186 protein-coding genes, 1 other RNA gene and 1 riboswitch (1 of these 188 only partly in view) are annotated in these 230,686 nt (G+C 46.0%); of the genes, 52 read left to right on the forward strand and 135 right to left on the reverse strand.

From position 1 onward, the window contains the following. Nucleotides 1-145: 145 nt before the first annotated feature. Complete coding sequence (yfbV, locus tag F0265_RS07935) at nucleotides 146-598, reverse strand: terminus macrodomain insulation protein YfbV (RefSeq protein ID WP_006959098.1); 453 nt, start codon at nucleotides 596-598, stop codon at nucleotides 146-148. A gap of 349 nt (nucleotides 599-947) precedes the next feature. Here yfbV and F0265_RS07940 point away from each other — a divergent pair, with 349 nt between their 5' ends. The 3 genes from F0265_RS07940 to F0265_RS07950 all read left to right on the forward strand — a co-directional run bounded on the left by F0265_RS07940 (nucleotide 948) and on the right by F0265_RS07950 (nucleotide 5,512). Beyond that, the gene (locus tag F0265_RS07940) at nucleotides 948-2,144 is read left to right on the forward strand and encodes an acetate kinase (RefSeq protein ID WP_171748474.1); all 1,197 of its coding nucleotides are present in this window, start codon (nucleotides 948-950) and stop codon (nucleotides 2,142-2,144) included. Between the two features lie 120 nt (nucleotides 2,145-2,264). After that, nucleotides 2,265-4,409 (forward strand): phosphate acetyltransferase, encoded by a 2,145-nt coding sequence (pta, locus tag F0265_RS07945; protein ID WP_019278000.1) that lies wholly within the window; start codon nucleotides 2,265-2,267, stop codon nucleotides 4,407-4,409. 95 nt (nucleotides 4,410-4,504) lie between these two features. Then, nucleotides 4,505-5,512 (forward strand): GGDEF domain-containing protein, encoded by a 1,008-nt coding sequence (locus tag F0265_RS07950; RefSeq protein WP_171748475.1) that lies wholly within the window; start codon nucleotides 4,505-4,507, stop codon nucleotides 5,510-5,512. Here F0265_RS07950 and F0265_RS07955 read toward each other — a convergent pair. From F0265_RS07955 to F0265_RS07980, 6 genes are all read right to left on the reverse strand, one after another. Beyond that, nucleotides 5,509-6,453 carry a glutathione S-transferase family protein gene (locus F0265_RS07955; protein ID WP_171748476.1) on the reverse strand — a complete coding sequence of 315 codons (945 nt, stop codon included), beginning with the start codon at nucleotides 6,451-6,453 and terminating at the stop codon, nucleotides 5,509-5,511. The genes F0265_RS07950 and F0265_RS07955 overlap by 4 nt on opposite strands. A gap of 158 nt (nucleotides 6,454-6,611) precedes the next feature. Continuing rightward, nucleotides 6,612-7,604 (reverse strand): murein tripeptide/oligopeptide ABC transporter ATP binding protein OppF, encoded by a 993-nt coding sequence (gene oppF, locus F0265_RS07960; protein WP_006959108.1) that lies wholly within the window; start codon nucleotides 7,602-7,604, stop codon nucleotides 6,612-6,614. Beyond that, a complete protein-coding gene (locus F0265_RS07965; RefSeq protein WP_006959110.1) occupies nucleotides 7,601-8,572 on the reverse strand; it encodes an ABC transporter ATP-binding protein in 972 nt (323 codons plus the stop codon). The genes oppF and F0265_RS07965 overlap by 4 nt, the downstream gene beginning before the upstream one ends. A gap of 47 nt (nucleotides 8,573-8,619) precedes the next feature. Continuing rightward, entirely contained in the window at nucleotides 8,620-9,522 is a 903-nt protein-coding gene (gene oppC, locus F0265_RS07970; RefSeq protein WP_006959112.1) for an oligopeptide ABC transporter permease OppC, read from the reverse strand. Between the two features lie 15 nt (nucleotides 9,523-9,537). Then, nucleotides 9,538-10,458: an oligopeptide ABC transporter permease OppB gene (gene oppB / locus F0265_RS07975; RefSeq protein ID WP_006959114.1), complete on the reverse strand. Its 921-nt coding sequence runs from the start codon at nucleotides 10,456-10,458 to the stop codon at nucleotides 9,538-9,540. 136 nt (nucleotides 10,459-10,594) lie between these two features. Then, nucleotides 10,595-12,226 (reverse strand): ABC transporter substrate-binding protein, encoded by a 1,632-nt coding sequence (locus tag F0265_RS07980; protein WP_006959116.1) that lies wholly within the window; start codon nucleotides 12,224-12,226, stop codon nucleotides 10,595-10,597. Nucleotides 12,227-12,854: 628 nt separating this feature from the next. On the opposite strand from F0265_RS07980, the gene F0265_RS07985 reads away from it, so the two are divergent. The 3 genes from F0265_RS07985 (at nucleotide 12,855) to F0265_RS07995 (ending at nucleotide 18,389) form a co-directional block, all read left to right on the forward strand. After that, complete coding sequence (locus tag F0265_RS07985) at nucleotides 12,855-15,161, forward strand: Ig-like domain-containing protein (RefSeq protein ID WP_253809378.1); 2,307 nt, start codon at nucleotides 12,855-12,857, stop codon at nucleotides 15,159-15,161. Next, a complete protein-coding gene (locus F0265_RS07990; RefSeq protein WP_171748477.1) occupies nucleotides 15,158-16,354 on the forward strand; it encodes an outer membrane protein transport protein in 1,197 nt (398 codons plus the stop codon). The genes F0265_RS07985 and F0265_RS07990 overlap by 4 nt, the downstream gene beginning before the upstream one ends. Nucleotides 16,355-16,484: 130 nt before the next feature. Beyond that, the gene (locus F0265_RS07995) at nucleotides 16,485-18,389 is read left to right on the forward strand and encodes a diguanylate cyclase (RefSeq protein ID WP_171748478.1); all 1,905 of its coding nucleotides are present in this window, start codon (nucleotides 16,485-16,487) and stop codon (nucleotides 18,387-18,389) included. 13 nt (nucleotides 18,390-18,402) lie between these two features. Here F0265_RS07995 and F0265_RS08000 read toward each other — a convergent pair whose 3' ends face one another. The 6 genes from F0265_RS08000 to F0265_RS08025 form a co-directional block, all read right to left on the reverse strand. Beyond that, nucleotides 18,403-19,338, reverse strand: a complete 936-nt coding sequence (locus F0265_RS08000) for an ABC transporter substrate-binding protein (protein WP_253809380.1) — start codon at nucleotides 19,336-19,338, stop codon at nucleotides 18,403-18,405. 62 nt (nucleotides 19,339-19,400) lie between these two features. Next, a complete protein-coding gene (locus tag F0265_RS08005; RefSeq protein WP_171748480.1) occupies nucleotides 19,401-21,071 on the reverse strand; it encodes a pyridoxal-dependent decarboxylase in 1,671 nt (556 codons plus the stop codon). A gap of 27 nt (nucleotides 21,072-21,098) precedes the next feature. Next, entirely contained in the window at nucleotides 21,099-22,994 is a 1,896-nt protein-coding gene (locus F0265_RS08010; protein WP_171748481.1) for a methyl-accepting chemotaxis protein, read from the reverse strand. Nucleotides 22,995-23,325: 331 nt separating this feature from the next. Continuing rightward, nucleotides 23,326-24,849, reverse strand: a complete 1,524-nt coding sequence (locus F0265_RS08015; RefSeq protein WP_171748482.1) for a M28 family metallopeptidase — start codon at nucleotides 24,847-24,849, stop codon at nucleotides 23,326-23,328. A 163-nt stretch (nucleotides 24,850-25,012) separates the two neighbouring features. After that, complete coding sequence (locus tag F0265_RS08020; RefSeq protein ID WP_171748483.1) at nucleotides 25,013-26,455, reverse strand: serine protease; 1,443 nt, start codon at nucleotides 26,453-26,455, stop codon at nucleotides 25,013-25,015. Between the two features lie 178 nt (nucleotides 26,456-26,633). Next, complete coding sequence (locus F0265_RS08025) at nucleotides 26,634-28,517, reverse strand: methyl-accepting chemotaxis protein (RefSeq protein WP_171748484.1); 1,884 nt, start codon at nucleotides 28,515-28,517, stop codon at nucleotides 26,634-26,636. 437 nt (nucleotides 28,518-28,954) lie between these two features. Here F0265_RS08025 and F0265_RS08030 point away from each other — a divergent pair, with 437 nt between their 5' ends. From F0265_RS08030 to F0265_RS08045, 4 genes are all read left to right on the forward strand, one after another. After that, nucleotides 28,955-30,136: a lytic polysaccharide monooxygenase gene (locus F0265_RS08030; RefSeq protein ID WP_171748485.1), complete on the forward strand. Its 1,182-nt coding sequence runs from the start codon at nucleotides 28,955-28,957 to the stop codon at nucleotides 30,134-30,136. A 487-nt stretch (nucleotides 30,137-30,623) separates the two neighbouring features. Then, nucleotides 30,624-31,289 carry a hypothetical protein gene (locus F0265_RS08035; protein WP_019276684.1) on the forward strand — a complete coding sequence of 222 codons (666 nt, stop codon included), beginning with the start codon at nucleotides 30,624-30,626 and terminating at the stop codon, nucleotides 31,287-31,289. Between the two features lie 110 nt (nucleotides 31,290-31,399). Next, on the forward strand, nucleotides 31,400-32,083 hold the full coding sequence (locus tag F0265_RS08040) for a winged helix-turn-helix domain-containing protein (protein WP_019276685.1): 684 nt from the start codon (nucleotides 31,400-31,402) through the stop codon (nucleotides 32,081-32,083). After that, nucleotides 32,076-32,519 (forward strand): hypothetical protein, encoded by a 444-nt coding sequence (locus tag F0265_RS08045; RefSeq protein ID WP_171748486.1) that lies wholly within the window; start codon nucleotides 32,076-32,078, stop codon nucleotides 32,517-32,519. Before F0265_RS08040 ends, F0265_RS08045 begins: the two co-directional genes overlap by 8 nt. Nucleotides 32,520-32,562: 43 nt before the next feature. On the opposite strand, the gene F0265_RS08050 is transcribed toward F0265_RS08045, so the two are convergent. Together F0265_RS08050 and F0265_RS08055 are read right to left on the reverse strand one after the other, a co-directional pair. After that, nucleotides 32,563-33,333: a slipin family protein gene (locus F0265_RS08050; RefSeq protein WP_171748487.1), complete on the reverse strand. Its 771-nt coding sequence runs from the start codon at nucleotides 33,331-33,333 to the stop codon at nucleotides 32,563-32,565. A gap of 9 nt (nucleotides 33,334-33,342) precedes the next feature. Further along, nucleotides 33,343-34,722, reverse strand: coding sequence for a nodulation protein NfeD (locus F0265_RS08055; protein WP_171748488.1), 1,380 nt, complete (start codon nucleotides 34,720-34,722; stop codon nucleotides 33,343-33,345). A gap of 264 nt (nucleotides 34,723-34,986) precedes the next feature. On the opposite strand from F0265_RS08055, the gene F0265_RS08060 reads away from it, so the two are divergent. Further along, nucleotides 34,987-37,029: an NHL repeat-containing protein gene (locus F0265_RS08060; RefSeq protein ID WP_171748489.1), complete on the forward strand. Its 2,043-nt coding sequence runs from the start codon at nucleotides 34,987-34,989 to the stop codon at nucleotides 37,027-37,029. A gap of 10 nt (nucleotides 37,030-37,039) precedes the next feature. Continuing rightward, complete coding sequence (locus F0265_RS08065; protein ID WP_006959142.1) at nucleotides 37,040-37,273, forward strand: hypothetical protein; 234 nt, start codon at nucleotides 37,040-37,042, stop codon at nucleotides 37,271-37,273. A gap of 27 nt (nucleotides 37,274-37,300) precedes the next feature. On the opposite strand, the gene F0265_RS08070 is transcribed toward F0265_RS08065, so the two are convergent. From F0265_RS08070 to F0265_RS08095, 6 genes are all read right to left on the reverse strand, one after another. Further along, entirely contained in the window at nucleotides 37,301-38,005 is a 705-nt protein-coding gene (locus tag F0265_RS08070) for an ABC transporter ATP-binding protein (RefSeq protein ID WP_038512607.1), read from the reverse strand. A 25-nt stretch (nucleotides 38,006-38,030) separates the two neighbouring features. Beyond that, nucleotides 38,031-39,314, reverse strand: a complete 1,284-nt coding sequence (locus F0265_RS08075; RefSeq protein WP_171748490.1) for an ABC transporter permease — start codon at nucleotides 39,312-39,314, stop codon at nucleotides 38,031-38,033. Between the two features lie 3 nt (nucleotides 39,315-39,317). Further along, nucleotides 39,318-40,532 carry an ABC transporter permease gene (locus F0265_RS08080; protein ID WP_038512613.1) on the reverse strand — a complete coding sequence of 405 codons (1,215 nt, stop codon included), beginning with the start codon at nucleotides 40,530-40,532 and terminating at the stop codon, nucleotides 39,318-39,320. Beyond that, the gene (locus F0265_RS08085) at nucleotides 40,529-41,800 is read right to left on the reverse strand and encodes a TolC family protein (protein WP_038512616.1); all 1,272 of its coding nucleotides are present in this window, start codon (nucleotides 41,798-41,800) and stop codon (nucleotides 40,529-40,531) included. The genes F0265_RS08080 and F0265_RS08085 overlap by 4 nt, the downstream gene beginning before the upstream one ends. Next, a complete protein-coding gene (locus F0265_RS08090; protein ID WP_171748491.1) occupies nucleotides 41,793-42,926 on the reverse strand; it encodes an efflux RND transporter periplasmic adaptor subunit in 1,134 nt (377 codons plus the stop codon). Before F0265_RS08090 ends, F0265_RS08085 begins: the two co-directional genes overlap by 8 nt. Nucleotides 42,927-43,131: 205 nt before the next feature. Further along, complete coding sequence (locus tag F0265_RS08095) at nucleotides 43,132-43,995, reverse strand: hypothetical protein (RefSeq protein WP_065740425.1); 864 nt, start codon at nucleotides 43,993-43,995, stop codon at nucleotides 43,132-43,134. Nucleotides 43,996-44,384: 389 nt separating this feature from the next. Here F0265_RS08095 and F0265_RS08100 point away from each other — a divergent pair, with 389 nt between their 5' ends. Further along, nucleotides 44,385-46,388, forward strand: a complete 2,004-nt coding sequence (locus F0265_RS08100; RefSeq protein ID WP_171748492.1) for a M4 family metallopeptidase — start codon at nucleotides 44,385-44,387, stop codon at nucleotides 46,386-46,388. A gap of 66 nt (nucleotides 46,389-46,454) precedes the next feature. Here the strand turns inward: F0265_RS08100 and F0265_RS08105 are convergent, their stop codons facing one another. Together F0265_RS08105 and F0265_RS08110 are read right to left on the reverse strand one after the other, a co-directional pair. Further along, on the reverse strand, nucleotides 46,455-48,269 hold the full coding sequence (locus tag F0265_RS08105) for a ricin-type beta-trefoil lectin domain protein (protein WP_171748493.1): 1,815 nt from the start codon (nucleotides 48,267-48,269) through the stop codon (nucleotides 46,455-46,457). Nucleotides 48,270-48,559: 290 nt separating this feature from the next. Continuing rightward, nucleotides 48,560-50,725: a S9 family peptidase gene (locus tag F0265_RS08110; RefSeq protein ID WP_171748494.1), complete on the reverse strand. Its 2,166-nt coding sequence runs from the start codon at nucleotides 50,723-50,725 to the stop codon at nucleotides 48,560-48,562. 658 nt (nucleotides 50,726-51,383) lie between these two features. Between F0265_RS08110 and F0265_RS08115 the strand changes: the two genes are divergently transcribed. After that, nucleotides 51,384-53,339 carry a chitin-binding protein gene (locus tag F0265_RS08115; RefSeq protein WP_171748495.1) on the forward strand — a complete coding sequence of 652 codons (1,956 nt, stop codon included), beginning with the start codon at nucleotides 51,384-51,386 and terminating at the stop codon, nucleotides 53,337-53,339. Between the two features lie 80 nt (nucleotides 53,340-53,419). On the opposite strand, the gene F0265_RS08120 is transcribed toward F0265_RS08115, so the two are convergent. The 16 genes from F0265_RS08120 to xsc form a co-directional block, all read right to left on the reverse strand. Then, a complete protein-coding gene (locus tag F0265_RS08120) occupies nucleotides 53,420-54,346 on the reverse strand; it encodes a DUF4434 domain-containing protein (RefSeq protein WP_171748496.1) in 927 nt (308 codons plus the stop codon). Then, the gene (locus tag F0265_RS08125; RefSeq protein ID WP_171748497.1) at nucleotides 54,268-57,312 is read right to left on the reverse strand and encodes a hypothetical protein; all 3,045 of its coding nucleotides are present in this window, start codon (nucleotides 57,310-57,312) and stop codon (nucleotides 54,268-54,270) included. The genes F0265_RS08120 and F0265_RS08125 overlap by 79 nt, the downstream gene beginning before the upstream one ends. Then, nucleotides 57,302-59,497 carry a glycosyl transferase family protein gene (locus F0265_RS08130; protein ID WP_171748498.1) on the reverse strand — a complete coding sequence of 732 codons (2,196 nt, stop codon included), beginning with the start codon at nucleotides 59,495-59,497 and terminating at the stop codon, nucleotides 57,302-57,304. The genes F0265_RS08125 and F0265_RS08130 overlap by 11 nt, the downstream gene beginning before the upstream one ends. Before the next feature lie 7 nt (nucleotides 59,498-59,504). Then, nucleotides 59,505-60,599 carry a UDP-N-acetylglucosamine 2-epimerase (non-hydrolyzing) gene (wecB, locus tag F0265_RS08135; protein WP_171748499.1) on the reverse strand — a complete coding sequence of 365 codons (1,095 nt, stop codon included), beginning with the start codon at nucleotides 60,597-60,599 and terminating at the stop codon, nucleotides 59,505-59,507. Nucleotides 60,600-61,040: 441 nt separating this feature from the next. After that, nucleotides 61,041-62,237 (reverse strand): DUF1343 domain-containing protein, encoded by a 1,197-nt coding sequence (locus F0265_RS08140; RefSeq protein ID WP_171748500.1) that lies wholly within the window; start codon nucleotides 62,235-62,237, stop codon nucleotides 61,041-61,043. Nucleotides 62,238-62,343: 106 nt separating this feature from the next. Beyond that, nucleotides 62,344-64,347: a glycoside hydrolase family 3 N-terminal domain-containing protein gene (locus F0265_RS08145; RefSeq protein ID WP_345775863.1), complete on the reverse strand. Its 2,004-nt coding sequence runs from the start codon at nucleotides 64,345-64,347 to the stop codon at nucleotides 62,344-62,346. Between the two features lie 507 nt (nucleotides 64,348-64,854). Beyond that, the gene (locus F0265_RS08150; RefSeq protein ID WP_171748501.1) at nucleotides 64,855-67,980 is read right to left on the reverse strand and encodes a hydrogenase expression protein; all 3,126 of its coding nucleotides are present in this window, start codon (nucleotides 67,978-67,980) and stop codon (nucleotides 64,855-64,857) included. 743 nt (nucleotides 67,981-68,723) lie between these two features. Further along, a complete protein-coding gene (locus tag F0265_RS08155; protein ID WP_171748502.1) occupies nucleotides 68,724-69,629 on the reverse strand; it encodes a cache domain-containing protein in 906 nt (301 codons plus the stop codon). 11 nt (nucleotides 69,630-69,640) lie between these two features. Next, nucleotides 69,641-70,981 (reverse strand): TRAP transporter large permease, encoded by a 1,341-nt coding sequence (locus F0265_RS08160; protein WP_038162149.1) that lies wholly within the window; start codon nucleotides 70,979-70,981, stop codon nucleotides 69,641-69,643. 15 nt (nucleotides 70,982-70,996) lie between these two features. After that, the gene (locus tag F0265_RS08165; RefSeq protein WP_006959181.1) at nucleotides 70,997-71,545 is read right to left on the reverse strand and encodes a TRAP transporter small permease; all 549 of its coding nucleotides are present in this window, start codon (nucleotides 71,543-71,545) and stop codon (nucleotides 70,997-70,999) included. 123 nt (nucleotides 71,546-71,668) lie between these two features. Further along, a complete protein-coding gene (locus tag F0265_RS08170) occupies nucleotides 71,669-72,670 on the reverse strand; it encodes a TRAP transporter substrate-binding protein (RefSeq protein WP_038512651.1) in 1,002 nt (333 codons plus the stop codon). A 112-nt stretch (nucleotides 72,671-72,782) separates the two neighbouring features. Continuing rightward, nucleotides 72,783-74,234: an FAD-binding oxidoreductase gene (locus tag F0265_RS08175; RefSeq protein WP_171748503.1), complete on the reverse strand. Its 1,452-nt coding sequence runs from the start codon at nucleotides 74,232-74,234 to the stop codon at nucleotides 72,783-72,785. A gap of 49 nt (nucleotides 74,235-74,283) precedes the next feature. Further along, entirely contained in the window at nucleotides 74,284-74,709 is a 426-nt protein-coding gene (locus F0265_RS08180; protein WP_019276709.1) for a nuclear transport factor 2 family protein, read from the reverse strand. A 255-nt stretch (nucleotides 74,710-74,964) separates the two neighbouring features. Next, the gene (locus F0265_RS08185; protein WP_171748504.1) at nucleotides 74,965-75,753 is read right to left on the reverse strand and encodes an FRG domain-containing protein; all 789 of its coding nucleotides are present in this window, start codon (nucleotides 75,751-75,753) and stop codon (nucleotides 74,965-74,967) included. A gap of 34 nt (nucleotides 75,754-75,787) precedes the next feature. Then, on the reverse strand, nucleotides 75,788-76,825 hold the full coding sequence (locus F0265_RS08190; protein WP_171748505.1) for a putative sulfate exporter family transporter: 1,038 nt from the start codon (nucleotides 76,823-76,825) through the stop codon (nucleotides 75,788-75,790). Nucleotides 76,826-76,890: 65 nt separating this feature from the next. Continuing rightward, entirely contained in the window at nucleotides 76,891-78,702 is a 1,812-nt protein-coding gene (xsc, locus tag F0265_RS08195; protein WP_006959195.1) for a sulfoacetaldehyde acetyltransferase, read from the reverse strand. A 286-nt stretch (nucleotides 78,703-78,988) separates the two neighbouring features. On the opposite strand from xsc, the gene F0265_RS08200 reads away from it, so the two are divergent. Together F0265_RS08200 and F0265_RS08205 are read left to right on the forward strand one after the other, a co-directional pair. After that, nucleotides 78,989-79,981 (forward strand): MoxR family ATPase, encoded by a 993-nt coding sequence (locus tag F0265_RS08200; protein ID WP_171748506.1) that lies wholly within the window; start codon nucleotides 78,989-78,991, stop codon nucleotides 79,979-79,981. Next, entirely contained in the window at nucleotides 79,974-81,695 is a 1,722-nt protein-coding gene (locus F0265_RS08205) for a cobalamin biosynthesis protein CobT (RefSeq protein WP_171748507.1), read from the forward strand. Before F0265_RS08200 ends, F0265_RS08205 begins: the two co-directional genes overlap by 8 nt. Nucleotides 81,696-81,706: 11 nt before the next feature. Here F0265_RS08205 and F0265_RS08210 read toward each other — a convergent pair whose 3' ends face one another. Beyond that, nucleotides 81,707-82,468 carry a sulfite exporter TauE/SafE family protein gene (locus F0265_RS08210; protein ID WP_171748508.1) on the reverse strand — a complete coding sequence of 254 codons (762 nt, stop codon included), beginning with the start codon at nucleotides 82,466-82,468 and terminating at the stop codon, nucleotides 81,707-81,709. A gap of 8 nt (nucleotides 82,469-82,476) precedes the next feature. Beyond that, on the reverse strand, nucleotides 82,477-83,526 hold the full coding sequence (pta, locus tag F0265_RS08215) for a phosphate acetyltransferase (RefSeq protein WP_171748509.1): 1,050 nt from the start codon (nucleotides 83,524-83,526) through the stop codon (nucleotides 82,477-82,479). Nucleotides 83,527-83,682: 156 nt separating this feature from the next. On the opposite strand from pta (F0265_RS08215), the gene F0265_RS08220 reads away from it, so the two are divergent. Together F0265_RS08220 and F0265_RS08225 are read left to right on the forward strand one after the other, a co-directional pair. Beyond that, nucleotides 83,683-84,468: an IclR family transcriptional regulator gene (locus tag F0265_RS08220; protein WP_171748510.1), complete on the forward strand. Its 786-nt coding sequence runs from the start codon at nucleotides 83,683-83,685 to the stop codon at nucleotides 84,466-84,468. Nucleotides 84,469-84,643: 175 nt separating this feature from the next. After that, nucleotides 84,644-85,621: a DUF2860 domain-containing protein gene (locus F0265_RS08225; protein WP_019276718.1), complete on the forward strand. Its 978-nt coding sequence runs from the start codon at nucleotides 84,644-84,646 to the stop codon at nucleotides 85,619-85,621. A gap of 42 nt (nucleotides 85,622-85,663) precedes the next feature. Here the strand turns inward: F0265_RS08225 and F0265_RS08230 are convergent, their stop codons facing one another. The 12 genes from F0265_RS08230 to F0265_RS08285 all read right to left on the reverse strand — a co-directional run bounded on the left by F0265_RS08230 (nucleotide 85,664) and on the right by F0265_RS08285 (nucleotide 102,046). Continuing rightward, entirely contained in the window at nucleotides 85,664-86,947 is a 1,284-nt protein-coding gene (locus tag F0265_RS08230) for a HAMP domain-containing sensor histidine kinase (RefSeq protein WP_171748511.1), read from the reverse strand. Next, nucleotides 86,934-87,629, reverse strand: a complete 696-nt coding sequence (locus F0265_RS08235) for a response regulator transcription factor (protein ID WP_019276720.1) — start codon at nucleotides 87,627-87,629, stop codon at nucleotides 86,934-86,936. Before F0265_RS08235 ends, F0265_RS08230 begins: the two co-directional genes overlap by 14 nt. After that, nucleotides 87,622-90,777, reverse strand: a complete 3,156-nt coding sequence (locus F0265_RS08240; protein WP_171748512.1) for an efflux RND transporter permease subunit — start codon at nucleotides 90,775-90,777, stop codon at nucleotides 87,622-87,624. Before F0265_RS08240 ends, F0265_RS08235 begins: the two co-directional genes overlap by 8 nt. Continuing rightward, complete coding sequence (locus F0265_RS08245; RefSeq protein ID WP_171748513.1) at nucleotides 90,767-91,918, reverse strand: efflux RND transporter periplasmic adaptor subunit; 1,152 nt, start codon at nucleotides 91,916-91,918, stop codon at nucleotides 90,767-90,769. Before F0265_RS08245 ends, F0265_RS08240 begins: the two co-directional genes overlap by 11 nt. 3 nt (nucleotides 91,919-91,921) lie before the next feature. Beyond that, entirely contained in the window at nucleotides 91,922-93,295 is a 1,374-nt protein-coding gene (locus F0265_RS08250) for a TolC family protein (protein WP_171748514.1), read from the reverse strand. Between the two features lie 611 nt (nucleotides 93,296-93,906). Then, nucleotides 93,907-94,527, reverse strand: a complete 621-nt coding sequence (locus F0265_RS08255; RefSeq protein ID WP_171748515.1) for a DUF1629 domain-containing protein — start codon at nucleotides 94,525-94,527, stop codon at nucleotides 93,907-93,909. Then, a complete protein-coding gene (locus F0265_RS08260) occupies nucleotides 94,524-95,267 on the reverse strand; it encodes an AHH domain-containing protein (protein ID WP_171748766.1) in 744 nt (247 codons plus the stop codon). Before F0265_RS08260 ends, F0265_RS08255 begins: the two co-directional genes overlap by 4 nt. 12 nt (nucleotides 95,268-95,279) lie before the next feature. Further along, entirely contained in the window at nucleotides 95,280-98,102 is a 2,823-nt protein-coding gene (locus tag F0265_RS08265) for a PAAR-like domain-containing protein (RefSeq protein ID WP_171748516.1), read from the reverse strand. Between the two features lie 24 nt (nucleotides 98,103-98,126). Next, complete coding sequence (locus F0265_RS08270; RefSeq protein WP_171748517.1) at nucleotides 98,127-98,585, reverse strand: hypothetical protein; 459 nt, start codon at nucleotides 98,583-98,585, stop codon at nucleotides 98,127-98,129. Between the two features lie 342 nt (nucleotides 98,586-98,927). Beyond that, an RNA gene (gene ffs, locus F0265_RS08275) (signal recognition particle sRNA small type) lies at nucleotides 98,928-99,024 on the reverse strand. A 120-nt stretch (nucleotides 99,025-99,144) separates the two neighbouring features. Beyond that, entirely contained in the window at nucleotides 99,145-101,076 is a 1,932-nt protein-coding gene (locus tag F0265_RS08280; protein WP_171748767.1) for a GGDEF domain-containing protein, read from the reverse strand. Nucleotides 101,077-101,305: 229 nt separating this feature from the next. Further along, nucleotides 101,306-102,046: a hypothetical protein gene (locus F0265_RS08285; protein ID WP_171748518.1), complete on the reverse strand. Its 741-nt coding sequence runs from the start codon at nucleotides 102,044-102,046 to the stop codon at nucleotides 101,306-101,308. Between the two features lie 50 nt (nucleotides 102,047-102,096). Between F0265_RS08285 and F0265_RS08290 the strand changes: the two genes are divergently transcribed. Beyond that, entirely contained in the window at nucleotides 102,097-102,399 is a 303-nt protein-coding gene (locus F0265_RS08290) for an MGMT family protein (RefSeq protein WP_019277957.1), read from the forward strand. Between the two features lie 21 nt (nucleotides 102,400-102,420). On the opposite strand, the gene F0265_RS08295 is transcribed toward F0265_RS08290, so the two are convergent. Further along, entirely contained in the window at nucleotides 102,421-102,849 is a 429-nt protein-coding gene (locus F0265_RS08295) for a YbaY family lipoprotein (protein ID WP_171748519.1), read from the reverse strand. Between the two features lie 194 nt (nucleotides 102,850-103,043). Here F0265_RS08295 and tesB point away from each other — a divergent pair, with 194 nt between their 5' ends. After that, nucleotides 103,044-103,904: an acyl-CoA thioesterase II gene (tesB, locus tag F0265_RS08300; RefSeq protein ID WP_006959223.1), complete on the forward strand. Its 861-nt coding sequence runs from the start codon at nucleotides 103,044-103,046 to the stop codon at nucleotides 103,902-103,904. Nucleotides 103,905-104,021: 117 nt separating this feature from the next. Continuing rightward, complete coding sequence (gene bla, locus F0265_RS08305) at nucleotides 104,022-104,873, forward strand: class A beta-lactamase (protein WP_171748520.1); 852 nt, start codon at nucleotides 104,022-104,024, stop codon at nucleotides 104,871-104,873. 57 nt (nucleotides 104,874-104,930) lie between these two features. On the opposite strand, the gene F0265_RS08310 is transcribed toward bla, so the two are convergent. Next, nucleotides 104,931-105,956, reverse strand: coding sequence for a YHYH protein (locus F0265_RS08310; protein WP_171748521.1), 1,026 nt, complete (start codon nucleotides 105,954-105,956; stop codon nucleotides 104,931-104,933). 97 nt (nucleotides 105,957-106,053) lie between these two features. Beyond that, entirely contained in the window at nucleotides 106,054-106,521 is a 468-nt protein-coding gene (locus F0265_RS08315; RefSeq protein WP_019277953.1) for an Lrp/AsnC family transcriptional regulator, read from the reverse strand. Nucleotides 106,522-106,640: 119 nt separating this feature from the next. Between F0265_RS08315 and F0265_RS08320 the strand changes: the two genes are divergently transcribed. Further along, nucleotides 106,641-107,705, forward strand: a complete 1,065-nt coding sequence (locus F0265_RS08320; RefSeq protein WP_171748522.1) for a PLP-dependent cysteine synthase family protein — start codon at nucleotides 106,641-106,643, stop codon at nucleotides 107,703-107,705. A gap of 85 nt (nucleotides 107,706-107,790) precedes the next feature. On the opposite strand, the gene F0265_RS08325 is transcribed toward F0265_RS08320, so the two are convergent. Further along, nucleotides 107,791-108,111 (reverse strand): DUF1244 domain-containing protein, encoded by a 321-nt coding sequence (locus tag F0265_RS08325; protein ID WP_038162104.1) that lies wholly within the window; start codon nucleotides 108,109-108,111, stop codon nucleotides 107,791-107,793. 103 nt (nucleotides 108,112-108,214) lie between these two features. Next, nucleotides 108,215-109,099 carry a Tim44 domain-containing protein gene (locus F0265_RS08330; RefSeq protein ID WP_171748523.1) on the reverse strand — a complete coding sequence of 295 codons (885 nt, stop codon included), beginning with the start codon at nucleotides 109,097-109,099 and terminating at the stop codon, nucleotides 108,215-108,217. 192 nt (nucleotides 109,100-109,291) lie between these two features. Between F0265_RS08330 and F0265_RS08335 the strand changes: the two genes are divergently transcribed. The 3 genes from F0265_RS08335 to F0265_RS08345 all read left to right on the forward strand — a co-directional run bounded on the left by F0265_RS08335 (nucleotide 109,292) and on the right by F0265_RS08345 (nucleotide 112,815). Next, the gene (locus tag F0265_RS08335; protein WP_038512692.1) at nucleotides 109,292-109,882 is read left to right on the forward strand and encodes a TetR-like C-terminal domain-containing protein; all 591 of its coding nucleotides are present in this window, start codon (nucleotides 109,292-109,294) and stop codon (nucleotides 109,880-109,882) included. 27 nt (nucleotides 109,883-109,909) lie between these two features. Continuing rightward, a complete protein-coding gene (locus tag F0265_RS08340; RefSeq protein ID WP_038512695.1) occupies nucleotides 109,910-111,781 on the forward strand; it encodes an MFS transporter in 1,872 nt (623 codons plus the stop codon). A gap of 110 nt (nucleotides 111,782-111,891) precedes the next feature. Next, nucleotides 111,892-112,815 carry a putative sulfate exporter family transporter gene (locus F0265_RS08345; RefSeq protein ID WP_171748524.1) on the forward strand — a complete coding sequence of 308 codons (924 nt, stop codon included), beginning with the start codon at nucleotides 111,892-111,894 and terminating at the stop codon, nucleotides 112,813-112,815. Here F0265_RS08345 and F0265_RS08350 read toward each other — a convergent pair. Together F0265_RS08350 and F0265_RS08355 are read right to left on the reverse strand one after the other, a co-directional pair. Next, nucleotides 112,812-112,985 (reverse strand): hypothetical protein, encoded by a 174-nt coding sequence (locus F0265_RS08350; protein ID WP_006959233.1) that lies wholly within the window; start codon nucleotides 112,983-112,985, stop codon nucleotides 112,812-112,814. The genes F0265_RS08345 and F0265_RS08350 overlap by 4 nt on opposite strands. 97 nt (nucleotides 112,986-113,082) lie before the next feature. After that, nucleotides 113,083-113,964 (reverse strand): LysR substrate-binding domain-containing protein, encoded by an 882-nt coding sequence (locus tag F0265_RS08355; RefSeq protein ID WP_171748525.1) that lies wholly within the window; start codon nucleotides 113,962-113,964, stop codon nucleotides 113,083-113,085. A gap of 177 nt (nucleotides 113,965-114,141) precedes the next feature. Here F0265_RS08355 and nagE point away from each other — a divergent pair, with 177 nt between their 5' ends. After that, nucleotides 114,142-115,599, forward strand: coding sequence for an N-acetylglucosamine-specific PTS transporter subunit IIBC (gene nagE, locus F0265_RS08360; protein ID WP_171748526.1), 1,458 nt, complete (start codon nucleotides 114,142-114,144; stop codon nucleotides 115,597-115,599). A gap of 81 nt (nucleotides 115,600-115,680) precedes the next feature. Here the strand turns inward: nagE and menE are convergent, their stop codons facing one another. From menE to F0265_RS08390, 6 genes are all read right to left on the reverse strand, one after another. After that, nucleotides 115,681-117,054: an o-succinylbenzoate--CoA ligase gene (menE, locus tag F0265_RS08365; RefSeq protein ID WP_171748527.1), complete on the reverse strand. Its 1,374-nt coding sequence runs from the start codon at nucleotides 117,052-117,054 to the stop codon at nucleotides 115,681-115,683. Then, nucleotides 117,054-118,040 (reverse strand): o-succinylbenzoate synthase, encoded by a 987-nt coding sequence (gene menC / locus F0265_RS08370; protein ID WP_171748528.1) that lies wholly within the window; start codon nucleotides 118,038-118,040, stop codon nucleotides 117,054-117,056. Before menC ends, menE begins: the two co-directional genes overlap by 1 nt. A 134-nt stretch (nucleotides 118,041-118,174) precedes the next feature. Further along, nucleotides 118,175-119,041: a 1,4-dihydroxy-2-naphthoyl-CoA synthase gene (gene menB, locus F0265_RS08375; protein WP_171748529.1), complete on the reverse strand. Its 867-nt coding sequence runs from the start codon at nucleotides 119,039-119,041 to the stop codon at nucleotides 118,175-118,177. Between the two features lie 29 nt (nucleotides 119,042-119,070). Further along, complete coding sequence (gene menH, locus F0265_RS08380) at nucleotides 119,071-119,856, reverse strand: 2-succinyl-6-hydroxy-2,4-cyclohexadiene-1-carboxylate synthase (RefSeq protein ID WP_171748530.1); 786 nt, start codon at nucleotides 119,854-119,856, stop codon at nucleotides 119,071-119,073. Continuing rightward, nucleotides 119,846-121,564, reverse strand: a complete 1,719-nt coding sequence (gene menD, locus F0265_RS08385; protein WP_171748531.1) for a 2-succinyl-5-enolpyruvyl-6-hydroxy-3-cyclohexene-1-carboxylic-acid synthase — start codon at nucleotides 121,562-121,564, stop codon at nucleotides 119,846-119,848. Before menD ends, menH begins: the two co-directional genes overlap by 11 nt. Continuing rightward, nucleotides 121,565-122,872, reverse strand: coding sequence for an isochorismate synthase (locus tag F0265_RS08390; protein ID WP_171748768.1), 1,308 nt, complete (start codon nucleotides 122,870-122,872; stop codon nucleotides 121,565-121,567). It abuts the gene before it with no gap. Between the two features lie 219 nt (nucleotides 122,873-123,091). Between F0265_RS08390 and F0265_RS08395 the strand changes: the two genes are divergently transcribed. Both F0265_RS08395 and yfbR read left to right on the forward strand, forming a co-directional pair. After that, nucleotides 123,092-124,306, forward strand: a complete 1,215-nt coding sequence (locus tag F0265_RS08395; RefSeq protein WP_006959240.1) for a pyridoxal phosphate-dependent aminotransferase — start codon at nucleotides 123,092-123,094, stop codon at nucleotides 124,304-124,306. A 93-nt stretch (nucleotides 124,307-124,399) separates the two neighbouring features. Next, entirely contained in the window at nucleotides 124,400-124,999 is a 600-nt protein-coding gene (yfbR, locus tag F0265_RS08400; protein WP_171748532.1) for a 5'-deoxynucleotidase, read from the forward strand. Nucleotides 125,000-125,054: 55 nt separating this feature from the next. Here the strand turns inward: yfbR and F0265_RS08405 are convergent, their stop codons facing one another. From F0265_RS08405 to F0265_RS08420, 4 genes are all read right to left on the reverse strand, one after another. Further along, the gene (locus F0265_RS08405; RefSeq protein ID WP_171748533.1) at nucleotides 125,055-125,903 is read right to left on the reverse strand and encodes a hypothetical protein; all 849 of its coding nucleotides are present in this window, start codon (nucleotides 125,901-125,903) and stop codon (nucleotides 125,055-125,057) included. Further along, complete coding sequence (locus F0265_RS08410) at nucleotides 125,900-126,370, reverse strand: hypothetical protein (protein WP_171748534.1); 471 nt, start codon at nucleotides 126,368-126,370, stop codon at nucleotides 125,900-125,902. The genes F0265_RS08405 and F0265_RS08410 overlap by 4 nt, the downstream gene beginning before the upstream one ends. Then, complete coding sequence (locus F0265_RS08415; RefSeq protein ID WP_171748535.1) at nucleotides 126,367-127,128, reverse strand: hypothetical protein; 762 nt, start codon at nucleotides 127,126-127,128, stop codon at nucleotides 126,367-126,369. Before F0265_RS08415 ends, F0265_RS08410 begins: the two co-directional genes overlap by 4 nt. Before the next feature lie 244 nt (nucleotides 127,129-127,372). Then, nucleotides 127,373-130,225 (reverse strand): glycosyl hydrolase family 18 protein, encoded by a 2,853-nt coding sequence (locus tag F0265_RS08420; RefSeq protein ID WP_171748536.1) that lies wholly within the window; start codon nucleotides 130,223-130,225, stop codon nucleotides 127,373-127,375. Between the two features lie 326 nt (nucleotides 130,226-130,551). On the opposite strand from F0265_RS08420, the gene F0265_RS08425 reads away from it, so the two are divergent. Then, nucleotides 130,552-131,868 (forward strand): anti-phage deoxyguanosine triphosphatase, encoded by a 1,317-nt coding sequence (locus F0265_RS08425; RefSeq protein ID WP_171748537.1) that lies wholly within the window; start codon nucleotides 130,552-130,554, stop codon nucleotides 131,866-131,868. A 31-nt stretch (nucleotides 131,869-131,899) separates the two neighbouring features. On the opposite strand, the gene F0265_RS08430 is transcribed toward F0265_RS08425, so the two are convergent. Then, nucleotides 131,900-132,910, reverse strand: a complete 1,011-nt coding sequence (locus F0265_RS08430; RefSeq protein WP_171748538.1) for an adenosine deaminase — start codon at nucleotides 132,908-132,910, stop codon at nucleotides 131,900-131,902. Between the two features lie 82 nt (nucleotides 132,911-132,992). Next, nucleotides 132,993-133,092, reverse strand: a riboswitch (purine riboswitch). A gap of 104 nt (nucleotides 133,093-133,196) precedes the next feature. Further along, nucleotides 133,197-133,802 carry a DTW domain-containing protein gene (locus F0265_RS08435; protein WP_095560656.1) on the reverse strand — a complete coding sequence of 202 codons (606 nt, stop codon included), beginning with the start codon at nucleotides 133,800-133,802 and terminating at the stop codon, nucleotides 133,197-133,199. A gap of 3 nt (nucleotides 133,803-133,805) precedes the next feature. Here F0265_RS08435 and rrtA point away from each other — a divergent pair, with 3 nt between their 5' ends. After that, nucleotides 133,806-134,372 carry a rhombosortase gene (rrtA, locus tag F0265_RS08440; protein ID WP_171748539.1) on the forward strand — a complete coding sequence of 189 codons (567 nt, stop codon included), beginning with the start codon at nucleotides 133,806-133,808 and terminating at the stop codon, nucleotides 134,370-134,372. A 101-nt stretch (nucleotides 134,373-134,473) separates the two neighbouring features. Further along, nucleotides 134,474-135,922 carry a DEAD/DEAH box helicase gene (locus F0265_RS08445; RefSeq protein ID WP_171748540.1) on the forward strand — a complete coding sequence of 483 codons (1,449 nt, stop codon included), beginning with the start codon at nucleotides 134,474-134,476 and terminating at the stop codon, nucleotides 135,920-135,922. A 60-nt stretch (nucleotides 135,923-135,982) separates the two neighbouring features. Here the strand turns inward: F0265_RS08445 and sohB are convergent, their stop codons facing one another. Beyond that, nucleotides 135,983-137,044 carry a protease SohB gene (gene sohB / locus F0265_RS08450; RefSeq protein WP_029236329.1) on the reverse strand — a complete coding sequence of 354 codons (1,062 nt, stop codon included), beginning with the start codon at nucleotides 137,042-137,044 and terminating at the stop codon, nucleotides 135,983-135,985. 88 nt (nucleotides 137,045-137,132) lie between these two features. Between sohB and F0265_RS08455 the strand changes: the two genes are divergently transcribed. From F0265_RS08455 to F0265_RS08470, 4 genes are all read left to right on the forward strand, one after another. Next, nucleotides 137,133-137,876 (forward strand): YciK family oxidoreductase, encoded by a 744-nt coding sequence (locus tag F0265_RS08455; RefSeq protein ID WP_019277934.1) that lies wholly within the window; start codon nucleotides 137,133-137,135, stop codon nucleotides 137,874-137,876. 126 nt (nucleotides 137,877-138,002) lie between these two features. Beyond that, nucleotides 138,003-138,680, forward strand: coding sequence for a translesion DNA synthesis-associated protein ImuA (imuA, locus tag F0265_RS08460; RefSeq protein WP_171748541.1), 678 nt, complete (start codon nucleotides 138,003-138,005; stop codon nucleotides 138,678-138,680). 2 nt (nucleotides 138,681-138,682) lie between these two features. After that, nucleotides 138,683-140,083: a DNA polymerase Y family protein gene (locus F0265_RS08465; RefSeq protein ID WP_171748542.1), complete on the forward strand. Its 1,401-nt coding sequence runs from the start codon at nucleotides 138,683-138,685 to the stop codon at nucleotides 140,081-140,083. A gap of 14 nt (nucleotides 140,084-140,097) precedes the next feature. Next, nucleotides 140,098-143,169: an error-prone DNA polymerase gene (locus F0265_RS08470; protein WP_171748769.1), complete on the forward strand. Its 3,072-nt coding sequence runs from the start codon at nucleotides 140,098-140,100 to the stop codon at nucleotides 143,167-143,169. Nucleotides 143,170-143,443: 274 nt separating this feature from the next. On the opposite strand, the gene F0265_RS08475 is transcribed toward F0265_RS08470, so the two are convergent. Beyond that, nucleotides 143,444-144,391 carry a chemotaxis protein CheV gene (locus F0265_RS08475; RefSeq protein ID WP_171748543.1) on the reverse strand — a complete coding sequence of 316 codons (948 nt, stop codon included), beginning with the start codon at nucleotides 144,389-144,391 and terminating at the stop codon, nucleotides 143,444-143,446. Nucleotides 144,392-144,515: 124 nt separating this feature from the next. Beyond that, a complete protein-coding gene (locus F0265_RS08480; RefSeq protein ID WP_171748544.1) occupies nucleotides 144,516-145,733 on the reverse strand; it encodes an ROK family protein in 1,218 nt (405 codons plus the stop codon). Nucleotides 145,734-146,033: 300 nt separating this feature from the next. Here F0265_RS08480 and pyk point away from each other — a divergent pair, with 300 nt between their 5' ends. Beyond that, the gene (gene pyk / locus F0265_RS08485) at nucleotides 146,034-147,476 is read left to right on the forward strand and encodes a pyruvate kinase (protein ID WP_171748545.1); all 1,443 of its coding nucleotides are present in this window, start codon (nucleotides 146,034-146,036) and stop codon (nucleotides 147,474-147,476) included. Between the two features lie 60 nt (nucleotides 147,477-147,536). Here pyk and F0265_RS08490 read toward each other — a convergent pair whose 3' ends face one another. Then, complete coding sequence (locus tag F0265_RS08490) at nucleotides 147,537-148,688, reverse strand: patatin-like phospholipase family protein (RefSeq protein WP_171748546.1); 1,152 nt, start codon at nucleotides 148,686-148,688, stop codon at nucleotides 147,537-147,539. Between the two features lie 9 nt (nucleotides 148,689-148,697). Continuing rightward, entirely contained in the window at nucleotides 148,698-148,790 is a 93-nt protein-coding gene (locus F0265_RS08495) for a YnhF family membrane protein (protein ID WP_019277927.1), read from the reverse strand. A 133-nt stretch (nucleotides 148,791-148,923) separates the two neighbouring features. Here F0265_RS08495 and F0265_RS08500 point away from each other — a divergent pair, with 133 nt between their 5' ends. The 3 genes from F0265_RS08500 (at nucleotide 148,924) to F0265_RS08510 (ending at nucleotide 151,594) form a co-directional block, all read left to right on the forward strand. Beyond that, nucleotides 148,924-149,517 (forward strand): outer membrane beta-barrel protein, encoded by a 594-nt coding sequence (locus tag F0265_RS08500; protein WP_171748547.1) that lies wholly within the window; start codon nucleotides 148,924-148,926, stop codon nucleotides 149,515-149,517. A gap of 512 nt (nucleotides 149,518-150,029) precedes the next feature. Next, nucleotides 150,030-151,490: a sodium-dependent transporter gene (locus tag F0265_RS08505; protein WP_171748548.1), complete on the forward strand. Its 1,461-nt coding sequence runs from the start codon at nucleotides 150,030-150,032 to the stop codon at nucleotides 151,488-151,490. A 2-nt stretch (nucleotides 151,491-151,492) separates the two neighbouring features. Then, nucleotides 151,493-151,594 (forward strand): MetS family NSS transporter small subunit, encoded by a 102-nt coding sequence (locus F0265_RS08510; RefSeq protein ID WP_019277924.1) that lies wholly within the window; start codon nucleotides 151,493-151,495, stop codon nucleotides 151,592-151,594. A 63-nt stretch (nucleotides 151,595-151,657) separates the two neighbouring features. Here F0265_RS08510 and F0265_RS08515 read toward each other — a convergent pair whose 3' ends face one another. From F0265_RS08515 to yceD, 15 genes are all read right to left on the reverse strand, one after another. After that, complete coding sequence (locus F0265_RS08515; protein ID WP_171748549.1) at nucleotides 151,658-152,083, reverse strand: hypothetical protein; 426 nt, start codon at nucleotides 152,081-152,083, stop codon at nucleotides 151,658-151,660. A gap of 231 nt (nucleotides 152,084-152,314) precedes the next feature. Beyond that, complete coding sequence (ptsG, locus tag F0265_RS08520) at nucleotides 152,315-153,745, reverse strand: PTS glucose transporter subunit IIBC (protein ID WP_171748550.1); 1,431 nt, start codon at nucleotides 153,743-153,745, stop codon at nucleotides 152,315-152,317. Between the two features lie 444 nt (nucleotides 153,746-154,189). Then, complete coding sequence (locus F0265_RS08525; RefSeq protein ID WP_171748551.1) at nucleotides 154,190-154,957, reverse strand: YchF/TatD family DNA exonuclease; 768 nt, start codon at nucleotides 154,955-154,957, stop codon at nucleotides 154,190-154,192. After that, nucleotides 154,948-155,910 (reverse strand): DNA polymerase III subunit delta', encoded by a 963-nt coding sequence (locus F0265_RS08530; RefSeq protein WP_171748552.1) that lies wholly within the window; start codon nucleotides 155,908-155,910, stop codon nucleotides 154,948-154,950. Before F0265_RS08530 ends, F0265_RS08525 begins: the two co-directional genes overlap by 10 nt. A 5-nt stretch (nucleotides 155,911-155,915) precedes the next feature. After that, entirely contained in the window at nucleotides 155,916-156,542 is a 627-nt protein-coding gene (gene tmk, locus F0265_RS08535; RefSeq protein ID WP_171748553.1) for a dTMP kinase, read from the reverse strand. Beyond that, nucleotides 156,539-157,555, reverse strand: a complete 1,017-nt coding sequence (mltG, locus tag F0265_RS08540; protein ID WP_171748554.1) for an endolytic transglycosylase MltG — start codon at nucleotides 157,553-157,555, stop codon at nucleotides 156,539-156,541. The genes tmk and mltG overlap by 4 nt, the downstream gene beginning before the upstream one ends. After that, nucleotides 157,552-158,355, reverse strand: a complete 804-nt coding sequence (gene pabC / locus F0265_RS08545) for an aminodeoxychorismate lyase (protein WP_171748555.1) — start codon at nucleotides 158,353-158,355, stop codon at nucleotides 157,552-157,554. Before pabC ends, mltG begins: the two co-directional genes overlap by 4 nt. Nucleotides 158,356-158,432: 77 nt before the next feature. Beyond that, the gene (gene fabF / locus F0265_RS08550; protein WP_171748556.1) at nucleotides 158,433-159,677 is read right to left on the reverse strand and encodes a beta-ketoacyl-ACP synthase II; all 1,245 of its coding nucleotides are present in this window, start codon (nucleotides 159,675-159,677) and stop codon (nucleotides 158,433-158,435) included. A 91-nt stretch (nucleotides 159,678-159,768) separates the two neighbouring features. Then, entirely contained in the window at nucleotides 159,769-160,002 is a 234-nt protein-coding gene (gene acpP / locus F0265_RS08555) for an acyl carrier protein (RefSeq protein ID WP_004406112.1), read from the reverse strand. A gap of 235 nt (nucleotides 160,003-160,237) precedes the next feature. Beyond that, the gene (gene fabG, locus F0265_RS08560; RefSeq protein ID WP_171748770.1) at nucleotides 160,238-160,972 is read right to left on the reverse strand and encodes a 3-oxoacyl-ACP reductase FabG; all 735 of its coding nucleotides are present in this window, start codon (nucleotides 160,970-160,972) and stop codon (nucleotides 160,238-160,240) included. Nucleotides 160,973-160,995: 23 nt separating this feature from the next. After that, complete coding sequence (gene fabD, locus F0265_RS08565) at nucleotides 160,996-161,919, reverse strand: ACP S-malonyltransferase (protein ID WP_171748557.1); 924 nt, start codon at nucleotides 161,917-161,919, stop codon at nucleotides 160,996-160,998. A gap of 77 nt (nucleotides 161,920-161,996) precedes the next feature. Then, entirely contained in the window at nucleotides 161,997-162,947 is a 951-nt protein-coding gene (locus tag F0265_RS08570) for a beta-ketoacyl-ACP synthase III (RefSeq protein ID WP_038512782.1), read from the reverse strand. A gap of 5 nt (nucleotides 162,948-162,952) precedes the next feature. Further along, the gene (gene plsX, locus F0265_RS08575; RefSeq protein WP_171748558.1) at nucleotides 162,953-163,978 is read right to left on the reverse strand and encodes a phosphate acyltransferase PlsX; all 1,026 of its coding nucleotides are present in this window, start codon (nucleotides 163,976-163,978) and stop codon (nucleotides 162,953-162,955) included. Between the two features lie 9 nt (nucleotides 163,979-163,987). Beyond that, entirely contained in the window at nucleotides 163,988-164,158 is a 171-nt protein-coding gene (gene rpmF, locus F0265_RS08580; RefSeq protein ID WP_006959289.1) for a 50S ribosomal protein L32, read from the reverse strand. Nucleotides 164,159-164,189: 31 nt separating this feature from the next. Further along, entirely contained in the window at nucleotides 164,190-164,714 is a 525-nt protein-coding gene (yceD, locus tag F0265_RS08585) for a 23S rRNA accumulation protein YceD (RefSeq protein WP_006959290.1), read from the reverse strand. Between the two features lie 148 nt (nucleotides 164,715-164,862). Here yceD and F0265_RS08590 point away from each other — a divergent pair, with 148 nt between their 5' ends. Next, nucleotides 164,863-165,444 (forward strand): nucleoside triphosphate pyrophosphatase, encoded by a 582-nt coding sequence (locus F0265_RS08590; protein ID WP_171748559.1) that lies wholly within the window; start codon nucleotides 164,863-164,865, stop codon nucleotides 165,442-165,444. A 75-nt stretch (nucleotides 165,445-165,519) separates the two neighbouring features. Here the strand turns inward: F0265_RS08590 and rluC are convergent, their stop codons facing one another. Beyond that, entirely contained in the window at nucleotides 165,520-166,464 is a 945-nt protein-coding gene (rluC, locus tag F0265_RS08595) for a 23S rRNA pseudouridine(955/2504/2580) synthase RluC (protein ID WP_171748560.1), read from the reverse strand. Nucleotides 166,465-167,033: 569 nt separating this feature from the next. On the opposite strand from rluC, the gene rne reads away from it, so the two are divergent. Beyond that, the gene (gene rne / locus F0265_RS08600) at nucleotides 167,034-169,964 is read left to right on the forward strand and encodes a ribonuclease E (RefSeq protein WP_171748561.1); all 2,931 of its coding nucleotides are present in this window, start codon (nucleotides 167,034-167,036) and stop codon (nucleotides 169,962-169,964) included. 299 nt (nucleotides 169,965-170,263) lie between these two features. Then, complete coding sequence (locus tag F0265_RS08605) at nucleotides 170,264-171,823, forward strand: SulP family inorganic anion transporter (protein WP_019277913.1); 1,560 nt, start codon at nucleotides 170,264-170,266, stop codon at nucleotides 171,821-171,823. A 53-nt stretch (nucleotides 171,824-171,876) separates the two neighbouring features. On the opposite strand, the gene rnd is transcribed toward F0265_RS08605, so the two are convergent. From rnd to F0265_RS08645, 8 genes are all read right to left on the reverse strand, one after another. Then, nucleotides 171,877-172,992, reverse strand: a complete 1,116-nt coding sequence (gene rnd, locus F0265_RS08610) for a ribonuclease D (protein WP_171748562.1) — start codon at nucleotides 172,990-172,992, stop codon at nucleotides 171,877-171,879. A gap of 99 nt (nucleotides 172,993-173,091) precedes the next feature. Then, complete coding sequence (fadD, locus tag F0265_RS08615; protein ID WP_038512798.1) at nucleotides 173,092-174,780, reverse strand: long-chain-fatty-acid--CoA ligase FadD; 1,689 nt, start codon at nucleotides 174,778-174,780, stop codon at nucleotides 173,092-173,094. 110 nt (nucleotides 174,781-174,890) lie between these two features. After that, nucleotides 174,891-175,748 carry an alpha/beta hydrolase gene (locus tag F0265_RS08620; RefSeq protein ID WP_171748563.1) on the reverse strand — a complete coding sequence of 286 codons (858 nt, stop codon included), beginning with the start codon at nucleotides 175,746-175,748 and terminating at the stop codon, nucleotides 174,891-174,893. Further along, the gene (locus tag F0265_RS08625; protein WP_171748564.1) at nucleotides 175,745-176,302 is read right to left on the reverse strand and encodes a Slp family lipoprotein; all 558 of its coding nucleotides are present in this window, start codon (nucleotides 176,300-176,302) and stop codon (nucleotides 175,745-175,747) included. Before F0265_RS08625 ends, F0265_RS08620 begins: the two co-directional genes overlap by 4 nt. 19 nt (nucleotides 176,303-176,321) lie before the next feature. Next, complete coding sequence (locus tag F0265_RS08630; protein WP_171748565.1) at nucleotides 176,322-176,624, reverse strand: chromosome partitioning protein ParA; 303 nt, start codon at nucleotides 176,622-176,624, stop codon at nucleotides 176,322-176,324. 20 nt (nucleotides 176,625-176,644) lie between these two features. Then, nucleotides 176,645-177,346, reverse strand: a complete 702-nt coding sequence (gene tsaB / locus F0265_RS08635) for a tRNA (adenosine(37)-N6)-threonylcarbamoyltransferase complex dimerization subunit type 1 TsaB (protein ID WP_171748566.1) — start codon at nucleotides 177,344-177,346, stop codon at nucleotides 176,645-176,647. Between the two features lie 12 nt (nucleotides 177,347-177,358). Then, the gene (locus F0265_RS08640; protein WP_171748567.1) at nucleotides 177,359-179,284 is read right to left on the reverse strand and encodes an ATP-dependent DNA helicase; all 1,926 of its coding nucleotides are present in this window, start codon (nucleotides 179,282-179,284) and stop codon (nucleotides 177,359-177,361) included. Nucleotides 179,285-179,405: 121 nt separating this feature from the next. Next, the gene (locus F0265_RS08645) at nucleotides 179,406-179,606 is read right to left on the reverse strand and encodes a hypothetical protein (protein WP_171748568.1); all 201 of its coding nucleotides are present in this window, start codon (nucleotides 179,604-179,606) and stop codon (nucleotides 179,406-179,408) included. Nucleotides 179,607-179,801: 195 nt separating this feature from the next. Between F0265_RS08645 and purU the strand changes: the two genes are divergently transcribed. Beyond that, nucleotides 179,802-180,635, forward strand: a complete 834-nt coding sequence (gene purU, locus F0265_RS08650) for a formyltetrahydrofolate deformylase (RefSeq protein ID WP_006959303.1) — start codon at nucleotides 179,802-179,804, stop codon at nucleotides 180,633-180,635. A 70-nt stretch (nucleotides 180,636-180,705) separates the two neighbouring features. On the opposite strand, the gene F0265_RS08655 is transcribed toward purU, so the two are convergent. After that, a complete protein-coding gene (locus tag F0265_RS08655; RefSeq protein WP_171748771.1) occupies nucleotides 180,706-182,718 on the reverse strand; it encodes an NADPH-dependent 2,4-dienoyl-CoA reductase in 2,013 nt (670 codons plus the stop codon). Nucleotides 182,719-182,915: 197 nt separating this feature from the next. Between F0265_RS08655 and sppA the strand changes: the two genes are divergently transcribed. The 3 genes from sppA to F0265_RS08670 all read left to right on the forward strand — a co-directional run bounded on the left by sppA (nucleotide 182,916) and on the right by F0265_RS08670 (nucleotide 186,899). Continuing rightward, entirely contained in the window at nucleotides 182,916-184,766 is a 1,851-nt protein-coding gene (gene sppA / locus F0265_RS08660; protein WP_171748569.1) for a signal peptide peptidase SppA, read from the forward strand. Nucleotides 184,767-184,900: 134 nt separating this feature from the next. Continuing rightward, on the forward strand, nucleotides 184,901-185,917 hold the full coding sequence (ansA, locus tag F0265_RS08665; protein WP_006959306.1) for an asparaginase: 1,017 nt from the start codon (nucleotides 184,901-184,903) through the stop codon (nucleotides 185,915-185,917). Nucleotides 185,918-186,068: 151 nt separating this feature from the next. Continuing rightward, complete coding sequence (locus tag F0265_RS08670) at nucleotides 186,069-186,899, forward strand: CPBP family intramembrane glutamic endopeptidase (RefSeq protein WP_171748772.1); 831 nt, start codon at nucleotides 186,069-186,071, stop codon at nucleotides 186,897-186,899. Between the two features lie 57 nt (nucleotides 186,900-186,956). Here the strand turns inward: F0265_RS08670 and serS are convergent, their stop codons facing one another. From serS to F0265_RS08690, 4 genes are all read right to left on the reverse strand, one after another. Beyond that, a complete protein-coding gene (gene serS / locus F0265_RS08675) occupies nucleotides 186,957-188,264 on the reverse strand; it encodes a serine--tRNA ligase (protein WP_171748570.1) in 1,308 nt (435 codons plus the stop codon). 96 nt (nucleotides 188,265-188,360) lie between these two features. Further along, complete coding sequence (locus F0265_RS08680; protein ID WP_171748571.1) at nucleotides 188,361-189,707, reverse strand: AAA family ATPase; 1,347 nt, start codon at nucleotides 189,705-189,707, stop codon at nucleotides 188,361-188,363. A gap of 2 nt (nucleotides 189,708-189,709) precedes the next feature. Then, the gene (gene lolA / locus F0265_RS08685; protein WP_019277901.1) at nucleotides 189,710-190,306 is read right to left on the reverse strand and encodes an outer membrane lipoprotein chaperone LolA; all 597 of its coding nucleotides are present in this window, start codon (nucleotides 190,304-190,306) and stop codon (nucleotides 189,710-189,712) included. A gap of 82 nt (nucleotides 190,307-190,388) precedes the next feature. After that, entirely contained in the window at nucleotides 190,389-191,003 is a 615-nt protein-coding gene (locus F0265_RS08690; RefSeq protein ID WP_038512838.1) for a YecA family protein, read from the reverse strand. A gap of 258 nt (nucleotides 191,004-191,261) precedes the next feature. Between F0265_RS08690 and F0265_RS08695 the strand changes: the two genes are divergently transcribed. Beyond that, on the forward strand, nucleotides 191,262-191,804 hold the full coding sequence (locus tag F0265_RS08695) for a prepilin-type N-terminal cleavage/methylation domain-containing protein (protein WP_171748572.1): 543 nt from the start codon (nucleotides 191,262-191,264) through the stop codon (nucleotides 191,802-191,804). A 61-nt stretch (nucleotides 191,805-191,865) separates the two neighbouring features. Continuing rightward, on the forward strand, nucleotides 191,866-192,819 hold the full coding sequence (gene dusC, locus F0265_RS08700; RefSeq protein ID WP_171748573.1) for a tRNA dihydrouridine(16) synthase DusC: 954 nt from the start codon (nucleotides 191,866-191,868) through the stop codon (nucleotides 192,817-192,819). Here dusC and F0265_RS08705 read toward each other — a convergent pair. The 6 genes from F0265_RS08705 to cysB form a co-directional block, all read right to left on the reverse strand. Then, nucleotides 192,816-194,282: a sensor domain-containing diguanylate cyclase gene (locus F0265_RS08705; protein WP_171748574.1), complete on the reverse strand. Its 1,467-nt coding sequence runs from the start codon at nucleotides 194,280-194,282 to the stop codon at nucleotides 192,816-192,818. The two genes, dusC and F0265_RS08705, sit on opposite strands and share 4 nt — an antisense overlap. A gap of 123 nt (nucleotides 194,283-194,405) precedes the next feature. Beyond that, nucleotides 194,406-195,200 (reverse strand): ABC transporter ATP-binding protein, encoded by a 795-nt coding sequence (locus F0265_RS08710; protein ID WP_171748575.1) that lies wholly within the window; start codon nucleotides 195,198-195,200, stop codon nucleotides 194,406-194,408. Beyond that, nucleotides 195,197-196,141: an ABC transporter permease gene (locus F0265_RS08715; protein WP_171748576.1), complete on the reverse strand. Its 945-nt coding sequence runs from the start codon at nucleotides 196,139-196,141 to the stop codon at nucleotides 195,197-195,199. The genes F0265_RS08710 and F0265_RS08715 overlap by 4 nt, the downstream gene beginning before the upstream one ends. 56 nt (nucleotides 196,142-196,197) lie before the next feature. Further along, the gene (locus F0265_RS08720; RefSeq protein ID WP_171748577.1) at nucleotides 196,198-197,163 is read right to left on the reverse strand and encodes an ABC transporter substrate-binding protein; all 966 of its coding nucleotides are present in this window, start codon (nucleotides 197,161-197,163) and stop codon (nucleotides 196,198-196,200) included. Nucleotides 197,164-197,336: 173 nt separating this feature from the next. After that, the gene (locus tag F0265_RS08725) at nucleotides 197,337-198,533 is read right to left on the reverse strand and encodes a methyltransferase (protein WP_171748578.1); all 1,197 of its coding nucleotides are present in this window, start codon (nucleotides 198,531-198,533) and stop codon (nucleotides 197,337-197,339) included. Nucleotides 198,534-198,587: 54 nt separating this feature from the next. Further along, entirely contained in the window at nucleotides 198,588-199,562 is a 975-nt protein-coding gene (gene cysB / locus F0265_RS08730; RefSeq protein ID WP_171748579.1) for an HTH-type transcriptional regulator CysB, read from the reverse strand. 296 nt (nucleotides 199,563-199,858) lie between these two features. Here cysB and F0265_RS08735 point away from each other — a divergent pair, with 296 nt between their 5' ends. Together F0265_RS08735 and F0265_RS08740 are read left to right on the forward strand one after the other, a co-directional pair. After that, the gene (locus F0265_RS08735; RefSeq protein ID WP_171748580.1) at nucleotides 199,859-200,623 is read left to right on the forward strand and encodes a DNA repair protein; all 765 of its coding nucleotides are present in this window, start codon (nucleotides 199,859-199,861) and stop codon (nucleotides 200,621-200,623) included. 66 nt (nucleotides 200,624-200,689) lie between these two features. Beyond that, nucleotides 200,690-201,466, forward strand: coding sequence for a tRNA isopentenyl-2-thiomethyl-A-37 hydroxylase MiaE (locus F0265_RS08740; RefSeq protein WP_171748581.1), 777 nt, complete (start codon nucleotides 200,690-200,692; stop codon nucleotides 201,464-201,466). 62 nt (nucleotides 201,467-201,528) lie between these two features. On the opposite strand, the gene F0265_RS08745 is transcribed toward F0265_RS08740, so the two are convergent. The 14 genes from F0265_RS08745 to tig all read right to left on the reverse strand — a co-directional run bounded on the left by F0265_RS08745 (nucleotide 201,529) and on the right by tig (nucleotide 217,181). After that, complete coding sequence (locus F0265_RS08745) at nucleotides 201,529-202,731, reverse strand: hypothetical protein (RefSeq protein ID WP_171748582.1); 1,203 nt, start codon at nucleotides 202,729-202,731, stop codon at nucleotides 201,529-201,531. A 149-nt stretch (nucleotides 202,732-202,880) separates the two neighbouring features. Then, entirely contained in the window at nucleotides 202,881-203,579 is a 699-nt protein-coding gene (pyrF, locus tag F0265_RS08750) for an orotidine-5'-phosphate decarboxylase (protein WP_171748583.1), read from the reverse strand. 88 nt (nucleotides 203,580-203,667) lie between these two features. Then, the gene (gene lapB / locus F0265_RS08755; RefSeq protein WP_171748584.1) at nucleotides 203,668-204,837 is read right to left on the reverse strand and encodes a lipopolysaccharide assembly protein LapB; all 1,170 of its coding nucleotides are present in this window, start codon (nucleotides 204,835-204,837) and stop codon (nucleotides 203,668-203,670) included. A 25-nt stretch (nucleotides 204,838-204,862) separates the two neighbouring features. Next, nucleotides 204,863-205,144 carry a lipopolysaccharide assembly protein LapA domain-containing protein gene (locus F0265_RS08760; RefSeq protein ID WP_171748585.1) on the reverse strand — a complete coding sequence of 94 codons (282 nt, stop codon included), beginning with the start codon at nucleotides 205,142-205,144 and terminating at the stop codon, nucleotides 204,863-204,865. 138 nt (nucleotides 205,145-205,282) lie between these two features. Next, on the reverse strand, nucleotides 205,283-205,564 hold the full coding sequence (gene ihfB / locus F0265_RS08765; RefSeq protein WP_006959336.1) for an integration host factor subunit beta: 282 nt from the start codon (nucleotides 205,562-205,564) through the stop codon (nucleotides 205,283-205,285). A 210-nt stretch (nucleotides 205,565-205,774) separates the two neighbouring features. Then, the gene (gene rpsA / locus F0265_RS08770; RefSeq protein WP_006959338.1) at nucleotides 205,775-207,445 is read right to left on the reverse strand and encodes a 30S ribosomal protein S1; all 1,671 of its coding nucleotides are present in this window, start codon (nucleotides 207,443-207,445) and stop codon (nucleotides 205,775-205,777) included. A 103-nt stretch (nucleotides 207,446-207,548) separates the two neighbouring features. Then, nucleotides 207,549-208,229: a (d)CMP kinase gene (cmk, locus tag F0265_RS08775; RefSeq protein ID WP_171748586.1), complete on the reverse strand. Its 681-nt coding sequence runs from the start codon at nucleotides 208,227-208,229 to the stop codon at nucleotides 207,549-207,551. A gap of 140 nt (nucleotides 208,230-208,369) precedes the next feature. Beyond that, nucleotides 208,370-208,669 carry a helix-hairpin-helix domain-containing protein gene (locus F0265_RS08780; RefSeq protein WP_171748587.1) on the reverse strand — a complete coding sequence of 100 codons (300 nt, stop codon included), beginning with the start codon at nucleotides 208,667-208,669 and terminating at the stop codon, nucleotides 208,370-208,372. A gap of 139 nt (nucleotides 208,670-208,808) precedes the next feature. Then, a complete protein-coding gene (ppiD, locus tag F0265_RS08785; protein WP_171748588.1) occupies nucleotides 208,809-210,668 on the reverse strand; it encodes a peptidylprolyl isomerase in 1,860 nt (619 codons plus the stop codon). Nucleotides 210,669-210,841: 173 nt separating this feature from the next. Further along, nucleotides 210,842-211,114 carry an HU family DNA-binding protein gene (locus tag F0265_RS08790; RefSeq protein ID WP_004414742.1) on the reverse strand — a complete coding sequence of 91 codons (273 nt, stop codon included), beginning with the start codon at nucleotides 211,112-211,114 and terminating at the stop codon, nucleotides 210,842-210,844. A 192-nt stretch (nucleotides 211,115-211,306) separates the two neighbouring features. Beyond that, entirely contained in the window at nucleotides 211,307-213,658 is a 2,352-nt protein-coding gene (gene lon / locus F0265_RS08795; protein WP_021457152.1) for an endopeptidase La, read from the reverse strand. Nucleotides 213,659-213,787: 129 nt separating this feature from the next. Next, entirely contained in the window at nucleotides 213,788-215,071 is a 1,284-nt protein-coding gene (gene clpX, locus F0265_RS08800) for an ATP-dependent protease ATP-binding subunit ClpX (RefSeq protein WP_006959348.1), read from the reverse strand. A 73-nt stretch (nucleotides 215,072-215,144) separates the two neighbouring features. After that, nucleotides 215,145-215,771, reverse strand: coding sequence for an ATP-dependent Clp endopeptidase proteolytic subunit ClpP (gene clpP, locus F0265_RS08805; RefSeq protein ID WP_006959350.1), 627 nt, complete (start codon nucleotides 215,769-215,771; stop codon nucleotides 215,145-215,147). Nucleotides 215,772-215,876: 105 nt separating this feature from the next. Then, entirely contained in the window at nucleotides 215,877-217,181 is a 1,305-nt protein-coding gene (tig, locus tag F0265_RS08810; RefSeq protein WP_043007296.1) for a trigger factor, read from the reverse strand. 508 nt (nucleotides 217,182-217,689) lie between these two features. Here tig and F0265_RS08815 point away from each other — a divergent pair. Both F0265_RS08815 and F0265_RS08820 read left to right on the forward strand, forming a co-directional pair. Next, complete coding sequence (locus tag F0265_RS08815) at nucleotides 217,690-219,498, forward strand: ATP-binding protein (RefSeq protein WP_171748589.1); 1,809 nt, start codon at nucleotides 217,690-217,692, stop codon at nucleotides 219,496-219,498. Next, nucleotides 219,498-220,841, forward strand: coding sequence for a sigma-54 dependent transcriptional regulator (locus tag F0265_RS08820; RefSeq protein WP_171748590.1), 1,344 nt, complete (start codon nucleotides 219,498-219,500; stop codon nucleotides 220,839-220,841). Before F0265_RS08815 ends, F0265_RS08820 begins: the two co-directional genes overlap by 1 nt. Before the next feature lie 44 nt (nucleotides 220,842-220,885). Here F0265_RS08820 and F0265_RS08825 read toward each other — a convergent pair whose 3' ends face one another. From F0265_RS08825 to F0265_RS08865, 9 genes are all read right to left on the reverse strand, one after another. Next, nucleotides 220,886-221,119 carry a DUF2789 domain-containing protein gene (locus F0265_RS08825; RefSeq protein WP_006959358.1) on the reverse strand — a complete coding sequence of 78 codons (234 nt, stop codon included), beginning with the start codon at nucleotides 221,117-221,119 and terminating at the stop codon, nucleotides 220,886-220,888. Between the two features lie 142 nt (nucleotides 221,120-221,261). After that, complete coding sequence (locus F0265_RS08830; RefSeq protein WP_006959359.1) at nucleotides 221,262-222,623, reverse strand: TRAP transporter large permease; 1,362 nt, start codon at nucleotides 222,621-222,623, stop codon at nucleotides 221,262-221,264. Between the two features lie 3 nt (nucleotides 222,624-222,626). Next, nucleotides 222,627-223,298 (reverse strand): TRAP transporter small permease, encoded by a 672-nt coding sequence (locus F0265_RS08835; protein WP_065740494.1) that lies wholly within the window; start codon nucleotides 223,296-223,298, stop codon nucleotides 222,627-222,629. Nucleotides 223,299-223,409: 111 nt separating this feature from the next. Further along, nucleotides 223,410-224,405 carry a TRAP transporter substrate-binding protein gene (locus F0265_RS08840; RefSeq protein ID WP_171748591.1) on the reverse strand — a complete coding sequence of 332 codons (996 nt, stop codon included), beginning with the start codon at nucleotides 224,403-224,405 and terminating at the stop codon, nucleotides 223,410-223,412. 491 nt (nucleotides 224,406-224,896) lie between these two features. Next, entirely contained in the window at nucleotides 224,897-226,012 is a 1,116-nt protein-coding gene (gene ugpC / locus F0265_RS08845; RefSeq protein ID WP_038512887.1) for a sn-glycerol-3-phosphate ABC transporter ATP-binding protein UgpC, read from the reverse strand. Nucleotides 226,013-226,017: 5 nt separating this feature from the next. Further along, complete coding sequence (locus F0265_RS08850; protein WP_019277875.1) at nucleotides 226,018-226,875, reverse strand: carbohydrate ABC transporter permease; 858 nt, start codon at nucleotides 226,873-226,875, stop codon at nucleotides 226,018-226,020. Beyond that, entirely contained in the window at nucleotides 226,872-227,795 is a 924-nt protein-coding gene (locus tag F0265_RS08855) for a sugar ABC transporter permease (protein WP_006959370.1), read from the reverse strand. The genes F0265_RS08850 and F0265_RS08855 overlap by 4 nt, the downstream gene beginning before the upstream one ends. A gap of 105 nt (nucleotides 227,796-227,900) precedes the next feature. Continuing rightward, a complete protein-coding gene (locus F0265_RS08860) occupies nucleotides 227,901-229,148 on the reverse strand; it encodes an ABC transporter substrate-binding protein (protein WP_171748592.1) in 1,248 nt (415 codons plus the stop codon). A gap of 138 nt (nucleotides 229,149-229,286) precedes the next feature. Continuing rightward, nucleotides 229,287-230,686: the 3' portion of an ATP-binding protein gene (locus F0265_RS08865; protein WP_171748593.1), read on the reverse strand. Its footprint extends 49 nt past the window's final position; 1,400 of the gene's 1,449 nt are visible here — the last part of the coding sequence; its start codon lies off the right edge, out of view; it ends in the stop codon at nucleotides 229,287-229,289.

A 230,686-nucleotide genomic window follows, 5' to 3' on the forward strand; every position in this document is an offset into this window, starting at 1 on the left:
GGCGTTTTTTTATGGGGATTAAGAGATGTGTTTTGGCTTCACCTGATCTGCACCGGTTGATGAAACCTTTCCTTCATTCACGGCTTCTCAGAAAATCCATGGTGATTAAAAATGAGGTGCTCTCAAGAAATCGCCGGTTTGTTCTCTAAAACCAACGTTCCAGTGCGTTTTTGTCTAGCTGACGAAAAGCACGATTAAGAATTTGAGCCAGCTCTTTATAACGAGGGCGACTTTTCATCGGCTCTAACGCAAATCCACTCTCAACGATCTTTTGGTGAATTTCACGATACCAGCCCGCCAATGCTGGGGGAAGTTGGGTATTCGCTCGACTACCAAGCCACCACATACCCTGAATCGGTAAGCTAATGGCGAACAATGCCATAATCACCGCCTGGGGCATTGCTGAGTAGTTATTGAAGGCCATTTGGGTCAAAACGCTAATAGCAGCGATTGCAGGCATCACTTTTACGCCAAATTTAGTGGCTTTGATAATGCGTTGCTCTGGAAACAGTAAATTGAGTTCTTTGCGCATAGGCCACGTTTCCATGTACTTCTGCCCATCACGTAGGTTATGAACTAAACCGACTTTATTACTCATAGGACTCTCTCACTCCAGTATCGGGCCTTAAAAACTAAAATTCAGTTGAAAGATTCAACTTTCAGCGTAAAAAATTGATGAAAGTTAATATTCTTTCAAATTTTTTTGTTATTATTGGCTATTATCGTTATCCTTTGCAGGCCCACAATCTCATTGTTGCTGTTATTTACAATTTAAGCAACTCTCGGGACCCTTCTGCAGCGGATGCAAGAGCAGTGAGCGGGAATCACTGCTGTCTTTTATACGGAATTCGAAGTTTTTTTGACCAAGATTAGTACGCAGCCTTTTGAGCTTCGTCTATTCTTGTGATTAATTTTTTATCCTAATTGATTATTACAGGTAGTCACTCATGTCTAAGCTAGTTTTAGTTTTAAACTGCGGTAGTTCTTCTCTTAAGTTCGCGATTGTCGATGCAGAAAACGGCAACGAGCACCTAACAGGTCTTGCTGAATGTCTTCACCTTCCTGAAGCACGTATCAAATGGAAACTGGATGGTAAGCACGAAGCACAACTAGGTGAAGGTGCAGCACACGATGAAGCGCTTTCTTTCATCGTAGAAACTATTCTTGCTTCTAAGCCAGAACTTGCAGATCAGCTAAAAGCAGTTGGTCACCGTGTTGTACACGGCGGTGAGAAGTTCACTCAATCTGCTCTTATCACTGACGACGTTCTTAAAGGTATCGAAGACTGTGCGACACTAGCACCTCTTCATAACCCAGCGGCTATCATCGGTATTAAAGCGGCTCAAAAAGCATTCCCTAGCCTGCCAATGTCAGCGGTATTCGATACGGCTTTCCACCAGTCTATGCCAGAAGAAGCGTACCTATACGCACTTCCATACAACCTGTACAAAGAGCACGGTATCCGTCGTTACGGTATGCACGGTACATCTCACCTATTCATCGCTCGCGAAGCAGCTGAGCGTCTAGGTAAGCCTGCAGACGAACTAAACATCATCAACTGTCACCTAGGTAACGGCGCTTCTGTTTGTGCAATCAAGAACGGTAAGTCTGTCGATACTTCAATGGGTCTAACTCCACTTGAAGGTCTAGTAATGGGTACGCGTTGTGGTGATATCGATCCTGCGATCATCTTCCACCTACACGACGCACTTGGTTACTCTGTAGAGCAAATCAACACTATGCTTACTAAAGAGTCTGGCCTTGCTGGTCTGACTGAAGTGACATCTGACTGCCGTTTCGTTGAAGACAACTACGGTGAGAAAGAAGAAGCAACTCGCGCGATGGACGTATTCTGCCACCGCCTAGCGAAATACGTGGCTGGTTACACTGCGACTCTAGAAGGTCGTCTAGACGCGATCGTATTCACAGGTGGTATCGGTGAGAACTCTGGTCCAATCCGCGAGATGGTTCTTAACCGTCTAGGCGTATTCGGTATCGAAGTTGACAGTGAGGCTAACCTGAAAGCACGTTTTGGCGGCGAAGGTACTATCACTACAGCTGACAGCCGCATCCCAGCGATGGTTATCTCTACTAACGAAGAGCTCGTTATCGCTGAAGACACTGCACGTCTAGCAGGTCTTTAATTGACTCAACCGGCTGACTTTTAAGTCAGCCGGTTTTCTTACTAAGGGGCGTAACTCCTATTCCATCTCAGGGAATACGAAGTTGGGCTTTTATCTAAAATAGCTAAAGGTACTCTACGAATGTCTCGTACTATTATGCTTATCCCTGCCAGCGCTGGTGTTGGTCTTACTAGTGTAAGCATGGGTGTTCTTCGCGCAATGGAGCGCAAAGGCGTTAAGGTTTCTTTCTACAAGCCAATTTGTCAGCCACGTTCAGGTGGTGATCAACCAGATCTGACTTCAACGATCGTTGGTTATAACAGCGATATGAAGATCGGTGAACCTTTGGCAATGTCTGTAGCTGAGAGCCTGATTGGTAACGACAACATGGATGAGCTACTGGAAACAGTAGTAGAGCGTTACAACCAGATCAACAAAGACGCAGACGTTACGTTGATTGAAGGTCTTGTACCTACTCGTAAGCACCCGTTTGCGAACCAAGTGAACGCGGAAATCGCGGCAACACTTGGTGCAGAGATCGTACTTGTTGCGACACCGGGTACAGATAACCCTGCGCAGCTTAAAGAACGTATCGAAGTCGCATGTTCGAACTTCGGCGGTACTAAGAACAAGAATATCTCCGGCGTAATCATCAACAAGCTTAACGCTCCAGTTGATGAAGCAGGCCGTACTCGCCCAGACCTGTCAGAAATCTTTGATGATGCAGACAGCGCGAAGCAAAACGAAATGAAAGTGATGGAGATCTTTAACACATCTCCAATCCGCGTTCTTGGTTGCGTGCCATGGAGCATCGATCTGATCGCTACTCGTGCAATCGATATGGCGAAGCACCTCAATGCTGACATCATCAACGAAGGTGATATCAACACTCGTCGTATCAAGAGCATCACGTTCTGTGCACGTTCACTACCAAACATGATTGAGCACTTTAAGCATGGCTCTCTATTGGTAACCTCTGCGGACCGTCCAGACGTAATCGTTGCAGCAGCACTTGCAGCAATGAATGGTGTGGATATTGGTGCGGTTCTTCTGACGGGTGGCTACGACATTCCTGAAGAAATCGTTGGTCTTTGTAAGCCAGCGTTCGACACTGGCCTTCCAATCTTCAAAGCACAGGGCAACACTTGGCAGACATCTCTGAACTTACAGAGCTTCAGCCTTGAAGTACCTGAAGATGATAAAGAGCGTATCGAGTTCATCAACGAACACGTTGCTGGCCACATTGATGGCAACTGGATTGAGTCTATGACGGAAGGCACTCAAAAGTCTCGCCGTCTAAGCCCACCAGCATTCCGTTACCAGCTTACTGAGTTCGCTCGTCGTGCAGGTAAACGCATCGTTCTGCCTGAAGGTGACGAACCTCGCACAGTAAAAGCGGCAGCTATCTGTGCCGAGCGTGGCATTGCAGAATGTGTACTTTTGGGTAACCCAGAAGAGATCAAGCGTGTTGCTGCGCAGCAAGGTGTTGAACTTGGTGCAGGTGTTCAGATCATTGATTCTGACGCGATCCGTGAAAACTACGTTGCTCGTTTAGTTGAACTACGTGGTGCGAAAGGCATGACGGAAGTTGTTGCTCGTGAGAAGCTACAAGACTCTGTATTCCTAGGCACTATGATGCTTGAGAACAACGAAGTTGACGGTCTGGTTTCTGGTGCTGTTCATACAACAGCAAACACGATTGTACCGCCATTCCAGATCATCAAGACTGCACCAAACGCGTCTATCGTGTCTTCAGTATTCTTCATGCTTCTGCCTGATCAAGTACTGGTTTACGGTGACTGTGCAATCAACCCAGATCCAACGGCTGAACAGCTTGCTGAAATCGCTATCCAATCGGCGGATTCTGCAGCGGCATTTGGTATCGATCCTCGTGTTGCAATGATCTCATACTCTACTGGTGAATCTGGTAAAGGCGCAGACGTTGATAAAGTACGTGAAGCGACGAAACTGGCTCAAGAGAAGCGTCCTGATCTTGTCATCGATGGTCCTCTTCAGTACGACGCGGCTATCATGGAAAACGTGGCAGCATCTAAAGCGCCAAACTCTCCAGTAGCAGGTAAAGCGACCGTATTTGTATTCCCAGATCTAAACACGGGTAACACAACATACAAGGCGGTACAACGTTCAGCAGACCTAGTCTCTATCGGTCCAATGCTGCAAGGTATGCGCAAGCCTGTAAACGACTTGTCTCGCGGTGCACTAGTAGACGATATTGTTTACACAATCGCACTGACGGCAATTCAGGCAGACCAAGAGCAAAACTAAGCTTTATTGGTTTATGTTAATGAAAAAGCAGCAGTATTTTACTGCTGCTTTTTTTTGTTGCTACACTTACCCCAAACGTCATGCTTGGGTTTCAAATGTCAGTAAAGCTATTTTCCTCACAAGCCTCACTCGAACAAAATGTTCTGAAAATCACCAGCTTTTTTCTGGCGATCACAGGCACTGGCTTTACGATTGTTAACTTTTTTTTCTGGGACTTACCAAAATTCGGTGTTATCGACTCTGTCTACACCGCTATTTGTATCTATGTGTATTTGAGAATCGAATTTGGTCACTACAGACCTTGGCATTCGGCGCTACTGATTTCCGGCCTCACTGCCCTACTTATCTACAGCATGGCAGTTGCGGATGGCTACTCTGTTCTGGTTTTTTGGGCATTTTGTTTCCCTGCTTTGTATCATATATTTTTTAATCGCTATATCGCTTCGGCCATCACATTCGCCTTCTATTTGGTTGCGATTTCTATCCTTGCTTCATATCCACCACTAATCAACTCGACACCCTATACCTTGGTCAACTTCACCATCCCTTACTTTCTAATTTGGGCAATCTCTTTTGTTCATGAAGATATGCAAACCAAAATCAAAGGCAAACTCAGTGACGCTGCCCTCCTCGACCCATTGACGGGCGTAAAAAATCGCTTAGCTCTTGAAGCCGACACGTCTAACAATCCGGATTTAGCTCACAATCACTTCCTTGTGCACTTTGATCTCGACCACTTTAAACAAGTCAATGACAACTATGGCCATGCAGCAGGTGACACTGTATTAAAAATGGTCGCTCAAATCGTAGGTCAGCAAGTACATCAAGATTCATTTTATCGAGTTGGCGGCGAAGAGTTTTGCACCATTTTTTCAGCGCCCGACAAAGAAAGCGCGTTCAGCATTGCCAACGCACTGAGAGAGAAGTTAAGTCAAACATCAATATCGATTGGAGATCAAACTCTGCAAGTGACGCTGAGTGGAGGATTATGCGAATTGGTCGTCGAGGAAGGTATCGTCCGAATTGACGAAACTATGAAGATAACAGATGCGGCCCTGTACCAAGCGAAAGAACAGGGCCGTAATCAGATTATTGCTATTTAAATGCTCTCTCGGCCGTGAGCAGATTCTAGGTCAAGCTCGGGGCCTTTTGGAACCACTTGCGTCGGGTTGATTCCTGTGTGGCTAAAGTAGTAATGACGCTTGATGTGATAAAAGTCGGTCGTTTCTGCAATCCCTTCTACCTGATACAACTCTTTCATATACCCGTGCAAGTTTGGATAGTCGGCAATGCGCTTTTTATTGCATTTGAAGTGGCCGACATACACGGCATCAAACCGAATCAATGTCGTAAACAATCGCCAATCCGCTTCAGTGATAACATTACCAGCAAGATAACGGTGAGTTGCTAAGTGCGTGTCTATCCGATCAAGCGCTTCAAACAAATTGTCGTAAGCTTCTTCGTAAGCTTCCTGAGCCGTTGCAAACCCGCAACGATATACGCCATTATTCACGTTGGGATATATGTAATCATTCCACTCGTCCACCAACGCTCTTAACTCATCCGGGTAGTAGTCATCTTGATTAGCCGTGAGTTCGTTAAACTCTGAGTTAAGCATGCGGATAATCTCTGAAGACTCGTTGCTCACTATCGTATTGTGCTTTTTATCCCACAGCACTGGCACCGTAACGCGCCCCGTGTAATCTGATTTAGCTTGAGTGTAGATTTGGTGCATTCGAGTATGCCCAAATAAAGGCTCAGGCAAGCCCATTTGCCAACCCTCTCCCATCATATCTGGGCACACCACAGTCACGTCAATATGCTCTTCTAACTTTTTCAGTTTTCGGAATATGAGGGTACGATGGGCCCACGGGCAAGCGAGCGATACGTATAAATGATAGCGGCCTGATTCAGGCTGAAACTTGGCGTTAGGCTTGTTTTCCACCCATTCTCGAAACCCAGCATCTTCTCGGACAAACTTACCGCCGCTGGTTTTAGTGTCATACCAAACGTCTTGCCATTTACCTTCTACTAACTTGCCCATATCACACTCTCAACTGATTAATATCTATGGACTAAGTATAAAAAAAGCCAGCTTACTCTAAAGCAGAATAAGTTGGCTTTGTTGTTCGAATTATTTGAAGTAAAAAAAGCGCGACTCCCGAAGGACGCCGCGCTTAAGCCCGTCACAGGCTGAATCGGCTAGACACTGACATGCAGGCAAGATACGGCATGAACATCACTGCCCTGTATAGACGGTTTCGTATTAGCACACGCTTCTGTTGCCTGAGGGCAACGAGTACGGAATACACAACCAGACGGCGGGCTGATTGGAGATGGTAGATCACCTTCCAGCATTTCGATCTGCTTATTGCGTTCAAGGTGCGGATCAGGAATTGGCACCGCAGACATCAAAGCACGTGTGTAAGGGTGCTTAGGATCAGCGAACAGTGATTCGGCTTCACCCAGTTCAACAGCATTACCCAAATACATAACCAATACGCGGTCAGAGATATGTTTAACTACTGATAAATCGTGTGCGATAAAGACCAAGGATAGCCCTAGCTCTTTTTGCAGCTCTTTCAGAAGGTTCACTACCTGAGCCTGAATAGACACATCCAAAGCAGAAACTGGCTCATCACAGATGATCATCTTAGGCTTGAGGATAAGTGCACGAGCGATACCAATTCGCTGACACTGACCACCTGAGAACTCGTGTGGGTAGCGGTTGATTACGTTAGGCAGAAGACCAACCTTGGCCATCATCTCTTTAACGCGATCTTTTACTTCTTCTTTTGACAACTCAGGATAGAAAGTTTCCAAAGGCTCGGCGATGATGTCCCCAACCGTCATACGCGGGTTAAGCGATGCTAGCGGATCTTGGAAGATCATCTGAATTTCTTTACGCGTTTCGCGGCGCTGCACGTCTTGCATCTTAGTCAGATCTTGACCCAGCCAAACCACTTCACCATCTGTCGCTTCAACCAAACCGATAATGGCGCGTGCAAACGTCGATTTACCACAACCCGACTCACCTACTACACCTAATGTTTCACCTTCATAAAGGCGAACATTAACACCGTCAACGGCTTTCAGGTTCGATGGCTTAGACCAAGGCCAAGCGGACTTGGACGCAATGCTGAAATGAACTTTAAGATCCGATACATCCAGAATTAATTTTTTATCTGCACTCATTTTTCCCAAGCCTCCCATTCTGAAAAACATGCACGCTGACGACCATCACCAAATGGTGTCAGGATTGGCGCTTCACGCTTACAACGATCCATAACACGGTGACAACGCTCTTGATACGGACAACCAGTTGGCAGACGTAGCAAGTTTGGCGGGTTACCCGGAATCGTCGGCAAAATCTCACCTTCCGTATCTAAACGAGGGATGGCTTTGAGTAGGCCTTCAGCATAAGGGTGGCTTGGTTTGTAGAAGATTTCATCGACAGTACCGTACTCCATCGTACGGCCAGCATACATAACAAGCACTTTGTCACATGACCCAGCAACCACACCCAGATCGTGAGTGATCATTATGATGGCTGTATTGAATTCATCTTTCAGCTCATTAAGCAGATCCATAATCTGCGCTTGAACGGTTACGTCCAGTGCCGTTGTCGGTTCATCTGCAATCAGTAGTTTAGGACGACATAGTAATGCCATCGCGATCATTACACGCTGACGCATACCGCCTGAAAACTCATGCGGATACATAGTGATACGCTTACGTGCTTCCGGAATCTTCACGGCTTCAAGCATGCGTACCGACTCTTCAAACGCTTCTGCTTTACCCATACCTTTGTGAAGCATCAGTACTTCCATTAGCTGGTCGCTGACTTTCATGTATGGATTCAAAGACGTCATTGGGTCCTGAAAGATCATCGCGATCTGTTCAGCACGTACTTTATTCAGTTCTTTTTCTGGAAGGTTAAGGATTTCCTTACCTTCAAATTTAGCACTACCAGAGATAATGCCGTTTTTTGCCAGCAATCCCATGATAGAGAATACTGTTTGCGATTTTCCTGAACCAGATTCACCCACGATACCGAGAGTTTCGCCTTGGTTCAGAGAAAAGTTTAGATCGTTAACTGCGGTAACAATACCATCTTGAGTGGTAAATTCGACACGCAGATCTTTGACATCTAATAAGCTCATCATTGCTTCCTTAATCTTTATAGATTTTATAATTTATTGCTTTTTACTTATCTGTCTTTTGGATCCAGCGCATCGCGCAGACCGTCACCGACGTAGTTGAAACAGAACAAAGTTACAACCATGAACGCCGCTGGGAATGTTAGCTGCCAAATAGCAACTTCCATCGTTTGTGCACCCTCTTGAAGTAGTGCGCCCCAGCTTGTCATCGGCTCCTGGACACCAAGACCAAGGAAGGATAGGAATGACTCAGTCAGAATCATGCTTGGGATTAGCAGCGTCGAGTATACGGCTACAATACCCAGAACGTTTGGAACAATGTGACGAGTGATAATTTTCCACTTGCTCACACCACAAACATGGGCTGCTTCAATGAACTCTTTGCTACGTAGACTAAGGGTTTGACCACGTACGATACGCGCCATATCCAGCCATGCAATTGCACCGATCGCAACGAAGATCAAGATGATATTACGACCGAAGAAGGTAACCAGTACGATAACTAGGAACATGAATGGTACAGCGTACAGGATTTCCAGAATACGCATCATGATACGATCCACTTTACCGCCGATGAAGCCAGAAGCCGCACCGTAAAGCGTACCAATCAGTACCGCAACCAACGCGCCCATAACACCAACCATCAACGAGATTCGGCCACCGATAAGTGTACGCACGTATAGATCTCGGCCTAGGCTATCAGTACCAAACCAATGATCTACACTTGGACCTACATGCATTGCATACCAGTCTGTGTCATCGTAGGCATAAGGGGCGATCATTGGCAGAACAATAACCGCCAATGTCATTACAAATAGGATAAACAAGCTCACCATTGCCGCTTTGTTACGCATAAAGCGGATACGGGCGTCTTGCCATAAACTGCGACCTTCGATCTCTAAGTTTTCAGAGAACTTCTCAATCGCTTCAAGGTTTTCTTTTTTCGTTAACATAACCAAACTTCCCTGTTAGTAGCGAATTTTCGGGTCAATCATTGCAAGTAAGATATCTACAATCGCGTTGAATAAAATGAATAGGAAACCAATCAGAATGGTTACACCCATTACTAGCGAGTAGTCACGGTTAAATGCAGCGTTAACGAAAAGCTTACCGATACCTGGCAGGCCGAAGATAGTTTCAATAACTACCGAACCTGTGATGATACCTACGAATGCTGGGCCCATGTAAGACACAACAGGGAGAAGTGCTGGCTTAAGAGCATGCTTTACAATGATGTAGCGGTAACTTAGACCTTTTGCACGAGCAGTACGGATAAAGTTACTGTTCAGTGTTTCAATCATCGAACCACGTGTAATACGGGCGAATGTCGCTACGTAAAGTAAAGACATACCAATGACAGGAAGTACAAGATACTTAAAGCCACCGTCATGCCAGCCACCCGCAGGGAAGATATTCCAGTGCAGGGAGAATAGATAAATCAGAGCTGGGGCCAGTACAAACGATGGCATTACAACCCCTAGCATTGCAGTCGACATTATGGTGTAGTCGACCCAAGTATTCTGCTTCAGCGCAGCAATGGTTCCGACGGTCACCCCCATAATCACGGTAAAGATAAAGGCGATAAAACCAACCTTTGCCGATACTGGAAGCGCCACCGAGATTAGCTCATTTACAGAGTAATCTAGGTACTTAAATGACGGTCCGAAATCACCTTGTAGAACGTTGGTCAAATAAGTGGTGTATTGCTCAAATACTGGCTTATCCAGGCCGTATTTAGCTTCGATGTTTGCCATAACTTCTGGCGGAAGAGGACGCTCGCTCGAGAAAGGGTTACCCGGTGCGAAACGCATTAGAAAGAAAGATACTGTGATCAATACCAACATAGTTGGGATCGCTTCAAATATCCTTTTTGCGATGAATTTAAGCATAAACTCACTCTTTCAGTCTGTGACGGTTAAAAAGAAAAGGATCAGCCCATATTCCATAAATTTGGACTGAAATAAGGCGCTACATGTGATTTCTCACATGTAGAGCCAAATTTTTTATAGTTCTATCTGCTCAGAATTATTGAGCTTTGATGTAAAGATCTTTTGAGTAGATCTTCTCTTCAGCGTTGTTCGCTGGGAAACCACCAACTTCAGTTGATAGTAGACGAGAACGTACGTACTGGTAGATTGGAGCGATAGGCATTTCTTTCGCCATCATCTTTTCAGCTTCTAGGTAGATCTTAGTACGCTCTTCCTCAGAAGTAGATTTCAGCGCTTTTTCGATCAACGCATCGTACTCTTTGCTACCCCAGTGCTGACCACCGGTAGTGTTCGAGCTCACCATTAGAGTTAGGAATGAAGTTGCTTCGTTGTAGTCACCACACCAGCCAGCGCGCGCTACTTCGAAGTCACCTTGGTCTTTAGAAGATAGGTAAGTTTTCCACTCTTGGTTTTCTAGAGTAACTTCTAGACCAAGTGTTTTCTTCCACATTGAACCTAGCGCTACCGCAATCTTCTTGTGGTTTTCGTTAGTGTTGTATAGAAGGTTGAACTTAAGTGGGTTATCTGGACCGAAACCAGCTTCTTCAAGAAGACGTTTCGCTTCAGCGATACGATCTTTCTGAGACATTTGACCATAAGCAGGCAATGTTGGGTTGAAGTTAGCTGTAATTTCCGGAGTTAGGAAATAAGCTGGCTTCTGTCCTTGGCCTAGAATCGCATTTGCTACGATGTCACGGTCAATTGCGTAAGAAATCGCTTTACGTACGCGTACATCATCAAACGGCTTTTTAGCTGTGTTGAATGAGTAGTAGTAAGTACATAGGCTGCCTTCCACTGATACTTCTTGTGGGTGCTCTTTCTTAAGACGCTTGAAGTGCTCTGTAGGAAGAGTAGAAGTGAAATCGATCTCACCAGATAGGAAACGGTTCATTTCCGCTACTTGGTTTTCGATAGGTAGGAAAGTAACCTTATTAAGAACCGTTTTGTCGTTGTCCCAGTACTGGTCGTTACGAGTTAGTTCTAGACGCTCGTTCACTACCCAGTTATTTACAACGAATGCACCGTTACCAACGAAGTGCTCAGGTTTAGTCCACTGATCACCATACTTCTCAACTGTCGCTTTGTGAACTGGCTTCATTGTTGTGTGACCAGTCATCATTACGAAGTAAGGAACCGCTGTTTCAAGCTCAACAACTAGAGTGTGGTCGTCTGTTGCTTTAACACCCAGAGTGCTCTTGTCCTTTTTACCAGCGATGATGTCTTTCGCATTCGCCATCTTGGTGTATTCCATGTACCAAGAGTATGGTGAAGCTGTTGCTGGGTCTACAGCACGTTGGAAGCTGTATACGAAGTCACCGGCAGTTACAGGGTCGCCGTTTGACCATTTAGCATCTTTACGTAGGTGGAAAGTGAATGTTTTGTTGTCCGTTGTTTCCCAAGACTCCGCAACACCAGGGATAGTGTTACCGTCCGCGTCTTGGTTCACCAAGCCTTCTAGAAGATCACGAATCACGTGAGACTCAGGAACACCCTGAGATTTATGCGGGTCGATCGTCGCAACCTCAGTACCGTTACCACGAACTAGTTCTTGTTTTTCTGCTAACTTAGTTCCTGCAGGGACATCTGCAGCGAGTGTTGCGGTAGAAGTAGCGGCCACTGCCAGACCAGCACCCAGAAGAAGGGCTTGAGTGATTTTGTTCTTATACATGAGTAAAACTCCAAGTTTTTCATTTGCATCCATGACTTCTTCGTAGGACCACCAGAACGGACAGTGATTTAGATCTGTTTAGCGCAAAACTTAAGCACAAAAATCTAAAACCCTACAAAGATTGCAGCACACATTATCAATCATCGGTGTAATTTGCCATAAAAATGTAGCGAAAAATCGTTTAATTCTCCGACTAGTGCAACATTTTGGTAAAAAACACTACTAAAGAAAGGATTCCCAGTTTATTAGAATAAGAAATTCTTCAGATTTAGATTGAAGTGCCAATTCATCTAATAAGCTGCTACTTTTTAGCATCTTATTCTAAATATTGTGCAAAACTTTTAACAAAAGTTATGTAAGCAACCTAACATTTAACTACTTTCCTCTTACCAAAATAGCATTCTGTGAAGTTAATCACTCTGTTGCACAAGTAATGTGCTCTATGCCCCATTTTGATCCAAACACCTCAAAATCACCCAAAATTTAACATCTTGATAACAATGATTAAGTTTATAAAAAATAAGGATTTTTAGTTTTTTCTTAGTTTTTTTTAAGCTTAATCATTTGTGAGAGAGCCGCATGCGCATTGATATACCGCTACCCCCACAACTGTATAGGCACCTCTATTATGAGAAAGCTCAATATACTAGCTGTATCACTATCTGCCGCATTTATACTCGCTGGCTGTGATGGTGAAGAAAGCACAACAGAAAACATTGCGGTAGAAGTTCCTTTTGCATTAAACGATATCCCAATGCCAAATGATGGCTATGGATACGATGAAGATGGCTCCATTTCCCTACCCAATGAACCGTCATCTCCTCAAAACTACTCAACTAATAAAGAATACGAGGCCTACTACCAGAGTTTTGAAACCAGTTACGCTGCGGTTGACGGTTGGGGACTTTGTGTTGAACCAATAGAGATTCCACTGGATAGTGTAAATTCAGGGCAGGTTCCAGCTATTGACCAATCTTCGCTAGATGGCAACGTTCTACTTATGGACGGCACTGGGCAACTTGTTGAGACAAAACTCTCAAGCGATGGGCGAAAGATTGTTATTGAATGTGGCAACGCTTTAAAGCCAGGAACTCGATACTATCTCGCAGTATCTACAGGAGTTAAAACTACAGATGGCATGTCAATCCAGCCTTCTGCTTCATTTACCAACTTATTACAATCTACTCCAAGTAATGCCGATGAACAGGTTCTTCAAGGTACAACCCAAGAAGCGATCGATACGTTTGAGGTACATGGACACAACACAAATTTCGCGTATGCCTCAACGTTTACCACTCAAAATAGTTATTCGGTTATTGACAACATAGTTACCCAAACACTAATGGAGAACCCATCGATAGAGTGGAAAGACGCAAGTTATGCAGAAAAGGGAAAAGCTAGCGGAACAGATGAAGAGCGCTACGTTATACTTAGCGCCAGTTTAGTAACGAACAACTATTTGCCTTTAACCCAGCGCAATGCGAACGAAGAAACCTGTGTGCTCGATAGTTACGATCCTATAAACAAATGTCCTTCAATGTATAAATGGATAGCTGGTGTTAAAGGAGAGCACCTGACCCAAGAATACTTTGCGGAAAATAGTAGTTGGCCGACAAAAATTAAAACGTACAATGATGCAACAACGACTATACCGGTCGACTTTTACCTGCCTTACATCGATGGCGCCACAAATGGCAAAGGTAAAGCGATTAACTATGTCAAAAACTCTGCAAATCCTGCAGTGTTGTTTATACACGGTATAACAGGCAGTAAAGAAGATGCACCTTTAGTGGCAAAGAAATACGTTACATTAGGTCAAGAATACGTATTCGCTGCAATAGATATGCCTTATCACGGTATGCGAACCGTGTGTGATAGCTCAGATTACATAGACGATGATCCAAATAGCTATTGCCTTGGAGGCGGTAAGCCAATCAGCGCCCGTGCCGACAAATCTTACTTTATCAACATTATTTCTCCTCTCGCTCTACGTTCTAACCTTCACCAATCAGTCAGTGACTTTATTGGCCTGAGATGGGCAATGAACTTTGGAGATCAAAACGCTGATCGCGAGGCACACCTTGTAGGCGTTTCTCTAGGTGGAATTATGTCTGTAATGACGACAGAAGCAACCTATGCCCCAAATCAAACTGATCCTATTCGTGGTTTAAAGTTTGATACATCAAACTTTGTGGTTCCCGGCCAAGGCTTAGTTAACGTAGTTTTGTCTTCTCTCACTCTTAGTTCCGAGATGGAAGAATCCGTCAAACAATCTTCAGACGTACAAAGAGCGATAGCGGAAACTCTGCTACCGAATATTTGTTATGAAGGAGTTAGCAATGAAGAGTGTATTACGTCACTGCAAGCTCACAGCACTGAGCTACAAGACAGTATAGAAATGCTTGAAGATGAAATTTACGCTGCGTTAATCCCGATACTAAAGCAAGGTGTGCAACAAACGATTGACGGTTCAGACCCTGCTAGTAAGACGTCGCGCCAACTTAATGCTCAACAACCAACTCTTCTAATTGAAGCGAAGGGGGCATGCGGTAGTACTTGTGAGCCTGGCGAATACATGCCAGACACTGTGGTACCAAACTCCGCAGAAAACAACCTGATGACAGGAACAGACCCATTAATCAAAGCATTAGATTTAAACGATATTCTAGATACTTCTTTTGAACGTAAAATAAGAGGAGTGATCAGAACAGCAGTGGGTGGACATGGTACTTATCTATTTGCATATGAAGGACCAATGGATGAAGCCACTGGTTTACCTTCGACAGATCCGGAATATATTCCAGAGGTAAACAAGTCTAAGGCGACTCAGCAAGATGCAGTTTTTCAGATGATTAAAAGCAAGGGACAGGCAATCATAATAGACGATGTCCATGACAGAGATAACATCTACGATAACCAGGAGGTTACACAGTGAATAAATCAATACTGATCATACTGCCCATTATTGCATTTGATATTCACGCCGCAGGCTTCCAGCTTAACGCTCAATCTGCTACTGGTTTAGGCCGTGCGTATGCGGGTGACGCCATCATTGCTGACAATGCCTCAGTTGTAGCGAAGAATGCTGCTGCTATGAGTTTAATCGACAAGCCGATGCTCTCTATCGGTGCAGTGAATATCGCCAGCCAAGTGGACTTCAGCAATATTCGCTACACGCCACCTAGCTCTTCGACGCAGAACATTGGCGATACTGGGTTGGATAACAACACTTTTATTCCTAATGCTCACGTGGTTTACCCATTAGAGGGCACAGACTGGACGCTAGGCGCAACGGTTCACTCAAACTTCGGTACAGACGTTGAATTTGAAGATAGCTTTGAAGCACCAATCTTTGGTGGTAAGACTTACCTTAGCAGCATCAATGCTGGCTTTTCTGCGGCCTATCAGCTGAATGAAGCTTGGTCATTCGGTGGTGGTATCGACATTATTTACGGCGAAGGCGAAATATCCAGAACACCTAATAGCGCTAACCCACTTCGAATTGATGCAGATGGCATAGGGCTTGGTTTTAATCTGGGCGTTGCCTACGTTGTCGATGAAAACAACCGATTTGGTTTGTCGTACCGCTACAGCCCTGAGCTAAAAGCCGAAGGCGATGTCTACGCTTGGGAACAAGGTAAAACTGATAGTGTTGATATTCCCCTTCCGGACATCATTGAGTTCTCCGGTTACCACAAACTCAACGCTAAGTGGGCCGCACACTACAGCCTACAATACGTCGCTTGGTCTGAGTTTGATAAGCTGACTTCAGAGAACTACAGCGCGTCGATAAAAGATTACGAGTGGAAGAATGCAGGCCATGTTTCTGTTGGGGTTACGCATTATCTAAATAAGGACATCGAGTTACGCGCAGGCTACATGTATGACCTTTCACCTGTCGACCAAATCAGCTCACTGTCTATTCCTGACACTGACAGACACTGGTTTACATTCGGTGGTTCATACGCAGCAACGGATCAGCTAACGCTGGATCTGTCTATTGGTTACCTGACTGGTGAGCAAGCGGCAATCAATGAATCTCAAACTGTTGTTGATGAGTACAACATCGAAGCAACGGTCAACACCAGTGCTTGGCTAGTTGGAGCTCAGTTGAACTACGCGTTCTAATCGGCTCAGCAAAAACAACCATTCAAAGCCAGCGCATTACGCTGGCTTTTTCTTTCCTGCAGTTAGGCAGGCTATTTATATAATGATAAACTTAAGCATGAGCTATCGTTGTCATTTAACTCGGTGAATAATGCCCCCATTCTCTGTGCTTGTTGTCGCAACCCTTGTTTTCATTTTCCCCCTGTTCGCTGCGGCAGCGTGTAATATTCCCACGCATAGCGACTACCTCTACTCGCACACCAATAGCAAGCAAAAGGCGATGCTCGCTTTTTACTACGACTCGCTTTGTAAACCCGGACAAGTCGATCTTTCGCATATTGAATTGCCACCCAACGCGTCTGTATCTGAACAGGCACTTTATTATTTTGGCCTCAAAAACCTTCGTAAATATGAAGGTCTAAAAACGCCTCGCATTCCCGATTTACTTGCACTTGGTGACGACAATCGTACTGAGTGGGTCAGTGCGGAAGCGACGCTCAACAAAGCCATTCACTTAATTGAGTCTGACCTGCTTTTGGAGGGTGAGTTCTTACTGCATGAAGTGGTCCCGATTGCCAGAGACATTGGATATAAAAGGCTGTTAGGTCGTACCTATCGTTGGCTGGGCAACGTTAAGATTCAACGCTCGAATCTTAAATCCAGCCTCAGTTATTACAAAACCGCTTATGAGGTGATGACCGAGATTGGAGACAACTTTCAGACCACGATGACGCTCAACAACATAGCCACTGTCTACATGCAGTCTGATGAGTGGAAACAAGCGAATAAGTACATCAATCGAGCACTCAAGCTATATAAAAAGCACGGTTACGACAACAGCCTGTTTGAAGCCATCATGTACTCCAATGCCAGTGCCATCTATTTCGCGTTAGGCAAAGAACAGCGCTCAGAGCAATACATGCGAAAAGCGCTCAAAGAGGCCGATAAAACAGGGTCAAACAAGATAAAGTTTTCAACATTATCAAATATGTCTCAGCGTTACAGTGACGTTGGAAACTCACAAGAGGCGTTAACACTCGCTAGACAATGTATTGAAGAAAGCCAAGCTCTCGACACCAAATCAAACATCACCTTAGCCACCTGTTACGAAGCCTATTCTGAGGCCAATTTTGTCGCTCAGGACTATCAAAAGAGTATCGATTACGCCAAACGAGTCATTGAAGTCCTACACACTTCGGAAAGCAACGAAGTGGTGTGGGAAATTCAGACTCTGGAGACATTGGTCAAAGCTTATGAGGCGCTAGGAGACTATCGACAGGCTTTGGCTTACATGAAGCAGCAATCGCAGGTACGTCAAAATTTCTACCGGCAGACATACGACGACGAGATTCTAAGTGAGAAAAATGCGCTTGAAAGGCAATTAAACAAACGGGAAATACAACTACTTGAGGCACAGAATGAATTGCAGCAAACCAAGCTACGCTCTCAACGTACCCGTGAGATTTTATTTATCACTCTATTCTTTGTACTCGCGTATGTCGTTATCCGACGTTTGTGGAAAATGAAACGCCTCACCAAAGAGCTAGAGAGCCAAAACACCACAGACCCACTCACGGGTCTAGCTAATCGTCGTTATGTTGAGAATTGGTTGTCCCAGCCCAACAACGTCAGGCTACATAACTCTTACGCGTTGAGCGTCATCGACATCGATCATTTCAAGCAATTCAACGATACCCACGGCCATGACGTTGGAGATACGGTCCTAAAAGCGACGGCTGAACGATTAAAGAACAATACCCGAAGCCAAGATATTATTGCTCGTTGGGGTGGCGAGGAGTTTGTCTTGCTCATTCCTATCGACAACGTACATACCATTGAAGATACACTGGAAAGGTTACGAAAAAGCGTGGAGGAACATAAGATCCATTTAGGTGGAGAAACCCTTGCCGTGACCATTTCCGTCGGAACGCAGTTATGTCATTTTGAAGATATTGAAACCGATTGGGATCGAGTTTTCAAAAACGCGGATAACGCCTTGTACCAAGCAAAGCAGACGGGCCGAAACAAATGTATTACTTTCCACTATGAGAACTAGCCGAACCCTGCCGTTAACGGCAGTCTAATGACTGCGTAAGCTGCTGAACAAAGTCGCTTCTTCGTACAAGCCACTCTTGTGCTGCACTTTCGATATCCATTTTTTCCACATCAACCAGCGTAGAGGCTAACGCAATATCACTGTTGGTTAATAGGAACCTCTGAATCACGTCATACGCACATTGCGAGCGACTTTTTAGCTGTTTAGATACAGCAATCTTGAGCCAGCCTCCCGTTGGGTTACCACAGTCCCACAAGTATTTCGGGTTCTGTCCCCAAGATGGATTCTTTTCGCACTCTTCGGTGTAATCGGGAAACTCAACAAAATGCCCAGGATAGACTGACTCGACCCAATTTGGCGTCCAATTGAAAATCAGCAGTGGTTTTTGCGCATTGACGTACTCATGAATTTTTTGATTGATGGCATCGCCAGAGGCAAGAACAACTACTTTAAAGTTGAGGCCAAATGCACGTATCCTCGCGTTATCTGGCTTCTCCCAAGGTCCGGTATAAAAGGTCCCTAATTGGTCACCGTTTTCGGCAAAAACCGATGAGCACGACTCCAAAGCCTTCCAATCAGGTAGCCCAGGGCACAAAGATTCAACATATTTCGGATACCACCATTCTTCGCGAGTTTCTGCGGGATGAACGGCCCCCTCCTCAATGACGTCATTCTTTATTAACACGTCATACTGACGCCCCATCGACCCTTCCCACACCTCGACCTGTATATCAGCTTTGCCTGTACTTAAGTACATCCACTGTGGTGTCGAGTGAATCTCTATCACTTCGGTTTCCACATTCTGAGATTCAAGAATATCTGCCAGTGCATGAGTTAAGACTCGTTGACTGGACCAGTCAAGCTCCAACAACCGAACAGTTTCAGCCAAGGAAGCTCTTGAGAAACAGCAAGTTAGGATGATAAGCAATCCAACAGCACTCGTTTTCATAAACAAAAACTCATCTTCCATCTGTATAGAAAGACTAGTCCATTGCGTTGTATTTAGTGGCGCTATATAAACAGCTGGCAAAACTCATCAATGTGACTGCGCATGGTGTATGGATTCAAAAACACGGCTTTTTCGCCCGGCAATGCCAAGCAATGTCCTTGATAGTCATAATCAGTATGAGCGATCGACTCAACCCAGTTAGTATTCAACCCCTGCCCTTGCCGCTTAAGAAAGTGATTACGATGAAACAGAGTGTTTTGAATCAACTCATCAACCGCGGCATCACTTTTCTTAATTGCAAGTTCACGCTCATAGGTATGTAAGACCGAAGGCGTATGCTTCGGGTACAACCTCAGCGCAACGGCCGGGCCGTGGTTACCTGCACACACCACCTTACAACCGGGCAATTGGCCTAGCTTCATTCGCAAATAGTTAGCATTCTGTAGACCATGCGCTAATACGACTTGATAGCCTTCCTTTCCGAGAAATTGCATCGCTGAATAAGCAGAAAAAACCCCCGCCGCCCCTCGCGAGCACTCGATTGTCGACTGCAGGTGAGTCTTTTGTTTGAGCTGAGATTCAAAGTAAGAAAAGTAGCTCGGTTCCTGCCGGAGAGCTTCAAAATCCTGCTTATCTCGTACCATCAATAAGCTAGAGGTATAAGGCGCGTAGCCCCACTTCTGAAAGTCGACCGCAAAAGAATCGGCCTCTTTCAGACCTGCCATCATTGTCTTTAAGTAACGCAAACTGGTCAGCGTGGCGCTATTAATAGACAGAGGGTTCTCTTGAAGATCGTAGTCAAGAAAGAACAACAGACTCCAGCCAACCGCCGCATCGACATGGATGTGAGGTTTACGAACAATCTCATGCTTGCGGCACAAGCGCTCTGACAAATGGCGAACTTGCTGAATATCATCAATCGCAAAGGTATCAGTCGTGCCACACGTGAGCATAATCGTTGGAACCGCGGTCCCCTGCTTGAAGCAGGCCTCCAGTTGGCGCTCTAAGTCATCGAGACAAATTTGGTTATTGCGGTTAATACGAACCCGAACGACCTGCTTATCAAGATCAATACCTAATAAAGACAAATTCGTCATGTTTGAGTAGTGGCCTGACTCAGAATTAAGCATGCAAAATCGGCGATTTGCCACACCTTCAGATTTTGACTTTGGGTACGTTTTACGTAATCCGAACAAGTAACCATAGAGGTTACAAAACGTACCGCCTTGAGTGAACAGACCACCAGCTGTTTGAGGATCATATCCTGCTAGACGAGCGATCTGGCGGATCACCATTTTCTCCAGCTCCACGGCCATCCCCGCATATTCGCTGTAGACCAAATTGGGGTTTTTCATCGTTGCCAGCATCGCTCCATGGATCGCCGGATCGCAGGGCGTTGAAATAACATTCTCAACCGATCTTGGGTCCTGCCAGTCTTTACAATGATGGGCGGCAAATATTGCTAATGGATCAAACGCCTCAGTGGGGGCATTCATTCTCTCAGGAATATCTTCACGCTCGTGCAGGGCCTTTTCCAACTGACGGTAATCTTCAGTAGAAAACGGAGACTTTCTGCTCACAAGCATGCTGACTTCTGGGGAAGCAAACAGAGGCCATAAGCGTTTATCACGACTAAAAAAACGGCGAATCACCTCATTATATTTCTTCACATAATAAGGTGATAACGCGTTCGCTTTTAAGCCATCTTTCTCGAGTGTTGCTGCATGATTCATACATCACCTCCTGGTGGCTTAAAAGTGTCATCGTAATTTAAAGTTGGCGACTAACCTTTCTAGTTCATGGTTGGATTCACTCAGAGACTCGGTCGCTGAGACGGTTTGCTGACCGCTGCTCACTAGTGATTCAACGATCTCTCTGATGGAGAGCATATTGCGACTTAGCTCTTCAGCTACCGTACTCTGCTCTTCGGTTGCCGCTGAGATCTGCGTGCTGACATCATCAATCTCTTTGACTGAAACCGTCATCATGCCAAGGCTCTCAGACACTTCTGATGTTTTCTCAGCAGTGGACTGACATTGATCTTTGGTCGCTTCCATGGCGCGAACCACGCTCTCGGTGCCATCGAGTAGCTGACTGAGCATGTCAGAGATTTCGGTTGTGCTGTTTTGCGTTCTAGCAGCCAGCGCCCTCACCTCATCTGCAACCACAGCAAAGCCTCGGCCTTGTTCACCGGCACGCGCAGCTTCTATTGCCGCATTCAGTGCCAGTAAGTTGGTCTGCTCTGAGATCTCACCAATTACCGTCAACACTTCACTGATGCGATTCGCATCCTGCTTCATGCTTACGATCCGGCCTGCCATATCATCCACTTCCGTGACCAGAGCGCTTACCGTCGATACCGCGTTATTCACAATATCCAGTGAGGACTGAGCCTCAACACTGGCCGCCTCAGTAATTCGATTGGACTGATGAACACTCTCGGCCACCGTTCGCGCACTTTCGCTCATTTCAGTAATCGCTGTGACGACTTGTTCCGTTTCACTGGAGTGCGTAAGCAGCTTAGATTCGTTTTCCTTAGCGGTCTGACCTAGCTGAACCAGACTGGAAGAGATACTTTGACTGGCATTTGAAATTTGCAGCATCATCTGCTGAAGGCTTTCTACAAACTGATTGAACCCCTGACTGATCTGCCCGAGATCGTCATTGCTGTTCACTTCAAGACGCTGAGTTAAATCACCATTACCCTGAGACAGATCCAACACAGCTGACTTTAAGCCAAGCAAAGGTTTGTAGGCATAGTGAAGAATGACAAAAATAGCGCCAAAGCTGACAAGGAAGAGTAAAAAACCGGTAACGATCGATTCTTGCTCGGCTTTATCAACGTGAGCCAATGCCGTGGCCTGATCAACGAACACCATCAGAGTCCAGTACATATTGTCAGTGAGATTCACTCGCTGAAAATAGCCATCAAACTGAATACCAAGGTAAGGAAACGTCAGGTGACCATTTTGCTGAGTACTAAACATCCGTTCCATCTCAATGAAGTTCGAGCTCACCTGAGAAGGTGTTCGGCCAATATCGTTAGGATCGTCACTGGCAAAAAATACCGCGTTCTGATCCGTGAGTGTTGCCGCCCCACCAGCAAAGCGCATGTTGCTGACCGTACTGATGATTTCACCTAACTGGATATCACCAAGCAATACACCAACGACTTGGCCGCCTTGCTTAACTGGCATGGTGGCGCTAACCACTTTTTCTCCGGTAACTTTGTCTTGATAGATGTCCGTTAAAGTCACGCCAGAAGCCACTTTGGCCGCTTTGTACCAATCGCGGGTTCTAAAGTCGAACTGGTTGCTACTTTCGACAGACATATAATTTCGTCCATCTTCGTAGGTCATGATGACATTGGAAATCCCGGTGCTTTTGGCAAGTAGCTCGACCAAGTTCTGGTTATCTTTATCAGACAAGCCTGAGTCAAATTGCTCCGCGCCGGAGGCAATAGCGTTAATGCGAAATTGCATCAGCTGTTCAAGTTCGGTCACATGAAAACTCAGTTTGTTTTTCGTTTCATTCACTAACGAAGTGACCATTTTTTCTTTCATAGATAGGATGTTAAGCGTGCCAAGAACGATCAAAGAGATCGTCACCAGCAAACCTACACCAAGATAGATACGCGTTTTAAAACCTATATTCATTACGCCTCCTCACTACATGAACGAGCGATAAAAAGAACGTAAGGATGAATTCCGGTCTGTATTTTAATTTGTATATATTGGTTGCCAAATTCTCGGCAATTCGTGAGCTTGTGCTCATCATCAAACCGTCTATACACCCAGCCAACATAATTACCTTAGCTTGATATCACAAATATATGCAACCATTATTATATGAATTTATTATCTTTAAAAAAGATGGAGCGACGAGAAAATCGGGGAAGGCTACAGTCTTTTACTCTTTAATTCAGCTAGTTAAACAATATGAAAGATTGGTGAGATGGCTCAATAAAGAGCCATCAACAATTTGCTCTTAGCGCGTCGATGCTTCGAGCGTGACACCATTAAACGTAGAGTACCCATTTAACATCACATGGTAAGTACCCAGTGTGGCATTACTGAAAGTACAGGTTTCGCTGTTTCCATAACGGTATGGTCGGCAGTCCCAGTTTTGCTTACTGGCCTCAGAACCAAATTTGACGTAGAGATCCACATCCCCTGAGCCACCGGAGGTCTTAATGTCGAGTGTTTTCGAAGAAGTCAGTTCAAAACTGTACGCGACTTCGCTGCCAGTCGCGCCCGATAAGCCAGTCACTGGCACACCATCCTGAAGCACATTATCAGCAGGAGGAGGAGGCGTAGTGCCGCCAGAAGCGTTGCCCATTTCAACCGCGTAGGCTAAGCCAAGCTTAGTAAACTTGGTTGCATGAGCACCGGTGGGATCCGAATTCTCTAAAGTGTCCTGAGAGGTGTGAATCTTAGGGTTGTAGTCATTGAACTTAGACTCAAAAGGCATCGCAGCAGAATACCCTGCGTTGTGCCAAGAAGCGTGGTCTGAACATGCATAGCCACAACGATCATAGCCATAACTCAACGATGGTAAATACTCGTCAAGCAGGTTGGCTAAGAATTGAGTCAGGCTGCTGTCAGTGTAATCAGTGATGAAGACAATATCTTGTGCAGAGCCTTGATAGTTCGTCATATCCAACTGAAGGGCAGACACGACGTTTTTACCCTGAGATTTGTAGGAATTGGCAATATCCTGCGAGCCACGCAGCCCTACTTCTTCGGCTGCGTAAGCCATAAAGGCCATCGAGCGTTTAGGCTTGAAATTGTTCTCAGCCAGAACACGAATTATCTCCGTCACACTTGCGATACCCGACGCGTCATCGTCAGCACCGGGGGCAATCGTGTGTTCATCCGTTCGAGAACCAATAGTGGAATCCAGGTGACCACCAATCACAACCCATTCATCGGGGCTTTCTGAACCCTGAATCGTCAAAATCACAGATTTTTGGTTGTAACCTGAGTGAGAAAACTGCTCAACACTGGCGTTAGACAATCCTGAAACCAAAGAACGCCATTCGTTAGCGATCCAATCTGACGCCTGAGCACCAGAAGTCGTGGTGTAAAAACGGTTGTTGAAGCTCGTCAGCGACGTGATTGTGCCAGTGATCTGCGCCGAATTCACTTGCGGTAACCAAGCGTTAACGGTTGTTTGCTGGGAAATATCAGGGATTGAAAAAGTATTGAGGGCCAGTGGCATCGCGCTCGCAGCCATTGCACTCTGAGCGGAAGGGTGAACCATATAGCCACCACAACGATGATGCTCTTCATGCATGTTGTGAGACAATTCCGCCAGTTCAGTTTCATCGACCTGCCCGACCCAAACATTACCACTGCTAGCCAGTGAATTGGGCAACACTGCCTGCGCCCCTGATTTCGCCACGGTTTTAGATGCATCAGCACCGATTGATATCCATACTTTATCTTCTGCGTGTGCATGCATGAAAGCCGTGGAAAGTGCCATAGCCAAAAGCGTTTTAGTGTAGTTCATTATCTCCTCCATGGAGTTTTATAAAATCACCAAAACTTAGGATATTTATTTACATTTTGAGAATTATTCGTTTTACATCAGGACGTAATAATAAGTTGTCACTTTTCTATCAATACAGAAAATGGTTGATAGGGGCACCGAAGTGCCCCAAGCTTGACTCAGACTATTTTGCCGTCACAGACAAAGTTACGCCTGAAAAATTGCTGTATGCATTGAGCATGATGTAGAGATCTTCACTCGCATTCACTGCATTACACGACTCGGTATTACCAGAGCGATATGGTCTGCAATCATAGGCACTTTTGGTTGGTTGAAGTCCTGAGCGAACATAGAGATCAGCATCGCCGGAACCAGATGCGATAGACACTGTGACGTCAGAGGTGCGCTTATCTGCGCGAAGGACATACATTTTCTGCTCACCTTTCGCTAGCGCAAGACCAGACAACGGCGTATCTAGGCTCAGCTCAGTGATATCACTTCCTGGTTGTTCAACCATGCCATCGGGCAGAGTGTTGTTAAAATGGCTGGCTACTTTCGGCCAGATTTTGCTGATTTTCACCCCTTGGTTTTCACAGCCACCAAAGTGATGCAGCGCAATCGCTTTGTTGCTGCTGGTTTTGAGCACTGGCGAACCTGACGAACCACCAATGGTGTCGCAGAAGTAACCTGTATCGGTGTTCACTCCACGACCATTGGCCGAAGCAACATCAATTTGGCAAAGCCCAGAGCCATTTTGATCGCTTTCAATGGCGAGCTCTTTCGGGTTACCTGAACCGTGTTGCGGAATATAGATACCGTCACCATAAGTCGGCTCGGAAGCATCCAAACCTAGGTAACCAAACGAGGCGATTTTGGCGAAGTCATCAACGGTAAACAGCGTATAGTCCAGCTCATAGTCTGTGCTGAGCATTTGGTCGCCCATCACTTTGACGGTCGTCGACATTGACCCGTTACACGTTGAGCGTTGGTAGTTAAACCAGACTTCGGTGTTTTTCAGCTCGGTTTCACTCTCAACACAGTGGTTGTTGGTAAACATGCGGTTGTCTGGGCCTACGCGCCATGCGGTACATAGACTGCGACCATTGATCAGCAATCGCGCGACTGGCGTTGTCCACGCGACTTTCTCTGGATGTGAATCTTCCCAACACGCCACATCTTTTCGCTCATTTACCCCACAGGTGGAAAGCGTCGACATCTCCTGATCCGCCGTATCTTTACCTGCCATGTAATAATCGAGCTCAAACTGCCCTTGCTGGCCTTTGGCATTCGCTATCAGTTCGATAACAAGTGCATCGCCTGAGATAGATTGCGCAAACCAATCTAGCTGACTGTCAGTGTACTCAACCACCTCATCCGTAGTCGTGGATTTAACACGTAAAATTGCCCCTTTCGGCAGTGAGAGTTGTTTGAAGTGCAACTTAATGAATGCAGCCCCTTGATGTTTCACTACCTGACTCAGATGTTGACCCGAAATACCGGTCAGTTCCGCATCTAACATAGTGAATTTCACTTCATCAGCAATGACAGGCAACGCTGTATCTGCCATCGCGACTGGAGTGATAAAACATGCAATAGCCAACCCAACGTTGCATAGATTTGTCTTCATTGGTCTTTCCTTTTTTTGTTTATTTGTGTTGTCCCAAAAACAAACATATGCAGAAAAAACCAATAAGCAATTTATTGCATATTGGTTTTGAGTAAAGAAATTTGAACACAGGGTTTTGTAGCGATGAATAAAAAGGCACTCGAAGAGTGCCTTTGTCTAGATGAAACTTATTGAAATATCAGAGCTTAAATGTCGATACCTTGGCCATTAATTCGCCAGACAGTCCTTTCACTGTGCCCGCTTCCTGTGAGCTTTCCTGAGCGCTATGAACTAACTGATCAGCGACATCTTTGATCGAGGTAATATTCTGCGTGATCTCATTCGTTACATGGGTTTGCTCTTCAGCCGCAGTCGCGATTTGTGTCGCCATGTCGCTAATGGTTTGAACGGCAGTATTGATTTCTTCTAGTGCCACACTTGCTTTATCCGCATCTTCCACGGAGTGAGTGGCCAGAGCGGAACTGTTTTCCATCAATTTAACAGCATTACCTGTGGTAGCTTGCAACGTATCGATCGTTGCTTTGATCTCTTCTGTTGAATCATGAGTACGCTGAGACAGCACTCGAACTTCATCAGCCACAACCGCAAAGCCTCGTCCTTGTTCACCTGCACGCGCAGCTTCAATTGCGGCATTCAGTGCCAGCAAGTTGGTTTGCTCAGCAATGCCCTGAATGGTCGCGAGAACGGTTGAAATATCCTGTGAGTGACGGTTTAACTCACCAACGACGTTACTTGCCTGTTGCAGTTCATCAGCCAAGCGGTTGATTGAATTTTTGTTTTCCAAAACGACGGCACGACCATTTTCCGTATTCTTCGCTGAGCCTTGCGCGGAGTGGGCGGTTTGCTCCGCATGGGAAGCGATTTCAGCGGTTGCGGATGCCATCTCTGTGACAGCAGTCGCCACCATAGTGATTTCCTGCTGCTGATGGTTTATCTCATCGACATTTCGATTTGCACGTTGATTACTGACTTCCGATTGCTGAGACAACTGCTGAGATTGTTCGCGGATGTGAGCGATAAGCTGATGCATACTGCCAACAAAGGTATTGAAGTTATTGGCGAGCTGACCCACTTCATCGTTGCTGTCTACTTCCAGTCTCTGAGTAAGGTCACCGCTACCGTGCGCTATTTGTTCCAGTGCGTTTGATACATTGGTTAGCGGGCGGAACAAGATGCCACACAACATGTTAAACAAGAAAGTACAGACAATGACCACCAAAATAGTCACTGCGATTTGTCCCCAGACTGCACTGTATAAAGGGGCGACTAGCGACTCACGATTAAGCACGGTGACTGTAATCAGTGGCGTCCCTTGAATCGGCGCTGCGTAAACGACGCTTAACTCGCCATTAACGTCCGTATAAATATCACTGCCCGAGCTCATCGCCTGCTGGATATCACTGAAGTCTAAGCCAAGCTGTTGTACAGATTGGTTAAGCAATTTGGTGTCTTTGTGAGTAAATACATTGCCTTGCTGATTGGCAATAAACATGTAGCCTTCACCGGGAAGAATTACTTTATCCAGCCCTGAGATAATATCGGTAATTTCAACATCCGCACCCAACACAACGTTTTCACCACCTAGGCTGACCACGCTACCCAAAGAGACCACATTTGCACCAGTCGCCGCCGCTACCGTTGGGTTGTCCATGAAGACTTTTGACGGGTTCTTCATCGCATTGATGTACCAACCCCACTTACGCGGATCATCATTACCCGGTGGCAGAACGACACCATTGGCGTTATCCTGAGAACCGTCAGGGTAAGCGAGGAATACATTGTCTAAACCTGCGGAATTCTTCACCTGTTTGAGGTTTCTGACAATCGAACTCATATCGGCGTCCGGTACGATTGACGTCAGCGCCCGCTCCTTCGACTCAATCCAGTCTGATACGTATTGATTGTAAGAAGCCGTTGAGCTCTCCAGCCGCTGAGTCACCTCAATATCCAAACGCTGTAGTGACGCCCGAAAAGAGAGCAACTCCACCAGCAAACCGCCAACGATGATGGCGACACTGGCTGACAACGCCAGTTTGTTCTTTAAAGACAAGTTTTTAAACATAGGACAACCTTGTTTGATCATTTTTATCGTCATGCAGTACTAAGCTGTAGTTGCTTGCCTACACAATTGCAAAGATAACTCACCCGCTTTGTGCACCCTACTTCAAGAGCGATTCTTTGTATGGTTATCACGGATTTATTTCACACTTTAAAATAAATCAATCATATCCACTATTTTTATTGCCAACTCTCAACTTAATGCTTAGGTATGAATCTGAACAAATATTGCTGAACAAATTTATTTGAAGTGACTCGAAAGGAAAATCGACAGCCAACAACACATTACTTTTCCATGCGGACAATGTGGCAAATTGACATCAAAACGACGATTTATTAATCACTTAAATGAATATTTTATAAAATTCTTGCTAGGTTGAGATCGCTGTCTGCACGCCATCAGTGCTTTCAGATGATCAATAACCATTATAAGGAAAGATTATGAAATCTTATTTGAATGTCAGTTTTGCTACCCTAGCTGGCCTAACGGCCCTCACGTCAATCAATGTCAATGCTCATGGCTGGGTCGAATACCCAAGCGCTCGTCAGAATACTTGCTATTTAGATGGTGGATTCTGGGATGACCAGATTCCGAATGCTGCTTGTCAGGCGGCCTTTGATCAGTCCGGTGCCTACCCTTTTGTGCAACGTAATGAAGTGGCAGCCAATGTGGCTAACTACCGAGACATGGCCCACGTACATGCCATTGTCCGAGATGGCACACTGTGTAGCGCTGGCGACAGTGCAAAAGCGGGACTAGATGTTGCTTCTCCACATTGGCAGAAAACGGCACTGTCATTAGATGCCAACAACCAGTTCGACCTGGTATTTAATGCCACTGCTCCACACAACCCGTCTTACTGGCAGTTTTACTTGAGCAAACCGGAATACGATAGCAGCCAGCCTCTAACTTGGTCAGATTTAGATCTGGTGGATACTGCGGGTAACGTCGCGGTTGGTTCGGATAAAAAATACCGTATCAAGGTAACCCTACCTGCTGACAGAACAGGCGAAGCGGTTCTCTATACCCGCTGGCAACGCGAAGACCCAGCCGGTGAAGGTTTTTATAACTGTAGTGACATAACCTTCAATGGGGATGGCAGCACACCTACCGACCCGACGGATCCAACCGACCCGGGCAATAACCTCTCTGTACTTGGTTACTATGTCCCACAAGGATTTGGGCCAGTGGAGTCTGGAGATACCGTTCGTTTCCGTACCTTTGATCAGAACGGCAGCGAGCAACACGATATCTCATTGGCGATCACTGCTAACAATACTAGTGAAGAAATTTGGTCTGCGGAACTGGCTGGGCAATTTAATAGCCTGACCGCGGGGGCTTGGTTTATTGGCATCTGGCATGCCGAAATGAACCACTATATGTATGACTCTTCGAACATCTACGCCAATCAAGTTCATGCCCCAACCACAGACTTCAGCTATCAACTGTCACTGGTGAAAGGTGACACACCACCACCAACGCAACCGGATAATGCGTGGTCTGCCGACAGCATTTATGAGCAAGGTGATGTGGTTACTCATAACGGCCGTTCATGGACAGCGCAATGGTGGACACGTGGCGAAGAGCCGGGCACAACCGGCGATTGGGGAGTATGGCGCTAGCCTTATTGCTACCCAAATCACCACTGTATGATGAAAAATCCTCAAGCTTCTCTTGGGGATTTTTCGCACTTCCAACCCTCAAATACATGCCAACTATTAAATCAGGCTCATAGAAAGACAGAGTTCCCAAATCAACATTGCTATTTATCAATACCGTAGACCAATAGTGGTATTTTACTGTTGAACTTGTTGTTAAACGCACATTCTGCGTCTGCCATTCACCACGTTTATCACTTCCAAAAAATCGGCTAAATACAATCAAAATTCTCTGCAACAAGATGATAACTATAGTTTTATATTTTTTTATAAAAGAGAATTATCACTATAAATTCTCTTTTAATATTAACTAAAACAGACAAAGGCAAAACGCGCTAGACATGTATAAATAACATCAATAATTAAGATGAATTACCGCTACCTGCTCTTCACCTATCCGATCCCCATTTCATAAACTCCGCGCTCTATTTGTTAGACAACGAGAGCAAACATGAAGAAAACATTATATTTAGCAGCTGCTATCACCGTTTTAGCCTGCAACGCCGCGCTAGCTGAAGGGCTCAGTAACAATTACAATTTCGTCGAAGCGGGTTACCAGAAATCCAACTACAGTAGCACGCTTTACTATGGCTCATTCAGCGCTAAATCCGATATTGATGCTGATGGCTTTTACCTTCGAGGAAGCTTTAACTTCTACGACAATGCTTTTGTAGAAGCGCGAAAAGATCGAACTAGTTACTCATACTCGAACGCTATCCTGAACGGTGAATTAACTCTCGATCAAGATTTGTACGCATTAGGGTACTTTTTCACTATCAATCCAGCATGGTCTGTTTATGGAACCGTAGGTTACTCAGTACTTGATATTAGTGCGGAAGCCTCTAACGTGGCAGCGAATACTAAACTCAGCTACCAAATGTCAGGCGCTAGTGTAGAAGTAGGAACCAGAATTGATGCGTTCGATTTCTGGCATATTGAGCCTGCATTTCGCGTTGCCAGCTATGATGAGTCAATGTATGAAATCCGCCTTAATAACGCTTTTTCAATTACTGAAAACGTGGCTTTGGATATCAATGCAATGCACAGAGCCCACGAAATCAATAACACAGTGATTACCGAAGTATCCGGACAAGTGGGTATTCGCTATTCCTTCTGATTAGCGTCTCTGGCCTACCATGACAAAATGGTAGGCTGACCCGTTTCCTTTACCAAATAATTAGCCTCCGATAGAATTATTAAAGCGGCCAAACTCTGTAATTGTTATCCATGGATGAGAACTCACAAATACTTACTTTTTTAGATTTTGAACTGCTGATTGACCAGCGACTTCTTAAACGCACGGATAGTGAGCAGACCGTTCGCCTTTCTAATTCTGAAAGCCTATTGCTCCAGTTTCTCGCTCAGACACCTGGTGAAACTGTCTCTAGAGAAACACTCCTCAGCGAATGCTGGCCAGGTAGAATCGTCACCCAGAGTTCACTCAATGTCGCCATTAAGAACTTACGCCAAGCCTTTGAACAATTAAACAGTGAAAGCCCCATCGTCACAGACCTTGGTAAAGGTTACTCTCTGCGGGGGGAATCATGGCCTAGCCAAGACCAAGTCAAGCCAGAAGGCCCCGTTTCAACTGACAACGAGGTTGATCGAGTCTCCTCACTGTCCGAACCCTTGCCATGGGAATGGGTAATTTTCAGCTTGGGCTTCATCAGCACACTTTATGCGCTGTTCCTCTATACGGAAATTGTCGAAACCACCAAAATCAATGGTGTTATAACCTACTACGATGGCTTTGCCCTTGATGAGACCAAGCTGTCTGAAATGCCGGAGCAGGCAGATTTCCATATCATCTTCCCCAAAGGTGGCGCGATGCACTGTTATCAAGTACTCACATACAGCGACGATGAGTTTGTTGAGCTGAACAACCAATTAGGGCAATGCGACGATGAATAAATCGATCTCTTTTTTCTTTAGAGGCGCCTTACTCGCCATCACCCTATTTCTGGCTTGGGGAATCGTCTCAGCGCTGTTGACCGCTGACAGATACAGCCTGACAACCACCCACCCGGGAATCTCCAACGAAAAGCTGAAAGTGACCCTGAAACACGGCCAGATTAAGGCTCACTTTGTTTCGCGTGCGATAAAATCCCGTCGAGTCATTTCTTATGATATGCACGGTGTCTTTCTGCGCTTCGGTCCACACTACATATTATTCACAACCGATGACTCAGACGATGTTAAAGCTCGCGAACTGGCCGTCCGTAAGCTGTTTATTAATAAGATCTCTGATAATCAGGCATTTCTGATCAGTGATAGAAGAGGCTCATTTAAAATGAGAGACGGCTCCGTCATTTACCTAAACAGCGTCTTCACCGGGACCTATCGTTAAAAGGCGCTCAACCCATTTTCAGCCATGAGTAGAGCTACCGTCTCTACTTATTATTTTTCTGCTGCGATTTGGCAAACTCAGCCATGGTTTCAACCAAGTTAATCGGCATTGGGAAAATAATGGTCGAGGTTTTGTCGGTCGAGATCTCCGTTAAGGTCTGCATATATCGAAGTTGCAGCGCATTTGGCGCTTGATTAAGTATCTCAGCCGCTTCTCTGAGCTTGTTTGATGCCTCTAATTCACCTGTTGCATGGATAATCTTCGCGCGCCGATTACGTTCTGCTTCCGCTTGCCGAGCCAGAGCTCGCACCATACTGTCATTGAGGTCCACATGCTTAACTTCAACAGTGGCGATTTTAATCCCCCAGTCATCCGTTTGCTGATCAAGTATCGCCTGCAGATCTTTGTTCAGTTGCTCTCGCTCTGACAGCAGTTCGTCCAATTCATGTTGACCTAACACAGAACGCAGCGTTGTTTGGGAGAGCTGGCTGGTCGCATCGCTATAGCTTTCAATATTGTTGATCGCCATTTGTGGATCTATCACGCGAAAATAAACCACGGCGTTGACGCGTACCGAGACATTATCACGTGTGATCAAATCCTGAGTCGGCACATCTAATACCACTGTTCGAAGATCAACCCGTACCATTTGTTGTATAAACGGAATCAGGATGATCAGCCCCGGCCCTTTGACTTCTTGAAAACGGCCAAGAAAGAACACCACGCCACGCTCATATTCACGCAGCACCTTGAACATTTGAGTCGCCACTGCAATCAACAGCAGCGCAATCACTCCACCTGTATACATCCACATAACCGCCTCCTAGTTTTTCGCGCTTTGTTGCGCTCTCACTGTCAGCTTTAACCCTTGAATTTGGGTGACTTCAACTTTGTCACCCTGCCTTAGTATTTCTTCATTTGTCGCTTTTGCATGCCACAGCGCGCCATCCATTCTGACCGTGCCAACACCTTCGGCAAAGTCTTCACACACCACCGCCGTTTTACCCGAATAATTTTCCACCCCTGTTGTGACCTGCTTACGACGCACTTTAAGTAACAGACCAACCGTAAGAATGATGAATGCCGCGGAAAACAGCGCAATACCGAGAATCAAAGGCACCGCAACCTGGAAACCGGGCAGACCACTATCAAGAAGAAAGATCGACCCGAGCACAAATGCGGTAATGCCGCCCAAGCCAAAAATACCAAAGCTAGGGTTAAATGCTTCCACAACCATCAACGCGATGCCGAGCAATAACAACGCTAAGCCAACATAATTCACGGGCAACATTTGCAACGCGTACATCGCCAGTAATAAACAGATGCCGCCCAACACACCGGGCAGGCCAACTCCTGGGTTATAAAACTCCAGCAGTAAGCCATAGATACCAATCAACATCAGAATATAGGCAACATTGGGGTTGGTAATCACCGCAAGCATCTCCGCTCGCCAATCGGGTTTTCGCTCGACCCAAGCCACATTTTTTAGCACCAGCTCTGTAGCAACGCTGTTTATCATCACCTCACGACCATTGGCTTTTTCTACCAGCTGCTCAGGTGAAGAGGCAATAAAGTCGATCACGTTCAATTCAAGCGCTTCCGTCGCATCCAAGCTTGCGGCTTCACTGACAGCTTTTTCTGCCCACTCTGCATTGCGACCATGTAGCCTCGCTAAGCCTTTAATATAGGCTTTGGCGTCGTTGATGACTTTCTTTTCCATCGCCGTTTTAGCAGGCACTTTTTCTGAGTTTTGCGGTGCAGACTCATCGCTTCCCTGAGTTGAGTCGTCTTCGTTGGCAGGTGTGGGAGACGGCGGTGCACCGCCTCCCAGACTGACAGGAGTGGCGGCCCCAAGGTTGGTCGCTTCAGCCATCGCTGCGATATGACTGGCAAATAAGATGTAAGTGCCAGCACTGGCGGCTCTTGCGCCTGAAGGGCCAACCCAAGTGGCGACTGGAATGTGTGATGTAGTGATCGAGCGAATCATGTCTCGCATCGCACTGTCCAGCCCACCGGGGGTGTCCATTTTGAGTAGGATCAGCTTGACCGTGCCCGTCTGATGCGCTTGTTCTATCTCGCGAGACACATAATCACTGGTCGCAGGGCCAATCGCTCCCTTGAGCGGAATAATCCACACTTCATTGGCCACAGCCGATGACATCGCCAGTAACCAGCTGATGATAAAAATCGATATCCATTTCATACCACCCTCCTGTTGTTAACAAGTCTTTGGTGGTCACGCCTTAAATTATAGATACCCAGTGTGAAGGTTCATAATCATGCGTCACAAAGCAACTTATTCAGCAATGAATATGCAACACGTGAAATATAATTTTACCTTACCTGCAAAAACGTCATTCCAGATAACCGAGCGTTCGTTTATACAAGTGGCAACGTGGAACTGTCATTTTTGACTGCTAAAGTTATGTATTTGATTACATACAAATAATGTCAAAAGGCTAGAACCATGGGAATCGCGTATCACACCTATATTGGCAAGCAGGTCACCCACTTGCCCAACCTCCCCTGCCGCGCAGCAGGAAATGTTTCTCTTAATACGCCAGTCGGTAATTGCATCGATCGCTTCGGCCGCATCTGGCTAGCAGACACCGCACACAATCGTTTGTTGGTGTTTGATAGAAAAATGAACAAGTTACTCGCCAGTTTTGGTTCAGTAGGAAGTGGCGGCCAACAATTTAATATGCCTTTTCGCCTTCTTCCTCACCCAGAAAAACCGTGGATTTATGTCAGTGACATTGCCAACAAACGCATCCATATCCTTGAATACAACCAAGCGCTAAACATTCGATCCATTCACCGCTTCGGTGCGGGTGATCCCGTTAACCTCGAAGGGCCTAATGGACTAGCGTTTTATGAAGGGAAACTGTGTGTCGCTGACGAGTTTTACGAAGGGCCCGACAACGAAAGCCGTTTGGTCGTGTTCGATGAAAATGGAAACTGGCTAAGAGATATTGATGTCGTTAACGCACAAGAACCGGTGCATTTCCTGTGGCCACAGGGTCTGAGCTGCGATAACAATGGCCACTTGTATGTAGCAAATACTGGGTTCGCCACTGTGGTTCGCTGTGACTGGAATGGCAACCCAGTCCCGTTTGCCAACGGAAAAACATACCTAGATGGCATCGACCTTGCTCGCGATGTGTCAGTCATTGATGACCGCATACTCATCCCCGGCGCGAAGCAGTACTCCGTATCGGTTTACGACATTGACGGCCAGTTTTCTGGCAGCCTAAGTGGATTCTTCTCACCGATTCAGGTCACTAAGTTGCATCAGGATGTGTTACTGATCACTGAGCCCATTCTCGCTTCACTACAAATTCATAAAGTTGATTGGTCCGATTTATCACCAGAGCTACCAACAACGACTTTAGTAATCGACAAGTTAGGCGACGAGCGGGATCGAAAAGGCCAGCTTCACTTCGTGACTTCGGTTGCCGGTGATACCTCACCAACCGCTCAAGGTGAATACACCAGCCAGTACCCTTTGGTCAGCGAATGGTGGGACCAACACTTCCAGCAGCAAGACAAATGGCTCAACTCAATACATCAACTCGATGCGCCATCCTGGGTATCGATGACATTGAGCACGCAGCTTGAATGGACGCAAAGATGGCAGCAAACCTGGGTGCGCATCTTCCTTGGCGACAAATTCGATGACCCAAACCAGTTGCTTTGGTTAGTGGATGCAGGTAACTATCAGCTTCAGGCTACTGAGCGCAGCCAACCAGATGCAGCAAGACCGGGTAGCTTACCGCTTCTTCCTGGCTCTTTGGGTATCTGCTCGCTTACGCCTACCACGCCGTTAATTGGTCAGCTTAACCCTGACCTCCCGTTGCTAGTTGTGAGCAACTACATCAGCGGCATTATTACCATTTACCAATACGACGAATTCATCGGCGAATTAGTGCCTTTCAGTTACTTTGGTGGTTTAGGCCACGCCGACTGGCAACTGTTTAAACCTCAGGGAATCGCGGTAGATCCGATCAGCCGAGATATATACGTCGCTGACTCCGGCAATAATCGCATCTGCCGCTGGCGATTAAACGCTCAGGGGATTGCTGGCCTAGTCAGTACCTTTGGTCAAAAGGGCCACGGTGACCAAGATTTCTTTACTCCAACCGACATCACTATCACGCCAGACGAGCAAAAATACATTACGGATCAGAACAACAACCGAGTGGTCATTTATGACCGCCATGACAAATACGTAGGCAGTTTTGGCCAACAAGGTTACGGCACAGATAACGACAACTTCTTGTTGCCGACCAGTATCGATTTTGATGAGGGCAAATTGTTTGTATCGGATTTGGTCAACCGCGCGATTAAAATCTTCGATCAACAAGGCCAGTTTATCGATAGTTTTAGTGGATTTGGCGCTGATCCAAGTAAAGGCGAACTATGGATGCCCTACCTTCTCCATGCGCACAATCAAACCCTTTACCTACCTGACTGCGCTTTGAATCGCGTCAACGTGTATAAAATCAGCTAAGGAGAACGCCATGACATCAGTATTCGACAAAGCGAAGACCAAACGTTTGAAGCAAGCGACAACCGACATTTCTGAACAATCGGTGGAGGCCAGTGACAAACTGATTCAGCAGTACCAGTGCGTCACTGAACACTGCCTCAATCAGCCATCGTCAAAAGAAACCCGTAAAAAGCTTGAGGAGTGGCACAGTGCTCATCAGGCTCATGCCATTAATCACACCTTGTCTCCACCACATGAAAATTAAGAAAAGCGAGCCGAATGGCTCGCTTTTTTATGCGACCTCTGAGACGGGAAGTCTGTCTGATATGACCTTGCCATCTTTAATCGTAATAATGCGTTTGGTACGTTCAGCCAGCGCATTGTCATGCGTAACGATAATCAAGGTTCGTCCTTGCGCATGTAACTGATTAAATAAAGCTTCGATTTCAGCACCGGACTTGGAATCCAGAGCACCGGTCGGCTCATCTGCCAGAATAATCTGCGGATCGTTAACCAGTGCTCGTGCAATCGCCACACGTTGTTTTTGACCACCGGATAGCTGATTCGGCTTATGATCGAGACGATCACCCAGCCCAACCTGCTCAAGCAATTTGGCCGCGCGCTGGCGACGCTCTTTAGCTTTGATACCTGAATACACTAAAGGCAGCGCGACATTATCAAGCGCCGTTGCGTATTCAAGCAGGTTGAAGCTCTGAAAAACAAACCCGATTTTCTGGTTTCGTATTCCCGCTAATTCATTAGCACTCAGGGCTGCCACGTTCTGCCCATCAAGCAAATAGTCACCATCGGTTGGTTTATCTAGGCAACCGAGCATATTCATCAGAGTGGATTTACCCGAGCCTGAAGGGCCGAGAATAGAGAGAAACTCGCCCTGCTCAATCGTCAGTTCTACGCCATCCAATGCACGAACTTCCACTTCACCGCTTGAGTAATACTTACAAAGATTCGTCAGTTGAACCAATGCATTATCTGACATAGTGACTCCTGATTTTTTGACCACATCATTCACTTTGTAACGCCTCCATAGGTGTCACCTTAGCGGCGCGATTCGCTGGCAACCACGCTGATGCCACGCCGATGACAACCAGAGTCGCAATCACAATTGCCACCACAACCCAAGAAAGCTCTGGGACAGGTTTGCCCAAGCGTTCATAAAAAACATTGCCTTCGAGACTGACAGAACCAATCGCCGATACCAATGCGTAAGTGACTGCAAGCCCGAGAGCTCCGCCCATCACCATCGTCATGAGTGACTGAACTAAATAGTGGAGCCGAATTGCCGTTGGCGTCGCGCCCACAGCCATTCGCACACCAATATCTCGGGTTGAACGTTTCACCGTCGCGTACATGACATTGGCGATGCCAACTCCCGCTACCGCGAGTGTTACAAAACCTATGATGCCAAGAAAGCTCTGCAAACCAACTAGAAACTGCTGCATGCTTTTCTGCTTTAAGAACATGTCTTCTACTTGAACAATCTGCTGATCCGTAACACTAGCGCCATGCTTACGAGCAATCACCTGACGAATCGTTTCCGCTACCTTAACTCTATCGACACCATTTTTCGGCTGAACATTGATACCACCAATGTCACCATTGGGATGAAAACGCTGCCACGTGGAAAGCGGAACAAAGCTGGAATAATTAATGGGATCTCCCTGCTCGATATCAGCACTGTTCTTTTTCAGTACACCCACTACCGTAAATTCTTCACTGCCAATTTTAACCTTTTCCCCAACCGGATTGACTTTCAGTGTCACGGTTGCAAACCAGTTAAAATCATCTTCGGGGTTAAACAAGTCAGCAGCCAATAGATAGCCGAGCACAACGACTTTACGTTGCTCTTTTTGATCAAGCGGATTAAACCAACGCCCACCTGAAAGCGGAGCGAGATTAGTCATGGTTTGAAAATCAGTGGTGACGGCCAAGGGCTGTCGCCAAGTACCGCGATCACCGACCGTGATGTCTTCATCCCATAGTGCCGTCGGCGCTACAGCTTTAACTTCCGGCAACGCGCTGACGACATCGGCATCATCGGCTTTGAGCGTCAGTGGCTTACCCTGATGGAACACACCATAATCTACGGTTGCCATCCCACCGGTCAGGTATATCAAATTGCCATTACCATTTTGCGCGGTTTTCAGCACCCCTTGGCGAATGCCTTCTCCCACCGCTAACATGGCAGCAATACACAAGGTCGCCCAAGCAACCGCCAATATTGTCAGCCCTAATCTGAGCTTCTCTGCTGCCATTTCCTGAAAAATCTGTCTCATTGGTAGCAACATTGTTTAAGCCCTCGCACTCAGTGCTAACACCGGCGTCAGTCGCGATGCTCGTCTTGCAGGGAAGTAAGACGCCATTAACGCTAATACCACAGTGACCAGTAATGACAACGCAATCGAATCGGGTGTAATCACCGGCGAACCAATCCACTCTGGTAACGCTACAGTGCCCAGTAGTGCCACCAGCGCAAACGAGATCATTAACCCTATGGCAGTGCCAACCGCAACCAGTATCAACCCTTCAACAATAAACTGGCCGAGTATTGATCCCTGAGTTGCCCCTATCGCCAATCGCACACCGATTTCTCGGGTTCGCTCGGTGACCGAAAGGAACATGATATTCGCCACGCCAAGTGCCCCCACCGCCATTGTCATCGCACCGCTGGCTCCAAGAAATATTTGGATCCCGCGAAGAATGCCGCTGATCACAGCCGCCCCCTCACTAAAGTCAGGCAAACGCACCGCATCCTTATCACTTGGGTCAAAGTGAAGCTGCTTAGCGTAAAAGCGAACAATACTCTCTCGGAACAAGGCAGAGTCCATACCATCTGTCGGTTTCATCAACAGCATCCACGGTTTATCGTTCCATAGATCGCGATAGGTGGTTTGCGGGATGAAAACTCTGCGACTGTCACCAAAAGAGATGCCGGCGTCTTCGTCGCTGAGTACACCAATAACCAAGAAAGGAATGCCATTAACTTTGACCTCCTCTCCAATTCCGATACCTCCCATTTTGGCAATCTGATCGCCCAGCACAGCCACACGAGTGTGGCTTGCAATATCACTCGGTGAAATATTGCGAGAGCCCGTCTGAAGCTTACGCTCCGAAAGAGTAAAGTAAGCTGGGTCAATCCCACTCACGGCGCGGGCTAAATTTTGCCCTTTGATATTCGTGACACTGGCATCCCATTTGGCATAGACAGAAGCGACTTCCTTCACAAAGCCTGATTGCTTAATCATCTCGACTTTATCTTGTGGAATACGGATTTCACGACGTGATGGTAGCCCTTGCCAAGGCTTACTGGTTTGAGCCGGGAAAACCACCTGCACGTTGTTCACCATAAATGAAAAAGACTGACTTTGATGACGGTAGAAACCTTCGCCGAGTGCAATCAGCACCACCACAGAGATGACGCCCCAAGCGATCGCAATGATCGCCAGAATGCTCTTCATCCGATGCGCAATCAGCGTTTGCCAGGTTTGCTGAAGCAGGCTGCTCATGAATGAAAGGCCTGAGAAATGAGAGCCATCGTATTGTCGTCGAGCTTACCAGCCGTTTGCAGCAAACCAACTCGTTGACGCCAGTAGTTGTAGAGGTTGTTTTGCAAACTGTTCTTCGCATCAAACAGATTGTTATGAGCATCAATGACTTCCGATGCTTCGAGAAGTCCAGCATCGTAGAGTTTCTCCTTACTGCTCAAAACCTTAGCACGGGATTCAACCACCTCATTGGCCATCAGAACCTGATTCCAATTGATGTCGACCTGAGTAAACTGCTGGACAATGCGTTTCTGAATATCAATTTCAACCCTGCGCAGGTCCTGCTTAGCACTCAATATATTCAGAGACGCTTCGTCCACCTTAGCGCGCGTCGCACCGTTGAGGTCAATCGGCACACTCAAGGTGAGCCCGGCATTAAACTCTCCGTTAGAATATTTGTCATCGTCGCTGTAGCCAAGATTACCCTTTACCGTTGGGTAGTAGCCGCCTTTGGCTGATTGGCGTGCGAACTCGCTGGCTTTGACCTTTTGCGCGGCGACTAACAGCTCTGGGCTACTGTCTTTCGCCAACTTAAGCCATTGTTCTTGGGACTCAACCAACATCGGAGGCTGAATCAGGTTGTCGGTTCGAATTTGGTCAACATGCTCAGGCATCTGGTTGATGAGCGCCCCCAGCTCGGCTCTTTTCTCTTCTAGCTTAGCCTGTGCGCTGAGGATCCCCGCTTTATCGGTCACCAGAGTGGCTCGAATTTCTTCAACGTCAATCGATTTGACCTTACCGGCCTGGTAACGTTTTTCGATAATCTTCAGCAGCTTATTACCTTCTTCCAGCTTATTTTTTGCCAGTAGAAGGTCACCTTGTGCACTAGCGACATCAAGATAGGTCGCCAATAGCTTCTGGGCTAATTCATTGTGAGCCTGAGATAGCTCCAGCTCCGTTCGCAGATAGTTTGCTTGTGCTTCATCTAAGTCTGACCAAAGACTACTGTCCCATATTGTTTGGGATAACGTTGCACCGTAGGTATTGGTGTTGTCACTGTCTTCATTCCAGTTTGCTGATGCAGTCGCACTTAAAGATGGCAACAACGAGCTGCGGCTGGAAGCAACACCTGTTTCACCGATCTGGACGCCAATCTTGGCTTTTTCGTAATCGGGATCACTCTGTTTCGCTTGCTTCCAAGCTTGTTCAATCGAAATGGCATAGCTGGGGAAACTCAAGGTTGCAGCTAGCAATGCACATCCAAAGTATGAGAGATGATGTTTAGCCATGGGCGGCTCCCATCATACTGTTATCGATAATGTCTTCACCGAGCTCAACGCCTTCTAATACTTCGACGTTGATTCCGTCTGATAGACCAAGCTTGACCTTCTGCTTATGGAAACCCTGCTCTGAACTATCTGGGATCAGCACATTTGGCGTATCCCCTTCAAACTGCAGTGCACGCTCAGGCAAAGTCAGTACATTTTCCGATTTCTTGAGCGTGATTTGTGCCGTGGAAGAGAACCCTGAACGCAATGTAACGTCTTGTGGGATTTTCAGTTCACCAACTTCCACTTCAAAGCCATTATCGAAGCTCTTTGCTGTCGATGTATCTTCAGGTGAATTGAGATTCTCCGATTGAATCGCCACCTTAGTTAAGACCCCTTCGATCTGTACATCAGGGTAAGGCGCTACCGTAAGCAGAACTGGCATTCCCGGTGTTAATTGCGCAGCGTCGTGCTCACTCACGCTACCTTTGAAAATCAGACTGTTCATGTCTGCAAGAGACATCATTTCTGTCGCAGCCTGACTCGACTCGGTCGAAATGATCGGTTCGCCCACTTCCACTTTTCGGTTCAACACCGTGCCATCAATCGGCGCATAAATGGTCGAAGTCAGACGAGCATCACCGATGGATGCCTCACCGCTTTGAATCAACTCAAGGTTTTGACGTTTTTGCAGCACTGCGGCTTGTGCTGATTTGACTTCCGATCGCGCGCTAACGTAATCATCGTAGTTGCTCGGAATAATGTCTTGCTTAACCAGGCTCTCTAAGTTCGCTAGCTTTTGCTTAGCCGATTCCAATGTGGCTTCACTGCTCATCAGTTCTGTTGAAGCATCGGTTAACGCTTGTGGTGTCGGGTTGGGACGAACTTTGATCAGCGGCTGACCCTGCTTTACGTTTTCTCCGACCTGTGCGTAAATCTCCCCGACAATACCGTCGATCTGAGATTTAATGGAGACTGAATGCGCCGGGACAATTTTGCCCACCGCTACCGCTTCCTTCTCAATGGTGCCTTTCTCCACTGCCAAAGTAGGAAACGCCTCTGGCTGAGCAGAGGATTGCAGATAAAAATATGCGCCACCACCGAGCAGCGCGATGCTCGCAGCAGACAAGAGCCAACGTTTAGCCATGCTTTACTTCCAATGATTCTTATATGTAGCCATCTGACTACCTTGATATTATTAAGTTCCGAAAATCATACCGTGTGCTGGTGTGTGAAATACAGTCACAGATTGTATGAGTTTGTAGGCCCGTTCTGACAATAAAAAACGGCCTAAGTAATACACTTAGGCCGGTCTACAGGACAGTAAATTAATCTAAATTTATTCTTACGATTTATGAACGCAGTTTTTCCGCGATTTTCCGGCCTTGCTCTTGGCCATGTTCTACCAGAGCGCCTTTGTAATCTGACTTAAAGAAGCTGCCATCGACACAGCCAGATTGTTCAATCATCGGCGCCTCAGAAAAGCTCACTCTCGTATCAACAATTTGCTCGCCATTAACGTTATACATCGCATAGTGCATGGCGGATTTGGTGTAACAGCCACCACCCATCAGAAGGCTTTTTGAGTCCGTCGCGTATCCGGTATCGCTCACTAAAATAACGGCATCAACATTCAAAGCACGAGAGACTTTACTCGCCCACAGCTTAAACTCTTCTCGATCTTGGTAACTCATCACTTCAGCGTGACCATGAGGTAGGCCAAGATTAACGTAACCCGCTGGCACTGCCGCATGTCGGCGAATTGAACGCTCCATTGTCATATGCTGAGAGCTAACTAACTTCAGGCTCAACTGCTGATATTCTGTGTTATCTGCCACTTGCTGTGGCGTAAGGTATTGCCAGCCCGTTTCATCACTTAACTCACTGAGCATTGCAACCAAAGAGATGTCCGCGGCTTCTTGCCCGTCGATCTGTTTTTGAACGTGAGAAGTTGAGTCCATCATATTCACGACTTTCTTTGCCGAGCCATCCAACAATTGGCTCGCCATGGACAACGCATCAAATGCCATGACTTGTTTGTCCTCGGAAATATCCTCTGGATCTCTGACATCACGTACAATGGTCTCCGGAACGGAATACATCACTACCGCGACTTTCTTCACCTGAGCAAGCTCGGTCTGGTTAATCACGTTACGTGTACACCCTTGTATCATTACCACTGCACTGACCAATGTCAGTAGAACACTCTTCTTCATCACACCCTCAATTCATTCTTAACCGTATAAAGTGAGGTTAGTGTCTAAGTAAGCTGCAACAACTACAAATAACGAATCAACACAAAACAAAATGGATGTTTAATTTACATTTAAGCCATTGAATTTAAGACATAAATTAATCTTTCATTTTTAACTTTTTGTCTTTTTTGACATTTAACACCTAGGACGGAAGCGACCAAAAAGCGCCAAACATAAAATAGGAATTCTCTTTTTTCGACTCAGCATCTCATTTGTTAGAGAAGCGCTTAAATGTTTTGCACCCAAGCATCATATAAAACTAATTGCACTTATGATTTCAGCAGCATATCACTACTCTACACACGCAATTTTTGCCCCAATCAATTGAAAAATAACTACAAAGGTGAAGTATGCGTAACGTTAATTTACTTATGCTGTTTCCAATGGCTTTCGCTTCTCAAGCTGCCAACGTTGTTGACTACTCTCAAGTTGACCTTTCCCAAGTACTTAATCCGCCGACAACACGGGCATTTTCAGCACCCAATCAGCCGCTGGCTTATCAGGATGCTAGCCGTGTAAAAGCTGGTCTGCAGACACTGCTTCGAAAGCAACAGTTACACTATGGTGTCCCGGTTTACGGCCAGTCTTTAGTCGCTCAAGTTTCCGCCCAAGGTACAGTGACACCTGTTGACGGAAAAGTCCTAACAGGCATTGATGCCGATATTGGCTCTACCTTACCTATGCTCAACGCAAAGCAAGCGATAGAGCTGGCAAAAGGCAATAGCCAAGGCTTCGCTTCTCAAGCGATTCGCGATCCAAATGCTGAACTAATGATCTGGCAAGATGAGCAACAGATCGCTCGTTTGGTCTACAAAGTCGACTTTATTCAGATGAATGGTATGGGGCTTTCAAGGCCGATTACTCTTGTCGATGCTAAGTCCGGTGACGTGCTTGACCGATGGGAAGGGATTGCTTTCATTGAAGCGGAAGGACCTGGTGGTAACCGCAAAAGTGGTCGCTACTACTTTGGACCTAAAACGCAATACGGCGGCTTTGAAGTTAACCAGTATTGCCAAATGGACAGCCCAAATGTCGTCACACTCAATATGAACAACCAGCAATACGGTGGGCAAGTTCATCAGTTTGACTGTAACGTCAATAACTACCGTAGTGTGAATGGGGCCTACGCTCCAATGAATGACGCACACTATTTTGGTCAACGCGTTTTCGATATGTACATGGATTGGTTAAACACCCGACCTATTCAGCAAAAACTGACCATGCGCGTTCACTATGGCTCGAACTATGGCAATGCATTCTGGGATGGTCGCCAGATGACCTTTGGTGATGGTAACCAGTCAATGTATCCACTGGCAACGTGGGATGTGATTGCGCATGAAGTCAGCCACGGCTTTACAGAGCAGAACTCTGGTCTGGAATACCGTGGTATGTCAGGTGGGATGAATGAGTCCTTCTCTGATGTAGCTGCGGCGGCACTCAGCCAGTACGTTCACGGCAGCTTCAACTGGAAAATGGGCGAACATGTCATGAAGTACTCTGATGCCATGCGTTACTTCATTCAGCCAAGTAAAGACGGCGTTTCCATTGACCATATCAACCAGTATTACAATGGTATCGACGTCCACCACAGCTCCGGTGTGTTCAACAAGGCGTTTTACCATCTCGCGACCAGCTCAAACTGGGACATCAAAAAAGCGTTCATCGCCTATGCTACCGCTAACCAACTTTACTGGCGACCAAACTCAGATTTTCAACAGGGCGCTGAAGGTGTTTGTAAAGCGGCTCACGAACTGGGATACGACACTTCCGCGGTGAACAACGCATTCGCTCAGGTGGGTATTCAGGTGACACAGTGCGATTCTGGACAACCAGATCCCGAGCCGACACCTAACCCCGATATCGTAAGCTTACAAATCAATACACCAAGTGCGATTGAATCAGCGGGTAATGACGAACAACACTTTGTGTTGAAGAATGCACCAGCTGAGGATATCTGGGTACAAACCTATAACGGTTATGGCAATGTTGATATGTATGTCGCGATCAATCGTCCTGCTTCACTGTCGGATCATGATTGTACTTCCACCAACCGCGATAACAACGAATACTGTGGTTTCAGCGGTGTAGGTGATGCCGATGTTTATGTGATGGTCACAGGTGCGCGTAGCTCCTCAGATGCTTATGTTGGCGTTAGTGCCTATCTCGAAGAACCGACACCAGAACCACAGGACTTGTGCGCCAACTTAGAAGAATGGTCACCTTATTACTATTACCCACAAGGCACCGAGGTGCAGTCCTACGGGAACCGCTTTATCGCCACCCAAACTAACTGGGGAGCCGATCCTTACAGTTACTACTGGTACTGGTCATTTGAAGGCAGCTGCCTGCAATAATCGGTTCAAAAAAGAGCCCGCACGCGGGCTCTTTAGTAAGGAGAGCATTGTTATTATTGTAGTGATTTATTTCCAAGACCACTGACTGCCATTGACGTCAGCTTGGACCAACCAACTGTTGGAGTTCCATTTCAACGCGTTATCTAGGCTATTTTTAAGCTGGCCGTTTTCCATTCGCCATGTCTGATTCGGACGCTGGCTACAAGTTTCCATAGTGATGCTTGACCCTTGCTGATCCAGACACAGACCTGGTGCGACCTTGCTGATCATCTTACCTTCAGTCGTTAGTTGCCAAAGTTGGTTGTCACCGCTGTGACAACTCCAGCCGTATACTCGAGCTCCCGGAGTGGCAGAACTTCCTTCAACGTCCAGACACTGGCTACCTTGAGTAGCAATTTGCTTCCATTGCTCTGCTGGTTTTTCATCGCCTGACGCCGCACTAAACAAAGCTGAAACAACAGAAGTCATAGGTTGAGTATAACGAGACGCTTTAGGCGCTCTATCTTGCCAGCTCTGTGGAACAGACTGAGTCACATCCCATTCGCCACTGCCATCGTAGTAGGACTTCGCTACCGCTTCAGGGGTTGGTGTCCAAAGGAAATCAGGGTGACGATTCTGATACCACTCGCCTCCGATAACATTGCCCTGAGCATCCAATTCCAAATCGTAGTAATACGTCACTCGCGATACGCCATCAAGCTTTGGCTTGTCGTAATTTCGATGAGTTGGATTCGTCTCTACCATGTAATCTACAACCATCTGTACACCAACGACTGAGACAGCACGTGACGCGCGATACTGGGTGAACTTGTCTTTTTTGTAGTCCGCCATCGCGATAGTCACATCGGCTGGATTGCCTGATGAACGATTAGTCTCTGGGTTAAAGTACTTAACCTGATAGCCAAGGATCGGCTGGTTCCAGACTTGGTAATCGTATGTCGCATCCATAATCATGCTACGACCCGTAATACCGATCTGGTTGAGTACAGATAAATGCCAACTTGCTGGGTTGTTGTCCACACAGTCAGGTTCGATAACACGACCATTTTCGTCTTTTTCAGGGTTCTGAATATTGCAGCGACCACCAATAAAACGTGTATTAAACGGCGCTTCTGCCCAAAGCAGTGTGCCTAGAGCTTTGACGTCTGACGGATAGAACTTAAGCATTTCTCCGTTTGCATCAGGCACTGTAATCGACTTTTCAGGACGAGGAAGCATGTAAGCCGCAGCAGCCCAGCCATGGCATAGTCCCATCCAACGCTCTACTTTGCCCTGCGACTCATAGTAACCTTTACCTGAGTCCCACGAACGCTTGGTCAGCGTGAAGTTTTTATCCCCGACCAATAAGTCATACTTCTCTGCCGGAGAAAGTAAGTGGCGCTGCTCGCTTGAGTAGTTATCCAACGGTTTGATGGTATGCGAAAAATCGTAGTATTCCTGCCAGTCTGACGCGTAAAGTTCACGGTCAGAGTAACGCCACGCGGCTGCGCCGGAGTACAAGGGCCAGTAAGTATCAGACCAAGGCTGAACATCCAGATATTTTGAATCTGGCGCCGCACTATCCAGTTCAACCAAATTACGAATCAGTGCGTTACCCATATCAACCAGACGCGCTGGGTTATCGTTGTTCAGGTTTGCTGAGAATCGAGGAGCAATGACTGGCTCTGCTCTTTCCATAACCGTTTCACGCATTTGATCTCTGAAGCGATCAAGCTCTTCAGCACTCATGGTTTGATATTCGTCTCCTTCTTTCTCTGGTAACGCATCCATGACTTTTTGCGGATTGGCGTGAAACGCCGTCATAAATGCATCTATGCGTGCATTGTCCGCAACAGCGGTCAAAGGCACCGAGATAGACAACAAGGTGATGATTTTTTTCATTATAAAGCTCTACGTTGTTAGTTTTTATGTTCTATAAGCCAGAGTGATACCTCGACTCTGGGCGGCACGTAGAGTGGTGATCTTTGTTCCGCAAATCAATCGGGAAAATCAACCAAACATCAGAACCGTGAATGGTTCCAACAAAAAGCAGTCTAGGTACTTCAGTGTTTATCTAGAGCGATTTTTATTTATATATGAGAAGGTTATTTGCAATACCCTATTTCTGTTAACTTTGTTGCGCCGATAAAAATGCCCGCATAAGGCGGGCATATCGACGATTTGGTTAAATTTTACTCTTCGTTGAGCAAATCTAAGAAAAAGGCGTATTCAAGTGCGTCTTCTCGTAAACGCTTAAAGCGACCAGATGCGCCACCATGCCCCGCCTCCATGTCTGTTTTAAACAGCAGCACATGATCGTCCGTTTTCAGTTCTCGCAATTTCGCCACCCATTTCATTGGCTCAAAATACTGAACTTGAGAATCATGCAGGCCTGTTGTCACTAACATGTTCGGGTAGCTCTGCGCTTTGACGTTGTCGTACGGCGAGTAGCTCAGCATGTAATCGTAGTATGGCTTGTCATTCGGATTACCCCATTCGTCGTATTCATTGGTTGTCAGGGGAATAGATTCATCCAACATGGTTGTAACTACGTCCACAAACGGGACATGAGCACCAATGCCTCGATACAGCTCAGGCGCTTGATTTATAACTGCTCCCATTAACAAACCACCCGCCGATCCACCGACCGCAAACACTTTGTCTTTTGCACCATAACCAGCTTCCGTTAAGCCTTTAGTCACATCGATAAAGTCATTGAATGTATTTTGTTTGGTCAGTTTTTTACCGTCTTCATACCAAGGTCTTCCCAACATTTCAGAGCCACGGATATGCGCTATCGCATAGACGAATCCGCGATCCAGCAAGCTCAAACGCGCTGAACCAAAAGTAGGATCGATCGTATGACCATATGAACCATAACCGTATTGGTAGATAGGATTCGTGCCGTCTTTTTTGAACTTATCCTTACGATAAACCAACGAAACCGGCACTTTTTGCCCATCTCGAGCGGTGATCATAATACGTTCAGATTGGTAGTTGTCGGCATCAAAATCACCAAGCACTGGCGTTTGCTTCATGATTTCCGATTCACCTGACTCGAGGTCGAAATCGTAATACGTCCCCGGCGTCGTCAGGCTACTGTAGTAAATACGAACCTTTGAGTTATCGAGCTCTCGGTTGCCAGTCATGTAAGCCGCAAACGCGGTGTCGTTAAAGGCTAATGGAAACTCATTGCCCGTTGAAAGCTGACGCACCTTAACTGTGGTTAAGCCGTCTTTACGCTGCTCATAAACTAAATGGTCTTCAAACAGCGTAAAATCGACCAGTTGAGTTTTATCATCCGCGGCAATCACGTCCTGCCATTTCGAACGGTCATGCATCTGATCCTTATGCACTTTCATTAAACGAAAGTTCACAGCCTGATAGTTGGTGTAGATATAATACCAGTCGTTAAGCTTAGCGATGCTGTACTCAATGCCTTCCTCTCTCGGGTAGAAAGGTTCAGCCTTGGCTTTAGGATCATTGGCATCAATGACAGACACCCCACTTGTCTCAGTACTTGAGTGGAAGATGTAAACTTGTTCGCCGTCTTTACTCTTGCCTAATGACATGTAATACGCGCTGTCATCTTCTTGGTAAATCAGCTCATCACTGCTTTGTGGCGTGCCAAGCACATGACGATAGACCTGATAGCCCAGCAAGGTTTGAGGATCTTTCTTGATGTAGTAGAAAGCTTGATTGTCATTTTGCCAAGCCACACCGCTCGATGCCCCTTCGACTTCATCTTTAAGGTATTCGCCTGTGGCAAGGTCTTTGACTCTAATCGTGTAAATTCGGCGGCTTAGGGTATCTTCACCGTACGCCAGTAAATTCTCATTTGGGCTAACGTACAAGCCACCCGTACTGAAAAATTCGTGTTCTTTCGCCAGCTCATTGACGTCTAAGATAACGGTCTTATCTGTCCCTGAGAAATCTTTGGCGCGCTGATAGATAGGATACTCATTGTCGCCAGAGACTTCGTTCGAATAGAAATAGCTCCCTTCTCTTACAGGAACTGAACTGTCATCTTTTGCAATACGCCCTTTGATCTCTTGGAATAGTTTTTCCTGTAGCTGTTCAGTGTGCTTTAACACCGAATCCGTGTATTGATTTTCTTTTTCGAGATGCGCCAAGATCTCAGGATCTTTTCGCTTATCGTCACGCATCCAGTAGTAGTTATCTATACGGCGCTCACCGTGATTATTAAGCGCATAGGGTTCTTTCTTGGCCACAGGAGCCGGAACTTGCTGAACCGCGAGTTCTAATTGAGAAGGTTGAGCCACAGTCTGAACTCCTTGAGAACTGCACCCGGCGATAAGCGCCACAGATACAGCTAATGTAGTTAAGGGAAAACGCATCTATCGATCCATAAAAGCGTCCATCAAGCTGAAGTAGCCCACTCAGTGAACGCATCTGTAAAACAGCCTAGATAGTGAAACACTACTGTTATAAAACTCAGCAACGAGTCACAATATCTTATATTTAACAAACAGTTACGCTATCAAACATACATTCAAGGTTCAAATAGTACGAAGAGTCATTATGTCGAAAGTGAGCAATCACTGACAAGATAAAATTGGGCATGCGTAGGGCTTAATTCCGCAAATACACATCATTTTGGACGCCTATCGGCTAGGTTACTGTGCCATTTCCTAGCAGAAACCATAAGTTGGTCGGTAAAAAAATATCTCATAGACGAAAGTCATCCACCTCAAAGCGAGCTTATTACTTGCTGACTAACTCTACAGTCGCTGCAAGATTTAAGCTTTTATAAAGATATTTTATCTATTCACATCAAAAAGTTAGTGTATTAACTCTACATTTTATATGAACATTAATGATCATTACCAAGAATGAATAAATGAAAATTAATAACTATTAATGATCATTGGCAAGCATTCATTTTCTTCTCGCCATAGAGTTCGAAAAGCAACCAAGTGCATATGGATGATTTTATCTATAGCACAAGACCTGCTGACAAGAAGAATTCACAACAACGAGGCGAGAAGAAAAACTATGAAATTAAACAAGTTTGTATTGGGCATGACATTTTTGACAGGCAGTGCATGGGGTGCCGTGGATATCAATCACTGTAATCCATTAGCGAGCGATTCATGCGGTTTACCATGGCCAAGCAATCAGGCGTTTACAAAAGAGGATAGCCAGTCAGAAACTGGGCTTCGTATTAACATCAAGAATGCGGTGTTTTCCGACAGCTTTGTCCAAGAACTCCCTAAGAGCTTTACCCCTGAAGATATTGTCAATGGTAAAACCGGTTTCTCAGTAGCGGCTCCCGTACTTTTTGAATTTCACCAACCATTTGATGCATCAAGCCTGCCTGAAGATGGTGGTAACACCGTTCAGGTTTTCGATTACAGCACCGACCAAAAAGTGCCTGTTGCTCCTCTATCCAGCAAGCCAGCGGATGTCAAAGACGACGATAGCCACGTACTTTCAGTCTACCCAAGAGCAAGGTTTAACTATGGCAATACACACATTGCGGTGGTCACTAACAAGCTGAAAAGTGAAAGCGGTGAGCACTTCCATCCTTCCAAAGGGGTGAAACAAGCACTGAGCCAAGATGGATCAGAGCTATCCAATTTCTACGAACCTTACATTGAGTATCTCGAAGCGAAAGGCATCGAAAGAGAAGAGATCCTTTCTCTGACCGTTTTCACGACTGTCACCAAGGATGACGCAACCAAGCAGTTCGCACCATTAAAGGAGCAAGTGCTTCAGACAGCACCAAAGGTTGAATTTGACTGGGATAACTCAGGCTATGTGCATGACAGCAATGAAGTGGTTTATTCGCTCAAGGGACGTTTGCAGTCTCAAGACTTCAGAGACAAACAGACCGGCAGAATCACCGATAAAGCACGTGATGTGTGGTTAGACTTTACTATCTTATTTCCTAAAGACGCACTATCGCACTCAACCCCTGTTGTTATTTACGCTCATGGGCTTAATGGCGACCAGTCAGATGCCAGTTCCGTTGCCGCGCCAGCGCTTGAAGATGGTCACGCTGTGATCGCCATTGACTGGGTGTGGCATGGCTCCAGAGCGGAGGATGATTCTGGACACGTTGGCTCAATCATGACCCCAGAAAATGCGGCCAGCCTGCCGGGTGGTGCTGTGCAAAGTAACCTTGATATGCACACTCTCCTCAATGCAATCAACACATCTTTACAAGAGCTAGACTTCTTACCTTCGCCTGATGGTGTGCCTGACTTAGACAAGACCAAGATAACTTTCCTTGGAACGTCTCTGGGCACGATTCTAGGGCATGGATTCTTATCGACTACCTCCGGTCAAGGCTTGAATGGTGGCTTCCTGCAAGTACCCGGTACAAACTTTAGCCGTATCCTCACCAATTCAGTCACTTACACCTCTAACTCAGTATCTTGGCAGGGAGTCGTACCTGAATCCGCCACGGGATCAGAAGCCTCACTTTTCTGGTCTATGATGCAGACGGAATTTGAAATCGGCGAAGGCGTTAGTTACTTGGAGGATAAGGTCACTCCAATTGGCATGGTATATGGCCTAAAAGACAGCTTTGTACCACCATACACAGGTGAAGCGCTGGTGGAGTTGGGCGATCTTCCGTTAATTGAACCTGTCCTTGAAACACGCGAGCATCTTGAGACCGCGCCTGACTATCGTGCCGGTGAAGGGGCATTACAAATCAATGGGGATCACTTGGTGTTTGTGAAAGATGAAGCCATTGAAAGCTATAAACATTGGTTACTGTCGGTAACTAATGCCAACCCTTTACCTAGATACGATTACGTCTTCCCTGAAAGCTTAGAAAGCTATCAGGCTGGCACTCAGGTGCTTCAGGAGAAAGATGGCAATATTTACCAATGTCTGGATGGTCAAGCCAGCGGCTATTGTCAGCAGTGGTCAGAATCGGCCAATCAATATGAACCGGGCGTCGGTTTGTATTGGGAAATGGCGTGGAAACTGGTTCCTTAAGTCAAATGGCCTAATCATAGTAACAAAAGGCTGGAGGGGTAACACTCCAGCCTTTGCTTAAGTTGTCTAGTGAATAGACTTTAATCTGCCAGCTTCAAAGGATTAGATTCAAATGGAAGGTAGCGCAGAGAGAACAGTACAGATGCGCGACAAGGTGTCTGCTTCATTACTGCTTGAAACTGGTCGAGATTGAGTTTCCGTGCAGAAAACCCATTTCCTTCTTGCTGAACAAAAATTTCATTGATGATTCCGATGTCGCAGCCTAGCTGCTGAGCATATTCATCCCAAGTTTCATCATCTAACAGTTGGGTTCCCCGACCGTCCTGAAGCAACACTTTAAGACCTAGCCCAGTTAAATCTTGCAACCAATATTGGGTTTCCTTTGGTGACGTGGCACCAGACAAGTACACACTGATCATTAAAGGAATGTCATATTGTTTTACATGCTGCTGCAACAAGTACTCAAGCTGTTTTCGTTTTTCTTTGGTATCAAAGTCGTAATCACTCAGCTCCATCGGGATGTACAGCCCCTCGACACCATGTCGATGACGCTCAACCCACGAGTACCATCGTTGATAATTAGCGCCTAGTTCCTCAAAGTAGCTTTGAAGGTAACGATTTTGCTGCTGCGCAGTGCCGTGAATACTCTGAAAATAGTCAGGGTCAGCATACAACCCTAACCAGATCTTGGAACCTTGCTCTATCGTCGATTCAAGACGCGCCGCCAGCCAACCTTGCTGACCACCAAAGGCTTCCTCACCGTATTGATTCCACTGCACCACCAGCGAACGGATGCCAACACGCTCCACTTCAGAGAGCAGTGTGCCCCACTGCTCAGGGGAGACAGGTTTATCCCGACTCAGCGGCTGATAAAAAATCCCTTTCTCTTCTGGCGCATTATGTTGACAGGCACTTAAGCTGAATAACGTCAGAAGTACGAAGAGAAACGCAAGATAAGCGTATCTCCGCTGTCCTGATAGCCAGTGTTGTCGATAATGTGTTGCCACTCTAACCCTACCTCTGAATAGACGGCATAGCCGTCATAATTGCTCTCTTTCCATTCCCACGCGAAACTGACACCAGCGCCTGCGCGGGTGTCTTCAAATTTGCTGTGATTCGTTTCGCTTTGTCCCCATTGAGTAAACACATAAGGCGTCACGCGTTGGCGATTTTCTGCAGCCACTTTAAAAGTTCTACCCACATCGTAGCGGGAATATAACGAGTATTCGTCACTGCCATCCAAGTAGTACAACGCGTCGACGTAGAGTTGCTGAGTCAGCCAGTTGTCTTTATCCGCTTTCCACGCTTTAGACCAATCATCATTAGAAAATACATCGGCGCTTAATCTCAAGTAAGGCTTAGTGTCATCGTTGTCTGAATTTAGTCCCTGCTTTACCCCGAGCTTTAGAAAATAACTCCACTCTTGCAGCGGTTTTATCTGAACCCCGATATCAAGCTCGCTTGATGTCCAATTGTCGTTGTCAGAGTCATATTGACCACTATGTAAACCAGAAATACTCAAGGCAGTTTCGATAGCGTTTTCTGTATCGAAGTAGTACTTTGCGTCTTCATAAAGGAAGAAATCTCCTGTCTGATCGGAGTATCCCGGAACAGCGGAACCTCGGCTTTCACCAATCCAGCCTGCGACCGCAAACTTCCATCCTAAATTCAGATCACGATGAGCTGTCTGGAAATACTCCCTCTGCTCATCGCTAATTTCTGGCTCTTGTATCGCTTGCTGGTAGATGTCTTTACCCTGCGATTTATCGCCATTTCGTATTGAGGCGGAGGCGTATTCAGCCAAAACAGACGTATCATGACTGTACGGCTCGAACTTCACCGCATTGGCAAATAGTGGCTCTGAAATCTCAGGATAGGATTTAGCCAAAGCGTAACCCACCGCCGCGCTCATCCCACCTTGCTGGTCGTGGTCAATCACGGTTTGCGTTAATGTCTTTAAACCACGCACATCGTCAGACTCACTGTAAGTAAGCGCTAAATTGCGTGCTAACTCCGCTGAACCAACCTGTTTAATCGCCTGCTCCGTTCGCGCTTTGGCTACTGCGCCATCATCCATCTTGTTGGCAATGGCGACACCTAGCTCCCACCATGCCAGAGATTCAGAATCAGCCAACGTTGACCACTCTGCATTGGCTTGGCTTACATCCCCCACTTTCAATAATGTTTCGACATAATCGAGCTGGTCAAAAGGCGTCATGACGGATTTTCCGGCGATCAACCAATAGGTTTTGGCGCCTTGAAAATCCTGACCTTGGTGGAGCCATCGGGCAACCACTAGTGCATCTTGTGCTGAGACCTGATCTGAGAGTGTGCCAAGATAAGTATGAGCCGCTTTGATCGGTTGCTTGGCACTTTGGCAATAAGCAAGCGCCTGCGCAGCAAAGTCAGATCGAACGTGTGTATCCAGTTTCGAACACTGTTGCTGTTCAAACCAAATCGAAGGTGCGATTGGAGACTCACTTTGCTTGGAACCAACATCGGCTAAATACTCAATATCTGAGACGTGCAATGCGGAGACATTACGATAGGCCAACGTTTGTGCACGTTGAACCAAAGGCAGATTCTGAGCAAATTCTTCAGGGTGATTCTCTATCGCATCGTGATAAAGCTTACCTTCCAGCGTCTCATCTTTCGCTAGTGCCGCGTTGTATGTGGCTAAATCAAGGTGCTTGAGACGCTCAGATTGTTGATACAAGTGTTGCCACTGCTCAGCCGCCAGCAAGTACTCGCTTTGATGACCATAAGCGGTGGCAAGTGCCGCCATTTCGCTCGTATTCTGTGTTTCTTTCAACAGCGCAACCACAGCCTGCCAATCACTCTTCGCAATGTAATGATCCACCAGCAGTTTACCCCTTGTCGCTTCATACTCACGGCGCTCAAAATGCGTACCTTCAAGCAAAGAATAAGCACTGACTTGCTGCGCGACATTCAACCAGGCTTCTGGGCTATCCATCGGGTCACAGTGGCTCATTTGTTGAAGCGCAGCTTGGTGGTCGCCCGATTTGTCCAGAGCGAGTACTTGCTGCAAGCAGGCTGGAAACAACACCCCTTTGCGACGAATCAGATCCATTTGTTCAGAGCTAAGCGAACGAATGTATTCCAATTGCTTTTCCTCATCACCGGTCAGCTGAGAAGTTTTCTCTAAGGCTTCAAGAGACACTTTAGCCTGTGCCATGCGACGAGTATTGATCTGAGATTCAGCCTGATTTTTCAGTAACAAGGCCGTCAATTGGTCATTATCTTTCTGCTTAACAAACGCTTGCGCATCCTTTTCGCGGCCTAGGTATAAAAGCGAGAGAAGATAGGTTTTGTCGTCCTCAAGCATACTCTCTTTATTAGACTGAATTCGCTCTAGTAAAGGCAGCGATTTTTGATATTGCTTGTGCTTAAACCACTGATACGCCTCATAGCGATAAACCTCCGTCGACTTATAACGACGCGGTTGAGAATCACTCCAGTGAAGCGCTGCTTTCTTGCCACGCTTGCTTTCTATCGCGTAAAGGTGAATCAGGTACCATCGCTTTACCTGAGGCTCAGTAAGCCCTTGGCTTAATGTGTAAAACTGATACGGTGTAAACAGCTCCGCATTAAGGGAGCGTCTGGCTCTCAGCTCGAGTAGTAGTTCGCCGCGCTCACTCTCTGGTAGCTGATCAATGTAGGCCTCCAAATCACTGTCATGGATACCCGCTTTTACCGCCAACTGATAAGCGAACTTCATAAATGGCACATGGTCAGGGGCCAGCACCATCGCATGACGCAACTCGCTCAGGGCATCAGAAAACTGTCCTGCCGCTTCTAAGCGATAAGCTTTATCCACATAGGGGTAGACGCGAAAATGCAACGACTCGGAAAGCCCGGAATAGATTTGATCGTCGAGATGACTGTCGGCCTCAACCACTGAGCTGAACAGCAGCAATACCGCGACCAAGGCGCCGAAAACGTTAGACTTCATACAGCGGCTCCTTCTCGACACGCTGACGTATTATCAGGTCGGGAATACTGCGCTTATGACCATTCTGTAGCTCAAGCGCACGTGTGATATCCGACTCTCGCAGATACCCTTTTTCAACCAGAAACTCACCAAGGCTCATGTCGCTCACATTTTCAAACGCAAGTATCGCCTGATGCAAAACCGCAGGTTCTATCAGATGTGCAGACAGCAAACAGCTGCCTAACTGGCTTTGCGTCGCGAAGTAGATGCCTTTGATTTGCTCGACAGATGCAGTGCTCAACTTACCGTCATTTATCGCGCGTTGAATCTCTGGGTTTGGGTTCACACTGCGATCATCGAGATACCAATACCGTAAGCCAAGGGTTACCGCACCATTGGTGGTGATCACCCAACGAACAGGAACGCCAAGTTTACGTTTGATGGCCGATAGCCCCACTGGGCTAAGCGCAGATTCTTTACCTAAAATCAGAACACCGTCTTCCCAACCTATTGGTAATACGGAATATTTCAATGCCATCTTTTTCGGCAGTGACTCCACTAAATAATGATCCAGATCGAATGGCTCGACTTTGACGTATGGCATCTGGCATTGTTCAGCAATCGCCTCACTCAGTTGCTCATTGCTGACTAAAGCGCTTTCCACCAAATACATACCCAAGAGTTTGTTCTTCGGCTTTTCCAGAATGACGGTTTCCAATTGTTCGCTAGACAAGTGCCCGTTCTCGACCAATATTTGCCCGAGAGGCTTCTTGCGGTTTGCTACTGTTACCGAAGGAAAATCGTGAGTGGTTTTGTCCCATGCGACACGACGCGGATCCCCTTGCTCAATCACCTGACGAATCGCGCGTAGATTGGCCGCAAAGTTGATGACGTTGCCCCAAGCGAGCCGGACAATCGACAGCACTCCTTCGGCATAACCGTAGTATCGGCTGACAAAATAAAAACGCTGGAACAGACGATTGGCTAGCAGCAAAGCATTAAAGGTTAAGATTGCGTATGTGAACGGGTCATTACCAATCAACGACATAAACCGATATGCGCCTTCCACAAAGTGGCTGTAGAGACTCAAACTCACCAGTTGGATCAGCAAAAACATAGCTAAAAAGCCCGCCACGTTGCTGATCACACCGCGACGATCTCGCCATAGAAAATAATTAACGCGCCAATCGTTGGTCCATTTGTGATTCTTAAAACCCTGAAAGACAATGCCGATGATCCAGCGACTCTTCTGTCGTACCGCGGTGGAAAAAGTGGTTGGGAAATATTCCCTGACGCACACTACGCTTCCTTCACGTAAGGAAACACCAAAAGCGTCTTCTTTCAACGTCTGCAAATCTTTGTCGATCACTGGGAAGCGAACAAAAATCTCATTCATCCCCCACTGCTTGAGGCGAAAACCGATGTCGTAATCTTCCGTCAGTGACTGAACATCAAACGGCAATCCATCCCCTTCCACCAAAAGTCTTAACACGGCTTTGCGACTGAAACAGGTTCCGACACCAGCACTCGGCACCTGACCTGCGATGGCTTCTCTGACCACAACGTCTTTGCCATGCAGCTCCGCAAACTCGTCCGCATAATGGCCTGGTGTCATCTGGTACCATTTGCGTGTATAGGGATAAACGGGAAGCTGAATCAGATCTTTGTCCGGCAACAGATAGTTAAACAGTCTTAATTCCATGGAAGAGAGAACGTCTTCAGAGTCATGGAGGATGAAGCCGGCAAACTCCAGCTTTGCCTTCTTTTCGAACTCAATGATGGATGCAATGACGTTGTTAAGGCAGTCTGCTTTGCTTGTCGGCCCCGGTCTGGCGCACACCACTTTATGCACATTGGGGTATTGCGCGCAGACTTTGTCTACGTCACTCTGCGTTTCAGGATCATTCGGGTAAGTCCCAACGAAAATCTGATAGTTTTCATAATCAAGCTGAGATGCAGCTAACTCCGCCATTTTGCCGATCACACCGTGCTCCTGCCAAGCGGGCACCATGATCGCCAAAGGTTGTTCAGGCTTCTTGTAGAGCTCTTTTGCTTCTTTACGCGAGTATTTTTTATATGTTGTTGTCTCGCGCCAGAATCGGCGCACCCAGTAATAGACATCGATAAACAGATCATCAATGCCACATACCGCCATCACTATCATAAGTACTGCCAGCAGAGCCTTTAGGCCCAGCAGGTAGAACATGAAAAAATCAAGAAAGTTCACAGCATGCCTCACTGATCACGCGAGCAATCTGCTCCGATGCCTTGCCTTCACCAAACGGGTTGTCCTGCTGACTGAATGAACCAAGCGAAAGCATCTCTAGTGCGCTGGCCACGATTCTGTCTGCCTGATCGGCGCCACTCAATACTGAATAGCCTTTTGCAACGGCTTCAGGACGCTCTGTCGTTTCGCGCAGTACCACCACTCTAGTGCCAAAGGTTGGGGCTTCTTCCTGAATACCACCGGAATCGGTTAACACTAAACAGGCTTCTGCCAAGCATTGTTGCAACTCAAGGTAGTCCAACGGTTCGCTAACAGTGACTCGTTCTACGCCCTCCAAGGCCTGCAACACCTGCTGTTTAACTTGCGGATTGGGATGAACCGCAAACACAAACTCCAAGTCTGTTCGGAGTGCGGACAACTGCTTTACAGCCTGACAAATCGTGGCGATATTTGCCCAGTTTTCACGGCGATGGGCGGTCACTAACACCTTATTAGAGCACTTTGTCTCTACTTTACCTTGCGTTAGTAGGTGCACCTGAGCATCAATCGCAGTATTCCCCGTGAGGTGGATATGTTGAGAAGAAATGCCTTCTTGCACCAAAGCCTGATGAGCACCCGCGGTTGGCGCAAAGTGTAGATTTGCAATGCGAGCCACCATCTGACGATTCGATTCTTCGGGGAAAGGGTGTTGCATGTTTCCACTACGTAGTCCTGCCTCTACATGGGCAATGATGGGCACACGTTGATAAAACGCCGCCAATGCGCCAGTGAAGGTCGTGGCAGTATCACCATGAACTAACACGGCTTTAAAAGGGTGTTGGAGTAGCAGCTCGCTGATCGAATCGATTAACCCAGAAACCAAATCACTGACACCATCGCCTTGAGGGCGCTGTAAGATAAAATCTGGACGGATGGAGAACACATCAAAGGTTTGCTCAGCCAAGGAGTCATGTTGGCCGGTATGGCACCAAACTACCGAAGAACCTTGCGCTTTAAGAGAAAAATACACCGGAGCCATTTTGATAATTTCAGGTCGAGTACCTGTCACTATCAATACGTCAGAACATACTACGTCAGTCATTTTAGCGATAACCACATGTCAAATATGCTTTATTTAGACTCTGGGCTTCCTGACCAAACTAACGTCGAGCATCCGCATTTTGCTCTCTCACGAATAAAGCATTTGATGAAATACTATAAGGGGCGCGAAGCGTAGCATGGTGATTTTCATGAAAGATAAATCATTAAAATGAACCCTTAAAAAACCTAAAAATAAGGGGATAAGAAGAATTCATACAAAACAACATACCGCATAAGTGGTCATGAAATAACGCCAATATCGCAACAATAGTCGCTATAAACTGCATTAATAGATTATTTACAATCTAAATGTCTCATATATGAGAAAGGCATTCATAATTAGTGTTCCGCTCAAAGCAATGGGAACGTTGGTAGTATTGATTGAAATTGGCGAGCAGCAATCGCTCGCCGAATCTTGTTATGATTTTGGCGCTTAATGGCTTTAATCAGGGTATAAACGATAAGTTTCACGCAATGTGCTGAATGCATCTAGTTCAGGCTGCCAACTGGCTTCAATTTCCTGATACGGTTTTCCTTGGCGAATTTGATTGAGTACTTCCGTTGTCCCAATCAGCTGAGCAAGCCATTCCGGTCGATCAACAATTGCACTATCTTGATAACCTAGATCGCGCATCGCCCAGTACCAACGAGAAAATGCCTCAATACTGAATTTGGTGTTTGCAGGTGGAGCAATTCGATAGCTTTCACCATACACATATTGACCTTGCTGCGGCCAAGCAGAGCTGTCATCTGCAATTTGGAATTCGTGGTTAATTTTTAAGTTTTCATCGGGGTAACCAATCACCTCAAAGGGAGTATTCGTTCCTCGGCCTACACTGATGGTGGTCGATTCAAACAATCCTAAGCTTGGGTAATAAATAACAGACTCATCCGTTTGCAGATTTGGTGATGGCGCGACAGGTAAAGAATAGCTGTCGCTGTGACTGTATTCCGGTACCTTAACAACTTTGAGGTCACCTTCATCAAGGAACACACCATTACTCAGCCATAATTCACCGTTAATCATCAGTGCTAACTCAGCAATCGTCAGGCCATGGACGACAGGAATAGGTGCCATCCCCACAAAAGAGACATGTTCTGGCTCCATGATTGGGCCAGCGATATAGCTCCCATTTGGGTTCGGGCGATCGAGAATCACCACCTGACGACCGTATTCTGCCGCCGCTTCCATAACCAATTGCATAGTACTGATGTACGTGTAAAAGCGGACGCCGACATCCTGCATATCAAAGACCAGTACATCAACATTCTGCAGATCTTCCTCGGTAGGCTTTTTATGGTCGCCATATAAAGAAATGACTGGTAACCCGGTTTCAGGATCAATGCCATCTTCCACTTCTTCACCTGCATCCTGCTCACCTCGTAGGCCGTGTTCAGGTGCGAACAAAGTCGTCACGTTTACCTGTTCTTCAATCATGGCATCAATAAGGTGAACGCCCGTATTGAGGCGCGAGGTTGGGTTAACGACCAACCCAACCCGCTTGCCCTCCAAATAAGGCAGATATTCTTCCAGTTGATCGGCGCCCACTGCAATTGAGGAAGTGGTTGACTCTTCTTCATCACAACCTAGGGTAAATATCGTACTGACTATCAATAATATCGACAGTAAAACCTTCATGTTATTACCTCATCTTTTGTGTGTTGCTTGATATTTAGGTGTTGTTAAGCACCCTCTTCATTTCCTGAAAAGGGTGGTAGTGTTATTCGCTGAAAAAGCAGTGGCGTTAGTAACTCACGCCGTAACCGATTGGGTATTTGAGGTCGCCCATACTACCGTCTTCGTTCTGATTGAAGACTTGCACTGGTAAACGGCCGTTTGGATTGAGGGTACCCAGAATGGTTTTAGCCACAGACTCCATCACGTGTGAGCCAAGATCGTTGCCTTGCTCATCGATACCGTAGTAGTTGTAAGTCGCAATAGCGCTGTGCGAGACATCCTCAAAGTTCACGACATCGTATGGAGCCCGCAAGGTAAGGTGGATAACTCTTTTTTGATTTTCGAAAGCGTATTTCATCATGCTGTAAGCAAATTGGTTATCATCGATTTCCTCTGCTTTTTGACGCTCGTGAACATTGAATACCAGTGAATTTGATGCACTTGATAAACGCTTCAAGGCTGTGCTGAAAGAGTCACCATTGTCCTCGACTGGAGATGGTTCTGTGGCAGCAGTGCCGACAATAATGGTCTGAGCACCATCAATGTTTGTCTTTTCGGCGTCTTCCGTGGTTTCAGATATTAAAACGCCTGTCACTTGCGTTACCCCCTGATCATTGAGCGCCACTTTCAATGCTTTGGCTTTATCACCTTCGCCATAATTGGGCATGATGATGTGTACGTTTTCAATTTCATCTGGGTTGAGGGGTAAGGTGTCGTCTTGGTTTTCTATCAGGGTAATTGACTTGTCGGTTATCTCCCTTTCTGTCTCTTGATGTTGCACATTACCTATCAAATTCTGAGCGTTACCCTGAACCTCAGAAAGGTCTACTTTCCCCGCAACGTTGAGCACATTCCGCTTCAGCTTAGTAGCAATGATTCGTTCAACAGACTCATCAATGCTTTGCTCGGAAAGCTCGCCAGCCTCTACCGCCGCTACCACTTCATCAATCAGCTCACCTAACTGCCCTTCACCGCTGGTTGTTCTAAAAAGGGTTGGCATAAGTGCGATGTCCACACCAGCCTGGAACGTTTTAATCACCGCATCCGCTTCTTCAAAGTGTGCCGCAATACCTTGCATATCAAGCGCGTCGGTAATAGTGAGGCCCTGATAGTTGAGTTCTTCACGCAATAATTCAGTTTGAATCTTGTGTGATAATGTCGCGGGTACAATGATGGTTTCGTCGCTGCGGCTACCCACGACTTCAGAATCATCCAAAGCCGGATATTGAATATGAGCCGTCATGATCATGTCAGGCGCCAAGCCTTGTTCGATGGCTTCTTTGTAAGGGGCTAAATCAATCGCGTACGCTTCTTCAACAGACTTGTTAACGATGGGTAAGCCGTAGTGTGAATCCGATTCAGTATCACCATGCCCCGGATAGTGCTTAAACGTCCCGATGACATTTTCATCGGCCATGCCTTTTGCTGACTGCCCTCCGAGTAAACCCACGAGCTGAGGGTCTTCGCCGTAGGATCGAACATTAATGACAGGGTTAAGCGGATTTGATTGGACATCAACGACAGGAGCGAAGTTAACATTAAATCCAACCGATTTAATTTCTTTCGCTAAAATTCTACCCGACTCGTAGGCCAGTTCAGGATTATTATCATTTAAATAGGCAGCGCCAAGAGCCATATTACCGGGTAGGTTTGTGGCTTGCGCTCTTGGCAAACGAACAACATTCCCACCTTCTTGATCTATGGTGACAAATAATCCAACCTCTTGATCCTCTTCAACGGCGTTTTGCATGTTCCAGATCAGCTCGGCAGTTTGATTAATATCGACCAAATTACTACTGAATAAAATCACACCACCGACTTTATCATTGCCAATAATATGTCGAACACTCTCATTTATTTCAGTTAATCCATCAACACATTCAGGTTCTCCTTCGTCACACCAATAACGAAATGACATTATTATTTTTTGTGAAATCTTTTCTCGCAGCGTCATATCTTGCGTAATTACGCGTGCCCTATCTTCCAAAGAAAGGGAGTCCGAATCATCAAGACATCCAACTCCCATCAGGCATACCATTGTAATTAAAGAAAGTCTTAAGCTCTTTTTCATTCTACCCCCGCACAATATAATTTTATTTCTCAGATTGACTGCGTACTCGCTGATAAACTGCGCCACGCTAACTTTTGTAAGATAGAATGCTATTTAATAAAACCATTTGTTATTGGAATAAATATCACGACTTATCTATTCCAATGAGCTTAAAAATGGAATAAAACACTGATTAATTAATGAGAAAAGATATCAATAGTCATGATTAAAAAGACGAGAAGAGGCTATTCCAAATAGGAATAATATTGGTGGTGGTATGATGAAATAATGTTGATATTTTTCTAACATTCAATTCTGTGTCACAAAAAATGAACAATAATAAAAATAAGCAATTTAAATATATTCAAATAAAAAACAAATAGGATAAGCACACTAAATATAAACGCCCAAATCCCAATAACGAGTAATATATCCTCATTAATTAGTAGATGTGAATTTATATAAAAATCCGATATTGATTACTCAATATCGGATTGGTCATTTTATTCTTTATCGATTGGAGTATGACTACTCAGCACAACTTCCAATCCACACCCAACCAGAATATGGATCCGCGGGCGTTAACTCTGCATCTGTCCAGCGTTCCGCTTCATATAGGCTGCCTTGGTACGTCACCTGTGCGTCTGGCTCATACTGCCCCGGCTCAAATTCAGGAATATCCGCACAAATGCCATCGCCACCACCGGTGTTTTCGCCAATCACTTTCAGCTGTGTTGACTTAACCGCTGACTCCTCACCGTCTGAAGCCTCTAGTGAAATGGAATAGGTCAGATTGTAATCCGTCACAGGCGCGGTCACTTCGAGCGTGGCACTGTTCGTGTCACCCACGACTGTTAGATCTGAAGGTACGGTCCATTGGTAGCTCACTTGTTCACCTTCCGGATCGGTTGCCGATGCTGTAATGGTGACCGTTTCCCCACTATCAACCTCGTAATTCGGTGATAGATCAATCACTGGTGGCTGATTACCAGGAGGTGGGGTTTCTCCACCTTCTCCACCCCAGATAGAGCCATCACATTCGTTGCCCATCAGACATGCCGGGCTTTGAGCGTAGGCGTCGACCTTACCGTCTAACCAGCCGTTGTCCGTATCGTTGGAACCAATCGACACGACAGCTGTGGTCGAGCCGCCTCCCCAGAAAATAGAGAAGACATTACTCTTCGGCAAATCATGCATCGCCACTCTCGACCAATCATAGCCATTGTCTTTTGCAAGGAGCTCACCAACGTTGCTCGCACCATTGTAAATCTCCGCGCTTAGAGGTTTATCGAGTAAGCCTGCTCGAATGGTACTGATATCTGTACTGATACGAGCGTCACCCATGAAGTAGGAGCCACCTGACGCTTCATGTTCAACGCTGATGAGATCATTACCTTCCTCTTCGGTCGGCATATGGCCGCCTGGGATCTGCCAAATCATTGCTGGTGAATCTGCGCCATCACTGATGGTTTTCACGTAAGAAAGATAACGTGTCCAGCTCGTTGCATTGTATGCGTAGTTAGCAATCGCTTCCGACCCAAAACCATCTCGTTCATATTTATCAAACACGATGTAGTCAGGCGTGTAGGTACCGCTGTAGACATCTAATGAAGCGATGAAATCTGCTACTTCTTGTCCTTTAGCTTCAGACTGATCCTCGGGTGTATGGATCCAATTCGCAGAACCCACTGCCCAAAGGTTAATCTGCCAACCGTAAGTGACGTCCTCAGCCAATTCGCTCATGATGAAGTTTAATGATGCAATATAGCCCTTCAACGTGTCCTCAAACTGCGGGATTTCTACAGGTGGCTGATAGCCGTAGGTCTCTGCCATGTATTCCAGAGCACGCGCCAACTGATTGTTGACTTCGACACTGCCCGACACACTGAGCATTTCAACATCAGATGGGTTTTTCTGCAGTTCACCAAGGAAGTCAGGGTTAAGTACAAACGACATAGGCGAGCTGCCATCGCCACGAGCGTATTCCTGCGCGGCTGTCGCCTGAGTAATGAAGGTCGCGTAATGTTTGTACAGGAGGTTGGTATCCTTCAGGTCACCCCAGCTTGCGCCACCACTGGCGTTGGCGGTGTAAACGACCATGACAGGCAACACAGGCTTGCCAGAAATTCCGGATGCAGTTTGAGCATTCGCGTAGGTCGTATGGAGAGGAAGGCCATCTTTCGGCAAGATGACATCTGGGTCACCGGAGCCACTCAGACCGGCGTACTTGAAGATTGCATCGACGCGCGTAGCACCGATTTTTTGAGTAGCCTGCTCACTGTCATTGGTCACGGTGCCGTTGGCAACGAAATCAGGGAAACCTTTCACTGCTAGGCTCATCGCTTCTCTAAATGGTAGGGCTAACGCGAACGGAGTACTACCAGCAGTTACCATGATTGACTCTTCACCATCGTAGGCGTAGCGCGTCTCGCCAGCGGATACTGGATCAATCTCTACCTGATATTCTCCCGGTTTCACGCTATCAGGCAGCGTGAACGTGTTCTCTGTAATCTCATAGCTGTAAAGACCAGAACCATCTGTCGCCACTAAATTCACTAAAACCGGCATGGCTTCAGTTGGCAGCCCTGAAAGCGTTGCTTCCACAATACGGAAACCTTCAGTATCTATGGCAGTGGACGAAACGTCTGCGGTGATTTTAGTCGCACTGTCTTTGTTGATTGAAATATTCAAGTTGTCCTGAGGCTGATGCAAAGTGTTATTCACGGTGACTGGCGAGTAACTTAGATCGTAGCTGTGGCCATCAAGCAGTTTACCAATATCCAGATTTCCACCAAATGGCACGATGACGCTGCGCTCAATATCGTCGCTGCCTGCAGGATGTACTGCAACGTTTGTGGTCAGGTTTCCAGCCACTCCGTCAATGGCAGGCATGGTGAGATCGATGGCCGCATAATAAACAAATGCATCGTATTGAACAGAAGCCGTCGGTGCTGCTTGGTCACTGTCCACTGTCACCGTGGTTGCTGGTGAAGCCGCTGTAGCAATCCCCTTTTCACTCGACACATCCAAGGCGGTGACCTGATATTCACCATCTTTTAAATGGTCGAGTGTGTAGGTTGAGCCCCATGCGACTGAAACTGTTTCCGCGTAACTTTCCCCTTCAACCAAAATGGAAGCTGAAGACAGGCTGGAATGAGGGGACGTTGGCGCAATCAGTTCAATCTTCCCTTGTAACGCGGGATCATTTTTGATGATGACTTGCTCAACACTAAGGTCATTTTGATCGATGAAATCACCGTTTGTTGAGTTAAGACCAAATATCAGATCGAATGATGCACCTGCTGCCAGTGGGTCAGACGTTGCGTCATGAGTAAACACAAAAGTATTGGGCTCTGGGCTACTAACGTTAAATCCCGGAGCACCCCATACGCTGTTCACTGACGCATCTTTACTTGTGGTGACCCAGACTTCAGCACTGTCTAAATCCAACGTTTCACCGGACACGTTACTGACGGTGACCTGCGCCGTTGAGTACCACTCCTCTACGCCTTGCATTGCAATTTCTGTTTCCACCGATGCACTCTGTGTAGCAGCGATGCTGTTTTGTGGTGCTGCCATGGCGGATTGAACAGCCAGCAATGGTGAGCCGATTAACGCTGCGGTTACCAACAAACTGATCGTTGTTTTTTTCATGATTTGAATCCTATGACACCTATATCGAATAAAAGTGGTGCCTTTATTTGTTAAGCCAAATTTATAGTTTGTTCCGATAAACCATCACCTATATTTAGATGGAATTTTTGTCTATCTAGACATATCGGAATCAAATCCATTTTTTAATGGGAACTTTCACAAGGCAAAATTGCTTAATTAAAGTTTGATAATCATTCCAGAATTCAATCATTCCGTTTAAATTGTCAAAATATACAATAAATAGCCGTTATGTATTTTCAATAACCTGATAGCCACCAAAAATAAAGAGACAAAAATGAAACAATATCGAAACATATACAGAAGAAATCTTCGGATAAAAATGATATCAAATCGATCAATTGACAAATATTAAGACAGTTTCATCGATAAAGAACCCTATGCTTAGCGAAACAGTAACCCCCATAGCCAACAAACCAAAAAACAATAATAATTCAATAACTTAAAATAAACCCATTAAACCAAGCAGTGAAAATCAAAGATAACCACCGAGACGAAATCCAACTTTTACTGAAAAATCCATTAATATTTATAAACGAAATAAAAATTATTCATTAAAACCATCATGGTTATAACTCAACGTTCTATTACCAGAAGCTAAAATATCGTTTAAATGAAATGCCCACTTCCTATAAATTTAATAAAATTACTTATTATCCAGACCTAATAATAAGGCCACTCAGTAGAGTGGCCTTATTCAGTTCTAGATTTTTATTTTAATTAAATTACGACGACGTAGATTTAGTATAATAACCTACAGCGACGACTTTGTTATCCAATACTCGATAATAAGTGTGTTTATTCTCAACGTTACCTGATAACGGATTCAACCATCGGTAGGAGTACTCCCCTCGCCCATTCTTACGCGCCAATGACAATAGCTCCGTCACGATTGGTTTGAGATCTGGATTAAGAATTTCGTTATGCGAACGCCCAACTAACTCCGGAGAGGTGCCGTGAGCGAGAAACTTACCAGAGTTAATATCGAGCACAAACACATACAGATCGCCTTGAACAAAATCACCATCAATATCGTTGAATGCGTCTAAACTCTGCTGCTCTGAACTCACCATCGCGGCCATAGCTCTCGACAATAGTTGTTTTGCTTCAGTCGCACTGGAACGCTCAGGATAGTAGCCCACGGCCACAATCACATCTCCCACCCTTTCAAAGAAGGTTTTCTTGGGCTCCCCCATTCGATCGGTTGGATTGGTCCAGTGATAGTCCACCTCACCATAGCCATTGTGAACCGCTTTCGAGATCATCTCACGAAAGAAGGGCTTACCATACACATCCTGAGTATCCAAAACACTGTCACCAATTAGCACCATTGATGAGCCACCACTGGCGAGAAACTGGCCATCGACTCCCACCGCAAAGACATACAGTTCGTCATCAACAAATGCTGAGTCAGTAGAAAAATCACTGACCGCCTTATCGCCTTGGTTCTGAATATGCAGTACGGCTTTTGATAACAGCGTTTTTGCTCTGCGCTCTGCCTGCGTTGCGACATGCGGCTCCGAGATATCCAGTACGTTGACCGCTTGCTGGCTCTCTTCAGCTTGTACTATCGCGCTGCTGAGAGCACTCAGCATCAAAGTGGCTAAAAGAAGAATTCGTTGTAATTTCACGTTCATACCTCCTAGTATCCGACCATAGATGGCAGCCATAAGCTGATTTGTGGGAAGAAGGCAATCACAAACACACCAATTACCGAGGCAAGCACAAATGGGTGAATCTTAGCGGTAATTTGCTCCACCGTGGCCCCGCCTATCCCCGAGGCAACGAAGATATTTTCTCCCAGTGGTGGAGTGGCAAAACCAATCGACAACGTACATACCACCACAATCCCAACGTGCGTTGGATCTGCGCCAAGCATGTACATAATGGGCAGCAATACCGGCACAATGATCATGATGGCTGCTAGGGTTTCCATAAACATACCAATGAACAGCAGTAGCGTGATGGTTAACGCCCACACTAGGTACATGTTGTCGGTGAAGCCAAGCAGAGATTCTGCTACAACCACTGGTATTTTCTGTTCGATCAGCAGGCGACCAAACACAGTGGCAGCAAACAAGATCAGCAGGACACGCCCTGTAATCCAGGTTGTGGTCGACAGCGATTTGGTAATGCTCTTAAACGACAATTCACGGTGAATAAACAGCCCGACAAACAGCGAGTAGAAGATCGCAACCACGGCCGATTCGGTCGGAGTAAACATGCCGCTGTAGATACCGCCAAGGATCAGAAACGGCGCTAATATTGACCACACACCACGGCGCAAAGTATGCCTGATATCACCGAATGACCAATTCTCTGTCAGACCAGAATAGCCTTTGCGCTTCGCGATCATGTAGTTGGTAATGACTAAGGTCGATGCCATGATCAACCCCGGAACGACCCCAGCTACAAACAGCTTTGGAATCGATAGAGAGGCGAACTGCCCGTGCTGCGCAATGGCTTCCGGTGGGGCCATTAAACCCATCGCCGAAATGCCAAAGATGACCAAAGGAATCGACGGCGGAATGATGATCCCGAGACCGCCTGAGGCAGCGGTAACCGCCGACGCGTAGCTTTTCTCATAGTCACGTTTCACCATCGCTGGGACCATCAGCATACCCACCGCCGCGGTCGTCGCTGGCCCTGAGCCCGAAATCGCGCCAAAGAACAGACACGCCATTACAGTGGCGGCACCCAGCCCCCCTGTCACTGGCCCGGCAAGGCTCTCAGCGATATCAACCAACCGCTTGGAAATTCCGGCTGCTTCCATCAAAGCGCCCGCGAGTACGAAGGAAGGCAAAGCCATCAAAGGGAAATTACCGACCGAGGTAAATGCGATTTGCACCAACGCAATCGGGTTCTTATCCAGTATTAAATAAGCAGCCATTGAAGCCCCTGCCAGAGACACAGTAATCGGTGCGCCTAAAATCAGCAGGGTTAAAAAGCCGCCAAACAAAATCAGAGTTAAATATTCATCCATCGTTACTTCTCTCTCTTACTGCGAGTTCAGCGACTTCTGCATTGTCAGTTTATTGAGCTCCTTGACCTCTGGGTCTTCACTTTTCACTCCTTTGAACAAGCGCTCGTAATTGTTCCAGAGGATCCTGATCATCATTAGTGAAAACGCGATCGGAAGAATCATGTAGAAATACTTCATCGGAATCCCCGTCGTCTGAGATTTCCAGAACAGGTTCATTTTGTTGAACACAAAGTCATAGCTCAGATAAACGAAGTAACCGTTGAACAGTAACCAAAGGAAATCTGCAATGGTTTCACTGATGGTCTGGACGATAGGAGGGAAAAACTTGAAGTGAAAACTGACTCGGTTATGCGCCGACATTTTGGCTGCGACAACCGCGCCTAAATAGGCAAACCAAACAAACATGTAGGTGGCGACTTCGTCTCCCCATGGAATGGAATAATCGAACAGCTGGCGTGAAATGATCTGTGAGAACAACAGCAGGACAAAACTTGCCAGTAGCAGGCAGCAAGTGTATTCCTCGACATTGTTCAGGTGTTTTTTAATTGTTTTAGCGACTGACATATAGCCTCCGGTGTTGATCTTTACATGACAACCAGTCGCTCAAGGGTATTGAACAGATAAACAAGTAAGGCCATGTAAAAACCCTACCTGCCCTGCTCGGGACAGATAGGGTGTATCTTGTCGTTATTGTCTACCCAGTAGTTCAAGAACGTTGTCTAGCTTTTCTTTGCCTCCGATACTTGAGTAGAACTTAGGCCAGACAGATTTAGTGACTTTATCAATCCACTCTTTCTCACCGTCAGCTGGGTCTGTAAACACCATGCCTTTGTCTTCAAGGTCTTTACGAATTTTGCTTTCTGTTTCCTGTAGGTAAGCAAAGCTATGTTCCGTTGCTTCTTTACCTGCATCAAGAATGATTTTCTGCATTTCAGGAGATTGCTGCTGGAAGATACTTTCACTGATGATCAGTGGCTCTAGCGAGAAGATGTAACGAATGTTAGTGACGTACTTTTGCACTTCATTAAACTTCATCGCATAGACAGTGATGTAAGGGTTGTCTTGACCATCAACCACGCCTTGTTGCAGACCAGTAAACGTCTCAGACCATGCCATAGGTGTTGGGTTTACACCCCACGCCTGATAAGAGGCAATCATAATTTCGTTACGAGGGACACGAATCACCAAGCCTTTTAGGTCAGCCGGAGACGCAACCGGTTTTTTCGAGTTTGTCAGCACACGGAAGCCTGAATAAGCCCAACCCACAACACGGACACCGGCATCACGGATGGTGTTTTCCACCAGCTCCTGACCGACAGGGCCTTGCGTCAATAGCACGGCTTCTTCAGCACTTTGAATCACGTAAGGCATAGTTAGAAGGCCAACAGTTGGAGAGAAAGGTGTGACGTTATTGATCGCCAAAACAGAGAAGTCCAACAGTCCAATGGCCGCGTCGTTGACGGTGTCTTGCTCGTTACCTAGCTGACCATTCGGAAACAGGTCGATTTTGACCTTGCCATCCGTTTTTTGCTCCATCAACTCTGTAAACTTAGTGCCGAGTTCCCATTGAGTGCCACCGGCAGCATCGCCGATTGCCATCTTGAAAGTTTGAGCAGCCGCTGTGTGTGACAATACTGTCATCGCTACAATTGTCATGCCTGCTACAATTTTATTCTTTATAAGTTTCATAGTCTTAACCTTTTCATATCGCGCAGATTCCCTACCTGCGCTTTGCTCACAAGGTGACCTGGTACAACTTTCCTGGTCGTTTGTATTTCCCTAATCTGGAACATTTAACTGATTACAGCACCTCATCTTTTAGCTGATACCATTGATAGAGGAACCGCTGCCCAACTCGTCGAAATGGTGCAAATAACTCCGATTCCACCACTTCTCTCACGTTCGGGAACGGAAGTTTTGATTCAAATATTGGAAGGTCGAGTGTATGGCCTTCACCTGCTATCCACTGTGCTAAGCGCTTACCAGCCTGCGCCGAATACATCACGCCATTTCCGCCATAGCCCAACGCATAGAAAATGGACTCGCTCGGATTTGGCTGATAAATCCGCGGCATCATGTCGTGGCTAACGTCTACCCAACCCCACCACGAGTAATCGACCTGAATCTGATCCAGTGCGGGGAATTTACGCGCCAGATCTGCTCTTAGCATGTCTTCGTACTTTTTCTGCGGAGCGTCACGGCCCGTGATAGCACTTCGTGTACCAATCTGTACTCGGTTGTCTGGCAATAAACGGTAGTAGTGACGCAATACGCGTGTATCGGTAATCACCTGATTGGTTTTGAAATTACACGCTGCTATTTCATCTGCAGTCAGTGGACGCGTCACCATGGAGTTAGATAACACCGGTAACAGACGGTTTTTGAGAGAAGAGTGCAGACCTTGACTGGTGTAGCCACCCGTACACACACCGACCGACTGCGCTTTCACCACTCCACCGGGTGTCTTGAGATAATGCACACCACCTCGAGTTTCCCACCCTGTAACTGGGCTGGCTGGGTGCACTTTAACTCCAAGTGCTCGCGCCTTTTTCAGGTAACCAAACGCCAGCTTGCCCGCATGAATACCGATGCCTTCAGGCTCATGCATCGCCCCCGCAGCTTCCTGATCACCGACGTACTCTCGTTTCACGGTGTCGGCATCTAAGATCTGCGCGTCATAGTTAAAGGTCTCACGAAGCAATTTGGCTTCCTTCTCCAACGTCGGCATGATCTTGGCACGGTGAGCAATATAGAAGTGGCCACCCGGCTGAGGATCACAGTTGATGTCTTTTATCAGAGACTTAAAGGTGTTCATTCCATCCACACACTCTTGGTGCATTTTTAGAGCAGTATCAACACCCCAGCGTTGAATCCATTGTGAACGCTTCAGTCTTCCGGAGGCGCATTGCGCTTGCCCGCCATTTCGGGTGCTACACCCCCAACTTAAGCGGTTGGCTTCAATCACTGTCGCTTTAATGCCATACATTTCAGCTAAGTGAATCGCGGTGCTCAAGCCAGTAAAACCTGAGCCAATGATGGCGACATCAACATCCATATCGGATGTGATCGGGCCGTCGTCTTCTGGCGGTGCGCCTGCAGTATCAACCCAGTAAGTCGGCGCGTATTCCTTACCCTGTCCCGGGTTTTTGTCTTTAAGCGGATCATATTTGGGATCGTACTTATCTTTTGCTTGTGTCGTTTTTACCTGAGGCTCTTCAGCATCAAAGGCTGGCTGGTCCATGACTAAACTCATAATTCGACTCTCCTGGTCATAACACGTGAATAACGATTTCTTAGCGCGTTTATTTATTAGGAGTCTGTGCCGGTCGAGTTTTTCTGAACGCATTCTTCACTTGGATCTTGCCATCTTTAAGCGTGAAGACATCAACCATACGAGCTTCAGTCACACTGCCATCTGGATTGGTGGCAGAGAACGTTGATTCTGTAATGGCTTGGTCACCACAGACGAAGTGAACAGGATCACTCCAAGCTGCATCAGGGAAGTTTTTGAAGACCGCTGCAAAGCTGTCACGAACCGCTTCTTTTCCTTCAATAGTGGTGCCAAACAATCCTTCGCCAGCAACCGTGTGGAATACGCAATCATCAGTCATGAACGTCATCAAGGCTTCAACATCGTGATTGTTCCACGCATCGCTAAATGATTGTAAGAAAGCACTATCGACTTGGTTTTCTTGTACTAATGTCGCTGCAGTAGTTTGCATATTCATATTCCAAGGTCCTTTTATGTTTACGTTATTGGTTTAATATCAGCAGATAATCTGCCATTTATAATTAGAGCAATAAGACTAGTTAACATTTCGTTAACAAGGTCCCTCACTTTATCTTTGAGTTTTATTTAATTCAAACGTTGAGTTCACAGATTACAGTTTTATGACTATTTAATTATTCAATTAAAAATAAAATTCAGATCTATTTAATAAAATTATCAATTTGAATTATTGAATAATACTGACACTTTATGCTCAATCAAAATCAAAGTCTTGATGATAAACTCTTCCGTATTGTTCAAGAACACGTTGTTCATTTTTATTATCATGTTCTGAGGAAATGTCTCCTTTATTTTTATTACTCATGATTTCTGCATCATCTAAGTGAGTATGCACATCTGTACTTTCTTTTTCAGGTTGATACGAAATACCCATAGCTATCAATTCCTCTATAAGTTTCTTTTTCACTGAAGGTAATATATGAATCAAAGTCAATCGATTTTCATATTCCTTTTCCGCATACAAGGATTCAAAGTATTCTGTCGCGCTGCGTTTCAGAGGGTGGATGGAATACCACTTCTCTCGGTCTCGCTCATACGTATCACAGCTTGCAGCATTAAATATCTTTGTGCTTTTCAGAGAGTATGGGCAGTCAATAAATCTAACATGCTGATTATCATTAGCTTTAAGTACCGTCATACTCTGAACATTGTCACTGTGGCAGACAGACCACAGCGCTTTGCTGGCATTCTCAGTCCATTCTAATAGCCTGGTTGGAAAGCCTTGTAGCCTCGCCATACACATCAAGAGCCAGTCATTAATCTCACGCTTATCCTGATAATGGAGGCCATAAACTCTAATGGCTGATAACGTCTCTTGCTCTAAGTCATATATATTTCTAGCACGCACACAACCAAGTTTAGGAACTAATATTGAGTTATTATTTTCATGTGCATGATATAAAGTTGGACCGCTATTATTACCAATGGTTTCTATTATATTGAAAAAGTCTTTAATCGAACTTATGTAGTGTTTATCATCCATAATTACATCCTTACAGTACTAATAATCACAAATACTAAGAAACCATTCGTTGACCATAAATCACAGTCAACATATATCCCGCTATAAAAACAGCATTAAGCAGTAATAACAGTATTGGTTTCCATCCGAGAGAAAAAAGTTTTTCAAATGAGGTTTTTACCCCTAAAGCTGCAATTGAAATCACCAGACACCATTTAGAAAGTTCAGACATACCTTCTGCCAATGGCGCAGAAACCCAACCAAAACTGTTAATCGTAATTAATCCAATAAATACAATCAGAAAGAACGGCATTATTGGTGTTGATATATGCGAATCTGAATTGCCGTTATGACTTTTTACCCTGAAAGTTAATGCAATGAGTAAAATCACTGGCATTAGCATGGCGACTCTGAACATCTTCGCTAGCGTCGATGCATCGCCGATTTCTGTCGATAACATGAATCCGGCGCCAACTACCTGCGCCACATCGTGAATCGAACCACCGAGGAACATACCCGCTTCACTCGCTGTTAAGCCAAGTGAATTAACAATCAGTGGATACAACACCATAGCAATTGTTGAGAATGCGGCAACACCAATCGCTGTCATCAGGGTGTATTGCTCATTCTCCTTGCTTTGAGGGATGGTGGATGAAATGGCCATGGCCGCTGAAATGCCACAGATTCCCGTTGCGCCCCCAGCAAGTAGGCCAAACGTTCCCGATACGTTAAGCAGTTTTGCCAATATAAGGCTAAATGAAATGGTCAGTACGACTGCGCCAGCCAGAATCCCTACCCCTTCCAGCCCAATCGCACTGACATCGCTGAAAGCAATACGCACGCCCAGCAATGCCACACCAATCCGCACCAGTTTCTTTGCCGCAAACTCGATACCTGCACCGCACTTTTCGTGATCGGATAAAAAGTGCAATGAGATACCCAGCAACAATGCATAAAGAAACTTAGGGCCTCCATAATGATCAGAGACAAAGGTTGCTGCCGCTGCAATCACGACACTTAGCAGCAATCCCGGTGCGATGCCTGTCGCCTCAAAGTAGAGACTACGCGGCATTTTCATTGTTTTAGAAATCATTACATCCACCATCTTACTCAATCCCTGAGTCCGGCCACTTTCTGGCCGGACAGCCAGCCCGCGACTTATACGTAGTCTTTGTATTTGTCGAGGAAGCGAACAGGTTTAGACAGTGCATCTCGGCGGAACGGGTCGCCCAATTCCTGAGTACACATGATTTCAATGATGGTGGTTTTGCCTTCGTTCATTTGCATGTCGATGGCTTTTTGCAGAGTTGGTCCAACATCTTCCAGTTTGTCGACGGTAATCCCTTCAGCCCCCATTGCGCGTGCGATTTCTGCGAAGCTCTGGTTATCCAGCTCACCAGCAACAAAGCGGCGATTGTAGAAGTCGACCTGGTTCTTCTTCTCTGCGCCCCATTGACGGTTATGGAATACCACCGCGGTTACTGGAATGTTGTGACGAACACACGTCATGGTTTCCATCAAACTCATCCCCCAAGCACCATCACCAGCGTAAGAAACCGCCGGACGATGTGGCGCTGCAACCTTAGCACCAATAATGGTTGGGAAAGCGTAACCACAGTTACCAAAGCTCATTGCGGCAAAGAAGCTGCGCGGTTTTTCAAAGCGAAGATAGCTGTTCGCCACTGAGTTGATGTTACCGATGTCGGTAGACACCATGACATCTTCTGGCATCGCTTTTTCAAGTTCACGCAGTACCTGACGTGGGTGTAGGTACTCACCACCAGAGAACGGTGTTTCATTGGCATTTTCTTCGATCATGTCTAGGCTGAACGGGTCACGTTCATGCGTCCACTCGTCGAGCTCTTTTTCCCACAATGCTTTTTCTGTCGCGACTTTGTCCAAGCGTACTGCTTTGTTTTCATCACATGCCAGAGCACGTCCTTCAAGCCTTGTCGCTAATGCCACTGCTGATGCTTTCGCGTCACCACAGATGCCAACAGAAATTTTCTTAACCAGACCCAACATTTTATTGTCAGCATCAATCTGGATGATTTTGGCGTCTTTTGGCCAGTAATCCATGCCGTGCTGTGGCAACGTACCAAATGGACCAAGACGAGTTCCGAGCGCAATCACCACGTCGGCCTGAGAAATCAGCTTCATCGCAGCTTTAGAACCTTGGTAGCCTAACGGGCCACACCAAAGAGGATGGCTAGCTGGGAATGAGTCGTTATGCAGGTAGCTGTTAACCACTGGAGCACCTAAACGCTCTGCAAGTGCCGCACACTCTTCAATCGCATCGGCCATGACCACGCCACCACCTGAAATGATGACAGGGAATTTCGCTTCTGCGATCAGCTCTGCCGCTTCATTAAGGGATTGTTCACCACCTGGGCCTCTGTCCAGACGAGCTGGTTTTGGAATCTCAGTCTGAATTTCACCATAGAAGTAATCACGAGGAATGTTGAGCTGGGTTGGACCCATTTCACTCATTGCTCGGTCAAAACAGCGACCAGTGTACTCCGCCATACGATCTGGATGGGTCACATGGCCCTGATACTTAGTAAACTCCTGAAACATTGGCAGCTGGTTACACTCTTGGAAACCGCCAAGACCCATGGTCTTTGTGCCCGTTTCTGGTGTGACAATCACAACTGGGCTGTGTGCCCAATAAGCCGCTGCAATCGCAGTAACACAGTTACTGATGCCCGGACCATTTTGTCCAATAACAACACCATGTCGTCCAGAAACTCGTGAGTAACCGTCAGCCATGTGAGCAGCGCCTTGCTCGTGCACTACCGGAATCAATCGAATGCCTGCAGGAGCGAATATATCCATCGCATCCATGAATGCTGATCCCATGATGCCGAACATATCTGTTACGTCATTGGCAACCATGGTCTCAACGAATGCTTCTGATGGTGTCATTGTCGCATTGCCGGAAACAACCGTGCGTTTTTCTTGCTCACTCATTCTTCCCTTCTCCTTGAATTGACATAAATTTCACTTTTCGGAATGAATTGTCTCTTTTTTTGATTCAAATTCACCTTAGTTGGGGATTTTTTCGTCGTCAAATTTTTTCATCAAATTGGAACAATTCATTCTAATTAATAAAACTAGATCACATTATTGACAGTTTTTTGTACAGAAAGTGTCGTTAAGTCATTCAGACCTGCTCATAATCGAGCACAGATTTGTTCAAGCTAGTAGATGGTCACTGAACATATGGGGATCAGCGCTGTATTAAGAGGGAAGGAAAATGGATCAGGCACTCATGGCACCAAACAAGCAGGTTAGCGTTCGCGAAACCTTTGGCATCGACAGTGATTTGGAGGTGTTAGCATTTGAAAAAAGAGGAGAATATGTTCCTAAAATAGACCCTAACTATTGCTTTGATCCTGAGGTCACACTGGCGATTTTAGCTGGATTCACTTCAAACCGACGCACCTTGATCCAAGGCATGCACGGTACGGGCAAGTCTTCGCACATCGAACAAGTCGCAGCGAGACTTAACTGGCCTTGTCTGCGAATCAATTTGGATGGCCACCTGAGCCGACTCGACTTAATTGGCAAAGACAGCATAGTGCTCAAAGATGGTTTGCAGGTCACTGAATTTAAAGAAGGCATTCTTCCTCAGAGCATACAGCAGCCAATTGCATTAGTACTGGATGAATACGATGCTGGCAGGCCAGATGTGATGTTTGTTATCCAGCAATTGCTGGAACAAGATGGCAAGTACACGTCTCTCGAACAGAATCGTGTGATCACCCCGCATCCGTTTTTTCGCCTGTTTGCGACATGCAATACTCTTGGTTTGGGTAACTTTTCTGGACTGTACAGCGGAACTCAAGTCCTCAACCACAGTCAGTTGGACCGCTGGAATATCATTGCAACTCTCAACTATTTGGATGCCCAACATGAAGTCTCAATCGTCTTGTCGAAGATCCCCCAGCTCAACACGGAAAACGGACGCCAACTGGTCAATAAGATGATTGCCACCGCAGGGCTTACCCGAAATGGCTTTGCCGCCGGTGACCTTTCCACCGTGATGTCTCCAAGAACCGTTCTGACTTGGGCGGAAAATATTCAAATTTTCAACAGCGTCGCCACCGCTTTCAGGCTGTCTTTCGTCAATCGTTGTGAAGATGAAGAGCAAGAACTGGTCGCTGAGTATTACTACCGCTGCTTTGGGGAGGCTCTGCTCTCTGACAACTGCGCGACCACATCTCAGGAGCCCATCAGCCATGGCTAGTGTTTCCTCTCAGCAGAAAAAGATCCTCGACCTGAGTGTTTCTGTCGCCCGTGCAATCAGTGGCGAAGACACATTAAGCTACCGAGGTGACCGTCTGTACAAAGGCAATCGCCCGTTTTATTTTCTGTCTGCCCACACCAATGACCTGACTTTCTTGACTCGTCACGAACTGACAAAAAGTAAACAGGCTACGCAGGGAAAAATGGACTCAGCCGCACTGAGACTGCTTTTGTCCGACTCCCACCTGCACCAAGCACGGCGACCAGAACATGACATTGAACGGCTGCTTTTCGACTTCTGCGAACAAGTACGGGTAGAGTCATTAATCCCAGAGCATTTCAAAGGTGTTCAACGGAGCACTCGCTTTAACTTCGCTTATTGGAGTGAGCAATATCATCAAAATGGTTTTACTGAGTCTCGCCTCGGCATTCTGCTGTTTACCCTGATGCAGGTGATCTATTCAAGATTAACTGGCGTTGCGGTTGCTGAACCGATTGCCGAGTCGATTGAAGCAACGCGTGCCGGAATCGTGCCGTTAATCGGGCATTCGCTCAAGTCATTAAAACAAAATAGGCATCAGCAAGCCGAGTTTTCGACTTACGCTCTGCAGCTTGCCCAGTGTGTTTCCGAACTCATTGAAAGCGAAGAAAAAGAGTCCGAGAACCAAAGCACACCTACCGTCGAAGAAGACATCAAAATCCTCGCGCAAATTGCCCTTATCGTCGACGGAGATATAGAAGAGACTGACATTCCAGCCGATGAAACCGGCCAGAGTAAAGTGTTTGAATTGGCCGATGCTCAGTACCAGGTCTATACACGTGAATTTGATCAAGTTCGCCAAGCGACGTCCCTTGTCCGCCATGCTCTGCTCGATGAACTAAGACAGAAACTGACCGATGATATGATGGCGCGTTCAATCAATACCCGGCGTCTGGCGGCGATGTTGGCCAGCAGTGTGCTAATGCCAGAGCAAAATTGTCATCGGGATCAGTTGGAAGAAGGCATCGTTGACGCCGCCGCCATTACACGGGTGGTGACATCGCCCCATGATCGCCACATTTTCTTTCAAACTGATATCGGCGCCTCTTCCAACGTTGCCATTTCCTTCCTGATCGACTGCTCAGGTTCAATGCAAAAACACGCCCATAAGCTCAGCATGTTAATAGATACCTTGCTTAAATCTGTCGGGCTGGCCGACATCCCATGTGAAATTCTCGGATTTACCACCGGAAACTGGAATGGCGGCAGAGCTTATCGGCAATGGCTGAAGCAAGGGCAACCCCAACACCCGGGGCGTTTAAATGAAGTGCGCCATATTGTTTTCAAAGACTTTGATACCCACTGGCGCCGTGCAAGACGGGGAATCGCCAGCCTGCGTAAAGCCGACATTTTCAAAGAAGGGATAGATGGTGAAGCTATCCAGTTTGCATGCCAACGGCTCACTCAACAAGGCGCACAACGTAAGATTCTGATCGTTTTTTCTGATGGGTGCCCGATGGATACCGCGACCTCAACGGCTAACGATTCGTTTTATCTCGACAACCACCTTAAACAAGTCATCGAGCAAGCAACGCATAGCGCCCAGATTGACGTCTATGGCGTTGGCATGGGGGTCGATCTCAGCCCTTATTATCAGCGTAACATCATTATTGATCATCAGGAAAACTGCTTGTTTACCATCTGTCGTCACCTGTTCACTATGCTAAAACGGTGAACAGGGCGTTGCTAAGCTTGTAGTGAAAGAAGAGAGGCAATGATCAGGTAGCTGCCTATCATCAACAGTACTGAAAATACCAACTTCCTCAGCTGTTGATTGGACAAAGGGGGTGGGAAACGCCGCGCGATGATGGTCACCCCTGTTACCAAAGGAATAGCTACTGCTGATAGCAGCAATATGTTCGATTCTAAGCTGCCATCAAGATAGACGTAAGTGGTACGAGACGCCGAAGTACACGCGAAAACCATCAATAAGGTGCTGCGCACTAACTCAATGGAAAACGGCTGTTTGTAGAGATGGTAGACAATCGGCGGCCCAGCCATGCCAAACAGACCACCAGCCAGACCAGAGCCAAACCCTGAGAACAAAAAAGAAGTGGAAGCAGAACGGTTTTCAAGCGTTTTGGGCTTAAACATGAAGTTCAGCCCAGCACCGAGAATCATGATCCCCAGCATCCCTCGCATGATATTGGTCGCCGACGCGCTCAGTTCATCGAGCAAATACACACCCGCCATGACCCCAGGCACGATACCCACGACCAATGCCAGCATGATTTTCAATTCCCCCTTTAGTGGCTTACCAACAAGAGCTACCAGACAGTTAAACAGGGTAACAATGCTGACCACAGCAGCGATAACGGGCAAAGAGACCAAATTCAGACTGACCGTCAGGCCAATCACTATGATTCCTAATCCAAAGCCCGTTACCGTTTGAAAGTAAGTACCGATGGCGATGGTCGCGAGTATGGCCAGTAAAGCGGGTATTTCCATTCAATCTCCTAATTCACGCTGCTGGTGAGCGCGGGGTCAACCGGGTCCGGTTGCGTGTTATTCTCTTCTTGTGCCTGCACTACTGTCACAGCAATGACATTCACGATGTCGTCAGCGGTACAGCCGCGAGACAGATCGTTCGCTGGTTGATTCAAACCTTGCAAAAGCGGGCCAATCGCAACTGCCCCACCGAGCCTTTCGGCCAACTTATACCCAATATTGCCAGCTTCCAGATTAGGGAAAATCAGCACATTTGATTGCCCTTTGACTTGAGAGTCTGGCAGCTTCTTAGCGGCAATTTCCGTCACTATAGCCGCATCAAGCTGAACGTCCTGATCGACTGCAATATCTGGGCATCGCTGTTTCACCAATTGCGCGGCATGGCGAACTTTGTCGACGGATTCGTGCTTGGCACTGCCGTTGGTTGAAAAGGACAACATTGCGACTTTAGGCTCTTCCATCAAAAGGTTGCGCGCACTTTGAGACGCGGCCACAGCGATAGAGGCCAACTCGCTTTCATTAGGATCGATCACTAAACCACAGTCACTGAAGATCAATCCCCCTTTAAGGTTATGGAACGGCTCACACAGCATCATCAAGAAAAAACTCGACACCAATTCACTGTCTGGCGCTGGGCCAATGATCTGTAACGCTGCTCTCACCACATCTGAAGTTGTGTACTGCGCTCCGTTAACCGTGCCATCACTTAAGCCTTCACGAACCATCAGGTTGGCGAAGATCAGCGGGTCTTGTACTTGTTGCAGAGCTTGGTCGTAAGACAACCCTTTGTCCTTTCTCAATAGGTAGTATCGCTCAGCCAGCACTTCTTTAAGTGGTGAACTGTCAGGAGAGACAATATGCACTCCAGCAAGACTGACCTGATGCAACTTTGCGGCATCACGAATCGCTTGTTTGTCACCAACTAAAGTGATGTGGGCAATCTTCCTGTCCACTGCCATTCGAGCCGCAGCGAGCACACGCGGGTCTTGCGCCTCACTCAGTATGATCCGCTTACGATTCTGTTGAGCTTTGTTGATGATCCTTTTTATCGCTTTCATTTAACAAACTCCATTTAGTGAGACAAATTGTTCCATATATTTATTTAATGTTAATGACGAGACAACAAAAGATCAATTTTTATTCAGAAAATGGATATATTATTATTAGGACTGTACAATCTTAGACTTGGATGTATCGCAAGGATGAATAAAAGTATGACAAAAGAAGCACCTCAAATTCAGGGGGATACGCCAACACTCCGACTTTTTGCATTGTTGGAGGTGATCGCTCAGAAAGACGAGTTCATTTCACTGCAAGGCTTAGTGGAAGAAACCGGACTGCCAAAACCGACGCTACACCGTATGCTTCAGCAGCTCGAATCAGCAGGTATCATTCAGAAAGATGGTGATGAAAAGCACTACAGCTCAGGCATTCGCCTAAGAAAGTTGGCCGAGAATTTGTTGCTCAATAGCACCATGCACAGTGCACGCCGCACCATTCTCGAAAACCTTAGAGCGGAAGTCGGTGAAAGTTGTAACCTGACCGCTCTGTCCAGTGGCGAGATCATCTATCTCGACCGTGCTGAAACCGAAGCGCCATTGCGTTTCCATCTCCACCCCGGCTCACGAGTCCCTGTGCATTGCTCAGCAACAGGAAAACTGTTCCTTGCTCACATGTCCAAGTCTCAGCGCCGCCGCTTGATAGAAAGCGTCCCGCTAACCCAATATACGGTCAACACCATCACCAATTTTGATGAGCTGGAGAGAAATATCGGCGATGCAAAAATCCACGGGTTTGCCATCGATGACGAAGAGTTTTTACCCGGTTTAGTCTGTATCGCGGTATTGGTTCCGTCACCCAATGGACAATCTAATCTCGGTTTAGCTATTCAAGCCCCCGTGATTCGAGTCAAACCGGATGAAGCCATCAAGTTTCTCCCTGCCCTGCAAAAAGCCGCCAAAGCGCTGGCAAAAATTGAAGCCGAGAATTGGAACAGCTAACACTGGCCTCCTTGACTCCCTGTTACGCTAAGGCAGTAAACCCTTCTGCCTTAGCGTTTAAAATCACAAACCCAATAATTCCAACCCAATTAAATAAATAATTTATATAATTCACCCCTATTTCACTTCTCTCCCCGCACCCTTGGAATTCGAACACTATTTGCGGGAATAAATAATGAAAACAAGTTATGCACTGCTGACGCTTACTGCACTCAGCAGCTCAGCTTTTGCCAACATGGAACAAGGGCGCTTTGATCAACAAGGTTTCGGTGGTGAACTGACATTTTTGACCGGTTACGGTAAATCTGAGAGTAATCTGAGTACAGAAAACAGCACCAAGACAGGTGATCTCAATACCTCAGGCCAGTCTGACTCACAATTTATTGCGGCTCCTTTTGGTCAGCTTCGCTATACCTTTGGCGATCAGCAGGTGTTCTTCGGTATGTCCAGAGACGACATCGTCGAAGGGGTTTTTGCCATGGAGTTAGGTTACGCATTCGAACTGCAAGATCACTCTGCACTTTCTCTGTCTTACTTACCCACAATTGCTGCAGGAGAAGTTTGGGAAGATCCTTATTTAGTCAACACGGCAAGAAAGGAGACGGACGTCTCAGGCAATGCCTACAGAATTCAGTATGAGAATATTGCCAATTTGGGTATTGATGCGGACTTCGCGTTCTACGATAGGGATGTCGACAACGAGCGTTCAGGCAGTCAGTCTTCCGTCAACACAGCGTTACTCAATCGAGATGGTAGCGGTTACCTGGTAGGAATATCTTCGGGTGTCCCCCTCACTCGTTCTATCTTTTTAATGCCCACTTTACGCTATCATCACTTCGATGCGGATGGCAAAGCCATGGCATATGATAAATACAGCCTCGACCTGACCGCTATGTACATGTTCGGTAACAGCGCAATATCGTTAAATGGCGGTTACTCCAAGGCAGATTACGACGCCGAAAATCCGCTGTTTAATACTACGCGAGAGGATACGGGGTATGAGATCAACCTTGCTTACGAATATCGAGATTTTTTGGGCTGGCAAAATTTCGGTTTTAACATCTTAGCCGGATACAGCAATACTGATTCAAACATCACATTCTATGATCAGAACAACTACATGATGGGTGTCGGTATCAGTTACCTGTTTTAATCCATATTCCCGTGAAACTCCGGCTTCACGGGAATGCTTTCATCATGTATTAGGTAATTGTAAACGGGCAATCACGCCCCCTTCCCTCGGTTGAATATCGAACTGCCAGCCAAGCTTGTCGCAGACTTTCTCTGTCAACTCTAAACCGAACCCAAAACTCACATCGTATTCTTCACCCAGAGATTCCAATTCTGAGTTTTCGATGGTGACAGAGTCGCCATCAAACTCAATGTTCACCCAACCATTGTGGGTATACTGAAATGCATTTCGGACCAGATTACCCAACACGATCATCAATGGAATCACAGGCAGAGATCTTTCGGCTCGATCGGAAAAATGCGTCCGCACCTCCACTGACTCACCTTGGAGCAAATACTCCTGTTCATCGATCACTTGCGTCAGAAGATCGGGTAAAGAAATACGATGTGTTTTCGGCTGACTCTCACTTTTTCTCGCGAGCCACAGTAGGGTTTCAGTAATCTGCTGCATGTTCCGATTAGCACGCTGAATTCGACTCACTGGCACCTCGGCTTCTTCGGGTAAAGCAATCTTATCCAAGATGTCTAAATTGGCGCGGACAATCGCAATCGGAGTCCTGAGTTCATGGCTGGCATGAGACAAAAACTTCTTCTCGCGCTCAACCAAATGGGCGTTGCGGCGCAAAGCATCCTGAAGACAAGCTGCCAAACGATTGTATTCATCAAACTTAAAATCTGGTTTGGTTTCAGAAAATTCGCTTGAAATAGCTTCAGCCCAATTTACCAATTGCCCGGTTCTCTTTCCCACTTTGTAGTTGTAATACCAGAGCACTAGAATCGTCAGCAGCAGATAACTAGCGACAATAATCAATATTACGTACAGGCGACCATCAAATAACTGGTTTGCATTCTCTTCAACCAGCTCGTAATCGTAGCGGGCAATGGTATACAAGGGCCTTCCATCAAACAGCCTCAAGCGGTATATGACTAATATAGGGTCATATTCCTGACCATCGGTAAGGAACTCGCTTGCTTCAATAATAAGGAACTCACCATCTGACATCTCGACGTTATCTAATATGTTGGTCCCACGGATATCGACAACAGGTAACGTATCAAGCGAAAAACTCGTCACGTAGGTTGATGGAAGGTCAATGGTTTGATCTTTCTTGTAGGCAATAGCAAAGGCTTCACTTTCTGTCATCACTCGCAAGCGGGCAGAATCTTCTAAGCCTGATTGAAAGTAAGACATCAGCAGCTCAGCAAACACTATGATGGTGATAACGGCAATGCCAAAGAAAAATGACGTTAGACGATTTCTTAATGACAGATTGTTAAAGATTTTCATCGCAACCTTTTATCCTAAAGCCTTGTCCGACTACTGTTTCGATCAGCTTATCTGTAAAAGGCTTATCAATTTTCTGTCTCAACTGATACAACTGAACCTTAAGGTTATTGCTTTCAGGCGTGTCATCTGGCCACAACTTTTCTTCTATTTCGTTGCGGCCAACTATCGCTGGACTGCTGCGCATCAGAAGCTCCAATAGCTGTAAATTGATGCGAGTCAGGGGGATGGTTTTTCCGCTACGGGTGACTTTTCTTTCTTCAAGATCAAACACTAAGTCTGCGACCACCAGCTTCTTCGATTGGCTACTTTTGCGCTTGGCTAAGGCTTTAACTCTCAACGCCAGCTCTTTCATCGCAAAGGGCTTAACCAGATAATCATCGGTCCCCGCATTGAATCCAGCTTCCATGTCTTCCAGGGTATCTTTAGCCGTCAGCATTAAAATTGGCACATCAACGCTGCTCTGGCGAAGCTTCTGACATACCGTGAGACCATCTATTTTTGGCAACATTAAGTCCAGTAGAATAACGTCGTAGTTGTTTTCCGCCGCGAGATTGAAACCGCTATGACCATTGTAGGCATGGTCACAGCGGATATTTTCATACTTGAGGTAATCCGCCACCGACATCGCAAGCTCTTTGTCATCCTCAACTAAGAGCACATCAACGATCAACTCATTACTCATAAGCGACTTCCTTTTCACTACCTTGCTCATGCTGATCTTTTTTACCACTGAACAGACCATTGAGGTCTTCATTGATCATCACAAGCGCTGGGATTAACACCAGAGTTATTATAGTGGCAAATAATATTCCGTATCCCATTGATGTAGCAGCTGGAATTAAAAACTGTGCTTGAGGAGAGGTTTCAGCCAATAAAGGCACCAAACCAAAATACGTCGTGGTTGAAGTCAGCAAAATGGCTCTCAATCGCCCAGTTCCCGATTCAAGTAAAGCTTCTGTCACGGCAAGACCCGCTTCTCGCCCTGTGTTGTAGCGTGAAATTAAGAGCAGACTGTCATTCACCACAACCCCTGCCAGAGCCAAAATGCCAAACAAGGACAGTAGACTGATAGGGATGCCATGCAGCATATGGCCCAGAAGCGCACCGATAATGCCAAACGGTATCGCAAACATAATGATCACGGGCTGAAAATACGATTTAAGTGGTACCGCCAGCAGCGCATAAATCGCCACCAAGGCAATCACAAACACGCTCATCAATGATTGAGTGATCTCGTCCTGCTCTTTCTGTTGACCAGAGATAACAATCTCCAAATCCCTGAATTCAGTCTGAAGCTGCTTCAGAATTCCTTCCTGCAATTGAGCCACCACCTCTTGAGGTGAGATCACCGCTTTATCTACATCTGCAGTCACCTGATTCACTCGGCTATAGTCAATTCGTTCAATGGTTTTCGATGCATACCGCGTCGAAATCGTGGCAACCGAGGTCAGAGGTACAATTTTGCCATTTGGTAAACGTATGTCTGTGTAGTGCAGATCATTGAGACTTTGCCGACGCGTGTCGGGGTACTGGATTTTCACTTTGACTTCGTTCTGCTCTTTTTGCAGACGTTGAATTTCGTAGCCTTGATACGCGTATTTCAATTGGTTCAACAATTCTGCATCCGTTAGCCCAAGAGCCAGACCGTTTGGCGTCACTTGAATATCGGCTTGAACTTGTGCGGCTGCTACACCATTTTTAACGCCGGACACACCATTGACCTGCCCCAGCGCCCTAACCAGAGAGCGGCCAGCTGCTTCGATGGTCTGATTGTTTTTGCTCCGCAACTCAATACTGATGTCCTTTTCACTTATCATGTCAGCACCAAAGTTGATGCTTTCAATGCCCTCCATCGGTGAAAGCATACTCTGCCATCTTTTAGCAATATCACTGGCTGTCACCGGCCTCTCATCATTGGCAGATAGGCCTACGGTTAAAGTGGCGGTGTTGTCCGTCGTCTCTGTCAACACATCCTGTATAGGGTCAACATCGAGTTGGTAGTCGATAAACAACTGATCGTTTAATACATCCGCCAGCTTCTCTAACTCTAGCGCTTCGCGCTGAACCAATCCAAATCCGGCATCGTCTTTAAACACCACATCAACCTGAATGAAATCCATGGATATCTCGGGGAAGAAAATTGCTTTAATTTTCCCGGATGGAACCGCCCCAGCGACCAACACAAAAAATGAGATAAACATTGCCAGAGCGGCATATCGGTAAGTCAAAACCAGAGCAAGAAAAGGCTTATAGTAATGGAAAGTAAAATACCCTAACCCTACCAAGACTTGGTTTTGTAGTTTATTCCAGTAAGCACCAAGGCTCTTTCCTTTAGAATTCGAATGCATGCGCACATGCGCCAAGTGTGATGGCAGAATCAACTTTGACTCTATCAATGAAAACAGCAAACAAAATGCAGCAGCATAGGCAAATTGAGCGAAGATTTTGCCTAAGTCTCCCTCAACCAGACTGATCGACATAAACGCCACCATAGTTGTCAGCACACCAAATGTCGTGGGCGTGGCGACTTTCTGCGCTCCAATAATGGTGGATTCTATGCTGGCACCGCGTTTTTCACGCTCTTCATATATGCTTTCACCAATCACTACCGCGTCATCGACGACAATGCCCAGCGCCATAATGAAACCAAAGGTCGTCATCTCATTGAGAGTCATTCCAAAAAAGGAATCTCCCATCAAAATCATGGCCCCTGAAAAAATGACAGGTAGGCCAACCCCAACCCACAACGCCACACGAATATTGAGGAACAGCGCCAGTAACGCGATCACCAACAATACCCCCTGAAAACTGTTGTTCATCAAGAGAGATAAGCGGTTTTTGATTGGCTCACTCTGGTTGTTCCACAGTTCGGCATGGATTTCCGTTGGCAGTGTCTGTTCAAACTGGCGAACAATCGCAGTTACCTCATCTGCAACGACGGTAATGTTCGATTTTCCGTACATTTTTACTTTCAAACCAACGGAGGTACTGCCGTTGTAGCGCGTGAGAAAGTTCTTATCCGCGAAGTCATCTTTAACGACCGCAATATCAGACAAGCGGATAATTCGCCCGTCGGCCAATTGCATGACAGGAATCGACGAAAATCCTTTGGCATCTTCTCGTTGCTGATCGGTTTTTAAGATGAGTGTTCCTCGCTCTCCCTCAAGTTCTCCTCCCGTGTCCGTGACTGACGCGGCGCTCACTTTCGAAGCGACATCAGCCAAGGACAGTCCCAACGCTTGCAGCTTACTCTCATCAACTTGAATCGTAATTTCTTCTGCGCTGCGTCCGACGTAGTCAACTTTCTGAATCTGGCTATTTGCCAAGAGCTTGGCACGTAAGTCTTCCGCGTATTGCTGCAATACCTGTTTTTTCACATCACCGTACAGATTGACCGAGATGACATCTTCCAGAAATACGGCGCGTTCGATGACGGGTTTCTCTGCACGTTGCGGCAATGTATCAATCGCATCGACTTTGTTTTTGATATCTTGATAAAGCGTATCCAGCTCGTAACCACTGGTTTTAGTTATCGTCACAGAAACACTGTCTCCCGACGAACTACTGCTCAGCGTTTTAATACCGTCAACGCCTTGCAAAGCCTCTTCGATCTTCAATGCAACGCCTTCCTCTGAAGACTCAGCCGAACCGCTGTCAAACACAACGCTAACTGTGACACTATTGGGCGGAATACTAGGGAAACTCTCAGTACGAAGTTTCAACATGGCGCTCAAGCCCGCAACCACAATCAGCGCCATCAGCAAGTTCGCCGCGACAGAGTTACGAGCGAACCAAGCAATGATTCCACTATTTGTCTGATTAGTTTGCATAGGAAGGTACCTCTTCCGTCACCACTTTCATGCCTTCGATATAGTGAGACATCGGCTTTCTGACCAAATTGATGTGCTCAGCCAGCTCTCCCCTTGCAATACCAATCTCCTTGGTATTGGCATAGAGAGTCTTCGCTTTATGACGAAATAACGTCGCATCCACCTCATACCAGATATAACCATCTGCGGTCAGCGATGCTGAAGCGATCACGTAACTATCAGGTAGTGCTTTTCCTTTGATTCGAACTTGAACGAAGCTACCAAACAACAAAGGTTGTGACTGAGCGAGAGGGGTATCAACCGCCACCGTTAACGTTCTAGTGCGTGTTGCTTGGTCAATGACTAGCGATAATTCTGTTGCTCGACCAAGCCATTGACTATCCGGGCTACCCGGCGAAAAAACATCAACCTGAAGATCGGTTAGATCGGCGGGTAACTGCTGCCATTCAGACTCAGACAGAGCGAGCTTAATTTCAGCAACTTCAGAGGATTTCAGTTCACCAATCGTACTACCCGGTGAAAGATAGCTGCCAGAGGTCACACTCCGGCCAGATACAACCGCATCAAAAGGCGCATAGATCTTAGTGTGAGATAAGTTTTTCTCGGCATTCTCCACTGCCTTTTTCGCCGCATTAAACTGAGTTTTGGCGATTTCTAGTTGCGGCTCACGCAGTGCTAACAAACTCGGTTTATCTGAGATTTCAGAACGGGTCCAGTTATCCTGTGCTCTTTGGTGCTTCCGCTGCTCTTGCAATAGTGCCAGATGCGCGTCAGCCAGCGTTTTCTCAGCATTAGCGAGTGCAGACTGGTAGTCTGAGTCCTCAATGCGCACCAGCAATGTTCCTTTTTCCACTTTCTGCCCGACTTTAAAGTTTTCTGCTTTCCAGACAACGCGACCTGATACCTGAGTCAGAACTGTCAAAGTATCCGCAGATTGAGCTTCCCCATAGCCTTCAATCACGCTGTGGTGTTTACCCGCAGCTAAGCGTTTAATCGTTACCTTGGGTAACAGAACCTCATCTTTAACAATGACAGTTTGGGGCTGATTGCTAATCGCATAACTGGTGTACATTACCGCCGCAGGAATGGTCAATAAAGCCAGTAAACTGACGACGATTTTCTTAATATTGATTTGTCTCACTGACTACACTCCCATTCCTAATGCCAGCCCCAAGGTAATTCGATTTGAAAAGCGGGCTTGCTCTGTCTCTAACAATTGAATTTTTGCCTGAAATGCCGCTTGCTTTGCCGTCAATAATTCCAGTACGCCACTAGCACCATCCTGATACAGATTTTGATAATCCTGCATACTTGCGAATGAATACTCGTAAGCTTTACTCAAGTGTTGCTCCTGCATCTTGAGCGAGGCTTCTTGATCAAATGCATTTTCAACTTCGTTCACCGCATTCAGCAGCAGTTTTTGATAGTTGAGGTAAGCAATTTCGGCATCCAAAGCTTTTACCTCCGCGTTAGCCTTTAAAGACTCGCGATTAAATAGCGGCGCGGTGATCCCACCAAGTAGACTCCATGCAGAGGAACTATCGAGCAATTGATGCATAGATTCACCCGTTCGACTGACGGAACCAGTAAGGTTAAATTTCGGCAACAGCTGTTTGTAGGCGACAGATGTGTCTTTGTCAGCAGAGATAATCCGCTGATACGCGGCGAGTAAATCTGGGCGCGAGCCAATCACTTCTCCCGGAAGCTTTATTGGTGGCGCTGCAATCTGTGCTATTTCGGTGGGGGAAATTGGCGTCTCTCGTGTCGACACGCCTCTTAATATATTGAAACTGCGGATTGCGACAATTTGGCTCTGTTTTCTAGCAGCGAGCGTTGATCGAGTGCGTTCTGTGGTCGCTTTAGCAGCATCAAGATCCGCCCTCTCTTTTTCACCATCAAGAACTTGCTCACGAATAATGGCTTCCGTGTGGTTCAAGCTGGTAATCCAATGCTCCTCTACCGCAATGATTTGTGCACGGTAATGGATGTCGAGCCAAGCCTGAATGACACGAGCAGTAAGGGAGTTTCGGGCATAAACGTAGTCCAGCTCGCTGGCTTTCGACGATGCTAAGGCAGCATCTGAGGCGTCCGCTAACCGTCCCCAAATGTCGATTTCCCAGCTTAAGTCTAACGACAAGGATTGTGAGTTCTGGATCGAGCCCTGCTTTTTTCGAGAGGCCTGATAATTAAAGTTAAGTGAAGGTTCCTCCTGCATCTCAGCCTGCTTTGACAACAGTTGAGCCTGACGCAATCGCGCCGCTGTCACCTTCAAGTCGTAGTTGGCAATCAACACTTCTTCTACTAGCTGTGCAACTTGCGGCTGATTAACCAAATCCAATAACTGTTTCGAAAATTGGTCATTGACGAATTCACTCGTTGCTTGCCATTTTTCTGGTATTCGTACGTCATTCCCTCGCTCCGAGAATGCCTGTTCATCCGGAAACGCGCTGCACCCTACAAGCAGCGCAAGCAACACTGAACAAGCTAACCATTTTGTCTTTTGTTTGTTACTTAACATATCTCACCCCAATCAATTGCTGACATTTTTAATCTCAACATGGTGAATTAGGGGTGAAAGATATGAGCGACGAATGAGAAAGGGTGGTTTCTAGCGCTGTTGCAGTATCCCCTTTCTAGATAACCATATTTAAGACAAGACAGTAGCAATAGATATAAAGGCTAGGAGCGATTATCTACATAATAATTATTGGGCTGGAACCTTAAGTAAGATTTGCGTTTTGGATATGTCAGCTGTGCCATGCTGAGAGAAACCATCAAGTTTCTCTACTCTGAAAAAGTCTATCGAAGCTCTGACAAGATTGGGGGCACCTTTCAAAAAGGCATAAACAGACAGAAGCCGTTTATGCCCGGATGGATAATATTCTCATCATGATTCGATATTATCTAAAGAATCAACACTAAAGAGTAATCCTGTTCAATAATATAGTATTCTTCATTATTATTTTTCATTACCTACCTATTTTAATTGCCAGAACTGAATTTTCGTTAGATTATAAAAATCAGCAATTATAATTTACTTAGACCTCACTCGCTGTCGAGACAAAAAACTGGTTCAAAAAATACTAGAGGAAGATGATAAAACCTCTTCCTCTATGACCGGAATACAAATCAAGACTCTACAAACTGCTTCCCCATGATCCAATCCGATACCTTTATAAAGTTAAGCGTATCCACGTTGTGTTTCTTAAACACTTTCACTACTTTCTCATGCATCATAATATGAGGGGTACTGCTGAATTTAGGCATAAAAACCAAGCGCTCTTCTTCTGGTATCGCTTCTAACTTTTCATCACTCATGCAGTATTGTTGAATTTTTTGTCCCTCTCTATTGGGATTTCTTTTTCTTATGGCACATCTATCCAGGTCCAGCACATCCATTTTTTCAAAGACGTTAAACACCCAATAGTCTTCATGGAAATTACCGTTGTCATCCACTATTACCGCTGGGTAGCATTGACAAAACTTATTGTCAACGTTGCCAAGTGACTGCTTGATAGCGGCAGTGAACACAGGGTAAGTTGAATCTAAATGTGCTTGTTTAATCGGCCTTGATATCCCTCCTGCTATGTCCTTTTCACGATAACCATTTTCAAAAAACATAGGCTCACTTCCACTTAGTTTTGTAAACTCATAATCGCGGTAGTCTGATCGATCGTGTGTTGTTAGGTATAAAGTGTTTTCGTCATAGCTTTTAAAAACAATATAGTATTGATCGTTGTATTGACTCATTTTCCTACCTCTGGTGTCCATCTTGTGCTTCTAAAAGTTATCGTTTTAGTATTCCATGGCACGCGACTAGATTGATATCGCTTGTCTTTGCCATCGCGATCATTGTCTTTGTAGTGGAGCCTAGCATTGTTACAATAGGTTCCATGATGCTTTTCCGCATCATTAACCTCGAATTGGCAAGCACATCCAGGTCCACCGGGAATAAAGTAGTGGGAAATTTTGGTTAATGGTAATGAATAGAACTCACCATCAACCACAAGATTTATTTCTTCAAGGATATCTTCACTAATTGGGTCGAGTATCTTGTGTATATCTGACTCATCTTCTGTTTTTTTAGTCTTGCCATAACAGCTTTTTATTTTGCTTCTTATTTCAGGATCTTTTAACTCCCCGGAAACATAATCGTGATATGGCTCTTCTTCGGCTCTCATATACGTATGATCGCCACGGTGTAATTGACAATGAAGCTGACACGCCCCTGGCAGGGTAGCTGGAAAGCCGACCAAGTTCGATAACTGGTTGATATCGTAACCTTTACTGACTAAATCTTGTCCCAGTTTGCTTAACTTCACGGCTTCAGCCGAAATCAAGTGATGGGTATCCATATGGATACCGTTGTTAAAAGGGTGATCAGGCAATTTCTTTACGTTTTTCACCCAACGCTTACGATACTTTTTTTTCTTTATCATCCCAACGAGAAAATCTGACTCGGATGCTTCTTGGTTTATAAGTTTGGCCATCAATATCCCATCCTACACATAATTGATTTCACCACGGTATACCCGAGGTGTTTTATGCTTTTCACTCTTACATAACCGACACTGACCATTTCTAGGATTATGTTTCTCTTCTAATAGAGCAGTGTCGTTCACCCGTTTATTTGGAACAGCTGACTTACGACGCAATGCCAAATGGCCCGCTAACTTATCGTAATCTGGCAAAATATCGACTAAACCATCGACGGTGCTGCTAAAGGTTTTTAGTGCTTGTGCGGCATGAGAGACGGCCCCAACCTTTTTAACGCCCATGGTAAATTTAGCTGTAACCGTCGCAATTCTGGCGGCCGCCCCTGCTGGCCCCGTGAGTAAGCCAATCACTATGGTTAACACCACTTCAATGGCGATGTACGCTGCTGCTTTACCTACGTAGTAGAAATAGAAGTTAGGCGGGATAGCTTCAATAATCAGACTCAAGTATGTAAAGAAAGGTAGAATACTGTTGTTATCGTTAATCAACGCCAAGGCCTTAGGGAAAAACTCACTTTCCTTTATCTCCATAGCCCATTCAGGGTCAAACTCCATCAACACAGTATCGACAAACGTTTCCAAGCCTTTTACATTGTTACTCGTGAATAGTGTTGGTAAGTTCCAAATCGCTTCTCTGTGCTTTGCGATACATTTGATTTTTCGTGCTATATCGTCGGAACCTTCATTCCACCAAAGCTGCACATCATCGATGGCCTCATCAATGCTCTCGTACGCATCCACACTGGCTGCAAAGAGTAAGTTAGGAGCAATACTGGAAATATAGGCCGCCTGTTTTACCCAGCTTGGTAAATCGCTTTGAGCTAACTGAGCTTCCGTTCCTTTCATCGCATCAGCGGTGTACTTTTCCAATGCATTGTATTTTTGATTGGCGTAAATATAGAGCTTATCAAAACCATCGGTGGTAGCATCGGCTAGGGTATGGCCCATCTCGCCCCAGACTTCGGGAGAGAAAAGTTCCACCACATCAGCTCCCCAAGCTTTAGCCCCTTCAAGCACACCATCACCCAAACAGAGTACGCCTTCTTCGTCCCATTGTTTCTGGAAACCTGACATATCTTGAGCAACAGTGTTTAAAAGGCCATCCAAATAGGTCTCTATCGCTTCTTGTTGCTTTGCAATCTTATCTTCAATGCCCGGTTCACCTTCATACTCGATAGTGACAGAGTCAGTGTTCGGCTTGAAGTCGTCGACCACCACCACACCTCCTTCTGTCTTTTGAGTCTCCAACGCCAAATCCATCGTTTCTGAGACCGTACTTCTTTGCGGTAATGGGTTGAGCTCTAACTTGTCTTTATGAGGAACGGAGCCATTGGCTATCACTTTAAGGTTTTGAGCGTAAACAGGTGTTCCCCACAGGTCATCGTGGACGGCACGAATCTTAATCCATTTCTGCTCCTCTAAATCTATCTTCGGTATTGCATTCACCACCACTTCAATCGTTCCTGCTTCGGCAGAATAAACATGATCGGGCGCTTGAATGACCGAAACACCTGACACATCACTCATAAGTTGGTTAGCTTTCTTCTCCATACGCTTGAAAGCTTGGCTGAGGTTATCGGACAGCTTTTTAGCATAGGTATCAATGGTACTAACATGCTTCTCATAGATATCAGATGACAAGTAAACGTAATTCAAACGACTGGCTTCGGACTTCAGGGATTCAACACGCCCCTTTATCTTACTAAGCAGACCTTCAAGCTCAGAGTTGAGTGCCTTCTTCGCCTTATCCCAAGGGTAGCTGTTGATAAAAACCTGCGGGTTACCTTTGCCACGAGCACGCATGTAAGCCAGCATACGGTCAGCCGTTTCATGCTTGGGTAAACGAAATAAGACAGAGAGTATTTCCCCTTCTTCCATCACCATAGGTAAGCCGTTCGCCAGTACACTGTCAAAACTGGTATCAGAGAGACTATCAATTCCCGCAATTAGCGATTCTGCCAATACGCTGAACTGAAAATCAGGGTGTCTAAATTCAAAGTGGGCTTTCGTTTCTGCTTTCACAATATCGGCAAAATACCGGTCAGCGGTGAGGCTAGGCCCCATGGTTCCCCAGCCTTCTACTGGCGGGGCAATACGATTCGGGTGCCAGAAGGTTTGCTGCCCCTGAGCAGACCTATCAAAAAAGTCATAGTCATTGTAATCCGGCAAATAGTGCGGGTTGGTGATACGAACAGCAGTCGTGACAAACTCATCCGTACTTTCTTTAGCTAGAATTTTGATTTGACCGGGCTTTAAGCCTGATACTTTGCTTTTACCAGAATCATCAAAATGACCGGGAGACAGAGCACCACCAGAGACATCGGTAATATCAAAGTCGGCGTTCATGAGAAGCACGCCATCCGGGTATCTGGCCTTAACGTAGACGGTGTAAGTCCCTTCTTCATCTTCGTTGACCGTTACGGCTGGGTTTTGAACCCCGCCGAGGCACATGGTGTTGGCCTTATTCATCGTCATTTGGTCAGACAGTCTTGCCACGCCCTTCCCTTCGATAATGACATTCGGTGACGCGGATATGAATTCAGCCTCGGATTCAATCGTGCCCGATGCCACACCTTTTTTGTCCCCACCTGCATCGCCTGTGCTCTTAGCAAACTTACTGCCCTTTAAAGCAATACTGTTGCCACCATCTGCGGTGACGGTCGTGGTACCTTCTACTAAATCTGCTGACTTCGCGTTGTTTCCGTAAGGAATAGGGACAACTGCAGGACCTACTGTCGTGAGACACACATCAGGTAAAGTCGCATTTGCTTCTCCTCCTGAGCCTTTATGGACAATGCTCAGTCCATTTGCATTTATAGTTACTGCCATTGTTTTATCTCACTACTGTGTCGGTTAATTCAAAGTAACTTTTTTGCCTTGAATCTTATGCATTTTTTCTGCGGAATTATTGATGTACTTTGCCGAAGTGACCACTCTGCCATCCTGACCATTGAATGTAGTTTTAGCCTCACCTGCTCCAATAGTGACTTCTTCTGTAGCCTCTAGGACAACTCTTTGTGCTTTTAGAGTGATTTCTTGTTGATCAATCATCGAATAATAAATGTTGGTTAAAGTTGGTAGATTTATATCCCCAGCAACAAAATCAATGCGACAGTCAAGCTCATTGTCGATTGCGACATGAATTTCAGATTGAGTGAACCCTCGCCCCAAAGTCCCCCAAATAGGTTGCTCATGAGGATTTCCTTGGAAGTCAATTTTTATACGAGATCCTTCAGGATGGCTTTCTACAATCTTCCCGAACCTAGAATTTAGTTCTCTTGGCTTATCGTTAGGATATTTTGACCGAACCATATCATTGCCTTCTCCTAGCTTATACTGGCGAAATACTATCAGTTTGATGAGACAAGAGAGTAATGGCTAAATAACAGCATATTCTGACACTTAGGCTAGAGAAACAGGCTAAATTAAAAGTAATCTTTCGAAATGTTCTATAAAACCCAAAAGAGGTTATTCGTTATGCAACTTGGGGTTGTAGTTCGAGAATGACATTTTGTGACCTTCGTTACATAAAAAACAATAATATGTAAGAAAAAAGCATTCGTGGCAGTGTTATTTATAGGTAAGTAAATGGACTACTTTAGTCAGTGGTACAAAAAAGCCCGCAAATCACTTTGCGGGCTTTTAAATGGGTGGAAGCCCCAGCCACATCCCGGCACACAAGTCACTCGCTGCGGCTGCTTCCTTCCGGACCTGACCGAGTTCACGAGCTATTGTTGCGGGAGGACCAGGGCCTCCATAGATTCTGTTTCCTTAGCATGGCTAAGGAGTGAAGGGATTATCAGCCATCACCGCAGGTAATTCAAGGGAAATTCTTAATATTACCTTCGATTTTGTGCCAAGTGCTTAGTCGTTAACCACCCTTACTAAAATGGACAACATTTTGCTCATTGGACTGACGGCTTATTATACAGCGATGCTTCTCTCGTTTATGATCGTACATAGCTTGGTCTGCCTCGTTCAGTACTTCTTGCAGCGTCATAAAGCGATCTCTTGGGCACGACACACCAATCGCAACAGAAACATCCAAAGAAACCTGATGGTCTTCGGACACAAAGTGCAATGAAGATAGCTTATCGATTAGAGCGTTTAGGGTTAGTTCGTCAGGCTGGCCAACCAATATAAATTCGTCCCCACCAATCCTATAACTGTTCCCTTTCCAATAAAGCTCGATTTGATGAGCGACGGCTTTTAAGACTTGGTCACCAATTTCATGTCCATAAGTATCATTAATAAACTTGAACCGGTTGATATCCAGATAGAGCAAGGTGTAATGAGCATTGATACCAGAACGAAAACGTCGATGCATTGAACGTCGATTTTTCAGCCGAGTTAGGTTGTCTGTGGTTGACTGGCTGTGAAGGTAAATAGCCACGATCGCTAAGAAACCTAATACCAGCATAAACAACGCCCTGCTCTGGCGAGAAAAGCTTTGTTCCGCCTGAAGGGTGGCTTTCCAGTCTGGTCGATAGTCGTAGCGTTTTATGATTCGTTCAGTGTCGATCATCTTTAAAGCACGGCTAAACAAAGGAGCAAGAGATGCACCCATTTGATTTTTGGCGAATCCAATCGCAATGTCTGAGGTGTAATACCCCCCTATCAACAGGTCTTCCGTCAAAGGAAGTAGATCTTTTGACTCTCGCAATAGCGTATTAAAGTTCGCTCGGCTTATCGCAATGTAGTCGACTTCATGATTCATCAGCGCCTTCAATTGCGACTCACTGCTGTCATACGTTAGCAATGTCTTCTTAGGAAGTAGCCCCCTGAGCAGCTCTTCGTAAAAATCATCTTTAACGACACCGATACGCTCAACAATCAGCTCAGAGACATTGCTGTATACATTGTCTTTGTAGCCTTCGCGCTTAACTAGTATCGCTTCAGGCTGATAATACGGGTCGCTGTAGTAGACTAAGTCTTTGCGAGCTTCAGAGATAGCAATTGGAGAAAGCACATCAATACGTTTGGCAATCAAGTCACCATACATGCTTTCCCAGGATTCGTCCGCGGTGCTTTCGAGCTTACAGTTCAACATCAGGATGTCACATGCCTGAAGAACGATATCGGCAGTAATACCCGCTATAGAACCATCATTTAGGTAAGTGGCGTATTGACCGATATTTTCGATTTTTACTCTGAGCGGACGATTAAAGTTGATACCACTATTGAGTACCGCTTGTCGCAGTGCCTGCTGACGAATCTCAAATTGATATTGGTTGATAGATTCGCGTAAAAGCTTTTGAACTTCAGCGCTATGTACATAGTGCTCGATCATTTTCAATAATTGGTGGTGGGCACCTTTAAGTGAAACGATGGAAACAGGCTTAATTGAAAGCTGGTGATTGAGCAGCTGCGCATCATACCCCGCAAGCAACATAGGCTTGAGCTGATTGATAGCATCAACCACTCCATCCACTGTTCCTTGTTTGAGTAACTGTAGAGCTTCAGACTGACCAGAATACTCAACCAATGCTATTGCAGGAAAAGCTTTGCGGATCAGCTCACCATAAATAGTGCCTTTCGGTACACCGACGGTATGGAGCTTATCCAATGTCGCATTAGTTGCACTATAAACGTAGGTATACTCAATATTGGTTGGGCTAGAGAAATCAAAGTAGAGCGCTCTATCCGGGGTATAAGTCACGTTCGCCGCGAAGTCACTCTCCCCTGTTTTCACTGAGTCTAGGATCGCATCAAAACTAGGGTAATAAACATATTCAAGATTAAGACGAAACTTAGACGCAACCGCATCAAACAGAACGCGCGTCACTACGTCGTCTGCTTCCATGGCAACTTTATAACTGTGAGTTTGGGCTTTGACGGGCAGAAACCAGATAGCAAAAAGCAATACAGCTATCCAGCCGAAGCGTCGTTTTATTGGCATAGAGAACGTTCAAAAAGACAGTGTGACTTAGAAGTGCAACCACACAATAAGTAATGTTTAAAATATGCGCAATTCTGGCATAGATAATGAAATTGTCCAAGCGCATATTTTAAAATGAATTTATCACCTTTAACTATAAATCTGCTTCCTCGTCTGAGCTGCGCAAAATGTAGTCGGTCATCCATGCGGTACCCAGTAAGCAAATCCACACGACAAAGACAGGGTTTGGCACCTCAACCGTTGGCGTTACCACTAGTGCAGCAAATCCAACCGTAGGAAGTGTCCAGCACAGCAGTTTCCCCCAACGGAAGCTTTCTAACTTAGACAAGCTTTCCATGGAGGCAAATATTCCCGTGACACATAGCGCAACCAATGCCGCGTAGGATAAGTCAGCCATCCACAAGGGTAGAATCAGCCCCAATGCCCACCAGCTATGTTTGTTGTTAGACTGCCAATGACGTGCAGCCCACCATGTCACAATCACAGACAAAGTCTGCACAACGGTAATCATCGGCTCTCCGCCAAGTTTACCTCCCGACTGAGTCACCATAATCCCCACCTGTAATGTCACCACAATGAGTGCGGCGGTCAATAAGACACCTAAACTACTTCGTCGGGAAAACACCACCATCAGCAGCGGGAATAAGATCCACTGACTAATCGAAAGTGCAATTGGTTGATATGGCAACGTCAAACCATAGGTCGTGAGTGCGGCCATCAGAATAAGCCCGACAACACCCCCTTGCGGAAATATCCATAACGCAGGAATGATCAAAGCCAAAACAGGAATGTCGCCGTCACTCAGACTGATAGCCCGAGCACAAACAACAGCCAATAAGGTTGTCACTAAGAACTGAAATGTAGAAAATACCATGCCCTCTCCTTATCCCTTCCATGGAAAAATCGAACTAGGACAAAATCATTATGGACCAGTTTTTAGCGCAAATCTTTGCGGTGATTCACCAAATTCCGTGTGGAAAAGTAACCACTTACGGAGAAATCGCCAAACTTGCGGGTTATCCGGGCTATGCTCGCCATGTCGGAAAGGCATTGGGTAACCTGCCGAAAGACTCAAAGCTCCCTTGGTTTAGGGTCATCAATAGTCAGGGAAGAATTTCGCTAAAAGGTGAGCATTTAGTCAGACAAAGGGAATTGCTGATCGCGGAAGATATTGAAGTCACCAACGATGGAAAGGTGAGCTTGAGAAAGTTTCGATGGCAGCCCTAGACTGCCATCTCAGAATGTATATTAATGGCTGACTCCAACCAAAACTAAATCAACGTTACTGGTCTGATTCTGATCGGTGATCACCGGGTATACGGTATCACTGATAAAACGCAGCTGACCGTCAACTTCGATTCGCGCACTGACGCTATAAGTGTGATGAGGCTTAATTTTTCTCGGATCAAACGCTAATTCGAACTCAAAAGGAACCTGCGTACCTCCCGTTTCAAATCGGTGTTTTGCTATCACTGTAGCGGGCGCATCAGCGAGTGAGATGTCTTGCAGCGTCACAGTCACCAGCGCATTGTCAGGCAATGCAATGAATTGTCGGTAAGCGACGGTGCCAGATACAGCTGTCATTTTCACGCCCCCTTCTCCATTCTGCGGAGATTGGCAACCAAACAATGTCATACCCAACACAACGGAAACAAACAGCGTCAACGCTTTTTTCATAAAGCCTCACATAAACAATGGAATACCGGAAGATTATATGCAGTGAAGTTCGCTTTGTCATGCTCCTAACCGCGTGATACCCCCTCACCTAAACACGTTGGTCATTTTTATCACTTAACCGCCAAATAGCTGTTTAACTTATCAGTTTGTGCTTAAAATAGACGTATATTGACTAAATTGTTAAAGGTGCAGGAATGAGCAAGCCACTCAACGAACTTCTGGAATTATTGAAACTGGAAAAGCTGGAAGAAGGGCTTTTCAGAGGCCAGAGTGAGAACTTAGGCCTACCTCAGGTTTACGGTGGGCAAGTGATCGGTCAGGCGCTCTCAGCCGCTCGATACACAGTGGCTGATGATCGAACGGTTCACTCATTCCATAGCTATTTTCTCTACCCTGGGGATCCAGAAAAGCCGATTGTTTATGATGTAGAAAACCTACGCGACGGCAGAAGTTTTAGCACTCGCCGAGTCAAAGCGATTCAAAATGGCCGACCGATTTTCTACCTCACCGCGTCCTACCATGGCGAAGCACCGGGATTTGAGCATCAAAACACCATGCCAGACATTCCGGGCCCAGAGAATTACGCTTCAGAGTCAGAGCTGGCTGAACGAATCGCAGACTTTTTGCCTGAGAAAATCAAAGTGGCATTCTGTGGCGAGAAACCAATCGAAACTCGCCCTGTAACTGTGGTAAATCCACTGAAACCACATAAAGAAGAGCCAAAGCAATATCTGTGGATTAAAGCCAACGGAGAAATGCCGGACAACCAGCTAATTCATCAATATCTGCTGGGCTACGCATCGGACTGGGGTTTTCTGGTCACAGCATTGCACCCACACGGCGTATCACTGATGACACCTAATTTCCAAGTCGCCACTATCGACCATTCCATATGGTTCCACCGACCTTTTAAGATGGACGAATGGCTGCTTTACGTTATTGAAAGCCCGACCTCAAGTAACACTCGCGGTTTAGTTCGAGGCGAAATATACAATCGTCAGGGCCATCTGGTCGCTTCTGCTGTTCAGGAAGGTGTGATGAGGTTTACCAAGTAATCAGTCCCTCTCAATTATACCAATGTAAAATTTCTGTATGCTCAGAGAATTCAGGTTTACTCTGAGCATCTCATCGGATTAGGATGCTGGCATATGCATTATGTTTAGTTTATCGCGATGAAAAAAAGTCTCCTCACTCTCATTCTGTTTCTTTTCTCTACGCAAGTGCTAGCTGACTCACTAACAAAGCAGATAGCTCTGATTGAGCAGCAATCTGGCGGCCGTTTGGGCGTTGCCGTGCTCGACACACAAAATGATAACCAATGGCAATATCATGGTGACGACCGTTTTCCAATGATGAGCACATTTAAGACACTCATGTGTGCCAGCATGCTCCACTTAGCCAAGCAAAAAAAGCTTAACTTAAATGCCACAACCACGGTCACAGAAAGCGAGCTGGTGACTTGGTCTCCGATTACTGAGAAGTTGACTGGTCAAGACATCACTGTGCAAAAGGCGTGTGAAGCCACTATGCTGATGAGCGACAACACTGCAGCTAATATCGTGTTGCATCAAATTGGCGGGCCAGAGCAGGTTACACAGTTTGTTCGCAGTCTGGATGACAGCGTCACTCGGCTGGATCGATTTGAACCTGATCTCAATCAGGCCACACCTAGAGACAAGCGAGATACCACGTCACCAAGTGCGATGGTCGAGCTGCTCAACACCCTCTTGCTCCAAGACGGTTTGAATCCGGAATCTCAACAACAACTACTGACGTGGATGAAAAACAATAAGGTTTCGGATCCTCTGATTCGTTCCGTTTTACCTCAAGACTGGTCTATCGCCGACCGCTCAGGAGCGGGCAATCAAGGGTCAAGAGGTATCACTGCACTAGTGTGGAACTCACAGCGCAAACCAATCATCCTCAGTATCTACCTGACGCAAACTCAGCTTGATATGGCGCAGCGAAACCGCGTAATCAATCGAGTTGCTAATCTGATGTTTGAACAGTTTTCCGTGAAGTAAACACACAAAAGAAGCCATAACTGGCTTCTTTTTCTCAATTCAAGTTGTTAGTTATTACTAATGGGAATGCCCGTGTGAACGCTCGGTGCTATAACCACTAAAGCTCGAATCTGTTGTGCCTTTAAAACAGTTAAGTACCCAAGGAAAAGTGTCCGTAACATAGTAGCCATACTGCCCATCTACCGCCATACCGTTGCATTCATCAAGGTCTCCCAACCCAACGGTATATTCCCAATCCCCGCGAAACTGTCCATCGTAGTTGCTACTAGCTACATTGCCTCCCACAACTGGTGCGGTATAGCTTCCTTCATCAACACGAGCTCCAGATTTCAGTTGATAGCTTGAAACCGCCTTTCTTACTTGGCCTGTTGAGCTGTCGGTAAAGCAACTTCCGTATACTGGAAAACCATCGGCAGCAAAGCCAATAACAGGCGACGCTTCACCACCGGCGCAATCCTGAATAAACATCGCGACCGGATTACCATGATAGTGATACTCGCCTGTTGGTTGTACATGGGCATTGTGGATATCAGTACCAAAGCCATTCAAGGAAGACATAGGATCATAACGCCAAGGGTTGTTAATCTGGTCCTGACCGCACCCCGTTCTTTCATCTCCGACGCCATAACAAGCAGCAGCAAGCAAATCCACTTTTACGCCATTAAGTAAAATCGCTTCTGATGTGCCAAGACTCAGCTCAGTTACACTGGAGGCGGCTCTCGGAGAAGCTGTGAATTCATAACCAATACTCTGCTCTGACACATTCGTTGCAAATGACGCAGTAGCATCGTTAAAGTCATGATTGGGAATTGCATTCGACTGCACAATACACTTCGTGCCACTGGAGGAGATATCCACTTGTCCTGTAAACAGTAGCGACCGCTGAATATCATTAACTGAAGAAAAGAAACTCCCTAAATACTGCTGACAATCACCGGAAAGGTTGGTGAAAAAGGTATTTGTGATGTCAGAGCCGGAACCCGAAGCCGTGGCAGAGCTTTCCCCCCCGCCACTATTACAACCAAACAGCAACAACGTTATTGCCGCCGTCACAGAATATGAGACTAGATTTAAGACTGGCATTTCATTCACCCCGCTTATAATTGCTTTTTAGTGAGATTAGCCAGACCTCCAAATTTATAAATCTGATTTACCAGACTTTACGTGTCTATACACTTCTTTACGTTTCTCCAATCGGCAGTGCAGTTGTGTATTTGAGCGGTTCCATCGCAAAGGTTGAGGTAACATTGGATATCCCTGCAACAGAGTTAACCAGCTTTTTGTAAAAGTTATCAAAACACTGCATATCTTTAACCTGAACTTTCATCATGTAATCGTATTCTCCGGCCATACGATAGAACTCCATTACTTCAGGGAAATCTGAGGCTGTAGAAACAAACTGACTGTACCACTCGTGGGAGTGATCGCAGGTTTTCACCAGAACAAAGGCGGTAAAAGACAAGTCGAGCTTCTCTGGGTTGAGCAAAGCGACGCGCTTTTCAATCACCCCTGACTCTTCCAGCTTTTTCAATCGCTTCCAGCATGGCGTTGTCGTCAGGTTCACCGCTTCTGCCAAATCATTGAGCGACAAAGTCCCATCCTGTTGTAACAACGCTAGGATCTTTCGATCCACTTTATCCAGTTCCATACTCACCGTCTCATGATAGAAAAGTTTTCTCCAAATAAAGCAAATTAAAGGCAATTAGGCAAAGTATTTCTCCTATTATATAGATAGATTATTAGCATAACGATGCTAAGGAGATTCCCATGTGTACAGACCACAACTGGATTAATAACGCGATTCGAAAAATTGAGGCTGATTTCCAACGCTCCGCGGACACTCACTTGATCAAACTGGATTTGCCAAGTGTGGAAGGGATCGACGTTTACCTCAAAGATGAGAGTACACATCCGACAGGGTCTCTAAAGCACCGTCTAGCGCGTTCACTTTTCCTATACGCGATTTGTAATGGTTGGGTTGGCTCTGAAACCACCATTATTGAATCGTCATCAGGCAGCACCGCGGTCTCTGAGGCGTATTTTGCTCGTCTGCTTGGATTGCCATTTATTGCCGTTATGCCGAAGTGCACAGCGAAGAAGAAAATTGAGCAGATAGAGTTTTATGGTGGTCAGGCACATTTGGTTGATCGCTCAGATCAAATCTACGCAGAATCGCATCGATTAGCGAAAGAGCTCAATGGTCATTACATGGATCAGTTCACCTATGCTGAGCGTGCGACAGACTGGCGTGGAAACAACAATATTGCCAATTCCATTTTCAGCCAGATGAAGCTTGAAGATAACCCTGTTCCAAAATGGGTGGTCATGAGCCCGGGCACAGGGGGAACTTCCGCTACCATTGGCCGTTTTATTCGCTATCAGCAACACTCGACTAAACTTTGCGTCGTTGACCCAGAAAACTCGGTCTTCCATGATTTCTTCAAAACAGGCAACCCTGAACTCAAGGGCAACTGCGGAAGTAAGATCGAAGGTATTGGTCGACCTCGCGTAGAGCCAAGCTTTATTCCAGGCGTGATTGATGAGATGCGCACCATTCCAGATGCCGCTTCAGTCGCCACAGCGCACTGGCTTGAAAAGATCCTTGGCCGTAAAGTCGGCGCATCAACAGGGACTAACCTGTACGGTGTACTACAGATAGCAAGTGAAATGAAAGCACGTGGTGAAACAGGCTCTATCGTGACACTTTTGTGTGACAGTGGTGAACGTTACCTAGACACCTACTACAATAGTGAGTGGGTCAAACAAAACATCGGCGATTTGCAACCTTATCTAACGAAATTAGAAACGTTTGAAGCAACTGGCCAAATCTAAATAACAATAACAACGTCAGTTGGAAACTCAAACGCCACTCATCTGAGTGGCGTTTTCATATTAAGCCAAAAGCCGCAGGCTCTGATTAGCTCTTTTTCTGGCGCGCTTCGAAAGCCGCGAGTTGCTCAGGTGTCGCTTTCGGCTGATGGTTTTGCTTCCACTCATCGTAAGTCATGCCATAAACACGCTCACGTGCATCATCAATGTCCAACTCTAAACCCTGAGTTTCCGCTTCAGCTTTATACCATTTACTGAAACAGTTACGGCAGAACCCCGCAAGAATCATCAGATCAATATTCTGCACGTCTTTATTCTCATCAAGGTGAGACAGCAAACGGCGAAATACCGCTGCATCCAGTTTGTCCTGCTCTTCTTGAGAAAGGTTTTTATATTTAAATTCAGCCACTTTACTTACCTATTGTTGTTCTGTATCGAATTATCTTATCAAGTCTTGGCCCAATACAAAAACGCCCAAGCACTTGGCTCGGGCGTTTATCATAAAATTCTACTTAACCTTGAATACCAACAATCAACCATGGAGCGTTAGGTACCGTTAGGTCTCGCTCAAGGTGCCAGATATCTTCAATGTTCTCTTCAACATTCTCTACAGCATCACGGTAGCGGCCGCTAAACTGTAAGCTAAGCTGTGCTTTGCTTGCATCATAATCTGCACGAACGATTTCTGCATCAACGTACATCACATCAGTATGCTGCTCACCTTCCAGTTTCGCACGCTCAGCTTTTAGGTCTTCAAACAAACTTGGAGAAACATATTCTTCAATCGTTTCAAGCTGGTTGTGATTCCATGCGCCTTGTAGAGTTCGGTAGTGCTCACGTGAACCATTAATAAAGGCCACTTGATCAAAACCCGGTGGGTAGTTGTGCGGAATGTCAGATTGTGCACCAAAGCCAAAACCACCTTGGTTGCCAGACTGAGGCTGTTGTTGCTGTTCGAAGTTATGAACATTAGGTTGCTCAAACTTAGGGGCAGAGCCACCAAATGCAGGCTGCTGCCTCTGCTGATTCATACTACCCTGCTTCGAGCCAAGCAGACCTCGCATCAATTTGAAGATGACAAAGGCCACCAAACCCATGATCAGGATATCCATGAACTGGATGCCTTCAAACGCGCCACCAAAGAATGCCGCTAAAAGACCGCCCGCTAACAGACCGCCAAGCAATCCGCCCATTAGGCCTTTTTTACTCGACCCTTGCGTTTTTGCGCCTTGGTCTTTACCAATCGTGTTTGTGTTTTGCTGTTGTTGCTTTGGCGCAGGAGCTGTTTTAAAGCTCTTACCAAATGACTTACCGCCACCAAACTTCTTCGCTTCTGCGATAGGAGTAATAGCAACAGATACCATTAGCAAAGCAACGAGGGAAAAAAGTCGTTTCATATTTTTCCTTAGGGTTTCCTGTATAAGGTAAGAATTATACTTATGGAGCAATAGTAGCCTTTGTATCTAGAGAATGAAATATGCCAAAGTCGAATACATGTATCAAAGTATTGCAAATTAGTACTTCGCCAGTTGCGCTTAGCCAAGACCCTTATTAGAATATTGAACGTTGTTCATTTTTGAAAATTTATCATGGCCCGTAGAAACGATCATACGCGTGAGGAGCTCATCGCTCTCACTCTCGACACTGTCAAAGACTTCCTCAGCGAAAACTCCTACCACGAGTTAAGCTTACGCAAAGTCGCTAATATGATCGGTTATGTGCCGAGCACGCTAGTTAATGTGTTTGGTAATTACAACTTGCTGCTACTCCATGCCGTCGCACAGACTCTCGATGAACTGGCTGAAGAAGCAAAAATCGTCGTCTCACAGAGCCAAGATCCTAAAACCGCGCTCTACGAGCTAGCCTACTGCTACCATGATTTTGCTCAGCGCCACCCTCATCGCTGGCAGCTGATTTTTGAGCACAATATGAACGGCGAAACCCTCCCTGAGTGGCAAGCTGAACGTATTGATAACATGACTGGCATGCTTGAACAGCTACTGCAAGTTCTAGCACCTCACCGTTCATCTAAGGAAGTGTTGCAAGCCAGCCGCGTTCTGTGGTCTGGTGTTCATGGAATTACGCTACTGAGTGTCGACGATAAATTCTTCGCAGCTGAGCCAGTTGACGGCAAAGAGCTCATCAATAACTTACTCTCTCACTATATCGCGAACTGGTAATCGCATCCTAAAGGAACAGGGATAATCATGCCAAACAGCCAAACCTCTCTTTTAGGGCAGAGACGATTTCTGCCCTATTTCGTGACCCAATTTTTTGGTGCTTTCAACGACAATATCTTCAAAAACGTTTTACTGTTGTTTGTTGCTTTTGCTGGAGTTGGGGCGCTACCTATCTCTAGTGACTTGTTTATTAACCTAGCCGCGGGATTATTCATTCTTCCCTTCTTTCTTTTTTCCGCGTCCGCTGGTGTTTTAGCCGATAAATACGAAAAGTCTTGGTTCATTCGCAAAGTTAAGTTGGCCGAAATCGGCATCATGTGTCTTGGCGCAATCGGCTTCATTACTGAAAGCTACATCATTCTTCTTATTCTGCTGTTTTTGATGGGGACACAATCGGCGTTTTTTGGCCCGGTCAAATACGCATTGCTTCCACAACAGCTAAAACCTCAAGAGCTGGTACCAGGTAACGCTCTGGTTGAAACAGGCACGTTTCTCGCGATTCTTCTCGGTACACTAGGAGCCGGTATTATTGCTTCAGCTGAAAGCGCCAAATACGTAGCCGCCGGGTGCGTCGTGTTGTTTGCAGTGTTTGGTTATCTCGCCAGTCGTTCAATTCCTGAAGCGCCAGCAAGCGCGCCAGATTTAAAGTTCCGCTGGCAGCCAATTAAACAAACCCGAAATACCATTGCCATTGCTAAATCGGACAAGACGATTTTCCAAGCCTTGATGGCGATCAGCTGGTTCTGGTTCTTAGGTGCGGCCTACCTGACTCAATTCCCCAATTTCACTAAAATCTATCTTAATGGCAGTGAAAGTGCGGTCTCGTTTCTATTGGCACTTTTTTCTGTAGGCATCGCTTTCGGCTCTTTGGCCTGTGACAAACTATCCAATCATCGCATTGAAATCGGAATCGTCCCGCTGGGCAGTTTAGGCATCACTATCTTTGGTTTCTTAATGGCAACGTCTGTACCAACCAGTCTGCCAGAATTTGAAACCTTTACAGACTTTGTATCTTATCAGCCACTGTGGCCTGTATTTATCTCGCTGCTGATGCTGGGTGCATCCGGTGGTGTGTTTATTGTTCCGCTCTATGCATTGATGCAGCAGCGTGCCAAAGTCACAGAGCGCGCTCAGGTCATTGCAGCGCTCAACATCTACAACTCACTGTTTATGGTAGGCAGTGCCGTACTCGGTATCGTCTGTCTAGCGATTATAGAAATGAGCATTCCGCAGCTATTTCTTTTACTCGCGGTCATGAACCTAATCGTGGCGATTACCTTGTTCTTACGTGTGCCTATTTTCGCCGTGCGTTTTATCGTCTGGGTCCTCACCCACACTATGTATCGCGTTAAACACAAAAACTTGCACCACCTGCCTGAAAAAGGCGGGGCGCTGCTTGTCTGTAATCACGTCAGCTATATGGATGCTCTGCTATTGAGCGCGGTTTGCCCGAGATTGATTCGCTTTGTTATGGAAGAAGATTACGCCAACCTTCCACCTTTGCGCCGTTTTCTTAAGCGTGCAGGTGTGATCCCTATCTCTGCTTCCAACCGACGCTCCATTCGCAATGCATTTGGTGAGATAGAACAAGCGTTAGAAGAAGGTCATTTAGTCTGTATTTTTCCTGAAGGGCGCCTTACTAGTGATGGTGAAATGAATGACTTTATGCGCGGCATGGACATCATTCTTAAGCGGAGCCCTGTCCCAGTGATCCCTATTGCGATTAAAGGTCTATGGGGTAGCTTCTTTAGTCGCTATAAAGGTAAAGCTTGCAGCGGGCTGCCTACCAGATTCTGGTCCAAGTTAGAGATAGAAGCAGGCCAACCGGTTGATTCCTCAGCGGCAACCACTGAGTTAATGCAACATAAAGTATCTCAGCTCAGAGGTGACTGGAAATAACTTTGCGAACATACGTTCACTAAATATGAACGTATGTTCAATTCATTCAACTCTACTTATCGGCTGGATTTGGTTACACTCACCAGCTGTTTTGATTGCTATTTTGTGTAATGACGACGATTAAAAAGCAACTGCCATTTTGGTTGGCAATGATCATCTGCCTGACACCATGGATTACTTCACCAACCGCATTGGTGATTGGTTTCTTGCTGGCTTCATTGGGCATGGTGCCACACGATTTTAATCTGGCAAAAGTGACCAAAAAGCTATTGGCTTATTCAATCGTCGGCTTGGGCTTTGGCATTCAATTCAAAAATGCCCTTGCAGTTACCTCTGATGGCATAGGCCTTATCGTTACCACCATTATCGGCACCTTAATCATAGGCTGGTGGGTAGCAAAAGCCATTGGCCTAAATAAAGAGACGGGGTATCTGATTTCTTCCGGAACGGCCATCTGTGGTGGCAGTGCTATCGCTGCGGTTTCCCCTGCGATCAAAGCAAACGATGAGCAAATCGGCCTTTCTTTAGCCACCGTGTTTGTCCTCAATTCGATTGCTCTGTTTATCTTCCCTGTGATTGGCCATGCGCTGAATCTCGATCAACATACTTTCGGTACATGGGCTGCGATTGCCATTCATGACACTTCATCCGTCGTTGGTGCTGCGTCCGCCTACGGTGAGGAAGCACTCACCACCGCGACAACCTTAAAACTAGCACGAGCTCTTTGGATTATTCCGGTTGCGTTGTTCAGTGCCTTTTTATTCCGCAGTGATTCGAAGAAAATCACTATCCCCTACTTCATTTTGTTTTATTGCGTCGCCATTGCAGTCAGCGATCTGTTGCCACAGTTTGAGGTGATTTATCAGGGAATCTTTGATGTTGCTAAGCGAGCTTTAGTGGTGTGTTTGTTTTTGATTGGCTGCGGAATTTCGGTGGAAAAGCTCAAGTCTGCTGGACCTAAGCCATTGCTGTTTGGTGTCACACTGTGGATTGCTATATCGACCAGCTCATTAGCATGGTTAACGCTTAGCTAAAGTTCTTCAGGCTCGATTTTCAGCTTTCTGCGCTTTTGTCGTTGGTATATTAGGACCAAAGCGGCGATAAATAGAAACGCAGATAGCTCAGCCAGTGACCGCACCAAACCTTCACTTTGCACTGCGACCAGAATCTGAATCAATATTGCCAACACAATGACGGCTTTCATTAGCGCCTCTTATATCCATATACTCATATTCCAGAAAGCATTATGAGATAGAGTTATAAGTTTGATAAATTCAGATTTGGACTATGAAAGATCAATTTCAACTAAGTTGCCTTTCAACCCAATCCATAAAGGTTTTGATTTTAGGTCGATTCTCACTCCCAGAAAGGCACAACAGATCATACCCCTTACTTGTGGGCATACTTGGGAAAGGGGCAACCAGCTCACCATTGTCTATCATGGCTTTGACAAACTGATATCGCCCCATCGCGATCCCTAATGAATTTCTCGCGGCCGGAATTTCAAATCCCAACTGACTTATCGAATAATGATTCTGACTGAGTTCGACGTCTAGCTTCATATACGCCGCCCACCTTTCCCAAGCATCAGAACCAATAGAATGGATAAAGGTTGCACTCTCAAGTGCGGTCAATCCAGATTCATAAAGGTTCAATTCACTGGCGTAATCAGGAGTACAAACCGGTATGTACTGCTCACCAAACAAACGTTTAGCATAACAATCTTTGTGGTCGCCTTGCCCATAGTAGATAGCGACATCAATATTGTGAGTAGCAAGCTCTTTGGGCTCATCAGACACCAACAAGGTTACGTTAAAGCCTGGGAATTTATGGCGAAAATCTCTCAACCTCGGAATCAACCAGCCATTCGCAAAACCTGGCGAGGTCGCTATGGTCAGCTCACCTTGCATATCAGTGGTTTTAATCTCTTCAATTTCACCAAATATCGCATGCAGTGATTGTGACAGTGTTGCCTGAAATCGCCGACCTTCCGGCGTCAGCTCAAGCTTTCGTGTTCCTCTGACAAACAACGCAAAACCCAATTCGGTTTCAAGCGTTTTAATCCTGTGACTGACGGCTCCTTGGGTTAAATGCAGCTGTTTTGCCGCCACGGTAAAGCTGAGCGACTTCGCTGCGACGTTGAAGGTATGCAGGTTTCTTAGCAACAGTTGTTCATTCGCCATCACACGCACCTATGAATTAAAAATATTAATCCATACTAGCTCTACTTTAGTTTGTTTGCACCGAGAAATAAGTTTTTAATAGCACTATCAACAACCCATTTTGTAACCAGTTGTTCCTGATAGCTGGGTTCATTCAAATAATCATAAAAATTTTTAATCTGTATTTTAGGGGTATACATGAACGTTCTCGGATATATGCAAAAAGTGGGTAAGGCCCTGATGGTGCCCGTCGCCACATTGCCAGCCGCCGCTATTTTGATGGGAGTCGGCTATTGGCTTGATCCGGTAGGCTGGGGCTCTGAAAGTGTTTTAGCCGCTTTTCTTATTAAGTCCGGCGGGGCCATCATAGATAATATGGCGGTTCTGTTTGCAGTCGGTGTCGCCTTTGGCTTAAGTAAGGATAAAAACGGCTCTGCCGCGCTTTCCGGTTTTATCTGCTTTATGGTTCTCACCACACTATTGGCTCCTGCTACTGTCGCTCAACTGCTTGGTGTTGATGCAGCGCAGGTACCGGCGGCATTTAACAAAATCAACAACCAGTTCATTGGTATTTTGGTCGGCATCATTTCGGCTGAAATCTACAATAAGTATTCCGGTGTTGAACTGCCAAAAGCCCTCGCCTTCTTTAGTGGCAAGCGTCTGGTGCCAATCCTGACCTCGATTGCGGGCATGGTACTCGCCTTCATTCTACTTTACGTTTGGCCAATGGTTTACGATGCGCTGATCGTTCTTGGTACACAACTCGAATCACTGGGCGCTGTAGGTGCTGGTTTGTTCGGCTTCTTCAACCGCTTAATGCTAACCATTGGCATGCACCACGCACTTTACCCTGTCTTTTGGTTTGACGTTGTGGGCATTAATGACATTCCAAACTTCCTTGGCGGCGCACAATCCATCGCGAATGGCACGGCGGTTCCAGGGCAAACTGGTATGTATCAGGCAGGTTTCTTCCCAATCATGATGTTTGGTTTACCGGGCGCTGCTTTAGCCATGTATCACTGTGCTGATAAGGAGAACCGTGACAAGGTGTTCTCCATTATGCTGGCGGCAGCAATGGCATCATTTTTTACTGGCATCACCGAGCCACTAGAGTTCAGCTTCATGTTCCTTGCTCCTGTTCTATACCTGCTTCACGCGGTATTGACTGGAATTTCGCTCTACATTGCGGCAAGCATGGAGTGGATGGCAGGATTTGGTTTCTCAGCAGGCTTTGTCGATTTCGTACTTTCCAGCCAAAACCCACTCGCTACCCAATGGTACATGCTGATCTTGCAAGGACTTGTATTCTTCGTTATCTACTACTCAGTATTCCGTTTTGCCATTCTCAAGTTCAACCTGAAAACACCAGGTCGTGGAGAGGAAACCGAAAATGAAGGCAAAGAAGAAACTATTGGTGAGCTTACGCATCAGTATATAGAAGCCATCGGCGGCGCAGAAAACATCGTCGAAGTCGACAACTGCATCACTCGCCTACGACTATCTGTAAAAGATTCATCCATTGCTGACTCTGATAAGCTGAAACGACTGGGGGCAGCCGGCGTTGTTCCTGTTGGTAATGGCGGTTTACAAGTCGTCGTCGGATTGGGCAAAGTTGACAAGATAGCCGAGCAAATGAAAAAAGCGCTCGCCAGTTAAACATAGAGAAATGTGGTGATTTCACCGTCACCACGCCCCCTGAAGTGCAGGATCGACTAGTCACCGATTCTGCACTTCACTTTATTTATCGATTTGCTTTAAAAGCCAATCTTTGACTGCTTTTCGCGACACTTTGATCCCCGTCTGGCAAAGAAACTCTGGCAACTCATAGTAGGCGACAGGCCACTTAAACCGAGTTAAGGACTCACCGAGACGCTGCTCGATATGCTCTATATTTAAACGTTGATGACTTTGAATGACTGCGACAGGCCGATGCCCAAACTCTTTGTCTTCAATCGGTACTATGATGGATTGAATGACTTCTGGGAGCTGGTTGAGTACGGCTTCTATCTCTTCACAATGAATGTTTTCACCGCCTGAGATGAACAGGTTGTCTGCTCTGCCGATAATTTTCAGTTCACCGTTTTTCCAATCACCGAGATCTTTACTATCAAACCACGTGTCTTGGACGATAGGCTCAAGAGCACCCTGCTGATAACAACCAGATGCTAGCGTTTCACCGCCAATGTAAATCCTCTGTCCCTCAAGTTTGACTCTGCGCTTGGGCAATACCTTCCCTGCCGTATAGTTGCTATCCACCCGCTTAGCCGTCACAGTAGAAGCGGCTTCCGTCATCCCATAACCTAGCCAAGTTTCAATCCCCTGTTGTTCGGCTTTGTGGCTTAAAGAGGTGGGGATGTGGCTGCCCCCGAGTAAGACATGAGTCAGTTCAAGTGGCGTATCACTTTCTAATAATCGCTGAAGTTGCGTTGCAACCAGCGACGCATGCGTCACGTGACGGATATCTTGGTGAAGCAGCCCGCTTCCCACTTTTAACGTCGCACCTGCATGCAACCAACGATAAACAATCGCCAGCCCAGAGACATGATACATAGGCAAACTTAACAACCAGCTATCGCTCTGATTGAAGGTGAATTTTTCCAGCAGTCCTGAGGCAGAAGCCAGATGTTGTGCAGAAGTATGCGCGACCGCTTTCGGTGTTCCCGTTGAACCAGACGTAAATACAATCGAAGCTAAATTGTCTGCTTGATAACCCGTGGGATAGTCAGGCAAATCTGCGCGCGCTATCGTCATCGTCGACAAAGAAGAAAGCATCGAATCAGGCGGTGCTACCCAGACCTTCCGCTCAGATCCTGTCACATAGAGTGATGCCAACTTGGTTTCCAGTTCCACTTGAGTCTGTGGCATGGTCAAGGCACATACAGCACCAATCTCCATGCACGCAAGATAGGCTAATAGTAGATCTAAGCTGTTCTTACCAACGCACGTCAGCACCTCGCTGCGTGCTAATCCCTGTGCAGATAGGCTTGCGGCGACTTCATCCACAAGTTGCGCTAACTCAGCCCAAGTGTATTGCGTTTCTTGGTGATGCAGAGCTAACAAAGATGGGCTCGACTGAGCCCATTGTTTTAAGGGAGAGAGTTGGTTGTGCATTAAGACTGCCAGATTAGTGACTGGTCTGACAGAGAAGTCACCGGAAGCTCACAGCCTGGCCAAATAACTTCTAGCTGCTGAGCAAACAAACCTATGGTATCTAAGCCCGGAATCTCTTCAGGTAGCTGCCATTGGGCGAAGCGAGCCAATTGTGTTAGACCCAAACTGGATTCAATACTTGAGCTAATCACAGGCTTTATACCCAACTCTTTAGCGCGATTGATAAGCTCGATACAACGCTCCAGAGAACCAATTAATGTTGGCTTAATCACAATGGCCTTGGCGCCGTTGAAATCTTCCAGTTTAAAGTCATCTTTACGGATAGCGTGTTGAAGGGTTTCGTCCCATGCAATTGCAATCCCTGTATCGATAGCAAAAGAAAAACTGTCACCCGGCGCCTGACATGGCTCTTCGACAAACGCGATTCGTTGGCGCAAAGAAGGCGCAATCTTTTTGGCAAATTGCTGCGCTTTTTCTGCGGTCCAAGCGCGATTAGCATCCAATCTTAGTGTCAGATCTGGAATGGATTCCAGAAACAGACTGACGATCAACCCGTCACGCACAGGCTCATACAGGCCTACTTTTATTTTGGCGACTTTCTCGCCCGGCATATTGTCGAGCTTAGGCAAAAGTTCATCTGGATCACCAGAACACAATGGCGCAGCTTGGTAGCAACCTGTATCAGGAAGACCATTAGCCAACTCCAGTTGAGCCATGGATAAACCAAAAGCCACCGATGGGTATAAATCTGTATAGTCGAGAGCTTGACCGCTCTGCCACAGGGCCAGTTGTTCGATGAGTTGAGAGTAAACGTCGTCCATACTCTCAACACTGAACCCAGGTAGCGGCGCTATTTCCCCTCGCCCCACTTCCCCGTCACTTTCTAGCACAACCACAAAGCCTTCTCGTTCCGTGAGCCTTTGCTCTCTCAGTATCACTCCGCTATCCATAGGCAGCTCGTAGCGATACAGTTTGGCTGTTCTCATACCAATATCCCTTCTAATCGTTTTGTAATCGTTGATGTATGCTGTTGTTTATTTGATTGTTTTCGATTTAAACGAGGGCCAAAGGTGCTTAGTTAAGCACCTTTGATTTTTACGTTTTAAACCCGAACTGCACATCAAGGATTACGAGGGAATTTATTAAAGTCTGGTCGACGTTTCTCATTGAACGCATTACGACCTTCCTGACCTTCTTCAGTCATGTAAAACATCATGGTTGCGTTACCGGCTAACTCCTGCAGACCTGCCTGCCCATCACAATCAGCATTCAATGCAGCTTTCAGGCAACGCAATGCCATAGGGCTATGTTGCAGGGTTTCACGACACCAGCGAACGGTCTCTTTCTCCAATTCTTCAAGTGGCACCACGGTATTAACCAGCCCCATATCCAATGCTTCTTGAGCATCATAGAAACGGCATAGGAACCAGATCTCACGAGCTTTCTTCTGGCCGACAATTCGAGCCATATATGAGGCACCCCAGCCGCCATCAAACGAACCAACTTTTGGCCCCGTCTGACCAAACTGAGCATTGTCTGCGGCAATGGTTAAGTCACACATCATATGCAGAACATGACCACCACCCACAGCCCAACCTGCAACAGCTGCGATAACTGGTTTAGGGCAAGTACGGATCTGGCGCTGGAAATCAAGCACGTTGAGGTGATGAGTACCGGAGTCGTCTTGATAACCGCCGTAATCACCACGGATTTTTTGGTCACCGCCCGAGCAGAAAGCCTTTTCGCCAAGTCCCGTCAAAATGATCACGCCGACGCCTTCGTCATAGCGTGCATCCGCTAGCGCATTGATCATTTCTTTAACGGTTTGAGGACGGAACGCATTGCGTACCTGAGGGCGAGCGATGGTGATTTTTGCGATACCATCTTCGGATTTGTGGTACTGAATATCTTCATATTCACCTGTGCAATCGTTCCAGTGTACTGGTGCGTATAGTTCTTCTTCTGAAATACCGACTGTTTTTGCCATGGTGATTCCTGTTTGTTGACGTTGCGCTGTTAGAGAAATGCGCGAATTTGAGATTTAACAATGGCGGTAAACGCTTCGGGCTGTTCGATGTGAACATTATGCCCAGCTTGCTCTACCTGGCTATAAGACAAACCGCTCTGTTCGGCCAAACGGCTGAACTTACTGTCTTTTTCACCACAAATATAATGTACTGGAATGCTCAAGCCTGTTAGTGACTCAAGCAAATAATCTTGTTTTGCTAATGAGGTTGCCATCAACATTTTGCCAACTGATGGGCCTAGGTTAGCACTGCGTTTGTGTATGAGTGTTTGTCTTTGCTCATGGTTTAGTGAACTAAATACTGGCTGTTGATACCAATCGCCTAACACTTGTTCGATTGGTTCGTGATGAAATCGCTCAGCCCAACGAGAGTCATTGCCGAAACGGGCTATTTTTTCTGCTGCATTGCGAAGCCCAAAGTTTCCACCTTCAGAGATAAGCATTTGAATATTAAGCTCAGAAAAGTAGTGTTTAGAGAGCCCTACCATCGCAATTCGAGCTCCCATTGAATAACCCACTAACACTATAGGTGGTCGATGAGGAAATTGAGTAAGTAAAACGTCAGATATTTGATCGCAGCACGTTTTAAAATCGCGACAATGCATCAATTTGCTCATCCCATGACCAGGAAGATCGATACACAAAGCAGGGTATTCGGGAATCAATTGCCTACAACGGTTCCAGTCATCACTGCTGCCAAGTAGGCCATGTAAGTAAACAATCAACGGCTGCGAGCTATCAGTGCTCGCATTGTTGTAAAGGCGGCTATAGAGCATGAAGGCGTTGAGTGATTTCTTTTAATTGTGTGGAAGCTTGCTCGGGAGGTGTCTGTACTTCGACAAGCAATGCTCCCTCGCCCTGTTGTAGATGCTGATCTACTAACTCCGTGTAAGCAGCAAGAGTAGTTGGTTTTTGGTATCGAATGCCAAATTGCAGCGCGGCATGCTCGAAAGTATAACCATGAGGCATCTGATACAGAGATTGTTTCTGCGCCTGAGGGACAGGGAGTAAATCAAAGATCGCCCCTCCGTCATTATTGGTGACCACAATAACGACCGGCGTTTTTTCATGGGTCAACAGAGACAAAGAGTTCAGATCGTACAATGCCGACGTATCACCAATAAACAATACGCTGGGTTTACGAGTAGCCCGCACAACACCCGTTAGAGTCGCAATCAAACCGTCGATCCCGGAAGCGCCTCGGTTGCTAAACGTTTCAAGGTTTATCATCGAACCAAACATATCCACCAGCCGAACAAACAGACTGTTGCCCAAAAAGACCTGAGCTTGCTGTGGTAACTCTTTGATAGATGTAGCCAGCGCAATCTCATTGGCTGACTGCTGGTTTTGTTCATATTGAGCAGATAACGCTGCCACACCTAGTGAATAGTGCTCTAACTCCGCAGCCCAGCCAGAATGAGGGCTCTTGGCTTCAACAGATTCTCTTATCCAACTCTCAATCCAAACCCCGATGTCTACGACGTGGTGAGTTTGTGGTAAGTGACATTGGTTGTTGCGTTCGACGCGGGGAGAAACAAAATGATAACCCGCTTGTCTGGATTCAACTTGCTGAGATATCCACTGATTGAGCCGTTTTGACACAATCCGCGAGCCAAACTGCACAATGACGTGAGCCTGATTCAGCACTTCTTTCGCAGACGGGCTCTGCAACCAAAGATCATAATGTGCGAAAGGAGACGAAACTCCCGATTGCGGATCGCACAAACATGGCCAGCCCAGATTTTCCGCCAGCTGTTTCGCCTGCTGCGCTTCCTCTAAGGTGACACTACCAACGACAATAACCCCCAGCTTGTCAGATAAGTCAGCGTAGTGAAGAGCGGGCAATGACTGAGTTCGAGCCTTGCAACTATAAGGCTTGTCAGAGTGAAACCAAGATTTTACTTCATCGAGATACGCCTGAAATATTCCTTTCGATTCAGAGCCATACAAAGGTTCAGGAAACGGGCAATTGATGTGGACAGCCCCGCCTTTCTCAGCTTGTTCAAACATGTATTGATCAACGGAAGTCAGCAGCCACTTAAGCGATATGGAATCCGAAGGGCTTGGTAACTCAAGGCTAGAGGTGACATGAGTTGAGAAAATGCCAGATTGATGGATCGCCTGATTGGCCCCACAGTCAATCAGTTCTACGGGCCTGTCTGCGGTCAGCACCACCAGCTTTTCGCCCGTTAGTTTAGCTTCGGCAATCGCAGGCAACAGATTTGCTACCGCTGTACCCGATGTCACAATCAGTGCAACAGGCTTGCAGCTCGCCTTTGCTAGACCGAGAGCGAGAAAACCTAAACCACGTTCATCAAAATGTGTGTGGAGGTTCAGGTTTGTATTGTCTTGCGCCTCCAGCGTTAATGGAGTCGAGCGTGAGCCCGGGGCAATACACACTTCAGTCACACCGAGACGAGATAGCTCTTCAAGCAAGGTATGAGACCAAATGCGATTGATGACGGCTTGGTTTTGATTGCCCATTTACGACGCTACTCCCAGTGGAGGAATATCAGTGATCAGCGATAGCAAGGTCGACATTTTCTTATCCAACTCCTGCCATTCATTATCCGCTACAGAGCCCGGGACAATGCCTGCGCCTGCGAATAATTGAACCTCTTCACCAAGAATAAGAGCGCTGCGTATCGCCACACAAAATTCAGCACGCTGATGACTAATAAAACCCATTGAGCCCGCATACCAACCCCGTGCAAAGGGCTCGTTATCCTGGATAAAGGCCATCGACTCTCTACGTGGTAATCCGGCAACCGCTGCGGTCGGTTGCAATGCCCCCAGCAGTTGAACACCATTAATGCCCGGTTTGAGGTGTGCATGGATACTGCGTTTAAGGTGCTGCACTTTACGCAGCCTAACCAAACGGGCTTCTTGCTCAACCTCGACGTGCTCCGAGTGAGGCGTTAGTCGATCGATAATGTCATCGACGACATATTGGTTCTCATTAAGATTCTTGCTGTCTTGCGATAACCAATTTGCCAACTCCATATCGTGGCTGGCATTGTCTCCTCGGCCTATCGTGCCCGCCAAAGCTTCGGTGTAGAGCTCCTGACCTTGTCTGGCATACAGACGTTCTGGTGTCGAGCCTATAAAGCTGTGCTTTTTATCCAGAGAGAGCATAAAGTGGAAGCTATGGTGGTTTTGCAGATAGCTTGATTTCAGTAGCTGCGCGGCACTCACCGTGCTGTCCATCTGTACGGAAGTTCTGCGGGCCAATACTACTTTCTTAAAGTCGTCATTCTCGATACCAGTCAGGACTTTCTCAACCAGCTCAGACCATTGCGGTTTTTCCGGTATGTGGCTGATGCTTTTGATCTGCGCAGAAACAGGCAGTAGAGATCCGGCTTCAACTTTAAGTTTACTGAGCCCTGCCAATGTCCGATGTTTATCGGCTGTCAGGTTGACGGCTAATGACCAGCGGTTATCAAAACGAATTAGCTCAATTTGCGGCAGGAAGAAAAAAGAAGACATACAGCGACGATTCTTTTCTGTCTGGCCGTCAAAAGAACGCCCACCCCAGATGCGTTGGTCATCTGCCAGAATCGTATAGGCCGGAGCAGGGTCGACAAAGGTATGTAACTGCCCCAATGCCACCACTTCTTCACGGGTATCGCGAGATTGCCAATAAAACTTTGGAAAGAGTGGCTGAGCTTCCAGCCAGTCTATGAATGCAAAATCTGGTTTTTCCTCAAGAACTTGAACCAGACGGTTTACGCCGTCTTCTGCATCCTTTACGCGTTCGATCAGTTCAGTAACGGCTTGATGAAAGTGTGACAAATCAGCCTCGTATGCCTGGGGATTTTTATTCATTTTAGATCGCTACTCTATTAATAGACCTTACTCAGATCAAGGTTGTAGCCCATCTTTTGCATAATCCTGTGATTGCAAACGAACAAAGCGCATACAAAAAAGCGTATTAATTCAGTTTTTTATTCTAACAAAGGCCTTTTTGATGTACTTTAATAAAGAAATACAATCATTTTTAGGTTTTACACAATGCAAAATATCGGGATGTCGTCAAAACTCGATAATGTCTGCTATGACATTAGGGGACCTGTACTCAAACATGCTAAGCGCATGGAGGAAGAGGGGCATAAAATACTGAAGCTAAATATCGGTAATCCCGCCCCATTTGGATTTGACGCCCCGGATGAAATCTTGGTTGATGTCATTCGTAACCTACCTACTTCACAAGGCTACTGTGACTCGAAAGGCATCTACTCTGCTCGTAAAGCCGTCGTTCAGCACTATCAACGTAAAGGCATCCGTTCTTTAGATGTCGAAGACGTGTATATCGGCAATGGCGCATCAGAACTGATCGTTATGGCAATGCAGGCTTTGCTCAACAATGGCGATGAGATGCTGGTTCCCGCTCCGGATTACCCACTTTGGACAGCGTCTGTTGCCCTATCTGGCGGAAAAGCCGTGCATTACCTTTGTGATGAGCAAGCTGACTGGTACCCAGATCTGGATGATATTCGCAAGAAAATCACCCCAAAAACCCGTGGTATTGTCTTAATTAACCCCAACAACCCGACAGGTGCAGTGTACAGTCGCGACTTCTTATTAGAAGTGATTGAGATTGCCCGACAGCACAAGCTGATCATCTTCGCTGATGAAATTTACGATAAAGTACTCTATGACGGCGCCACACACACGTCTGTTGCGACACTCTCAGATGATGTTCTGACTGTTACCTTTAACGGCTTATCTAAAGCTTATCGCGTCTGTGGTTTCCGTGGTGGCTGGATGTTCCTCACCGGCCCGAAACATCTCGCTCAAGGATACGTAAATGGCTTAGATATGCTGGCTTCAATGCGTTTGTGTGCCAATGTACCGATGCAACATGCAATTCAGACCGCACTGGGTGGCTATCAAAGTATTAATGAATTGATCCTGCCCGGCGGCCGCTTATTAGAACAGCGTGACCGCGCCTTTGAACTGATCAATCAAATCCCTGGCGTTTCCTGCGTGAAGCCTAAAGGCGCGATGTATCTGTTCCCAAAAATCGACACTAAGATGTACAACATCAAAGATGATCAGAAGATGGTGCTCGACTTCCTAATTCAGGAAAAAGTTCTGTTGGTTCAAGGCTCAGGCTTCAACTGGCCAAAACCCGATCACTTCCGCATTGTGACCCTGCCACACGTTGAAGATCTCGAAATGGCAATTGGACGCTTTGAACGCTTCCTGTCGACGTATAGCCAGTAGTAATTAGATTCGATCTTTCATATGCTTAAAGAGCACTCACTGAGTGCTCTTTTTTATTAGGAGGAAGATCCTACTGTTATAAGGAAAAATACTGTGAGGCCAAAACAAAGTACATTTATGGCTTGGGTAACGCGAATGCCACTGATTAAGCGATGGGCTCTAATGCACTGCTTTCAGGAAGAAAACGTATCTGAGCATTCTCATCAAGTATCAGTGATAGCGCACTTGCTGACCGTTATAAGGAACAAACGCTATGGGGGAACACTCAATCCAGACAGGGCTGCTGTAGTTGCTATCTATCATGAAATTTCCGAAACCAAGCTGCAAGACATGAATTCAAAGACGAAATATCATAGCCCTGAATTCACTGCTGCATTTAAAAAGCTTGAAGATATTGCCGAGCAAGAATGCTTAGAAACCTTACCTGAAGATTTACGGAGTGAATTTTCTAGCTTACTCGTGCAGAAAAATGTAGATGTAGAATATAAGAAAATTGTGAAAGCAGCCGATATACTCGCAGCTTATATCAAGACATTAAACGAGCTCAGGTTTAACAACGATGAATTTCTACATGTAAAGGAAGGGCTGGATCCAAGTATTGAAGGTCTAATACAATCCATGCCAGAAGTGAGAGATTTCATGGAAATATTTTGTGATAGCTGTACCACTACCTTTGATAAGATATCCGGTTAGGGTTAACTAATTTCAGGTTATATCACTATTAAAAGCACCAAGCTTCACGAAGATACTATGTTGATTTTAGTTGAACCTTGGGCACATGTTCGTAATTCAAAATAATCACAACACTGAAGCAAGCCGCCAGCATTTCAGGGTTCCACCACCCGTGATAGAGAGATTCAAGAACAAATGTTGCAACCGGTAGTGACGTTAGCATAAAGCTAAATTGCGTAGCACCAACGTTTTGTAAAGCACTTTGAGCTAAAAAGTTAGGAATAATCATAAGTACAAAGGTTAATGAAGCTAACACTAAAATGCTCTTCGTATCTAATGCTAAAGAACTCACACCTGACTCAGAGTTAATTGATAATACGAGTGCCATTATTGCCATGAGATAGAATCTTATAGATAATAACCCCTGTGGACTTATTCCTGTATTCTGGCTAAAAACATAGGACCTTTTAATATATACATAATTTGCTATCCCACCAAAAATTGAGGCAAACGTTACTGTATAGGGTATTTGTTCTTCAATTTTAAAACATACAATGATAGATATAATAACCAAGAAAAATTTTATATATTTCCTACTTAAAAATGCAGCTACACCACCTGTCGTCAAAAAGTAAACGGCTAAAAAGTAGTTCGCGGTACCATTTACAGTACAATAATATGTCGCAGCCCACATAAATAATAATGAGGAAGACAACAATAACCAGCCCTTAAAGTCTTTTTTTATGTGCTTATGGTTATCAGATATATTCTTAGCATCTATCAGCAAAAAGAATATCATCGTAATAATAGTACTGTAAAACAACATTGAAAAAACTGAGTACTGTTTACCGACATCTCCTAGAAATACGGTAGCCGATGACATTACCAATATATATGAAAAACAGTATACACGACCATTTATCATATAAATGGAGCTCCTGTTCTCTCTAAATACTCTAGTTGTTTGAAATCAGAAGATAGCGAACTTTCGTTGTTAGACTCTAATACCACAAGCATAGACACATCCATAAGTGTATGCTTCACATCATCACTATCATAGTGTTTTTTGAGAACTGTTATCTTTCTAATACTTTTTAAAGACTCTATGAGACTAGTGTCAACCGAGTTATATTTTCCGATACGATTCTTAAAGAAATAAACTAATGAATATTCCTTTCTATTGTTATGCTTTATCGGCTCTTCGCCAAGGCATTTAAGGTATGAGTCAACATGATCAACACCTACTTGATTTTGCGCCATTAGACAGTTTGCACCTTGAGCGCCTGATATTCTAGGATTCAGTTCTATTAGATAGAATTCACCATTTTCTTCCATTAATTCACAATGAGCGAAACCAAATTTAAACTCCAAACTATTAAGCACGTCTTTCACATAGGCGTAAGCTTGTTGAACCTCCTCTCTGCATAAAGGCAAACTATGTGTTGACTGGTATTCAAAAGCACCATTCTTTTGGTTTTTTGATAACACCCAGAAAAAGACAACTGGTGTTCACCTTTCCAAGATATCGTATCAACAACATACTCGACACCCTGAATTTTTCGTTGAATCAACATATCGACACTGCTCGACATATTAACAATATAGCTCTCTAACTCTACGAATGACGCTGGTGAGAATACCGATTCAGAAGCAGAGCTACCAGTGTTAGGCTTTACAACGACAGCTCCCTGATGTATGTCAAAAAAGCGCTTCGTTATTGAAACCTTATCTTCAACGGGTAAGTCTTTTACTATAAGTTCTTGTTCAATGTGCCTAAGACCTATCTCTTTGAGTTTTTCATTCATATTGAATTTATTATCTCTTAGAAAGGAAGATTCTGGGTCATTTGTCGTTGTGGGAAACAGAGTATGAATAAGAAGTTCTGAATACTGAAAGTCAATCATTTCAGATCCAGCCCAACCATGAACAATATCGTAATTGCACATCAAAGATCTTATTGTATTCAAGTCTTCCTCTAAGTTTCGAGAGGACAAAACAAGCTCATCAATATCCAGCTGATAGTAATCACAGTACTTACTGACAGGGTCTCTCGTAGAAATAACTATACTAGCAAAACCATATTCTGAAAGTTTGTGCAAAATAAATCTTATGGACGCCAATGGATTGATCATTACTATCGCTTTTTTCATTGACTAGACCTCTGTAGTAAGTTCTTTTCTAATAGATATATCTGAATCTATACGCATAAATTCAGAGAGTAAGCGAATAAAGTACTCCTCAGTTAGTAAAAAAAACTCAAACCGACAATTTAATATTAATCATACGGTTACTTGTTAGTGGGGCCAGTGAAGCTGTCTTCATTAGACTGTACGCTGACAGATAAAAACGGCTCCTATTAAAGGAGCCGTTGTTATTTACACCAGTGCGATTGTACTAGTTACATGCCGCTTGTTGTTCCCACATGGTAGCAACACCTGGTTCATCACCTGCGCTCGCCCAGTATGCCGCAACCCAGAAGTAGCCGTCATGAGACACTTCAGAATATTGAGCATACGACTTCGAGTCATCCCATGGCAGTACAACGTCACTGACCAGTTCCCAAACGTCAGCGACTCCTGGCTCTTCCCCTACATTCGCATACCATTGGTTTTGCCATACAAAACCGTTATGACTAACGAGTGTTCCTGAATCTGGGTATTGTGCACTGCTATCCCAAGCTGGATGGTTGCCCGCATCAGGGTCTGGCTGAGGTTCACAGCTATCCCCTTCAGGGAAAGTAAAGTTCACACTTCCATTTGCGGAGTCCGTTGCACCAAAGTTATCGGTGACGTTTAGCGAGAAGTTAAACTCTCCTTCCATCTCAGGCGTGTAAACCGTCGTGGGTTGATCCGAGCCCGGAATCGTTAGCACGTCACCATTTGGTGCAGTACCGCTCCACGAGAATGACTCAATCCTGCCATCGTCACTGGACTTAGATCCATCCAAATGAATTTCTCCTCCTTCCACCGTTACGGCGACATCAGCATGAGGATCTTCATTGGCATCAGCATCCCCAGACACCGCAATCGTCACGGAATCACTGTCTTCTAGACTTCCATCGGATACTGTTAGTGTAAAGGCTAGTGTCTGGTCATAGTTTCTTAGGCTATTACTATCAACCTCGATCACAGCTTTCGCCCCACCATCTTCAAGTGGCAGACTCTGGCCTTGTGTTTGTACCCATTGGTAACTCAGTTCTTCCCCTTCGGGATCACTCGAGTTAGAGCCATTCAGAGTAAAACTATCACCACGGGTAATGGACTGATCTTGCCCCGCATCCGCCACTGGTGGCTGATTATCCGGTGTAGGTACCGTCAAGGTGTAAACCATAGTATCGCTTGAGCTAGCTTCCGCTTCATCCGTAACGGTAAGCTGGAAGGTTGCCGTCACATCAGAATCTACATCAGACACGGTAAAATGTGTCGTTGCTTGGGTTGAGTCATCAATAGAGATCGCCGAAGCATCTGTACCTTCCACGTCCACCAAGGACCATACATAAGTCAACGCACCCTGTGCACTGGTAGACTGGCTACCATCAAGCGTATACTGTACCCCGGATTCAAGCTCAGCACTCATATCCGCTCCAGCATCCGCAGCCGTTTCCGCGTTTTCAGGTTCTAGGTTCGTTAACTCACGACACTGCTGAGGTGATGTAATGTTTGTACCACAGCTGTATATGATATTGTTCATATCAATGTTGCCTGAAGCATCTGTCTGCTGGTACCCCAAGCCTTCACGAGCTGCGTTAAGCAGAATGCCATTATCATAATCCGCCATCCAAGTGAAAATCCCGCCCAGATTGTACTTCTCTACATACTTCGCTTTCATATAAGCAGTGCGTGGGGTATCTAAAGAGATAAAGAACTTTCTCTCGGGGCTGTATATGTAGTCAGCGTTAGCATGTGCATCGGTATACAAGTTGTAACTTTCTATCTTGTCTATTTGAAAGCCGTCGCTTTCTGAAATCGAAGCAAAGGTTTGTTCAATGTCATACCATTCGTAAATTCCAGGTTCCCATGACCCACCCACTTTTACATCAGGGTCCGAAGGCATACTGTAACTACCCTCAAGTGGAGAAAAGCTGGTCACCTGAGCTTCTGTCGCATTACGGCTGTATGTGGCGTACCCAATCTGAATCGCCTGAGATGGAACATTCATACTTTCAATCAAGTAGCTGATAGAATCATCCGCTGACCACTCAGCCTCTGCATAAGGGAAAGTATTGGTATGGTGGGCGAGAGATTCCGCCCAAGGCGTGCCAAAGAAGTCATATGTCATCAGGTGAATCGTATCAACACCCGCGCGATAGACATTACCGATATCACCGGCTTGAATTTTATCGACGGGCGCAGGGGCAGCAATGGCAATTTCGACGTCTTCAAGACCTGCGTCATCCAGAGCACTCCTCAGTTCTCTAATCAGCGTCGCGTAGTTTTCACCGTCCGCGTCACTTGAACTGTTACCATCAGCACCACCTCCGCCAGGGTATTCCCAGTCTAAATCAATCTGAGAAAAGAAAGTGAAGCGCTTGAAGATCTCCACAACACTTGCAATAAAGATGGCGCGATTGTCCGGATCGGCTGCCATGCGTGAAAACGGCTCAGATAGAGACCAGCCTCCGACACTAAAGGCGACGGCCAAATCTGGATTCTGCCCCTTAAGCTTTTTCATCGCCCCTAAGAAGCCTGCAACTCTGTCTTCTCCTTGGTACCAACGCTGGAGCAAAACATCTTCATCTTCCCAGTTTGGATTGCCTACGGCTGCAATTTCAGCTTCCGTTAAGACACCAGCACCATCGGTTGCCATATCCGCCCAAGCATCGGTGGTCAGAACCTCAAAATCCTTACCATGCTCAGGGTTAGCATCTTTGGCAAAACCACAAAGTCTCTCAAGTGATTCAACCGCAGACGTATTCGAGCTATCACCTATTTCGGAGCCACACATTCCAAAGAAGGAGAGTATTATCTTGTCGTAACCCTCGGAAAATTTGGATAGATCGACCCCACGAGCATAAAAGCCCCAGTTAGACAAATAAGCGGAGATTTTAGGCAGTTCAGAGTTCTCTTCGTACTCATTGACATAAAACGGGCTACCCGATGCAACAGGCCCTTTCGGTGCCAATGGATCTGTCCGTTCCGCCCACTCTTCCGGAGAGATGTATCTCTCATCTTCACGAGTAAAATCACCCGCAGTGGCAGTAGATGCTATGAGTACTAAAATTGACGTTGTTAATAAATTTAGCTTCATTTCTTAGATTCCAAATTGTTTTGTGTACATATGTTTAAATGACACAAATTTAATAGAAACCAATTTCATATTGGCAGATTCAATTTAGAACGAAAGATGTAAAAAATAGGCAGGAAGAGGTGAATCATTCTAAAAACTTGGATACATAAAATGAGACTGGCATTAATGCAGGGATTTTTTAATACCACTCTCCCACCTCTAGGAGAGAAGCTTCCTTTGCTCTCAGCGTCATACTCAAGCACAATAAACCTATGCATCTCCACCAACATGTCAGGCGGCGTCGCTAAAGCGCTATATTATTCACGCAGTTAAAGGCCAAAATTTATATGGGTTCAAACAGTAAACTGTTATGGGAACAACGCCACGATGATGAACATAAGATTCGTCGTGACGATCACCGTAGTCCTTATCAACGTGACCGAGCGAGAATTCTTCACTCCGCAGCGTTTCGACGTTTGCAGGCAAAAACTCAGGTTCACGGCAACAGTTTTGACGATTTTCACCGCACTCGGCTTACCCACTCTCTCGAAGCGGCTCAGTTAGGGACAGGTATCGTTGCGCAGATAAAGAAGAAACAGGCCGAATTTCGCGACCTTTTGCCTAGCGATAGCTTAATAGACTCGCTTTGCTTAGCCCATGATATTGGCCATCCTCCGTATGGGCATGGTGGTGAAATCGCCCTCAACTATATGATGCGTGAGCATGGCGGATTTGAGGGAAACGCACAAACATTCCGCATCGTGACCAAGCTTGAACCTTATACCGAGCATTTTGGTATGAATCTGGCGCGACGAACTTTGCTTGGCCTAATCAAATACCCGGCGCTAATCAGTAAAACATGCGCAGACGTGATTCCAGACAGCGTCTCTCACCAGCGTAAGCTCAAAGCAAAAGAGTGGGCGCCCGCCAAAGGTTTATATGACTGTGACCAGTCACTATTTGACTGGGTGCTTGAGCCGCTCAATGAGTCAGATAAACAGCTTTTCAGCCAGATGCGCGATGAACAAATAACCGAGCGTCAGCATAAAAAGACCCGCTTTAAGTCCATCGACTGTTCTATCATGGAACTGGCCGATGACATTGCCTATGGGGTGCATGATCTCGAAGATGCGGTGGTGCTAGGTATGGTGACAAGACACCAGTGGATAGAAGGCGCGGCGAGTTTGCTTTCAGAATGCGGTGAGCCTTGGTTTGAAGCCCATATCGACTCGATTACGGACATGCTGTTTTCCGGTACTCACCACCAGCGTAAAGACGCCATTGGTGGCATGGTGAACGCTTTACTCACCAGTATTTCCATCAAACCTGTTGACGCGCCTTTCGAAAGTGAACTGCTGGCATTTAACGCTTATTTAGAACCGGAAATGGCTCAGGCGTTGGAAGTCCTTAAACGCTTTGTCAGTGAGTATGTGATTCAGGTGCCTCATGTTCAAGTTGTCGAGTACAAGGGGCAACAGATCATTATGGATATCTTCGAAGCGTTTAGCGCTGATCCTGAAAGATTGTTGCCGGCTCCAATTCGTCATGAATGGCAACAGGCAACATGTGAAAGCGAAGGTTATCGCGTGATTGCAGATTATATTTCTTCGATGACTGACGGCCATGCTCAGCGGCTGCACCAGCAGTTGTTCTCATCTCATTAACAGAAAGCGGAGCTTATTGCTCCGCTTGCTTTTAACGCCTGTCGACAAATTCATCGAGTTGGCTCATTAGACGTTGCTTCTCACTGTCACTGATAAAGCTCGCTTCAATCGCATTGCGACTAAATTGCGCCAACTCTTCTTGCGTCAACATATGACTGCCTGCAACTGCAAGAAAGTTGTCGGTCATGTAGCCACCAAAATAGGCCGGGTCATCTGAGTTGATCGTTACACACAGCCCTTGCCTCAATAAATCGACAACATTGTGTTGCTTCATTTCCTCAAATACTTTGAGCTTAGTATTGGACAGAGGGCAAACTGTCAGTGGCATACGCGACTGAGCCAGTGACACCACCAGATTTGGATCATCGGCGCAGCGAACGCCATGGTCAATGCGCGACACTTTCAATAATTCAAGGCTGTCATAAATGTTGGCAACAGGCCCCTCTTCTCCTGCATGGGCGACCGTGAGAAAACCAGCCTCGAGTGCTTTGGCAAAAACACGAGCAAACTTCTCTGGCGGGTGACCCACTTCCGATGAATCCAGACCAACACCAATGATTTTATCTTTGTGTGCCAGTGCTTGCTCTAAGGTGGCAAAAGCACTGTCCTCATCCAGATGACGTAAAAAGCACATGATGATCCGACTACTGATGCCAAATTGTTCTTTCGCATCTTGCAAAGCGCGATGAATACCGTTAATCACTGTGTCAAACGCGATACCTCGCTCAGTATGTGTTTGTGGGTCGAAGAAGATCTCGGTATGAATGACATTGTCAGCCTTACAGCGCAACAAATAAGCCCAGGTTAAATCGTAAAAGTCTTGTTCATGAGTCAACACGTTGGCGCCTTGATAGTAGATATCAAGGAATGACTGAAGGTTAGTAAACTCATACGCGGCTTTGACCTCTTCAGGCGTGGTAAATGGCAGCGCGATTTGATTGCGTAATGCGAGTTCAAACATCATCTCAGGTTCAAGTGAACCTTCAATATGCAGATGCAACTCAACTTTCGGTAACTGGCGAATAAATTCGGTTTGGTTCACGCTTGTCTCCCCATTCAATTCGATTGGTATTCAACAAACGCTTTTCTCTTGTGAAGATAATCAGGCATACAAAGAGAAAAGCGCAATGCACTTCACTCTTCGTAATCTGAAATTTGCGGTTTCAGGTAGAGACTCCCACACCCTATCAGTGGGATTATACGAAGCATCGTTTATGACTTAACAGTCATAACTAAACGATTGCGCGTCATTATATTCTGACAAAGATTCACTGTACAACGCTGCGCTTGAAAATAATTTTAGACCTCAAATGACAAGTTTGCGTTTATTACAGGTAATTTTTTTCAAACACACCGGGCGGCATCTGCTTGATTTGAAAGTCAATCATGTGATTGAAGGTATCAAGTAATGGGGTGAAGTCTTGCTCTGGTTGCAGCAAAGTCAGGATATGGTAGCCAGCCTCCACGGTAGACAAGCTGTTGTCACTGGGCGCTTTGCGAATACGGTAATTGCCCTGTAGGTTCTCTGGCAAACGCACTAAAGGTAATGCCTGTAAATTCTCAGACAATTGCCACATTTTGTACGCTTTTTTCCACGTGCCATCGAGCAAAATAATCCGCACTTTGCCTTCGCTGGAGACGGCTTTAGCTACCTCTTCATGGCTGACAGACACTTCTCCCGGATAAAGCACAAAATGTTGATAGCCTTCTTCATCCAACAGCTTATTCAGCTCACTATGTTGGGTAAAATTTTCGCCTTCAAACAGGTAACTATTCTCAAGCGAGAGTCTGAGAATACGCGCAGTGCCCATAGGCCTGTTTGTTTCTGTCGGATGCTGTAAGATGACCAGCTCAACATTCGATGTTAGGCTTTGTATCCACTCACAAATACAAGCTTTGAGTGACTTACCACATTGAGAACAATATCGGGACATAGCGTGCGTTTACTTCTTCTGTTAATTGCTATCAGCTTAGTCTGCCTAGGCGTGCAGTTCGAGCCTTTAGCCAGCCTGACATACTGGCATCATCAACTTATTTCTGAAGGCCAGTGGTGGCGAATCCTAACAGGAAACTTCACCCACACCAACTTTGCTCATTTAGGCATGAATCTAGCTGGCTTGTGGGTTATCACTTACCTGTTTAAGCCAAGAGTAACTTCTCTGCTCTGTGTATTGTTCATGATTAGCTTATCCGTGGGTGTACTCAACCTGACAACAAACATGACTAGCTATGTTGGTCTTTCTGGTGTGCTGCATGGCATCTTTGCCTATTATGCGCTTCAGGAATCCTTACAAGGTCGTAAAGGTAGCTGGTTACTTGTCATTGGTGTATTAGCCAAAGTGGGCTGGGAAATGACCATGGGCGCCTCGCAATCGACCAGCGAGTTAATCAATGCCCGTGTAGCCGTGGAGTCTCATCTGTTTGGCGCATTGACCGGTCTCGTGCTTGCTTTTGTTACTACTAAGCTAAACTTTCAGACAAGACTTAACCGCTCTCAGCGATAATTTCTATTGATGTTCCTGACCAAAGGGCTCAGAATGGCGCCCTTTTGCTGGTGGTCGATTGCCGCCAGAGCACTTATCTCACCTTAAACAGAGAACAATTTATGGGTTTTACCGCTTTAGGCCTTTCTGCCCCGCTCCTCAAAGCCATCGACGATCAGGGTTATGACAAACCATCTCCAATTCAGGAGCAAGCCATTCCTGCAGTATTAGCAGGTAAAGATGTCATGGCAGCGGCTCAGACAGGTACGGGTAAAACCGCAGGCTTCACATTGCCGATTCTAGAACGATTAGATAATGGCACCCGAGTCAAAGGCAACCATGTGAGAGCACTGGTGCTGACACCGACCCGTGAATTGGCGGCTCAGGTTCAGGAAAACGTATTTAAGTACAGCCGCTATCAACGTCTGACGTCGAATGTAGTATTCGGCGGCGTCAAAATTAATCCTCAAATGATGAAGCTGCGTAAAGGCACAGACGTGCTTGTCGCAACCCCGGGTCGATTGCTCGATTTATACCAGCAGAATGCCATTAACTTCTCTCAGTTAGAAGTGTTAGTGCTGGATGAAGCGGATCGCATGTTGGATATGGGCTTTATTCGCGATATCCGTAAAATTCTCGCACTGCTTCCAAAGAAGCGCCAAAACCTACTGTTCTCTGCAACTTTTTCTGCTGAGATTCGCGAACTAGCCAAAGGTCTAGTTAATGATCCGGTCGAAGTCTCTGTTAACCCTGAGAACTCCACTGCGGTCACCATTGAACAATCTATCTACCCAGCAGATAAGCGTAAAAAAGCCCCTATGCTGGTGAAGCTCATCAAAGACGGTGACTGGAGACAAGTTCTGGTCTTCAGCCGTACCAAACACGGGGCGAACCGACTTTCTCATTACCTTAATGATCAAGGTATTACGGCGGCACCTATTCACGGTAACAAAAGCCAAGGCGCACGTACCAAGGCACTGGCTGATTTTAAATCTGGAGAAGTGCGTGTATTAGTTGCCACAGATATTGCCGCACGTGGTATCGACATTCCTCAACTGCCTCAGGTCGTCAACTTCGAACTGCCTCACGTAGCAGAAGATTATGTCCACCGAATTGGCCGTACTGGCCGCGCGGGTGAAGTTGGCAAAGCGATCTCTTTAGTTGAAGCAGCGGAAGCCGGTGAGCTATTTGGTATTGAACGACTCATCCAGCAAGTATTGCCTCGTTTGGAGCTGGAAGGTTATAAGCCCGTCAATGTGCTGCCAGAATCTAAGTTAGATACTCGCCCAATCAAACCTAAGAAACCGAAAAAGCCTAAGAAGCCAAAAGTCGACCATGCCGATGGTCAGCGCTCAGGTGACAATGCTCGTGGTCATAAGCCAGCGGGGAAAAACAAACGTCATTTTGGCCATAACAAGCCTAACGGTGATGGCTCCAAGAGTAATAATGGTGGCAAACGTAAGGACAGCAGTTCTAATAGCAAAGCCTCAAACAATGCTGGCAATAATGGACAGAAACGTCGTAGACCAGCGAACCGCAAGCCAAACCATTCGCAACCTAAAGCACAGTAACCACATACACAAAGCCCCTCAGTTGAGGGGCTTTTCATTTAATCAACCAAAAAAATCGGCTTACACGATAGGACGCTGACCACGATCAATCAGCTTCATTAGTACGTTATCAGCCGCTTCACCTGCTAATCCAGCAAGCTTTGAGGTCAGCTTTTTCTTCTCTACGTAGTGAATCGCTAAGACTGTTTTATCTTTGCACGCTTCCACAACCAGATCATCAGAGGTTTTGATTTCATCAACCAAACCCAGTGAATGCGCCTGAGTGCCAAACCAGTGTTCACCAGTGGCCACTTTATCTAATTCAAGTTCAGGGCGACGCTCACGAATAAAGTCTTTAAACAGACCATGTGTTTCTTCGAGCTCCTGTTTGAACTTATCACGCGCTTTATCGGTGTTCTCGCCAAACATGGTCAAGGTACGCTTGTATTCGCCCGCTGTTAGCTGTTCATACTCGATATCGTACTTTTTGAGTACTTTATTGAAGTTAGGTAGCTGAGCAATCACGCCGATGGAGCCTACGATTGCAAATGGTGCTGACACAATCTTGTCAGCAATACATGCCATCATATAACCGCCACTGGCAGCCACTTTATCTACTGCAATCGTCAGTGGTAGCTTAGCCGCCTTAATACGATCCAGTTGAGACGATGCCAAACCGTAGCCATGCACCATACCGCCACCAGACTCTAGGCGCAGTAGTACTTCATCACCTTCACGAGCTACCGCGAGAATTGCGGTCACTTCTTCGCGTAGTGACGCGACTTCTTTGGCGTCAATGCTGCCTTTGAAATCTAGAACAAATAGGTGAGGCTCACGCTTGCTGTCCAAATCGCCGTCTTTTGAAGCCTGCTTCACTTCTTTTTCACGGGCCTTTGTTTTCTCTTTCTCTTGTTTCTTTTCTGCCTTATCACGCGCTTTGATAAACGCTGAATCATGCAGGTGATGCTCAAGCTGCTCAACGGTGTTTTTATGTTGATCCGTTAAGTTGGTGATCTCCAATTCACCCTTTGCAGCACCACTCTTACCCCCTACGGCTTTGGCTATAACAAGAATCGCAATCACTGCGACTACAACAGTCACAATCTTGGCTAAAAACAGCCCGTAGTCCAACAAAAATTCCAATGTGATATCCCCTAATGTGCGAATTAGTGTATTGTAACCACCATCTTACGGATTCATAAAGCAGAACATTACAATAAGGATGCATGTCGTGGATTATTCCGTTTCCTCAGACGCTTTAAAAGACAAAGTCATTCTCGTGACAGGTGCCGGTGACGGCATCGGTAAACAAGCCGCAATCTCATTTGCTCAGCATGGTGCCACCGTCATTCTGTTAGGTCGTACAGTGAAGAAGCTTGAGCAAACTTACGATGAAATTGAAGCTGCTGGCTACCCTCAACCAGCGATCATTCCTCTGGATATGAAAGGCGCAAGCAAGCAAAACTATATTGATATGGCCGATACCATTGGTAGTCAGTTTGGTCGACTTGATGGAGTGCTACACAATGCCAGTCAACTGGGTGTACTGAGCCCATTTGATCAAATTGGTGAAGACACTTACGACGATATCATGCAGGTTAATGTTAAAGCCCAGTTCCTGATGACTCAGGCAATCCTTCCGCTATTGCATAAATCAGATGATGCTAGTGTTATCTTTACGTCATCAACGGTTGGTCATGCTGGCCGTGCTTTCTGGGGAACTTACGCAATATCTAAGTTCGCAACGGAAGGCATGATGCAGATTCTGGCAGATGAATTGAGCGATACACACATCCGTGTCAATGCGATTAACCCAGGTGGTACACGCACTTCCATGCGCGCGAAGGCTTACCCAGCGGAAGACGCTGAGTTGCTAAAAACACCACTGGATATCATGCCACTTTATCTTCACCTGATGTCGAACGAGAGCAAAGACGTTCGTGGTCAGTGCATTGACGCACAGCCGAAGAAATAGAAAAAAACTTCTCAGATATTCAACGCCTTGTGGAAACACAAGGCGTTTTTTTATCCACTTATTCAGCCCTTCCCTTGCTGATAAATAATAATAATTTATACTGTATGTATATACAGGTAAATTGTTATGTATGAACTGATCGAACATCTTAAGAAAAAACAATGGCTTTGGCAGGGCAATCACACTCCTGAGTCCAGAGATCACCATTCGACAGGTTTTGATCTTCTGGATCAAAAACTGGAAGGCGGCTTTCCCATTCATGGTGTGGTGGAATTGCAAACGACTCCCGGCATCGGAGAGCTTCGTCTGCTACTCCCTCACCTTAAAAACAGCAGCCAAGGTAGGTTGTCCGTATTCATACAACCACCTGGTCATCTGTCTGCGCAATCTCTAACAGCAGAAGGCCTCGATCTGAACCATGTTCTGCTGCTTTATCCGAAAACAGATAACGAAGCCTTATGGGCTGCAGAGCAATGCCTAAAAAGCGGCGCTTGCAGTAATGTTCTACTTTGGCATTCTGGGCTGGAAGTCCACCATGCTCGTCGACTTCAGGTCGCCAGTGAAACTGGAAATTGCCTGTCGTTTTTGTTTAAAACCGAACAACGCAGTCTCTTTTCTCTGCCCGTCAGTTTAAGCATGACGCTACTCCCCCACTCACTTGGCATTGAAATCACCATCACGAAACGCAAAGGTGGGTGGCCACATGCCAGCTTCGTTTTGGATATGAGTTCGCTCTGGCCTTCATTAACAGAGTCCAGACCTAAGCCTGTCATTCTTCCTTTCCCACTGCGTAAGCAAGGCTAACTATGCAGGTGTGGTTGTACTTGCATTTCCCGACTCTACAACTGGATGCGCTGTACTCTGAACAGGCTCAGCAGCCTTTGGTGGTGGTTGATTCCAAACGTTTCCAAATCGTGCAATGCAATTTCGCCGCGCACGAACAAGGTATTCGACCGGGAATGGGACTAGGCAGCGCCAGCGCTTTGTGTCACTCGCTTCAGGTCCACCCCTATGATGAGAAAGTCGAGCAACAAACCTTATTGGATATCGCTCAGTGGCTGTATATGGTGACCTCTGATCTGGTGCTCTTTCCGCCACGAGGATTATTGCTTAAAGTCACTGATATGCTGTCACTCTATGGTGGGCTGGATGCTTATTGGCGCCGAGTTTCTCAGCATTTGCAACAGCTGAATATCCAGTATCAGTACGCCACTGGCTTTTCTCCCTTCTCTGCCATTCTGCTGGCAAAATCTGGAAGTGCATTAGTCAGCCAAGATAGAACTCAGCTCTGTGAAGCACTCAAATCTTATCCGATTTCAGCGACCGAGCTTGACAGTAAACAGGTTGAAAAACTCTCCCGTGTGGGGGTTTTGACCCTCAACGATCTGCTGGAACTGCCGATGCAAGAAGTCGCCAGACGTTTTGATATCGACTTGGTTAACTATGTCGGACGACTGATGGGTCAGTTTAAACATCCAGTAAACTTCTACCACCCACCTGAACACTTCCAAAGTTATCTTGAGCTGTTGTTTGATATCGAAAATACCCAGTGGTTGGAAAAACCGCTATTGAAACTACTAGAAAAATTGGAAGGGTTTCTAACATTACGTAATCAGGTCGCATACGAACTTGAGCTGACTCTTCATCAACGCGATCGTGCCGCTGGTGTGATTGCATTTACTTCCGCCTGTGGAGATTACTTCGCTCAGCGCTGGGCTAAGCTTTGTCAGCTGACAATGGAGTCCATTAAACTTGATGCTCCAGTGCAAGGTTTGACTCTGAAAGTGGTACGTAGTGGCGAGCTTGAGTCCACCAGCCAAGACATTTTCGCAGGACGTAAAGGCCAACAAACAGAACTGGAGTTAATAGCCACGCTACAAGCTAAGCTAGGTAATCACCAAGTCCTTAAAGTCGCACCAACAGATGACCCTAGACCAGAGAAATCGATTTCATTGTGTGCCCCCGAACTCCCCATTCCGACTAAAGTTTCGCCCTCTGGTTTACGCCCCTCTTTGATGCTACCAAACCCTGAACCTTTAACAGAAAAGGTCAATGTTATGCACGGCCCTGAACGCTTTGTGACTGGCTGGTGGGATGGTGAGGAAATGACGCGTGATTATTTTATTGCGCGCAGTGACAATGGACGCTGGCTCTGGGTATTTCGCAATCAAGAAATGCAGTGGTTTCTGCATGGGTTATTTAGCTAAGCGGAGATGCGATGATGAAGTACGCTGAACTCTTCTGCCAGACCAATTTCTCTTTCCTCACCGGCGCTTCTCACGCAGAAGAGCTGATCCTACAAGCGGATTTTTTACGCTATCACGCACTGGCGATTACCGATGAATGCTCCGTTGCAGGCGTGGTCAGAGCTTATAGTGCGATCAAAACTCATAACCTCAATATCGAACTGATCATCGGAAGTATGTTCTGGTTAAATGATGAGTGTCAGGTCGTATTACTTTGCCCAAACCGTGAAGCCTATGCCGAACTCTGTCGAATCATCACAAACGCAAGAAGACGCACCGAGAAAGGGCAATATCAGCTGGCAGAATGGGATTTAATGTCGCTTCGCCACTGCCTGATTGTCTGGCTCCCAAGCCATCAACATAGCGATCAGAAATGGGGACACTGGCTTGCTCAACATCATCAACCAAGATTGTGGTTAGGTGTTCAGCGCCATTTAGATGCAGACGATAAAAGCTACCTTACCCACTGTGAGAAACTCGCTCAGGAATTGATGGTGCCAATCACCGCTTGCGGTGGTGTACTCATGCATACCGCTAACCGTCTTCCCTTACAGCATGTTCTGACCGCCGTCCGGCATGGCAGTAGTGTCGATAAAATTGGCAAGCACCTACTCACTAATACAGAACGAACACTGCGAAGCAAAGAAAAGCTCGCCCGACTGTTTAAACAAGAATGGCTGGAAGAGAGTGTTCGCCTCGCCAAGCAGTGCCAGTTCAGCCTAGGAGAGCTCAAGTATGAATACCCCAATGAGCTGGTACCCAATGGCGAAACGCCGATGAGCTATCTGCGCAAATTGGTCGACAGTGGTAAGCGTCGCCGCTTTCCCGAAGGCATTCCTCAGGATATCTCAGAGACTATCGACAAAGAACTTGAGCTGATTGATAAGCTCAACTACCCCTACTATTTCCTGACCATTCACGACATAGTGATGTTTGCCAAACGGCAAAATATTCTCTATCAAGGGCGCGGCTCAGCAGCTAACTCTGTCGTTTGCTACTGCTTGGAAATTACAGCGGTCGATCCTAGACAAATTTCAGTTCTCTTCGAGCGCTTTATCAGTGAAGAACGCGATGAGCCACCTGACATCGACGTCGACTTCGAACACGAACGCCGTGAAGAAGTCATTCAATACATTTACCAGAAGTACGGCCGTGAGCGAGCAGCGCTTGCGGCAACAGTGATCACTTATCGCTTTAAAAGTGCCGTTCGCGATGTGGGTAAGGCACTTGGGATTGAAGAAAGCCAGCTCGATTACTTCATTAAAAACGTGAATCGCCGGGATCGCGGACTCGGCTGGCAGGCGCAGATCGTCGAGCTTGGCCTTCAGCCGGATTCTCTCAAAGGTGAGCAGTTCATCACTCTGGTTAACGATATTCTCGGCTTTCCTCGGCATTTGTCGCAGCACGTCGGCGGCTTTGTGATTGCCGCAGGCCCTTTGTATGAACTGGTGCCAGTTGAGAATGCATCTATGGCAGACAGGACTGTGATCCAGTGGGATAAAGATGATCTGGAAAGCCTCAAGCTAATGAAGGTTGATGTCCTCGCCCTAGGGATGCTCAGTGCTATTCATAAATGTTTCCAGTTGGTCAAACGCTTCCATCAGCAAGATCTGACTATTGCAGAGATCACCCGAAGGCAAGATGATCCTGAAGTGTATGGCATGATCCAGAAAGCCGACACAGTCGGTGTATTTCAGATCGAATCACGAGCCCAAATGAGCATGCTTCCCAGACTCAGGCCCAAGACTTATTACGATCTGGTTATCCAGATTGCTATTGTTCGCCCGGGGCCGATTCAAGGGGACATGGTTCACCCTTTTCTTAAACGCCGTGATGGTATCGAGCCCGTGACCTACCCATCAGATGAAGTCAAAGATGTCTTATCTCGCACTATGGGGGTGCCTATCTTTCAGGAGCAGGTAATCAAGCTGGCGATGGTGGCAGCAGGCTTTAGTGGTGGTGAAGCCGATCAATTGCGCCGGGCTATGGCATCTTGGAAAAAGAATGGCGATCTGGTGAAGTTTCGCACCAAGCTGATTGAGGGAATGTTGGCTCGCGGCTATGAACAAGAATTTGCTGAACGCATTTTTGATCAGATACTTGGATTTGGTGAATACGGCTTTCCTGAGAGTCATTCCGCCTCTTTTGCTGTGCTGGCGTATTGTTCTGCCTGGCTCAAACATTATCATCCGGAAGCTTTTTACGCTTCACTCCTCAATAGCCTGCCTATGGGCTTTTACAGTGCGTCACAGCTAGTGCAGGATGCAAGGCGTCATAACGTGTTGATTCTGCCTGTCTGCGTCAACCAGTCACATTATGATCATCAGGTCGTTCATTGCGGCAACAGGCTGGCGATTCGACTTGGCTTTCGTCAAATCAAAGGATTCAGCGCGGAAAGCACTCTGCAACTACTCAAAGCACGAGGCAAGCAGGGCTTTCAACACCCCAAGCAACTTAAGCATATCGGTTTGAATCAGCGAGATCTTGAACTGCTCGCTTCAGCTAATGCTATGCAGACTATTGCGAATAACCGCTTTCAAACCCGCTGGGCCATGATGGATTCGTTATCCGATTTACCACTATTTAAAGATTTAGAAGAACCACACAGCGATTCCATCAGTACACCTTCAGAGGTTCAAACACTGCTGGAAGACTACTCTTCCATTGGGCTATCACTCAGCAAGCACCCGATCACGCTTTTAGAACAAGCGGGTGTCCTAGGGCGCTTTACACGAATGAAGGAGCTTATTCATAAGCCACATCAGTCTCTGGTGACCATCGTCGGTGTCGTGACAGGGAAGCAAGCTCCCGGTACCGCTGCTGGCGTCACTTTTTTCACTTTAGAAGACGACAGCGGTAACATGAATGTCGTGGTCTGGCAAGCAACGGCGCGAGCACAGAAACAGGCCTATCTCACAGCCAAGGTAATGATGGTAAAGGGCATTCTAGAAAGAGAAGGAGAAGTCACACACATCATTGCCGGGAGACTGATCGATATGACGGACAAGCTAGAGGGGCTCAAAAGCAAATCACGAGATTTCCATTAACCATCATAGAATGGAAAAGGGAGCCATTCGGCTCCCTTTAGATTAACAGTTAGACGAGTTACACATCGTCTTCAGCGTCCATACGTCTCTTTTTGTATTCCCTGTACAGTAACATGCATAAGGTCATCACAACCTTTGACGTAAACCATATCATGAATAAGAACTGCCTTTAGCTTCTGATAAAAAGTGAAGATTAATTAATTCGCAAAACAAATGATCGGCCAAATATTATCAACAATTTAACTGCATTGCATGCTTTAAATCCATAGAGACACTATCTCGACAAAATATCACGCAATCGATCTTGTGCCACTTCAACCAGTAAATCTGGCTGGAACTTGGAAATGAATCGATCACAACCCACCTTCTTCACCATCGCTTCATTAAAGCTCCCGCTGAGCGATGTATTCAAGGTGATATAAAGATCTTTCAGTTTAGGATCGCTGCGTATTTCATGAGTCAGTTTATAGCCATCCATTTCTGGCATTTCGGCATCGGTAATCATCAAAAGCAGCTCACGGGGTACATCTTTACCCTCTTCACTCCAGCCTTTGACCAGCCTTAGGGCTTCGAGGCCATCACGGCATTCCAGAATATTCAGCCCCAGCTGGGAAAGGGTCCCTTTAACTTGGGCTCGAGCGGTAGAGGAGTCATCCACTATAAGAACGTTGCGACCGACCATTTGTGCAGACAAATCTTCATCCAGTACTCCTTCAGAGATAGACACATCGTAATCGATGATCTCTGCCAGTACTTTTTCCACATCAATGATTTCAACAATTTGCTGCTGACCTTCATCTTTGATGTGCGTAATAGCCGTCAGGTAGTTTGCTCGACCCGCCGTTTTCGGTGGCGGCTGAATCTCAGTCCAAGCTGTGTTGACGATATTACGTACCTGACCGACTAAAAAGCCCTGCACCGTTCGGTTGTATTCGGTAATGATAAGATTTTGTTCTTGTTCTTCCTGACGAGATGGCGGGAAACCTATCGCACTACGTAAGTCAATCACAGGAACGGACACACCACGTAAAGAAGCCACACCTGTAATATGGTGGTGTGAGCCAGGCATCTTAGTCAATGGCGGAACTTTGATAACCTCGCGAACTTTAAAAACGTTGATCGCAAAGACCTGACGGCTGTTAAGACTGAACAGCAGCAACTCTAATCGGTTTTCACCTACAAGGTTGGTTCGCTGATCAACGCTATTTAAAACTCCGGACATACGATCTCTCAACTACTTTGTAATATATCAAAAATAGCCTAAAGCCAGGCTAAACAAAAATAAACCCATACAACTTGAAGGTTATATGGGTTTACATAAAAGATAAAGCTTATTAACTGCGAGCTTAGCCTTCTATCACCTTCATCAATAATAACCCATCATAGAGGGCTTGTTTGATTAATGCCGCACCAGGCATGGTCGCCTGTTTGTAGAAGCGAGACTCTACAACTTCAAGATCCTGATGATAAACAGGCAGACTTTGCTCTTTAATGCAGTTTTGAATGGCCGGATACAACACGTCTTTCGCTTGGTTAATCGCCCCACCAATGAGAATTTTTTCCGGGTTGAAGAGGTTGATAACAATCGCAATCGCAGAACCTAAATAGCGGCCAAGTTTTTCGACAGCGTCCACTGCTAATAGGTCACCATTCGCTGCGGCTTCACAAATATCTTCAACGGAAAGTTCTTCAATCTCTGACAAGGTTGATTCTTCACCATTTGCCAAACGTTCCGCCACTTCACTACGAATCGCCTGAGAGCTGGCAACAGTTTCAAGGCATCCTCGGTTACCACAATGACAAAGCTTACCATTCGGATCGATTTGAATATGGCCAAGTTCACCAATGTTGCCATGACGTCCCTGAAGTACACGACCATCAAGTACAATACCGGCACCAAGACCATGGTGGATCGAAATCAGTACCGAGTTTTCGTTTTCCTGAGAATGACCGAACAGCTTCTCCGCCAATGCCCAAGCTCGGGTATCGTTAGCGATGAAGACAGGCAAACCTGTTGCTTTGTAGATTTCAGGACCAAGAGAAAGGTTTTCAACATTGTAGTGCGGCATTTGCAACACAATGCCTTTTTCTGAGTTCACCAGACCAGGAAGAGTAAGTGCAATACTGGTTACACGGTCTAGTTGCTCGGAATACGTCTGGAAGAATTCATCGATTTCATGGAGCAAACGAGCTAGCACATCGTCTTGGTCGATTTCATGGATATCGATTTTAGTGTCAATCAGAACATCGCCACCCAGCTCATGCAAAGCAATGGTCAAATAGCCGCGACCGAGACGCATTGAGAGAAACTGCCAGCCTTCGTTGTTCACCTGTAGCCCCACTGCCGGACGGCCACGACTGGTTGCTTCCTGAACGGTCGTTTCGTGGATCAGGTGAGCATCAATCAGCTCACGAGTAATCTTGGTAATACTTGCAGGGGCAAGCTCGCTCTCTTTTGACAAGTCAATTCGAGAGATAGGACCTTTTTGATCAATGAGTTTATATACACGGCCAGCATTGACCTGCTTGATATGATCAATATGGCCTGGTTGAGCCATGTACATAGGGTGCTCCAAATATCAACAACTGAGCAATTTTTTTACTTTGCGAAGTAATTGTGAAGAGCTTTGGTAGATTGCCGTGACAAGCATCACGGATAAACATGATTCTTTGAGCGTTCAATCAAATTGCAAAACAGATATCACATTTAAAGTGCCATTTTTTTGCATTAATAAATATGTATGCCTGACGAGATAAATTATCCCTAAATCTCTCATAACTCAGCATTTTGCATATACTCAATTGGGGTCTTTATATTTTTATAGTTTATTGCCGACCCAAAAAGTTTGATCAAGGAAATCATCATGACCTCTATACAAAGAAGAACAAAAATCGTCACTACGTTAGGTCCATCGACGGACAAGGAAGGGATTCTCGAAGCGATCATTCAGGCAGGGGCCAATGTTGTCAGAATGAACTTCTCGCACGGTACCGCAGAAGATCATATTCAGCGTGCCACGCGCGTACGTAATATCGCCGCTCAGTACGGCACTCATGTTGCCATCCTTGGTGACCTACAAGGGCCAAAGATTCGCGTATCCACGTTTAAAGACAACAAAATTCACCTCACTGTTGGTGACACATTCATCCTCGATAGCGATCTCGCACAGGGAGAAGGTGATCAAAATGCCGTAGGCCTTGACTACAAAGAGCTGCCGCAAGACGTTTCAACGGGCGACGTATTACTGCTCGATGATGGTCGTGTTCAACTGCAAGTTACTAAAGTCTCTGGCAATCAAGTCATAACTAAAGTCATCATTGGTGGCCCACTTTCCAACAATAAGGGCATCAACAAAAAAGGCGGTGGTTTATCGGCCGATGCTTTGACTGAAAAAGATAAGAATGACATCAAGATTGCCGCCCAAATTAAAGTCGACTATCTCGCCGTCTCGTTCCCACGCAATGGCGAGGATATGAAGTACGCTCGCCGCCTAGCACGGGATGCAGGTCTTGAAGCGAAATTGGTCGCTAAAGTCGAGCGCGCTGAAACAGTAGAAAGTGAAGAGAATATCGATGACATCATTCTTGCTTCGGACGCTGTAATGGTGGCTCGTGGCGATTTGGGGGTAGAAATTGGCGACCCGGAACTAATTGGTGTGCAAAAACAACTCATTCGCCGGGCAAGAAGCCTCAACCGTACCGTCATCACTGCAACACAAATGATGGAATCTATGATTGAGAACCCAATGCCAACCCGTGCAGAAGTCATGGATGTGGCCAATGCCGTCCTTGATGGTACTGACGCCGTCATGTTGTCAGGAGAAACGGCTGCGGGTAAATACCCACTGGAAACGGTGCGTTCAATGGCAGAGGTGTGTCTGGGAGCAGAGAAGATGTCAGCCATTAACCGTTCCAGCTACCGGATGGATTCGGTTTTTAAAGGCAGTGAAGAAACCATCGCCATGTCGACCATGTTTGCTGCTAACCACATGAAAGGAGTGAAAGGCATTATCACTCTGACTGAGTCTGGCCGAACGGCGTTAATGATGTCTCGCCTCAGCTCTGGTTTACCTATCTTTGCCCTCTCACGTAATGAAAGCACTCTTAACCACACCGCGCTCTATCGTGGAGTGACGCCCGTCTTTTTTGACTCGAAAGGCGACTCCGGTTTACCAACAGCCAAAGCCGCCGTGGACTGTTTGAAAAACAAGGGGCTACTGCACGATGGCGATCTGGTCATCATCACTCAAGGTGATGTCATGGATGTGGTAGGGTCGACTAACTGTATGCGTATTCTCTCTGCATAATATTGGACCTCACATGAAAAAGGGAGCCTGTTGGGCTCCCTTGTAACTTCTGAATGACCGTTACTTCTGAATGGCCGTCATAGCGGGTTTGGACAATGACGAATACATTTCGACAAAGCGAAAACCTGAATCAAGCCCCATCTGATAATCATGCAGCAGATCGTCTCGGTCGCTCATTAAGGAATTAGACTTAAGTGGCTGCTCAGGTTTTATCTGTACGATAAAACAATCATCTGGTGGATTATGGAGAAAATCCTGAGTGAGAGAATAGGTCTGGTAATGGACCATCAACATATCTGCCAATCCGGAATCAAATTTCTCTCCCAGTAGATGGCTTAATCGGTAGATATCATCGGCTCCAAATAGCCAACGTCCGCCATTGAGTGACTCCAAGTGACGATGTTGCAGTTTATCTTCCTGAGAACGTTGCAACTGTTCCGTAAAGAAACTGGCCCAGTCTTCTTTCCATTGAGCCAGCTTTTGCTGCCAATGATCTTGCACTACGTTAAACGAATCACGATACCACTTAACGTCGCTCTCGTGCGTCACTTCTTCTGTGTCCGTCTCCAGGTCTTCCCCTTCGGTACGAATTACAACAATACAACGCGCTTCTTTACGCCACGCTTCCTGCACTGGAATAGACGCCGAAACTCCGCCGTCCACATACTCTCCATGATCAAACTTAACAGGCTCCTGATAGAGCCTTGGAATCGCGCACGTGGCGATCAAAACCTTTCTCCAGTCATCCTGCAGCATGGGCAAATAATGGTCGAACAATCGACTTGTATCGGTCACCGCAGCAAATGCTTGCCTGTTAGCCAGCACTTTTTTGCCCATATCGATATCAAGCTGATAAGGAAAATCACTGATTTTATCGAGCGCCCAATCAATTCCAAGATATTGTTTGCGCCGGATGTAACGGAAGAGATTGAAAAACTCCGGATCGGTGGTGAGGTCGAGTATAAAGGAGCGGCCGATTCCCCGTTGTCGGCACAGATAGCCACAGAGGTTTAATGCACCAGCAGAAGTGCCATAGAAGGCGTGAAATGGGTCAAAGTTAGAAAGAAGGAAGGCATCAAGCACACCGGAAGTAAAGATACCACGCTGTCCACCACCTTGGGCTACCAGCGCATTTTTACCACCAGTGTACTTAGCAAGACGTTGAGTATCCAGCTGGATAGCAGCGCTGGTAACGACACCGCTATTGTCCATATGCCCAACCTAGGCTGAAGTGATTGCGACTAGACCAAAACCAATCAGAACAGTAAAGACTGTTACAGTGATGACTAACGCATATTTTAGATCGTGTTCCATAGACACCTCCTTTATTGTGTAACAAAGTAATAACATCGTTGTGAGTCATCTTCAAATATTCCCTTTTTTTTGTGCGTAATTATGACGTTACTATCACAATTAGTAGATATATCGCTCTGATAGGACAGTGACTATGAACAGCAAGAACACCTCTTTACTCTGTAGCATTTTGCTTACGTTCTCATCACCCGCTTTGGCTGATATCTACCTGACCCCTTGGTTTGGCTTTACGGCTGGCGGAGAAGTAGAAAATCAAGATCAGCAAAAGTACGACCTAGAAGGTTCTGAAAGTTTCGCATTAAGCGCAGAAATGACGATGGACAAAGGACGAATTGGCCTGTTTTACGCCCATCAGAATACCGATGTCGAAACAGTGAACCTCAGCTCCACCATGCACTACCTACACTTTCAGAGTAGCATCTATTACCCTGCAGAGGAGTCTCTATACGGTTATCTAGGTGTGGGGCTTGGAGGCTCATACATTGATGCAGACTGGGTCACTGACGAATTTGGCTTTTCAGCCAGTATCTTTGGTGGGTTAGAATACCGTCTCACTGAGCACTTTGCACTGAATACTCAGCTGCGTTGGCTTGGTACTGTTGTCGATAACGATACCAGTGGCGTGTGTAACCTGCCCGCTTCACAGGAAGGAAGTTGTCTCATCAAGTTCAAAACAGATTGGATGAACCAATTTTCAGCCAACCTCGGATTAACTTGGCGCTTTTAGATACAACCTCCTTACACTATTAACAATTTAGTAAAATAGATTAATGGAGCGTATATTTTTCAGTCATACGCTCTCTAAATTATAAAAGCGTTATGTTTTGTAAAATGGCCATAAACCACCAAATGCTTCCAGTTGAATAATAACAACCAACCCAATTTCTCTATAAAATACAATAAAACACAATTTTATTACCATAAACGAACAATAACATCACAACTACAATCTATTGCTTTAACTATTGTTAGTAGTTAGTCTTTTCATCATGCGCAGCTGAATATTTCAGTTAGGGCAAACACACATTGAAATTTAAAGAACTAAAATCTGAGAAGTCTTAAAGCTTGCAGTATAAAAAACCACAAACTTACGCAATCAAAGATAATTAATTATTCATATTGGCACAATCATACACGTGTCTGCTTTACTAATAGTAAGTTTGCTCAGGCTACCGTTCAGCCTAAATATGGGCTTTAAGGCGGCTTCAACCTCAGATATCGGATTTACAGGAGTCCTTTATGAAGCGAGAACAATGGGGATCCCGCGCTGGATTTATTCTAGCTGCAGTCGGATCGGCTATCGGTCTGGGAAACATCTGGCGTTTCCCGTATATGGCCTATGAAAACGGTGGTGGCGCTTTCTTTATACCGTACCTTTTTGCCATGATCACCGCAGGCATCCCCTTTATGATCCTAGAGTTCAGCATGGGTCAGAAATACCGTGGTAGCGCACCTCGTACGCTAGCGAAAATCCATTCTAAGTTTGAATGGCTGGGCTGGTTCCAGGTAGGTGTTGCAGCGGTTATTGCTGTTTACTACGTTGCTGTTATCGGTTGGGCAATTTCCTATTTTGGCATGTCTTTCAACCAAAGCTGGGGCACCGACACCAATGCCTTCTTCTTCAGTGACTACCTCGGTTTAGGGGATAACTCACCGACTAACCTAGGGAGCATTCAGTGGAAAATTGCCATAGCAATGCTGATTGCATGGGGTATTACTTACGCGGCTATTGTCGGTGGTGTCAAAGCAGGGATTGAGCGCGCATCTAAGATCATGATGCCAATCCTATTTATCATGGTCGTACTGCTGATTGGCCGTATGATTTTCCTTCCAGGTGCTCTGGATGGCGTGAACTACATGTTTGAGCCTGATTTTAGCAAAATCTGGGATGTGAAAGTTTGGGCAGCCGCGTATGGCCAGATCTTCTTCACTCTGAGTATTGGTTTCGCCATCATGCTGGCTTATTCAAGCTACTTACCTGAGAAGTCAGACATTACCAACAACGCCTTCATGACGGTTTTGATTAACTGTGGTTTCTCAATCCTAGCCGGCATCATGATCTTCTCTGTTCTTGGTTACATGGCGCAAGAGCAAGGTAAACCTCTGACTGAAGTCGTATCAGCGGGCGTTGGCTTAGCATTTGTTACACTTCCGGCTGCAATCAACTTGCTGCCAGCGCCGTACATCCTAGGCCCACTTTTCTTCTTCGCACTAGTTGTTGCAGGCCTCAGCTCACACATTTCCATCATGGAAGCCGTGACGTCTGCTGTTATCGACAAACTGAAGTGGAGCCGTAAAAAAGCAGCAACCGTTGTGATTGGTGTTGGTGTCGTCGTTTCTATGGCATTTGCAACCAATGGCGGCCTACTATTGCTAGATTTGGTCGATCACTTCGCGAACAATGTTGGCATCATGGTGGGTGGCTTTGTCGAGATTCTTCTTATGGCTTGGCTACTGAATAAAGTTGGCGATGTACGTGAGTACGTCAATGAAATCTCTGACTTTTCTGTCGGTGCTTGGTTCGTGGTTTGTCTACGTTTCATCACTCCGATTATGCTGGCCGTTATTCTCGCGACCAAACTACAAACCCTATTCACTGAAGGCTACGGTGGCTACGACCTAACACTCGGTTGGGCAATGATTGCCGCTCTATTTGTCATTGGTGTATTGATTAACGCAACAAGTCGTAAGGAGGCCTGATTATGACAACAGGTGCAATTATTATGATGGTACTGGGCCTTGGAATTACTTGGGGCGGCGCTGCTATCTGTATCAAACGAGCGATGAATAAACAGCAACAGTAATCGCTGTTACTGCTTAAGTAAAAATGCCGACACTGAGTGTCGGCATTTTTTGATTGGTCAGAGCTAAAATGTGTACTTAACGCCGAGCACTCCACCAATCTGAAGTTCTGGGCCGCTATACATGTCTAACTCTGGTTGAATTTGACCATACATATTCCAGCCCTCGCTGAGGTTCCAGTTCAGGCCAAGAGGAACACGCGCTCCAAACTCTTTATGCTCCCACTCACTCCATGCACCTGCACCAACATACCAAGTAACAGGCACATCCTTATCAAACTCTCCCCGGGCAAATATGTAGTCAAATGCAGCGCCATCATTACCTACTGTAAATCGGTACTGCTCATCCAATTCAATGACTGCACTTAAATCTTGGTCAACCGCCATTCCAACGGAAAGATCCATAGGTTCTGAGCCTTGTGCAATGACGCTCGCACTCCCCGCCACAGCCGCAATACCTAATAAATTTTTAGCCAGTGTACTACTCTTCATCACTTTGCTCTTAATTCAAATAAAACAGTGTGCAATTCTCCAGTTGCGCGGAAAAAGGATGTCATAGGGAGGTAAGGAGGTCGTTAGAAATCAACGTGTTTTATTGTTTCAATTATGCAAGGAAGCTAAGCCTGACACATGTTCGCAAAATTGGTTGCCAGAGAGCGATGTTCCAATAAAGCAAAAAGGAGGCCTCAGGCCTCCTTTATCAGTTAAATGGGTATGTGAGTATTAACCGTGATTGCGGATCCACTCATCCATTTCAGTTTTCAGGTTGTCAGACTTAGTACCGAAGATAGCCTGCACACCACCTGCTACAACCACTACGCCAGCCGCGCCTAGTTGTTTCAGTTTGTCTTGGTCAACAGCTTCTGTATCCGCTACAGCGACACGTAGACGAGTGATACATGCGTCTAGACCAGTGATGTTTGCTTTGCCACCGAATGCGGCAACAAGCTCACCTGCCATATCTGAACCAGATGTTGCAACTGCTTCTTCAGATTCATCTTCACGACCTGGAGTTTTAAGGTCCATCGCTTTGATAACAGTGCGGAATACTACGTAGTATATTACTGCGTAAACTAGACCAACACCTACCATCAGACCGATTTTCTGTGCGTTACCAGACAGTACGATGAAGTCAATCAAACCGTGTGAAAACGAAGTACCGTGTACAAAGCCTAGTGTGTTTGCAACAACGTATGCAGAGCCAGCTAGTAGAGCGTGGATGCCGTACAGTACAGGAGCAACGAATAGGAATGAGAATTCGATAGGCTCAGTGATACCTGTCAGGAACGAAGTCAATGCAGCAGAAGCCATTATACCCATTACCTTCGCGCGATTCTCTGGTTTAGCAGAGTGAGCGATAGCAATAGCAGCCGCTGGTAGACCGAACATCTTAAACATGTAACCGCCCGCTAGCTGACCAAAGCCATTACCAGCAGCACGAGATGCTTCATCAGCAACAAGGTAACAAGTTAGAACGCCGTTTTGAGTTTCGCCAGCAGCATTCACACAAGTACCAGCTTCGAAGAAGAATGGTACGTTCCAAACGTGGTGCAAACCGAACGGGATTAGAGAACGCTCAACGATACCGTAGATACCGAATGCTACTTGTGGGTTCTGGTGCGCAGCCCAATCAGAGAAAGAAGCGATAGCGCCACCAATTGGAGGCCATACTACTGATAGAACAATACCCAGTGCGATGGCAGCAAAACCAGTGATGATAGGCACTGCACGTTTACCCGCGAAGAAGCCTAAGTATTCTGGAAGTTGAATCTTGAAGAAGCGGTTGAATGCCCATGCAGCAACACCACCAACAAGAATACCGCCTAGAACACCAGTGTCGATTTTCTCAACGCCCATAACACCAGCCATAACACCAAGCGTTGCTGTCATGATGCCGTAGCCAACGATTGCAGCCAGGCCTGCCACACCATCGTTGTTAGTAAAGCCAAGTGCAACACCTACTGCGAACAGTAGTGCCATTTGACCAAATACTGAGCCACCCGCTTGTTCCATTAAGTTGGAAACAATTTCCGGAATGAAGCTCAGGTCGGCAGCACCCACCCCGAGTAGAATACCTGCAACAGGTAAAACCGATACTGGTAGCATCAGAGCTTTACCCACTTTTTGCAGGTTAGCAAAAAGATTCTTAAACATGTTTATGCTCCTGAAAAGTTATAAGAATTATTGGGCTCTAACGGCACACCCCCGTAGCCTTAAATGTTAGCACCCAGAGAAAATGTAACCACGTCTAGCAGTATATTTTCCGGCTCTAAATATATATTGATGGTGAACAAACTTTCTAGCTGGTTACGGAATTTAGTTTCAAACTAATAGATAGATCACAATCCAAAACTGGTAAATAGAGGTCAGATTTACAACGTATCTAATTGATATTTATTAAATTATTATTAATACCGATTAATTTTGATGGGTAAATAAAATAAACCCAATTGTTATTTTATGTAACAAAATTACAATTTGATACTTTCAGCCTCCCACCTTCAACATATTTAGTAAACAAGGCGTTTTGTATCACCGAGAGTGATTTCAGGCACAAAAAAAGGAGCTTCCGCTCCTTTTTTACTCAAAACTCTTTTTCTATCTCAAAAAAAGATTTCGAAAGTTTTCACTGGTTTTTAACCCGACTTCGCTCAGTGACGTATTTTTTAACTGGGCAATATAGGAAGCAACTTCAACCACGTAAGCAGGCTGATTCTGTTTCCCTCTGTGTGGCACAGGAGCAAGGTACGGTGAGTCAGTTTCAATCAATAATCTCTCAAGCGGTAGTGCTTTAACCACTTCTTTGAGTTCAGTAGCCTGCCTAAAAGTGACAATCCCGGAGATAGATATATAAAAGCCAAGATCCATCGCCGCTTCTGCGAAAGCAAGATCTTCAGTGAAACAGTGAATTACACCACCGCATTTATCGGCCTGACCTCGACGTAAAATATCCAATGTATCTTGTCGGGCATTTCGTGTGTGGATGATCAAAGGTTTATTCAACTTAACCGCTAATTCAACTTGCTGTTGGAATCGCAACTTTTGTAACTCAGCAGTTTCAGGCTGATAGTGGTAATCCAGCCCCGTTTCACCTATCGCAACAACTCTGGGATGCGAGGCATATTCATGTAATCGATCTAAGGCAAACTCACTCTCAACATCCAGCGGGTGAACACCGCATGAAGCAAATATGTTGTCGAAGGGTTCGATCATCTCCATCATTCCGGGGAAAGAATCCAACGTAACGCCAACGGACAGAAGCTCAGAAACATTAGCAGCCTGAGCTTTGGCAACCACATCTTCAATACCAGAATGGAGATCCTGATAATCCAATTTGTCTAAGTGACAATGAGAGTCTACAAACATGATTCCTCATTAAATTTAAATAGCCAATCTAAGATGAGCAGTTCGCTGTTCAACCCTGTATGCTCTCGTAACTGTTCAAGCAACTGACTTAGGTTTGCTGTCTGGGTATAGAGCAGTTGATAACCAAGATTGGCCGACAAAACATTTGAGCCTGGCGTGAAATAAGGCATCTGAACACCAAAGTGAATCTTTTGAGCGTCTGTCAGCAAGTACCATATCCATTGTAGATACTCAGAGGGTGAAGTCGCTAGTTCTTTTGCTAACTTAACGCTATCGCCTCTCAACTGAGCCACTTCAAGAAATTGCTCTTCAACCTGCTGATATTTTTCAATTTGCCCCTGATCAACAAACGCTTGAGTTTTCAGTGGCGCATTGCCATTGATATGCGCGGCAAAAGCAGGGATTGTCGAAGTAACTTGCTCATTTAGCCATTGAGCAAGCAAATCTGAGCTTGGTGTCACGACATGCCAATGTTGGCAACGGCTGGTAATCGTGGGTAAAAGCTGGTGTGCTTTATGACTTACCAGTAAAAACATACAACTGCTAGAGGGCTCTTCGAGTGTTTTCAACAACGCGTTGGCAGCGGAGTCATTCATCGCTTCAGCCGGCTCGATGACAAACAACCGACGTCCAGATAGTTGCGATGACTCCTGCGCTAGGCGGTTGCACTGACGAATTTGCTCAACCGTAATGGCTTTGCCTTCTTTCTCTGGCTTCACCAGGTGATAATCAGGATGGTTATGCGACTGCATTAGCTGGCAGCTGTGGCAAAAGCCGCAAGCTTCACTGGCATAATTACTACACATGACAGCGCCACTAAGTCGCTCTACCAGCTGCTCAGCGCCCAGTCCTTCTTCCGCTGTCAATAGCGCTGCATTGGAAAACCTATCTGATTCCAGACTTGTCTGCCATTCGCGCCAAATATCAGTTAACCAAGGGTAGGTAGAATTCATGGTTATTATTCCAACCAACTGCGCAATGCTTGCTTGATATCTTGAGCAACTAATTCGATCGTCTGCTCAGCATTAATCACTACAACGCTCGAATCACATTGAGCCAGTTCCAAGTAACGCGCTCTGGTACGGTCAAAAAAGCTCATATCCATTTTCTCAATTCGATCCAGCTCGCCTCGGCCTCTCGCACGCTCAAGACCGATGCGTGGGTCAAGATCTAGGTAGATGGTCAAATCTGGTTTAAAGTCGCCCAGCGTTGTCTGCTTAAGTGCTGTCATAGTGTGTTTGGAGATTTGACGACCGCCTCCCTGATAAGCCTGAGAAGACATATCATGTCGATCTCCCACCACCCAAGTACCGCTGTCTAAGGCTGGCTTAATCACATTTTCAACCAGCTGCACCCGCGCTGCATACATAAGGAGTAATTCGGTCATGTCTTGCAACTCTTCCCCTTCGTGGTCTTGTTTGACCAAAGTTCTGAGTTGCTCGGCTAACGCCGTTCCGCCCGGCTCACGAGTATTCTTTATCTGCTCAATACCAGCCTGTTTAAGAGTATCAAGCACCGCATTAATTGCAGTGCTTTTCCCTGCCCCTTCCAGGCCTTCAATTACGATAAATTTCGCTTGTGTCATTTGTTACTTCTTAGTTGTCTTAGATAAGCGCGTACTGCGCGATTGTGTTCACTCAGCGTTTTAGAAAAAACGTGCCCGCCTGTTCCGCTGGCCACAAAATACAAGTAGTTGCTGTCTTCTGGGTTTGTCGCGGCGGCAATGGACGCCTCGCCCGGCATCGCAATCGGTGTTGGTGGTAAACCAAAAATCGTATACGTATTATATGGGGTTGGAGTACGTAAATCTTTCTTACGTATGTTGCCGTCGTATTTATCTCCCATCCCATAAATAACCGTAGGGTCAGTCTGTAGACGCATACGCTTATTAAGGCGGTTTACAAACACCCCTGCAACACGCTCACGCTCTGCACCAACAGCGGTCTCCTTTTCGATAATAGAAGCAAGGATCAACGCATCGTAAGGCGTCTTCAGTGGCAAGTTCTCTTGCCTTTGCTGCCAATGCTTATCAAGAATTTGTTGCAATTTATCTGCGGCGCGCTTGATGATATCGAGATCAGAGGTACCAAACGTGTAGTGGTAAGTCTCAGCTAACAATAGCCCTTCAAGTTTGGATTTATCAATACCAATTTGTTGTGCGATCTCTGCTTCACTGAGCCCAGATGTTTTGTGCTCAAGATAAGGGGCTTGCTCTAATGCTGCTCGCCATTCGGCAAATGTTGAACCTTCAACAAAGGTAATTGAAAATTGATGCTCTTTACCAGTTTTGAACAATTCTAGCGCTTGAGTGAGGTTAATGCCGGGAGTGAGAAGGTATGTCCCTGCTTTCACCTGTGTCAGCTCTGGGTAGAATCGTCGCACGAGTCTTGCTACATCACTGGAACCAATCAATTCATCGTTCGTCAAATCAGCCAGTAAACGGTTGAAACTCATCCCCGTCTCAATCGTATAAATTTGTTCTTCTTGTAGCTTTAATGGCTGAGTCACATACTCATCGACTTGTTTAGTGACATACATAAATCCTGCACCAGCAATCAGTAATACAAGTGCCAGAAAAAAGGTGATTTTCTTAATCACGGGTTAACTATCTCCTGAATTTTTTTTGTTATTGTTCCTATTGAAAAGGTCTGTGTGCCAATGCTTTTCACTGGAGCGACACCAAGGATCGAGTTTGAGATAAAAACCTCTTCGGCATCACTTAGTTCTTCAAACGTATAGTGCCCGATAGACAATGTGCACCCACAGTTCGATAAACGTTCGGCAATAACGCGGCGCATAACACCTGCAACACCCGCATTCGTCAGATCGGGGGTGTAGATGACACCCTGTTTTACCCAGTAAACATTCGCCATTGTTGTCTCAATCACATGGCCGTTCACATCTAATGCGATCCCATCAGGGAAGCCTTGTTGATCCATTTCCGCCTTGAGCAAAACTTGCTCAAGGCGATTATTGTGCTTATGACCTGCGAGTAAAGGATTCACCCCTAGCCTCTTATGACACACGCCTAAACAAATACCATCCGTTAGCCATTGTTCATAATGAGCCGGATAGTTAAAGGCGCTAATAGTAACATTTGGTAAGGTCACTTGAGTAGGGCTATATCCACGCCCTCCCTCTCCTCGGCTAATATGTAATTTCAGCCCTGAATGAGTAGACTCTATACACGCTTTTTCTAACCAATCCTTAACCTCTCGCCAGTTTGGAGGAGTTATGTCGAGTAAGTTGAGGCAGGATTGCATCCGCTCTTGATGTTTATCCCAGTGTTGGATGTGACCTTTGATAACCAGCATGGTGGTAAAACAGCCGTCACCATATTGAAATGAGCGATCAGAAAGGGAAATTGAGTCTGTGGTGTGTCCATTTACCAAATACATAATTGATATCCACATAAAAGAAAACGGCTTAATGCCAAAGCATTAAGCCGTTTTATCACAAATTGGATTGTGACTCTTTAGATCTTTTTGAAAACCAAAGAACCGTTAGTACCACCAAAACCAAACGAGTTACAGATAGCGTATTCTGAATCGATAGATTTCGCCGTATGTGGCACTAGGTCGATATCTTCAAGGCCTTCTTCACGGTTGTCTAGGTTAATCGTAGGTGGAACCATTTGATCAACCAATGACATGATAGTCACGATCGCTTCAACAGAACCAGCAGCACCAAGGAGGTGACCCGTCATAGACTTAGTTGAAGACACTTTCACTTGCTTAGTGCCTTCTTCACCCAAAGCACGACGAATACCTTTCACTTCAGCCACATCACCAGCCGGAGTAGACGTGCCATGCGCATTCACATAGCCGACTTGTGTACCCGTGATACCTGCATCACGCATTGCTGCTTCCATCGCCAACGCACCACCTGAGCCATCTTCGCTAGGTGAAGTCATATGGAAAGCATCTCCCGACATACCAAAGCCAACAAGCTCTGCGTAGATCTTAGCGCCACGTGCTTTCGCATGTTCATATTCTTCTAGAACAATGATACCTGCACCATCACCAAGAACAAAACCATCACGATCTTTGTCCCATGGGCGAGACGCTTTTTGAGGCTCGTCATTACGAGTTGACAGCGCTTTAGCTGCACCAAAGCCAGCCATGCCCAGAGGAGTTGAAGCTTTTTCAGCACCACCGGCAACCATAGCTTCTGCATCACCGTAAGCAATCATACGAGCAGCATGGCCGATGTTATGTAGACCCGTTGTACACGCCGTCGAAATCGCGATATTTGGACCACGAAGACCACGCATAATAGATAAGTTACCTGCAACCATGTTTACGATGGTTGATGGTACGAAGAAAGGGCTGACTTTGCGTGGGCCTTTTTCAACAAGCGCAGTATGACCCGCTTCAATAAGGTCTAGGCCACCAATACCTGAACCAATAGCGACACCAACGCGTGCTGCGTTTTCTTCATTAATTTGTAAGCCAGAGTCGTCTAGGGCTTGAATACCGGCGGCAATGCCGTACTGGATGAACAAGTCCATCTTACGTGCATCTTTTTTAGACATGTACTCTGTGCAGTCGAAATCTTTTACTAGGCCTGCAAAACGAGTTGAGAAGTTTTCAGTATCAAAGTGCTCGATATCAACGATACCACTTTGACCAGCTAGCAGGGCCTTCCAGGATGATTCTACATTGTTGCCTACCGGTGACAACATACCCATGCCAGTGACAACAACACGACGCTTGGACACGATTTTATTCTCCGGGATTGAAATGATTCTATGAGAGGTATAGAAGGGTTAAAAAGAACACAGGCGGCCAGAAGGCCGCCTGGGAGAGATATTACTGAGCGCTGTTCACGTAGTCGATAGCAGCTTGAACAGTAGTGATCTTCTCAGCTTCTTCGTCTGGAATCTCAGTGTCGAATTCTTCTTCTAGAGCCATTACTAGTTCAACAGTGTCTAGAGAATCAGCACCTAGATCGTCAACGAAAGAAGCTTCGTTTTTAACTTCTGCTTCGTCCACACCTAGCTGTTCAACAATGATTTTCTTTACGCGTTCTTCGATGTTGCTCATTTTTTCTTTTCCTTTACAGATTTCGCTCAATGCGATGATTCCGTAGTTTATTCGAACTATTGAAAGTTGCAAGGGGGTCCTTGCTGGTCAAACCACAATTTTCGCGATTTTAACCGAAATTCAATACATTTTTGACTTATATCATGCACAAATGTTGCGCATATCAATGCCAGTTATCACAAACTATAGGCTATTTTTGTGACAGCAAATAGCCCGTTTTGTTCAAACTTAGGCATTAAACCATATACATGCCACCATTAACATGCAGAGTTTCACCAGTAATGTAAGCAGCTTCTGGAGAAGCTAAGAACGCTACTGCTGATGCAATTTCGCGAGGATCACCTAGACGGCCAGCAGGAACGTTCGCTAACGTTGTTGCACGTTGCTCGTCATTTAGCGCCTTAGTCATGTCAGTTTCGATAAATCCTGGTGCAACTGTGTTAACAGTCACGCCACGAGAAGCCACTTCGCGTGCCATAGATTTAGTGAAACCAATCACACCTGCTTTTGCTGCTGCGTAGTTAGTTTGACCTGCATTACCCATAGTACCAACAACAGAACCAACGTTGATGATACGGCCTGCACGCTTCTTCATCATGCCACGAAGTACAGCTTTAGACATGCGGTAGATTGGTGTCAGGTTAGTGTTGATAATGTCATTCCACTCATCATCTTTCATACGCATAAGTAAGTTATCACGCGTAATACCTGCATTGTTTACCAGAATGTCGATTGCACCAAACTCATCGTTAATGTTTTTCAGAGTTGCTTCAATTGATTCGATATCTGTCACGTTTAGTGCCAGACCTTTACCATTTTCACCAAGGTATTCACTGATTGCAGCGGCACCATTTTCTGAAGTCGCAGTGCCGATAACCGTCGCACCACGTTCAACAAGAATTTCAGCGATAGCACGACCAATACCACGGCTTGCGCCAGTGACCAGTGCAATCTTGCCTTCTAGGTTCATCATGATTGTTATTCCTTAAAAGTTTACTTAGCGGCTTCTAGAGATGCAGCATCGTTTACTGCAGCGCCACTTAGTGTCTTCACGATACGTTTTGTCAGACCCGTAAGAACTTTACCTGGGCCTAATTCAAGTAGCTTTTCTACACCTTGCTCGCTCATCAGCTGTACGCTTTCCGTCCAGCGGACTGGGCTGTATAGCTGACGCACAAGTGCATTTTTAATTTTCGCTGGGTCAGTTTCAGCCACAACATCAACGTTGTTGATCACTGGCAATTGAGGAGTATTAAATTCAATCTCTTCTAGAGCGACAGCCAGTTTATCGGCTGCTGGCTTCATCAAAGCGCAGTGAGAAGGTACTGAAACAGGCAGTGGCAGAGCTCGCTTAGCGCCCGCTTCTTTACACAAGGCACCTGCGCGTTCAACGGCATCTTTACTACCTGCAATCACAACCTGACCTGGTGAGTTGTAGTTTACTGGAGATACCACTTCACCTTGAGCCGCTTCTTCACACGCTTTAGCAATAGATTCATCATCTAGACCGATGATCGCAAACATAGCACCAGTGCCTGCTGGTACGGCTTCTTGCATCAGTTGACCACGTAGCTCAACCAGCTTGATTGCTTCTTTAAAGTCGATCACACCAGCACATACTAATGCCGAATATTCACCTAGGCTGTGACCCGCTAGGTTTGCTGGCTGCGCTAGACCAAGCTCTTGCCAAACACGCCAGATAGCAACCGAAGATGCTAGCAGTGCTGGCTGAGTACGGAAAGTTTGGTTGAGATCTTCAGCTGGGCCATTTTGAACCAACGCCCATAGGTCGTAACCTAACGCCTCAGATGCTTCCGAAAAAGTGTTTTTTACTACTTCATACTGTTCGCCAAGTTCAGCAAGCATACCGACTGCTTGTGAGCCCTGACCTGGAAATACGATAGCAAAATTGCTCATTTTCTTTTCCTTTAAAACAAAGTAAGAAAGATTAAGATGCCTAAAAAGGCACCTTAATCTTTTAAATTTGGTTGGGATTAAAACTTAACCAGTGCTGAGCCCCAGGTAAAGCCGCCACCAAATGCTTCTAGTAGAAGCGTCTGACCGCGTTTAATTCGTCCGTCACGAACAGCCTCATCAAGTGCCGTAGGTACAGTAGCGGCAGACGTATTGCCGTGCCTGTCTAGTGTGATGACAACTTGATCAAGCGACATAGATAGTTTCTTTGCCGTGGCAGAAATAATGCGATAGTTCGCTTGGTGAGGCACTAGCCAGTCTAGTTCAGACTTATGCATATCGTTGGCAGCCAGCGTATCTTTAACGAGTTTTGATAGCTGCGTCACAGCAACTTTAAAGACTTCGTTACCCGCCATGTGTAGCCACTTGTCAGCATCTTTGCCACGCTCAGGAACTTCAAGGCTTAGCAACTCACCAAAACGGCCATCCGAGTAGATATGCGTTGAAAGAATCCCAGGCTCTTCACTTGCACCAACAACAACAGCGCCTGCACCATCACCAAACAGAATAATGGTTGAACGATCGGTTGGATCACAGGTTTTAGACAGAGTATCGGAACCAATCACCAGCACATTTTTACACATGCCTGTTTTAATATGTTGGTCAGCGACCGAAAGCGCATAGACAAAGCCTGAACATGCAGCAGCAATATCAAATGCGGGGCAACCTTTAATGTCCAGCTTAGCTTGAACTTGGCAAGCAGAAGAAGGGAAAGTGTGGCTACTACTGGTGGTCGCTACGATGATCAGGTCAATATCATTCTTATCGATGCCTGCCATTTCAATCGCGTTTTGAGCCGCGATATATCCCATGTCGGCGACGGTTTCATTCTCGGCTGCGATACGACGCTCTTTAATACCTGTGCGAGTGACAATCCACTCATCACTTGTATCTACCATTTTCTCCAAGTCTGCGTTTGAACGCACCTGAGATGGCAGGTAGCTGCCAGTACCTAAAATTTTGCTATACATGAAGACTAATAATGCCTCTCGAGTAAAACCGCTTCCAAACGATCGCTAATACGGCTTGGTACTTGTCGTTTGACCTCGTGTAACGCTTCACCAATGGCGTTGATGACCGCGTCTACATCAGCACTTCCGTGGCTTTTTATGACAATGCCGCGCAATCCTAGCAAACTTGCGCCGTTATACTGGTCGGGGTTCAATGTTTTTAGTTCATTAAATAACCCAGAAAATAATTTTCTTGCAATCCAACCCTTTATAGATGAGGCCATCATGCTCGATTTCAACTTATCGATAAATAGCTGGGCTGTACCTTCACATGCTTTGAGGCAAACATTACCAACAAAGCCGTCACATACCACCACATCCGCGGCATCGTGGAGTAACTGATTACCTTCAATATAGCCGACAAAATTCACGGACTGCGTCTGAGATAACATTTCAGCACAGCGTTTGACGAGATCGTTGCCTTTGATTTCTTCAGCACCGATATTAAGAATCGCAATACGTGGAGGTCGGTCTAAGTATTGTTCAGTTAACGCACTTCCCATCACAGCAAATTGGAACAATGAATCAGCATCACTGGACACATTCGCGCCCAGATCAAGCATCCAAGTTCTTCCACCGGAGGCGGTAGGTAAGGCAGAGATTAACGCTGGACGTTCAATTCCTGGTAACAATTTCAATCGAAAACGTGACAAAGCCATGAGTGCACCGGTGTTTCCACCGCTGACACAGGCATCTGCAGTGCCTTGAGCGACAGCATCAATCGCCATCCCCATGGAGGTTCCATTACTGTTTCGAAGTGCGAGAGAAGGTTTTTCTGAGTTTGAGATCACTCGGTCACTGTGCTGAATACTCAGGCGAGCATCAGGCTGATAACCAAGAGACGATAATTGAGTTGTGATCGCGGTCTGATCACCTGTGAGGATCACTTTCAGCTCTGGGAAATGCGACAGTGCCTGCACGGCGGCAGGCACTGTGACGCGAGGACCGAAATCCCCGCCCATTGCATCAAGTGCAACGGTTATATTAGGCAACGGTCAACCTTACTTGTTGATAACCTTTTTACCACGGTAGTAACCTTCAGCAGTTACGTTGTGGCGCAGGTGAGTTTCACCTGAAGTTGCGTCTACAGATAGTGCAGCTGTAGATAGGGCATCGTGTGAACGACGCATGCCACGCTTTGAACGTGATTTCTTGCTCTTTTGTACGGCCATTGACCCTACTCCTATGTTAATTCTTAAAGAATTACTTCTTCAAGTTTTTTAAAACATCGAATGGATTCGGCTTTTCTTCCACAATTTCTTCTGGAATTTCACCAAATACCAAATTGTCTGATTTAACGCTGCAATCCGCTTCTTCGTGTTTTGCAATTTGAGGCAAGTTTAGAATGAACTCGTCTTCAACTAACTGTATCAGGTCAATTTCACCGTACTCGTTCAGATCTACCAAATCGTACTCTTCCGGTGCTTCCTCTTCAGTCTTTTCACCTTTGTAAGGTGTATAAGTGAATTGGACATCGCACTCATGTGCGAAAACCTCATTACAGCGTTGACACTCTAAATCAACTTCGATGTTAGCTTTACCAGAGATAACAACGAGTCGCTGTTCATCTAACTCAAATGACAATGACACTTGAGCGTCGCGTTTAACGCCTTCAACTGATTCGAACAAACGCTTAAAAAGACTAACCTGAATGATACCATCATAGTCAAGTCGCTTCTGAGCAGCGCGTGCCGGATCAACCGTTCGCGGTATTTTTACCTTTTGCATAGGGCGCGAATTCTATCTTCCAATTCGTTTTGAGTCAAAGAAAAAGGATAAAAAGTTGCAGTTTTTTTCCTTCTTATCAGAAGAGCTAGGATTACCATCATAATATCTATTAAGCTATCGCTAACTCCCTGAAAGATTGTACTGGAAAATGCCGCAATACCAACTTGTTTTAGCATCGACTTCATCGTTTAGAAAACAACTGCTCAATAAACTATCGGTCCCTTTTGAAACCGCCTCACCTGACTGTGACGAAACACCTTTTTCTGACGAGCGACCTGAGGATCTAGTGCAACGTCTTGCGAAGAAAAAAGCAGAATCATGCCATACCAATCAGCCTAGCCTTGTCATCGGCAGCGACCAAGTCTGTGTGATTGATGGAAAAATTATTGGCAAACCGCTGAATCGAGAAAACGCTATCCAACAATTAAGCCGCCAAAGCGGCAAGGCCATCCAGTTTTATACTGGGCTTGCGCTTCACAATACCGAAACGAACATCACAGATGTCAAACTGGATACGTTCACTGTTCATTTCCGTCAGCTAACCCAACAACAGATCAGTCGCTATGTAGAGAAAGAAGAGCCATATTACTGCGCTGGCAGTTTTAAAAGTGAGGGGCTGGGTATCGCACTATTTGAAAAGTTGGATGGGAAAGATCCCAATACTTTGGTTGGGCTACCACTAATTGACTTGATTGATATGCTTGAAACACAAGGTTTCTCAATCTTGTAAAGGCGGAATAACTAGAGTTGGCCTTCTTAGTCGAAGCAAACAACTCTAGTCTTCGAGTGATAGAGCTCACTGCTCTTACAGCTTACGTAAACCCGCTAGTGCCTTCTCCAACTTTGCTTCCATTGGCGCACTCACTTCCATCCACTCGTCATTGGATGGATGTTTAAATTTAATATTAGCGGCATGAAGAAACAGTCGGTCTAACCCAACTTTTCCTGTGTAAGCATCAAAACGTCGATCACCATAACGGTCGTCCCACGCAATTGGATGACCAGTATACTGAGTATGGACACGAATTTGATGCGTACGCCCCGTTATTGGGCTCGCCTGAATCAAAGTAGCCTCAGCAAACTTTTCAATAATCTTAAAACGGGTCTCTGAAGGCTTACCCTGTGGATTGACGCGAACGATACTATTTACTTCATTTTTCAATAGTGGTGCGTTTACGACCTTGCAACTACTCTTCCACTGCCCCATCACCAATGCGAAATAGTATTTCTGCACAGTTTTCTCACGAAACTGAGCTTGAAGATGACGCAGCGCGGAGCGCTTTTTCGCAACCAAAAGAATTCCCGAAGTATCACGATCGATACGATGCACTAGCTCTAGAAAACGAGCTTGCGGCCTCAGTGCTCGTAAAGCTTCAATAGCACCAAATTTAAGCCCGCTTCCTCCGTGAACTGCCGTGCCCGAAGGTTTATTGAGGATAAGCATATGTTCATCTTCATGGATGATCATATGTTCCAGTTCAGCAACTTTATTCAGCTTGGTGCTCGGGGCAATTTCGTCTTGCTTCTCTTCAATCGTTACGGGAGGAATTCTGACCAAATCCCCCGCTTTCAATTTATATTCGGCTTTGATTCGTTTTTTGTTTACGCGTACTTCTCCCTTGCGCAAGATCCGGTAAACCATGCTTTTAGGGATGCTTTTCAGTTGGTTGCGTAAGAAGTTATCGATACGCTGGCCAGCCATGTCTTCGTCGATGTCGACAAACTGGACTTTTGTTCTAATTTCGCTCATTTCGATATTCTACCATTCTAGCTTGCGTAAGTTCACGTTTTCTAGGCAACAATTTGGTAAATCTCTCTCTAAGAATGAATTTCTGTTCAGCTACGGATAAAAATTCACCAACATATTTACAATTTTCAAAAACTCTCGCACAAAGCCTTTAAATACATAGTCTTACAAAAATTAAAAATGGGTTTTTTAGCGTTTTATAATAAAGCAGATTGCTGAGTTTAATGGGTACTGCTATAGTTCACACCTGCAATGAATGATTAGGTTGCATTTTAATCAAACCCAATCGTTTTTGAGCAAGATATTGAGTAGCCCGCTAATTTACCAAAATGCAGCACACGGCGTAAGACGTTTCCGGGATTAGTACAGCTTGTTGCCCTACTCATAAATCTTTCATGTTGAGTATTATCCGCCATCATTGCGGCTTACAAGCCGAACTTGTTTGTAAGACTGACGTGCCCAAAGAGCATCCCTCCAGCCGGGAGGCTGCACAAATTTAAGCCATGGGATCCGGCACCGTGAAAGAAACATCAAGGCAGCAAGAAAACACAGAATGACAACGAGATTTATCAATGAAAAGAATGTTAATCAACGCGACTCAAAAAGAAGAGTTGCGTGTTGCTTTGGTTGATGGTCAGCGCTTATATGATTTAGATATCGAAAGCCCAGGCCACGAATCCAAAAAAGCAAATATCTACAAAGGACGTATCACTCGCATCGAACCAAGCCTGGAAGCAGCCTTCGTTGACTACGGTGCCGAACGACACGGATTCCTCCCTCTAAAAGAAATTGCCCGCGAATATTTTCCTGAAGGTTACACTTACCAAGGCCGTCCAAGCATTAAAGAAGTGCTGACTGAAGGTCAGGAAGTGATTGTTCAAGTTGAGAAAGAAGAACGTGGCAGCAAAGGTGCTGCACTAACGACATTCATTTCTCTTGCAGGTAGTTACCTTGTTCTGATGCCAAACAACCCTCGTGCTGGCGGTATTTCCCGTCGTATCGAAGGTGATGAGCGTACTCAACTGAAAGCTGCACTGGACACCTTGGACCTACCTAAAGGTATGGGCCTTATCGTACGTACAGCAGGTGTAGGCAAAAGCGCTGAAGAATTAGAGTGGGATCTTAACGTTCTACTTAATCACTGGGGTGCCATCAAGCAAGCTTCTGATGCCAACCCTGCGCCACTGCTTATTCACCAAGAAAGTAACGTTATCGTCCGAGCTATTCGCGACTATTTGCGCCGTGACATTGGTGAAATTCTCATCGATAGCAACACCATCTATGAGCGTGCGCTAGAACATATCCAACTAGTTCGTCCAGACTTCGTCAATCGAGTCAAAAAGTACGACGGCGAAGTTCCACTGTTTAGTCACTACCAAATTGAAAGCCAGATTGAATCGGCGTTCCAACGAGAAGTGCGTTTACCATCTGGCGGTTCAATCGTTATTGACCCAACAGAAGCATTGACGTCAATCGATATCAACTCAGCCCGTGCAACGAAAGGCGGCGATATCGAAGAAACTGCACTGAACACCAACCTTGAAGCAGCCGATGAAATTGCACGTCAACTTCGTCTTCGTGACCTAGGCGGCTTGGTTGTTATCGACTTCATCGATATGACGCCAGTGCGTCACCAACGTGAAGTTGAGAACCGCCTGCGTGACGCGGTTCGCCTCGACCGTGCTCGTGTTCAGATTGGTCGTATCTCACGCTTTGGCCTACTAGAAATGTCTCGCCAACGCTTGAGCCCATCTCTAGCAGAAGCTAGCCACCATATCTGCCCTCGATGTAGCGGCACAGGTGTGGTTCGTGATAATGAGTCTCTTGCTCTTTCTGTTCTTCGTTTGATCGAAGAAGAAGCATTAAAGGACAACACTGCTCAAGTTCTGGCTGTTGTTCCTGTTCCGATTGCGTCTTACCTTCTGAACGAAAAACGTCGTTCGATCAACCACATTGAACGCATTCAGGAAGTTAAGATCACGGTAGTTCCTAACTCAGATATGGAAACGCCGCATTTCGAAGTGATTCGAGTCCGTGAAAGCGAAGAGTTTGATTTGCTGTCTTACTTGCTGCCTAAGAAACTCGAGTCGATGAAAGAAGCAGAAGGTCGTGAGGTTGCTGAGCCGGAAGTTAAGCCTAAGAAGCTTGAAGAGCCTGCACTAAAAGGTTTTGCAGCACCGGCTCAATCTGCGCCAGCGCCAAAGCAGCCAGTGAAGAAAGCACCAGAGAAAAAGTCAGAACCTCGTGATGAGAAGCCAGGCTTAGTATCTCGATTCTTCAAAGCTCTGGGTAGTTTCCTATTCAGCTCTGAACCTGAAAAAGAACAGGTTGAAGAGAAACAAGAAAAAGCAGCGAAGAAAGACGGTCAGCGTAACAACCGCAACCGCCGTAATCGCAACGACCAACGTCGTCGCAATTCTCGTGACAATCGTAACGAGAATCGTGAAGATAAACGCGATAACAAACGCAATAAACCTCAACGCGAACGTGATGAAGCTGCCAATGAAAATAAAGCTGCATCGAACGAACGTAAGCAACAAAATCGCAAGCCTAAGCAGGATCGCCGTAATAAACAGCGTGACGACGCGAAAGCGAGCAAGGTTGCTGAGGAAGGTTTGAAGCTCGCGGCTGAAGCGCAAAAAGATGATAAACCGAACCGTGCAGAAGAAAAAACGACCAAGGTAAAAGAGCGCCGTCAGCGTCGTAAACTGAACAAGCAGGTTCGAGTTAAAGACCAGAAAGCGAAAGCTGAAGCGGTTGAAGAAGTAAAACAGGTTAAAGCTGAAGCAGTCGCAGAAGCTATCGAGCAATCGGCTGAAGAAGTTGCAGCAGAAGATGCAGAGCAGCCTAAACAACGTCGTAACCGTCGTTCTCCACGTCATCTACGTGCAAGCGGTCAACGTCGTCGTCGTGGTCGCGATCGTCGCCCTAACCCGTTCCGCTTACGCAAAGGTGGTGTTGCTTCGCCAGAAATGGCAATGGGTAAAGTCATGCCAAGCTACGGTATCTCTAAGCCAGAACCGAAGCACAAAGCAAAAGCTGAACAGGCTGCGACACCAGAAGTGGTTACTCAAGCACTTGGTGGGTTCGCTTGCCCTGAAATGGCAATGGGCAAAGTTATCGTACGTCGCCCAGAGCCAGTGATTGAAGAGCCGAAAGTTGTTGAGCAAGCTGCTACGATTGAAGCCAAACCTGTGGAGACACCTGCACCTCAAGCAGTTGAGCCACAAGTCGCTCCAGAAGCAGTTGCAGACACGGCTGCTATTGTAGAAGCGGAAGCAGCACCTGCCCCTGTTAATACAAGCTCTGAGATTATCGTACCGACAGCATTTAAAGGCCACGCCTCTGCTCCGATGGCGAAAGCACCAGGAACCACAGAAATGAAAGAAATTACTGTGATTGCTGCACCTTTCCGAGAAGAGCGCTACCTATCTAAAGGTGCGGGCAGCCAGGTTGCTAGCAATAAAGCCAGCGCTGCAATGGCAAAGCCTCAAAGCTTTTAATCCGGTTTGATGAAGAATAAAAACAGCCCCATAACGGGGCTGTTTTTTTATGTGTGCCTAGTAACGAGCATGACTGTTCTCACTATTTGTCACAAATATTAGCCAATATCTGCTTCTTTGTTGAACTTAATCACACTTTTAGGTAGCATTCGCCGACTCGATCTGAATCATTCGCTTGGTTTTCAGTGCTCTTTTACATCGCATTTTGCTCACATGAAAACTAAGCCAGAACCTATACTTAAATCTGTCGTTCTCTGGTATTCAGAATAACCGTAAACATTTAGCATAACTGAGCAAGCATGTTTGAATTCCCTCAATTTTCGAAACACTCTGTAAAAAATGACGTGTTATCAGGCCTGACCGTTGCACTTGCATTGGTTCCTGAAGCCGTTGCCTTTGCCTTCGTGGCTGGTGTCGACCCTATGGTTGGCCTGTATGCAGCATTTATTGTCGGCCTAATTACTTCCATTTTTGGTGGCCGCCCAGGCATGATCTCTGGTGCAACAGGTGCAATGGCAGTAGTGATGGTGTCGCTAGTCGCATCACACGGTGTCCAGTACCTTTTTGCTGCCATATTACTTGCCGGTATCCTTCAGGTAGCTGCTGGTCTATTTAAGTTAGGTAAGTTCATCCGCATCGTGCCGCATCCAGTTATGATTGGTTTCGTTAACGGTCTAGCGATTGTAATTTTCCTCGCTCAGCTTGGTCAGTTCAAAGCACCAGACATTAACGGCATGCTAACTTGGTTACCTCAAGATCAAATGATGCTGATGCTGGGTTTAGTAGCGCTAACCATGGCTATTATTCACTTCCTACCAAAATTCACTACCGCCGTACCATCATCCTTGGTAGCGATCGTCACAGTGACAGCTTTGGTAGTAGGCTTAGACCTGGAAACACGTACAGTTGTCGATTTCCTACGTACAATGTCTGGTGATGATGCAGCAACGCTGGCAGGCTCACTACCAACATTCTCTGTCCCAGCAGTACCGTTAACACTGGAAACACTACAAATCATTCTTCCGTACGCTATCATTCTTGCGGCGATTGGTCTGATCGAGTCTCTGCTAACACTGACTGTTCTGGATGAAATGACAAACACTCGCGGTCAGTCAAACCGTGAATGTATCGGTCAGGGCATGGCAAACATGACATGTTCAGTGTTTGGCGCTATGGGTGGCTGTGCGATGATTGGTCAGTCGATGATCAACGTTAACTCAGGTGGCCGTGGTCGTTTGTCGGGCATCGTTGCTGCTTCTGCACTGCTGATATTTATCCTGTTCGCTTCTTCACTTATCGAGATGATCCCACTAGCCGCACTAGTTGGTGTGATGTTCATGGTGGTTATCGGCACTTTCGAGTGGGCAACATTCAAACTGGCTCGTCGTGTACCAAAACAAGACTTCTTTGTAATCGTACTAGTAACGGTCGTAACGGTAATGACCGACCTTGCTATTGCCGTCTTCGTTGGTGTTATTGCCTCCGCTCTGATGTTTGCTTGGCAACACGCTAAACACATCTATGCCGATACAAGTATCAATGCAGAAGGTTCTAAAGAGTACAAAATTCACGGCCCGGTATTCTTCGGTTCAGTCGCGAACTTCCTTGAGATTTTCGATGCACATGAAGATCCAAGCGACGTTATCGTCGATTTCGCTGATTCTCGTGTAACCGACCACTCGGCTATAGAAGCAATTGAAACACTGGCGGAACGCTACTCTGCGCAGGGTAAGACGCTTCACCTACGCCACTTAAGCCCAGATTGTCGTAAGCTTCTCGACAAAGCAGGCAGCTTGGTAGAGATTAACGTCAAAGAAGACCCAAGCTACAAAGTCGCAACCGACGTACTAGCGGGTTAAGCGGACGAAAAAAGGGCTTCCATTTGGAAGCCCTTTTTATTTATCGTTAATACTTACAGCAACTTATTGAGTTTTTCACCCATCAACTCTAAACGCCAGCTTTGCATCACATCCGGTAATATTGATGGATCGCGATCTTTCTTCCACACCCAGCTAATCAACTGATTTAACTGTTTCTTGGACGCTAAAAACTCCGTCGCAAGCCCCGAAGCCTGAGAGGCTTTTTTCACTTCATCTTTAAGGGATTTAAACTTCTGTTTGTAACCCGGCATATCCATCAAACGCTCAATTTTCGCCGGATACTCGTCAACAGGCGTCATTTTGGCTGATTTAACAATCGAGATAATACGTGCACTGTGGCGTTGCACAGAACGAATATCTAAACCTTCCTGCTCCATTCTTTGTTTGTTCTGTAAGCCTAAACGAGCGACAGTAAGCAGGTCATATTCTTTAAAGATGAAATTCAGTGCTAGGTCTCGACGAATCGCCTCTTTGAAGCGCCAAGTGGCAAGCGGCTTTAATATCGCTAACTCACTCGGTTTCAGTTGCCAAGCGCCCTTAACATCCAAGTAGGCTTTTTCAGGATCAAGTGACTTGATGCGCTTGGTAGCCAATAAATCACTTTCTTGCTGAGCCGCTTCCCACCAGCCAGCCTGAGTAATTTCTTCAAGCAGCTTTTCATACAATGGCAATAGATAGTGGACATCTGCGGCCGCGTAGTCGAGCTGCTTATCCGTTAGCGGTCTCGCAAGCCAGTCTGTACGGGACTCACTTTTATCCAGTTCTACGCCAAGATAAGACTCAACCAAAGAAGCAAAGCCCGTTGACAAACCATGGCCTAAAAACGCAGCCATCAGTTGAGTATCCACCATCGGATAAGGCAGGCAACCAAAGCTGTTGTTAAACACTTCTAAGTCTTCACCACACGCGTGTAAAACCTTTAATACTGATGTGTCCTTGAGAAGGTGGACAAACGCCGTCATATCATCGATGACCGTTGGATCAATCAAAGAAAGTGTTTCACCATCAAATAACTGAATAAGACCAAGCTGAGGGTAGTAGGTTCGTGTTCGGACAAACTCGGTATCAAGCATGACGACATCTGTATCTCTAGCTTGTTCACACACTTTTTCTAGCTGGTCTGGGCGGGTAATGATTTGATAATTCACAAAGCTCTCACTGTGACTGATGGGGTCTGCAAATAAAAATGCCGACTGGTATTAGTCGGCATTTTAACATTAAACACTTGGTTCTGCTTATTTTTAACTTTAACTAGCCTTTGCTAGATTTGCATCGTTCTCTTCACGCAAAACACGGCGCAATATCTTGCCGACATTGGTTTTCGGTAATTCATCTTTGAACTCAACCAGCTTGGGCACTTTATAGCCCGTCAGGTGCTGGCGACAGTGGGCAATGAGCTCATCTTTCGTCAAGCTCGGGTCACGTTTAACCACATAGATTTTCACGAGTTCACCTGAGACTTCATGCGGCTGACCGATCGCGGCGACTTCCAGTACTTTACCGTGCAATGCCACCACATCTTCGATCTCATTTGGATACACATTAAAGCCGGACACCAGAATCATGTCTTTCTTGCGATCCACAATGTGAATCAACCCATCATCATCAAACTTAACAATATCGCCCGTCGACAGCCATCCTTCACCATTGATGACTTCTTTACTGGCTTCTGGTCGTTGCCAGTAACCTTGCATCACTTGAGGGCCACGAACCTGCAGTTCTCCAACTTCAGTATTCGGTACTGGATTCCCTTCATCATCAACAATACGAACTTCAGTGGAAGGGACAGGCAAACCAATCGCGCCTGTGTATTCGGTGAGGTCGTATGGGTTAACCGTTACCAAAGGAGAACACTCGGTTAGACCGTAACCTTCTAATAGGTGTACGCCTGTTGTCTTCTTCCATTGTTCAGCGACTGCACGTTGAACGGCCATACCGCCGCCTACCGCTAACTTCAGATTGCTGAAATCCAGCTCGTGGAAATCTTCATTATTGACCAAAGCATTGAACAGTGTGTTTACACCAGTAATTGCAGTGAACGGGCACTTTTGTAGCTCTTTGACAAAACCTGGAATATCTCGGGGGTTAGTGATCAACAGGTTACGTCCGCCCAGTTCAAGGAACAATAAGCAGTTCACCGTCAGGGCAAACACATGATAAAGAGGCAGCGCGGTCACAACCACTTCTCGGCCTTCTTTTAGTACCGGTCCATACATCCCTTTAGCCTGCAAAATGTTTGCAATCATATTGCTATGAGTCAGGATGGCCCCTTTCGCTACCCCTGTCGTACCGCCGGTGTACTGAAGGAAGGCAATATCGTCGCCAGACATGAAAGGTTTAACGTACTGCAAGCGTCGACCTTTATGCAGGGCCTTACGCATTGAAATCGCCCCTGGTAGGTCATACTTAGGCACCATGCCTTTAACGTACTTAACCACAAAGTCGACCAATGTGCCTTTTGCGCGTGGAAGCATCTGACCTAAGCTGGTCAGTACAACATGCTTAACAGGAGTATTGTCTACGATTTGCTCTAATGTGTTAGCAAAGTTAGATACGATCACAATCGCTTTCGCACCAGAGTCATTTAGCTGGTGTTCAAGTTCACGTGGCGTGTATAGAGGGTTCACATTAACAGCGATCAGACCTGCACGCAGGACGCCAAACAATGCCACTGGGTATTGCAGAAGGTTTGGCATCATCAAAGCAACGCGGTCGCCTTTTTCCAGCTTAAGTTCGTTTTGCAGGTAAGCAGCGAAAGCGCGGCTGCGCTCTTCAAGCTTACGAAATGTCATCACCGAGCCCATGTTCATAAAGGCAGGCTGGTCAGCATATTTCTGTACTGACTGCTCAAACATTTCCACCAATGACGGATACTGATCTGGGTTGATATGCTCAGGCACATCACTTGGATAACGTGATAACCAAGGTTTATCCACGGTAATACTCCTCGAATTAAGCTGACTGTTGTCGACGAAACGCCGTGTTTTTATTGACGACTATTACAACACAGGCAAAGAGCTTGAGCACGAAAGACTCAAACACTTGTTTAAATTTTGTTAACTAAGCCAAAAATTAGGTTAGATACTCTAGAAGGGACTTGTAGATGGCAGTGATGTCCACCCTCAACCGTAAAAATTTCGGCCGGATTAGGAGTGTCATCCTGTGTTTTCTGCAAGTGGGGGAAACCTTGTTCGCCTAGCACAACAATCTGCGGACTGGTGATCTCTCGGCTGATTGATTGTGCATGCTCAAATGACATGCGATACAAAGACTGACTTTGTAATTTCTCATCGTGGCGCCATATCCAACCATCATTGGTCTTTACCAATCCTCGCTGGACGATGGGTCTGATAAGGTCAGAAGCAATTTGATTAACCTTAGCCCTGACTTCAATAGCAGTGGCATCAGACTCAAATGCTCTGGTTGGTTTGCTACGAATTCTCTGACGACTCAAAACGCCTTCTCTCAAACGAGAAACCGTTTCGCTCTCTTGTTCCGCCAAAGGCCCGTGCCCTTCTATCTGAACCAATCCACTGATCTGTTCAGGAAAGGCGGCACTATAGCAACTTGCAATCAAAGCACCAAGAGAATGACCAACCAACACCAGTCTGTTTGGCGATAAGTTAGCCAAAAACTGATAAACATCGTCAATATAGTCATGAAATGGGTAGAAGTTACTGCCTGGCTTATGACTGGAATGACCATGGCCGGGCAGGTCAATCGCGCACAAGTGCAGTGAAGGGGCGGATTGATGCAGCTCTTGCATCAAGGATTCAAAGCTGGCGGCATTATCCAACCAGCCATGAAGGAAAACGATAGAGCAATCTGCTGTCTGACTATAACCGTATTCGATAGCAGCTAGATGACCATCAGCTAAGGGGTAACGCGTATCTCTTCGGGTCATTTGACTTCTTGGATCACCTTGCCCTGTCTGGTACCTCGGGTGAGGTCACGGCAATACAAACTGCGGCAAGGGTACATTGAGGGTCCAAAATCATCGTGTACAATCACGCGCTCTTCAATTCGCCACAGATGATAACTTTTGATCTTCATGACTGGAAAATCATAGCTATACTCACCCACTTTGGCAGCTTCAGTACCACTGCTATCACCGAGCAAGGTAATCAATCGCCCTTCAGACAGCGTTACTGGGTCGGCGAAACCGTCGATGTAGCCTACGAATCGGCCTTGAGGTTCTTGGTCAATATCAGGCTTACCATTGGAACTGATGGGTAAATTAACAACTTCCACTCGCGTCTTGTCTTTCAGGTTAGTCACACTGGCAATCACACCGCCCAAGCGTAACTCCTGCTTTTGTGATGCAGAAGCTTGCCAGCCGGAGTAATCCGTTTGTAGATCTGGGTTATCTGACGCGAGATTTTCTGGAAGCGTACTGCACGCGGTGAGTGCAACAAGCACACTAGCCATAGAAACAAGTTTAAAAACACGTGGCATCATAAGGACTTACCAAAAAGGGTTATATATAAATATCGACACCTAACAGCTGCGATAGTTCATCACGCTTAGACTGGTTCATGATATTCATATACTCTTCCATCGCTTTGCGGCCCTGCCCTTCAGGCAAGTCGTATTGCACTTGAGCTTTATGAATGTCTGACTCGTTGACGTGACGGATAGAATGCGCCACCGCGTTGGCGACTTTGGATGGCTGGCCAACGGATGACTTCTCCTGAGATTTTTTTACCTCATTCTTTTTTCCGGTTTTATTGGCCTTATTCGGTCCCGGAACCGAAGGAGGCAATCCATTAATCGAAACCATACTATCCGTCTAATTACACCTTATTCTCTGCCTGGCAATTTCTTCCATGCTACGGTATCACGCAGATACACAGGGCTGGCATCTTCTACCATCACGGTGTTGCCCTGTTCCAATTCGAATTTCGCCAGTGCGACGATATCTTCCGCATCAGGGAAAAGAACCTCTCCCGCCGCGACTTCAAATTTCAGCTCAGCTAGCGCTTCCTGATACGCTTCCCAACCCGTTCCTGCAGTCAACCAGCGTTGTTCGTCACTTTGGCTATTTTCAGCCAAAACCGCAGGTGGAATAACGCATTCGGCATCAGTAGCCATCCAAGTGCCATCTTCTTGACGCGAAAAACGACCCCAATAGACTTCGCTCATTCGCGCGTCAATCGCACACGCCACGTGGCTTACACCATGTTTACGGTAACTACCCTGAGCCATTGCTTGCAATGTTGAAACACCAATCATAGGCAGGTCAGCACCAAACGCTAAACCCTGTGCAATACCAATGCCAATGCGGACACCTGTAAAGCTACCCGGTCCACGACCATACGCGAGCGCGTCGAGTTCAGCCAGAGTGCTCCCCGCTTCTTTCAGTACTTCATCTACCATAGGGAGAATTTTTTTGGTGTGGTCTCGCGGTGCTACTTCACTGCGAACATAGATCTGGTCATTAACTAGCAATGCAACAGAGCAGTTCTCTGTTGCCGTGTCTAAGGCAAGAATTTTTGCGCTCATTGAATTCTCTGATTATTCGGTTGTTTCTGAAATTTGTTTAAGGAAATCCTGCACTAACTCTAAATTCCGTGTTCGGGGAATTGGAGGTAAGCTGGCAAGGAATACGCCGCCATATTCGCGCGTCACCAATCGATTATCACAAATGATCAGCGCACCTTTGTCTTTCTTATCTCGGATTAAGCGACCAACCCCCTGCTTGAGGGTAATCACAGCATCCGGTATCTGAACCTGAGAAAATGGATCCCCGCCTTTAAGCTGGCAATCTTCTATCCGCGCCTTAAGCAACGGGTCATCAGGTGCAGTGAAAGGTAATTTGTCGATAATAACACAGCTCAGTGTATCACCTCTAACATCAATCCCTTCCCAAAATGCTCCGGTCGCCACCAGCAAAGCATTACCCAGCTCCATAAACTCTGCCAGTGTTTTTTGTTTACTGGTTTCCCCTTGCAGCAGCACCGGAATGCTCAAGCATTCACGGAACCTTTCACCAAGCTCTCGCATCATGCTATGAGAGGTACAAAGGAAAAAGCAGCGACCCTGGTTCTGTTCAATCAAAGGGCTGAGCATGCGAACAAGCTTATCCGCCATACCCGGGCTATTCGGCTCAGGAAGGTAACGCGGAACACATAGCCTTGCCTGACTTTGATAATCAAATGGACTTGGCAAAGACATTTCCGTCTGAGGTTTTAGACCCAGCCGAGAAGTAAAGTGGCCGAAATCCCCTTTAACCCCCAGAGTTGCAGAAGTAAATATCCACGCCCCTTGCTTTAGCTCGATCTGTTCTTGAAACTTATCTGATACCGAAAGCGGGGTGATATGAAGACTAAAATGACGCGGGGTCGTATCGTACCAATAGGAGTATCCCGTGATGGAAACTTCGCAAATCCGTTCAAGCCTTGCTTGAATCGTGCTGGCACGCTCATACGCCGTATCCAACAGTTGGCTACGGCCCAATGCTAACTTGAGTACCTCGAGACAAAAATCCAGCGACTCACGTAATCTTTCTAATTCTCTGGCAATTGAGGGAGACTGAATCGCTTCACGCCAGTTACCGCGAAAACCTGGTTCACCGAGGGCTATTCTTAAGTCCATCGCACTTTGCAGCAATTTCTCACTGATCTTCTGCAATTGGCGCATGTCTTTCGCTTCGGTGCGATAGCCGATTTCAATATCCTTGGATAGCTCCTGAATCTGACGACTGGACAGAGACTGGCCAAAGTACTGACTGGCAATATCAGGTAGCTGATGAGCTTCGTCGAAGATAAACACTTCCGCTTCTGGAATCAGCTCTCCAAACCCCGTTTCTTTGATCGCTAAATCGGCTAAAAACAGGTGATGGTTGACGACCACAACGTCCGCATCCATGGCTTTTTTACGAGCCTTGAGAACAAAGCAATCTTGATAACTTGGACACTCTTTACCTAAGCAATTATCGTTAGTTGAGGTGATCGTTGGGATAACTGGGCTATCTTCAGCGATTTCGTCACAGTCGCCTAAATCCCCACTTTTGGTCTCGCTCGCCCATGAGCGCACTTTAACCAGCTGGCTAAGCAGTGTTGGATCCGCATGATGCCCATGGCTCTCTATCATTTGACGGCTAAGGCGATCAAGACACAAATAGTTTGCTCTACCTTTAAGTAACGCCACTTGCCCGTAAAAGCCCAAGGCATCGGTCATTAAAGGTAAATCACGATGGAACAACTGTTCTTGCAGGTTTTTCGAACCCGTACTGATGATGGTTTTTTTGCCACTCAGCAAGGCTGGAACCAGATAAGCGAAGGTTTTCCCTGTTCCGGTTCCTGCTTCAATAACGACTTGCTGGTCGCTTTTAATCGCTTTAACCACAGATTCAGCCATATCTAACTGAGCCTGTCGGGGTTGGAACCCAGGAATCGCTTTACCTAGTGCACCATCTGCTGAGAACGTTTTCGAGATCATCAAGGGCTATAATTTGAGTTGAACAAGGTTATGAACGAGGGATTATGGCAGGTTTGAAGACTGGGCGCGAATGCAAATCTGATCCGCGCCGATAGGTCACTTTATTGATGAGTAAATTGTGTTAACGGCGGTTGAGATAACGTGATAACCAAGCAGGACCATCAAACTCATTCTGACCATCCATCATGGCTCGAGCCGCTTCACTGGGCGACGCTTTGTTTTCCCACATTTCATTTAGAAGCTCTTCATTGATTTCGTGGTCACCTAGTAGCGCACTGACTCTTTCGGAATACAACTTACGTGCTAGTAGATCTTTATCCATACGTACCACCTGTCGGGCTAAAATCTGACAATTTTTAAACAAATTCGCCGAGCTAATCGGTTAACTCGGATTAATTGTTGAAACCATCTTGATATTAGTTTAATTGTAGCTTCCATATTGTGGGGCGCTTCACCGTTCAACGCCCGGCAAAAATTTCAGAATACGAAAAAAATAATTCACGGAAGTTTTAACCCAATGGAAAAGAAAACACTGCTCACTCATTGTACAGATGCACCTGGCTTGATTTCTAAGATCACCAATATCTGTTACAAGCACCAACTCAACATCATCCACAATAATGAATTTGTCGATAATACCAGCGGCCATTTCTTCATGCGTACTGAGCTGGAAGGTTACTTCAATGATCAAACCTTCCTTGCCGATCTCGATCAAGCTCTGCCTCAAGGCGCTAAACGAAAGTTGATTGGCCCAAACCGTAAACGCATTGTCATTCTCGTCACCAAAGAAGCGCACTGTATTGGTGATATTCTAATGAAAAACTACGACGGTAGTCTGGATGTCGATATTGCAGCAGTGGTAGGTAACTACGATACGCTACAAAGCCTGACCGAAAAGTTTGATATTCCATATCATCATGTGTCTCACGAAGGTTTGAACCGTGAAGAGCATGAACAGAAGATGCTGGAAGTGATCGATCAGTATAATGCAGACTATCTGGTTCTGGCTAAATACATGCGCGTACTGACGCCATCATTCGTCGAAAAGTACCACCATAAGATCATTAATATCCACCATAGTTTCCTACCCGCTTTCATTGGCGCGAAGCCTTATCAGCAAGCTTATGAGCGCGGCGTTAAAATCATTGGTGCAACAGCGCACTTCGTTACGAATGACCTAGACGAAGGGCCAATCATCAAGCAAGACGTGATTCCGGTCGATCATAACTTCAGCGCAAAAGACATGGCGCAAGCAGGACGAGATGTTGAGAAGAATGTACTCAGCAAAGCACTCAATAAGGTGATAAACGACCACGTCTTTGTCTACGGCAACAAAACTGTGATTCTTTAATCTTGTATCCAAATGCAAAAAGACCTCCCATTGGAGGTCTTTTTAATCTCAGCATTTTGTTAGGACTTACTTAAAGCTTCGCAGCCAATTCAACACCTTGCCTGATAGCACGTACAGCATCCAACTCACCGGCATGATCGGCGCCACCGATGATATGAAGCTTGTCACCAAACTGCTGCCACTGGTCCTCAAAAGGTCTCACCGACTCCTGACCCGCACAGATGATTACTTTATCCACTTCAAGTAACTCAGATTTGCCATCATGGCTGATGTGCAGACCAGTATCATCAATCTTGTCATAGCTGACACCACCCACCAGATTCACACCACGCTTCTCAAGCGTACGTTTATGAATCCAGCCTGTAGTTTTACCCGGTCCTTTACCCACTTTGCCCTTGCGACGCTGCAGAACCCAAACGTCTTTTTCGCTTAGGGATTCCGGATAAGGGTACAAACCGCCCGGGTGTGCGATCTCTTTATCAATCCCCCACTCGTGCAGCCAGTCGTCTAAGTTGTGGCCAGCGGGCTCTGTCAGCATGGTTGCAACATCCACACCGATACCACCCGCACCGACAATCGCGACTTTTTCACCAACGTAAGTTTTCTCTTTGATCAACGTCTGGTAATCGATCACTTTTTCTGGGTTGTCGATCCCGTCAATCTTGACTTTACGCGGCTCCACGCCCGATGCCATGACCACTTCATCATACTCGGCCAGTAGGTCAAAATTGGCATCCGTTTCAAGGTGCAGCTTCACACCAGTTTCATCAATTTGATTGGCAAAATAACGAATGGTTTCGCGGAATTCCTCTTTACCGGGAATCTGCATCGCTAAACGGAATTGCCCACCGATCCGATCATTGCGCTCAAACAGATCAACATGGTGGCCTCGTTTCGCCAGAGTCGTCGCACATGAAAGGCCAGCAGGACCAGCGCCAACTACAGCGATATTCTTCGGCTTATCGGTAGGTGTGATTGTCAGTTCATCTTCACGGCAGGCAAGCGGGTTGACCAGACAGCTCGCCCGTTTACCTTTGAAGACATTATCCAGACACGCTTGGTTACAACCGATACAAGTATTAATCAAATGCGACTGTTTATTTTCAGCCTTAATGACAAAATGCGGATCGGCAAGGAAAGGTCTCGCCATAGACACCATATCAGCGTGACCACCAGAGAGAATACGCTCCGCTTCTTCCGGCGTATTGATCCGGTTACAGGTAACAATCGGCACATTGACATGTGGACGCACTTTTTCCGTCACCCAAGTAAAGGCTCCTCGCGGCACTTGAGTTGCAATGGTCGGAACCCTTGCTTCATGCCAGCCGATGCCCGTATTGATAATAGTGACCCCTGCTTTTTCGAGCTCTTTTGCCAGAGTAATCACTTCGTCAAACGTGCTCCCTTCCTCAACCAAGTCCAGCATAGAAAGGCGGAAGATGATGATAAACTCTTCACCCACTTCCTTACGAATCGCACGCACAACCTCTAATGGCATACGCATGCGATTTTCGTAGCAACCGCCCCACTCGTCATAACGCATGTTGGTACGTTTACAGATGAACTGGTTGATCAGATAACCTTCTGAACCCATCACTTCGACACCATCGTAACCCGCAGATTGTGCCAGCTTGGCGCTGTTAGCAAATGCATCAATGGTCTTGTGTATCTGACGAGTACTCATCTCACTTGGAGAAAAGCGAGCAATTGGCGCCTTTATGGCAGAAGAGCTTTGTGAAAACGGGTGCATGGCGTAACGCCCTGCATGAAGAAGCTGTAAAGCGATTTTCCCGCCATGTTCGTGAACGGCTTCCGTCACGACTTTGTGCGCTTTGGCATGCTTAGGTTTACTGAATTCCGCACTAAATGGGTGTAAACGACCACGTAGGTTAGGGGAGAAGCCACCGGTCACAATCAGACCAACACCACCTTTCGCACGTTCAGCGTAAAAAGCAGCCAGTTTTCCGAGACCTTCTTTGTGTTCCTCCAGACCAGTGTGCATTGAGCCCATTAAGACTCGGTTTCTAATCTGAGTAAATCCTAGATCCAACGGCTCTAACAAGTTTGGGTACATGGCAGACATCACTTTGTTATTTTGTTCTGGTCTGACCAGAATACGGCGAGTTGTAATAAAAATCAAACAAGCGTTTACAATTTTGTAACACCGATCAATCTTGCAGTTGTTTGGGTATACTAGTTTAAGTAGGATATAAGTTATCTGTATTTATAAGGTCTTAGACTATCAAGGCCTATACCTGCGCTAAGCGCAGCGGAGCCCTAATGAAAAAATTATTTAAGTTTATCGGTATGATCTTTAAAGGCATATGGAAACTGATTACCTTTATTCGTCTTGCCCTAGTTAATCTTATCTTTCTTGTCACTATCGGTATTATCTACTTCATCTACACCAGCGCAGAATCTCCGGTCCCGTCCGTGCCTCAAGAATCCGCTTTAGTGCTGAATATTTCAGGCCCCATTGTTGAGCAATCAAGATACGTTAATCCAATGGACTCTTTCACTGGCTCGCTATTTGGTCAGGATATGCCAAGAGAAAACGTCTTGTTTGATATTGTTGAGTCAATACGCCATGCCAAAGACGACCCTAAGATCACTGGTATTGTGCTGGCTCTGCGTGACATGCCAGAAACCAACCTGACTAAACTGCGCTACATTGCGAAGGCTCTGAATGAGTTTAAAGCTTCAGGCAAGCCTATTTACGCCGCGGGTGAGTTTTACAACCAAAGTCAGTATTACCTAGCCAGTTATGCCGACAAGATTTACCTAGCTCCAGATGGCGCTGTGTTGATTAAGGGCTACAGCGCTTACTCGATGTACTACAAGACGCTGTTAGAAAAGCTGGATGTAAATACTCACGTTTTCCGCGTCGGCACCTACAAATCAGCCATCGAACCTTTTGTACGTGACGATATGTCAGACGCGGCGAAAGAGTCCGCTTCACGCTGGTTAGGTCAGCTATGGGGAGCCTATGTGGATGACGTTGCCACTAATCGTCAGGTTTCCGCCAAAACGCTCAATCCAACCATGGAAGAGTTTTTAGGTTTATTAAAAGAACAAGACGGTGACTTGGCTGCTTTGTCTTTGGAGCTAGGCTTGGTAGACGAGCTGGCGACCCGACAACAAGTACGTGCCGACTTGACCGAAGTATTTGGCAGTAATGGTGAAGACAGCTACAACTACGTCGATTACTACGAATATCAAACCACAATGAAGCCGAAATTCGATTTGTCGCAAGATGACATTGCGATTGTCGTTGCTAGCGGTGCCATTATGGACGGTTCCCAACCAAGAGGCGCAACCGGTGGTGATACCGTCGCGGCACTTCTGCGTCAAGCGCGCAATGACGACAAAATCAAAGCTGTTGTTTTACGTGTAGACAGCCCAGGTGGTAGTGCGTTCGCATCCGAAGTGATTCGTAATGAAATCGAAGCGCTGAAAGAAGCTGGCAAACCTGTGGTTGCGTCTATGTCGAGCTTAGCGGCATCCGGCGGTTACTGGATTTCAATGGGCGCAGATCGAATTGTTGCTCAGCCAACGACGTTAACCGGTTCAATCGGTATCTTCAGTGTGATCACTACGTTTGAAAAAGGCCTAAATAAACTCGGCGTATACACTGATGGTGTCGGGACTTCCCCGTTCTCAGGCGTGGGCATTACCACTGGCTTGTCAGATGGTGCTGCAGATGCCTTCCAAATGGGCATTGAGCACGGCTATCATCGCTTTATCGGCCTAGTCAGTGAAAGCCGTGAAATTCCATTGAAAGACATGGACAGTATTGCTCAAGGTCGTGTATGGACAGGCCAAGATGCAGCGAAGTTGGGTCTGGTTGATAAGATGGGTGACTTTGATGACGCCGTGAAGCTGGCTGCCGAGCTGGCAAAAGTCGAAGATTACAACCTGTACTGGGTAGAAGAGCCACTATCGCCTGCTGAGCAGTTCATCCAAGACTTCATGAATCAGGTCAAAGTCAATCTTGGTGTCGATGCCAGCGCATTGCTCCCTGCCGCCCTGCAGCCTGTAGCTGCACAAGTTGTTCAGGATGCCAGCCTGCTGGACAGTTTCAATGATCCAAAAGGCCAATATGCGTTCTGTTTAAACTGTCAGGTTCAGTAACGATTGAACGACTGATTCACAAATTGGATTGAGTCTATCTGGGGTATTCCTGTGCGGGATGCCCCTTTTTATTGCTACTGATTGATATATAATCCCACGCTCTGTTCCCCCTACAATTAACTGGTTTCTAAGCAATGGCAAGAAAACACATTTATATCGCTTACACTGGCGGAACCATCGGCATGAAAAAGTCAGATGACCACGGTTACGTTCCAGTGGCTGGATTCATGGAAAAACAACTGGCTAGCATGCCAGAGTTCCAGCGCCCAGAAATGCCAGAATTCACTATTCACGAGTACGACCCTCTGATCGATTCATCCGACATGACGCCAAAGGACTGGCAGCAAATCGCAGATGATATTCGCGAGAACTACGACAAATACGATGGTTTCGTTATTCTGCATGGCACAGACACGATGGCGTATACTGCCTCGGCACTGTCTTTCATGCTGGAAAACCTCGGTAAGCCTGTGATTGTGACGGGCTCACAAATCCCACTTGCGGAGCTACGTTCGGATGGCCAGGCCAACCTGCTTAACGCTCTACACATTGCGGCCAATTACCCTATCAATGAAGTTACCCTGTTCTTCAATAATAAATTGATGCGTGGTAACCGCAGTACTAAGTCACACGCAGACGGTTTCAACGCCTTTACTTCTCCGAACTTACCACCATTGCTAGAAGCGGGTATCAATATCCAGATCAGCAACGATATTGTGGTGGGTGAAAAGCCAGAAGGCGAATTTAAGGTTCATGACATTACACCCCAGCCAATTGGCGTAATCACCATGTACCCGGGCATCTCGCACGAAGTGATCCGCAACACGCTGCTTCAGCCAGTCAACGCGATGATCCTACTCACCTTTGGTGTGGGTAATGCACCGCAAAACCCAGAGCTACTCGCGCACCTTAAGGATGCCTCAGAGCGTGGTGTTATTGTGGTCAACCTGACTCAATGTTTAGCGGGTAAAGTAAACATGGGCGGTTATGCGACTGGCTGTGCACTGGCTGAAGCTGGTGTAATTAGTGGTTACGACATGACCCCAGAAGCGGCACTTGCCAAACTGCATTACCTCTTGAGTCAAAACCTGACTTACGAACAGGTCAAAGTCCAAATGCAGCAAGTACTACGCGGTGAAATGTCGATATAACAATATATCTTCAAGAAATTTTACTGATAAAAAAGTCGACAACATGTCGACTTTTTCTTTTTAATTCAGTGCTCTGATGAGATTCGGCGAGCTTGTTCTGACTGAGGATTCAGTTCATCATACGCTTTTCAATCGCAATCCATTTCACCTTATGTACATTGATCATTCTATATGGGTTTGGCTACTATTCAGCGCTTCCATTCTTGCCGCGTTTCTTAAAGCGCCGAAAGCCTCATTGAGTTTGCTTGCCGCAACTCTTCTCGGTGGCTTGATAGCCGGTGTATTATCACCTCTGGGCTTGATTGTCGTTGTTACCTTTCTAGCAATTACTTACTACCTCAAAAACAAATCCTCGCTACCACCAGTCATACTCTCAACAGTAGTTATCATTGGGAGCCTCGCACTCTTTCTACATTTGGTGCCCGGTTTTAACAATCCACAAGTACTTCAAAATGTGCAAGCTGGTCCTCTGAGTGCCGATTTCAGCATATATTTGAACCTAGACAAACCACTGGCCTTCTTCGCCCTTCTTTTGGCTTTCCCTGCGTTGTTAGGAGAAAACCGCAAGATCAATTATCGAACCATACTGTTGATATCAATCCCACTGTTCGCTTTACTGCCTATTGCGTCACTGCTTGGAGCAATCAAACCCGAGTTCTCTATCCCCAATTGGTGGTGGTTGTTCGCCTTTAACAATCTATTATTCACCTGTGTCGCTGAAGAAGCCCTGTTCCGTGGTTTTATCCAACAAAAGTTAACGAATAAGTATGGTGCCTATATCGGCGTTGTAGTCGCGAGCCTGTTATTTGGATTGGCACACTTCGCAGGTGGCCCACTATTAATTGTTTTCGCTTCGCTAGCCGGGCTTGGCTACGGCTTGATCTTCCATACAACAGGAAGATTATGGGCTGCAGTTTTGGTTCATTTTCTATTTAACTTCAGTCATTTGCTCTTCTATACCTACCCAATTCTTCGTGGATAATAAGCAGATACAAAAAAGCCAGCTCACTTGAGCTGGCTTTGTGACGTTTATTTCAGGTTAACCGATGTGCGTTGCGCCGCCCATGTACTTTTGCAGTACAGCAGGGATTGCAATACGACCATCTGCTTCTTGGTTGTTTTCAAGAATCGCAACCATAGTACGGCCAACGGCTAGACCTGAACCGTTTAGTGTGTGCACTAGCTCTGGTTTCTTCTCGCCCTTACGACGGAAACGAGCTTGCATACGACGAGCTTGGAAGTCCCACATGTTTGAACAAGATGAGATCTCACGGTACGTCTCTTGAGCTGGAACCCAAACTTCCAAATCGTAAGTCTTACGCGCGCCGAAGCCCATATCACCTGTACATAGAATCACTTTGCGGTATGGAAGTTCTAGAAGTTGTAGCACCTTCTCAGCATGACCTGTTAGCTCTTCAAGTGCTGCCATTGAATCTTCTGGCTTAGTGATTTGTACTAGCTCAACTTTGTCGAACTGGTGCATACGAATCAGACCACGAGTATCGCGGCCGTAAGAGCCTGCTTCAGAACGGAAACACGGTGTGTGCGCCGTCATCTTCAATGGCAAATCAGCTTCATCAGAAATAGTGTCGCGAACCATGTTGGTTACCGGTACTTCTGCTGTTGGGATAAGAGACAGTTTACGTGGCTCTTCATCGTTGACTTTCTCTTCCAGTGGCTCAGTGTGGAACAGATCTTTCCCAAACTTAGGTAGCTGACCCGTACCGAATAGGCTGTCAGAGTTCACTAGGTAAGGCATGTACATTTCTGTATAGCCATGCTCATCTGTATGTAGATCAAGCATAAACTGAGCGATTGCACGATGTAGACGCGCAAACTGACCTTTCATCACGATAAAGCGAGCGCCCGTGATTTTGGTTGCACTAGCGAAATCGAGGCCATCGCCCAATTCACCAAGGTCAACGTGGTCTTTCAGTTCAAAGTCGTAAGCTTTTGGCTCACCCCAACGAGAGATTTCAACGTTCTCGTCTTCATCTTTGCCATCTGGCACTTCATCGTCTGGCAGGTTTGGCACAGACAAGGTGATGTCTTCCAGTTTGTTCTGGATTTCCACCAGCTCGGCTTTTTTTGCTTCCAGATCGCTACCTAAGGTACCAATCTGCTTTTTAATCTCTTCAGCACCTTCTTTGTCTCCAGCCGCCATTTTCTGACCAATTTGCTTGGAGATGGAGTTACGCGTGGATTGTAAATTTTCAACTTCTACTTGAATGGACTTACGTTGTTCTTCAAGTGTACGGATTGTCTCTACGTCTAGCTTAAAGCCACGACGCGCCAGTTTAGCAGCTGTTTCATCCAGCTCTGTACGAAGTAATTTAGAATCCAGCATTGTTAATCCTATGCTTTTTTGGTTGTGAAAGTGCGTCCAAACTTCATGCTCAAACGCTTTTATAATTAACCGAACAAATGTATCCAAAAAAGACGCTTATTCATAGCGCTTTTGTGGGCTTTTTGCATCTAAACTAGCCAAGTAATCTAACTTTTCGCCAATTTTCGCCTCTAAGCCTCGGTTTGTAGGAGAATAGTAACGAGTCTCCCCCATTTCTGGTGGCAGATATTTCTCTCCAGCCGCATAAGCACCGGGCTCGTCATGAGCGTAACGATACTCCGCTCCATAGCCGAGATCTTTCATTAAACTTGTCGGTGCATTGCGAAGGTGAGGTGGTACCTCATACTCAGGTTGATTGTGGGCATCGCGCAGGGCTTGCTTCCAAGCGGTATAAACAGCATTACTTTTAGGTGCGCAAGCAAGATATACAATCGCTTGGGCAATGGCTCTTTCACCCTCTGCTGGCCCCACTCTGGTAAAGCAGTCCCACGCTGACAACGCGACCTGCATTGCGCGCGGGTCAGCATTACCGATGTCCTCAGATGCAATTGCCAGTAATCGGCGAGCGATATACAAAGGGTCACAACCTGCGGCAATCATACGTGCTGACCAGTAAAGTGCCGCATCTGGATTCGAACCACGAATCGATTTATGCACTGCTGAAATCAAGTCGTACCAAATGTCTCCTTTGTTATCAAAGCGCGACACTTTTTCGCCAGCCACTTCAGCAAGGAGCTCTAACGTGATTTGCTTAACGCCCTTATCATCCTCTTGCGCCATGTCATACAGCAGCTCAAGATAGTTAAGTGACATACGAGCATCGCCATTCACTAACTCAGATAAGCGATCCAATACGTTATCGACGAAATGGGCTTCAAACTGACCTAAACCACGCTCGGCATCATTAATGGCTTGTTCTAGTGCCAGACGGATATCTTGCTGAGCCAAAGAGGTAAGCTTGTAGACCCGAGCACGAGACAGCAAAGCGTTGTTAAGCTCAAAGGAGGGGTTCTCCGTCGTCGCGCCAATAAAAGTCACGGTACCATCTTCAATATGAGGGAGAAACGCATCTTGTTGGGATTTGTTAAAGCGATGAACCTCATCAACAAACAAAATCGTTCTTCGACCCGTCAATTTGTTTTCACGAGCTTTATCAATCGCAGCACGAATGTCTTTGACGCCAGAGGTCACCGCAGAAACTCGCTCGACTTCCGCATTGGCATAATTTGCCGCAACTTCAGCCAGAGTTGTTTTTCCGGTTCCGGGCGGGCCCCAAAGGATCATCGAATGAATATGTCCTGCCTCCAGCGCACGGCGCAGGGGTTTACCTAGCCCAAGAATATGCTGCTGACCAATGTATTGGTCCAGCGTTTCTGGGCGCATTCTTGCAGCAAGGGGACGAAAATCTTCGTCCCCTGAAAAGTCCAATGAATAGTTACTCACTATTAATTCCTTTGGTCGTCGACCTCTACCCCTTCAGGAATGGTAAAGGTAAAGCGATCGGCACTTGGTTTAGCCAGTTTGATGTTATTAAACTTGAAGGTACTTTTTTGGCCATCTTGCTCTATGACACTAAAGCCCTTCACCGCACCTTTACCATCAATCTCTAGCTTAAACTGTCCCTGATTGGTGTCCACTGCGGTCGGAACCAATGTAAACACATCGCCTTGTTGTGACACTTTGTAGTTTTCCCAGTCGCTGGCGCGGTTGCGAGTTAGCAAAACAAAAGGGGTTTGCTCAGTAGCTTGCTCCTGCCAGTAAATGCTAACTTGTTCGATGAAAGGGCTGTAATACCACAGAGATTCACCATCTGACACCAAGACATTCTCATCTGGTGACGTGGTAGTCCAACGGAACAAGCTTGGACGCGCAATTTCGACTTTGCCTTCACCTTCCGTCAACATTTCCCCTTCCGGGCTGATCAACTGCTGTGAAAAATCCGCACTAAACCCGTCAGTCAGTTGCAGTCGCTGGCTCAATTCATCTTTGGGCGCTGCGATGACGGAGAAGCTAAGGAAAAACAACGCGGCTAATTTCTTCATTCTTTATCATCCTATTTCGTCGCGAATACGACGTTATACCTCGGTTTCGATACTGTTTTGACCGGGTAACGTTAACTTTGTTCTACTGACCGCAGCACTGTTTGAATTTTTTACCACTACCACACGGGCAAATGTCGTTACGCCCGATATCTTTAAATGGATTTACACTTTGCGCTTTGGCACCAACCATGGCTTCATCTGCCGCTTGCGCGACTTCGTTAATCATCAAATCCAGCTGGCCAAGAAAGTCATTCAGTGCCGGTGGCGTTTCGATACCTGCTTCTTTCATCTGCGCTTGAGTCTGCTCTTCATCGATTGCCAACATCATTGTGGTTAGCAAAGCTTGTAGCATGCGTAATGTCCCATCACCGATAGACGTTTCCGCCCATTGCTCTTCAATGGTAGGCCAAAGCATCATAAACCCTTCAGCAAAATCGGCGAGCTGCTCTTCACGCTGCTCTTCATTAAGCAAGGACAACAAAGAATATTCATTGCGCTTTAAATAGCTGTATTGCTGATTTATATGACCTTCAACCTCCGCCTTAACAGACTGTGCTTGCTCGGAGAAAAGGCCAGGTAGCCAACTTTCTGGCGCGAGAGGCTTTGTCGCCAAGTTTGCAGCCAGAGTGACCCCTTCAAGATACAGTGCAGATTCTTCAGTTTGGGATGGTTCAAGTGTCAGTAGTTGATAAGTCATTATCTGATTCAGTGTTGCTAGATTCTCGCGCCATTATAACCCTATGCGCCGCTGTGGGTCACCCAAGTCTTGATAAGGTACATAGACGGCTCCATTGGTTCATTTTTGAGAAGTCGTTCATTTCGTTTAACAAACTTAGACCTAATTGGAGTAAACATTCAAATCAATGACTTATTTCACTTTGAGAATTAGAATGATGAATGCAAAATCCCGTCGATTATAGTTTTAGCAACCTGTTTAGATGCAGTCGGGTTAACCATGAAAAAGCACAAACCCAGCGGCTTTACGCTGATCGAACTGGTGGTCGTGATTGTTATTCTTGGCGTGCTTGCCGTCACCGCCGCCCCCAGATTTTTAAATTACCAACGTGATGCTCATGTTTCGAGGGCCGATGCTGCGTTTGCCAGTTTTGCCAATGCCATTCAGCTCTATCAAGCGAAATGGCTGACAGAAGGTGAACCTACCAGTCATGTCGATTATGGGATTGAAGATATATACCCTTCTGCACTGGGCTTCCCTATGTCAGTTAATCATGCGCCTTCTGATCCCGCTTTAGGACCTATCCAAGGAGAAGATTGTGTCGCAATGTGGAATGCACTGATGCAGGTGGATTTAACCATCAGGCCACTGACTTCCACCATATTGCCTTCTGATACCGATATTGTCGCTTGGTATACCGCCAACAATGAGTGTACGTATTACTACACCAGCGGCTATGACGAAGATGAAGAGTTCCCGATGTTGCGCTACTCTCCCTTAACCGGAGTCATTGAGAAGGCGATCGGAAGAAATAACGCCTAGTTGTTAGACATCTCGTAACGAAGTCTCTAAAATCACGCCTCCTAATTCGGAGGCGTTTTTTATGCGAGTTGTTCTGGGCCCTATGGAGGGCGTTTTAGACCATTTGATGCGAGAGATATTAACTGACATCAACGACTATGATCTGTGTGTCACGGAATTCGTTCGCGTGGTCGATCAGTTATTGCCAGAACACGTATTCTATCGCCTCTGCCCAGAGCTAAAACAAGGCTCACACACCAAATCCGGTGTGCCCGTTCATATCCAGCTGTTAGGACAAGACCCACATTGGATGGCCGAAAATGCGGTTCGCGCTGCCGAGCTTGGGGCCAAAGGCGTTGATATCAACTTCGGCTGCCCAGCAAAGCTAGTAAACAAAAGTAAAGGCGGTGCTGCACTACTCCAACACCCTGAGCTTATTCATCGCGTGGTCAAATCGTGTCGTGAAGCCGTACCAGAAGGCACGCCACTCACGGCCAAAATTCGCCTTGGTTGGGATAACCCAGAAGATTGTTTCGAGATAGTAGATGCGATTCAAAGCGCTGGAGCAGACGAACTCACGGTCCATGCGCGGACAAAAACGGGTGGGTATAAGGCCAGCGAAATTAAATGGGACTACATCAACCAGATTCGTCAACGCTTTACTATTCCATTAATCGCCAATGGTGAGATTTGGAACTACGAAGATGGCCAAGCCTGTATCGAAACCACGGGTGTCGACTCTTTAATGGTATGCCGTGGCGCATTCAATGTGCCTAACTTAGGCAATGTGGTTAAGCACAACCATACCGTGATGCCTTGGACAGAAGTGGTCAAACTGCTGCTGCTTTACTCGCAGTACGAAATGAAAGGCGATAAAGGCCTCTACTACCCGAACCGCGTCAAACAATGGTTCTCCTACTTACGACACGAGTACCCTGAAGCCAACGAACTCTTTCGTGAAATTCGTACCTTTAACAAGGCTGAACCAATCGTAGAACGTATTAAGGAATACCAAACTCAGTTATGTGTGGCCTAAAACACTAACCTGTTTTTACCACTGTTTTTGGCCTCATAAAGCTTTTCGTCAGCGGCTTTGAATAGACGTTCAAAGTCGCTGTTTTCTTCAGATCTGACTATCTCGACTCCCCCCGAGACCGTGAATCCCCCCTCGACAACATTTGCAGAATATCGACTGATCGCTTCGCGGACACGCTCCATCGTCATGCGCATCTTTTCAACATCTCGACCACGAAGATAAACCACGAATTCTTCGCCACCAAACCGTGCTACAGCATCACTGTCGCGAATATTTTTTTCAATTTGCTCCGCCATAAAACAGATCGCATCGTCACCGACATCATGGCCATAAGCGTCATTGATCGATTTAAAGTTATCAATATCCAGCACAGAAAGCGCAAGATACTCACTATGAGTTGTGTTTCTAAGGAAGGCTTCCATTCCACGTCGGTTAAGCAGCCCCGTCATTGGATCCCTCGCCGCGAGATCTCTGAAGTAACTTCTTTCAACATGCGTATTCACATAGAACAGTATGGTAACGAGCAGTATGTATAAGCAAAGCGTCACCACTAAGCTGTACTTCTCGAACAAAAAAAAGTTCTGAATTTCAGCTGGCATGTCGAGTTCGTAGTAAAGCATATGGTTGGAAACAATACCGTTCATACCCAACACGTACTCTCTGACCGCCTTGTCCGTTGGACGAGAATTATGGACATTAATCAAGTGAATGGCACTGGCCAGCTTAGACTCAGATTCAAGCAATTGATTAACGTCTACTTGGAGTGTCAGCACACCTTCTTGCTCAGTCGAACTATAAACAGGAGCACTTAAATTCAAAAGCTTGAGCTCGGGCATGCTCAGTGTTTCTGGGCCATAAATCGCAATAAAATCTTTACGACTACCTGGCTCTCGAAACAAACCTCTCGCTCGTATCAAAGCGTTATCCAATAAAGGCTTGGTGATCCTTTTAGCGAGCGTATCTGGAGAAGACATGATGAATCCGTCGAAATCGACGTAGTGGATACCAAACAAAAAGGCATCAATATCGTGTAGGAACGACAGTAATGGAGCCATGGAAACATGGTCGGTCACATCTTGATACAGCGCACTTTCTTGCTGACACAAAGATTTGTCCCCCACCAGCATATAACTGATGTCGACTGAGGGAATGTCGAGCGTTTTGTTCTCAGCCAAAAGGAGGGCATCAATCGGCCACATTTTACATAAGCCGTCTTCGATCTTCCTGTTGTGCTCCAGTAAAAGGCCAGTACCTGACTTGTAGTAATTACTGAAGCTGTAATCCAGCGCAGTAACCACTTTTGTTGCCCGTTCAAGAGAAGTTTCGATGCGCTGATATTCATCATCAATATCGCGATTGACCGCATCTAGGTAGTTTTTTACCGTGAGAGCAAGCAGTATGCTGGCGATCGCTGCGGGAACAAAGATAACAAACTTAAGACTGAAATGCCCTTTCACCTTCATTAGGGGGAATGCCTTGCAAATTAATAAAGCCCATTCATAGGATAATCTACAAAATGGGCTTTAGATAGAAACTTGTTAGAACTCAAAGCAATAAGGTTAAGATATCGTTAAGTTTCCCACTTATCAGTTAAGGAGAAGGCTGTCGTCCGCCAGCTCCTCCCCTCTCACTTTGGAGAACATTTCTAATAAATCTGGCACTTGCATATTCGCTCTTTGCTCACCTGCCACATCAAGCACAATTTCTCCCTGATGGAGCATTACGGTACGATCACCACACGCCAGCGCATCCTTCATTGAGTGCGTCACCATCATCACGGTCAGATTAAACTCAGTCACAATTTTCTTCGTCAAATCAATAATAAATGCCGCCATTCTTGGATCAAGCGCCGCAGTATGTTCATCGAGCAGTAGCAGTTTGCTATCAGACAGCGTTGCCATCACTAGACTTACCGCCTGACGCTGACCACCTGAGAGCAAGCCGATGTTGTCACCCAAACGGTCTTCCAGACCTAGCCCAAGAATGCTGATGCGCTCTTGAAACAATTTACGACGCTTATTGGATAAAGACAGGCTCCAGCCACGCTTTTTACCCCGCATATAAGCTAAAGCCATGTTTTCTTCTATCGTGAGATCACCACAGGTTCCCGCCAGTGGATCCTGAAACACTCGGGCACATTGGCGCGCTCTTTGATCGACGGTTTGCCGAGTGACATCCAGTTCATTGATGACAACTCGCCCTCCCACCATTGGCGTTTCACCCGTCACAGCGCCTAACAAGGTTGACTTACCGGCACCATTAGAACCAATAACTGTCAAAAATTGGTGTTCAGGGACTTCCAGAGAAACGCCTCTGAGTGCTGGGTTTTCAAGGATGGTTCCAGGATTAAAAGTTACTTGGATATTCTCAAGCTGAATCATGCCACATCTCCTGATTTTTCAACCTGCTTAGATACCACTTTGCTCTGAGCAGGCGAACTAGGCTTTTTTGATTTGAGGTTTCCTTTTAGCTTCGGCGCAATCAGTGCAATCGCCACCAGAACCGCTGTAACCAAGTTAAGATCAGAGGCTTGTAGACCAAACATTCCTGTACTGAGTGCAAATGCCACAGCGAGTCGGTACAGCACAGAACCAACGATGACAGCCAAAACGGCCACCCATATCTTTCGTCCTGGAATCAGCGTCTGCCCTAAGATAACCGCGGCCAGACCTACAACAATCGTACCCACTCCAGAAGTCACATCTGCAAAGCTGTTAGTCTGGGCAAATAGAGCACCAGCAAAACCAACAAAGCCATTCGACAGAGCAAGGCCAAAATACGTGTAAAAGGACGTGCTGCCACCTTGCGCTGACACCATACGTGCATTAACACCCGTTGCACGTAAACCTAGGCCAAAGTCGCTGTTAAGCAACCTAACGACAAACCATGCCGAAACAAGCACCAGTATCCCGACCAACAATGGTCGCATTAGCATAGGATCACCAATCGCCTCAAATGGCGTCAGAATCGTTTCCTCCCCCAGCAAGGCTATATTCGGGCGACCCATAATGCGAATGTTGATCGAAAATGCAGCGATCATGGTAAGAATGGAGGCAAGAAGGTGAAGGATCCCACATCGAACGGCGAGAAAAGCCGTCACCCAACCAGTTGCCGCTCCCGCTAAAATAGCCATTGCGGTTGCAACCCAAGGGTTGATACCCGCGACGATTGCCGTTGCGGCCACGGCGGCTCCCATAGGGAAACTGCCGTCAACACTGAGATCGGGAAAGTCCAATACCCGAAAAGTCAGGTAAACGCCCAATGCCACTAACCCGTAAAGCAGGCCAATCTCAAGCGCACCAAAAAAAGCAAAAGCAGACATAACAACTCCCTTTTCTGCCTTAAATAAGAGAACGCATAACGCGTTCTCCTTTTGGGTTACTTAACGCTCGTTGCGCGATCAAGTACTGATGCTGGAATCGTCACACCCAGCTTTTTCGCCGCTGTCACATTGATGACTAAGTCAGACCCTTTAGCGACTTTCACATCCAATGAGCCTGGCGCTGAACCTTCAAGAATCGCCGCTACATAGTCTGCGGTTTGAACACCAACTTGATAGTAATCAAAGCCTAAGCTAGCAATTGCACCCTTCTCAACATACGAAGTCGCACCACCCAGAACAGGTGTTTTGGCCTGATTCGCCGCCACAATCATACCTTCAATCGCACTGGCAACGGTGTTATCCGTCGGTGCGTAAATCACATCAGACTTCTCCGCAATTGCCTGAGTCGCTGACTGAACATCAGCACTCTTTAGCGCTGTGGCTTCAACCACTTCAATACCTTGCGCTTTCGCACTTTGTTTTAGTAGCTCCACCAAAGTGACAGCATTCGCTTCACCTGGGTTAAACACAACACCGATGGATTTCACATCTGGCATGATTTCTTTAATCAGTTCAACGTGTTGGCTTACTGGAGAAAGGTCAGACAAACCCGTCACATTCTTTCCCGGTTTCTCCATGCTTTTAACCAGTTTAGCGCCTACCGGATCCGTTACGGCCGTGAACACAACAGGAATTGAACGCGTTGCGGAGACCAATGCTTGAGCGGTCGGAGTAGCTATACCTACCAGGACATCAGGCTTTTCACCGACAAATTGACGAGCAATCTGCACGGCAATCGCGGGGTTACCTTGAGCCGTTTTGTAGTCAAACTCGAGATTTTTTCCCTGTTCATAGCCCTTTGATTTCAGGCCATCAATCAGCCCCTGACGAGTGGCATCCAATGCCGGGTGTTCAACGATCTGCGATACAGCGACTTTGGCTGTTTTCGCCATGATGCTTGTTGATGACAGTAGTGCTGCTCCTGCCAATACAGCGGTAGCAATAACTTTTCCTGCTTTCATCTCAACTCCTTGATTACAGCATTATTGATGTGATGTTGTGTGCGGTTGGTGTTTATATATTTATTGATTGAGTTGCACATTTTCTGTGCACATCATTCATTATTACCAATAACTTAGAAAAATTGGAAGGGAGATTTAACAATAAATCAACAAATTTAGAGGTGTGTATACGGCTAATTTTTAATCGCCTGAATCAAGATGTTTCTCGGCGTGATGTTTTTGGCACAAAAAGCTTCAATAGATACCTGATAACCATGCTCTGCAAGATACAACGCCTTATCAAGTACCAGCCACATTTCTAGGCTGCGACGGAACTGCTGCTGAACAAGACTAAGTCGCTCCATTTGCCAATAACGTTGTTCGCCTTTCGCTTCAAACTCCGCAAACGACACATTCGTTGGTAAATCCAGCTGTTTCTGATCGGCCGCCCATCGACAAAACGCGCCAAATCCATCGGCCAATAAAGACTTTTTAACGCTTGGTACGGGTATGTAATCTTGATGACCACCAGCCTCTCTCAATAGCAGGTCCAACCCTAGGCGGTAGCTCATTTCGAGAAAGCGATGCCGTTTAACTCGCTCACCACCTGTGACGGTTTCCTGAAGCGGTATACGCAGCTCTGCCTTTGTGAGTTTAAGCGCTGACGAGTGAGCTGGTTTGGACAAAGGACGGTATTGATCCTGTTGGATTAGGTGGTAACAACAAGGCGAGATACTTAAAGCTGGCAACCCTATCGATGCCGCCTTTTCAATCAGAGAAACATGCAAATCACCACATGCGTGTAAAGCAACCGCGTGTTGTTTAGGGTTGAGTGCTTGCATGGCGTCAGCAGACAGCGCATCTCCTTGAACAAACATCATGGGTAAATTCTGTTTATCCGCTTCCTGTTGTCCCGAGTCACACAACATTTGTTGAAATTCGAAACTGGTCACTGGCTGCTGGCTTTGGCTGGCAAGTATACGGCCCAAAAAACCTTTACCTGAGCACCATTCAAGCCATTCACTGCCTTGATGAGAGCGTAACGCCGCTTCCCCCATCGACACAATCTGTTCAAGCTTTCTGCCCGGAACCCCAGCTTCTAGACCTCGTTCCAATTGCAAACCGTGTAAAGTAGAACTGGTGAGTTCCGTAAGATGATGAGCCATAGATAGCTCTGGGATAAATTGCTCAAGAGCTTTACTGAGTTGCTCGGGGGCTGATTTCAACTCTTCAATGTCTTGAGGGCGAAGCTCTGCCAGCCATAGACATAGCTGCGGGTGCTCAACTCGCCAAGGTAATTGACTATCAAAGCTAGAAAAAAAGGGCTCAAAGCGCCAAAATTTCTGATGAGATAAGAGAAATGAATCGAGTTGTTGAAATGTGTCTTGCATGCTTCCCCCTGACAACTGTTTATTCTAGAGGGAAGCAAGGTGAGAAGAAAGTTTCTAGCGTACTGGTAGCTCGATATCTTTAAACATTTCTTCAATTTCAGCACTCGACTTCAGAGACAGGGCCTGCTCGACGACTGGACGAGTGAGATGCGGAGCAAATCGCTCCATAAAGTCGAACATGTAAGAACGAAGGAAAGTACCGCGGCGGAAGCCAATGCTGGTCGTGCTCGCACCGAAGATATGGCTCGCGTCGATCGCAACTAAATCTTCATCCTGCTCTTTATCGATCGCCATGCTAGCAATCACACCAACCCCAATTCCCATACGAACATAGGTCTTAATCACATCGGCATCCGTCGCAGTGAAGACAACTCGTGGCGTCAAGCCGACCTTATTGAAAGCAGTATCCAACTCTGAGCGTCCAGTAAAGCCAAATACATAAGTGACCAAAGGATAAGAGGCGAGGTCTTCAATTGAAATTTTGTCTTTCTGAGCCAAAGGGTGTTCTTTGGGCACAACAATTGAGCGATTCCAGTGATAACAAGGCAACATGATGGCGTCTTGGTACAAGTGCAGAGCTTCTGTTGCAATCGCGAAATTTGCTGTGCCTTTAGCAATCGCTTCGGACATCTGTGTTGGCGTACCTTGGTGCATGTGAAGCGACACTTTAGGGTATCGAGCAGTAAAGCCCTTGATGACGTCTGGCAATGCATAGCGAGCTTGAGTGTGGGTTGTGGAAATATTCAAGGTTCCCATTTCTGGATGCGTGTGCTCTCCAGCGACCGCTTTAATACTCTCGACCCGAGCAAGGATTTCCTGAGAAATACGAATAATATCTTCGCCTGCGGAAGTCACTTGGGTCAGGTGTTTACCGCTGCGCTCAAAAATCTGAATGCCAAGCTCATCTTCAAGTAATCGAACCTGTTTACTGATCCCAGGTTGTGAGGTATATAAACTCTCGGCAGTAGCAGACACATTCAAATTGTGGTTAACTACCTCAACAATATACTTCAGTTGTTGTAACTTCATTCTCGACCCCGTAATCCCTTACTCGACGCCCCATTCTGAGCAAATATAGTTTATAATATTTAGTTATAACGCCTCTTGATTGAAATTGATAGCACAATTGGCTATTTGGGTACTTTATAAAGAGTAATTTCTGATTTAGATGACTTTTTTGTAAGCAATAACTCAAAAATTACCCATAGATCAGAGTTTTCGTTAATAATTAGGCATGAAAACGTAATAATACAAAATAGGTGCAGTGGTTCTTAAGAATCGTGTATCCTTACTCGCTAGCCAACAAAACATAAGATACGGAATTTATGAATATTGGGTTAATCATAGCTTTAGTTGCCATCTTACTGGTGTTAGTGCTTGGCTATAACATCATGCTCCAGTACAAAGTAAAAGTTGAAACTGCCAGAAAGCAGGAAGGTGCCAGATACCTCGCAATCATTGATGCGACAGAGGAGCTGATTGGCCATGCGCACCACATGCCGTACAGCAAAGAACTACTAGTTTGTCTGAATACTCGAATTCTTGATGCTGTCGAAAGCATGTTTGAGTTGGATCCTAAGAATAAGCAACTGGAGCAACGTGTTGAGCACGTTAAGCAGCAAATCCAGCAGTTAAAAGATGACAAGAAAGGTGGCGAGAGCACCCCGTTCAAAACACCAAGCAGTGACAAGCAAGCGATCGTGATGCTGAAACTAGTAAAGCGCTTACGTGACACTATTCGCAGCGAACATAATAAAGGCCGATTTGAGACCCAAGCTTATGTTGCTGAAAACGCTCGCCTTGAAACCATTCAAATTCGTATTAACATCGAGAACGTAATTAAACGTGCTAATGACGCGATTGTTCGTGGTCAACCTGGCACTGCGATTCAGCTATTACGTAAAGGTCTCGATGCATTGAGTAATAAAAACGATAACTACTCGAATCAAGCCAGAGAAAAGCTTCAAGAAATGTACGATGACCTAGAGCAGAAACGCCAATCTAAAAATGCAGAAGAGCTTCATCAGATTGAAGAAGACCAACGCAAAAATGATATGGACGAGCTCTTTGGCGAAAAGAAAAAATGGTAATATAATCCACTCAGTCCATTTCCAAAAGGTCGCTTATGCGGCCTTTTCTATTTATTGAATAACATCATGATCGATTTAAAAAGCTACGATACCTTACTGGAACCAATCAACAGTTTTCTTCAGTGCGCCACACCAGAAGAGTGGATCACAGAAGCTCGCAAACCTGAGCACCTGAAAACAGTTCTAATCGATCATTTGTTGTGTGAGCTTAAGGCGGGCCAGTCAGCGATGTATTTGATCCGCAAGTATGCAATAGACAAAAGCAGTGCCCACAACTTACTGGATTGGTTTAAGCCCTACGAAGATTTCGCTTATAGAAAAACAGGTAGCTTAGAAACGCTCAAGGGTAAGAGCAATATTTCGAAAGCGATCATGGCCAAGTCTAACTCCCCTTACAGCCAAGACTTGATAGACAAAATGGTGCTGCTTATCAAAGAAGAATTGCACCACTTCTATCAAGTGCTGGAGATCATGGACAGCCGAGGCATTGCCTATGAGCCAGTACAAGCGAGCCGTTATGCAAAAGGGCTACTTGCAAATATGGCAACTCACGAGCCGCAAACACTGATAGACAAGCTGATCATTGGTGCATATATCGAAGCGCGTTCTTGTGAACGTTTTGCAAAGCTCGCTCCTCATATGGATGAAGATATTGCTAAGTTTTATATCTCACTGCTTCGTTCAGAAGCGCGCCATTATCAGGACTATTTAAGCCTTGCCGAAGAGATCGCTGGTGAAGATATCTCACACAGGGTCGCGTACTTTGGTCAACTTGAAGCCGACTTAATTACCAGCCCTGATAGCGACTTTAAATTCCACAGCGGTACTCCCCTGAAAAATTAAACGCTCCACATTAGATGTTAAAAAGGATGCCAAACAGGCATCCTTTTACTTAGATTGGTTATTTATTTGGATGCTGGACTCGGGTCCAAAAGCGCATTCCCCAACCCAGCAGCATACAACTTTTTACTGACTCGATTGAGCGCTTCAGCTTCATTGGCACCAATGACCAAGCTGCCTTTACTGCGTAAAACCTCAATCATAGATTCAATGCAGTTAGCATCGCTGTCTACACCTGACAGTTTGGAGCGAATAAAACCAAACCAGTCATCATTCATCTTCTCTTTTACTTTATCGAGCACTTCTTGGCTTGCGACCTGAAACTCAGCTCTGGAATCAAATGCTTCCTGATTGGTCCGCGCTATATCGTAGATAATGTGCGCTTTCTTCTTTGCAACCAACATGCCCGGGATATTGAGCTGTAACTCGGCGATTTGGCCGTTACTCATCTTGAGAAAGAACTTAATATCCTTATAGCCACTACCATCCGCTTCAACGTTAAATCGCTCCAAGTTAGAACCTGATTTAGCAAGCTGGTAACGGTCTTTCAATGCTTTTTGATATTGAGCGACAGCCCTGAACTCTTCAGTACGGCAAATAAACAGTTTCGCACCCTGAAGGTCTCTGAAGCTCTTTACCTTCACCGTAATACGCGCACAGTCTTTTAAATCGCCTACATCATTAGTGCGCTCTCGGGTGGTAATTTTGGCCAAGGCTCCACTGTAGCTCTTAATACCGCCGTAAGCACCGGGAGGAAAGCTGATTTCCGCACCAAACGCCACTTTTAGTCTTTGGGCAAAGGTGTTCAATTCGACCTGAGCTTGAATGATTTCTTTAAACATCAAGAAGAGCTGCTTACGCTTTAACTTAGCATTGGCAACCTGGTTTTTGGCCTTAAAATCCATCGCGCTTGTGTCGAGTACTTTCTTCCCCGCATCGTTGGTCACTAAATACTGAGATAAGTCTTCATCTAAATATTCTGCAAGGTGAGCATCATCGGTCAATATGTCGAGCATCAACTTACACATTTTGCCTTCTTCAGTACTTTGGAAGCTCTTCGATTTTAATTTGGCTTTGAGCTCTGCTAGGCCGGACTGATAATCCGCTTGATTCACTAAACGAAAGCCCTGAGATAAATGCGTGGATTGCTCGATGCGCTTTAAGACCTCCGCTTTTACCTTAGCCACATCTGCCGCGGTTACTTTTTTGGTTGCTGTATCAGTCAAAGCTTCGCTAGCGCCTACCGACGCCGATAATGTATCAGTCATAGCCAACTCCTTGTTTAGAGATTCATTATAGTCACTAAATCCAAGCTAAACGAAAAGCCAACCAATAACTAGTGTGAATATTTACAATATCGAGAGGTTGTACCTGTAACGAAAAAAAATCGCCAGTCATACTGGCGATTTTAAAAACTCTAGATAGTCAGTGACTGATTAATATCCATCAGGACTTTATCTGGATCCGCCGCTTGCGTAATTGGTCGGCCAATAACTAAATAATCAGATCCTGCCTGAATCGCATCGACTGGCGTCATTATACGTTTCTGATCCCCAACAGCGGATCCTAAAGGACGGATACCCGGTGTAACCAGCTTAAATTCGCGTCCTAGTTCACCTTTCAGCATTGCGGACTCCTGAGCAGAACACACAACTCCGTCGAGCCCAGAGTTTTTGGTCAATGTTGCCAGACGAACAACTTGCTCTTTTGGCTCAACGTTGAGGCCGATCCCTGCAAGATCATTTTGCTCCATGCTGGTTAACACCGTCACACCAATCAATAGCGGGCGGTCTTTTCCATATGGCTCTAGGATATCGCGTGAAGCCGTCATCATACGCTCTCCCCCACTCGCATGAACATTCACCATCCATACTCCAAGCTCTGCGGCAGCTCGAACTGCTTTCGAGCAAGTGTTCGGAATATCATGGAATTTTAGATCCAGAAATACTGAAAAGCCGCGCTTGTGTAACTCTTTAACGAAATCAGGACCAAACAGCGTGAACATTTCTTTGCCGACCTTCAATCGACAAGAGTTTGGGTCAATTCTGTCTACGAAAGTAAGGGCGTCCGCTTGATTGTCGTAATCCAGTGCAACAATAACTTTTTGGTCAATCATTTCATCTCCTACTAACTAATTACATGCCTAAAAAAAGCAGCGGGATCACCGCTGCTATTTTTCTTGATTGGAATCCCAATCGAATTTCTTATTCACCATCAAGGCCTCGAATTGGCTTGATGGTTCCCCAACCTTTACATGATGGACAGTGCCAGTACATCGAATGGGTAGAGAAGCCACATTTACGACATCGGTAATGAGGTTTAACTTTTAACTGTTCTCCTACCAATTTTTGCAATGTCTGCAAACTCGCTTTTGCTCGGCCTTCTTCCGCATCGGCCAAATGATAATCCATCAGTCGATAGAAGCCTTTCATGGTCGGGTTCTTAACGAGTTGACGAGTGAGCAACTCCTGAGCGGAACCAGAGCCTTCATGTTGAGCAACCATCTGAGCAAGCATAAGCTCTGCTGAAACGCCAGCCTTGGAAACAATACATTGGCGTAAGAAGTCCAATAGCTCCTCTTCCTGCCCTAAATGATGGTAACAGTCAGCTAATGTTGGAAGTACTTCGCTAATAAAGTCGATGTCCTGCTCGATCACCATCTCCATATACTTAATGGTCTGAGTATAGTCTTCGACCTCAAGATAGAGCTTACCTAGGGCGATACTGGCACGAACACACTTTGGATCTTCTGACAAAGCGCGCTTAAAGTGCTGAATCGCGCGACTATTATCACCGTCGGCTTTTTCTTGCATTGCAAGCTCACACCAAAAGTGCGCAATGCTTGTACGCATGCGTTTTCGACCTAATTTCACCAGTTGGGTCGCGTATTGGATCGCTTTGCCCCATTCTCGTGTTTGTTGGTAGATCGAAACTAACTGTTGCAATGCAGCTTCGCGATGATCAGGCTCTTCGACAAGTTGCTCAAAGATTTTCTCTGCACGGTCAAGAAAACCTGATGCCATGTAATCTTTAGCTAGCTGCTGAAGCGCAATGTTTTTTTGGTCTATGGTCAGCCCAGAGCGAGAAATCAAATTCTGGTGAATACGAATGGCGCGGTCGACTTCTCCGCGAGAACGGAAAAGGTTCCCCAAGGCCAAGTGGGTATCTATCGTCTCGTTGTCGACCTGAAGAAGTTCGATAAAGTGGTCTACCGCTTTATCCGATTGATCAGACAATAGCAGGTTAAGACCCGTCACATACTGACGAGAGATTTGGTTGGAGTGCTTCTGCTTGTCTTGCTGGGCACTGCGATTACCCATGTACCAACCGTAGGCTGCTGCGATTGGTAGTAACAAGAAGAGTATTTCTAACATTGAGTAAAAAGCCTACCTGTACAACTTATTGGGCTTTAACCTGATGAGGTTCACTCTCTTGGGGTGAAAGTTTTTTCACTTGTTTTTTCAGCTTGCGTAGTTGCATTTGAGAACGCAGATGTAAACTACCGAAGATAATCCAAGCCAAAACAAAGCCAGTCACAAAAACAACACCTAGCAGTGTCGAAAGATGAAACTCACCTTGTGCCAGTAAGTAGTTAAAGTTGACTACTTCCTGGTTCTGAGAGCCTAAAGCCAGTGCAATTAAAAACAGGGCCAGCACGATAACAATTTTTATAATTTTCATGTTCTATCACCTAAGTGGATATCTGCCGATACGATTATGCAGTAAAACCCTTGAACAAACCATGCCTATCTCCGAATTTCATCTCATAAAAAAGCGGCATACACTACGTATGCCGCTTCAATAATAAGTATTTTGAAATTAATCGAGGTTAACGCGCTCTCGTAATTCCTTGCCTGGTTTAAAGTGAGGGACGTATTTACCCTCCAGCTCTACTTTCTCGCCCGTTTTTGGGTTTCGGCCTACACGAGGCTCGCGGTAATGCAGAGAGAAACTACCGAATCCACGAATTTCGATTCTATCGCCAGTTTCTAGTGTCGAAGCCATATGCTCTAAAATGTCTTTCACAGCATCTTCAATCTCTTTCGCTGAAAGATGGGTTTGCTCAGCGCAGAGTCTCTCAATCAGTTCAGACTTAGTCATAGTTTCCCTCGTAGAGTAGTTTATCACTTATTATAGTAAGTAATACCAATTCCAACAAACACTTGCTATCAATTCTAGACACAAACCAACAATTTGCGCAATTCCAAATCGCGTTTTATCAGAGTCACTTGCTGAGATTGGTATTAAGACTATTTTAGCTCAATCCATAAAAAAGGAGCCTTTCGGCTCCTTTTTCAATAAAGCGAGATATTATTCGCCTTTAGCTGCTTTGAAAGCGTCAGCCATTGCGTTACCGAACGAAGCGTCGTCTGCTTTGTTCAGAGAAGCCATTGCTTCTTGCTCTTCTGCTTCATCTTTAGCTTTAACAGATAGGTTGATTACGCGGTTCTTACGGTCTACACCAGTGAACTTCGCTTCAACGCTGTCGCCAACGCTTAGGATCAGAGAAGCATCTTCTACGCGGTCGCGAGAAACTTCAGAAGCGCGGATGTAACCTTCTACGCCTTCTTCAAGTTCGATAGTTGCACCTTTAGCGTCTACTGCAGTAACAGTACCGTTAACTAGTACACCTTTCTTCTTCTCAGAAACGTAAGCATTGAATGGGTCATTTTCCATTTGCTTAACGCCTAGAGAGATACGCTCACGCTCTGCGTCTACTGCTAGAACAACTGCAGAGATTTCGTCGCCTTTCTTGTACTCACGTACTGCTTCTTCACCTGCAACATTCCAAGAGATGTCAGATAGGTGAACAAGACCGTCGATGCCGCCTTCTAGACCGATGAAGATACCGAAGTCAGTGATAGACTTGATCTTACCAGTAACTTTGTCGCCTTTAGCTTGCGCTTCAGCGAAAGACTGCCAAGGGTTAGCTTTACACTGTTTCAGACCTAGAGAGATACGACGACGTTCTTCGTCGATTTCAAGAACCATAACCTCAACTTCGTCGCCAACATTAACAACTTTAGATGGGTGGATGTTCTTGTTAGTCCAATCCATTTCAGAAACGTGTACTAGACCTTCAACGCCTTCTTCGATTTCAACGAAACAGCCGTAGTCAGTTAGGTTAGTAACGCGACCAGATAGTTTGTGACCTTCTGGGTAACGCTTAGCGATTGCTACCCATGGATCTTCGCCTAGCTGCTTAAGACCTAGTGATACGCGAGTACGCTCACGGTCGAACTTAAGAACTTTAACTTGGATCTCGTCACCAACGTTCACGATCTCAGAAGGGTGCTTAACGCGCTTCCAAGCCATGTCTGTGATGTGTAGAAGACCGTCAACACCACCTAGATCTACGAATGCACCGTAGTCTGTTAGATTCTTAACGATACCTTTAACTTCTGCGCCTTCTTGTAGAGACTCAAGAAGCTCATCACGCTCAACGCTGTTCTCAGACTCGATTACCGCACGGCGAGAAACAACTACGTTGTTACGCTTCTGGTCAAGTTTGATAACTTTGAACTCTAGCTCTTTGTTTTCTAGGTGAGCAGTGTCGCGGATTGGACGTACGTCTACTAGAGAACCTGGAAGGAAAGCACGGATACCGTTTAGTTCAACAGTGAAACCGCCTTTAACTTTACCGTTGATGATACCAACAACAGTTTCAGCTTCTTCGTAAGCTTTCTCAAGAACGATCCAAGCTTCGTGACGCTTCGCTTTCTCACGAGAAAGTTGAGTCTCACCGAAACCGTCTTCAACAGCGTCTAGCGCTACGTCTACTTCAGAACCAACTTCAACTTCAAGTTCGCCAGCAGCGTTCTTGAACTGTTCAGCAGGGATTGCAGACTCAGACTTAAGACCAGCGTCAACAAGAACGAAACCGTTCTCGATAGCTACTACAGTACCTTTAACGATAGTACCTTGTTGGAATTCAGTCTCGTTTAGAAACTCTTCAAAGAGTTGAGCAAAAGATTCAGTCATTTATTTAATCTTCAATAAATTAAACGTCCACGGGTATCCTACCTCGTGGGGTTATTAAATTCGCCAGTCATCATCCATGCGACCAACGCTCTTACCTAGCCGCCTAAACGACTAGCTTAGATTCGATATATTGTAGTGCCTTTTCTACCACTTCGTCGATACTCATCGTAGTAGAGTCCAGCAATAGCGCATCCTCAGCGGGGCGTAATGGCGCCACCGGGCGGTTACGATCTCGGTCGTCACGCTCTTGGATCTCGCTCAAAAGGTCGTCAAATTTAACATCTAACCCCTTGCCTTGCAACTGTTTAAGACGGCGGTTAGCACGCTCTTCAGCACTGGCATCGAGGAAGATTTTAGCTTCAGCTTCAGTAAAAACAACGGTACCCATATCACGGCCATCAGCCACAAGGCCGGAGCCTTCAGCAAAAGCACGTTGACGACGCAGTAAAGCTTCACGAACACGAGGGAACGCAGCTACTTTTGAAGCGGCCATTCCGGTCTCTTCTTTGCGTAACTCACCTGAAACATCTTCGCCTTCCAAAATGACTTTCACTAAGTCACCTTCTGCGATGAACTGCACGTCTAGATGGGTAGCCAAAGGAACAAGCGCATCTTCAGATTCAAGGTCAACGCCATGATGAATCGCAGCTAAAGCCAACACGCGATAAATCGCACCGGAATCCAGTAAGTGAAAGCCAAGCTTCTTCGCCAGAAGCATACAGAGAGTGCCTTTACCTGCACCACTTGGTCCATCAACGGTTACAACCGGCGTATGAGACGACATGTTTTACTCCACATTAGTTGAAAATAATAGCCATTGAGCTGACCAATATTCGGCGGGAATTATAGTGGGAATCGCCTCTTTGCACCAGAGCGTATTGAAAGGAAAAAGCCAAAAAATAGAGCGCTTGGCGCTCTACCTGTTTACAGCTTTATTCGGCTGCGGTTTTTGTCTATCAAAGCGGGGCCAATACCTTTAACCAACACCAAATCGCTCACCTTCAAAAAGGGACCGTTGTCATCCCTAAATTGAACAATAGCTTGGGCTTTTTTCGCACCAACACCACTCAGTAGCGCTGCTAATTCAGCCGCTTCAGCGGTATTAACGTTCACTGTAATCTCTATTCCAGCGTATTCCGGATTGGTAGCTTTTTCAGCCGATACGGTAATCGGGCTATATACCGCTATCACCATTAAAAGGCACGTCCAAAGTATGCGTAACATTTCCCTTGTTCCTCTAAATAACATGATGGAATAAATACCGTAGAGGAATATGACAATAGAAAGGGAGAAAACAGCGCATAATAAAACGGGCTGCAGATGCAGCCCGTTATGAGTGGTTTGTCAGTTACATCGGTTAAGATTACTGAGTCACAACGTAATATTCGATATCGATAGTTTTGCGAAGAATATTGATCAGACCTGAAAGATCTTGCTGTGCGTTCATCTGAGTTAGCTGAGTACCAATCTGTTCGTTGTACTGAGCATTAACATCAGATTTCACGTTGGTCAGCTCAACTACAACGATGTCACCATTGAAGTCTTTGGCTTGAGCGAATTCCACTTGACCACTGCTTGGCTTCTTCATTGAGAAGACAACATCAGCCAATGGCGAGCTACGATCAATGTTTTCTGAGTCACTGAAGGCAAGACCATTTTCAGTCATTAGGTCTTTGTTACCCTTCTTCAGCTCTGCAACCAAGTTGTCAGCAAGTTCAATTGCGCTTTGCTCACCTTTCACTTTCGCCAGTGCCGTCGTCACTTGCTCGCGAACTTCGTCTAGTGGAAGGACTGTTTCATCACGCGCATCTTCTACACGAACAACAATCACGTGCTCAGGTGCTACTTCAATCACTTCTGAGTTCAGCCCATCCTCTTTTACTTCAGGGCTTAAAATGGCTTGCATTACCGCAGGCGCTTTTAACAACTCCGGCGCATCAGCTTGAGAAATGAAGTCCGTCGTGTGAATTTTAGCTTTGATTGCGCTAGCGGCATCATCTAAAGAATCAGGGTACTCAAACGCGACGGTTTCTAGCTGACTTTGTAGCTCATAGAACTGATCGATCGCTTGCTGATCTTTTAGCTCTTGCTTGATTTCAGAAGCCACTTCTTCATATGGCTTAGCTACCGAATCTTTCAACTCATCAAGTTTAATGATGTGATAGCCAAAATCAGATTTAACTAAACCTGTCACATCACCGGCCTTCTTCAGAGCAAACGCGGCCTCTTCAAATGCTGGATCCATAACATCACGCTCGATCCAACCTAGAGAACCACCTTCAGCAGCACTACCAAAGTCATCAGATTTCTCTTCCGCTAGCGTCGCAAAATCTGCACCAGCATTGAGCTCATCCAAAACCGCTTGAGCTTTCGCTTCATCATCACCCTCAATCAGGATATGACTAACACGACGCTGCTCTTCCGAGGAGTATTTATCAAGGTGCTCTTGGTAGTATTGCTTTGCTTGCTCATCAGAAACGTCAATTGCGTCTTTCAGCTGCTGAGCTGAAAGCTCAACATACGCCACTTTAACCTGCTCAGGGCGAGTGTAACGCTCTGGGTTTTGAGTGTAGTAGTCGTTAATTTCTTGTTCTGACAACTCAGCTTTAGATGCAAAGTCTGACAACGAAAGCGTGACTTTTTTGATTTCACGCGTTTGAGTCAGTAGCTTGCTTTGCGCTTCTACTTCTCCCTCTAGAGAGAAATCGCTCGCCTGAATTGCTGTCAGGAGTTGATTGCGAACCAAGTCTCTGCGTAGATACTCTGCAAAGCTATCCGGCGAGAAGCCAGCACGACGAAGAGACGATTGGTAAATCTCTTGGTCAAACTTTCCATCGACTTGGAACTGTGGCATATCAACAATCATGCTGCGAACTTGAGAGTCACTGACACGTAGACCTAAAGACTCAGCGTGTTGCTCTAGCAACAAATCGTTAATCATTCGGTCAAGCACTGACTTGCGGAAAGATTCAACGTAGCTTGGGTCTGCTAGCAGAGTTGAGAAATAATCACCAAGCTGAGCTTGCATGCGATTACGTTCGTTCTGATAAGCTTGTTCAAACTCACCACGACCAATCTCGACGTTACCAACCTTTGCCGCAGAGTTATTGCTACCGCCAACGATGTAGCTGCCAACACCGGCAAAGACAAAAGATAGGATGATTAATCCAAGGATAATTTTAACCGCGATGCTATTAACGCCTTCGCGTAATCGATCCATCATATTTAAAACACTCTCCGCGTGTAGACCGCACTAGCTCTAATCGTTGCTAACACGACGTACGTTATAATTAAAATCAGATAGCGCGATAATACCAGAAAAAGAAATGCGCATCAGTATGATGCGCATAATTTAAAAAGGTTCGATAAAAACTGCCGCTATCGGCAATTTTCAGACTAGTTGCAAGAGTCTTTTAGAGCTTTACCAGCTTTGAACGCAGGAACTTTTGCTTCTGCGATTTGAATTTCTTCACCAGTCTTTGGGTTACGACCTGTACGAGCGGCACGAGTACGTACGCTGAATGTACCGAAACCAACTAGAGCAACCTGGTCGCCAGACTGAAGAGTGTCGCCCACAGCTTCAATGAATGCGTCTAGAGCGCGGCCTGCTGAAGCTTTTGAAAGGTCAGCGTTTTCTGCAATTTTTTCTACTAATTGTGTTTTATTCACTGTGATTCCCCTTTGCGCCACCTGTTATTATTTTTAAAGGCAGCTTTCGTTCCATTTCAATTTTAAAGTAACTCCAACCCCTTATACAACAAGGCCTGAAGCTATGTGGGTAACGTTAGCGTCCAAAAAAAACGCTGACAAGCCTTTTTATGCTTATCAGCGTAATCTTTTACTTATTTTTGCTGCACATCACTATTTTACAGCAGCAATTTCGACACCTGACGGGTCTTTTTCTAGCGCAACTTTAAGAACATCATCAATCCATTGCACCGGAATCACCTTAAGATCAGCGATAACGTTGTCTGGAATCTCTTCCAAATCACGCTCATTATCTTTAGGAATCAGTACCGTTTTGATGCCTCCACGGTGTGCCGCCAGTAGTTTTTCTTTCAAACCACCGATAGGTAAAACTTCACCACGAAGGGTAATTTCACCTGTCATTGCCACTTCCGCTTTCACAGGGTTACCTGTTAGGCTAGAAACAAGCGCTGTACACATTGCGATACCTGCACTTGGGCCATCTTTCGGCGTTGCACCTTCAGGAACGTGGACATGAATATCACGTTTCTCATAAAAGTCAGAGTTGATGCCCAATTTCACAGCACGAGAACGAACTACTGTCATCGCCGCTTGAATCGATTCTTGCATCACATCGCCAAGAGAGCCGGTTTGAGTCAGCTTACCTTTGCCCGGCATCGCTTCTGTTTCAATCGTGAGAAGATCGCCACCGACTTCTGTCCATGCCAGACCCGTTACTTGACCAATGCGATTGCTGTCGTCCGCTTTACCGTAATCGTGACGCTGAACACCTAAGTACTCTTTTAGGTTATCCATGTTCACAGTGACCGTTTTAAGGCTGCTGTCGAGCAGGATGTTTTTCACCGCTTTACGGCAGATCTTTGAAATTTCACGCTCTAGGCTACGTACACCCGCTTCACGTGTGTAGTAACGAATAATGCCGATGATTGCAGAGTCTTCGATCTCAATTTCACCCAGTTTCAAACCGTTACGTTTGATCTGTTTCTCTACTAAGTGACGTTTCGCAATATTGAGTTTCTCGTCTTCGGTGTAACCAGATAGACGAATCACTTCCATACGGTCTAATAGAGGCCCTGGAATATTCATTGAGTTAGACGTCGCAACGAACATCACGTCAGATAGGTCGTAGTCCACCTCTAGGTAGTGATCGTTAAATGCGTTGTTTTGCTCTGGATCGAGTACCTCTAGCAAGGCTGATGAAGGATCGCCACGCATATCAGAAGACATTTTGTCGATCTCATCCAAAAGGAACAGCGGGTTTTTAACGCCGACTTTGGACATTTTCTGAATCAGCTTACCTGGCATAGAACCGATGTAAGTACGGCGGTGACCACGGATTTCAGCTTCATCACGAACACCACCCAGCGCCATGCGAGTGTATTTACGGCCAGTAGCCGCCGCAATTGAGCGACCCAAGGATGTTTTACCAACACCTGGAGGCCCTACTAGACACAAGATAGGCCCTTTCAACTTGTTAATGCGATTCTGTACCGCTAAGTACTCTAGGATACGTTCTTTAACGCGCTCCAGACCGTAATGATCTTCATTCAGCACTTCTTCGGCTTTTGCCAGATTCTTCTTAACTTTTGAGCGTTTGTGCCAGGGTACACCCAGCATCCAATCAATGTAGCCGCGAACAACCGTTGCTTCCGCAGACATTGGCGACATCATCTTCAGCTTCTGCAGTTCTTGCTCGGTCTTTTCGCGCGCTTCTTGCGGCATCTTAGAGTCGACAATTTTCTGCTTCAGCGTTTCGAACTCATCAACACCATCTTCAGTCTCACCCAGCTCTTTCTGAATGGCTTTCATCTGCTCGTTCAGATAATACTCACGCTGAGATTTTTCCATCTGCTTTTTAACGCGCGTACGAATACGTTTTTCAACTTGAAGCAGGTCAATCTCGGATTCCATCTGCCCCATCAGGAATTCAAGACGGTCGGTCACGTCCAACGTTTCCAGCACGATTTGCTTATCTGCCAGTTTTAGTGGCATGTGAGCAGCAATCGTATCAGCAAGGCGAGCCGCTTCGTCGATACCGTTGAGTGACGTTAAAACTTCAGGTGGAATTTTCTTGTTTAGCTTGATGAAGCCTTCAAACTGATTAATCGCACTGCGAACAATCACTTCTTCTTCGCGCTCATCGAGCTGCTCTGTCGTCAGATATTCTGCGTCAGCAGTAAAGAATTCGTCTTCTTCAAATTTATGAATTTTTGCTCGTTGCTGGCCTTCAACCAACACTTTCACTGTCCCATCCGGCAGCTTTAGCAATTGAAGAATGGTTGCCACGGTACCAACATCAAACAAATCGTCTTTTGCTGGCTCATCGGTTTCGGCTTTTTTCTGCGCAACTAGCAGTATTTGCTTGTTGTTATCCATTGCTGCTTCGAGGCAAGCAATCGACTTTTCACGTCCAACAAACAAAGGAATTACCATGTGCGGGTAAACGACTACATCTCTTAGAGGTAGTACGGGGATCTCGATACGTTCGGAACGTTCCAAGTTCATATTCTTCTCTCTTCCGCTTAGTCTTATGAGCAGTATATGGGGGCTAATTGGTTGGATTCAATGAAAGAATAAAAAAAAGGAGGTAAATGATTACCTCCTTAAATTATTCATTAATTTATGTGAATCTGATTAAGATTCTGCGCCCGCGGCCTGATTATCCGAGTTGCTGTAAATCAGCAGTGGGTCAGACTCACCATTAATCACTGATTCATCAATGACGACTTTGCTAACGTCATTCATGGATGGAAGCTCATACATGGTTTCCAACAGAACACCTTCCAAGATTGAACGTAATCCGCGAGCACCCGTTTTACGTTCCATTGCTTTCTTCGCAATAGCACGTAGAGCGTCTTCGCGGAACTCAAGCTCAGAATCTTCTAGCTCGAATAACGCTGCGTACTGTTTGGTCAACGCGTTCTTAGGCTCACACAAGATCTGAATGAGTGCTTCTTCATCCAGCTCTGTTAGCGTTGTTGTCACAGGTAGACGACCGATGAATTCTGGGATCAGACCATATTTAACCAAATCTTCTGGTTCAACCTGAGTGAAGAGTTCACCTACTGTCTTCGTTTCGTCTTTAGAACGAACTTCTGCTCCAAAACCAATACCTGTACCCGTCGCAACACGCTGCTCAATCACTTTATCTAGGCCTGCAAATGCACCGCCACAGATAAATAGGATCTTAGAAGTATCAACTTGAAGGAATTCTTGTTGAGGATGCTTACGCCCACCTTGAGGTGGAACTGAAGCCACAGTACCTTCAATCAGTTTTAGCAACGCCTGCTGAACACCTTCACCGGACACGTCACGAGTGATTGATGGGTTTTCAGCCTTACGTGAAATCTTATCGATTTCATCAATGTACACGATGCCGCGCTCGGCTTTTGCTACGTCATAGTCGCATTTCTGCAGTAGCTTCTGAATGATGTTTTCAACATCTTCACCTACGTAACCGGCTTCGGTTAACGTAGTGGCATCCGCCATTGTGAATGGTACATCTAGGAAACGCGCTAATGTCTCAGCCAGTAGTGTTTTACCACTACCCGTAGGACCAATAAGAAGGATGTTACTCTTACCGAGCTCAACACCTTCACTTGTCGTGTCTCCATTACGTAAACGCTTATAGTGGTTATAAACGGCTACTGCTAGCACTTTCTTAGCGTAATCTTGGCCAATCACGTAATCATCAAGGTGTTCACGAATCTCTCTTGGCACTGGTAGTGCTTCCGATTGTTTCTTCGGCAGAACATCTTTGATTTCTTCACGAATAATGTCGTTACACAAATCGACACATTCGTCACAAATGTAAACGGATGGACCAGCGATTAGCTTGCGAACTTCGTGCTGGCTTTTGCCGCAGAAAGAGCAGTAAAGAAGCTTACTACTACCGCTCTCTTTGCTTTTGTCTGTCATTCGCTAACCTCTTAGCCTTTACTCTTTATGATCTGAGTGTATATCAATTATAGCCAAAATGCTCTGGCAATTATTACTCACCGCGATGAGTCAGCACTGCATCGACCAAACCGTATTCAACAGCTTGATCAGCAGCCATAAAGTTATCACGGTCAGTGTCACGCTCAATCACCTCAAGAGGTTGACCAGTGTGTTCAGCAAGTAACTTGTTCAGTTTCTGTTTGATGGTCAGGATTTCCTGAGCGTGGATTTGGATGTCAGACGCCTGGCCCTGGAAACCGCCCAGAGGCTGGTGAATCATCACGCGAGAATTTGGTAGTACATAACGCTTGCCTGGTGCACCACCAGCAAGAAGGAAAGCACCCATTGAGCACGCTTGGCCCATACATACTGTACTAACGTTTGGCTTGATGAACTGCATAGTGTCGTAGATCGACATACCTGCAGTTACACTGCCGCCCGGCGAGTTGATGTATAGGAAAATATCTTTATCAGGATTTTCAGATTCTAAGAAAAGCAGCTGCGCCACGACAAGATTTGCCATGTGGTCTTCCACTTGACCAGTTAAGAAAATCACGCGCTCTTTTAATAAACGAGAGTAAATATCGTAAGAACGTTCACCGCGGGAAGTCTGTTCAACCACCATTGGTACCAGCGCGTCTAAAATTGGTGACATTGCATTTTTTTCTTGGTAGCTCATATTCTTATGTCCCTAAAATAAATGGCCCGGATGATAAATATCATACGGACCATTGTTAGCAGAATAGTTAACGTTCCGTCAACCTTCTACGCAAGATATTGCTTATTAAGCTGGCTGCTGTTGGTTCATTAGCTCGTTGAAGCTAACTTCTTTCTCAGAAACCTGTGCTTTAGCGATGATTGCATCGATAGCTTGCTCTTCAAGCGCAACGTTACGCATGTTGTCCATCATCTGAGTGTTTTGCTCGTAGTAAGCAATAACTTCTGATGGGTCTTCGTATGCTGTCGCCATTTCTTCGATAAGCGCTTTCACTTTCTCATCGTCAGCTTTTAGCTCTTCAGACTTGATTACTTCACCTAGAAGAAGGCCAACAACTACGCGACGCTTAGCTTGCTCTTCGAACAATTCACGTGGAAGTTGCTCAGCAGCTTCTGGGTTGCCACCAAAACGCTGTGCAGCTTGCTGACGTAGCGTACCGATCTCTTGATCGATAAGTGCAGCTGGTACGTCGATTTCGTTTTCGTTAACTAGACCGTCAAGCGCTTGCTCTTTGATGCGGTTTTTAACGGCTTGCTTAAGCTCACGCTCCATGTTCTTACGAACTTCAGCTTTAAGAGCGTCAACGCCACCTTCAGCTACACCAAACTTAGAAACGAACTCATCGTTGATTTCTGGAAGTTCACGTGCTTCAACTTTGTTCACTTTGATTGCGAACTTAGCTGCTTTACCTTTTAGGTTTTCAGCGTGGTAATCTTCTGGGAATGTTACGTCGATGTCGAATTCCATACCCGCTGTTTTACCAGTGATACCGTCTTCGAAACCAGGAATCATGCGACCTGCGCCCATTTCTAGTGGGAAGTTCTCAGCTTTACCACCTTCGAACTCTTCGCCGTCGATAGAACCAACGAAATCGATAGTTGCACGAGTACCTTCTTCAGCAGCTGAATCAACTTCTGCCCAAGTAGCTTGTTGCTTACGTAGAGTTTCGATCATCTCTTCAACGTCAGCGTCTTGAACTTCAGTTGTTGGCTTTTCAACAGTGATGTTCTCTAGACCTTTCAACTCAACTTCTGGGTAAACTTCGAAAGTTGCGTTGAATACTAGATCTTCACCTTCTTTGCTCTCTACTGGAGCGAAAGTTGGTGCGCCTGCTGGGTTGATTTTTTCTTTAACGATCGCTTCGATGAAGTGGCGTTGCATTACTTCACCCATTACGTCTTGACGTACTGCTTTGCCGTACATCTTCGCAACCATTTTCAGAGGCACTTTGCCTTTACGGAAACCATCGAAACGACGGTTTTTAGCGATGTTGCGTAGTTCAGCTGTTACAGCATCTTCGATGTTAGCAGCAGGAACAGTAATGTTTAGACGGCGCTCTAGGCCCTCTAGCGTTTCAACAGTAACTTGCATTATTCATTAACCTCAAAACTGGCTCAGACTGAGCTGAGCGTATGTGCCCTAAAACCTTGAAAAGCTCAGGACCCATCCTTGTTTGCGCTCTAAGAGCACTCTTCGTAAATCGAGTATCGATAACCAAACGAGTCAGTTACCGGACTAATTAGCGATATCTTTCCAACCAAGTGGGTGAAAGGTATCTCCGATTAGCCTCAGGATAAAAATTCAGACGCAGCATTCTACCGACCTCGTCGGTCACTGTCGAGCCGATCCCTAACATAGGTCAGGCTTTACCCTAAAAACTCAGTTAACTGCTATAAAAAACATCAATCAAGCAGCTAACCGTTCCAGAAATGGGGACATTAATCGGTTTTTCAAGAGAAACTAATCTTTTTTCTGAATTAAACGAGAAAACTAGATCCAAGTCCGGTTTTGTTCCTCATTTTCGTTACACAACTAAACACACCTGTAACAAAAAACATTACCCTAGGTTATCAGTAGTACCTCAGTTACAGGGAATGTAATGTCACCTTTTCGTCGGGCAAATGCCTACCTGCTCATTCTTTACCTGTTCTGCCTAATTGTTGGCTCTCAATGGGTATGGAATTACCACTATCAATCCCTACTCGACGAACATCAGGCGCAACTTGATCGCTTTGCTAGCCATATCGCCTCAAGACTGGATAAGTACGCTCACCTCCCCCAGCTACTTGCTAAAGATACTGAGCTAATTTCTGCCTTAATGCAGCCTGACAACCCGGCTCAACTAGACATCACAAACCGCTATCTAGAAAACGTCAATAACATCATCCAAGCGTCCGATACTTATCTGATTGATCGGGTCGGCAACACCATTGCTGCCAGCAACTGGAATTTAGAGCGCTCGTTTATTGGCAAAAACTTTTCGTGGCGCCCCTATTTTTCAGAAGCGGTGAAAGGCAACTCCAGCCAGTATTTCGCGCTTGGCTCAACCTCTGGGCAAAGAGGTTATTACTATTCGTTCCCTGTCGTGTACGCAGGTGAAATAGCCGGCGTCATCGTAGTTAAGATGGATCTGTCTGCAATCGAAGAGAACTGGAAGGGGAAGCAAAATACGTTTGTTGCGACCGACAGCTACGACGTGATTTTCATGTCGAGTAACCCACAGTGGTTATTTAAGAGCCTGCTCACTCTGACAGAAGCAGAGCGGAATCAGATTTCCAACAGCCGTCAATACCTAGATAAAGACATAAAATCTCTCGGGCTGGTTGGGCAACTCGATAAGGCCCAGTCTGAGCTCGAAAACCATTTGCTCGGCTGGATACAAGGAGACTACATTGTCTCCAGTCGCACGCTTTCCTTGCTCGATCTTACCATTCGTGTATTGACTGAAAAGATAACGGTTTTTTGGTCTACGTTAAGTTTCGCTCTGATACTGACTCTGCTGTTTGTAATTGCATTTTTAACACTGCAACTGACCTACCAAAGGCATCTCAAAAAGCGCCAGTTTGAGCAACTGCAGTCTGAAGCAAAACAAAAGCTGGAATTTCTGGTTCTTGAAAGAACGTCTGAATTACAGGCCGAAGTGTTAGAACGCTCCCGCACCGAACAAATGCTGCGTCAAACACAAGACGAGTTAATCCAAGCCGCTAAACTGGCGGTTCTTGGTCAAATGTCAGCCAGTATTAGCCATGAATTAAACAATCCACTCGCCGCGATTCGAAGCTTTGCAGACAATGGCCGCCGCTTTCTGGATAAGAACAAACTTGAACGTGTCGATGATAATCTCAGCCGAATCTCAGCGTTGACCGACCGGATGGCAAAAATCAGCAATCAGTTAAAATCCTTTACGCGCAAATCAGACACCAGCGACAAAAGCGTTCTCGATATCGAACCTATCCTGCTCTCAGCAAAGGAACTGGTTGCACCTCAGATAAAATCTTATCGGGTAGAATTAGCCACACAGTTTAATCACACCACAGGCTCCGCCGAGGTAAACGCAATTCAACTGGAACAGGTTTTGATTAATCTGATCACTAACGCTGCACAAGCTGTGGAAGAGCAGGACAAGCGCATTGTCGAACTCCGCACTGAACAAACAGAGGCATCGATCATTATCTACATCGATGACAACGGCCCAGGGATTAAAAAAGATCAAGCTAAGCACCTATTTGAGCCATTCTTTACCACGAAGAAGAATGGCTTGGGTCTTGGCCTATCGATTTCCCAGCAGATCATTAAAGCAATGGATGGCCAGTTAACCGTGGAAACCTCGCCATATGGCGGAGCAAGGTTTGCCATACAGCTGCCATTTCATGTTTCGACTGTAAGAGACAACGCAAAGGAATCTTGATGTACGACGTCTTTTTTATCGATGACGAAAGCGATATTCGCTTAGCCATAGAGCAGAGCTTCGAGTTAGAAGAAATATCCGCACAATTTTTTTCCAGTGCAGAAGATGCACTTTTGGCCATTAAGCAAGACGGTTTGCCAAAAGTGGTCATTTCCGATATCTGCTTGCCCGGCCTTTCCGGTGAAAACCTGCTTTCAACGGTACTGCATCAGGACAAAGATGTTCCCGTCATTCTCATTACGGGCCATGGAGATATCTCCATGGCTGTCAACGCCCTCAGAAACGGCGCTTATGACTTTATTGAGAAGCCCTTCCCCATTGACCGGCTGATCGATACCACACGACGAGGATTGGAAAAGCGTGACCTCACTCTGGAGAATCAGGAACTCAAACGCAGTCTCAAAGCGAGTCAGACGCTCGGCCCTAGGATCATAGGCAACACACCGTCAATACAGATGCTGAGAGAGACCATTTCACATATTGCCGATACCGACGCCGATATTCTCTTATTTGGTGAAACAGGGACAGGCAAAGAGCTGGTTGCTCGTTCAATTCACGAACAAAGTTCAAGACGCGACGCGAACTTTGTCGCCATCAACTGTGGCGCAGTGCCTGAAAACCTCATCGAGAGTGAGCTCTATGGCCACGAGAAAGGAGCATTTACTGGTGCAGAAACTAAGCGTATCGGTAAGTTTGAGCATGCTCAGGGCGGAACCTTATTCCTTGATGAGATTGAATCCATGCCGATGCAGGCACAAATTCGACTGTTACGCGTCCTTCAGGAGCGCGTAATTGAAAGAGTGGGCTCGAATGAGCTGTTACCACTGGATATAAGAGTCATTGCTGCTACAAAAGTGGATCTTAAGAAAGCGGCAGAGGCAGGAGAATTTCGTCAAGATCTCTACTACCGCCTTAACATCGTCACGCTGGATTTGCCTGCACTGAGAGAGCGTAAGGAAGATATCGCGGCTCTGTTCCACCACTTCCTGTTGGTTGCCGCTTCACGCTATGGAAAAAGCGCCCCTGCGCTTCCAAACAGCGCACTGAGTCAGCTTTTAAGCCACGATTGGCCCGGTAATGTCCGCGAGCTAAGAAACGCCGCCGAACGTTTCGTCTTACTGGGTAAACTGGCTCAATTTGGAGAAAGTACAGAGCAAAGTAATCAACCACTCTCACTGGCAACACAAGTGGCTGAGTTCGAAAGAAGTGCAATAGAGCAAGCCTTGCTCGAGTCTGGAGGCAGTATCAAACAAACCATGGATAAGCTCAGTCTGGCGAGAAAAACGCTCTACGACAAAATGCAGCGTTACGGCCTAGACAAGGCCAACTACAAAGCCGATTAATCATTGTAATAACTAAGCCAGCATCAGATGCTGGCTTTTCTAATTTAGGTTCTCAACATCACATCAAGCTGATCAACCAGTTCTGCCCAATCGGCATCTTCTTCTATCGCTTCTTTCAGAAACGCGGCCTGTGAAGGCGACCAGAAAAAGGCTTCATGCAATGCAGTGCCGACCACCAGCCCACTGTGGTGATTAACAAACTCCCGAATGCTGTCGTCAGAGCTCGCTAATCCAAGTTGCTGAAACAAATCACGCATTGAGTGTTGGTGCATTTCCATAATGTCCTCACTCGATTCTCAGAACAAACAACTAAGCCACAATTACAGTAACTATTCCTCTTTAACTATAGACCGAATCGCTCCGAGCAAAAAAAAGCCTCACATCAACAGTGAGGCTTTTTCATTAGAATTCAGGAAACACTTACTTGGTGATGATTTCAGGCCCCATTAGCGTCGTTGGCAGCCAAGTCGATACCCATGGTACGTAAGTAACGATAATGAGGAACAAGAACATCACTGCCACCCAAGGGAGCGCCGCCTTGACCACCTGCATCATCGACATTTTAGCGACCCCGGCCGTCACAAACAGGTTGAGCCCGACAGGCGGAGTGATCATCCCGATTTCCATGTTCACTACCATCATGATACCAAGGTGAATAGGGTCAATACCCAGTGCAATCGCGATCGGGAATACCAACGGAGCAACGATGATCAGCAGGCCAGACGGTTCCATAAACTGACCGCCAATCAGAAGCAAAACATTGACCACGATTAGGAAGGTGATCGGCCCAAGACCAGCAGACAACATCGACTCGGTGATCATCTGCGGGATGCGTTCTTCTGTTAGTACGTGCTTAAGAATCAAGGCATTAGCAATGATAAATAGCAACATAATGGTCAGCTTGCCCGCTTCATACAGCGTATGCTTAGTGTCTTTATGGACAAATGCTTGGAAGATCTTTACGATGGCTGGCTTGCCATTTTCTTTCTCTGCGAAAGGCCCCATGTCCTTGTAAACGAAATTCGCAATAAAGAAAGAATAGACCGCTGCAACCGCTGCGGCTTCTGTCGGTGTGAAAATACCACCGTAGATACCGCCTAGAATGATCACAACCAGTAGTAGACCCCAGCTTGCATCTTTCGCAGCATCAAACATTTCACCCCAGCCAACAAATGGCTGCTTTGGCAGATTTTTCACGCGCGCGGCAATATAGATAGCGATCATCAGCATCACACCCGCTAGAAGACCTGGAATCACACCACCTAGGAACATACGACCAACCGACACATCCGTCGCAGCGGCATACACAACCATAACGATTGACGGTGGAATCAAGATACCTAACGTACCCGCGTTACAAATCACCCCAGCGGCAAAGTCTTTGGAGTAACCGTTTTTGATCATACCTGCGATAACGATACTACCGATGGCGACAACCGTGGCCGGAGACGATCCTGATAACGCAGCAAACATCATACACGCGACGACAGAAGCCATCGCCAATCCGCCACGGAACCAACCGACCATTGCAATAGCAAAACGAATAATTCGCTTAGCCACACCACCAGTCGACATAAAGCTTGATGCCAAAATAAAGAATGGAATAGCGAGTAAGGTGTAGTGGCCTGCGAACGCGTTAAACAGAGTTTGGGCAACTGAGGCTAAAGAAGCGTCAGAGTGCATCATCAAAAACAGGATGCTCGATAGACCAAGCGATACAGCGATTGGCACACCAATCAGCATAAAGCCAACCACCATTACGAATAAAAACAAAATATCCATGGCTTAGCTCTCCTTGCTCTTATCGTCGGCTTTTTTCGGCTCCATCGCTTCACCAGCGTCTTTGAGCTCTTCTTTCAGCGCCTCAAGTTCTTCTTCCGCTTCATGACCTGCAATCAAACGGTCTAGTTTGCCTGTTGCGATTTGTATCGTGATTTGAATAAAACGGAATGTCATCAGCGCCATGCCAATCGGTAGCGCCATATAAGGAATAAAGCGTGGAAGCTTTTCGTAGCGCTCACCTTCATTCAGCCAGTCAGCTAGGAACTGCAATATTTCTGGCATCGGAATATCATCGGTTTCATACCAAGCACGTTCAGTGACAAACGGATACCAATAGTTCCAAGAACCAACCAGAAGAAGAATTGAGAATGCTAAACAGCAAGCCGCCGCAAGCAGCGCGTAGACTTTACGCAGTTGGTCTGGTGCCATGTTGATGATGACATCGACACCAATGTGAAAGTGTTTTTTTACACCATATGACGCGCCGACCAGAACCATCCAGGCAAAAAGGAAAACGGTGAGCTCAAGAGCCCAAAGAATATTGTCGTTAAAGACATATCGAAAAATTACATTAGCAAAGGTCAGCAGTGTCATTGCTCCCAAGAAAAACGCAATCAGCGTTTCCTCGATAGCATCTGTCACCTTTCCTATTCTGGCAAAAATTGACTGTTCCATAGTTACATCGCTTTGATCACCCGTTGGCAGCGCCTAACAGGTATTGCAGGGGAAAAAAGGCCCTCCTCCCGATTCGGAGGGCCAATAGTCAGGGATGTTTTTATTATCGTGTTACTGATTTGAAGCCAGTGCAGCTTCGATTAGGTCAGAGCCGATGTCTTTTTCAAACTTCTTCCAAACAGGTTGCAATGCAGTAACCCACTGCTGACGCTGCTCAGGCGTCAATGTACGAACTTTACCACCCGCTTCAATGATGTTGTTCTTATTCGCTAGGTTCACCTTAGCTGACTCGGAATTACGCTGTGCAGTGACTTCCTGAATAATGGTATTCAGTTGCTCACGCTGATCCGCTGGTAGTTTCTTCCAGAAGTCGTTCGAGGTAACGACAAGGTAATCTAGGATACCGTGGTTGGTTTCTGTAATACCGTCCTGAACTTCAAAGAACTTCTTACCGTAGATGTTTGACCACGTGTTTTCTTGACCGTCAATAACCTTAGTTTGTAGACCGCCATACACTTCTTTAAACGACATCTTCTGTGGGTTCGCGCCTAGTTGCTCGAACTGCGCCACCAATACATCAGAAGCCTGAACACGGAATTTAAGACCTTTAGCATCTTCAGGCGACAGTAGTGGCTTGTTTGCCGACATTTGCTTCATGCCGTTATGCCAGAAAGCCAGACCTTGCAGACCACGACGCTTCATTGCATTTTTCAGCTTCTCACCAGACTCTGAGTTTTGGAAACGGTCAACGGCGTCAACGTCTTCAAATAGGAATGGCAGATCGAAAATACGGTACTTCTTAGTGAACTTTTCAAACTTAGAAAGAGAAGGGGCAGCAAGTTGCACGTCACCGTTTAGAAGCGCTTCCAGTACTTTGTTGTCATCGTAAAGTGTCGAGTTCGGGAAAACCTGCATACACACTTTTCCGTTCATCTCTTCGTTAACACGTTTTTCCAGCAGTGAAGCCGCAATACCTTTAGGGTGTTTATCTGTATTCGTTACGTGGCTGAACTTGATCACAGTCTCACCTGGGTCACAGTTAGCGGCCGCGTTAAAACTGGTCACAGCAAGAATCGAAGCAGATAGTAGGGTCAAAGGCTTTAGCATTGTTTTTCTCCTTGTTAATAGAACAACCCCATCACTGGGTGTTGATATATTTATAAGGGCAATAACCAAGCCAACTTATGAAAATAAATTTAATCTTTATATTTCAATAAATTAAAGATAGAACACTGCGAGAAAACAATTACAAATAGATTTGTTATATAAAAATGGGTGGGAAATGACACATCGAAACTTGGCAAATGTGTCATTTTACACATATTTAACATTACCCAAACGTTAGATAAACAAATGGCAGCGCCCTGCTGCCATTTTTATTACATGAGATTTGAGAGTCAGCAAGGAGACAGACTGGCTCCCACTCTCAAGACAAACACGAATTTCATATTCATGTTGATGCTATAAGCATAGTCGGTATTAATATTTTCATTAATAATCATTTTTATCTAGCTGGATTAAGGGCGAACACACTCCCAATTCGGACAGCAAGCCAGTCCGATTCTCCCCCGTACTGATTGGGAGTGTGTTCAATCTTATTAATGGAACTCAATCCTTTGTTCAGTCTGGGCATCAAAGAATACCGCTTTTGACAGATCAAAATGCAGAGGGGCAACCTGACCAACACGAGCGTCAAACTCCGGAGACAGTCGACATGCCACCTCCTGATCATTGACTTTAATCATCGCGATAGTATCCGGCCCAGTGGGTTCCAGAACCTCAAGTTGCAGATCAAGTTGCGTGCTAGCGCTCGATTCCTGATTTTGTTTCTCAGTAATGTGCTCTGGACGTAAACCAATCACCACTTCCTTACCATCTTGCTCACGCATTGAGTTAGGCAAACGAATGTGGTGCTCCTGATCATTACTACCTTTGACTTTAATCACGGGCTGCTGCTCATCATCAAGATCAACCATGGTCTTAATGAAGTTCATCGATGGAGAGCCCATAAAACCGGCAACAAACATATTGTTGGGTGTGTTGTAGATTTCCTGAGGCGTGCCCAGTTGCTGCAACTCACCATCTTTCATCACTGCAATGCGATCAGCCAAGGTCATGGCTTCAATCTGATCATGAGTAACATAAACAATGGTGGTATTGAGTTGCTGGTGAAGACGTTTGATCTGATGGCGCATTTCGACACGGAGTTTTGCGTCCAGATTCGATAATGGTTCATCAAACAGATATAACTTAGGTCGACGCGCTAAGGCTCGTCCCATCGCAACACGCTGCCGCTGACCACCTGATAGCTGAGACGGCTTGCGGTCCAACAGGTGGTCGATTTGTAGCATCTCGGCCACACGCTGCACTTCAGCATCAATCTCAGCGTCGGGCATTTTACGGATCTTAAGGCCAAACGCGATGTTGCCACGCACCGTCATGTTCGGATACAAAGCGTATGACTGGAAAACCATCGCAATGTCACGATCTTTTGGCTCCACGACTGAGACATCACGGCCATCAATCACGATTTCACCTGAACTAATACCTTCCAAGCCAGCAATGGTATTCATCAAGGTTGATTTACCACAGCCCGATGGGCCAACCAAAATCAGAAACTCCCCCGAGTCAATGCTGATATCGATTCCCTTAAGGGTTTCCTGTTCCGCTTTTGGGTAGGTTTTACGGATCTGTTTGAGTTCTAAAGTTGCCATTATGATTATCCTTTTACTGATCCGGCGGTCAGGCCACGAACAAAATATTTTCCTGCCAGCACGTAAACCAGCAACGTCGGTAGAGCTGCGATGATGGCTGCGGCCATATCCACGTTGTATTCCTTCACACCTGTACTGGTATTCACCAAGTTGTTAAGTGCTACGGTAATCGGCTGTGTGTCCGACCCTGAATACACCACACCAAACAAGAAGTCGTTCCAGATCGATGTGAACTGCCAAATCACGGTCACCATGATGATTGGTGTTGAAAGTGGCAGCAGGATTTTGAAGAAGATAGTAAAGAAACCCGCCCCATCCAATTTTGCTGCTTTGATCAACTCATCAGGAATGCTGATGTAGAAGTTGCGGAAGAACAACGTCGTAAAGGCCATACCGTAGATAACGTGAACGGTCACTAAGCCCGCCGTTGTATTAGCCAAGCCCAACTTTCCTAGTACCGCCGCCATAGGCAGCAAGATGACCTGAAATGGGATAAAACAGCCAAACAGCAGTAAGCTAAAGAAGAGGTTCGAACCACGAAACTGCCACTTAGTCACAACATAGCCATTGAAAGCGCCAAGTAAGGTTGAGATCGCAACAGCAGGTATCACCATCTGGAAAGAGTTCCAGAAATAACCTTTCACACCTTCACATTTCACTCCAGTGCAAGCGCCGTCCCAAGCTTTATACCAAGCATCAAACACCCACTCTTTAGGTAGGCTCATCAAATTACCCGCTTTGATATCTGGTAAGGTTTTGAATGACGTGATGACCATGACAAACAGTGGCATCAAGTAAACCAGACAGAAGAAAATCAGCGCTGAGTAAATGAACAGGCGAGCAAAATTCATGTTATTGGTCATGATTTTTTCTCCCTAAGTTCGGAATACAAATACGGCACTAGAATGGCAAGAATTCCGGCTAGCATCATCATGGCACTGGCAGCACCAAGGCCAATCTGACCACGCGTAAATGAATGGGCATACATAAACAATGCAGGTAAATCAGAGGAATAACCCGGCCCCCCAGCCGTCATTGCAGTCACTAAATCAAAACTCTTAATCGCTATATGCGATGTAATGATTACCGCGCTGAAGAACACAGGTCGCAGGCAAGGAAGAATAATTTTTACGTAAATCGTTGGCAGATTGGCCCCATCAATTTGAGCGGCTTTGATGATAGATGAATCGATACCACGAAGGCCCGCGAGGAACATCGCCATTACAAAACCGGAAGATTGCCATACTGCAGCGATGACTAACGTGTAAACCGCCATATCAGAGTCTACCAACCAGTCGAATTTGAAGTCTGTAAAGCCCCAGTCGTGCATCAGTTTCTCGATGCCCAGACCTGGGTTTAGAATCCATTTCCAAGCCGTACCTGTAACAATGAACGACAACGCCATCGGATAGAGATAAATAGTACGAATCGCCCCTTCCTGACGAATATTTTGATCGAGCAATATTGCTAGACCGACACCTAAGCCGATTGCGACCAGCATAAATAGCAGACCAAAAATACCTAAGTTTGAAATCGAAGTGATCCAACGGTCGTTGTCCATTAGCTTTTCGTACTGGGTAAAACCGACAAAATTAAAGCTAGGTAGAAATCGAGAGTTGGTCATAGATAGTGCGGCAGTCCAGAAGATGTAGCCGTAAATACACACCACAGTAACCAACATGGTCGGTGCTAATACGATCTTCGGCAGCCAGGTTTGTAGCCTGTCAGCAAAGCTTGGCTTATAGACAGACTGACTTTTTGACCCAGTCAAAACATGCTCCATAACGAATCCTTGTGACACTTTCCCTGAAAGTAAGTCTTAGAAGGAAAGGACAAGCAGGCTCCCCACAAGCCTGCCTGCCCTTGGGGGTGACAGAATAAAGCGCCGTTAGATCGCCGCTTTTACTGCTTTCGCCAGTTTCTGCGCGGCGTCTTGCGGATTGGCATCTTTGTCGTTAAAGAAGTTAGTCACTACGTCAAAGATCGCGCCTTGTGCGTAACTGGTTGTTGACATACCGTGTGCCATACTTGGTACGAGATCACCGGATTTCGCCGTCGCTTTAAACTCGTCCATTGAATCCAGTGCACACTTATCAAACTTCGACATATCCATATCCAGACGCACTGGAATAGAACCTTTATTCAGGTTGAACACTTCTTGGAATTTAGGGTCTAGAATGGTGGCTGCCAGCGCTTTTTGCGCTTGTTGGTTACCTGATTCGCCTAGCTCAAAGAAAGCAAAGCTGTCGACGTTATGAGTAAACTGACCTGCGGTACCCGGAGCTGGCACACAGACATAATCTTTACCTGCCACTTTTCCGGCTGCTGAGAATTCGCCTTTCGCCCAGTCACCCATGATTTGCATCGCCGCTTCACCATTGATCACCATAGAAGTCGCAACGTTCCAGTCACGACCCGGCGAGTTCGAGTCGATGTAATCATGCATTTTCTGGAATTTGGCAAACACTTCGACCATCTTATCGCCAGACAGAATATCCATATCCAGCTCAACAAAGGCTTTGACATAGTCTTCGCTGCCTAGAACATCAAGCGCAACCGCTTCAAACACAGTGGCGTCCTGCCATGGCTGACCACCGTGTGCCAACGGGATTAGACCTGCTGCTTTGATTTTGTCACCTGCGACAAAAAACTCATCCAAGGTCGTTGGAACTTTTGCACCCGCTTTTTCAAATACCGCCGGGTTTGCCCAAAGCCAGTTCACACGGTGAACGTTGACTGGCACAGCCACAAAATCACCGTCCCACTTCATGACGTCGGTCACCATTTTTGGCACCACGCCATCCCAGTTACCTTTTTCTGCAACGTCATCAAGGTTAGTCAGGAACCCCAGACCACCCCACTCTTGAATGTCGTGGCCTTTAATCTGCGCCGCTGAAGGTGGATTACCTGACACCGCGCGAGTTTTCAGTACCGTCATCGCACTTTCACCGCCGCCACCAGCAACCGCAAAATCTTTCCAGCTGTGGCCTTGCTCTTCCAACATGTCTTTCAGAACAGAAATGGATTTAGCTTCGCCACCAGAAGTCCACCAGTGAAGCACTTCAACTTCGCCCGCTTGAGTCATAGAAGCCGCTGATAGAAGGGATAAGGTAAGTAGGGTTTTATTCATTTTCATTATTATCTTCCATGTATTGGATTAGACACAGGGCCGACAGCGAACAAGCCCCTGTTTCATGTGTTCGAAAATGAGTGTATAGATTTGCACAGATTAGATTGAAACAAACCGTAATAGGAATGTAACACCAATGTTACATTAGACTTCAAGTGTCGGTGGAATAAAGAGTTGCGCTCTCAAACCGCCTTGTAGGCGATTGCTAATAATGAGATCTCCGCCGTGGCCATGCAGAATGTTACGGCAGATACCTAAGCCAAGGCCGTGCCCCTGATCATCAGAAGCTAAGCGAAAATACGGCTCAAAAACGGCTTCAAGCTTGTCACTTGGAATGCCCGGTCCAACATCGTCAATCAAGACAGAAATCCATTCATCCGTCACTTCAATCGACACAGTGGCACTCTCTCCATATTTAACCGCATTATCGATTAAATTGGTCAACACCCGTTTAATGGCTAAGGGCTTAGCCACCATGGGTTCCATCTCGATTGGCATAAAGGTGACACAATCATGTTTAAAGTTCATTGGCTCAATTACCGACTGAATCATGGCATTGAGATCAATGAAGGCATTGTTCTCGTGTAAATCGGTATCTTTTACACATTGAAGTGCCCCTTTGACCATCATCTCCAGCTCATCTAAATCCTGATTGAATTTATGACGTTTTTTGTCGTCATCGAGTAGCTCAGCTCTTAAACGTAATCGAGTGATCGGCGTTTTTAGGTCATGGGATATAGACGAAAACAGGTGCTCCCTATCGGCCACATAGCGCCTGATGCGCTGCTGCATACGATTAAATGCTCGCGTCGCAGTGACCAGCTCACTCGCCCCTTCTTCACCTAGTGGCGGCTGATCAATATCCATGCTCATTTCATTGGCTGCTTTTGCTAAACGCTTTAACGGTTTGACTTGTCGGCGCATTAATAGATAAGTCAGACCAAGCAACAAGGTCGTCGAGAAGAAGATAAATAGGATCTGCTCTCGGCCAATTAAGGTGTCATCCAATGTGACATAAGGTGCGGGAAGTAACGCGGCGATGTAGACCCATTCATTGCTCTTGAGCTCGATCTGTACCACCAGAACGGGAGGATCGATGGGCGATAGAGTTAAAGTATGATGCGCCCATGATTTTGGTAAATCACTGAGATAGATGTCATTTTTCAGTAGACGGAGATTGTGTGCATGAGAAAAGTCGACAGATATCGAAGACACTTTAGGCAGCTTGTCGTTGAGCACAGATTCCACCGCAGAAAGAGAGGCTCTTTTTAACTGTGTATCTGGAATGGGCTCAACAATCAGCTTTTCTTTATTGAATGACACAAAGAAACGTGTGCCACCCATATTACGGATCTGATCCAGCACAATATGACGATAGCGAGTCGGTAGGGATTGGAAGAAGGTCACGGTTGAGGCAAACATGTTCGCCATACTTTCTGAGGCCGATTGAATACCCGCCAGCTCTTTTTGCTTCGATTCGGTATACCAAATCGCCGTGGCAATGCCCTGCGCTAATATCACCGCTAATAACGCTAACCCTAGAG

Origin of the sequence: Vibrio sp. RE88, from assembly GCF_013113835.1 — a bacterium.
In the GTDB taxonomy this organism is placed as follows: Bacteria; Pseudomonadota; Gammaproteobacteria; order Enterobacterales; family Vibrionaceae; genus Vibrio.

Bases quoted from the DNA above. Each gene is read 5' to 3' on its own strand.
- F0265_RS08070 (WP_038512607.1), bottom strand. From the start codon at position 38,005: ATGTCAGATAATGCATTGGTTCAACTGACGAATCTTTGTAAGTATTAC.
- F0265_RS08115 (WP_171748495.1), top strand. From the start codon at position 51,384: ATGAAATTAAACAAGTTTGTATTGGGCATGACATTTTTGACAGGCAGT.
- F0265_RS08425 (WP_171748537.1), top strand. From the start codon at position 130,552: ATGGGTTCAAACAGTAAACTGTTATGGGAACAACGCCACGATGATGAA.
- pta (WP_171748509.1), bottom strand. From the start codon at position 83,526: ATGAAAGCGATAAAAAGGATCATCAACAAAGCTCAACAGAATCGTAAG.
- pyk (WP_171748545.1), top strand. From the start codon at position 146,034: ATGACCTCTATACAAAGAAGAACAAAAATCGTCACTACGTTAGGTCCA.
- F0265_RS08040 (WP_019276685.1), top strand. From the start codon at position 31,400: ATGGATGAGAACTCACAAATACTTACTTTTTTAGATTTTGAACTGCTG.
- F0265_RS08035 (WP_019276684.1), top strand. From the start codon at position 30,624: ATGAAGAAAACATTATATTTAGCAGCTGCTATCACCGTTTTAGCCTGC.
- F0265_RS08815 (WP_171748589.1), top strand. From the start codon at position 217,690: ATGTCACCTTTTCGTCGGGCAAATGCCTACCTGCTCATTCTTTACCTG.
- F0265_RS08295 (WP_171748519.1), bottom strand. From the start codon at position 102,849: ATGAAAAAAGCGTTGACGCTGTTTGTTTCCGTTGTGTTGGGTATGACA.
- F0265_RS08470 (WP_171748769.1), top strand. From the start codon at position 140,098: ATGAAGTACGCTGAACTCTTCTGCCAGACCAATTTCTCTTTCCTCACC.
- F0265_RS07950 (WP_171748475.1), top strand. From the start codon at position 4,505: ATGTCAGTAAAGCTATTTTCCTCACAAGCCTCACTCGAACAAAATGTT.
- oppC (WP_006959112.1), bottom strand. From the start codon at position 9,522: ATGTTAACGAAAAAAGAAAACCTTGAAGCGATTGAGAAGTTCTCTGAA.
- menH (WP_171748530.1), bottom strand. From the start codon at position 119,856: ATGCTCTATAGCCGCCTTTACAACAATGCGAGCACTGATAGCTCGCAG.
- F0265_RS08220 (WP_171748510.1), top strand. From the start codon at position 83,683: ATGACAAAAGAAGCACCTCAAATTCAGGGGGATACGCCAACACTCCGA.
- F0265_RS08130 (WP_171748498.1), bottom strand. From the start codon at position 59,497: ATGTTCTACCTGCTGGGCCTAAAGGCTCTGCTGGCAGTACTTATGATA.
- F0265_RS08170 (WP_038512651.1), bottom strand. From the start codon at position 72,670: ATGAAACTTATAAAGAATAAAATTGTAGCAGGCATGACAATTGTAGCG.
- F0265_RS08655 (WP_171748771.1), bottom strand. From the start codon at position 182,718: ATGTCTGCCATGTACCCAAACTTGTTAGAGCCGTTGGATCTAGGATTT.
- F0265_RS08345 (WP_171748524.1), top strand. From the start codon at position 111,892: ATGACGACGATTAAAAAGCAACTGCCATTTTGGTTGGCAATGATCATC.
- F0265_RS08025 (WP_171748484.1), bottom strand. From the start codon at position 28,517: ATGTTTAAAAACTTGTCTTTAAAGAACAAACTGGCGTTGTCAGCCAGT.
- lon (WP_021457152.1), bottom strand. From the start codon at position 213,658: ATGAACTTGGAACGTTCCGAACGTATCGAGATCCCCGTACTACCTCTA.
- tsaB (WP_171748566.1), bottom strand. From the start codon at position 177,346: ATGAGCGCAAAAATTCTTGCCTTAGACACGGCAACAGAGAACTGCTCT.
- F0265_RS08735 (WP_171748580.1), top strand. From the start codon at position 199,859: ATGAATATTGGGTTAATCATAGCTTTAGTTGCCATCTTACTGGTGTTA.
- F0265_RS08200 (WP_171748506.1), top strand. From the start codon at position 78,989: ATGGATCAGGCACTCATGGCACCAAACAAGCAGGTTAGCGTTCGCGAA.
- F0265_RS08065 (WP_006959142.1), top strand. From the start codon at position 37,040: ATGACATCAGTATTCGACAAAGCGAAGACCAAACGTTTGAAGCAAGCG.
- F0265_RS08050 (WP_171748487.1), bottom strand. From the start codon at position 33,333: ATGTGGATGTATACAGGTGGAGTGATTGCGCTGCTGTTGATTGCAGTG.
- F0265_RS08850 (WP_019277875.1), bottom strand. From the start codon at position 226,875: ATGACCAATAACATGAATTTTGCTCGCCTGTTCATTTACTCAGCGCTG.
- pabC (WP_171748555.1), bottom strand. From the start codon at position 158,355: ATGTATTTGGTAAATGGACACACCACAGACTCAATTTCCCTTTCTGAT.
- F0265_RS08010 (WP_171748481.1), bottom strand. From the start codon at position 22,994: ATGAATATAGGTTTTAAAACGCGTATCTATCTTGGTGTAGGTTTGCTG.
- F0265_RS07955 (WP_171748476.1), bottom strand. From the start codon at position 6,453: ATGGGCAAGTTAGTAGAAGGTAAATGGCAAGACGTTTGGTATGACACT.
- rpmF (WP_006959289.1), bottom strand. From the start codon at position 164,158: ATGGCCGTACAAAAGAGCAAGAAATCACGTTCAAAGCGTGGCATGCGT.
- F0265_RS08480 (WP_171748544.1), bottom strand. From the start codon at position 145,733: ATGTACATGGCTCAACCAGGCCATATTGATCATATCAAGCAGGTCAAT.
- F0265_RS08100 (WP_171748492.1), top strand. From the start codon at position 44,385: ATGCGTAACGTTAATTTACTTATGCTGTTTCCAATGGCTTTCGCTTCT.
- F0265_RS07980 (WP_006959116.1), bottom strand. From the start codon at position 12,226: ATGTATAAGAACAAAATCACTCAAGCCCTTCTTCTGGGTGCTGGTCTG.
- menD (WP_171748531.1), bottom strand. From the start codon at position 121,564: ATGGGCAATCAAAACCAAGCCGTCATCAATCGCATTTGGTCTCATACC.
- F0265_RS08015 (WP_171748482.1), bottom strand. From the start codon at position 24,849: ATGAACTACACTAAAACGCTTTTGGCTATGGCACTTTCCACGGCTTTC.
- F0265_RS08080 (WP_038512613.1), bottom strand. From the start codon at position 40,532: ATGAGCAGCCTGCTTCAGCAAACCTGGCAAACGCTGATTGCGCATCGG.
- F0265_RS08445 (WP_171748540.1), top strand. From the start codon at position 134,474: ATGGGTTTTACCGCTTTAGGCCTTTCTGCCCCGCTCCTCAAAGCCATC.
- F0265_RS08085 (WP_038512616.1), bottom strand. From the start codon at position 41,800: ATGGCTAAACATCATCTCTCATACTTTGGATGTGCATTGCTAGCTGCA.
- tesB (WP_006959223.1), top strand. From the start codon at position 103,044: ATGAGCAAGCCACTCAACGAACTTCTGGAATTATTGAAACTGGAAAAG.
- rne (WP_171748561.1), top strand. From the start codon at position 167,034: ATGAAAAGAATGTTAATCAACGCGACTCAAAAAGAAGAGTTGCGTGTT.
- F0265_RS08625 (WP_171748564.1), bottom strand. From the start codon at position 176,302: ATGATGCCACGTGTTTTTAAACTTGTTTCTATGGCTAGTGTGCTTGTT.
- F0265_RS08860 (WP_171748592.1), bottom strand. From the start codon at position 229,148: ATGAAAATGAATAAAACCCTACTTACCTTATCCCTTCTATCAGCGGCT.
- F0265_RS08000 (WP_253809380.1), bottom strand. From the start codon at position 19,338: ATGAAAACGAGTGCTGTTGGATTGCTTATCATCCTAACTTGCTGTTTC.
- F0265_RS08830 (WP_006959359.1), bottom strand. From the start codon at position 222,623: ATGGATATTTTGTTTTTATTCGTAATGGTGGTTGGCTTTATGCTGATT.
- ansA (WP_006959306.1), top strand. From the start codon at position 184,901: ATGGCAAGAAAACACATTTATATCGCTTACACTGGCGGAACCATCGGC.
- F0265_RS08690 (WP_038512838.1), bottom strand. From the start codon at position 191,003: ATGACTTATCAACTACTGACACTTGAACCATCCCAAACTGAAGAATCT.
- F0265_RS08150 (WP_171748501.1), bottom strand. From the start codon at position 67,980: ATGAAAAAAACAACGATCAGTTTGTTGGTAACCGCAGCGTTAATCGGC.
- F0265_RS08005 (WP_171748480.1), bottom strand. From the start codon at position 21,071: ATGAATCATGCAGCAACACTCGAGAAAGATGGCTTAAAAGCGAACGCG.
- F0265_RS08490 (WP_171748546.1), bottom strand. From the start codon at position 148,688: ATGGACAATAGCGGTGTCGTTACCAGCGCTGCTATCCAGCTGGATACT.
- rpsA (WP_006959338.1), bottom strand. From the start codon at position 207,445: ATGACTGAATCTTTTGCTCAACTCTTTGAAGAGTTTCTAAACGAGACT.
- F0265_RS08495 (WP_019277927.1), bottom strand. From the start codon at position 148,790: ATGGAACACGATCTAAAATATGCGTTAGTCATCACTGTAACAGTCTTT.
- F0265_RS08285 (WP_171748518.1), bottom strand. From the start codon at position 102,046: ATGGTATTTTCTACATTTCAGTTCTTAGTGACAACCTTATTGGCTGTT.
- fabG (WP_171748770.1), bottom strand. From the start codon at position 160,972: ATGAACCTAGAAGGCAAGATTGCACTGGTCACTGGCGCAAGCCGTGGT.
- F0265_RS08740 (WP_171748581.1), top strand. From the start codon at position 200,690: ATGATCGATTTAAAAAGCTACGATACCTTACTGGAACCAATCAACAGT.
- F0265_RS08475 (WP_171748543.1), bottom strand. From the start codon at position 144,391: ATGTCCGGAGTTTTAAATAGCGTTGATCAGCGAACCAACCTTGTAGGT.
- lapB (WP_171748584.1), bottom strand. From the start codon at position 204,837: ATGTTAGAAATACTCTTCTTGTTACTACCAATCGCAGCAGCCTACGGT.
- F0265_RS08060 (WP_171748489.1), top strand. From the start codon at position 34,987: ATGGGAATCGCGTATCACACCTATATTGGCAAGCAGGTCACCCACTTG.
- F0265_RS08185 (WP_171748504.1), bottom strand. From the start codon at position 75,753: ATGGATGATAAACACTACATAAGTTCGATTAAAGACTTTTTCAATATA.
- F0265_RS08720 (WP_171748577.1), bottom strand. From the start codon at position 197,163: ATGAAAGCAGGAAAAGTTATTGCTACCGCTGTATTGGCAGGAGCAGCA.
- F0265_RS08240 (WP_171748512.1), bottom strand. From the start codon at position 90,777: ATGCAAACTAATCAGACAAATAGTGGAATCATTGCTTGGTTCGCTCGT.
- F0265_RS08355 (WP_171748525.1), bottom strand. From the start codon at position 113,964: ATGGCGAATGAACAACTGTTGCTAAGAAACCTGCATACCTTCAACGTC.
- menE (WP_171748527.1), bottom strand. From the start codon at position 117,054: ATGCACAACCAACTCTCTCCCTTAAAACAATGGGCTCAGTCGAGCCCA.
- acpP (WP_004406112.1), bottom strand. From the start codon at position 160,002: ATGAGCAACATCGAAGAACGCGTAAAGAAAATCATTGTTGAACAGCTA.
- purU (WP_006959303.1), top strand. From the start codon at position 179,802: ATGGAAAAGAAAACACTGCTCACTCATTGTACAGATGCACCTGGCTTG.
- F0265_RS08420 (WP_171748536.1), bottom strand. From the start codon at position 130,225: ATGAAGCTAAATTTATTAACAACGTCAATTTTAGTACTCATAGCATCT.
- menB (WP_171748529.1), bottom strand. From the start codon at position 119,041: ATGGCAAAAACAGTCGGTATTTCAGAAGAAGAACTATACGCACCAGTA.
- F0265_RS08110 (WP_171748494.1), bottom strand. From the start codon at position 50,725: ATGCGTTTTCCCTTAACTACATTAGCTGTATCTGTGGCGCTTATCGCC.
- F0265_RS08335 (WP_038512692.1), top strand. From the start codon at position 109,292: ATGGCCCGTAGAAACGATCATACGCGTGAGGAGCTCATCGCTCTCACT.
- pyrF (WP_171748583.1), bottom strand. From the start codon at position 203,579: ATGATTGACCAAAAAGTTATTGTTGCACTGGATTACGACAATCAAGCG.
- F0265_RS08140 (WP_171748500.1), bottom strand. From the start codon at position 62,237: ATGAAGGTTTTACTGTCGATATTATTGATAGTCAGTACGATATTTACC.
- F0265_RS08250 (WP_171748514.1), bottom strand. From the start codon at position 93,295: ATGTTAAGTAACAAACAAAAGACAAAATGGTTAGCTTGTTCAGTGTTG.
- F0265_RS07985 (WP_253809378.1), top strand. From the start codon at position 12,855: ATGAGAAAGCTCAATATACTAGCTGTATCACTATCTGCCGCATTTATA.
- F0265_RS08145 (WP_345775863.1), bottom strand. From the start codon at position 64,347: ATGAAAAAGAGCTTAAGACTTTCTTTAATTACAATGGTATGCCTGATG.
- F0265_RS08180 (WP_019276709.1), bottom strand. From the start codon at position 74,709: ATGAATATGCAAACTACTGCAGCGACATTAGTACAAGAAAACCAAGTC.
- ptsG (WP_171748550.1), bottom strand. From the start codon at position 153,745: ATGTTTAAGAATCTTTTTGCTAACCTGCAAAAAGTGGGTAAAGCTCTG.
- dusC (WP_171748573.1), top strand. From the start codon at position 191,866: ATGCGAGTTGTTCTGGGCCCTATGGAGGGCGTTTTAGACCATTTGATG.
- F0265_RS08315 (WP_019277953.1), bottom strand. From the start codon at position 106,521: ATGGAACTGGATAAAGTGGATCGAAAGATCCTAGCGTTGTTACAACAG.
- F0265_RS08605 (WP_019277913.1), top strand. From the start codon at position 170,264: ATGTTTGAATTCCCTCAATTTTCGAAACACTCTGTAAAAAATGACGTG.
- F0265_RS08045 (WP_171748486.1), top strand. From the start codon at position 32,076: ATGAATAAATCGATCTCTTTTTTCTTTAGAGGCGCCTTACTCGCCATC.
- F0265_RS08030 (WP_171748485.1), top strand. From the start codon at position 28,955: ATGAAATCTTATTTGAATGTCAGTTTTGCTACCCTAGCTGGCCTAACG.
- F0265_RS08190 (WP_171748505.1), bottom strand. From the start codon at position 76,825: ATGATTTCTAAAACAATGAAAATGCCGCGTAGTCTCTACTTTGAGGCG.
- F0265_RS08395 (WP_006959240.1), top strand. From the start codon at position 123,092: ATGCAAAATATCGGGATGTCGTCAAAACTCGATAATGTCTGCTATGAC.
- F0265_RS08235 (WP_019276720.1), bottom strand. From the start codon at position 87,629: ATGAGTAATGAGTTGATCGTTGATGTGCTCTTAGTTGAGGATGACAAA.
- clpX (WP_006959348.1), bottom strand. From the start codon at position 215,071: ATGACAGACAAAAGCAAAGAGAGCGGTAGTAGTAAGCTTCTTTACTGC.
- F0265_RS08055 (WP_171748488.1), bottom strand. From the start codon at position 34,722: ATGAAATGGATATCGATTTTTATCATCAGCTGGTTACTGGCGATGTCA.
- F0265_RS08500 (WP_171748547.1), top strand. From the start codon at position 148,924: ATGAACAGCAAGAACACCTCTTTACTCTGTAGCATTTTGCTTACGTTC.
- F0265_RS08705 (WP_171748574.1), bottom strand. From the start codon at position 194,282: ATGAAGGTGAAAGGGCATTTCAGTCTTAAGTTTGTTATCTTTGTTCCC.
- F0265_RS08505 (WP_171748548.1), top strand. From the start codon at position 150,030: ATGAAGCGAGAACAATGGGGATCCCGCGCTGGATTTATTCTAGCTGCA.
- F0265_RS08855 (WP_006959370.1), bottom strand. From the start codon at position 227,795: ATGGAGCATGTTTTGACTGGGTCAAAAAGTCAGTCTGTCTATAAGCCA.
- tmk (WP_171748553.1), bottom strand. From the start codon at position 156,542: ATGACACAAGCGAAATTTATCGTAATTGAAGGCCTGGAAGGGGCAGGG.
- F0265_RS08075 (WP_171748490.1), bottom strand. From the start codon at position 39,314: ATGTTGCTACCAATGAGACAGATTTTTCAGGAAATGGCAGCAGAGAAG.
- F0265_RS08745 (WP_171748582.1), bottom strand. From the start codon at position 202,731: ATGACTGATACATTATCGGCGTCGGTAGGCGCTAGCGAAGCTTTGACT.
- F0265_RS08465 (WP_171748542.1), top strand. From the start codon at position 138,683: ATGCAGGTGTGGTTGTACTTGCATTTCCCGACTCTACAACTGGATGCG.
- F0265_RS08405 (WP_171748533.1), bottom strand. From the start codon at position 125,903: ATGATAAATGGTCGTGTATACTGTTTTTCATATATATTGGTAATGTCA.
- F0265_RS08165 (WP_006959181.1), bottom strand. From the start codon at position 71,545: ATGTCAGTCGCTAAAACAATTAAAAAACACCTGAACAATGTCGAGGAA.
- F0265_RS08225 (WP_019276718.1), top strand. From the start codon at position 84,644: ATGAAAACAAGTTATGCACTGCTGACGCTTACTGCACTCAGCAGCTCA.
- F0265_RS08105 (WP_171748493.1), bottom strand. From the start codon at position 48,269: ATGAAAAAAATCATCACCTTGTTGTCTATCTCGGTGCCTTTGACCGCT.
- F0265_RS08290 (WP_019277957.1), top strand. From the start codon at position 102,097: ATGGACCAGTTTTTAGCGCAAATCTTTGCGGTGATTCACCAAATTCCG.
- F0265_RS08620 (WP_171748563.1), bottom strand. From the start codon at position 175,748: ATGACCCGAAGAGATACGCGTTACCCCTTAGCTGATGGTCATCTAGCT.
- F0265_RS08840 (WP_171748591.1), bottom strand. From the start codon at position 224,405: ATGCTAAAGCCTTTGACCCTACTATCTGCTTCGATTCTTGCTGTGACC.
- F0265_RS08090 (WP_171748491.1), bottom strand. From the start codon at position 42,926: ATGGCTAAACGTTGGCTCTTGTCTGCTGCGAGCATCGCGCTGCTCGGT.
- imuA (WP_171748541.1), top strand. From the start codon at position 138,003: ATGTATGAACTGATCGAACATCTTAAGAAAAAACAATGGCTTTGGCAG.
- F0265_RS08510 (WP_019277924.1), top strand. From the start codon at position 151,493: ATGACAACAGGTGCAATTATTATGATGGTACTGGGCCTTGGAATTACT.
- F0265_RS08280 (WP_171748767.1), bottom strand. From the start codon at position 101,076: ATGGAAGCAGACGACGTAGTGACGCGCGTTCTGTTTGATGCGGTTGCG.
- xsc (WP_006959195.1), bottom strand. From the start codon at position 78,702: ATGAGTGAGCAAGAAAAACGCACGGTTGTTTCCGGCAATGCGACAATG.
- F0265_RS08350 (WP_006959233.1), bottom strand. From the start codon at position 112,985: ATGAAAGCCGTCATTGTGTTGGCAATATTGATTCAGATTCTGGTCGCA.
- F0265_RS08230 (WP_171748511.1), bottom strand. From the start codon at position 86,947: ATGAAAATCTTTAACAATCTGTCATTAAGAAATCGTCTAACGTCATTT.
- F0265_RS08640 (WP_171748567.1), bottom strand. From the start codon at position 179,284: ATGATCTCGAAAACGTTCTCAGCAGATGGTGCACTAGGTAAAGCGATT.
- F0265_RS08835 (WP_065740494.1), bottom strand. From the start codon at position 223,298: ATGGAACAGTCAATTTTTGCCAGAATAGGAAAGGTGACAGATGCTATC.
- F0265_RS08330 (WP_171748523.1), bottom strand. From the start codon at position 109,099: ATGAAACGACTTTTTTCCCTCGTTGCTTTGCTAATGGTATCTGTTGCT.
- rluC (WP_171748560.1), bottom strand. From the start codon at position 166,464: ATGAGCGAAATTAGAACAAAAGTCCAGTTTGTCGACATCGACGAAGAC.
- yfbV (WP_006959098.1), bottom strand. From the start codon at position 598: ATGAGTAATAAAGTCGGTTTAGTTCATAACCTACGTGATGGGCAGAAG.
- tig (WP_043007296.1), bottom strand. From the start codon at position 217,181: ATGCAAGTTACTGTTGAAACGCTAGAGGGCCTAGAGCGCCGTCTAAAC.
- F0265_RS07940 (WP_171748474.1), top strand. From the start codon at position 948: ATGTCTAAGCTAGTTTTAGTTTTAAACTGCGGTAGTTCTTCTCTTAAG.
- F0265_RS08095 (WP_065740425.1), bottom strand. From the start codon at position 43,995: ATGAAGAAGAGTGTTCTACTGACATTGGTCAGTGCAGTGGTAATGATA.
- F0265_RS08255 (WP_171748515.1), bottom strand. From the start codon at position 94,527: ATGAGTCAATACAACGATCAATACTATATTGTTTTTAAAAGCTATGAC.
- serS (WP_171748570.1), bottom strand. From the start codon at position 188,264: ATGCTGGATTCTAAATTACTTCGTACAGAGCTGGATGAAACAGCTGCT.
- F0265_RS08160 (WP_038162149.1), bottom strand. From the start codon at position 70,981: ATGGATGAATATTTAACTCTGATTTTGTTTGGCGGCTTTTTAACCCTG.
- F0265_RS08205 (WP_171748507.1), top strand. From the start codon at position 79,974: ATGGCTAGTGTTTCCTCTCAGCAGAAAAAGATCCTCGACCTGAGTGTT.
- F0265_RS08515 (WP_171748549.1), bottom strand. From the start codon at position 152,083: ATGAAGAGTAGTACACTGGCTAAAAATTTATTAGGTATTGCGGCTGTG.
- cysB (WP_171748579.1), bottom strand. From the start codon at position 199,562: ATGAAGTTACAACAACTGAAGTATATTGTTGAGGTAGTTAACCACAAT.
- F0265_RS08630 (WP_171748565.1), bottom strand. From the start codon at position 176,624: ATGGTTTCGATTAATGGATTGCCTCCTTCGGTTCCGGGACCGAATAAG.
- F0265_RS08695 (WP_171748572.1), top strand. From the start codon at position 191,262: ATGAAAAAGCACAAACCCAGCGGCTTTACGCTGATCGAACTGGTGGTC.
- oppB (WP_006959114.1), bottom strand. From the start codon at position 10,458: ATGCTTAAATTCATCGCAAAAAGGATATTTGAAGCGATCCCAACTATG.
- F0265_RS08715 (WP_171748576.1), bottom strand. From the start codon at position 196,141: ATGTCTGCTTTTGCTTTTTTTGGTGCGCTTGAGATTGGCCTGCTTTAC.
- F0265_RS08260 (WP_171748766.1), bottom strand. From the start codon at position 95,267: ATGGCCAAACTTATAAACCAAGAAGCATCCGAGTCAGATTTTCTCGTT.
- F0265_RS08125 (WP_171748497.1), bottom strand. From the start codon at position 57,312: ATGAAGTCTAACGTTTTCGGCGCCTTGGTCGCGGTATTGCTGCTGTTC.
- bla (WP_171748520.1), top strand. From the start codon at position 104,022: ATGAAAAAAAGTCTCCTCACTCTCATTCTGTTTCTTTTCTCTACGCAA.
- menC (WP_171748528.1), bottom strand. From the start codon at position 118,040: ATGAGAACAGCCAAACTGTATCGCTACGAGCTGCCTATGGATAGCGGA.
- F0265_RS08710 (WP_171748575.1), bottom strand. From the start codon at position 195,200: ATGATTCAGCTTGAGAATATCCAAGTAACTTTTAATCCTGGAACCATC.
- wecB (WP_171748499.1), bottom strand. From the start codon at position 60,599: ATGACTGACGTAGTATGTTCTGACGTATTGATAGTGACAGGTACTCGA.
- F0265_RS08590 (WP_171748559.1), top strand. From the start codon at position 164,863: ATGCCGCAATACCAACTTGTTTTAGCATCGACTTCATCGTTTAGAAAA.
- pta (WP_019278000.1), top strand. From the start codon at position 2,265: ATGTCTCGTACTATTATGCTTATCCCTGCCAGCGCTGGTGTTGGTCTT.
- F0265_RS08320 (WP_171748522.1), top strand. From the start codon at position 106,641: ATGTGTACAGACCACAACTGGATTAATAACGCGATTCGAAAAATTGAG.
- F0265_RS08570 (WP_038512782.1), bottom strand. From the start codon at position 162,947: ATGTATAGCAAAATTTTAGGTACTGGCAGCTACCTGCCATCTCAGGTG.
- F0265_RS08435 (WP_095560656.1), bottom strand. From the start codon at position 133,802: ATGTCCCGATATTGTTCTCAATGTGGTAAGTCACTCAAAGCTTGTATT.
- F0265_RS08820 (WP_171748590.1), top strand. From the start codon at position 219,498: ATGTACGACGTCTTTTTTATCGATGACGAAAGCGATATTCGCTTAGCC.
- F0265_RS08210 (WP_171748508.1), bottom strand. From the start codon at position 82,468: ATGGAAATACCCGCTTTACTGGCCATACTCGCGACCATCGCCATCGGT.
- F0265_RS08175 (WP_171748503.1), bottom strand. From the start codon at position 74,234: ATGAGTTTAGTCATGGACCAGCCAGCCTTTGATGCTGAAGAGCCTCAG.
- yceD (WP_006959290.1), bottom strand. From the start codon at position 164,714: ATGCAAAAGGTAAAAATACCGCGAACGGTTGATCCGGCACGCGCTGCT.
- sppA (WP_171748569.1), top strand. From the start codon at position 182,916: ATGAAAAAATTATTTAAGTTTATCGGTATGATCTTTAAAGGCATATGG.
- clpP (WP_006959350.1), bottom strand. From the start codon at position 215,771: ATGAGCTACCAAGAAAAAAATGCAATGTCACCAATTTTAGACGCGCTG.
- F0265_RS08530 (WP_171748552.1), bottom strand. From the start codon at position 155,910: ATGAATTCTACCTACCCTTGGTTAACTGATATTTGGCGCGAATGGCAG.
- ppiD (WP_171748588.1), bottom strand. From the start codon at position 210,668: ATGATGGATCGATTACGCGAAGGCGTTAATAGCATCGCGGTTAAAATT.
- F0265_RS07995 (WP_171748478.1), top strand. From the start codon at position 16,485: ATGCCCCCATTCTCTGTGCTTGTTGTCGCAACCCTTGTTTTCATTTTC.
- F0265_RS08270 (WP_171748517.1), bottom strand. From the start codon at position 98,585: ATGGTTCGGTCAAAATATCCTAACGATAAGCCAAGAGAACTAAATTCT.
- lolA (WP_019277901.1), bottom strand. From the start codon at position 190,306: ATGAAGAAATTAGCCGCGTTGTTTTTCCTTAGCTTCTCCGTCATCGCA.
- F0265_RS08415 (WP_171748535.1), bottom strand. From the start codon at position 127,128: ATGAAAAAAGCGATAGTAATGATCAATCCATTGGCGTCCATAAGATTT.
- F0265_RS08525 (WP_171748551.1), bottom strand. From the start codon at position 154,957: ATGTTTGTAGACTCTCATTGTCACTTAGACAAATTGGATTATCAGGAT.
- oppF (WP_006959108.1), bottom strand. From the start codon at position 7,604: ATGAGTGCAGATAAAAAATTAATTCTGGATGTATCGGATCTTAAAGTT.
- F0265_RS08265 (WP_171748516.1), bottom strand. From the start codon at position 98,102: ATGGCAGTAACTATAAATGCAAATGGACTGAGCATTGTCCATAAAGGC.
- F0265_RS07965 (WP_006959110.1), bottom strand. From the start codon at position 8,572: ATGAGCTTATTAGATGTCAAAGATCTGCGTGTCGAATTTACCACTCAA.
- ugpC (WP_038512887.1), bottom strand. From the start codon at position 226,012: ATGGCAACTTTAGAACTCAAACAGATCCGTAAAACCTACCCAAAAGCG.
- F0265_RS08780 (WP_171748587.1), bottom strand. From the start codon at position 208,669: ATGTTACGCATACTTTGGACGTGCCTTTTAATGGTGATAGCGGTATAT.
- nagE (WP_171748526.1), top strand. From the start codon at position 114,142: ATGAACGTTCTCGGATATATGCAAAAAGTGGGTAAGGCCCTGATGGTG.
- F0265_RS08340 (WP_038512695.1), top strand. From the start codon at position 109,910: ATGCCAAACAGCCAAACCTCTCTTTTAGGGCAGAGACGATTTCTGCCC.
- ihfB (WP_006959336.1), bottom strand. From the start codon at position 205,564: ATGACTAAGTCTGAACTGATTGAGAGACTCTGCGCTGAGCAAACCCAT.
- F0265_RS08020 (WP_171748483.1), bottom strand. From the start codon at position 26,455: ATGAAGACAAATCTATGCAACGTTGGGTTGGCTATTGCATGTTTTATC.
- F0265_RS08725 (WP_171748578.1), bottom strand. From the start codon at position 198,533: ATGCAAGACACATTTCAACAACTCGATTCATTTCTCTTATCTCATCAG.
- F0265_RS08310 (WP_171748521.1), bottom strand. From the start codon at position 105,956: ATGCCAGTCTTAAATCTAGTCTCATATTCTGTGACGGCGGCAATAACG.
- fabD (WP_171748557.1), bottom strand. From the start codon at position 161,919: ATGAGCAATTTTGCTATCGTATTTCCAGGTCAGGGCTCACAAGCAGTC.
- F0265_RS08760 (WP_171748585.1), bottom strand. From the start codon at position 205,144: ATGAAAATTATAAAAATTGTTATCGTGCTGGCCCTGTTTTTAATTGCA.
- F0265_RS08670 (WP_171748772.1), top strand. From the start codon at position 186,069: ATGTACATTGATCATTCTATATGGGTTTGGCTACTATTCAGCGCTTCC.
- F0265_RS08825 (WP_006959358.1), bottom strand. From the start codon at position 221,119: ATGGAAATGCACCAACACTCAATGCGTGATTTGTTTCAGCAACTTGGA.
- cmk (WP_171748586.1), bottom strand. From the start codon at position 208,229: ATGTCGTCTCATACGCCGGTTGTAACCGTTGATGGACCAAGTGGTGCA.
- F0265_RS08645 (WP_171748568.1), bottom strand. From the start codon at position 179,606: ATGGATAAAGATCTACTAGCACGTAAGTTGTATTCCGAAAGAGTCAGT.